The 202,184-nt window shown below is 58.3% G+C and carries 196 protein-coding genes, 4 tRNA genes, 2 rRNA genes, 1 other RNA gene and 4 pseudogenes; 101 read left to right on the forward strand and 106 right to left on the reverse strand.

Annotated features, from left to right (window positions below):
- The first annotated feature begins 190 nt into the window (after window positions 1-190).
- The 4 genes and pseudogenes from rrf (AC19YQ_RS08000) (at window position 191) to AC19YQ_RS08015 (ending at window position 2,700) form a co-directional block, all read left to right on the forward strand.
- Window positions 191-306 (forward strand): 5S ribosomal RNA (rrf, locus tag AC19YQ_RS08000).
- A 105-nt stretch (window positions 307-411) separates the two neighbouring features.
- A 5S ribosomal RNA gene (gene rrf / locus AC19YQ_RS08005) occupies window positions 412-527 on the forward strand.
- 292 nt (window positions 528-819) lie between these two features.
- Window positions 820-1,845, forward strand: a pseudogene (locus AC19YQ_RS08010) (cache domain-containing protein); the annotation flags it as partial.
- A gap of 69 nt (window positions 1,846-1,914) precedes the next feature.
- A complete protein-coding gene (locus AC19YQ_RS08015) occupies window positions 1,915-2,700 on the forward strand; it encodes a methyl-accepting chemotaxis protein (protein ID WP_395247549.1) in 786 nt (261 codons plus the stop codon).
- Window positions 2,701-2,748: 48 nt separating this feature from the next.
- Here AC19YQ_RS08015 and AC19YQ_RS08020 read toward each other — a convergent pair whose 3' ends face one another.
- A complete protein-coding gene (locus AC19YQ_RS08020; protein ID WP_500594890.1) occupies window positions 2,749-3,447 on the reverse strand; it encodes a GntR family transcriptional regulator in 699 nt (232 codons plus the stop codon).
- Window positions 3,448-3,694: 247 nt separating this feature from the next.
- On the opposite strand from AC19YQ_RS08020, the gene AC19YQ_RS08025 reads away from it, so the two are divergent.
- The 9 genes from AC19YQ_RS08025 to AC19YQ_RS08065 all read left to right on the forward strand — a co-directional run bounded on the left by AC19YQ_RS08025 (window position 3,695) and on the right by AC19YQ_RS08065 (window position 13,081).
- Window positions 3,695-5,311, forward strand: coding sequence for a glycosyltransferase family 39 protein (locus tag AC19YQ_RS08025; protein ID WP_339476974.1), 1,617 nt, complete (start codon window positions 3,695-3,697; stop codon window positions 5,309-5,311).
- Window positions 5,292-5,549: a DUF2789 domain-containing protein gene (locus AC19YQ_RS08030; protein ID WP_133079325.1), complete on the forward strand. Its 258-nt coding sequence runs from the start codon at window positions 5,292-5,294 to the stop codon at window positions 5,547-5,549. Before AC19YQ_RS08025 ends, AC19YQ_RS08030 begins: the two co-directional genes overlap by 20 nt.
- Before the next feature lie 100 nt (window positions 5,550-5,649).
- Window positions 5,650-6,081, forward strand: coding sequence for a MarR family winged helix-turn-helix transcriptional regulator (locus AC19YQ_RS08035; protein WP_326427748.1), 432 nt, complete (start codon window positions 5,650-5,652; stop codon window positions 6,079-6,081).
- Window positions 6,078-8,168 (forward strand): FUSC family protein, encoded by a 2,091-nt coding sequence (locus AC19YQ_RS08040; RefSeq protein ID WP_500594891.1) that lies wholly within the window; start codon window positions 6,078-6,080, stop codon window positions 8,166-8,168. The genes AC19YQ_RS08035 and AC19YQ_RS08040 overlap by 4 nt, the downstream gene beginning before the upstream one ends.
- Complete coding sequence (locus AC19YQ_RS08045; protein WP_016782973.1) at window positions 8,165-8,374, forward strand: DUF1656 domain-containing protein; 210 nt, start codon at window positions 8,165-8,167, stop codon at window positions 8,372-8,374. The genes AC19YQ_RS08040 and AC19YQ_RS08045 overlap by 4 nt, the downstream gene beginning before the upstream one ends.
- The gene (locus AC19YQ_RS08050) at window positions 8,371-9,273 is read left to right on the forward strand and encodes an efflux RND transporter periplasmic adaptor subunit (protein ID WP_500594892.1); all 903 of its coding nucleotides are present in this window, start codon (window positions 8,371-8,373) and stop codon (window positions 9,271-9,273) included. The genes AC19YQ_RS08045 and AC19YQ_RS08050 overlap by 4 nt, the downstream gene beginning before the upstream one ends.
- Complete coding sequence (locus tag AC19YQ_RS08055) at window positions 9,270-10,715, forward strand: efflux transporter outer membrane subunit (protein WP_133079322.1); 1,446 nt, start codon at window positions 9,270-9,272, stop codon at window positions 10,713-10,715. The genes AC19YQ_RS08050 and AC19YQ_RS08055 overlap by 4 nt, the downstream gene beginning before the upstream one ends.
- A 107-nt stretch (window positions 10,716-10,822) precedes the next feature.
- Window positions 10,823-11,467 (forward strand): NADH:ubiquinone oxidoreductase subunit N, encoded by a 645-nt coding sequence (locus tag AC19YQ_RS08060; protein WP_133079321.1) that lies wholly within the window; start codon window positions 10,823-10,825, stop codon window positions 11,465-11,467.
- Window positions 11,468-11,596: 129 nt separating this feature from the next.
- Window positions 11,597-13,081: a YdgA family protein gene (locus AC19YQ_RS08065; RefSeq protein ID WP_219262597.1), complete on the forward strand. Its 1,485-nt coding sequence runs from the start codon at window positions 11,597-11,599 to the stop codon at window positions 13,079-13,081.
- Window positions 13,082-13,265: 184 nt separating this feature from the next.
- Here the strand turns inward: AC19YQ_RS08065 and AC19YQ_RS08070 are convergent.
- Window positions 13,266-13,356, reverse strand: a tRNA-Ser gene (locus AC19YQ_RS08070).
- 391 nt (window positions 13,357-13,747) lie between these two features.
- Between AC19YQ_RS08070 and AC19YQ_RS08075 the strand changes: the two genes are divergently transcribed.
- On the forward strand, window positions 13,748-14,092 hold the full coding sequence (locus AC19YQ_RS08075; protein ID WP_500594893.1) for a hypothetical protein: 345 nt from the start codon (window positions 13,748-13,750) through the stop codon (window positions 14,090-14,092).
- A gap of 241 nt (window positions 14,093-14,333) precedes the next feature.
- On the opposite strand, the gene AC19YQ_RS08080 is transcribed toward AC19YQ_RS08075, so the two are convergent.
- The 5 genes from AC19YQ_RS08080 to AC19YQ_RS08100 form a co-directional block, all read right to left on the reverse strand.
- Window positions 14,334-14,702 (reverse strand): hypothetical protein, encoded by a 369-nt coding sequence (locus tag AC19YQ_RS08080; protein ID WP_500594894.1) that lies wholly within the window; start codon window positions 14,700-14,702, stop codon window positions 14,334-14,336.
- Window positions 14,692-15,738 carry a helix-turn-helix domain-containing protein gene (locus AC19YQ_RS08085; RefSeq protein WP_500594895.1) on the reverse strand — a complete coding sequence of 349 codons (1,047 nt, stop codon included), beginning with the start codon at window positions 15,736-15,738 and terminating at the stop codon, window positions 14,692-14,694. The genes AC19YQ_RS08080 and AC19YQ_RS08085 overlap by 11 nt, the downstream gene beginning before the upstream one ends.
- Complete coding sequence (locus AC19YQ_RS08090; protein WP_498292325.1) at window positions 15,738-16,322, reverse strand: helix-turn-helix domain-containing protein; 585 nt, start codon at window positions 16,320-16,322, stop codon at window positions 15,738-15,740. Before AC19YQ_RS08090 ends, AC19YQ_RS08085 begins: the two co-directional genes overlap by 1 nt.
- On the reverse strand, window positions 16,319-16,519 hold the full coding sequence (locus AC19YQ_RS08095; RefSeq protein WP_464013746.1) for a hypothetical protein: 201 nt from the start codon (window positions 16,517-16,519) through the stop codon (window positions 16,319-16,321). The genes AC19YQ_RS08090 and AC19YQ_RS08095 overlap by 4 nt, the downstream gene beginning before the upstream one ends.
- A gap of 65 nt (window positions 16,520-16,584) precedes the next feature.
- Window positions 16,585-17,196 carry a hypothetical protein gene (locus AC19YQ_RS08100; protein ID WP_464013745.1) on the reverse strand — a complete coding sequence of 204 codons (612 nt, stop codon included), beginning with the start codon at window positions 17,194-17,196 and terminating at the stop codon, window positions 16,585-16,587.
- 314 nt (window positions 17,197-17,510) lie between these two features.
- Here AC19YQ_RS08100 and AC19YQ_RS08105 point away from each other — a divergent pair, with 314 nt between their 5' ends.
- On the forward strand, window positions 17,511-18,272 hold the full coding sequence (locus AC19YQ_RS08105) for a hypothetical protein (protein WP_133143838.1): 762 nt from the start codon (window positions 17,511-17,513) through the stop codon (window positions 18,270-18,272).
- Between the two features lie 17 nt (window positions 18,273-18,289).
- Here AC19YQ_RS08105 and AC19YQ_RS08110 read toward each other — a convergent pair whose 3' ends face one another.
- The 14 genes from AC19YQ_RS08110 to AC19YQ_RS08175 form a co-directional block, all read right to left on the reverse strand.
- On the reverse strand, window positions 18,290-18,835 hold the full coding sequence (locus AC19YQ_RS08110; RefSeq protein WP_500594896.1) for a hypothetical protein: 546 nt from the start codon (window positions 18,833-18,835) through the stop codon (window positions 18,290-18,292).
- A gap of 52 nt (window positions 18,836-18,887) precedes the next feature.
- Window positions 18,888-19,514, reverse strand: a complete 627-nt coding sequence (locus tag AC19YQ_RS08115; RefSeq protein ID WP_500594897.1) for a helix-turn-helix domain-containing protein — start codon at window positions 19,512-19,514, stop codon at window positions 18,888-18,890.
- 100 nt (window positions 19,515-19,614) lie between these two features.
- On the reverse strand, window positions 19,615-20,541 hold the full coding sequence (locus AC19YQ_RS08120) for a hypothetical protein (protein ID WP_500594898.1): 927 nt from the start codon (window positions 20,539-20,541) through the stop codon (window positions 19,615-19,617).
- Window positions 20,531-21,898 (reverse strand): replicative DNA helicase, encoded by a 1,368-nt coding sequence (locus tag AC19YQ_RS08125; protein ID WP_500594899.1) that lies wholly within the window; start codon window positions 21,896-21,898, stop codon window positions 20,531-20,533. The genes AC19YQ_RS08120 and AC19YQ_RS08125 overlap by 11 nt, the downstream gene beginning before the upstream one ends.
- Window positions 21,895-22,692, reverse strand: coding sequence for an ATP-binding protein (locus AC19YQ_RS08130; RefSeq protein ID WP_500594900.1), 798 nt, complete (start codon window positions 22,690-22,692; stop codon window positions 21,895-21,897). The genes AC19YQ_RS08125 and AC19YQ_RS08130 overlap by 4 nt, the downstream gene beginning before the upstream one ends.
- Window positions 22,679-23,548: a hypothetical protein gene (locus tag AC19YQ_RS08135; RefSeq protein WP_500594954.1), complete on the reverse strand. Its 870-nt coding sequence runs from the start codon at window positions 23,546-23,548 to the stop codon at window positions 22,679-22,681. Before AC19YQ_RS08135 ends, AC19YQ_RS08130 begins: the two co-directional genes overlap by 14 nt.
- Window positions 23,549-23,650: 102 nt before the next feature.
- Window positions 23,651-23,938: a hypothetical protein gene (locus tag AC19YQ_RS08140; RefSeq protein ID WP_500594901.1), complete on the reverse strand. Its 288-nt coding sequence runs from the start codon at window positions 23,936-23,938 to the stop codon at window positions 23,651-23,653.
- Between the two features lie 6 nt (window positions 23,939-23,944).
- Window positions 23,945-24,166, reverse strand: a complete 222-nt coding sequence (locus tag AC19YQ_RS08145) for a hypothetical protein (RefSeq protein WP_153367455.1) — start codon at window positions 24,164-24,166, stop codon at window positions 23,945-23,947.
- A complete protein-coding gene (locus tag AC19YQ_RS08150; protein WP_500594902.1) occupies window positions 24,166-24,453 on the reverse strand; it encodes a hypothetical protein in 288 nt (95 codons plus the stop codon). The genes AC19YQ_RS08145 and AC19YQ_RS08150 overlap by 1 nt, the downstream gene beginning before the upstream one ends.
- Entirely contained in the window at window positions 24,450-24,623 is a 174-nt protein-coding gene (locus AC19YQ_RS08155) for a hypothetical protein (protein ID WP_500594903.1), read from the reverse strand. Before AC19YQ_RS08155 ends, AC19YQ_RS08150 begins: the two co-directional genes overlap by 4 nt.
- Before the next feature lie 294 nt (window positions 24,624-24,917).
- The gene (locus AC19YQ_RS08160) at window positions 24,918-25,136 is read right to left on the reverse strand and encodes a helix-turn-helix transcriptional regulator (RefSeq protein ID WP_397463616.1); all 219 of its coding nucleotides are present in this window, start codon (window positions 25,134-25,136) and stop codon (window positions 24,918-24,920) included.
- Window positions 25,137-25,170: 34 nt separating this feature from the next.
- Window positions 25,171-25,869: a hypothetical protein gene (locus tag AC19YQ_RS08165; RefSeq protein WP_500594904.1), complete on the reverse strand. Its 699-nt coding sequence runs from the start codon at window positions 25,867-25,869 to the stop codon at window positions 25,171-25,173.
- On the reverse strand, window positions 25,866-27,104 hold the full coding sequence (locus AC19YQ_RS08170; RefSeq protein WP_397463614.1) for a tyrosine-type recombinase/integrase: 1,239 nt from the start codon (window positions 27,102-27,104) through the stop codon (window positions 25,866-25,868). Before AC19YQ_RS08170 ends, AC19YQ_RS08165 begins: the two co-directional genes overlap by 4 nt.
- 165 nt (window positions 27,105-27,269) lie before the next feature.
- Window positions 27,270-27,346: transfer RNA gene (locus AC19YQ_RS08175), tRNA-Arg, on the reverse strand.
- 348 nt (window positions 27,347-27,694) lie between these two features.
- Here AC19YQ_RS08175 and gabD point away from each other — a divergent pair.
- The 3 genes from gabD (at window position 27,695) to AC19YQ_RS08190 (ending at window position 31,955) form a co-directional block, all read left to right on the forward strand.
- Entirely contained in the window at window positions 27,695-29,137 is a 1,443-nt protein-coding gene (gene gabD, locus AC19YQ_RS08180; protein WP_133079303.1) for an NADP-dependent succinate-semialdehyde dehydrogenase, read from the forward strand.
- 175 nt (window positions 29,138-29,312) lie between these two features.
- Window positions 29,313-30,596: a 4-aminobutyrate--2-oxoglutarate transaminase gene (gene gabT / locus AC19YQ_RS08185; protein ID WP_133079302.1), complete on the forward strand. Its 1,284-nt coding sequence runs from the start codon at window positions 29,313-29,315 to the stop codon at window positions 30,594-30,596.
- Window positions 30,597-30,740: 144 nt separating this feature from the next.
- Window positions 30,741-31,955, forward strand: a complete 1,215-nt coding sequence (locus AC19YQ_RS08190) for an HDOD domain-containing protein (RefSeq protein ID WP_500594905.1) — start codon at window positions 30,741-30,743, stop codon at window positions 31,953-31,955.
- Window positions 31,956-32,067: 112 nt separating this feature from the next.
- On the opposite strand, the gene desA is transcribed toward AC19YQ_RS08190, so the two are convergent.
- Window positions 32,068-33,252, reverse strand: a complete 1,185-nt coding sequence (gene desA, locus AC19YQ_RS08195; RefSeq protein ID WP_326398953.1) for a delta-9 fatty acid desaturase DesA — start codon at window positions 33,250-33,252, stop codon at window positions 32,068-32,070.
- Between the two features lie 149 nt (window positions 33,253-33,401).
- On the opposite strand from desA, the gene dibA reads away from it, so the two are divergent.
- The gene (dibA, locus tag AC19YQ_RS08200; protein ID WP_500594906.1) at window positions 33,402-35,324 is read left to right on the forward strand and encodes a phosphodiesterase DibA; all 1,923 of its coding nucleotides are present in this window, start codon (window positions 33,402-33,404) and stop codon (window positions 35,322-35,324) included.
- A gap of 8 nt (window positions 35,325-35,332) precedes the next feature.
- Here the strand turns inward: dibA and AC19YQ_RS08205 are convergent, their stop codons facing one another.
- A complete protein-coding gene (locus AC19YQ_RS08205) occupies window positions 35,333-35,617 on the reverse strand; it encodes a hypothetical protein (RefSeq protein ID WP_019824424.1) in 285 nt (94 codons plus the stop codon).
- Between the two features lie 124 nt (window positions 35,618-35,741).
- Between AC19YQ_RS08205 and AC19YQ_RS08210 the strand changes: the two genes are divergently transcribed.
- On the forward strand, window positions 35,742-36,401 hold the full coding sequence (locus AC19YQ_RS08210; RefSeq protein ID WP_500594907.1) for a glutathione S-transferase family protein: 660 nt from the start codon (window positions 35,742-35,744) through the stop codon (window positions 36,399-36,401).
- A 67-nt stretch (window positions 36,402-36,468) separates the two neighbouring features.
- Here the strand turns inward: AC19YQ_RS08210 and argH are convergent, their stop codons facing one another.
- Entirely contained in the window at window positions 36,469-37,863 is a 1,395-nt protein-coding gene (gene argH / locus AC19YQ_RS08215; RefSeq protein ID WP_133079297.1) for an argininosuccinate lyase, read from the reverse strand.
- A 258-nt stretch (window positions 37,864-38,121) separates the two neighbouring features.
- On the opposite strand from argH, the pseudogene AC19YQ_RS08220 reads away from it, so the two are divergent.
- The 8 genes and pseudogenes from AC19YQ_RS08220 to rsd all read left to right on the forward strand — a co-directional run.
- A pseudogene (locus AC19YQ_RS08220) lies at window positions 38,122-38,253 on the forward strand (sensor histidine kinase); the annotation flags it as partial.
- Window positions 38,250-38,996, forward strand: coding sequence for a LytR/AlgR family response regulator transcription factor (locus AC19YQ_RS08225; RefSeq protein ID WP_133079296.1), 747 nt, complete (start codon window positions 38,250-38,252; stop codon window positions 38,994-38,996). The pseudogene AC19YQ_RS08220 and the gene AC19YQ_RS08225, both read left to right, overlap by 4 nt.
- A gap of 127 nt (window positions 38,997-39,123) precedes the next feature.
- The gene (gene hemC, locus AC19YQ_RS08230; RefSeq protein WP_133079295.1) at window positions 39,124-40,065 is read left to right on the forward strand and encodes a hydroxymethylbilane synthase; all 942 of its coding nucleotides are present in this window, start codon (window positions 39,124-39,126) and stop codon (window positions 40,063-40,065) included.
- On the forward strand, window positions 40,062-40,829 hold the full coding sequence (locus AC19YQ_RS08235) for a uroporphyrinogen-III synthase (RefSeq protein ID WP_500594908.1): 768 nt from the start codon (window positions 40,062-40,064) through the stop codon (window positions 40,827-40,829). Before hemC ends, AC19YQ_RS08235 begins: the two co-directional genes overlap by 4 nt.
- 16 nt (window positions 40,830-40,845) lie before the next feature.
- Window positions 40,846-41,973, forward strand: coding sequence for a uroporphyrinogen-III C-methyltransferase (locus AC19YQ_RS08240; RefSeq protein ID WP_500594909.1), 1,128 nt, complete (start codon window positions 40,846-40,848; stop codon window positions 41,971-41,973).
- Window positions 41,970-43,211 carry a heme biosynthesis protein HemY gene (locus AC19YQ_RS08245; protein WP_500594910.1) on the forward strand — a complete coding sequence of 414 codons (1,242 nt, stop codon included), beginning with the start codon at window positions 41,970-41,972 and terminating at the stop codon, window positions 43,209-43,211. Before AC19YQ_RS08240 ends, AC19YQ_RS08245 begins: the two co-directional genes overlap by 4 nt.
- 219 nt (window positions 43,212-43,430) lie before the next feature.
- On the forward strand, window positions 43,431-43,958 hold the full coding sequence (locus tag AC19YQ_RS08250) for a disulfide bond formation protein B (RefSeq protein WP_339477004.1): 528 nt from the start codon (window positions 43,431-43,433) through the stop codon (window positions 43,956-43,958).
- Between the two features lie 191 nt (window positions 43,959-44,149).
- Window positions 44,150-44,620 (forward strand): sigma D regulator, encoded by a 471-nt coding sequence (gene rsd, locus AC19YQ_RS08255; RefSeq protein ID WP_339477006.1) that lies wholly within the window; start codon window positions 44,150-44,152, stop codon window positions 44,618-44,620.
- Window positions 44,621-44,679: 59 nt separating this feature from the next.
- On the opposite strand, the gene AC19YQ_RS08260 is transcribed toward rsd, so the two are convergent.
- On the reverse strand, window positions 44,680-45,345 hold the full coding sequence (locus AC19YQ_RS08260) for an FKBP-type peptidyl-prolyl cis-trans isomerase (protein ID WP_500594911.1): 666 nt from the start codon (window positions 45,343-45,345) through the stop codon (window positions 44,680-44,682).
- A 248-nt stretch (window positions 45,346-45,593) separates the two neighbouring features.
- Here AC19YQ_RS08260 and AC19YQ_RS08265 point away from each other — a divergent pair, with 248 nt between their 5' ends.
- The gene (locus AC19YQ_RS08265) at window positions 45,594-46,523 is read left to right on the forward strand and encodes an AlgP family protein (RefSeq protein ID WP_500594912.1); all 930 of its coding nucleotides are present in this window, start codon (window positions 45,594-45,596) and stop codon (window positions 46,521-46,523) included.
- Here the strand turns inward: AC19YQ_RS08265 and AC19YQ_RS08270 are convergent.
- The gene (locus tag AC19YQ_RS08270; RefSeq protein ID WP_500594913.1) at window positions 46,520-46,984 is read right to left on the reverse strand and encodes a TIGR02444 family protein; all 465 of its coding nucleotides are present in this window, start codon (window positions 46,982-46,984) and stop codon (window positions 46,520-46,522) included. The two genes, AC19YQ_RS08265 and AC19YQ_RS08270, sit on opposite strands and share 4 nt — an antisense overlap.
- Before the next feature lie 50 nt (window positions 46,985-47,034).
- On the opposite strand from AC19YQ_RS08270, the gene AC19YQ_RS08275 reads away from it, so the two are divergent.
- From AC19YQ_RS08275 to AC19YQ_RS08290, 4 genes are all read left to right on the forward strand, one after another.
- Window positions 47,035-48,945 (forward strand): ATP-binding cassette domain-containing protein, encoded by a 1,911-nt coding sequence (locus AC19YQ_RS08275; protein ID WP_133079286.1) that lies wholly within the window; start codon window positions 47,035-47,037, stop codon window positions 48,943-48,945.
- Entirely contained in the window at window positions 48,945-49,502 is a 558-nt protein-coding gene (locus tag AC19YQ_RS08280; RefSeq protein WP_133079285.1) for a mechanosensitive ion channel domain-containing protein, read from the forward strand. The genes AC19YQ_RS08275 and AC19YQ_RS08280 overlap by 1 nt, the downstream gene beginning before the upstream one ends.
- A gap of 105 nt (window positions 49,503-49,607) precedes the next feature.
- Window positions 49,608-50,240 (forward strand): LysE family transporter, encoded by a 633-nt coding sequence (locus tag AC19YQ_RS08285; protein WP_133079284.1) that lies wholly within the window; start codon window positions 49,608-49,610, stop codon window positions 50,238-50,240.
- A 66-nt stretch (window positions 50,241-50,306) separates the two neighbouring features.
- Window positions 50,307-52,205, forward strand: coding sequence for an FTR1 family protein (locus AC19YQ_RS08290; RefSeq protein ID WP_500594914.1), 1,899 nt, complete (start codon window positions 50,307-50,309; stop codon window positions 52,203-52,205).
- A gap of 97 nt (window positions 52,206-52,302) precedes the next feature.
- Here the strand turns inward: AC19YQ_RS08290 and AC19YQ_RS08295 are convergent, their stop codons facing one another.
- On the reverse strand, window positions 52,303-53,226 hold the full coding sequence (locus tag AC19YQ_RS08295; protein WP_500594915.1) for a CgnE/CgnB domain-containing protein: 924 nt from the start codon (window positions 53,224-53,226) through the stop codon (window positions 52,303-52,305).
- A 489-nt stretch (window positions 53,227-53,715) separates the two neighbouring features.
- On the opposite strand from AC19YQ_RS08295, the gene srmL reads away from it, so the two are divergent.
- Both srmL and AC19YQ_RS08305 read left to right on the forward strand, forming a co-directional pair.
- A complete protein-coding gene (srmL, locus tag AC19YQ_RS08300; protein ID WP_500594916.1) occupies window positions 53,716-54,855 on the forward strand; it encodes a PheS-related mystery ligase SrmL in 1,140 nt (379 codons plus the stop codon).
- A 65-nt stretch (window positions 54,856-54,920) separates the two neighbouring features.
- Window positions 54,921-55,373, forward strand: a complete 453-nt coding sequence (locus tag AC19YQ_RS08305) for a YaiI/YqxD family protein (protein WP_500594917.1) — start codon at window positions 54,921-54,923, stop codon at window positions 55,371-55,373.
- Here the strand turns inward: AC19YQ_RS08305 and elbB are convergent, their stop codons facing one another.
- Window positions 55,374-56,039: an isoprenoid biosynthesis glyoxalase ElbB gene (gene elbB, locus AC19YQ_RS08310; protein WP_339477024.1), complete on the reverse strand. Its 666-nt coding sequence runs from the start codon at window positions 56,037-56,039 to the stop codon at window positions 55,374-55,376.
- Between the two features lie 108 nt (window positions 56,040-56,147).
- Here elbB and AC19YQ_RS08315 point away from each other — a divergent pair, with 108 nt between their 5' ends.
- Window positions 56,148-57,386, forward strand: coding sequence for a sterol desaturase family protein (locus tag AC19YQ_RS08315; protein WP_500594918.1), 1,239 nt, complete (start codon window positions 56,148-56,150; stop codon window positions 57,384-57,386).
- On the opposite strand, the gene AC19YQ_RS08320 is transcribed toward AC19YQ_RS08315, so the two are convergent.
- Window positions 57,364-57,984, reverse strand: a complete 621-nt coding sequence (locus AC19YQ_RS08320) for a DedA family protein (protein WP_133079092.1) — start codon at window positions 57,982-57,984, stop codon at window positions 57,364-57,366. The two genes, AC19YQ_RS08315 and AC19YQ_RS08320, sit on opposite strands and share 23 nt — an antisense overlap.
- 446 nt (window positions 57,985-58,430) lie before the next feature.
- Here AC19YQ_RS08320 and ppk1 point away from each other — a divergent pair, with 446 nt between their 5' ends.
- Window positions 58,431-60,668, forward strand: coding sequence for a polyphosphate kinase 1 (gene ppk1 / locus AC19YQ_RS08325; RefSeq protein ID WP_133079091.1), 2,238 nt, complete (start codon window positions 58,431-58,433; stop codon window positions 60,666-60,668).
- Window positions 60,669-60,778: 110 nt separating this feature from the next.
- On the opposite strand, the gene ppx is transcribed toward ppk1, so the two are convergent.
- The 5 genes from ppx to AC19YQ_RS08350 form a co-directional block, all read right to left on the reverse strand.
- The gene (gene ppx, locus AC19YQ_RS08330; RefSeq protein ID WP_339477030.1) at window positions 60,779-62,281 is read right to left on the reverse strand and encodes an exopolyphosphatase; all 1,503 of its coding nucleotides are present in this window, start codon (window positions 62,279-62,281) and stop codon (window positions 60,779-60,781) included.
- A gap of 279 nt (window positions 62,282-62,560) precedes the next feature.
- The gene (locus tag AC19YQ_RS08335) at window positions 62,561-63,298 is read right to left on the reverse strand and encodes an amino acid ABC transporter ATP-binding protein (RefSeq protein WP_219262585.1); all 738 of its coding nucleotides are present in this window, start codon (window positions 63,296-63,298) and stop codon (window positions 62,561-62,563) included.
- A complete protein-coding gene (locus AC19YQ_RS08340; protein WP_219262605.1) occupies window positions 63,285-63,935 on the reverse strand; it encodes an amino acid ABC transporter permease in 651 nt (216 codons plus the stop codon). The genes AC19YQ_RS08335 and AC19YQ_RS08340 overlap by 14 nt, the downstream gene beginning before the upstream one ends.
- Complete coding sequence (locus AC19YQ_RS08345) at window positions 63,932-64,597, reverse strand: amino acid ABC transporter permease (protein ID WP_133079087.1); 666 nt, start codon at window positions 64,595-64,597, stop codon at window positions 63,932-63,934. The genes AC19YQ_RS08340 and AC19YQ_RS08345 overlap by 4 nt, the downstream gene beginning before the upstream one ends.
- Before the next feature lie 21 nt (window positions 64,598-64,618).
- Window positions 64,619-65,404 (reverse strand): transporter substrate-binding domain-containing protein, encoded by a 786-nt coding sequence (locus tag AC19YQ_RS08350; RefSeq protein ID WP_339477032.1) that lies wholly within the window; start codon window positions 65,402-65,404, stop codon window positions 64,619-64,621.
- Window positions 65,405-65,660: 256 nt separating this feature from the next.
- Here AC19YQ_RS08350 and AC19YQ_RS08355 point away from each other — a divergent pair, with 256 nt between their 5' ends.
- The 5 genes from AC19YQ_RS08355 to AC19YQ_RS08375 all read left to right on the forward strand — a co-directional run bounded on the left by AC19YQ_RS08355 (window position 65,661) and on the right by AC19YQ_RS08375 (window position 70,888).
- Entirely contained in the window at window positions 65,661-66,368 is a 708-nt protein-coding gene (locus AC19YQ_RS08355; RefSeq protein ID WP_500594919.1) for a FadR/GntR family transcriptional regulator, read from the forward strand.
- A gap of 120 nt (window positions 66,369-66,488) precedes the next feature.
- Window positions 66,489-66,818, forward strand: coding sequence for a thioredoxin TrxA (gene trxA / locus AC19YQ_RS08360; RefSeq protein ID WP_016783018.1), 330 nt, complete (start codon window positions 66,489-66,491; stop codon window positions 66,816-66,818).
- Between the two features lie 233 nt (window positions 66,819-67,051).
- On the forward strand, window positions 67,052-68,311 hold the full coding sequence (gene rho, locus AC19YQ_RS08365; RefSeq protein ID WP_003438291.1) for a transcription termination factor Rho: 1,260 nt from the start codon (window positions 67,052-67,054) through the stop codon (window positions 68,309-68,311).
- A 142-nt stretch (window positions 68,312-68,453) separates the two neighbouring features.
- Window positions 68,454-69,920, forward strand: a complete 1,467-nt coding sequence (ubiD, locus tag AC19YQ_RS08370) for a 4-hydroxy-3-polyprenylbenzoate decarboxylase (protein WP_133079084.1) — start codon at window positions 68,454-68,456, stop codon at window positions 69,918-69,920.
- A complete protein-coding gene (locus tag AC19YQ_RS08375; protein ID WP_500594920.1) occupies window positions 69,920-70,888 on the forward strand; it encodes a CDP-6-deoxy-delta-3,4-glucoseen reductase in 969 nt (322 codons plus the stop codon). The genes ubiD and AC19YQ_RS08375 overlap by 1 nt, the downstream gene beginning before the upstream one ends.
- Window positions 70,889-71,001: 113 nt before the next feature.
- Here AC19YQ_RS08375 and AC19YQ_RS08380 read toward each other — a convergent pair whose 3' ends face one another.
- A complete protein-coding gene (locus AC19YQ_RS08380; RefSeq protein WP_219262582.1) occupies window positions 71,002-71,481 on the reverse strand; it encodes a sn-glycerol-3-phosphate transporter in 480 nt (159 codons plus the stop codon).
- A gap of 202 nt (window positions 71,482-71,683) precedes the next feature.
- Between AC19YQ_RS08380 and AC19YQ_RS08385 the strand changes: the two genes are divergently transcribed.
- Window positions 71,684-72,343 (forward strand): gamma-glutamylcyclotransferase, encoded by a 660-nt coding sequence (locus tag AC19YQ_RS08385; RefSeq protein WP_257622990.1) that lies wholly within the window; start codon window positions 71,684-71,686, stop codon window positions 72,341-72,343.
- On the opposite strand, the gene glpT is transcribed toward AC19YQ_RS08385, so the two are convergent.
- The gene (gene glpT, locus AC19YQ_RS08390) at window positions 72,340-73,695 is read right to left on the reverse strand and encodes a glycerol-3-phosphate transporter (protein ID WP_133079082.1); all 1,356 of its coding nucleotides are present in this window, start codon (window positions 73,693-73,695) and stop codon (window positions 72,340-72,342) included. The genes AC19YQ_RS08385 and glpT overlap by 4 nt on opposite strands.
- Window positions 73,696-74,060: 365 nt before the next feature.
- Between glpT and AC19YQ_RS08395 the strand changes: the two genes are divergently transcribed.
- A complete protein-coding gene (locus tag AC19YQ_RS08395) occupies window positions 74,061-74,429 on the forward strand; it encodes a hypothetical protein (RefSeq protein ID WP_500594921.1) in 369 nt (122 codons plus the stop codon).
- Between the two features lie 100 nt (window positions 74,430-74,529).
- Window positions 74,530-74,934 carry a flagellar basal body-associated protein FliL gene (locus tag AC19YQ_RS08400; RefSeq protein ID WP_339477039.1) on the forward strand — a complete coding sequence of 135 codons (405 nt, stop codon included), beginning with the start codon at window positions 74,530-74,532 and terminating at the stop codon, window positions 74,932-74,934.
- An 18-nt stretch (window positions 74,935-74,952) separates the two neighbouring features.
- Here the strand turns inward: AC19YQ_RS08400 and AC19YQ_RS08405 are convergent, their stop codons facing one another.
- From AC19YQ_RS08405 to AC19YQ_RS08420, 4 genes are all read right to left on the reverse strand, one after another.
- The gene (locus AC19YQ_RS08405; RefSeq protein WP_133079079.1) at window positions 74,953-76,071 is read right to left on the reverse strand and encodes an ABC transporter permease; all 1,119 of its coding nucleotides are present in this window, start codon (window positions 76,069-76,071) and stop codon (window positions 74,953-74,955) included.
- Window positions 76,071-78,803 carry a ribosome-associated ATPase/putative transporter RbbA gene (rbbA, locus tag AC19YQ_RS08410; protein ID WP_339477041.1) on the reverse strand — a complete coding sequence of 911 codons (2,733 nt, stop codon included), beginning with the start codon at window positions 78,801-78,803 and terminating at the stop codon, window positions 76,071-76,073. The genes AC19YQ_RS08405 and rbbA overlap by 1 nt, the downstream gene beginning before the upstream one ends.
- A complete protein-coding gene (locus AC19YQ_RS08415; protein WP_133079077.1) occupies window positions 78,800-79,765 on the reverse strand; it encodes an HlyD family secretion protein in 966 nt (321 codons plus the stop codon). Before AC19YQ_RS08415 ends, rbbA begins: the two co-directional genes overlap by 4 nt.
- Window positions 79,766-79,993: 228 nt before the next feature.
- Window positions 79,994-80,443, reverse strand: coding sequence for an EVE domain-containing protein (locus AC19YQ_RS08420; RefSeq protein WP_133079076.1), 450 nt, complete (start codon window positions 80,441-80,443; stop codon window positions 79,994-79,996).
- Window positions 80,444-80,637: 194 nt separating this feature from the next.
- Here AC19YQ_RS08420 and AC19YQ_RS08425 point away from each other — a divergent pair, with 194 nt between their 5' ends.
- Complete coding sequence (locus AC19YQ_RS08425) at window positions 80,638-80,787, forward strand: hypothetical protein (RefSeq protein ID WP_019824485.1); 150 nt, start codon at window positions 80,638-80,640, stop codon at window positions 80,785-80,787.
- 42 nt (window positions 80,788-80,829) lie between these two features.
- On the opposite strand, the gene AC19YQ_RS08430 is transcribed toward AC19YQ_RS08425, so the two are convergent.
- The 4 genes from AC19YQ_RS08430 to AC19YQ_RS08445 all read right to left on the reverse strand — a co-directional run bounded on the left by AC19YQ_RS08430 (window position 80,830) and on the right by AC19YQ_RS08445 (window position 82,254).
- Window positions 80,830-81,435 (reverse strand): 5-formyltetrahydrofolate cyclo-ligase, encoded by a 606-nt coding sequence (locus AC19YQ_RS08430; protein WP_500594922.1) that lies wholly within the window; start codon window positions 81,433-81,435, stop codon window positions 80,830-80,832.
- A gap of 86 nt (window positions 81,436-81,521) precedes the next feature.
- A non-coding RNA gene (gene ssrS / locus AC19YQ_RS08435) (6S RNA) lies at window positions 81,522-81,699 on the reverse strand.
- 31 nt (window positions 81,700-81,730) lie between these two features.
- Window positions 81,731-82,048: a cell division protein ZapA gene (locus AC19YQ_RS08440; RefSeq protein ID WP_019824488.1), complete on the reverse strand. Its 318-nt coding sequence runs from the start codon at window positions 82,046-82,048 to the stop codon at window positions 81,731-81,733.
- The gene (locus AC19YQ_RS08445; protein WP_019824490.1) at window positions 82,045-82,254 is read right to left on the reverse strand and encodes a TIGR02449 family protein; all 210 of its coding nucleotides are present in this window, start codon (window positions 82,252-82,254) and stop codon (window positions 82,045-82,047) included. Before AC19YQ_RS08445 ends, AC19YQ_RS08440 begins: the two co-directional genes overlap by 4 nt.
- Window positions 82,255-82,376: 122 nt before the next feature.
- Here AC19YQ_RS08445 and AC19YQ_RS08450 point away from each other — a divergent pair, with 122 nt between their 5' ends.
- From AC19YQ_RS08450 to gcvH, 8 genes are all read left to right on the forward strand, one after another.
- A complete protein-coding gene (locus tag AC19YQ_RS08450) occupies window positions 82,377-82,934 on the forward strand; it encodes a YecA/YgfB family protein (protein ID WP_133079073.1) in 558 nt (185 codons plus the stop codon).
- Between the two features lie 29 nt (window positions 82,935-82,963).
- Window positions 82,964-84,286 (forward strand): Xaa-Pro aminopeptidase, encoded by a 1,323-nt coding sequence (gene pepP, locus AC19YQ_RS08455; RefSeq protein ID WP_339477046.1) that lies wholly within the window; start codon window positions 82,964-82,966, stop codon window positions 84,284-84,286.
- Complete coding sequence (ubiH, locus tag AC19YQ_RS08460; protein WP_500594923.1) at window positions 84,283-85,470, forward strand: 2-octaprenyl-6-methoxyphenyl hydroxylase; 1,188 nt, start codon at window positions 84,283-84,285, stop codon at window positions 85,468-85,470. Before pepP ends, ubiH begins: the two co-directional genes overlap by 4 nt.
- Window positions 85,471-85,555: 85 nt before the next feature.
- Complete coding sequence (locus tag AC19YQ_RS08465; RefSeq protein ID WP_500594955.1) at window positions 85,556-86,773, forward strand: 2-octaprenyl-3-methyl-6-methoxy-1,4-benzoquinol hydroxylase; 1,218 nt, start codon at window positions 85,556-85,558, stop codon at window positions 86,771-86,773.
- Window positions 86,774-86,867: 94 nt separating this feature from the next.
- Window positions 86,868-87,869, forward strand: a complete 1,002-nt coding sequence (locus AC19YQ_RS08470; protein ID WP_133079069.1) for an extracellular solute-binding protein — start codon at window positions 86,868-86,870, stop codon at window positions 87,867-87,869.
- Window positions 87,870-88,017: 148 nt separating this feature from the next.
- The gene (locus tag AC19YQ_RS08475) at window positions 88,018-89,634 is read left to right on the forward strand and encodes an ABC transporter permease (RefSeq protein ID WP_500594924.1); all 1,617 of its coding nucleotides are present in this window, start codon (window positions 88,018-88,020) and stop codon (window positions 89,632-89,634) included.
- 153 nt (window positions 89,635-89,787) lie between these two features.
- Window positions 89,788-90,870 (forward strand): glycine cleavage system aminomethyltransferase GcvT, encoded by a 1,083-nt coding sequence (gene gcvT / locus AC19YQ_RS08480; protein ID WP_133079067.1) that lies wholly within the window; start codon window positions 89,788-89,790, stop codon window positions 90,868-90,870.
- Between the two features lie 62 nt (window positions 90,871-90,932).
- Window positions 90,933-91,316 (forward strand): glycine cleavage system protein GcvH, encoded by a 384-nt coding sequence (gene gcvH, locus AC19YQ_RS08485; RefSeq protein WP_019824507.1) that lies wholly within the window; start codon window positions 90,933-90,935, stop codon window positions 91,314-91,316.
- A gap of 85 nt (window positions 91,317-91,401) precedes the next feature.
- On the opposite strand, the gene AC19YQ_RS08490 is transcribed toward gcvH, so the two are convergent.
- From AC19YQ_RS08490 to AC19YQ_RS08515, 6 genes are all read right to left on the reverse strand, one after another.
- A complete protein-coding gene (locus AC19YQ_RS08490) occupies window positions 91,402-92,544 on the reverse strand; it encodes a DegT/DnrJ/EryC1/StrS family aminotransferase (RefSeq protein ID WP_339477051.1) in 1,143 nt (380 codons plus the stop codon).
- Between the two features lie 262 nt (window positions 92,545-92,806).
- Complete coding sequence (locus AC19YQ_RS08495; protein WP_500594925.1) at window positions 92,807-93,121, reverse strand: DUF2388 domain-containing protein; 315 nt, start codon at window positions 93,119-93,121, stop codon at window positions 92,807-92,809.
- 66 nt (window positions 93,122-93,187) lie between these two features.
- On the reverse strand, window positions 93,188-93,637 hold the full coding sequence (locus tag AC19YQ_RS08500; RefSeq protein ID WP_133079064.1) for an NfeD family protein: 450 nt from the start codon (window positions 93,635-93,637) through the stop codon (window positions 93,188-93,190).
- Window positions 93,638-93,640: 3 nt separating this feature from the next.
- Window positions 93,641-94,561, reverse strand: a complete 921-nt coding sequence (locus AC19YQ_RS08505; protein ID WP_133079063.1) for an SPFH domain-containing protein — start codon at window positions 94,559-94,561, stop codon at window positions 93,641-93,643.
- 98 nt (window positions 94,562-94,659) lie between these two features.
- Complete coding sequence (tfpB, locus tag AC19YQ_RS08510; protein ID WP_500594926.1) at window positions 94,660-96,426, reverse strand: type IV pilus assembly ATPase TfpB; 1,767 nt, start codon at window positions 96,424-96,426, stop codon at window positions 94,660-94,662.
- Window positions 96,427-96,527: 101 nt separating this feature from the next.
- Window positions 96,528-96,866, reverse strand: coding sequence for an ACT-like domain-containing protein (locus AC19YQ_RS08515; RefSeq protein ID WP_339477056.1), 339 nt, complete (start codon window positions 96,864-96,866; stop codon window positions 96,528-96,530).
- Window positions 96,867-96,993: 127 nt separating this feature from the next.
- Here AC19YQ_RS08515 and AC19YQ_RS08520 point away from each other — a divergent pair, with 127 nt between their 5' ends.
- Window positions 96,994-97,458, forward strand: coding sequence for an Lrp/AsnC family transcriptional regulator (locus AC19YQ_RS08520; RefSeq protein ID WP_019824516.1), 465 nt, complete (start codon window positions 96,994-96,996; stop codon window positions 97,456-97,458).
- A gap of 153 nt (window positions 97,459-97,611) precedes the next feature.
- Here AC19YQ_RS08520 and AC19YQ_RS08525 read toward each other — a convergent pair whose 3' ends face one another.
- The 5 genes from AC19YQ_RS08525 to AC19YQ_RS08545 form a co-directional block, all read right to left on the reverse strand.
- The gene (locus AC19YQ_RS08525; protein WP_339477059.1) at window positions 97,612-98,535 is read right to left on the reverse strand and encodes a hypothetical protein; all 924 of its coding nucleotides are present in this window, start codon (window positions 98,533-98,535) and stop codon (window positions 97,612-97,614) included.
- Window positions 98,536-98,779: 244 nt separating this feature from the next.
- Window positions 98,780-99,256 carry a YMGG-like glycine zipper-containing protein gene (locus tag AC19YQ_RS08530; protein WP_019824518.1) on the reverse strand — a complete coding sequence of 159 codons (477 nt, stop codon included), beginning with the start codon at window positions 99,254-99,256 and terminating at the stop codon, window positions 98,780-98,782.
- 261 nt (window positions 99,257-99,517) lie between these two features.
- Window positions 99,518-101,866 carry an FdhF/YdeP family oxidoreductase gene (locus tag AC19YQ_RS08535; protein WP_500594927.1) on the reverse strand — a complete coding sequence of 783 codons (2,349 nt, stop codon included), beginning with the start codon at window positions 101,864-101,866 and terminating at the stop codon, window positions 99,518-99,520.
- The gene (fdhD, locus tag AC19YQ_RS08540) at window positions 101,863-102,702 is read right to left on the reverse strand and encodes a formate dehydrogenase accessory sulfurtransferase FdhD (protein ID WP_133079058.1); all 840 of its coding nucleotides are present in this window, start codon (window positions 102,700-102,702) and stop codon (window positions 101,863-101,865) included. The genes AC19YQ_RS08535 and fdhD overlap by 4 nt, the downstream gene beginning before the upstream one ends.
- Window positions 102,703-102,796: 94 nt before the next feature.
- On the reverse strand, window positions 102,797-103,684 hold the full coding sequence (locus AC19YQ_RS08545; protein ID WP_133079057.1) for a LysR family transcriptional regulator: 888 nt from the start codon (window positions 103,682-103,684) through the stop codon (window positions 102,797-102,799).
- A 104-nt stretch (window positions 103,685-103,788) separates the two neighbouring features.
- Between AC19YQ_RS08545 and lysM the strand changes: the two genes are divergently transcribed.
- Window positions 103,789-104,229 (forward strand): peptidoglycan-binding protein LysM, encoded by a 441-nt coding sequence (gene lysM, locus AC19YQ_RS08550; protein WP_133079056.1) that lies wholly within the window; start codon window positions 103,789-103,791, stop codon window positions 104,227-104,229.
- 111 nt (window positions 104,230-104,340) lie between these two features.
- Here the strand turns inward: lysM and yrfG are convergent, their stop codons facing one another.
- Window positions 104,341-105,003, reverse strand: coding sequence for a GMP/IMP nucleotidase (gene yrfG, locus AC19YQ_RS08555; protein ID WP_133079055.1), 663 nt, complete (start codon window positions 105,001-105,003; stop codon window positions 104,341-104,343).
- 87 nt (window positions 105,004-105,090) lie between these two features.
- Here yrfG and nudE point away from each other — a divergent pair, with 87 nt between their 5' ends.
- On the forward strand, window positions 105,091-105,657 hold the full coding sequence (nudE, locus tag AC19YQ_RS08560) for an ADP compounds hydrolase NudE (protein ID WP_133079054.1): 567 nt from the start codon (window positions 105,091-105,093) through the stop codon (window positions 105,655-105,657).
- Entirely contained in the window at window positions 105,654-106,481 is an 828-nt protein-coding gene (cysQ, locus tag AC19YQ_RS08565; protein WP_500594928.1) for a 3'(2'),5'-bisphosphate nucleotidase CysQ, read from the forward strand. The genes nudE and cysQ overlap by 4 nt, the downstream gene beginning before the upstream one ends.
- A gap of 104 nt (window positions 106,482-106,585) precedes the next feature.
- Here the strand turns inward: cysQ and AC19YQ_RS08570 are convergent, their stop codons facing one another.
- The 5 genes from AC19YQ_RS08570 to rfbB form a co-directional block, all read right to left on the reverse strand.
- Entirely contained in the window at window positions 106,586-107,041 is a 456-nt protein-coding gene (locus AC19YQ_RS08570; RefSeq protein WP_500594929.1) for a thioesterase domain-containing protein, read from the reverse strand.
- Window positions 107,042-107,053: 12 nt separating this feature from the next.
- The gene (locus AC19YQ_RS08575) at window positions 107,054-108,445 is read right to left on the reverse strand and encodes a sigma-54-dependent transcriptional regulator (RefSeq protein ID WP_133079051.1); all 1,392 of its coding nucleotides are present in this window, start codon (window positions 108,443-108,445) and stop codon (window positions 107,054-107,056) included.
- Entirely contained in the window at window positions 108,442-110,256 is a 1,815-nt protein-coding gene (locus tag AC19YQ_RS08580; RefSeq protein ID WP_500594930.1) for a sensor histidine kinase, read from the reverse strand. Before AC19YQ_RS08580 ends, AC19YQ_RS08575 begins: the two co-directional genes overlap by 4 nt.
- 147 nt (window positions 110,257-110,403) lie before the next feature.
- Complete coding sequence (gene rfbD, locus AC19YQ_RS08585) at window positions 110,404-111,276, reverse strand: dTDP-4-dehydrorhamnose reductase (RefSeq protein ID WP_500594931.1); 873 nt, start codon at window positions 111,274-111,276, stop codon at window positions 110,404-110,406.
- Window positions 111,277-111,293: 17 nt separating this feature from the next.
- Complete coding sequence (gene rfbB / locus AC19YQ_RS08590; RefSeq protein WP_339477078.1) at window positions 111,294-112,376, reverse strand: dTDP-glucose 4,6-dehydratase; 1,083 nt, start codon at window positions 112,374-112,376, stop codon at window positions 111,294-111,296.
- Window positions 112,377-112,659: 283 nt separating this feature from the next.
- Between rfbB and aguA the strand changes: the two genes are divergently transcribed.
- A complete protein-coding gene (gene aguA, locus AC19YQ_RS08595; protein WP_133079047.1) occupies window positions 112,660-113,766 on the forward strand; it encodes an agmatine deiminase in 1,107 nt (368 codons plus the stop codon).
- 149 nt (window positions 113,767-113,915) lie between these two features.
- Here the strand turns inward: aguA and AC19YQ_RS08600 are convergent, their stop codons facing one another.
- A complete protein-coding gene (locus AC19YQ_RS08600; RefSeq protein ID WP_500594932.1) occupies window positions 113,916-115,994 on the reverse strand; it encodes a TonB-dependent receptor in 2,079 nt (692 codons plus the stop codon).
- Window positions 115,995-116,251: 257 nt separating this feature from the next.
- On the opposite strand from AC19YQ_RS08600, the gene AC19YQ_RS08605 reads away from it, so the two are divergent.
- From AC19YQ_RS08605 to AC19YQ_RS08620, 4 genes and pseudogenes are all read left to right on the forward strand, one after another.
- Window positions 116,252-116,947, forward strand: coding sequence for a DsbA family protein (locus AC19YQ_RS08605; RefSeq protein WP_500594933.1), 696 nt, complete (start codon window positions 116,252-116,254; stop codon window positions 116,945-116,947).
- Window positions 116,948-117,197: 250 nt separating this feature from the next.
- A pseudogene (locus AC19YQ_RS08610) lies at window positions 117,198-118,479 on the forward strand (OprD family porin).
- Between the two features lie 209 nt (window positions 118,480-118,688).
- Window positions 118,689-119,060 (forward strand): type II toxin-antitoxin system RelE/ParE family toxin, encoded by a 372-nt coding sequence (locus AC19YQ_RS08615; protein ID WP_500594934.1) that lies wholly within the window; start codon window positions 118,689-118,691, stop codon window positions 119,058-119,060.
- Window positions 119,053-119,358 (forward strand): XRE family transcriptional regulator, encoded by a 306-nt coding sequence (locus AC19YQ_RS08620; RefSeq protein WP_500594935.1) that lies wholly within the window; start codon window positions 119,053-119,055, stop codon window positions 119,356-119,358. The genes AC19YQ_RS08615 and AC19YQ_RS08620 overlap by 8 nt, the downstream gene beginning before the upstream one ends.
- Before the next feature lie 146 nt (window positions 119,359-119,504).
- Here the strand turns inward: AC19YQ_RS08620 and dsdC are convergent, their stop codons facing one another.
- The 3 genes from dsdC to AC19YQ_RS08635 form a co-directional block, all read right to left on the reverse strand.
- Window positions 119,505-120,452, reverse strand: a complete 948-nt coding sequence (gene dsdC / locus AC19YQ_RS08625; protein WP_500594936.1) for a DNA-binding transcriptional regulator DsdC — start codon at window positions 120,450-120,452, stop codon at window positions 119,505-119,507.
- 83 nt (window positions 120,453-120,535) lie between these two features.
- On the reverse strand, window positions 120,536-121,882 hold the full coding sequence (dsdA, locus tag AC19YQ_RS08630; RefSeq protein ID WP_338648981.1) for a D-serine ammonia-lyase: 1,347 nt from the start codon (window positions 121,880-121,882) through the stop codon (window positions 120,536-120,538).
- A gap of 43 nt (window positions 121,883-121,925) precedes the next feature.
- Entirely contained in the window at window positions 121,926-123,266 is a 1,341-nt protein-coding gene (locus AC19YQ_RS08635; protein ID WP_326397210.1) for a GntT/GntP/DsdX family permease, read from the reverse strand.
- Window positions 123,267-123,498: 232 nt separating this feature from the next.
- On the opposite strand from AC19YQ_RS08635, the gene AC19YQ_RS08640 reads away from it, so the two are divergent.
- The gene (locus AC19YQ_RS08640) at window positions 123,499-123,678 is read left to right on the forward strand and encodes a type II toxin-antitoxin system HicA family toxin (RefSeq protein WP_095001085.1); all 180 of its coding nucleotides are present in this window, start codon (window positions 123,499-123,501) and stop codon (window positions 123,676-123,678) included.
- Window positions 123,679-123,718: 40 nt separating this feature from the next.
- A complete protein-coding gene (locus AC19YQ_RS08645) occupies window positions 123,719-124,126 on the forward strand; it encodes a type II toxin-antitoxin system HicB family antitoxin (protein ID WP_339477094.1) in 408 nt (135 codons plus the stop codon).
- Between the two features lie 96 nt (window positions 124,127-124,222).
- Here AC19YQ_RS08645 and AC19YQ_RS08650 read toward each other — a convergent pair whose 3' ends face one another.
- From AC19YQ_RS08650 to AC19YQ_RS08660, 3 genes are all read right to left on the reverse strand, one after another.
- The gene (locus tag AC19YQ_RS08650; RefSeq protein WP_500594937.1) at window positions 124,223-126,661 is read right to left on the reverse strand and encodes a TonB-dependent siderophore receptor; all 2,439 of its coding nucleotides are present in this window, start codon (window positions 126,659-126,661) and stop codon (window positions 124,223-124,225) included.
- A gap of 112 nt (window positions 126,662-126,773) precedes the next feature.
- Window positions 126,774-127,721, reverse strand: coding sequence for a FecR domain-containing protein (locus AC19YQ_RS08655; protein ID WP_500594938.1), 948 nt, complete (start codon window positions 127,719-127,721; stop codon window positions 126,774-126,776).
- Window positions 127,721-128,221 (reverse strand): sigma-70 family RNA polymerase sigma factor, encoded by a 501-nt coding sequence (locus AC19YQ_RS08660; protein ID WP_339477102.1) that lies wholly within the window; start codon window positions 128,219-128,221, stop codon window positions 127,721-127,723. The genes AC19YQ_RS08655 and AC19YQ_RS08660 overlap by 1 nt, the downstream gene beginning before the upstream one ends.
- A 277-nt stretch (window positions 128,222-128,498) precedes the next feature.
- On the opposite strand from AC19YQ_RS08660, the gene AC19YQ_RS08665 reads away from it, so the two are divergent.
- Together AC19YQ_RS08665 and AC19YQ_RS08670 are read left to right on the forward strand one after the other, a co-directional pair.
- Window positions 128,499-128,696 (forward strand): type II toxin-antitoxin system HicA family toxin, encoded by a 198-nt coding sequence (locus AC19YQ_RS08665; protein WP_219262563.1) that lies wholly within the window; start codon window positions 128,499-128,501, stop codon window positions 128,694-128,696.
- Entirely contained in the window at window positions 128,693-129,103 is a 411-nt protein-coding gene (locus AC19YQ_RS08670) for a type II toxin-antitoxin system HicB family antitoxin (RefSeq protein ID WP_219262562.1), read from the forward strand. Before AC19YQ_RS08665 ends, AC19YQ_RS08670 begins: the two co-directional genes overlap by 4 nt.
- A gap of 86 nt (window positions 129,104-129,189) precedes the next feature.
- On the opposite strand, the gene AC19YQ_RS08675 is transcribed toward AC19YQ_RS08670, so the two are convergent.
- Together AC19YQ_RS08675 and AC19YQ_RS08680 are read right to left on the reverse strand one after the other, a co-directional pair.
- A tRNA-Thr gene (locus AC19YQ_RS08675) sits at window positions 129,190-129,265 on the reverse strand.
- A 61-nt stretch (window positions 129,266-129,326) separates the two neighbouring features.
- Window positions 129,327-130,253: a LysR substrate-binding domain-containing protein gene (locus AC19YQ_RS08680; RefSeq protein ID WP_339477105.1), complete on the reverse strand. Its 927-nt coding sequence runs from the start codon at window positions 130,251-130,253 to the stop codon at window positions 129,327-129,329.
- A gap of 75 nt (window positions 130,254-130,328) precedes the next feature.
- Between AC19YQ_RS08680 and AC19YQ_RS08685 the strand changes: the two genes are divergently transcribed.
- Window positions 130,329-131,414 carry a tartrate dehydrogenase gene (locus AC19YQ_RS08685; protein WP_219262561.1) on the forward strand — a complete coding sequence of 362 codons (1,086 nt, stop codon included), beginning with the start codon at window positions 130,329-130,331 and terminating at the stop codon, window positions 131,412-131,414.
- Between the two features lie 140 nt (window positions 131,415-131,554).
- Here the strand turns inward: AC19YQ_RS08685 and AC19YQ_RS08690 are convergent, their stop codons facing one another.
- A complete protein-coding gene (locus AC19YQ_RS08690; RefSeq protein WP_500594939.1) occupies window positions 131,555-132,919 on the reverse strand; it encodes a heavy metal sensor histidine kinase in 1,365 nt (454 codons plus the stop codon).
- Entirely contained in the window at window positions 132,912-133,586 is a 675-nt protein-coding gene (locus tag AC19YQ_RS08695; protein WP_133079103.1) for a heavy metal response regulator transcription factor, read from the reverse strand. The genes AC19YQ_RS08690 and AC19YQ_RS08695 overlap by 8 nt, the downstream gene beginning before the upstream one ends.
- 135 nt (window positions 133,587-133,721) lie before the next feature.
- Between AC19YQ_RS08695 and AC19YQ_RS08700 the strand changes: the two genes are divergently transcribed.
- Complete coding sequence (locus tag AC19YQ_RS08700; RefSeq protein WP_339477110.1) at window positions 133,722-134,201, forward strand: GlcG/HbpS family heme-binding protein; 480 nt, start codon at window positions 133,722-133,724, stop codon at window positions 134,199-134,201.
- A gap of 36 nt (window positions 134,202-134,237) precedes the next feature.
- A complete protein-coding gene (gene uraH, locus AC19YQ_RS08705) occupies window positions 134,238-134,648 on the forward strand; it encodes a hydroxyisourate hydrolase (protein ID WP_019824778.1) in 411 nt (136 codons plus the stop codon).
- A 105-nt stretch (window positions 134,649-134,753) separates the two neighbouring features.
- Here the strand turns inward: uraH and AC19YQ_RS08710 are convergent, their stop codons facing one another.
- The 5 genes from AC19YQ_RS08710 to AC19YQ_RS08730 are packed head-to-tail and all read right to left on the reverse strand — an operon-like array spanning window position 134,754 to window position 138,939.
- A complete protein-coding gene (locus AC19YQ_RS08710; RefSeq protein ID WP_500594940.1) occupies window positions 134,754-135,977 on the reverse strand; it encodes a methyltransferase in 1,224 nt (407 codons plus the stop codon).
- Window positions 135,958-136,647, reverse strand: coding sequence for an ABC transporter permease (locus tag AC19YQ_RS08715; protein ID WP_046810328.1), 690 nt, complete (start codon window positions 136,645-136,647; stop codon window positions 135,958-135,960). The genes AC19YQ_RS08710 and AC19YQ_RS08715 overlap by 20 nt, the downstream gene beginning before the upstream one ends.
- A complete protein-coding gene (locus AC19YQ_RS08720; RefSeq protein ID WP_133079107.1) occupies window positions 136,647-137,339 on the reverse strand; it encodes an ABC transporter permease in 693 nt (230 codons plus the stop codon). The genes AC19YQ_RS08715 and AC19YQ_RS08720 overlap by 1 nt, the downstream gene beginning before the upstream one ends.
- A 57-nt stretch (window positions 137,340-137,396) precedes the next feature.
- The gene (locus AC19YQ_RS08725) at window positions 137,397-138,152 is read right to left on the reverse strand and encodes an ABC transporter substrate-binding protein (RefSeq protein ID WP_019824783.1); all 756 of its coding nucleotides are present in this window, start codon (window positions 138,150-138,152) and stop codon (window positions 137,397-137,399) included.
- 13 nt (window positions 138,153-138,165) lie between these two features.
- A complete protein-coding gene (locus AC19YQ_RS08730; RefSeq protein WP_133079108.1) occupies window positions 138,166-138,939 on the reverse strand; it encodes an ABC transporter ATP-binding protein in 774 nt (257 codons plus the stop codon).
- Window positions 138,940-139,482: 543 nt separating this feature from the next.
- Between AC19YQ_RS08730 and gabP the strand changes: the two genes are divergently transcribed.
- The gene (gabP, locus tag AC19YQ_RS08735) at window positions 139,483-140,874 is read left to right on the forward strand and encodes a GABA permease (RefSeq protein ID WP_133079109.1); all 1,392 of its coding nucleotides are present in this window, start codon (window positions 139,483-139,485) and stop codon (window positions 140,872-140,874) included.
- A gap of 92 nt (window positions 140,875-140,966) precedes the next feature.
- Here the strand turns inward: gabP and AC19YQ_RS08740 are convergent, their stop codons facing one another.
- From AC19YQ_RS08740 to AC19YQ_RS08750, 3 genes and pseudogenes are all read right to left on the reverse strand, one after another.
- Entirely contained in the window at window positions 140,967-143,204 is a 2,238-nt protein-coding gene (locus AC19YQ_RS08740) for an ATP-binding protein (RefSeq protein ID WP_500594941.1), read from the reverse strand.
- The gene (locus tag AC19YQ_RS08745) at window positions 143,201-143,806 is read right to left on the reverse strand and encodes a biliverdin-producing heme oxygenase (protein ID WP_500594956.1); all 606 of its coding nucleotides are present in this window, start codon (window positions 143,804-143,806) and stop codon (window positions 143,201-143,203) included. Before AC19YQ_RS08745 ends, AC19YQ_RS08740 begins: the two co-directional genes overlap by 4 nt.
- A 93-nt stretch (window positions 143,807-143,899) precedes the next feature.
- A pseudogene (locus AC19YQ_RS08750) lies at window positions 143,900-144,154 on the reverse strand (DUF1016 N-terminal domain-containing protein); the annotation flags it as partial.
- A 116-nt stretch (window positions 144,155-144,270) separates the two neighbouring features.
- Between AC19YQ_RS08750 and AC19YQ_RS08755 the strand changes: the two are divergent.
- The gene (locus AC19YQ_RS08755) at window positions 144,271-144,516 is read left to right on the forward strand and encodes a DUF1272 domain-containing protein (protein ID WP_133079111.1); all 246 of its coding nucleotides are present in this window, start codon (window positions 144,271-144,273) and stop codon (window positions 144,514-144,516) included.
- A 153-nt stretch (window positions 144,517-144,669) separates the two neighbouring features.
- Here the strand turns inward: AC19YQ_RS08755 and AC19YQ_RS08760 are convergent, their stop codons facing one another.
- Window positions 144,670-145,593: an alpha/beta hydrolase family protein gene (locus tag AC19YQ_RS08760; RefSeq protein WP_500594957.1), complete on the reverse strand. Its 924-nt coding sequence runs from the start codon at window positions 145,591-145,593 to the stop codon at window positions 144,670-144,672.
- Window positions 145,590-146,060 (reverse strand): hypothetical protein, encoded by a 471-nt coding sequence (locus AC19YQ_RS08765; RefSeq protein ID WP_133079113.1) that lies wholly within the window; start codon window positions 146,058-146,060, stop codon window positions 145,590-145,592. Before AC19YQ_RS08765 ends, AC19YQ_RS08760 begins: the two co-directional genes overlap by 4 nt.
- Window positions 146,061-146,236: 176 nt before the next feature.
- Between AC19YQ_RS08765 and AC19YQ_RS08770 the strand changes: the two genes are divergently transcribed.
- Window positions 146,237-146,563, forward strand: a complete 327-nt coding sequence (locus AC19YQ_RS08770; protein ID WP_133079114.1) for a hypothetical protein — start codon at window positions 146,237-146,239, stop codon at window positions 146,561-146,563.
- A gap of 141 nt (window positions 146,564-146,704) precedes the next feature.
- Here AC19YQ_RS08770 and AC19YQ_RS08775 read toward each other — a convergent pair.
- The 4 genes from AC19YQ_RS08775 to AC19YQ_RS08790 form a co-directional block, all read right to left on the reverse strand.
- Window positions 146,705-146,780 (reverse strand) — tRNA-Phe (locus AC19YQ_RS08775).
- A 103-nt stretch (window positions 146,781-146,883) separates the two neighbouring features.
- A complete protein-coding gene (locus AC19YQ_RS08780) occupies window positions 146,884-147,156 on the reverse strand; it encodes an oxidative damage protection protein (RefSeq protein ID WP_003438557.1) in 273 nt (90 codons plus the stop codon).
- A complete protein-coding gene (mutY, locus tag AC19YQ_RS08785; protein ID WP_339477126.1) occupies window positions 147,153-148,220 on the reverse strand; it encodes an A/G-specific adenine glycosylase in 1,068 nt (355 codons plus the stop codon). Before mutY ends, AC19YQ_RS08780 begins: the two co-directional genes overlap by 4 nt.
- Window positions 148,217-150,430: an AsmA family protein gene (locus AC19YQ_RS08790; RefSeq protein WP_500594942.1), complete on the reverse strand. Its 2,214-nt coding sequence runs from the start codon at window positions 150,428-150,430 to the stop codon at window positions 148,217-148,219. Before AC19YQ_RS08790 ends, mutY begins: the two co-directional genes overlap by 4 nt.
- Window positions 150,431-150,719: 289 nt before the next feature.
- On the opposite strand from AC19YQ_RS08790, the gene AC19YQ_RS08795 reads away from it, so the two are divergent.
- The 7 genes from AC19YQ_RS08795 (at window position 150,720) to AC19YQ_RS08825 (ending at window position 156,470) form a co-directional block, all read left to right on the forward strand.
- On the forward strand, window positions 150,720-152,381 hold the full coding sequence (locus AC19YQ_RS08795) for an OFA family MFS transporter (RefSeq protein WP_339477131.1): 1,662 nt from the start codon (window positions 150,720-150,722) through the stop codon (window positions 152,379-152,381).
- A 214-nt stretch (window positions 152,382-152,595) separates the two neighbouring features.
- On the forward strand, window positions 152,596-153,189 hold the full coding sequence (gene hisB / locus AC19YQ_RS08800) for an imidazoleglycerol-phosphate dehydratase HisB (protein WP_500594943.1): 594 nt from the start codon (window positions 152,596-152,598) through the stop codon (window positions 153,187-153,189).
- Window positions 153,189-153,827: an imidazole glycerol phosphate synthase subunit HisH gene (gene hisH / locus AC19YQ_RS08805; RefSeq protein WP_500594944.1), complete on the forward strand. Its 639-nt coding sequence runs from the start codon at window positions 153,189-153,191 to the stop codon at window positions 153,825-153,827. The genes hisB and hisH overlap by 1 nt, the downstream gene beginning before the upstream one ends.
- Entirely contained in the window at window positions 153,827-154,084 is a 258-nt protein-coding gene (locus AC19YQ_RS08810) for a DUF2164 domain-containing protein (RefSeq protein ID WP_219262553.1), read from the forward strand. The genes hisH and AC19YQ_RS08810 overlap by 1 nt, the downstream gene beginning before the upstream one ends.
- A gap of 39 nt (window positions 154,085-154,123) precedes the next feature.
- Window positions 154,124-154,861 (forward strand): 1-(5-phosphoribosyl)-5-[(5-phosphoribosylamino)methylideneamino]imidazole-4-carboxamide isomerase, encoded by a 738-nt coding sequence (gene hisA / locus AC19YQ_RS08815; protein WP_133079119.1) that lies wholly within the window; start codon window positions 154,124-154,126, stop codon window positions 154,859-154,861.
- A gap of 10 nt (window positions 154,862-154,871) precedes the next feature.
- Window positions 154,872-155,642, forward strand: a complete 771-nt coding sequence (gene hisF, locus AC19YQ_RS08820; RefSeq protein WP_048400703.1) for an imidazole glycerol phosphate synthase subunit HisF — start codon at window positions 154,872-154,874, stop codon at window positions 155,640-155,642.
- Window positions 155,643-155,714: 72 nt separating this feature from the next.
- Entirely contained in the window at window positions 155,715-156,470 is a 756-nt protein-coding gene (locus AC19YQ_RS08825; protein WP_500594945.1) for a substrate-binding periplasmic protein, read from the forward strand.
- Between the two features lie 54 nt (window positions 156,471-156,524).
- Here AC19YQ_RS08825 and AC19YQ_RS08830 read toward each other — a convergent pair whose 3' ends face one another.
- The 4 genes from AC19YQ_RS08830 to gpmI form a co-directional block, all read right to left on the reverse strand.
- On the reverse strand, window positions 156,525-157,307 hold the full coding sequence (locus AC19YQ_RS08830) for a divergent polysaccharide deacetylase family protein (RefSeq protein WP_500594946.1): 783 nt from the start codon (window positions 157,305-157,307) through the stop codon (window positions 156,525-156,527).
- A gap of 1 nt (window position 157,308) precedes the next feature.
- Complete coding sequence (locus AC19YQ_RS08835; RefSeq protein WP_219262549.1) at window positions 157,309-158,625, reverse strand: S41 family peptidase; 1,317 nt, start codon at window positions 158,623-158,625, stop codon at window positions 157,309-157,311.
- A 35-nt stretch (window positions 158,626-158,660) separates the two neighbouring features.
- Complete coding sequence (locus AC19YQ_RS08840) at window positions 158,661-159,947, reverse strand: murein hydrolase activator EnvC family protein (RefSeq protein WP_339477140.1); 1,287 nt, start codon at window positions 159,945-159,947, stop codon at window positions 158,661-158,663.
- A 195-nt stretch (window positions 159,948-160,142) separates the two neighbouring features.
- Entirely contained in the window at window positions 160,143-161,678 is a 1,536-nt protein-coding gene (gene gpmI, locus AC19YQ_RS08845) for a 2,3-bisphosphoglycerate-independent phosphoglycerate mutase (protein ID WP_500594947.1), read from the reverse strand.
- A gap of 148 nt (window positions 161,679-161,826) precedes the next feature.
- Here gpmI and AC19YQ_RS08850 point away from each other — a divergent pair, with 148 nt between their 5' ends.
- Genes AC19YQ_RS08850 through secB form a run of 3 tightly spaced genes read left to right on the forward strand, consistent with a single transcriptional unit; the run spans window position 161,827 to window position 163,024 of the window.
- Complete coding sequence (locus tag AC19YQ_RS08850; RefSeq protein ID WP_133079126.1) at window positions 161,827-162,240, forward strand: rhodanese-like domain-containing protein; 414 nt, start codon at window positions 161,827-161,829, stop codon at window positions 162,238-162,240.
- Between the two features lie 2 nt (window positions 162,241-162,242).
- Complete coding sequence (grxC, locus tag AC19YQ_RS08855; RefSeq protein WP_133079127.1) at window positions 162,243-162,497, forward strand: glutaredoxin 3; 255 nt, start codon at window positions 162,243-162,245, stop codon at window positions 162,495-162,497.
- Window positions 162,498-162,538: 41 nt separating this feature from the next.
- Window positions 162,539-163,024 carry a protein-export chaperone SecB gene (gene secB, locus AC19YQ_RS08860; protein WP_003438592.1) on the forward strand — a complete coding sequence of 162 codons (486 nt, stop codon included), beginning with the start codon at window positions 162,539-162,541 and terminating at the stop codon, window positions 163,022-163,024.
- A gap of 58 nt (window positions 163,025-163,082) precedes the next feature.
- Here secB and trmL read toward each other — a convergent pair whose 3' ends face one another.
- Window positions 163,083-163,538, reverse strand: coding sequence for a tRNA (uridine(34)/cytosine(34)/5-carboxymethylaminomethyluridine(34)-2'-O)-methyltransferase TrmL (gene trmL / locus AC19YQ_RS08865; protein WP_133079128.1), 456 nt, complete (start codon window positions 163,536-163,538; stop codon window positions 163,083-163,085).
- Between trmL and AC19YQ_RS08870 the strand changes: the two genes are divergently transcribed.
- Window positions 163,537-163,974 carry a hypothetical protein gene (locus AC19YQ_RS08870; RefSeq protein ID WP_133079129.1) on the forward strand — a complete coding sequence of 146 codons (438 nt, stop codon included), beginning with the start codon at window positions 163,537-163,539 and terminating at the stop codon, window positions 163,972-163,974. The two genes, trmL and AC19YQ_RS08870, sit on opposite strands and share 2 nt — an antisense overlap.
- Window positions 163,975-164,303: 329 nt before the next feature.
- Here the strand turns inward: AC19YQ_RS08870 and ntrC are convergent, their stop codons facing one another.
- The 4 genes from ntrC to glnA form a co-directional block, all read right to left on the reverse strand.
- Window positions 164,304-165,737: a nitrogen regulation protein NR(I) gene (gene ntrC, locus AC19YQ_RS08875; RefSeq protein ID WP_133079130.1), complete on the reverse strand. Its 1,434-nt coding sequence runs from the start codon at window positions 165,735-165,737 to the stop codon at window positions 164,304-164,306.
- On the reverse strand, window positions 165,734-166,819 hold the full coding sequence (gene glnL / locus AC19YQ_RS08880) for a nitrogen regulation protein NR(II) (RefSeq protein ID WP_339477147.1): 1,086 nt from the start codon (window positions 166,817-166,819) through the stop codon (window positions 165,734-165,736). Before glnL ends, ntrC begins: the two co-directional genes overlap by 4 nt.
- 381 nt (window positions 166,820-167,200) lie before the next feature.
- Window positions 167,201-167,617, reverse strand: a complete 417-nt coding sequence (locus tag AC19YQ_RS08885; RefSeq protein WP_339477149.1) for a cupin domain-containing protein — start codon at window positions 167,615-167,617, stop codon at window positions 167,201-167,203.
- Window positions 167,618-167,792: 175 nt separating this feature from the next.
- Complete coding sequence (glnA, locus tag AC19YQ_RS08890; protein WP_095035246.1) at window positions 167,793-169,199, reverse strand: glutamate--ammonia ligase; 1,407 nt, start codon at window positions 169,197-169,199, stop codon at window positions 167,793-167,795.
- 332 nt (window positions 169,200-169,531) lie between these two features.
- Here glnA and thiI point away from each other — a divergent pair, with 332 nt between their 5' ends.
- Both thiI and typA read left to right on the forward strand, forming a co-directional pair.
- Window positions 169,532-170,986: a tRNA uracil 4-sulfurtransferase ThiI gene (gene thiI, locus AC19YQ_RS08895; protein ID WP_133079133.1), complete on the forward strand. Its 1,455-nt coding sequence runs from the start codon at window positions 169,532-169,534 to the stop codon at window positions 170,984-170,986.
- Window positions 170,987-171,126: 140 nt separating this feature from the next.
- The gene (gene typA, locus AC19YQ_RS08900) at window positions 171,127-172,950 is read left to right on the forward strand and encodes a translational GTPase TypA (RefSeq protein WP_133079134.1); all 1,824 of its coding nucleotides are present in this window, start codon (window positions 171,127-171,129) and stop codon (window positions 172,948-172,950) included.
- Window positions 172,951-173,069: 119 nt separating this feature from the next.
- On the opposite strand, the gene AC19YQ_RS08905 is transcribed toward typA, so the two are convergent.
- Window positions 173,070-173,507, reverse strand: coding sequence for a YkgJ family cysteine cluster protein (locus tag AC19YQ_RS08905; protein ID WP_037031547.1), 438 nt, complete (start codon window positions 173,505-173,507; stop codon window positions 173,070-173,072).
- A 266-nt stretch (window positions 173,508-173,773) separates the two neighbouring features.
- On the opposite strand from AC19YQ_RS08905, the gene AC19YQ_RS08910 reads away from it, so the two are divergent.
- The 4 genes from AC19YQ_RS08910 (at window position 173,774) to AC19YQ_RS08925 (ending at window position 178,549) form a co-directional block, all read left to right on the forward strand.
- On the forward strand, window positions 173,774-176,221 hold the full coding sequence (locus AC19YQ_RS08910; protein WP_500594948.1) for a glycogen/starch/alpha-glucan phosphorylase: 2,448 nt from the start codon (window positions 173,774-173,776) through the stop codon (window positions 176,219-176,221).
- 224 nt (window positions 176,222-176,445) lie between these two features.
- Window positions 176,446-177,456, forward strand: a complete 1,011-nt coding sequence (locus tag AC19YQ_RS08915; protein WP_019821792.1) for a class 1 fructose-bisphosphatase — start codon at window positions 176,446-176,448, stop codon at window positions 177,454-177,456.
- Window positions 177,457-177,703: 247 nt separating this feature from the next.
- Complete coding sequence (gene bamE, locus AC19YQ_RS08920; RefSeq protein WP_133079136.1) at window positions 177,704-177,958, forward strand: outer membrane protein assembly factor BamE domain-containing protein; 255 nt, start codon at window positions 177,704-177,706, stop codon at window positions 177,956-177,958.
- Between the two features lie 21 nt (window positions 177,959-177,979).
- Window positions 177,980-178,549, forward strand: a complete 570-nt coding sequence (locus AC19YQ_RS08925; protein ID WP_339477157.1) for a lipocalin family protein — start codon at window positions 177,980-177,982, stop codon at window positions 178,547-178,549.
- 45 nt (window positions 178,550-178,594) lie between these two features.
- On the opposite strand, the gene AC19YQ_RS08930 is transcribed toward AC19YQ_RS08925, so the two are convergent.
- Complete coding sequence (locus tag AC19YQ_RS08930) at window positions 178,595-179,983, reverse strand: CYTH domain-containing protein (RefSeq protein ID WP_133079138.1); 1,389 nt, start codon at window positions 179,981-179,983, stop codon at window positions 178,595-178,597.
- Between the two features lie 156 nt (window positions 179,984-180,139).
- Between AC19YQ_RS08930 and argE the strand changes: the two genes are divergently transcribed.
- Window positions 180,140-181,282, forward strand: coding sequence for an acetylornithine deacetylase (gene argE, locus AC19YQ_RS08935; RefSeq protein WP_339477161.1), 1,143 nt, complete (start codon window positions 180,140-180,142; stop codon window positions 181,280-181,282).
- Window positions 181,283-181,416: 134 nt separating this feature from the next.
- Window positions 181,417-182,715, forward strand: coding sequence for an amino-acid N-acetyltransferase (argA, locus tag AC19YQ_RS08940; RefSeq protein ID WP_133079140.1), 1,299 nt, complete (start codon window positions 181,417-181,419; stop codon window positions 182,713-182,715).
- Window positions 182,716-182,921: 206 nt separating this feature from the next.
- On the opposite strand, the gene gshA is transcribed toward argA, so the two are convergent.
- From gshA to AC19YQ_RS08955, 3 genes are all read right to left on the reverse strand, one after another.
- Complete coding sequence (gene gshA, locus AC19YQ_RS08945) at window positions 182,922-184,505, reverse strand: glutamate--cysteine ligase (RefSeq protein WP_133079141.1); 1,584 nt, start codon at window positions 184,503-184,505, stop codon at window positions 182,922-182,924.
- A 200-nt stretch (window positions 184,506-184,705) separates the two neighbouring features.
- Complete coding sequence (locus tag AC19YQ_RS08950) at window positions 184,706-185,089, reverse strand: PaaI family thioesterase (RefSeq protein WP_133079142.1); 384 nt, start codon at window positions 185,087-185,089, stop codon at window positions 184,706-184,708.
- Complete coding sequence (locus tag AC19YQ_RS08955) at window positions 185,089-187,410, reverse strand: Tex family protein (RefSeq protein WP_500594949.1); 2,322 nt, start codon at window positions 187,408-187,410, stop codon at window positions 185,089-185,091. Before AC19YQ_RS08955 ends, AC19YQ_RS08950 begins: the two co-directional genes overlap by 1 nt.
- Before the next feature lie 358 nt (window positions 187,411-187,768).
- Between AC19YQ_RS08955 and ompR the strand changes: the two genes are divergently transcribed.
- Window positions 187,769-188,509 carry an osmolarity response regulator transcription factor OmpR gene (gene ompR / locus AC19YQ_RS08960; protein WP_048386441.1) on the forward strand — a complete coding sequence of 247 codons (741 nt, stop codon included), beginning with the start codon at window positions 187,769-187,771 and terminating at the stop codon, window positions 188,507-188,509.
- A 104-nt stretch (window positions 188,510-188,613) separates the two neighbouring features.
- Complete coding sequence (locus tag AC19YQ_RS08965; RefSeq protein WP_019821770.1) at window positions 188,614-189,927, forward strand: ATP-binding protein; 1,314 nt, start codon at window positions 188,614-188,616, stop codon at window positions 189,925-189,927.
- Between the two features lie 103 nt (window positions 189,928-190,030).
- Here AC19YQ_RS08965 and rimK read toward each other — a convergent pair whose 3' ends face one another.
- Window positions 190,031-190,936, reverse strand: coding sequence for a 30S ribosomal protein S6--L-glutamate ligase (rimK, locus tag AC19YQ_RS08970; protein WP_016783140.1), 906 nt, complete (start codon window positions 190,934-190,936; stop codon window positions 190,031-190,033).
- A complete protein-coding gene (rimB, locus tag AC19YQ_RS08975; RefSeq protein ID WP_019821767.1) occupies window positions 190,933-191,415 on the reverse strand; it encodes a retropepsin-like aspartic endopeptidase RimB in 483 nt (160 codons plus the stop codon). The genes rimK and rimB overlap by 4 nt, the downstream gene beginning before the upstream one ends.
- Before the next feature lie 235 nt (window positions 191,416-191,650).
- Between rimB and AC19YQ_RS08980 the strand changes: the two genes are divergently transcribed.
- The 3 genes from AC19YQ_RS08980 (at window position 191,651) to AC19YQ_RS08990 (ending at window position 194,827) form a co-directional block, all read left to right on the forward strand.
- Window positions 191,651-192,058: an RNA-binding S4 domain-containing protein gene (locus AC19YQ_RS08980; protein ID WP_133079144.1), complete on the forward strand. Its 408-nt coding sequence runs from the start codon at window positions 191,651-191,653 to the stop codon at window positions 192,056-192,058.
- Between the two features lie 145 nt (window positions 192,059-192,203).
- Window positions 192,204-193,106 carry an Hsp33 family molecular chaperone HslO gene (gene hslO, locus AC19YQ_RS08985; protein WP_133079145.1) on the forward strand — a complete coding sequence of 301 codons (903 nt, stop codon included), beginning with the start codon at window positions 192,204-192,206 and terminating at the stop codon, window positions 193,104-193,106.
- 179 nt (window positions 193,107-193,285) lie between these two features.
- A complete protein-coding gene (locus AC19YQ_RS08990; RefSeq protein ID WP_133079146.1) occupies window positions 193,286-194,827 on the forward strand; it encodes a phosphoenolpyruvate carboxykinase in 1,542 nt (513 codons plus the stop codon).
- Between the two features lie 173 nt (window positions 194,828-195,000).
- On the opposite strand, the gene AC19YQ_RS08995 is transcribed toward AC19YQ_RS08990, so the two are convergent.
- Genes AC19YQ_RS08995 through AC19YQ_RS09005 form a run of 3 tightly spaced genes read right to left on the reverse strand, consistent with a single transcriptional unit; the run spans window position 195,001 to window position 195,884 of the window.
- Window positions 195,001-195,351 carry a DUF1493 family protein gene (locus tag AC19YQ_RS08995; RefSeq protein ID WP_500594950.1) on the reverse strand — a complete coding sequence of 117 codons (351 nt, stop codon included), beginning with the start codon at window positions 195,349-195,351 and terminating at the stop codon, window positions 195,001-195,003.
- A gap of 22 nt (window positions 195,352-195,373) precedes the next feature.
- The gene (locus AC19YQ_RS09000; protein ID WP_133079148.1) at window positions 195,374-195,652 is read right to left on the reverse strand and encodes a BrnA antitoxin family protein; all 279 of its coding nucleotides are present in this window, start codon (window positions 195,650-195,652) and stop codon (window positions 195,374-195,376) included.
- A complete protein-coding gene (locus AC19YQ_RS09005) occupies window positions 195,612-195,884 on the reverse strand; it encodes a BrnT family toxin (RefSeq protein ID WP_046810582.1) in 273 nt (90 codons plus the stop codon). Before AC19YQ_RS09005 ends, AC19YQ_RS09000 begins: the two co-directional genes overlap by 41 nt.
- A gap of 202 nt (window positions 195,885-196,086) precedes the next feature.
- Here AC19YQ_RS09005 and AC19YQ_RS09010 point away from each other — a divergent pair, with 202 nt between their 5' ends.
- Window positions 196,087-198,018, forward strand: a complete 1,932-nt coding sequence (locus tag AC19YQ_RS09010; RefSeq protein WP_500594951.1) for a RecQ family ATP-dependent DNA helicase — start codon at window positions 196,087-196,089, stop codon at window positions 198,016-198,018.
- A gap of 45 nt (window positions 198,019-198,063) precedes the next feature.
- Here the strand turns inward: AC19YQ_RS09010 and AC19YQ_RS09015 are convergent, their stop codons facing one another.
- Complete coding sequence (locus AC19YQ_RS09015) at window positions 198,064-199,428, reverse strand: formimidoylglutamate deiminase (protein ID WP_500594952.1); 1,365 nt, start codon at window positions 199,426-199,428, stop codon at window positions 198,064-198,066.
- Between the two features lie 146 nt (window positions 199,429-199,574).
- Here AC19YQ_RS09015 and hutC point away from each other — a divergent pair, with 146 nt between their 5' ends.
- The 3 genes from hutC to hutU all read left to right on the forward strand — a co-directional run.
- Complete coding sequence (hutC, locus tag AC19YQ_RS09020) at window positions 199,575-200,285, forward strand: histidine utilization transcriptional repressor HutC (protein ID WP_219262600.1); 711 nt, start codon at window positions 199,575-199,577, stop codon at window positions 200,283-200,285.
- Window positions 200,282-200,860, forward strand: coding sequence for a HutD/Ves family protein (locus tag AC19YQ_RS09025; protein WP_133079153.1), 579 nt, complete (start codon window positions 200,282-200,284; stop codon window positions 200,858-200,860). Before hutC ends, AC19YQ_RS09025 begins: the two co-directional genes overlap by 4 nt.
- A gap of 357 nt (window positions 200,861-201,217) precedes the next feature.
- A partial coding sequence (hutU, locus tag AC19YQ_RS09030; protein WP_500594953.1) for a urocanate hydratase occupies window positions 201,218-202,184 on the forward strand: 967 nt, incomplete at its 3' end.

Here is a 202,184-nt window from a genome sequence, read left to right on the forward strand (position 1 = left end):
TGAGCTAACCAATACTAATTGCCCGTGAGGCTTGACCATATAACACCCAAGCAATTTGCGTCGAAGAGACCAGATTGCGGTGTGTGAAGACGATACAAACCGAAAGTTTGCGACTCACAAAACACCAGACTATTACATACCCATTCGCTGGAGCGTAAACCGAAAGGTAAACGACCTGGCTACCGAATTTCTTGACGACCATAGAGCATTGGAACCACCTGATCCCATCCCGAACTCAGAAGTGAAACGATGCATCGCCGATGGTAGTGTGGGGTTTCCCCATGTGAGAGTAGGTCATCGTCAAGATTAAATTCCAAAATCCCTGTCTGCTCGCGCAGACGGGGATTTTGTTTTTATAGAAGTACCAAGTTTTCGCAGAGACGTTTTCATGACGGATCTGACACAGAATTTCTTGACGACCATAGAGCATTGGAACCACCTGATCCCATCCCGAACTCAGAAGTGAAACGATGCATCGCCGATGGTAGTGTGGGGTTTCCCCATGTGAGAGTAGGTCATCGTCAAGATTGAATTCCGAAACCCCTGTCTGCTAACGCAGACAGGGGTTTTGTTTTTGCGCAATATAAATCCCCAGCCCCTTCTGTTCTCAAGCCCTTCCTGTATCCCTTTTTAAAGCCACGGCTGCGCTTTCGTCGGATTAAACACATAGCTACCAAAAGTGGCTAAGTATTCCGCAATTGGTGCCGACAGCCTGTTGAGCAATGCGTACGAGCAGATCTGCCTAGAGGCTGTCTGCGCTGTTACACACAACGGTGCCCACGTACGCATCCAACCTTTTGGCATAAGAAGTCCCATGCTATGAATCTAAAGTTCAGCCATAAAATCCTTCTGGCCGCTTCAGGGGTCGTGGTTCTGGCGTTTGCATTATTCACTTTGTATAACGACTACCTGCAGCGCGACACCATCAAGCAAAACATCGAGTCTTCGGTGCAGCAAGCTGGCAACCTGACAGCCAGCAGTGTTCAGAATTGGCTCAGTGGCCGCATCCTGGTGCTGGAGAGCCTCGCACAAAGCATTGCGCATCAAGGCAGCCAGGCTGATCTGCCTGGCCTGGTCGATCAGCCAGCGTTTACCTCCAACTTCCAGTTCACCTACGTCGGGCAAGCCAACGGAGTTTTTACCCAGCGCCCCGATGCCACAATGCCCGAAGGTTATGACCCCCGTGAGCGCCCTTGGTACAAGCAAGCTGTAAGCGCTGGTCAGACCATGCTGACACCGCCCTACATGGCAGCTGTCGGGGGCTTGATTGTGACCATCGCCATGCCGGTTAAAAAAGGCGGTGAGCTGCTCGGTGTGGTCGGCGGTGATCTGAGCCTCGATAGCCTGGTCAAAATCATTAACTCAGTTGATTCAGGTGGTCTGGGTTATGCGTTTTTGGTGAGCAGCGATGGCCAGATCATCGTCAGTCCGGATAAAAATCAGGTGATGAAAAACCTGAAGGATATCTACCCGTCCAGTGCTCTACGCATTGAAAAAGGTGTTCAGGAAGTCAGGCTCGACGGCCAGGAGCGGATTATTTCCTTTACCCCGGTGACAGGCTTGCCGTCCGCAGATTGGTTTATCGGTCAATCCATCGACAAAGAAAAGGCTTACGCGCCGCTGTCTAAATTCCGCACATCGGCAGTGATTGCGATGTTTATTGCCGTGGCCGCGATTGCACTGCTGCTGAGCTTGTTGATCCAGGTATTGATGCGTCCGCTCACTACGATGGGGCGTGCGATGCAAGATATCGCGCAAGGCGAAGGCGACCTGACTCGGCGCTTGGTCATTGAGAACAAGGATGAATTCGGGGAGTTGGCCAGCTCGTTCAACCAGTTCGTTGAGCGTATTCACGCGTCAATCAGCGAAGTGTCCTCTGCTACCCGCCATGTGCATGATTTGTCTCACCGCGTCATGGCATCGTCCAACGCATCCATTGTCGGTTCGGACGAGCAGAGTGCGCGAACCAACAGCGTGGCCGCCGCCATCAACGAGTTGGGCGCTGCCACCCAGGAAATCGCCCGCAATGCTGCCGACGCGTCACAGCATGCCAGCGGAGCCAGTGAGCAGGCAGACGATGGTCGCAAGGTTGTCGAGCAGACCATCCAGGCCATGACCGAGCTTTCGCAGAAGATCAGTCTGTCGTGTGCGCAAATCGAAACCCTGAATGCCAGCACCGACAATATTGGCCACATTCTGGATGTGATCAAAGGCATCTCTCAGCAAACCAACCTGCTGGCCCTCAACGCAGCCATTGAGGCCGCGCGTGCGGGGGAGGCGGGTCGAGGCTTTGCCGTGGTGGCCGATGAGGTGCGCAACCTTGCTCACCGCACTCAGGAGTCGGCGGAGGAGATACATAAAATGATCACCTCGCTGCAAGTGGGTTCCCGCGAAGCGGTCAGCACCATGAATGCGAGCCAGGTTTCCAGCGAAGAAAGCGTCGAGGTCGCCAATCAGGCGGGGGCTCGATTGATCAGCGTGACTCAACGTATCGAAGAAATCGACGGAATGAACCAGTCGGTTGCCGCCGCAACCGAGGAACAGACCGCCGTGGTCGAAACCCTCAATGTGGATATCAACCAGATCAACCTGCTTAACCAGCAAGGTGTGGTGAACCTCAACGAAACCCTCAAGGACTGCGATGCCCTTTCGCAGCAAGCCAGTCGTCTCAAGCAATTGGTCGACAGCTTCAAGATCTGAGGATCGCAAGTCGCTCAAGACTTATCCACAGCCCTGGCGTTTCAAGCGTCAGGGCTGTTTTGCATTCTGAGTGTTCAGATAGTGGGTTATAGCCGTAACACCGCGTTGCAGATGTAACTCCAACTCTGCAATGCATGACTCAACATCTCTGGCTCGGGCATGACGCAACAGTGCCCTGTGATCGTCCTGGCACAATTTGCCAAGGTCCATCTGCTCAAGGTTAAAACGCAGAAAGCGTTCTTCCTCGATAAGCCCTGCCTCAATCAACGCCAGCAGTTTTCGATTCGGCGCCCTGCAGTAAAGCGCCTGATGAAATTGCCGGTTGAGTGTGCCGATCTTGCCGAAATCTGTTTCGGATTCAAGTGCCTCGATATAGCTGTCGGCCGTTTCAAAGTCTTCGTCAGTCAGCAGTGGTACTGACAGACGCAGTGCCTGGGCTTCAAGCAACAGGCGCAGCTCGTAGGTCTCCAGCGAGTTGTCCTCGATCAAAGGAGCAACAACCGCGCCTTTGTATTGCACGACCTGCAGCAAGCCTTGAGCTTCAAGCTGACGCAGTGCCTCGCGCACGGGCATTCGGCTAACGCCAAACAACTGTGCCAACGCTTCTTGGCGGATTGCGGTGCCGCATGGCAAGCGGCCATCAAGAATGGCGTTGCGCAAGGTTTCTTCAATCACCGCCCGCGCCAAATGAGCGGGTATGGGGCCTGATACAACTATGCTGTTTAAAGGATTGAGTTTGACGGCCACGTTGCTACTACCTACGCCGAAAGTTCAGCACGCTTGTTTGGATCCAATTCAAGTTAGGTACTGACCCAATCCTTGTCAAACCTTGTTACGTTTAGTTTAGCCTGACTGCGAGATAAGAGATTGCATGGTGCCACTATCTTTCTTTTCCAGGACGCTTCATCCCGCTCCCTTTTGTCAGGGCCTGTGCCCTACAATCGCCAAAATCAAAGCTGCCCAAATCGCAGCCTTAATGCACAGCAGGTGAAGGATGGGCGTACTCAGCAAGAACGATGTGGGGGAGTTGCGGTTGCGTACTCCTGAGTCGCCCCACATTGCACTCACTCAAATAGTTCGCCAGCCGTGGCTGTGGTGCATTTTGCTCTTGGCCTCAGTGGTGCGGTTCTATGGTTTTACAGCCTCTGCCGTCTGGTGCGACGAGGGCTCCAGCCTGATGCTGAGCGACTATCCCCTCGCCGAAATCTGGTTGCATGCGTCGCACGATGTTCACCCTCCGTTGTATTTCATGCTGCTTCATGGCTGGATGGCGCTGTTTGGTGACGGTCTTGTCTCCATCCGAGCCCTGAGTGTCTTGCCGGGTATCGCAACCGTATTGCTGGGCATGTGGCTCGTGCGGTTGATTGCCACCCAAAGAGCCGCGTTACTGGCCGGGCTTCTGCTGGCATTGCTGCCGACTGCAGTGCGTTACAGCCAGGAAGTGAGGATGTACTCGCTCATGGGGCTGTGGCTGATAGGCGCCACGATTGCGCTGGTCTATTGGGTTAAAGCGCCGCATAAACTCCGTTATCCGGTCATTTACACCGGGTTGATGGCGGCAGCGTTCTATACGCATTACTTCACCGCTTTCTGTGTGATCGCCCACTGGCTCTATCTGTTGATCAGTGGCCGTAGCTCCGGGTGGTTGATCAAGCGTCCCGCCTGGTGGTTGGCCAATGTTGCCATTGTGTTGTTGTTTCTACCCTGGCTCCCCGGCCTGGTGGATCTGCTGCAGCACATGGACGACCTCAAGAGCGGCGGTGATGTGGGCTGGGAGCCTGCAGTCGATGCCCGATCTTTGCCCGCCATGACCTGGCAGCTTTTGATTCAGGACGAAGGCGACAACCTGCCTTGGCCGCTGTTCTGGCTGGCACCGCTTGCACTGCTGGGCGGCTTGGTATGGATGGCGGTTCGCGATTCATCCCGGCATAAATTCACTGGATTGATCGTGATTTACACCCTGCTGCCGATCCTGGCCATTTACGCCGTGTCGTTTGTCTCGCCGCTGTTTATCGAGCGTTACGTGATGTTTGCCGCACTTGGCTTGCCACTGCTTGTGGCGATCGCAGTGGATCGTCTGCTCAAGCACAAGCGTGCGTTAGCCTTCGCACTTTTGTCACTGTTTGTTGGCACTGAGTTGGTGGGCCTGCGCAGTAACTTCAGCAGCGATGCCGACCATTTTGATCGTCTGGTTGAGCACGTAAACCAACAGTTCCTGCCTGGTGACCGGATCGTAGTCAGTGACCTGTTCTGGTACTTCAGTTACGTCTACTACAACAAGACCGGGATTGAACCCCTGCTCTACACGCCGCCCACAGACAGTGGCGCATCCGGACGTCCGAACAACTACGGGTTTGGCACGCTGGTGAACGCCAATGGGGCCAAGATCTACGTTGATCGACTGGCAGACTTGCCGGCCGGTACGGGGCGGGTCTGGCTGATCAGCAGCAAAGAGCTGCCGGACGATTTCGGCTCTATTCCAGCAGGTTGGCACAAAGCACAGGACTTGGCCGTCGATGACACCCAGGCTCGACTATATTTGACCTGCCTTGGGGCCGAATGCGGCCCTGAACCTGAATGGAGTCAACTCAATGCAAAAGCCAACCCATAGCCTCCCGTCCTTGTTCAAACAGCTGGGCCTGCCGTCCAGCCCCGAAGATATCGAAAAATTTGTCACAACCCATTCACCGCTCAAGCCTGACCTGAAGCTTGAAGACGCATTTTTCTGGACGCCTGCCCAAGCGGCGTTTTTGCGTGAAGAGCATCTTGAGGATGCCGACTGGGCTGAAATCGTCGACCAACTGAACCTCATGCTGCGCACAAAACCGATCGTAGGTAAGCAGAAATAAATGGCAACACTTGACTGTGATCATCTGGCCGCGCAATATTAATAGTTAGCAAACTAACATTATGTGACGCCTCTTGCCTGACACTCTCGATCCACTGCAAATGAGCATCAGCACCGGGATGGTGGTTGCGACTCGCCATTGGCGTCGCGTCTGCCAGGCTACGCTGGTCAACTACGGCATTTCCGAAGCCTGTGCCATGCCGCTCCTGATTATCGGGCGCTTGGGGGAGGGGGTGAGACAAGTCACCGTGGCCCATGCTGCCGGGATGGAAAGCCCGTCGCTGGTGCGTCTGCTCGATCAGCTGTGCAAGGCCGGCTACGTACGCCGCTGTGAAGATGCCAGCGACCGACGCGCCAAAACCCTGAGTCTTACCGACACCGGACGCGTCCTGGTGCAATCCATTGAAGCCCAACTCGTGCAACTGAGAAGAGCGGCTCTGGCAGGCATTTCGCTGGCTGACCAGGAAGCCGCACTGCGTGTGATCAAAGCCTTTGAAGCGGCCGGTCAACTGCCTGACGGAGCGATGAATTGAACGGGTTTTTCAGCAGCATGCCGCCTGCCCGTGACTGGTTCTATGGTGTGCGCACGTTCGCCGCATCGATGATCGCGCTGTATATCGCATTGTTAATGGAAATGCCCCGTCCGTATTGGGCCATGGCCACGGTTTACATCGTCTCCAGCCCCTTCGTCGGGCCTACCAGTTCCAAGGCGGTGTACCGCGCACTGGGCACCCTGATCGGCGCTGCGGCTGCCGTATTTTTTGTCCCGCTATTTGTGCAAACGCCATTTCTGCTGGTGTTGGTGATCGCGCTCTGGACCGGCATTTTGCTGTTTCTGTCGCTGCACCTGCGCACTGCCAACAGCTACATATTCATGCTTGCCGGTTACACCATGCCCATGATCGCTTTGCCGATTGTGGATAACCCGCTGAACGTCTTCGACATCGCCGTCTCGCGTACCGAGGAAATCATGCTCGGGATAGTCTGCGCGGCGGTGGTCGGCAGCATGTTCTGGCCTCGCCGCTTGACCCCGGTTTTTATCGACTCGGCGGCCAAGTGGTTCGCCGATGCGAGCAATTACAGCAAGCACTTTCTGGCTCGCGACGTTGAGCCGAGCAAAGCCAGCGGCCTGCGCGCCTCGATGGTCACGACCTTCAACAGTCTGGAAATGATGATTGGCCAACTGCCCCATGAGGGCGCGCACCCGCAAACCGTGCGCAATACCAAAGAGTTGCGCGGGCGCATGATCCACTTGTTACCCGTGGTCGATGCACTGGACGACGCACTCTACGCGCTGGAGCGTCGCGCCCCTGAACTGCTCGATAAAGTCACTCCTTTGCTCGACCATGCTCAGTTGTGGCTTGAAAGTACCCGGGAAGGGGCTTCGATCGAGCATTGGCAAGCATTGCGCCATGAACTCGAAGCGTTACAACCCAGTGCCGCGGCGCTGGATGATCGTCGCCAATTGGTCTTTTCCAACGTGCTGTATCGACTGGGCGAATGGATCGACCTGTGGCAAGACTGTCGCAGCTTGCAAAAAGCCATATCGACCGGCAGTCAGGATGTCTGGCGTGCCGTATACCGGCATTGGCGCCTTGGGCGGCTGACGCCGTTTCTCGATCGCGGGCTGATGCTCTATTCGGCATTTTCCACCGTGACTGCGATTGTCGTCGCCTCAGTGCTGTGGATATTGCTCGGCTGGACCGACGGCGCCAGTGCCGTGATTCTGGCCGCGGTGGCCTGCAGTTTTTTTGCCTCGATGGACGACCCGGCGCCGCAGATCTACCGATTCTTTTTCTGGACCTCGCTGTCGGTGGTGTTCGCCAGCCTGTACCTGTTTGTAATCCTGCCCAACCTGCACGACTTTCCGATGCTGGTGCTGGCGTTCGCAGTGCCGTTCATCTGCGTGGGTACCCTGACCGTACAACCGCGTTTTTACCTGGGCACATTGCTGACCATCGTCAACACCGCTTCGTTTATCAGCATCCAGGGCGCCTACGATGCGGACTTCATGGTATTCATGAACGCCAACCTGGCAGGCCCCATCGGTCTGCTGTTTGCCTTCGTCTGGACCCTGCTTGCGCGTCCGTTCGGTGCTGAGCTGGCGGCCAAGCGTCTGACGCGTTTCAGCTGGCGCGACATCGTCACCCTGACCCAGCCCGCGACTCTGGCCGAGCACCGGCACATGGGGGCGCAAATGCTTGATCGCCTGATGCAGCACTTGCCGCGTCTGGCCTTGACCGGGCAGGACACGGGCAGCGCTCTGCGTGATCTGCGGGTTGCACTCAACCTTCTGGACTTGCTGGCCTATGCGCCAAGGGTCACGGGTATACCGCAACGGCTGTTGCGTCAGGTGGTGAGCGATGTGGGTGACTACTTTTGCGCCTGCCTCAAGGCGGGTGAGCGTTTGCCAATGCCCCTTGGCCTGCAAATGACCATGGACCGCACTCGTCGCGCCCTCAACGCCAACGACCTGCAAGGCGAAGGTGAAACGCGGGTTCACCTGCTGCATGCCCTTAGCGGGCTGCGTCTGGCTTTGCTGCCTGGCGTCGAATTTATCGTCGACAACGACGACCTGCCACATCCTCAGGCTCAAAGCATTGATGGAGCGCCGCTATGATCGGTGATGTAGATATCAGCGGGGTATTCCTGCCCACGCTCCTGGTATTGATGGGCATTACCTATTTACTGTTTTTGGTGGTTCACGGGTTACTCACGCGTGTGCACTTTTACCGTCTGGTCTGGCACCGGGCTTTGTTCAACGTCGGTCTCTACGCTCTGTTACTCGGCGTTGTGGATTCGTTTAGTCGATATCTGATGACATGAAAAAACCTTTACTGACCTTGGGCCGTGTCGTTCTCACCTTATTGGTGGTGACGTTTGCCTGCGTCGTGGTCTGGCGCATGACCATGTATTACATGTTTGCTCCCTGGACCCGCGACGCCCACATCCGAGCCGACATTGTGCAAATAGCTCCCGATGTCTCGGGCCTGATCAAGCAGGTCGATGTGCGTGACAACCAGCTCGTCACCCGTGACCAGGTGTTGTTTGTCATTGATCAGGAACGCTTCAAACTGGCGTTGCGCCAAGCCCAGGCCACGGTTGCCGATCGCAAGGAAACCCTGGCGCAAGCCCAGCGTGAAAGCCGTCGTAACAAGGGGCTGGGTAATCTGGTCGCCCGTGAGCTGCTCGAAGAAAGCCAGTCCCGTGAAATGCGCGCTCAGGCCGCACTCACCGAGGCCCAGGTGGCCGTGGACAGTGCCCAGCTCAACCTGGACCGTACCGTCGTGCGCAGCCCGGTTGATGGCTACGTCAATGACCGGGCACCCCGGGTCAATGAGTTCGTCACGGCGGGGCGGCCTGTGTTGTCGATTGTCGACAGCGCCTCGTTCCATATCGACGGTTATTTCGAGGAGACAAAGCTCGATGGCATCCATGTCGGTCAGAGCGTTGATATCCGCGTGATTGGCGACAATGCCCGTTTGCGTGGTCATGTCGAAAGCATCGTGGCGGGTATCGAAGACCGTGACCGTACCAGCGGCCAGAACCTGCTGCCCAACGTCAATCCGGCGTTCAGCTGGGTACGGCTGGCGCAGCGGATTCCGGTGCGCATTGTGTTTGATGATGTGCCGGAGGACTTTCGCATGATCGCCGGTCGCACTGCGACAGTGTCCATTATCGAAGACTCGTCCAAAGACAGACCTGCCCCGGAGAGTGCGCGATGAAAGCCGTTCACCTGGCAGCCGTAGGGCTGGGTTTGCTGCTGTCCGGTTGCCAGTTGCTTGGCCCTGATTACCACTTGCCCAAAGACGCGGCCATGCAACGCCCGGACTTGCAGGGTGAACTGGCGGGCGAGGGTGCCAATGTGATGTCCGCGCCGGTCCCCGACGATTGGTGGAAGCTCTACCAAGACCCGAAACTCAACGAGCTGGTACGTCAGGCGCTGGCCTCCAACACCGACTTGCGGGTCGCGGCGGCGAACCTGTCGCGGGCGCGGGCTCAGGTTGAGCAGGCGCAGTCGGCCGGAGGCTGGAGTGGCTCGGTGAAGGCGGGCGCTCAGCGTCTGCAAGAGTCCGGGGAAGCCTTCCTGCTGGCGGATAAGGTGCCGGTGGCCAACGTCGGCGACCTGGGCATCAGCACTTCGTATCAGTTCGATTTATGGGGCACCTTGCAGCGCGGTATCGAAGCGGCGCAGGCCAATGCCGACGCAACTCAGGCCGCCGCCGACACCGCGCGCATCACCCTGGTAGCGGATGTGGTGCGGGCGTACACCCAAGTGTGCGCAGCCAATGAAGAACACCACATCGCTGATGAATCCCTCAGGCTGCAAGCGCAAAGCACCAGCCTGACCCAGCGTCTGCGTGATGCGGGCCGCGGCGACGAAACTCAAGTCACCCGCTCCGAAACCCAGTTCAAATCGTTGCGGGCAGAATTGCCTCGTTACGAGGCGTTGCGCCAGTCCGGTTTGTTCCGCCTGTCCATGTTGCTGGCCAAGCCGCTGGACCAACTGCCATCGGGCGTTGCCACCTGTGCCGAGCTGCCGCACATCGCGCAACTGCTGCCTGTAGGTGACGGTGCAGCGCTGCTCAAGCGCCGCCCTGACGTGCGTCAGGCCGAACGCCATCTGGCCGCAGCGACCGCTGAGATAGGTGTCGCCACGGGCTCCCTGTACCCGGACATCAGCATCGGTGCCAGCATTGGCACGGTGGGCATCATCGACAACCTGGGCACGGCGCCCACCAACCGCTGGGGCTTTGGCCCGATGCTGAGCTGGACGATTCCGACCAATGGCTCGCGAGCCCGAATTCGTGAAGCAGAGGCTGTCACCCAGGGGGCATTGGCCAGGTTCGACGGCGTAGTGCTCAACGCCATCCGTGAAACTCAGACCAGCCTGGTGCAATACACCGCGCTGTTGCAGCGCCGCGATGCATTGGCAGATGCAGAGCAGTCGGCAAAAACCGCGGCCGATCAGACCCATCAGTTCTTCCAGGCCGGGCGCGAGTCATTTTTGGCCGACTTGCAAGCAACCCGTACCTACACCGACATGCGCGCGCAATTGTCGGCTGCCAATACCCAGGTAGCCATGAGCCAGATCGATCTGTTTCTGGCCCTGGGTGGCGGCTGGGAAAGTGGACGAACGCACGCCCCGGCAAACGCTAAACCCTGACAGCGTTGCTATGCTCTGAACTATCGGTATCAGAACGATGGTTCAGGGCGTTTGCGGGTCTGTAGCCCTCCTCATCGTGCAGACCATGCCTGATGGGGATACTAATAATGAAAAACCCTTATGCTCCCGGTTTCTGGTGTGCTGTAGCGGCGGTAGTGCTGCTTTCGGCGACTTACTTCTACGGCATCATGCTGGCGCACCAGATCGACAAGGCAATGATCTTTCTCGACAGTGCCAGCGCCCTGATTGCCGTACTGGCCATAGTGGTAGTGGCCTGCGCCCTGGTGCAAACCCGGCAAATCAAAAAGCGCCAGATCACCCAAGGCCAGACCCGTGTCCTTATCTGGGACACCAAGGTTGCATTGCGCCGGGTCGAAACGGTATTCGATCGCTATTTCTGGGGGAGCTACTGGCAGCCGGGCCGAACCTTCCAGGAGTTCATGGGCGAGCTGACCGGCACGCCGCTGGAAAAGAGCCTGGATGCCCTTAAAGCCCAATGCCTGCAACTCGATAAAGCCCTGCCATCCGAAGATCGCCAATGGCTCGACACTGCGCGTGAGCTCTCGGATGTCGCCGCGGCGATGGCCCGTGAGCGCTATCAGCTAGATTATTCGGATGTGTCTTTCAATTCCGTAGGAGAAACCTGCATCGACCACGACCTGGAGGTGCTGGTGTACACCTGGAGTGCCAGCCTCAAGAGCTTTGATCATCAACTTGACGAGATCGACCAGCGTTACGCTCAACCCGCATGAGGCCTGGCGTCACTCAAGAGCAGCGCCTGCTCTGTCGCCAGTGTTAACCTGCTAGCACTTTGGGCCCATGAAGGGCTTTGCAAAGACCGCTTTTACTTTCAACACAACGGACATTGAACGGGTCAATTGATGAACAAACCATTAGGCGTGCTGGCAGGGATTGTGATTGTTGTTGGAGCACTGAATACCGCCGGGGCGTGGTACACCGGCAGCAAAATCGAAGGTGTGTTGCAGGCCGCGATTGAGCAATCCAACCAGGAGCTGGCAACCCAACTTCAAGGCTCCACCACCCACGGCACTCTCGAACTGGTGTCTATTGAGCGCAACCTCTACAGCAGCACCGCGCACTATCGCCTGAAACTCCAGGACGACAAAGCGGGCCCGGACGCACCACCTGTAGAGTTGCTGTTTGTCGATAACATCGAGCATGGCCCGCTGCCGTGGTCGCGCATCAAGACGTTCAAGTGGATGCCAGTGATGGCAGTCAACAATTACGCGTTGGAAAAATCCCCTTTCACCGAAAAGTGGTTCGCTGCAACCAAGGATCAGACGCCGCTCAAAGGCCAGGTCACCATGGGTTACAACCGCTCGGTTGATGGTCATATGGAACTGGTGGCGCTTGAGACCAAGCTGGACGACAACTCCAGCTTCAGCTTCTCGGGCCTGACCATGGAGGCTCAAACCGATGCCGATGGCCAGAACCTGAAAGCCAAAGGCTATATGGACCATCTCAAGCTCCACGCGGTCACGGTCGACAACCCGCCCGTACTGGTTGAACTCAATGGTCTGACCCTCGCCAGCGACCTGAAAAAAACACCATTTGGCTTCTATCTCGGCCAGAACGTGATGGTACTGAGCGAAGGCCAACTGACGTATGGCGCCGCACAATCGGTCATCAAACTCAAAAACTTCGAGTACGCGGATTCCTCTTCCGCTACTGGCAACCTGATGTCCGGGCGCCTGTCTTACAAAGTGGGTGACATCACCCTGGACGGCAAGCCAGTGGGCAGCGCGCAAATGGTCCTCACTGCCAGCAGCCTCGACATCCCGGCCATGCAGGCGCTGTTGCAGATCTACCAGAACAAATTCCAGCCTCAGGCTGACGGCACCTTGCCGCAAACACCGCTGACCCCGGCCGAACAAGTGTTGATGCAGGTCGAGGTTGAAAAACTGCTGGCCGCCAAACCGCAGCTGGCGCTGGAAAAGTTCACGATCAAAACCGAAAACGGCGAAAGCCAGCTCAACGTTGCCATGAGCCTGGCCAAGCCAACCTCGTTTGAGGCGGCGCCTATCGAAGTCACCAAGCAAATGCTGACTGCGCTGGATGCAAAACTGCAGTTGTCCAAGCCTATGATTGCTGACCTGTCAGCTGTTCAGGCGCAACTGGTCGGTCAAACTGACCCGCAAACCATTGCCAAAATGGCCAGCATGAACAGTGAGATGGCAGGTGTGATGGCCGTGCAAACCGGGTTGGCCAAAGTGGATGGCAACAACATCCTGGCTTCGCTCAATTACGCAGAAGGCCTGGTGGACCTCAATGGTCAGAAAATGAGCCTTGAAGACTTCATCACTGCAATGACCACACGCTTTGGCGGTGTCGCCAGCCAGCAGTAAATCATTCGTGGGAGCGCTGCGGTTTTTCTGAAGACCGCAGCGTTTCAATCGCGAGCAAGCCCGCTCCCACTGGATGTATGCAGGCGTGAAAAAACCACGCGCAACTGCACGTCGTGTTCAATTTTTGAGGGGGGTAAACACGGTTCCCTTGAATAAGGGAACGCATCTATAGACGGCGTAAATATGGCGGAGAACGGGGGATTCGAACCCCCGACACCCTTTTGAGGTGTACTCCCTTAGCAGGGGAGCGCCTTCGGCCACTCGGCCAGCTCTCCGCGAAACGCCGCGTATAGTAACCAGCCTTTCGTCAGTTGCCCATAAAAATTTAACCTGGCTGACGTTTAGCTGAAAAAAAACCCGAAACACAGGCACACGACGACTCACCGGATTCTCGGCGAGAGGCAAAAATGCGTTGGGGAGTCTTGAATTTGACGCTGTTCCCTTGGACAAGGGAAAGAAGATGGTGCCCAGGCGTCGTTTGAACTGGAGGCTGTGATGCCCGTTTTATAAGGGCTTGGCAGATCTTTCTTCGGTTAGGCATACATGAGGGCATACACGGCGCTCTCTGCTGGGGTGTTTTTGCCCGTTTTCGCTCTCTGATCGAGACGCCCACAAAATGATGGTGAATCAGATTTTCGCTATCGGATGATCGGCACGATTTGGCCTATGGCGAGTCAGCCGGAATTGGTTCGATTGCCTGGCCCATCACTTTTGGAGATTGATCTGCCTGATGGGTTGGATTTGAGCCAGCAGGTATTTGCAAAATTGCCGGGGCCGTGCGGTCACTCAGCAGCAACACCAGTATCAGAAGTACAAAGACTGCAATCACGGGAAATGATCCTAGCCACAATAAGATGCGGCGTCGGTGCTGGTCTTCATTCATCGGTGCAAGCCCTTGCAGCTCGACAGCTGCTACATGACAAGATTGCCACCAATGTAGTTTCTATCGTTGTTGATTGCCAACCCATAACCCAGCCGGTTTCTGAATCCATCCGTAATCAGCCTGACTGACCGTCCCCCCAGAATTGGCTAGTCGGTGCCAACGCCACACTGTGGCATTCCCACCACCCTGTTTCAGGGTAGCGATCAGGTATTGACGCGCCTCATTCATGGGGTTTGTTTTCGCAGCGGTGGCGTTCCAGTAATTACCGGATTTCCCCGTAATTAGCCTGACCTCCCATTTCGGTATGGCAGGGTCGCGACACGTCCGGTTCAGAGTGAGCTTGCGCGGCCATTGCGGAGTAACGAATCGTTACCCCATACCGGACACCATGCTGGGCTGAAAAGTCAGCCCAGCTTTTCGCAAGCCATGCTCGTCGGCAAATGATGACGCGCTGAGCTGGTCGCTGTTTGCTGTTTGCTGATCCAGGGTGGGCGAAATACCCACCCAACCGAACGATATGACTTTCATCTGCCGAACCTGCCCCGTCATTTCAACGGGGCAGGTTTTGGGCGCTTTGCAATGATCAACAAAGGCATTGGCCACAAAGGAAGTGCTTCGCCGGATGACAACACGCTTGGAATGGTCGCCATCTGCGGACCAGGGGTGAACGATTCGTTCAGCCCCACCAGCCAATGAACCTCGCATTGCATGGCTCAAATCTGAGCCATCAGTCGTCATCCAGCTCGGCATCCATCACAAGGCCCAAGCGTTCGGCGCGCCCGCTCATGCTGGACTGAACCGTGGCGGCATGATCCAGGGCATTGCGGTAGATCGCCTCCATCGCGTCCTTGTCCACCAGGGCAATGGATGGCTTCTCGACGATCTCAACCTTCTCTTTCCACAGCTCAGGCTGGCGGTTCTTGAGCCAGAAGGTGGCCAAGTGCGGGTTGGGCGGGTAGTGCTTCATTGTCGGAACCCGAACAACCTTGTCGTCTATGACCTTGATAACTTCCTCTGGGTGCGAATAGCCGAAGGCGCCACGGTAAACGGAGTTGGCCACGTTGGCATCCGCTAGGGCCATGCCCGCCTTCAGGGCAGCCTTGAAGTCGGCGCGGCGCCCCTGCCATTCATAGAAAGTGCTCTCCGATATTTCGAGAATCTCGGCTATCTGCTTATGCGGAATGCCGAGTTGCGCCAGCTTGTAGGCCAACTCGGCATACTTGGGCCTGTACTTGCCTGGCCCATCGGAAGGGAACAGCCCGTGTAGGGCCGTGCCGTCAAAAAAATAGCCATCGGCAGCGTCATCAATCACCCCCTCGATGGTTTCTCCCTCGCGCGCGCGCGCGTTGGCCTCCGATTCTGGCGGTATCGATCCATTCCCCGCCCGCTCTACACCCCCATCAAACTTGCCGTTGCCCCCGCCAGCACTGGCCTTTGCCTTACTTTTCGAGCCGCCGGCCATGGTTTCGCTGATGGTTTCTCCCATGGTTTCTATGGTTTCGCTAACTGGCTTAGGCCCGCCCCCACGATTTGCCTTTGCCTTACCCGAAGCCTTGCTGCCTGGGGCTTTAACGAATTCCACCCCGGATGGTTTCTGGCTCGGTGCCTTTTGCTTCTCCCAGCCTTGCTTGAGCGCGGCTTTGCGAACGGCTGGCACTGAAACGGGAAGTGCTTGCTCATTGACCAGCCAGGTGTAGCCGTCGCGCGGGTCTTGCTCCCATGCGTCGCGAACCTCTTCCCACTGGTCTGGGGTTAGTTTAGGTGCCTGGGCCATTACGCAAATGCTCGCCGTGGCTCTTTGGTGCGCCGCCGGCCTTGCTTCGCAGCAGCGACAGCCCGCTCTACGGCGCTCAGTAGGCGCGTTCCTCCACGCAACTTGAGCCACCTATAAGGGTTAAGGGTCTCAACCCGAGCCAGAGCCTCTAGCGCTTCTTGGGTCGCCATTTCAACGTCTGCCAAAGCCCCTTCAAGAAGTGCAGTGCGACCCAGAATCGCTTGCACGGCAATAACGTCACGGTTAGTCATGCGAGCCCACTCGGTTTTCATGGCCTCCACCATTTCCTCCATCACAATGCTCGGCATCCCGTCGCCCTGCATACGATCGCTAGTGCACAGTAAGTAATCGACGGAGACGCCGTAGACGCCGGCGGCTCTCTTGAGCATCCATACCGGTATCTGGCTGGAGTACAGGCCATGCTCAATCTTGGCCAGCTTCGAGCTGTTGGCATATCCCAAGCGTTTTGCAGCGGCGAGCTGGCTGAAACCTGCAGCTAGGCGAGCCTCACGCAAACGTAGACCGATGGCCTGGACTAAGGCGATTTGCTCGTCTTTAGACGGGATAACATTTGCTGCGGTCATGGTTTCACCTGGCTGTAATGCTCTGGCATCAGCAGTCGGCCTTCTGATAGAGCAATGAGCAGGGCCTTGGCCAAATAGTCGCCACTTTCAGCCGCCGCCCGCAGATCAAGCCAATACCCCCTCAAGGTTGCCACGCTTGGGCGAATATTCTTCTTTCCCGGCACTCGTTTCGGAGTCGATATTTTTGCAGTGTTCAAGGTGCTCTCCCTTCCTGTTGAGTAAAACAGCAGCCCGCTATGGGGCTGCGTCAGCAACGAGTGCGTTACTCAATGGCGGGGAGCGGATAGAGGTAGTTCACCTTGGCCTCGTAAGAGCTGACGACCGCTCTCAGCGCAGAAACCTTTTCAGGTATTGCTTTGGCTTCATCGAGTTTCGCCGCAATGTCAGCCAAAGAGGGCTTAGCCACTGACAGGGCCGTCTCCTCTGGAATGTCGTCCTCAATGAGGGCGGCAACTTTTGCATTGCGCGTACTGCGCATATTGTTGGCGATCACTCGAAGGTCGCTAGCCTCTGAGTCAGCGTCTTTGATCTGTTTGAACACATCGTTCAGTTTGTTTCCGCCCACACCGTAAGTCATGGCGTCACGCGCTTTCCGAATGTCGCTTGTAGCTGCGGACATTTGATTAACCTGGCTCAGTGCGTAATCACGACGCTGTTTTTCTACCTGCAATGCATTTTCGTGGCTGCCATGCGTTCTGATAGCTGCCAGCCAACGGGCATTCATGCGGGCACGCCTGAACTCTGCAAAAAGACCGTCGGCTTCGGTAGCCAGCTTTGAAAACTCTTCGATATCAGTTGTCGTAACCAAATCAGCCAATTTTGCGTGAGCCAGCAGTTCTTCACGTTGTTCCGGGGTGATGTTCGTGTTGTTCATGTCTATTCCTTGGTTGGTTTTAGACATGGTGGCAACCGGTGTCGAAGGCCCTGAGCTGAATTTTCTTATTTCGGTTAATTCGTACTGATTTAGCCAAATCGGGCCAAATCTAGCCAAATTGAGCGAGATTGGTTTTGCTGGAAAACCAGCCCAGACGGCTCGCCTAGCGCCCTCGACAATGCGACTCAACCACCGCATAGGGCTGCAAGCCAGGCTCCGCGAAACTAGCGGCCCTGCATATGACCGATTTTTACAGGGATACGAAAATGTCAGTAGTTACAGGAACGGGTGCCGCCTCGGCATCGATAAATTTGATGAACGAGATGACTTCCATTTGGGACGGGCTGAATCCGCACCTGGTCGCCAAGTTTTATGAGGTGGATCATCTCGGACGTATGGTCGATGACATCGTGGTCAAGGCAGCATTGACCGACGAAGCCGATATACAGATGTCGTTTAACTGGCAGTCACCGTTTGAAGGCTCTGGCCCCGAGAGCAGAGCCCCGGCGTTGATGGGCATGCTCCAGTCTGGCGCGTTGAAACCGCTTATCGAGTCCATTGGGAATGCAGCGGGTCGCGCAGTTGGCAGTGATATTGGCGACAAGATCAAGTCGGCCGGCGCCAACATCGACGAAGCTCGAGGCCGCACCGGGATGACAAAGCTGAATTCGACCCAGATTTTTAGCGGGTCAGCGCCACACAAGATCAGCGTCACACTGCTTTTCCGTGCCTGGCGCGATCCTACTGCCGAGGTTGAAAGACCAATGGAACAGTTCATGAATTGGGCTCACCCTCAGAAACTGGCGCCAGAGGGCACGATGCTAACGGGCGCCCTCAGCTTCCTGTCCGGCGAAAAAGGGTTGCTGGATGCCATGCTGCCCTCGTTTAGCCCGTGCATGATTGCGATGGTCTACAAAGGCCGGCGGTATGCGCCGTTGGTGATCGAATCGGTCGGGATGCCCTTGAGCGCTCCCATCGACGCGCTCGGCCGCTTCGTTCAGATGAGCCTGCAGGTCACCATGAGCACTCACCAATCTTGGGACAAGAACGATTGGCAGGCCACCCGGCGCATTTAAAGATTGCTTCGGAGCGGTCAGCACACGGTTAGGTTTGGCCGCATTGTGAGGCACTGTTGATTCAAGCACATGCAAGCCAGGTGCAAGGGGCCCAGCCCGGCGGGAGTCGGGAGGGCCCTGTAACTATCAGCGCAATCCTCGGCGCCAGCAAGCACCAGCTCCGCCAGGCTGGCAGCACTTTGATACTCGGCACGGCGGGTCGGGTTTACGTTGAGCACATCGCATAGCGCATCAAAGCCAAATGCTTCGATGGTGCCATGCTCACCGACCATAGTGTCCCAGGCATAGTTGGCCAAGGCTTCTAGCATCGCCTGCTCTTCGACCTTCAGGTTCAGGTCGGCGGCCAGGTCGAGCATCTCCACTTTACGAGCTGTAAACGGGAGGCCTTGCTTGGCGATCGTGCTGCCCCTTCGGTAATTTGCTCGGCTCTCTGCGATCCACGCCAAATCGCTCGCGTAGATGCGGCATATGCGTCGAATGCAAATCAGTCGTGCCCTTGGCGTTGCATCTGGCTTGTTGGCCAGGCGGCACAGTTCGCCAACCACCTTCATCCTGCTCAGCATGTTTCTGGCTCCTTTATACCGGCTGCAAACTGCTTCATATCCAGTGAACCGATCAATTTCCAAACCCTTTGAGCCGGTAGTGGATCTGGCGGGCCTTTACGGCGTTCTCTTCGACAGCAGTTGCGAGGCGCAGCCCGCCGCGAATTTTGCCCCAGTCGCGAGGGTTAAGTGCTACCACTCGTTGTATCGCGTCCTCCAGCTCCTGAATGACACTGATCTGCAGATCGGACAACGATTTCACAGCGGACAATGCGTACTGGATGCGAGCACTTTCCAGTACATCTTTCGCTCGAACTTCTCCTAAATGATCTGCCGTCTGAATCAACAGCTCTCTGACAACGTCGCACAGTTCGCCAACTTCTGACTCTTCGGAATGCCCCAAAAGAAAGTCAGTTGTGACCTTGCAAGCAGTAGCAATGCGGCGGAGGTGCCAAGAATCAAAGGAGCCTTGACCTTTTTCAAGCGCGGCGAGATCACCGGCCGTAAATCCCAGCCTTTCAGCCATTGCAACCTGACTGAGCCCTGCCAGACGCCTGGCCTCTCTCACGCGTTCCCCGACCAGTCTGTTGACTTGCGCAAGCTGGCGAATACAGGGAGCCGCCGAACCGATAGGGCTGATTGGTTTGGGCTGACACAGATCGGCATGCTGTGTTTCTTGCGTGGTTTGATCCGTGTTCATTGGTGCGATCCTGCTTGAGGGTCAAGGACGTGGTCAGTTCTAACCTAGCAAGGCTTCGCTCTGATCAACAAGGTGAATTCAGATGGTTCAAAAATCAGCATCAGCCAATCAAGTTATCCAGAATGGCTTCAGCCTCTTTGCTATCGATGTCGTCGCCACGCATCAAGTGACGGAAAACAGCTTTGGCTTCATCCTTGTTGCGGGGCCGCATCTCCGCGAGCAGGCCAAACACGAAGTGTTTCCGTGCGTAGGCCTCCTGCGACCCCTCAGCGTCTATGGAGCTGCTGCAGAACGCGCAACGCAACCGGTACAACTCATTCCAGTAGTCCAACTCGTACAGGCAGTCAGCCAACGTCTGTGGCATCAGATCCGGGCGGCCCTTAAATCGGGTGGCAATGTCGGACTCGTCAATTGATCCGAGCTGTCCAACCTTAGCCCCGTCCAGGACTTCGGCGCAGAACACTTCGGCGTCAGTGTCGTACATGGCGCGATCACCGAAACGCGCACGGCCTTCGACTCGGGTGTGGTGGTCGGCAATGGCGGATCGGGCCAGCCCTTCCAGGTTGGCAAAGCCGATGGTCTTGAATACAACCGTCCAGTTACCAGGATCGGCAGCGGACAGTAGGTGGCTGTATCTCTTTTCAAGTTCGTCGAGCGGGGTTTTGATGCGCTTGGCAGCTTCTAGGGCTGTCTCGATATGCGCGGCGTTACCTGTCTTGATGATCGAGCGCAGCCACAGCACGGCGTCCACTTCCTTGTCCCCTGTCACTCGCTGCTGAGGCGGCAGCTCAGGCACGCTGGGCAGGGTTTCTCTGCTTACCTTGATCGGCGGCAAGGTGAACAGTGCACGGTGCTGGTCGTTGTCGCGGAATGCCCCCGAGCGTGAAACTAGGGTCTTCACTGTCCCCAGCGGAAGGCCGGTTGCCTCGGCGACTTCGCGTAGAGAGTGACGGCGGCGTAGGTCTAGCACCTGGCGGCGTTTCTCATCTGAAACAGGCTGTTTCACCGTTATCTTTTTAGAATCCACGGCTGAATTTCCCCGAGAAGTCGCGCCTGGCGTCGTATTCGTCCTGATTGGCCTCGCGGGTGCCAGCGAAGCTCACGAACCGGGAGAACTGGCCCTGTTGCTGTACGAGGCATGACCCGACCGGCGCGTGCCTGCATTTTGTCATCAGAATCTCGGTGACGCCGTTCTGGCCTTGCTCGGTATCCATGTCCCGATGAACCATCAGGATGCAATGGGCGTCTGCCTCGATCTCGCCGGAGTCGCGCAGATCGGAGGATACTGGCTTCTTTCCGACACGTTTGGTCGACTCGCGATTGAGCTGTGACAGCAGGATCACTGGCACGCCAAGCTCTTTGGCGAGATTGACCATAGCCTTAGTTATCTTCCCGACTTCTTCCGCCCGGCTTCGACCCTTGGCGTCACCAGGTACCAGACCGAGATAATCCACCATGAGTACGTCCAGGCCGTGGTCGCGCTGTACCTGCCTGGCAACGGTGCGAATGCGCGCCGGAGTCATGCCAGGGCGGTCACAGACGTACAACGGCTTGCCTTTGATCTTGGCCACCGCCGCAGTCAGCCCGGCCCAGTCGCCGTCCTGCATATCGGTTCCGCTATCCAGCCGGCCGATATCGACCGAACCAAGCGATGCCAGCACGCGCTGACCAAGTTCTTCTTCGGGCATCTCCAGGCTGAATACCAACGCAGTGCCGGCGCCGCTTATGGCTATGTGCTGGGCAATCTGCAAGCCCAAGGTGGTCTTGCCGCTACCGGGCAAGCCAGCCACGACGGTGACAGTGCGCGGACGTAGGCCACGCGTCAGCTTGTCCAGATCCGGCAACCCGCTGGATAGTCCGCTTTCCTGCCTGCCGTTGTGCTTGGCGTCGATGGTATCGATGTTCTTCTCGATGATTTCATCGATTCGCTTGTAATCCGGCTCCCCGTCATCCAGATCGCGCAGATCCGCCATGGCCTGCTGAGCGCTTGCGATGATCTGAGCTAGCGGCAGGTTCTCGGTGGCCGAGTCGCGGACTGAATCAGCCGCATCCACCAGTCGCCGCAACACAGCGCGCTCCCGAACAGTCCTGGCGTAGCTGGCCCAGTTGGCGGCGCTTGGCACATTCATAGCGATCTCGACGGCGTAGGCGATGGTCGATTCGCCGTTCGGCAAGCGTTCGCGGAATGTGCCGACAGTTACCGGGTCGATAGGCTCGCCGGAGGCGTGACAGTCCAAAATCACCTGGTACATCGCAGCGGTTTTCAGGTAGTAGAAGTCGGCTGCAGTGACCTTGTTGCTAATGGAATCAAGCAGGCTGGTGTCCTTCATCATCGCACCTAGGACGCCGTGCTCAGCCTCGAGGCTGAATAGTTCGCGGCTCATTGCTCTCCTCCACGGGAAGATTCCCAGTCGAAGGCAATGGCCTGGCCACCATTCTCGCGCAGACGATCTAGGGCGCGATCGCCGATGTAGGCAGACAGCTTGGCGCTGGGCAAGTTCGAGGTGACGATCGTTGGCAGCATATTTCGGTACCGGGTATCGATGATCTGGTGCAGGGATTGGCGCTCGAACTCAGTTCCGCCCTGCGCGCCCAGCTCGTCGATCAGCAGCAGGTCGACCTTAGTTAGTTCGGTCAGGATGCTCTGCTCGGTAGGGCACGAGTCGCGCACAAAGCTGGCCTTGAGCGCGGCAATGATGTCGGGGGTAGGGGCGTACAGCGCGGAGACGCCGTAGCGGGTCACTACTTCCTTAAGGATCGCACAACCCAAATGCGTCTTACCGTTGCCGAAGTTGCCGAGTAGCAGTAAGCAGCGGCCGGCGGCCAAATTCTCTTCGAACTGCTCGACATATGCCTGGCAGGTGCCCACGGCAATCTTCTGGCCCTCCAGCCGGGTCAGGTAGTTACCCAGCGAGCAGCTGCGAAAGCGCGGAGCAATACCGGTGGCGAATAGAGCGGCGTTCAGAGCCTCCCTGCGCTTACTGGCCAACGCCGAGGTATGAGCCGCGCTACAGGTGTCAGCGATGTTGATGGCCTCCCAGCGGCAGCGTGGGCAGGTCAGCATGAGGTTATCGCCATCGAAGGCCTCAACCACCTTGCGATCGTATTCACCGTGGGTTGGACAGATGTCGATGCGGGTTTTGACGCGTGGCTGGGTGCCAAATTTAGAAATTTGCACGGCTTACCCCCAGTTTTGCGTTTTCTTCGGTCTTGGCGCGAATCTCTTCAGCGTTCACCTGTGGCAGGTTCACAAAGCGCGACTGCTGTGGGAGCGGGCGAACATTGGCTGGCGGCCGAGCGCTGCGGATCCAGTTACGCCAGGTGGCGAGCCAATCCAGCTTTACCGCCTTGCTGCCGGACAGCGAGTGCCAGTAATCGGCGAACTTCTCACCCTCTTGTGCCAGCAGATCGCTGGTGAACTCAGGGCGATCAGTGCGCGCCCAGCTCAGCCAGTCGTCAGGCAGCGACCAGTCGGCAGGCAGTCGGGTGCCCTGGGTCTTCTTGGGTTGATCATGGCTCTGTGTCGCTTTCGAGTCCTTCGCTTCATCCCTGGCAGCAGGAGGTTCGCCAGCGGCGACATGCTCTTGAAGGGAATCAGGAATCAGGTTAAGGGAATCAAGAGAGAGGGAATCAGCCGGGCCGGTATGGTGGTCGCCCCATGCTTGCACCGTACTAGCACTGTGCTCGACTGGTGCCAGCCCATTTCCGTCAGGTGCTGGGATGGTGCTTTTTGGTTCCTTGACGTGCGGGTTCTGGTGTTTGGCGAAGTTTTCGACCTGGATAAAGAGTTTCCCGCCAATCGAGTAGCGAACGATGAAGTCCTCTTGGGCCAGCCAATCAAGCATGGAATTAACATCCAGGCCGTCACGGTAGGGGAATAGCTCACCCTTGATACGGAGAGGGCGATCTTCAAGGCGACCGGCTCTGTCGGCCAGCAGCCAGAGGCCCGCGAACAAAAGCGTTATCATCGGATCGGCAACGCCGAGAATCTCGTTCTTGAACAGGGCCGGCTTGATGTTTCGCGCTCTGGCCATCACTCGTCCCCTTGGTCGTCGCCGACCTTGTCGTCTGGTACGCGGAAGCGGTGGATGGCACCGCCGGGCATGATGTCGATGAGCGGGTCGAACGGAATGACGTTACTCATGGCTTACCTCCCGGCGATCAGCGCCAGCAAAGGCCCGACAGACCTGGCCGTTGTTGCGTGCGAACCAGTAAGTCAATTCGTCGATTGAATCGACCAGGCAGGACGTCACCATGGCATCGGCGCTACGCATAACTACGCGGCCAGCTTCGGCATCAACCTCGGTCAGAAAGGGGCCGAGAAGTGCCTTGGGCGCTTTCGGATGGGTGACGTACCAGAGTTCGGTGGCTTTCTTCGAGCAAGCCGGGAGCGCACCCACTGTGTTGCAGGTTTGGTTATTCATGTTCAGTTAGTTCCCCAACAGTTCGGTGCGACGACGTTCCGTGCGAGAGCAAAGATCGTTGGTTTCTCGGATCCACTGGCCGTTATCGATCAACTCAAGCTGGCGCAACGTGTTCAGGCAGCCATCGCCCGCGTTCATCGCGCTATCGAGTTCGAATACGGTTGAGGCACTGTTAATACCGTCGTGAGTGCTCTTGATGATTTGCACTGCCGTGAGTGGTGCGCTCATTACACACTCCCTGCGGCAATAATTTCGCCAAGATCTTCACCGCGCTCTGCCAGTTGATCTGCAAGGAGCTGTACGGCTTCCAGAAGGCCGCTCAAGGCGGAGGGGGTCAGGAAGTCGCTGTCGTCTTCGATATCAAGACGGCTTAGGTTCTCGCCAATCAACCCCGCGATTGCCCCCATGGCGCGGCCAGATCGGCGCATAAGGATGGCATCGCTTTCGGCATGCGCTTGGAAGTCCACGGCCGGTTTAGCAGGTGCTGCTTTCTTCAGTTGGGCAACGGCGCTCATTGGGCCACCTCCTGGGCTTCCAGTTGGCGAGCGCGGGCCATGTGGGCGTTGTAGCGTTTGAGGCGAACAGACAGGCTTGAGTCGGCATGAAGGGCGGCGATTGCCATAGCGCGGTGCGCGGCGGCTTTGCCGGATGTGGCGGACGAATCTTGAGTGCGGGAGAACTGCATAGGTAACGCTCCTTTTGCTGAGGAGCTACCGTCATCACTTGCCGATGATAGGCGGTAGCGTTGTGCAGGCCGGCAAGGCCGGGGCAAAAGGAACCCGGCAGGGGCGAACCCCTCCCACACAACGCCACCATAAATCACAGGCGAAAAAAAACTCCGCGCTGATAGGTGGGAGCTTGTGCTCCTTTTGCTCTCCGGGCTTGCCGTCCCGTGCGCTGAATTTGCAGCGACGCGCGCACCATACCGCTGATGGGTGCACTTGGCAACACTTGGGAAAGTCTGTGCGGCCTTTTCCACTTAGGCATCCCTCGCGGCGATCTTGGATTGCAGCCAGGCTTCCACCTCGGCCACAACGTAATAGGCGGCAGCCTGACGGGCATTGCTGAATTTGATCGGCTTCGGAAAGGTAGGGTCTTTTTTCTTGAGCTTGTCCAGACCGGAACGGGTCTGACCTATCTGGACGCATAGCGCGGGCTGGGGTATCAAGGCTTGGGTCAGGGCGGTATCGGTGTTCATAGGGGTGCATCCAAGTGCTTATTGAAGCCCCCCATTATTCATGCGCTCTTTGCCCTGTCTCCCGCGCTACTAGTGTCGGGGGATTTTCTCGGCCCCTGCGGTATTTGGACATTGTCTTAGCGGAACGGCTGTATTTTTCACCCATGCGAACATCGAAATGTTCGCATGACTCCTCCGCTTTACCGCCATTTGAAAGCCACTCGGTGCGGTCTTCGTGGTACTTCTTCAAGTTTTCTGAATCAAGCCCCCCACTACGACCACCTTTGATCTTGTCGCCCTTGAGCGCCATGTCTGCATTGAGAATCAAGCCTTCTGGAATATGAGGACATTGCTCGCCGACTCTTTTCGGATTCGTCGTTTGTGCGAGCGCGCCTAATGACCTGATCCACTCGACAGCCTTCGATTCCAGTACATAAAAAAGGTAAAGCACGCCGACAGCATCGAGCCCCCCGACCTGCGTAAGTAATTCAGAGTGGCGGCCGAAAGCCTCTGCTGATAGCTCTCCCTCGGAAGAAACCGTGCCCCACTTCAACCCACCAAGAAACGCATCGGAAAGCAAATTGATAGTGTCGCCTCGCCCTCTATTTTGTCGTATGCGTTCGTCGATGGCGCTGTCGATCAGTGCCAGCATTCGGTCTCGATGCTGTTCAAGCTCATCCGCATGGCATTGTTGAAGCTCAGCGCGAAGTTGTTTCAGACAGGCAAAGCCACCTTGGGGTATTCGCTCGCTCATGCCCGTTTGAACTCCACCACGTTGCCCTTGACCAAGGTGTCCAGGTGGTCGGCATACCATTGCATCATGGCCGTCCGCTGGGCCAGGTACTGAGCTTTGTTGTAGACACCGGCAATCCCGTCTTTGACGTGCGATAGCTGGGCCTCAATATGGTTTTCATCGAAGCCGTGTTCGTTGAGGATCGTGCTGGCGATATGGCGGAATCCGTGGCCGGTCTGGCGACCTTCGTAGCCAAGTCGGCGCAGGGCCATCAGGAAGACGGTATTGGAACGCGGCTTGGTGGTGTCGCTACGGCCAGGGAACAACAGCAAGTAAGAGCCAGTAAGGTTGTGCAGATCGTGCAGCAGTTCGACGGCTTGGCTCGGTAGGGGAAATACATGCTCACGACGACGCTTCATCCGTTCAGCGGGAATTGTCCAAATACCGGCGTTTAGATCAAATTCAGACCACCGGGCCTCCCGTAGCTCAGACGGTCTGCAGGCGAGCATAGACAGTAAGTGCAGACCAATACGAACGTCGGCAGCGCTCGGGTACGCTCTGATGGCTCGTAACAGTGGAGGCAGCTCGTCGATTGAAACATGGGCATAGTTCTCGGCTGGCTTGGTCAGCAGGAACTTGTGCAGTCCTTCAAGCGGGTTGTGAGTGGCGCGTCCGGTAACACGGGCCAGGTCGTAAATCTCCCGGCATATGGCACGTACTCGGCTGGTCTGTTCGACAATGCCGGTCTGTTCCATGCCGCGCAGGAACTCCATCCATTCCATTGGCAGTACGCCTTGATAGGGGCGCTTACCAAAGACTGGGAACACATGAAGTTCCAGTGCGCCTATGACCCTGGTCGCCGTCCCGGCACTCCAGCCTTTGCGCTTGTTGGCGTACCACTCGCGCGACAGATGCTCGAAAGTATTGTTGGCTGCCTCGCGATCCGCTGCCTTTTTGGCGCGCTGGGTGGCGAGCATGCTGCCATCTTTCGTTGTGCCGTCGCGTAGCTCTGCTGCTTTCTGGCGCGCCTGTTCGCCGGTCAACTGGTGGCTTCCTTTGCCATAGCCCCCCAGGCCCAGCCAGGACCATTTGCCATCAGCTTTTTTGTAACGCAGCTCCCAAGACTTCTGGCCGGTGGGCTTCACTCGCAAATAGAGCCCGGCGCCATCTAGCTCCCGGTAGGTGCTGGCCTCTGGCTCAAGGCTGGCAAGGGTGGTGTCTGCCATCGGACGGCGCTTAATTTCCGAACGCTTCATGCGTGTATGCCCCAGTTTCAAATTATTAGCGAGCATACAAGCAGGCATACACGGGGCGCAATGCTGTGTGGGTTCATATGTGAACGTCCAGACACAAGAAAGCCCGCGCGGGGCGGGCTTCTTGGGGTGTTTCCGATCATGTGGGAACATGTGGAAACTTGTATATGGTGCACCAGGCGGGATTCGAACCCACGACCACTGCCTTCGGAGGGCAGTACTCTATCCAGCTGAGCTACTGGTGCGACGCGGGCGCCATAATACTCATCTGTGTGTCGCCCGTCCATGCTGCTGATTCGTCAGGTGTTTGTTGGTGCGTTATGGGCTATTAATGTGGGCTGGGGGAAAAAGCGGTAAAAGATGGCCGCTTGTTCTTTTTTTCGAACAGGCTATTGTCCTTTACCCCCTTTGACCCTAGGATTCGTTTGAGATTTCAAACGCTCTTGTCTGAGTGCTAAACCGCACGGCTAACTCTTTGTGCGTTTTCTAGATACTTTGGCAGTGAATGACTTCCTGACGGCAGCCTTCTATGGCGCCTTTCTACTATTAATAATTCGCTCCGCGCCTGCGCGGTGCTGTTAAGGAAAGCCCACATGCAGCTCAAAGACGCACAGTTGTTCCGCCAACAAGCCTATATCGATGGTGCTTGGGTCGATGCGGACGGTGGCCAGACAATCAAGGTCAACAACCCGGCTACCGGTGAAATCATCGGTACAGTGCCAAAAATGGGCGCGGTTGAAACCCGTCGCGCCATTGAAGCCGCTGACAAAGCGTTGCCAGCCTGGCGTGCCCTGACCGCCAAAGAGCGTGCAAACAAGCTGCGTCGCTGGTTTGAGCTGTTGATCGAAAACCAGGACGACCTTGGTCGCCTGATGACCCTGGAACAAGGCAAGCCTCTGGCCGAAGCCAAGGGCGAGATCGTTTACGCCGCTTCGTTCATCGAATGGTTCGCCGAAGAAGCCAAGCGCGTCTATGGCGACGTGATCCCGGGCCATCAGCCAGACAAGCGCCTGATCGTGATCAAGCAACCGATTGGCGTGACCGCTGCAATCACCCCGTGGAACTTCCCGGCGGCCATGATCACCCGTAAAGCGGGCCCGGCTTTGGCTGCTGGCTGCACCATGGTGATCAAGCCTGCTTCGCAAACTCCGTTTTCGGCGCTGGCGCTGGTTGAACTGGCACACCGTGCCGGCATCCCTAAAGGCGTGCTGAGCGTTGTGACCGGCAGTGCGGGTGACATCGGCGGCGAGCTGACCAGTAACCCGATCGTGCGCAAGCTGTCCTTCACCGGCTCGACCGAAATCGGTCGTCAGCTGATGGCCGAATGCGCCAAGGACATCAAAAAAGTGTCGCTGGAACTGGGCGGCAACGCACCCTTCATCGTGTTTGACGACGCGGACCTGGATAAGGCCGTCGAAGGCGCGATCATTTCCAAATATCGCAACAACGGCCAGACCTGCGTTTGCGCAAACCGCCTGTACATTCAGGATTCGGTCTACGACGCTTTCGCCGAAAAATTGAAAGTGGCCGTGGCCAAGCTCAAGATCGGCAACGGTCTGGACGAAGGCACCACCACAGGTCCCCTGATCGATGACAAGGCCGTGGCCAAGGTCAAAGAACACATCGCTGACGCATTGAGCAAAGGCGCCACCCTGCTGGCCGGTGGCAACAGCATGGAAGGCAGCTTCTTCGAGCCGACCATCCTGATCAACGTGCCGAAAAACGCAGCCGTAGCGAAAGAAGAAACCTTCGGCCCGCTGGCGCCACTGTTCCGCTTCAAAGATGAAGCTGAAGTGATCGCAATGGCCAACGACACCGAGTTCGGTCTGGCATCGTACTTCTATGCCCGCGACTTGAGCCGCGTGTTCCGTGTGGCGGAAGCCCTGGAGTACGGCATGGTGGGTGTGAACACCGGCCTGATCTCCAACGAAGTCGCGCCGTTCGGCGGTATCAAGGCTTCGGGCCTGGGCCGTGAAGGGTCCAAGTACGGCATCGAAGACTACTTGGAAATCAAATATCTCTGCCTGGGCATCTAACCCGGCAGGTGGTTCGGCAGCGGGGGCACGAGAGCGATGCCTCCCCTGCGTTTCAAACTGTTAGTTCCTGTGGCCGGGAGCGCCATGCCAGTCGATCATCGAATGCTGGCATCGTTGACTCCCAGGCGCGTCAGCCTTGAACCCTGCCGTTTGAAGAGCGGCGAATGAGGACACCATGAGCAACAAGACCAACGCATCCCTGATGAAACGCCGTGAAGCCGCTGTACCGCGCGGTGTTGGCCAGATTCACCCGATCTTCGCCGAATCGGCAAAAAACGCTACCGTCACCGACGTTGAAGGCCGCGAGTTCATCGACTTCGCAGGCGGTATCGCTGTACTGAACACCGGTCACTTGCACCCGAAAATCATTGCCGCCGTGCAAGAGCAACTGACCAAGCTGACCCACACCTGCTTCCAGGTACTGGCTTACGAGCCGTACGTTGAGCTGTGCGAAAAGATCAACGCCAAGGTGCCGGGCAATTTCGACAAGAAAACCCTGTTGGTCACCACCGGCTCTGAAGCCGTTGAAAACGCCGTGAAAATCGCCCGCGCTGCCACAGGCCGTGCTGGCGTGATCGCTTTTACCGGCGCGTACCACGGTCGCACCATGATGACCCTGGGCCTGACCGGCAAAGTCGTACCGTACTCGGCAGGCATGGGCCTGATGCCAGGAGGCATCTTCCGCGCACTGTTCCCGTGCGAAATGCATGGCGTCTCGGTTGACGATTCCATCGCCAGCATCGAGCGCATCTTCAAAAACGATGCCGAGCCTAAAGACATCGCCGCTATCATCATCGAGCCGGTACAGGGCGAAGGTGGCTTCTACGTGGCGCCGAAGGCATTCATGGCCCGCCTGCGCGAGCTGTGCGACAAGCACGGCATCCTGCTGATTGCTGACGAAGTGCAAACCGGCGCTGGCCGTACTGGCACCTTCTTCGCGATGGAACAGATGGGCGTTGCTGCCGACCTGACCACCTTCGCCAAATCCATCGCTGGCGGCTTCCCGTTGGCCGGTGTATGTGGCAAGGCGGAGTATATGGATGCTATCGCTCCAGGCGGTCTGGGCGGCACCTATGCCGGTAGCCCGATTGCTTGCGCAGCTGCGCTGGCAGTGCTTGAAGTGTTTGAAGAAGAACACCTGCTGGATCGCTGCAAAGAAGTTGGCGAGCGTCTGGTCACTGGCCTCAAGGCCATTCAGGCCAAGTACCCGGTGATCGGTGACGTGCGTGCCCTGGGTGCGATGATTGCGGTCGAGCTGTTCGAAGGCGGCGATTCCCACAAGCCAAACGCGGCTGCAGTGGCGCAAGTGGTTGCCAAGGCTCGCGACAAAGGTTTGATCCTGCTGTCGTGCGGCACTTACGGCAACGTGCTGCGTGTGCTGGTTCCACTGACTTCGCCAAACGAGCAGTTGGACAAAGGCCTGGCCATCATCGAAGAGTGCTTCGCTGAACTGGCTTGAGTCCACCCTTGAGGGTGTGATCTGAGACACAAAAAAACCGCTTCGGCGGTTTTTTTGCGTTTGAACTATCTGTTTGGGTGATTTTTTCTGTAACCGCGTGCGGCCTTTGACTAAGGTGCAGGCATTGTGCGGAGAGAAAATTGGATGACGGTTGTAGATTTAAGCGCGGTGCCCACTGTATTGATTGCCGAGGCCGACCCCTGGACTCAGGACTTGCTCAAGCAGGTGGTACTGACGGTACGTTGTGATGCCCAGCTGGATGTATGTGGGGATGGTCAGCAAGCGCTCGCGCAGTTGAGCAAAAAACACTACGGACTTGTGATTGCTGATCGTGATTTGCCCGGAGTCAGCGGCCTGGATTTGTTGCGCACTGTGCGTCAGCGCCGGGCTGTTCCAGCGCAGCCTTTTATTTTGCTGAGTGCGCGCAATGACAGCGCCAGTGTGCGCGAAGCATTGCCGCTGGCGCCAACAGCCTACCTGACGACACCGCTGGACATTGCCGGCCTGACCATGCGGCTCAAGGGGCTGCTGCTCAATGCAGGGCAAGAGATTTCGTGCGAAGCACCACCGCTGGCCCCCGGCATGACCCTCAGGAAGTTTCTGGAGCAGCGCCGTGCATCTTCTGATGGTGCGCCGCTGCTGGTTGATGCGCAGTCGGCGCTCAAGAGCAGTCTCGTTCCAGAAGGACTGGACCTTGAACGGCTTGAGCAGGGCGTGGGCACTGATCCGCAAATTACCGCTGTCATGATTGCGGCGGCCAACAGCGCTGCACACCATCGCCCCAGCCCTGCCCAGACCCTTGCACAAGCGTTGCAGTCGCTGGGGGCTGCGCAAAGCATGAATCTGGTCCTTGGGCTGACCCTCAAGCGCAACCCGCAACTGACGGACCCTTGCCTGGCCGATTACGCCGAACAGCAGTGGGCTGTGTCACTGCGTACGGCGCACTATGGCCGTACGCTCGCGGGCATGCTCAATCTGGATCAGGAGCGTTGCTACTGTGCCGGGCTGTTGCATCGATTGGGCGATCTGGCCTTGTTGCGCAGTCTTGAGGAGTGGCAGCAGGCCGGTGGTGAGCTGGACACCCAGGCCATTGACGCATCACTGAGCGAATTCGGGGCCGCCTACGGCTCGGCGTTACGCACGCGCTGGCGCTTGCCGCTGGAGTTGCGCGAGTTGATAGCTGCGATTTATCACTTGGGTGGCGGGGTGTATTCGCGCGAAGCGCTGGTGATGAATCTTGCGGCGCAAGTGGCCAATCTGGAGTCAGAAGAAGGGATTGCCCAGGTGGCTGGCGGGAAGACAGCTCGCTTGTTGCGGGTGGGCATGTCGCAGCTTTCGCAGCTGATCGATAAACAGTAGTAGTGGGAGCGGGCTTGCTCGCGATTCAGGCGCCGCGGGTTGTCAGGCAAGTCGCGGTGATTGCACCGCGAGCAAGCCCGCTCCCACCTGATCGGTGGAGGCGGGCCAGTCTTTAAACCGTCGCAGGACGCAGCGAGTAGGTCTTGAGCTGGTGAGCAAATTCGCGCAGCGACTGAATCCCGCTGGCTTCTGCTTCGTGTACCCATTCCTTGATCGCGGCCAGCATGTCGTGACCATTGGTGCTGGTCTTGACCCAGATCTGTTGCAGGGCCAGGCGCTTTTCGTAAATCACTTTGAGCGAGTGGCTGTGCTCCAGCATCGTTTCGATACGCTGGTGATGACGCTCTTCAAGCAGGCTGGTCTCCCGTGAAAGCAGGCGCTTGGCGCGACGGAACTGGTGACGCACCGAGTGATCGACCTTGGCCAGCTCTTGCTGAACCAGCGGTGCAATGACCAGCTTTCGGTACTGGGCCATGATCTGGAAACGGTTGTTGAGGATCGCCATCGCGGTGTCCATGTCCAGATTGCCTTTGCCTTCCACCCGGTGGGCAATTGGCGCTACACGCTGAACTTTGGCCAGGCGCAAAAAGCTGAAGACTTTTATCCAGGCCCAGCCCAGGTCGAACTCCCACTTCTTGACCGACAGCTTGGCCGAATTGGGGTAGGTGTGATGGTTGTTGTGCAGCTCTTCGCCGCCAATGATGATGCCCCACGGCACCAGATTGGTGGCAGCGTCGCGGCATTCAAAGTTGCGATAACCCACAGCATGGCCCAGGCCGTTGACCACGCCTGCTGCCCATACCGGAATCCACATCATCTGAATGGCCCAGATGGTCAGGCCGATGGCACCGAACAGCAGCAGGTCGATGACCAGCATGATTGCCACCCCCAGCATTTTGTAACGCGAGTAAACATTTCGCTCAATCCAGTCTTCAGGGCAGTTTTTGCCGTAAATACGCAATGTTTCAGGATTTTGAGCTTCTTCGCGATACAGCTCTGCACCTTTTCGCAAAACGGTCGATAACCCTTTGATAACCGGGCTGTGCGGGTCATCGACGGTTTCGCATTTGGCGTGGTGTTTGCGGTGGATGGCTGTCCACTCACGTGTGTTCTGCGCCGTGGTCAGCCACAGCCAGAAGCGGAAAAAGTGTTTCAGGCCACCGTTAAGCTCCAGCGAGCGATGGGCTGAGTAGCGGTGTAGATAAACCGTGACACCGATAATGGTCACGTGGGTCATCAACAGAGTGACTGCCACCAGTTGCCAGGCCGACAAGTCGAGAAAACCGTTGTACCACATAGGCTGTTTGGCCCTCGGGAAGATGAAAAAAACTGCAACACGCATTATCACCATGCAGCCAGATAAAACCAGTCGCCCTTTCAGATAAGAGTGGCTGGATGTTTCTTACACTATAATTCCCATTTTTTTGTAGGTGCTTTAACTTTCTTATGTCTGTTTCCTCCCGAGATGCCTTGCGTACGGCCTTGTTATACGGGCTGCTATCGGTTTTCTGGCTGTTGACAACTGATCATTTATTGAACAGTTATTTCGATGATTCAGCGCAGCTGGCGCATTGGCAGCTGATAAACGGTTATGTTTTTGCCTTTTTCAGTGCCGTACTGATTTTCTTCGCCCGGGCTCGCCTGTTCGGTTTTTTGGGCATGAGCCCCGGCTTGAAGCGTCAGCGTCAGGACCAGGAGCGCTTGCGCCAGGCGGCCGTGGTCTTTGATTGCACGCGCGAAGGGGTGCTGGTCACCGATAGTCGCGGTGTAATTGTGCATGTGAACCGAGCGTTGGTTGAGATCACCGGTTACTCGGCCGAAGAGGTGCTGGGCCATCGACCGAACATGTTCAAGTCGGGTCGCCATGGTCCTGCGTTCTATGAGGCGATCTTCAAGTCGATAGACGAAAGCGGTGACTGGCACGGAGAGATCTGGAACCGGCGTAAAAGTGGCGAGATTTACCCGCAATGGCAGACAGTCCGCTCGATTACCGACGACAAGGGGCAGGTCACTCACTATGTCGCGGTTTTTTCAGATATTTCCGCGATCAAGAACTCCCAGAGCGAACTGGCACGACTTGTTCATCACGATCCGCTGACTGACTTGCCCAATCGACTGTTGTTTACTGACCGTACCGAGCAGGCTCTGGCTTCTGCGCAGCGCCATCAGACGGGCTGTGCGCTGCTGATGGTCGACCTCGACCACTTCAAGATCATCAACGACAGCCTGGGCCATAACGTCGGTGATCTTTTGCTCAAGGCAGTCGCGGACCGTTTGCAGAGGGTATTTGGCAAAGGCTTTACCGTGGCTCGACTCGGTGGCGATGAGTTTGCCGTGCTGGTCGATAATTGCCCGCAAGTGGCCCATGCCGCCAATGCTGCGCAACAGGTGCTGGAGGTCATGAAAGGCGCCTTCGATGTCGATAAACATCAGCTGTTTATCAGCGCCAGTATCGGTATCAGCGTATTCCCCAAAGACGCATTGAATGCCGAGCAATTGCTGCGCAATGCCGACTCGGCCCTGTTCAAGGCCAAAAGCATAGGGCGTGAAGGCTATGCCTTGTACACCGAAGAGCTGACAGCCCATGCGCAGTACCGTATTGAGGTGGCCGGGGATTTGCGCCGTGCCCTGGAGCAGCACGAGCTGCGCGTGTATTACCAGCCTGTGCACGATCTGCAAACCAGTCGCCTGATTGGTGTTGAGGCGCTGGTGCGCTGGGAACATCCACTGCGGGGGCTGTTGTCGCCGGGAGAGTTTATTCCGATCGCCGAGCGCACCGGATTGATTGCAGAAATTGACGCCTGGGTGCTGGAGCAGGCCTGTTGGCAGATGGTTCAGTGGCAAGCGGCTGGCCTGAAATTGTCATTTGTGGCGGTGAACATTTCCAGCCGGTTATTTGCTCGACCTGAGCTGTACACGCTGGTTTCAACGGTGCTGGCAGACACGGGGCTGGACCCTGCATTGCTGGAGCTGGAAGTGACCGAAAGTGCGGTGATGGATAACTCTCAAGTCGCACTGGAACAGATGCATCGTCTGCGAGCGCTGGGTTTGCGCCTGGCCATCGATGATTTTGGCACCGGTTTTTCATCGTTGCTGCGACTCAAGCGGTTGCCTGTGCAGAAACTGAAAATTGATCAGGGATTTGTCGCCGGGTTGCCCGGGGACAATGACGATGTGGCGATCGTGCGTGCCGTCATTGCGCTGGGTCAAAGCATGGGCTTGCAGGTGCACGCCGAGGGGATCGAGCAGGTCGAGCAGGCGCGGTTCCTGCTCGACCTCAACTGCAACCTGGGTCAGGGCTACTGGTTCGGGCGCCCGATGCCGGCCACGGAACTGGACTGGCAGCGAGCCCCCGCCATTCGCGGCTGAGCCGGGGTTCAGTTTTTTTCTGGCGGCAACGTCGGCAGTGCGCGCAGGGCTGTTTCGTACCACTCGGTGTTGAAGGCGCGGTCTTCTTCGAGGATCGCGTCAATCTCCACGGCCAGCACGTGGGCCATCATCTGCAGAATGTCTTCACGCTCGTAGCCGACCAGCGTCAGTTTGTTGAACGTGGCTTTTGCTGCAGGCGGGTTGTCGCTTTCAATCTGGTTTTCAATGGCCTGAATCAACGTGGACTCGGCGAACTCTTCTTCTTCGTTATCGATATCAACTGGCTCGCTCATGGCAGGCTCCTTAAGTAAAGATGGCCAGTCTAACGGTATTCAGCCGGGTGATGCTGCTAGCCAGTCCAGTAACGAAGCTCTATAACAGCAGCAGCCAACCCCTACACGGCCTGGAGGCTTTGTGATGCTCAAGCTTTATGGATTCGCAGTCAGCAACTACTACAACATGGTCAAACTGGCGCTGCTGGAGAAGGGTGTGCCGTTTGAGGAAGTGCCGTTTTTCGCGGGTCAAACCCCTGAGGCACTGGCTATCAGCCCCCGTGGCAAAGTCCCGGTGCTGGGGGTTGAGCAAGGTTACGTCAATGAAACCAGTGTGATCCTCGAGTACATCGAACAGACCCAGCCAGGCCCTAAACTGTTGCCGGTTGATCCGTTTGAGCGCGCTCAAGTGCTGGCGCTGGCCAAGGAAATCGAGCTGTACATCGAGCTGCCTGCACGTGCGTGTTACCCCGAAGCATTCTTTGGCATGAAAGTGCCGGAAGCGATCAAGGAAAAAGCGCGCATCGAGCTCTTGGAAGGGATGGCTTCATTGAGGCGTCATGGCAAGTTCGCCCCCTATGTGGCGGGCGACACCCTGACTGTTGCGGATATTTACTTCGCTTGCAGCGTCAATCTGGCCTGCGCCGTTGGGCACAAGGTGTTTGGCCTGGACCTGCTGGCTGACATGCCGGGCGCCAAAGCGTTGCTGGAGCGGCTGGAGCAAAACCCGCACGTGCAAAAAATTGGCGCAGACAAAGAAGCCGCCATGCCGCAGTTTCTGGCCTGGATCAGTAGCAAGAAATAACGCGGGTACTGGCGCTGAATAAAAAACGGGCACCCGAAGGTGCCCGTTTTTTTGTATTGCTCAGAAGTTAGCGGGTAGCCAACAACGCCTTGCCACGAACAACAGCTGCTTTCACTTGCGCCGGCGCGGTGCCGCCGATGTGATCGCGGGCATTGACCGAACCTTCCAGCGTGAGCACGGCAAACACGTCGTCTTCGATCTGATCGCTGAACTGGCGCAGTTCTTCGAGGCTCATTTCTGCCAGATCCTTGCCCGTCTCGACGCCGTATTTAACGGCATGGCCGACGATTTCGTGGCAGTCACGGAACGGCAGGCCACGGCGAACCAGGTAGTCGGCCAGGTCGGTAGCGGTCGAGAACCCGCGCAATGCCGCTTCACGCATGATTGCGTGCTTGGGCTTGATCGCCGGGATCATGTCGGCAAAGGCGCGCAACGAGTCGCGCAAGGTGTCGGCTGCGTCGAACAGCGGCTCCTTGTCTTCCTGGTTGTCCTTGTTGTAGGCCAGCGGCTGGCCCTTCATCAGGGTCAACAGGCCCATCAGTGCACCGAATACACGGCCACTTTTGCCACGTACCAGCTCTGGCACGTCGGGGTTTTTCTTTTGCGGCATGATCGAACTGCCGGTGCAGAAACGGTCCGGCAGATCGATGAACTGGAACTGTGCGCTGGTCCAGAGCACCAGCTCTTCGGAGAAGCGCGACAGGTGCATCATCGCAATACTGGCCGCGGCGCAGAATTCGATGGCGAAGTCGCGATCGGAGACGTTGTCCAGCGAGTTGCCGCCAACAGCGTCAAAGCTCAGCAATTGAGCCGTGAATTCGCGGTCGATCGGGTAGGTGGTGCCCGCCAGTGCGGCGCTGCCCAGAGGCATGCGGTTGGTGCGTTTGCGGCAGTCGACAAGACGCTCGTAGTCGCGGCTGAGCATCTCGAACCACGCCAGCATGTGGTGACCGAATGTCACGGGCTGTGCGGTCTGCAGGTGCGTAAAGCCGGGCATGATGGTTTCGGCTTCGCGCTCTGCCTGCTCCAGCAGGCCTTTTTGCAGGCGAGTAATTTCGGCCAGGATCACGTCGATTTCATCACGCAACCACAGTCGAATATCGGTAGCTACCTGGTCGTTACGGCTGCGACCGGTGTGCAGCTTTTTGCCGGTTACGCCGATGCGATCGGTCAGGCGCGCCTCGATGTTCATGTGCACATCTTCCAGATCGATGCGCCAGTCAAACGTGCCGGCTTCGATTTCGCTCTGGATGGACTTGAGGCCATCGATGATGCTGTCGCGCTCGGCATCGGTCAGCACGCCGACCTTGGCCAGCATGGTGGCGTGAGCCACGGAGCCCATGATGTCGTGGCGATAAAGGCGCTGGTCGAAAGTGACGGAGGCGGTGAAACGCGCAACGAAGGCGTCGACGGGTTCACTGAAGCGGCCGCCCCAGGACTGATTGGTCTTGTCGGTGCTCATGGATTCGCTCGTAATCGGCTGAGGGGGAGTTACACAAAAAGTTACCGCGGATCATAACAGGGTTGCCAATCAAGGCGTTGACGCAGGTCGGCAGGTTTTTGTGTGAAGTGCGGTATAAACAAAAATCCGAAACGAAATGTATCGTTTGAATACTTTCGTCTTGGCAACCGTCTACAGTTGGTCGTATGGATCAGTCATTGCAGGTCTTTGTAGATTGCCAGACGTATCCGGTATTAAATCGAGCAACCGAGACAGGTGAATTTTGCTGCGAGGTTTGCGGCACTTTTTGGCCTTCGCGCTAGTCTTAGCGTGGATCGCCGTGACAGTCGTCACTTCACCTGTCTACGCTATCCTTGTGCGAGACTCACGCAGGAATACAGCGCTATATGAATGTCCTGATCGTTGATGACGAAACCCTGGCCCGCGAGCATTTGAGCCACTTGCTCAGCACGCTTGGGGGTTACACGTTGCTGGAGCCTGGCGCCACAAATGGCGAAGAGGCACTCACCCTGATCGAAAACCTGAAACCGGATGTCGTTTTACTGGATATCCGCTTGCCGGGCCTGGACGGGTTGCAGGTTGCAGCCAAATTATGCGAACGCGAGCTACCGCCTTCGGTGGTGTTTTGCGTGGCGCCGGACGAATTCTCCGTGCAGGCCCTGCAGGACAGCGGCGTCAGCTATGTAATCAAGCCGGTCACTGCTCAGGACTTGAGCGCCGCCTTGAAAGAGGCTCACCGGCCCAATCGCATCCAGCTGGCCGCGCTCACCCGGCCTGCCGCGCAAACCGGCAGTGGTCCGCGCAGTCATATCAGTGCCAGAACCCGAAAAGGCATTGAACTGATCCCCATCGACCAAGTGATCTATTTTATAGCCGACCATAAGTACGTGACCTTGCGTCACGCTGGCGGTGAAGTGCTCCTCGATGAGCCACTCAAGGCGCTCGAAGACGAGTTTGGTGAACGCTTTGTGCGAATTCACCGTAATGCACTGGTGGCGCGGGATCGGATCGAACGTTTGCAGCGCACGCCGCTGGGGCACTTCCAGCTGTTCCTTAGAGGGCTTAACGGCGATGCACTGATCGTGAGCCGACGGCATGTGGCGGGTGTACGCAAAATGATGCAGCAGCTGTAGTTCGCGCTGAAAAAGGCGCTGGTGCGCCGTTTTTGGGCCAGGGAGGCCGAGGACTTTCTGATACAAGTCAAAGCTGTTTTGGCTGAGCTGTTATTATCAGCCGTATCTTTTCAGTACGGATTGATCCATGTCCTCTCGCGAAATCCGCATCGCTACCCGTAAAAGCGCCCTGGCTCTGTGGCAGGCCGAATACGTTAAAGCCCGTTTAGAGCAGGCTCACCCCGGTATTTTGGTGACGCTGGTGCCCATGGTCAGCCGTGGTGACAAGCTGCTGGACTCGCCGCTGTCGAAAATCGGCGGCAAGGGGCTTTTCGTCAAGGAACTCGAAACGGCTCTGCTCGAGAATGAAGCCGACATCGCCGTGCATTCCATGAAAGACGTGCCGATGGACTTCCCGGAAGGTCTGGGCCTGTTCTGCATTTGCGAGCGTGAAGACCCGCGTGATGCCTTCGTCTCCAACACCTTCGCCAGCCTTGATGACTTGCCGCATGGCAGCGTTGTCGGCACGTCCAGCCTGCGTCGTCAGGCCCAGTTGCTGACTCGCCGTCCGGATCTTGAGATCCGCTTTCTGCGGGGCAACGTCAACACCCGCCTGGCCAAACTCGATGCCGGCGAGTACGACGCGATCATCCTGGCGGCTGCCGGCCTGATCCGCCTCGGCTTTGAAGACCGCATCACCTCGGCCATCAGCATCGATGACAGCCTGCCAGCGGGCGGCCAAGGCGCAGTGGGCATCGAGTGCCGCAGCGCAGATACTCAAATCCATGCCTTGCTGTCGCCTTTGCATCATGCCGATACCGCCGTGCGCGTTACTGCAGAACGTGCTCTGAACAAACACCTCAATGGTGGCTGCCAGGTCCCGATCGCATGCTATGCGGTGCTCGAAGGCGAGCAAATCTGGCTGCGCGGACTGGTCGGTGAACCCAGCGGTGGCGTGCTGCTGAGCGCTGATGCCCGGGCACCGCGTGAGGCGGCTACCGAGCTGGGCGTGCAGGTGGCCGAGGCGCTGCTGGCCCAGGGCGCCGGGGATATCCTCAAAGCCGTCTATGGTGAGGCAGGTCACGAGTGACAGGCTGGCGCTTGTTGCTGACCCGGCCAGCCGAGGAGTCGGCAGCCCTGGCCCATGAGTTGGCGGCTGCCGGGATTTTCAGCACCAGCCTGCCACTTCTGGCGATCAGGCCATTGGCCCTGACTGATGTGCAGCGGGCGCTGATTGCGAGTCTTGACCGTTATTGCGCGGTGATTGTGGTCAGCAAGCCTGCGGCGCGTCTGGGGCTTGAGCTGGTCAATCAATACTGGCCGCAAGCGCCCCGGCAGAAGTGGTTCAGCGTTGGCGCCGCCACCGCGCAGATTCTCGCCGACTACGGCCTTGATGTTAGCTACCCTCAATGCGGGGATGACAGCGAAGCTCTGCTGGCGATACCTGAGTTCGAAGCGGCGGTGGGATGTGATCAGCCCAGGGTTTTGATCCTGCGCGGGGAGGGCGGTCGCGAGATGTTGGCGGACCGGATGCGTAGCCTTGGAGTGCAGGTCGACTATCTTGAACTCTATCGTCGCGAACTGCCGTCGTACCCGCCTGCGACCCTGTATCAGCGAGTTAAAGTGGAACGCCTGAACGCGCTGGTGGTCAGCAGTGGGCAGGGTTTTGAACATTTACGCCAATTGGCAGGCGACACCTGGCCGCAGCTTGGATGTCTGCCATTGTTTGTTCCAAGCCCTCGGGTAGCTGAGATGGCACGCAGCGCCGGGGCGCAAAACGTTGTGGATTGTCGTGGCGCGAGTGCCACGGCTTTGCTGGCGGCGCTGCGGGAACATCCCGCACCTGCTTTTTAATGCAAAGGATGGATTCGTGAGCGAAACAGTCTTGTCCAAAGAACACGTACAGTCGGCGCCAGACGCGCCGACTAAAAATGCTGACCCTGCGCCGCAGGGACGAGGCAATGGTCTGGCCGTTTTCGCCCTGTTGCTGGGCGCAGCCGGCATTGCCGTCGGCGGCTGGGGGGTGTGGCAGGTACGACAGCTGCAAGCCACCACCGAACAGCAACTGAGCGACGTGCCAGCCTTGGCCGCGCAAACGCTGTCGATCAAGCAGGGCGAGCAGCAACTGCTGACGCGCGTCAACCAATTACCCTCCGCGGGTGAGCTGGATAATCAGCGTCAATTGGTCGTGCAGCTGCAAGGCGATCAGCAGCGCCTGAACCAGCGCCTCGAAACCGTATTGGGTGAAAGCCGCAAAGACTGGCGTCTGGCCGAGGCCGAGCACTTGCTGCGGCTAGCCACCTTGCGCTTGTCGGCACTGCAGGACATCACCAGCGCCCAGGCGCTGGTGCAAGGAGCGGACGCCATTTTACGCGAGCAAAATGATCCGGGCTCTTTCGCTGCCCGCGAGCAACTTGCAAAAAGCCTGGCGGCACTGCGCAGCATTGAACAGCCGGATCGCACTGGCCTGTTTTTGCAGTTGGCGGCCTTGCATGACCAGGTCGCGCAGCTCAGCGCCCTGGCTCCTGCCTATCAGAATCAAGGTGATTCGCTGGCGAGTCTGACGGCAGATGGCGATGGCGCGAGCCGTTGGGCGCAGTGGTGGGATGAGATCTCGCATTACATTCGTATCGACTTCAATGCCGACAAAAACGTGCGCCCGCTGTTGGCAGGTCAAAGCCTGACGCAAGTTCGTCTGGCCTTGAGCCTTGCGCTGGAGCAAGCCCAGTGGGCGGCCCTCAATGGTCAGGAGTCGGTGTACACCCAGGCCTTGGCGCAGGCGCAAGAAGTCCTCAAAGGCAACTTCAACCCGGATAACCCGCAGAGTAAAAAAATTCTTGAGCAGGTGGTCGAGCTCTCCAAGCAGCCGGTCACGGTGAAAACCCCGGACCTCGCGGCCACCCTGAGTGCGGTGCAGGCTTATCTGGAGCGCCGGCATGTCCGTGCCGACGAGCCGGGTAAAGCGGCTGCCAGCCCGGCGCAGGAGACACTTCCATGAAGCGTTTCTACGTGATTGTGTTTTTGTTGATTGCAGCTGCGGCCTGCATCGGCCTGGCAATCGCTGAGGACGCGGGCTATGTGCTGATCGCCTATAAAAACTTCCGCTACGAATCCAGCGTATGGGCAACGCTCGCTCTGTTGGCAGTCCTGTGGTTGCTGGTCTGGGGGATCAAGCTGCTGGTGGAGCTGGTTACGGCTTCTACCGGGTTGGTGAACCCGTGGTCGCGGCGCAATCGCAGCCGTCGGGTTCAGATCGCCATCGAGCAAGGCCAGATGGACCTTGCCGAAGGTCGCTGGGCCAGTGCGCAAAAGCATCTGGCGCGAGCCGCTGAAGCCGAACCGCAACCGTTGCTCTACTACCTGGGTGCCGCACGCGCAGCCAACGAGCAGGGGCATTACGAAGAAAGCGACAACCTGCTTGAGCGCGCACTGGAGCGTCAGCCCCAAGCCGAGCTGGCCATTGCCTTGAGCCATGCCCAGCTGCAGGTGGACCGCGCCGATACGGATGGTGCGCTGGTGACCTTGCAAGCCATGCACGAGCGTCATCCGCATAACGTCCAGGTGCTACGCCAGTTGCAGCGTCTGCACCAGCAGCGTGGAGACTGGGCGGCGTTGATTCGCTTGCTGCCAGAGTTGCGCAAGGACAAGGTGTTGCCAGTCAAGGAGCTTGCCGAGCTTGAGCGTCGGGCCTGGGGACAAAATCTTAGCCTGGCGGCCCAGCGCGAGACTGAAGGCGAGGCAGGGCTGCAATCGCTGCAGCGCTCCTGGCAACAACTCACTTCGGCTCAACGCCAGGAGCCTGCGCTGGTTCTGGCCTACGCCGAGCAGTTGCGCCAGTTGGGCGCGCAAGCCGAAGCTGAGGAAGTGTTGCGCGGGGCGCTCAAACGCAACTATGACAGCCATCTGGTGCGCCTCTATGGCCTGCTGCGCGGCAGCGACCCGGTCAAGCAGTTGCAGGTCGCCGAAGGATGGTTGAAAACCCACCCGGGGGATGCCAGCCTGCTCTTGACCCTGGGTCGCTTGTGTCTGCAAAACAGCTTGTGGGGCAAGGCCCGCGACTATCTCGAAAGCAGTCTGAAGGTTGAGCGCAACCCTGAAACCTGTGCAGAGCTGGCCCGACTGCTGGCTCAGTTGGGGGATACAACGCGCAGTAATCAACTCTTTCAGGAAGGGTTGAATCTGCTGGATGAACGCTTGCTGGCCTCTCCTTTGCCAGCGACGGCCACGACTCTCTGAAAAAGGCAGTCTGGCTGCGTTTCGGCGCACGCCAGACTGGCCGAAGTAGAATGTGGGCGCTGTGCGAGTCGGTATTTCCTACGTTACTTACACTCTAAGCCTTCAGCTCTTGTTGGTAATTCCCAACTTTCTTCAAGAAGTATCCGCTCAGGCCCATCTTGAAAGGGCCAATGGCTTTCATCTACCGTAACCAACTGTCTCATTTGTTACGGAAAAGCCATGTTTTTGGCAGGCTCACGTTTAATTTTCTTTTTGGCCTTTCTCATCGGCGCCTTGGTGATGGGTGCAACTCTGTATCTGGAGTATGGCCCCGGGCTAAAGCCCTGTTCGTTATGTCAGGTTCAACGATTTTTCCTGCTGGGATTCTGTCTCGTCAACCTGTTGGCTTTTGTGCACGGCCCACGGCGTTTGGGTCTGTGGTGTTATTCCATTGCCTCCACATTGCTGGCGCTTGGAGGCGCTGCGAGTGCCTTGAGGCAGGTCAGGCTGCAAGTGTTGGCGCCTGAACAGTTGATGTTCTGTCAGCCGGATCTGACCTGTGCCTGGCACAGCATGTCGCCCGGCGAATTTTTTTCGATGATCTATCGGGGCAGCGATGACTGCACTCATATTCACTGGACCATATTTGATTTGAGCGTTCCCGAGTTAAGCCTGCTGGCCTTTATCGGTCTGCTCGTGGTGAGTATTTTCCAGATTACGCGCTCAATGCGCGCTGGCAAATTACGCCGTGGCTGCGACGTAACGTAGCAGTCAGGATTAAACGCTTGTATGAATTTTCTCTCATACGTACCTTGAAGCAGTTGCCGTGCGGGCATAATCTGGCCCGCACGTATTACTGGAGTTATGCCGCCCAATGCCGGTGCAATCGCGCAGGTTTTGGTTCACACAGGCCCGGCTGAAGTCGGGTGGCATGGGCCCACAAGGGAAGAGAGATCATCATGCTCGAAAGATGTGAGAGTGCTCAGGAACGATTCAACGGCGTCCACCAACTGGTTGATCGCTGGTTGCATGAGCGCCGTAAACTTGTGAGTGCTTATGCTGCTCTGATCGATCAGCAAAACAACCCCAAGCGTGGGCCTCAAAAAGAGTTTTGCCAGATCCTGGTCGACTATGTTTCCGCAGGCCATTTCGAAATTTACGAGCAGCTGAATCAGGAGGCACAGGCCTTCAATGATGAGCGTGGTCTTGCCCTGGCCGAGACCATTTACCCGCGGATCAACGTGATTACCGAAGCCGCCCTGGCTTTCAACGATCATTGCGACGGCAAGGCCCATCGTCCTGACTGCGATAAGCTGGCAGAAGAAATCAAAGTTCTGGGCGCTTTGCTGGATGAGCGTTTCGAGCTTGAAGATTGCCTGATTGAAGTGCTGCACAACGCGCACAAACAGAAAGAAGCCGCTCAGGCTTAAGCCGTGGGCAAGTCAAAAAAACGGTGCGCAATGGCGCACCGTTTTTCGTTTTCGAGCATTCACTTGCGGATAGAAAACAGCTCGATTTCAAACACCAGCGGCGTATCGGGTTCGATCAAATCCCCTGCACCCTCAGCCCCGTAAGCCTGGCTGGAGGGGATCACCAATCGCCATTTCGCACCGACGGGCATCTGCACCAGTGCGCTGCGCCAGCCAGCGATGACGCTGTCCAGGCGAAACCATTGGGGCTGGGTGCTGTGGTCGAACACTGTGCCATCGGGCAGGCGGCCGATATAACTCACGTAGACGGAATCCTGTGCGTCAGGCTTTGCCCCCTTGCCGGGTTTGAGCTCGGTCAGGATGATTCCGTCAGCCAGCTCGCGAGCTTGAGGCTGCTGTTTTTCTTTCAGCAAAAAATCACGTTCAGGCTCGGCTGCAGTCTCGCTTTCAGGCGGAATTTGCGTGTTGTCGGTTTGGGCCTGATGCTGCATCAATATCTGTTCGATACGCTCATCACTTAGCGCCAGAGGCTTGCCTTGATAGGCCGTGCGCAGGCCCTCGACCAATGCCTTTATCTGCAGATCCGGGACTTCCAGGCGCAGGCGCTCCCCCAGGCTGGCACCCAGGCTGTAGGCCAGGTCGTGCGCGGCATCGGGGGATGGAGCCGGGGCTGCATGAGCCAAAGGCGCAAGGCACAACAACGTCATTAAGAAGTAACGCGGCATGGTGGTTCTCCGGCGTGATATGCGAGGGATTATGCCAGCGCTAAAGCGTGCGGCGATGATTTATTCGGGGGGTTTGGATAACGTTGAACCACCCACAAAAATTAGCCGTTGTGATGGTTAAAGATTGATCCAGCACAAGTTTTTCGACGTCGTGCAACGCACAGCTATCCTTAGTGTCAACATGCCCTAGCGGCGGTAGTTACAGAGGTCTAGTATGAGCCGCACTCACTTCAGCCAGGAGGTAAACCATGTCGGCCAATAAGAAGCCCGTTAATACGCCGTTGCACTTGCTCCAACAGCTCTCAGGCAGTCTGCTTGAGCATTTGGAAAACGCTTGTTCCCAAGCGTTGGCTGATGCTGAGAAATTGCTCGCCAAGCTTGAAAAGCAGCGCGGCAAAGCGCAGGAAAAACTGCACAAGTCCCGCGCCAAACTGCAGGACGCCGCCAATGCTGGCAAATCCAAGGCTCAAGCCAAAGCCAAGTCGGGCGTCAAAGAGCTTGAGCAACTGCTCGACTCGCTCAAGGATCGTCAAACCGAAACGCGCACCTATATCCTGCAACTCAAGCGCGATGCTCAAGAAAGCCTGAAGTTGGCCCAAGGCATTGGCCGGGTCAAAGAGGCGGTAGGCAAAGCGTTGTCTACGCGTGATGCCAAGCCCGCGTCAGCTGCGAAAAAACCTGCTGCCAAGGCAGTCGCTAAAGCCCCGGTAAAAGCTGCTGCCAAAGTGGCCGCCAAGCCTGCGGCCAAACCGGTTGCCGCTCGCACGGCCAAACCTGCGCCAAAAACTGCAGCCGCCAAGCCAGCAGCTAAACCCGTAGCCGCTAAAACAGCTGCCGCCAAACCGGCAGCCAAGCCCGCAGCGGCTAAACCGGTTGCCGCCAAAGCGCCAGCCAAGGCTGCAGTTAAAGCGCCTGTGAAAGTGGCTGCCAAGCCCGTGGCTAAAACAGCGGCTGCCAAACCTGCTGCTGCCGCCAAGCCTGCTGCTGCCAAGCCTGCAGTAAAAGCCGCTGCAAAACCGGCCGTTAAAAAGCCCGTAGCGGCCAAGCCGGCAGCCAAGCCTGCTGCCACCCCCGCCAAGCCTGCTGTAGCGCCCGCTGCCGCTACGACGGCTGTTGCTGCAACGCCAACCCCGGCATCCGCAGCAAACTCGGCTACCACCCCCTCCAGCGCTTCTTAAGCGTTGTTGATTGCGGCGCGCAGCGTGTGCAGCGCGTCGCAATCAGGGTGGCCAGCATCGCCAGTCATCCTCTGCAGCCAACCGCAAGTCTCTTGCGATTGCGCGAGTGACCAGCCTTGAGTCACCGACTCCAGACGCTGCAATAATGTCCGCTCAGCTTCCAGTTCCAGTGACTTGATCTGCACGCGCAACGCCGCCAGCGCATCGTCGCGTGTCGCCGGTTCACGCCAGTGTGTTCGCAATAGTCGCAAGGGCTGCACCACCTCACGCTGCCATGGCCCGGCGCAGGCTTTCAATTGCCCCAGGCGCGCCTCATCGAAGGCCACGCCACGCTCCTCAAGCCAGGCCGCACACAGCAAAACGCATACATCCAGGCCCTGGCTCTGCAAGTGCAGGCACGCCGGTTCTACACCGGGGCGGGCGTAGAGGTTCAAACAGTAATTCCACAGGTCAGTCTGCATAGTGCAATTCGCGCCAGTTGAGAGGGAAGCTGGTAGACTCCGCCGCCATTATGATCCGACTTCAGAACCTGACTTTACAGCGTGGTCCGCAACGTCTGCTAGAAGACGCCGAGCTGACCCTGCACGCCGGCCACAAAGCCGGTCTGGTCGGCGCCAATGGCGCCGGTAAATCCACTTTGTTCGCCTTGCTGCTGGGTGAGTTGACGCCTGATTCCGGGGATTGTCTGCTCCCGGCCGACTGGCGGATTGCCCACATGCGGCAGGAAATCGACACCCTCGACCGCATCGCGATCGACTACGTGCTCGATGGCGATCTGCGCTTGCGTCAAGTGCAAGCCGACCTGGCCAAGGCCGAAGCCGACGAGGATGGCGCCGCACAGGCACGTCTGCACGCTGAGCTGGACAGCGCCGACGGCTACACCGCTGATGCCCGTGCCCGCAAAATGCTCGCCGGGCTGGGTTTTACCAACGAACAAATGGACCGCCCGGTTGCCGACTTCTCCGGTGGCTGGCGGATGCGCCTGAATCTGGCGCAGGCACTGATGTGTCCGTCGGATCTATTGCTGCTCGATGAGCCGACCAACCACTTGGACCTCGACGCCATTCTGTGGCTCGAAGACTTCCTCAAGAATTACCCCGGCACCTTGCTGCTGATCTCTCACGACAGGGATTTTCTCGACGCAGTGGTCGATAACATCGCCCATGTCGACCAGCGCAAGATCACCCTTTATCGCGGTGGTTACAGCGCATTCGAGCGTGCCCGTGCCGAGCGTCTGGCCCAGCAACAACAGGCCTACGAGAAGCAGCAGGCGCAACGTGCGCACATGGAAAGCTACATCGCCCGCTTCAAGGCCCAGGCCACCAAGGCCCGTCAGGCGCAAAGCCGGATCAAGGCACTGGAGCGCATGGAAGAGCTGAGCGCGGCCCATGTGGATTCGCCGTTCGACTTCGTGTTCCGTGAAGCGGTCAAACTCTCCAGCCCGCTGCTCGACTTGTCCGATGCACGTCTGGGTTATGGCGATAAAACCATCCTGGAAAAGGTCAAGTTGCAACTGGTTCCGGGCGCTCGTATTGGCTTGCTCGGGCCAAACGGTGCGGGTAAATCGACCCTCATCAAAAACCTTGCGGGCGAGCTGGAGCCGCTGTCGGGCCGACTGGCCCGTGGCGAAAACCTTGTGGTTGGCTACTTTGCCCAGCATCAACTCGACTCGCTGGATTCCAAGGCCAGTCCGTTGTTGCACATGCAGCGCCTGGCTCCAGCTGAGCGTGAACAAACCCTGCGCGACTTCCTCGGTGGTTTTGACTTCCGTGGGGCGCGTATCGACGAGCCGGTACTGAACTTCTCGGGTGGCGAAAAAGCCCGCCTGGCGCTGGCGCTGATCGCCTGGGGTCGACCGAACCTGTTGCTGCTCGACGAACCGACCAACCACCTCGATCTCGAAATGCGTCTGGCGCTGACCATGGCGTTGCAAGAGTTCAGCGGTGCAGTGCTGGTGGTGTCTCACGATCGGCATTTGCTCAAAAGCACCACGGATGAATTCCTGCTGGTGGCTGATGGCAAGGTGCAAGAATTCGACGGTGACCTCGAAGACTATGCCCGCTGGCTGGCTGACTACCGTTTGCGCAACGCGCCGGCCAGCAACACGCCGGTCAACCCTGACAAGACCGACAAAAAGGCCCAGCGTCAGGCTGCCGCAACGTTGCGCCAGCAACTGGCACCGCACAAGCGCGAAGCCGACAAGCTTGAGAGCGAACTGGGCAAGGTCAACGAGAAGCTGGCCAAGATCGAAGCCAGCCTGGGTGACAGCGCGGTTTACGAAGCAGCACGCAAAGACGAATTGCGAGATCTGCTGGCTGAACAGGCCAAGCTCAAAGTGCTCGAAGGTCAGTTGGAAGAGCGCTGGATGGAAGCTCTGGAGCTGCTTGAATCCATGCAAGCGGAACTGGAAGCCCTGTCCTGATGGAAGCCCTGCACTTACCTCTGCCAGCCGAATTCATTGCACCGCTGTGGATCGGCTTGCAGATTTTGCTGATTCTGCTGGCCGGTTATTTCTCTCAGCGCGTAGTGGCTCGTTTCCTGACTCGGCTGGGCGAGCGTTACCCGTTTCCGCCGCAGCTCATGATGCCGCTGCGGGGCGGTTTGCGCTGGTTCATCATGGGCAGTGCGGTGATTGTCGTCCTGGAGCGCCTGGGTGTATCGGCCACTGTGTTGTGGACTGCGCTCTCGGGTTTTGTGGCCGTGGCAGCGATTGCCTTCTTCGCCATGTGGAGCGTGCTCTCCAACTTGCTGTGCGCGGTGCTGATCTTCACGGTGGGCCCGTTTCGCATTGGCGACATCGTGGAACTCCTCGATACCCTCGACAAGCCGGGCGTCAAAGGTCGGGTCGTGGCCATCAACCTGCTCTACACCACCCTGATCGAGCCCGCCGAAGCCGGTAGTGGCAGCAGCATGGTGCAAGTCCCCAACAGCCTGTTCTTTCAGCGCTCGGTCCGTCGCTGGCGTGAAAGCGACCTTTAAAGGCACCGCTATCCACCTGTGGCAGCGGCTATAAAAAGTAGTGGTCAATTTTCAACCAACGCATTAGCTTAAAGGACTTGTTACAGATCTTGTCCGAGGTGTGCGATGTCGTTGGAAACGTGGTTGGCCTTTTTTGCTGCCTGTTGGGTCATCAGTCTGTCGCCCGGTGCAGGGGCGATTGCCTCGATGTCGTGCGGCCTTCAATACGGTTTCTGGCGTGGCTACTGGAACGCGTTGGGCCTGCAACTGGGGCTGGCGTTGCAGATTGCGATTGTCGCCGCCGGGGTGGGTGCAGTGCTGGCCGCCTCATCCACTGCCTTCTACGCGATCAAATGGTTTGGTGTGGCCTATCTCGTCTACCTGGCCGTCAAACAGTGGCGCGCCCTCCCGGCGGACCTTAGCGATGACGCGGCTGTACGCCCCATCGGTAAACCACTGGCACTGATATTTCGCGGCTTTCTGGTCAATGTCAGCAACCCCAAGGCGCTTGTTTTCATGCTCGCGGTCCTGCCGCAGTTCGTAAACCCTACTGCGCCTCTGGTGTCTCAATACGTGACGCTGGGCGCAACCATGATCTGCGTCGACCTGATCGTGATGGCCGGGTACACCGGGCTGGCGTCCAAGGTCCTGCGTTTGCTGCGCACCCCAAAGCAACAGCGCCGCATGAACCGCACCTTTGCAGGCCTGTTTGTGGGCGCAGCAGGTTTTCTTGCGACGTTGCATCGCGCTACGACCTAAACATCTTGAGTCGCGGTCATTGGAAGTGAACAATGTGTTACTTCTCATTTCCATCCGGATTTATCAATGACCGCCCGCTCGCGTTTTTTTGCCTGGCTGATGTTGCCAGTGCTCGCGTTGTGCAGCCTTACGGTGTCTGCCAACTCCCCGGAAGGCGCCTCACAAGCGCTGCACCTGATCGACTACATCGGTGCGGACTATCCGCCTACCGTTGAGAACGGGAAGGTCATCGATGAAACCGAGTACCGCGAGCAGTTGGAGTTCCTGACCGTACTCAAGGGCTTGATTGAGGGCCTGCCAGAGCGCCCTGAGCGAGCCGAGCTGGCTCGGGGTGTGAACGCCTTGCAAGCCGCCATCGAAAAGCGTGAGGACGGCACTGCCGTTGCCCGTGAGGCGCGGCAACTGGGTGCCAGACTGGCTGTGGCCTACGAGGTCAGCCAGGCACCTGCCATCACCCCGGACCCAACCCGTGGCGCGCCGTTATATGCCCAGCATTGCTCGGTGTGCCACGGTGAAACCGGCGCCGGGGATGGTCCCGCCAGCCTTGGGATGACGCCGCCTCCGGCCAACCTGCGCGACGTACAACGCCTTGACCGGTTGAGCCTCTACGCGATCTACAACACGTTGGGCCTGGGTGTTGAAGGCACTGATATGCCTTCGTTTGCCGATCAGCTGGACGAGCGTCAGCGCTGGGACCTGGCCACTTACATCGCAGGCTTGAGTGCTGACCCGGCTGCGGCAAAGGCCGACAAAACCTACAATCTGGCGGATCTTGCCCGTCAAACTCCGAATGAAGTGCTGGCGGCTGAAGGCCCCGAGGCGACGGCGACCTTCCGTGCCCAACGGGCGCAGCCGCCGCAAGTCAAACGCGGTCCGGCGCAGTTGCTCGATTACACCAGCGCTACCCTGGACAAAAGCCTCGCGGCTTACCGCGCCGGCGACCGCGAACAAGCCTACGACCTGTCGGTAGCGGCTTATCTGGAAGGCTTTGAGCTGGTTGAAAGCTCGCTGGATAACGTCGACGCCAACGTGCGTAAGAACACCGAGAAAGCCCTGATGGCGTATCGGCAGTCATTGCAGGACGGCTTACCGATCGAGCAAGTCGAGCAGCGTCTGGATGCCGCAAAGGCCTTGCTTAAAGAGTCAGCCGGGCTGCTGGGCAGCGATGGCTTGAGTTGGACCTTGAGCTACATCTCGGGCCTGTTGATTTTGCTGCGCGAAGGTCTGGAAGCGATTCTGGTCCTGGCCGCGATCCTGGCTTTCCTGCGCAATACCGGCCAGCAGTCTGCGGTGCGCAGCGTCAACATTGGCTGGGGATTGGCCCTGGTTGCAGGTCTCGCTACGTGGGCGCTGGCCGCCTATGTCATCGACGTCAGCGGCGCCCAGCGCGAACTGCTTGAAGGGTGCACGGCCTTGTTCGCCAGCGTCATGGTGCTGTGGCTGGGCGTATGGATGCATGACCGTCGCCATGCGGCTGCGTGGCAGGACTACATCAAAAGCAGTCTGGTCAGTGGTGGCGGGCGCTTTGGTTTTGCGATCCTGGCGTTTTTCTCGGTGTACCGCGAACTGTTCGAAGTGATCCTGTTCTACGAGACCCTGTGGCTGCAAGCCGGGCCTGCGGGTCATAACGCCGTATTGGCGGGCGGCGCCACGGCGCTGGTGTTACTGATGGGGCTGGCGTGGATCATCCTGCGCGGTTCGGCCAAATTGCCATTGGCGCTGTTCTTCAGCATCAACGCGGCCCTTCTTTGCGCCCTGTCGGTCGTATTCGCCGGGCATGGCGTGAAAGCACTTCAAGAGGCGGGCATCTTCGGTACGCGGCCTGTAGCGTTCTTTGACTTCGACTGGTTGGGCATTCACGCGGATGCCTACTCGCTGGCTGCGCAGGCGGTCGCCATTGTGGCGATTATCGTGTTGTACAGTCGCAGCAAAATGGCGGAAAAGCGCCGGGTGCAGGCTTCGTAAGCATCCGAGCAGTTGTGGTAAGCCACATACTTACTGTGTGGCTTGCCAGCGGCTAATGCCATTCGGCGTGACATAGTTGTTGCGCTATTGTGCTTGATTACCCTGGTGAGGGCGTGAACACCACACCAGGGCTTAGAAAATCGATGTGATACCCCGACGAGCCATCACCTAATGCAACATGCACTCCGCTAATGCCTTCGTTCATTTGAGAGTTGATACGATAATCAATAAACGGTGCTATAGCATTATTCACCCCTACTGCAAACTCCGTGAGCTTTAACCCTCGTGCGCCGGCCGCACAGTTTAGTAATTCTTTGTGTTCTGTATCGTTGACCCGGAATGAAGTGAGGATATTGTTTTCCACCGTCAAGAGTGCGGTGTGGTGTGCAACATCACGGGTGAGATGTTCAAGGGCTATCTTTAATGCGATGTCCGTTGATGTGGAAGACTTTCTAAGTACGGTGAGAATGCCAGAGATTGTCAGGTGCCCATTAAACTGGAAGGGGCAAGGTGCATGTGAATTCATGTGGGCATAGTGTACTTCAAAAAATTCAGCTATTGAGTGTACAAAGTCATTGTTTATATCTTCTTCGATCATGGCGTATGGGATGGCCTGCTTTGAAATAGTGACGCGAGCCTTGGAATTGCTCCCGTCCAAACTGAACTCCCTGTAGGTATCAAGCTGCGTCAAGACAAGCCGCTGTTTTTGGAGTGCATCGTCAAAGTCACTCTTCAGGATAAGATCCAGCCCATAGAGTGCACTTCTGACGGACGACTCAAAAACGTGGACCGCACAAAAAATACTTTTTCTGGCAGGGGTCTGCTTAGCAATTTTGAATGTGTGCCTGGCGGCTTCATTGCAAAAGGCAAAGACGATACTTTGTGCTGGAAGAAACGCTATGTCATTGAGCGATTGTGCATTAAAGCCTTGAGCAATACACCTTTGGAGAAAATCATTGTTGTCGGAGACGATCCACGCGTCTTTTAAGTTGAAAGGGAAGTTATTCGCAGGCACAGGCATGCCCTCTAATGGGAAGTGGGCGCCAATTGATATGTCTGCTTTGTTTTGGCGCTCACATGTCTATATTACCCACTCAATCTGGCTGGAAAGCCCAGGCAAGTGGAGCCCATCCGAAGTTGTCCGGGTCAGATGTGGTTCGGTTTAATTTTGGTTTTGGTAGCGTTGAGTTAGTCATTATTTATCCTCGCTGTGCAGTGTAATAAATGTATGTTGGATGCCTGAGCGCGTCAGGAGGTTGCTATGTTAGGGCTAATGATTGGCAGGTTGAAGTGATGTTTCATGTGTTTTTATATTGTTTCTCTATTGTATTAACCTCATTTAGCAAGTTCGGATATTAGTGTAGGAATTTTATGTAGGCATTGTCTGATATTTGGCTTGTTCTCAGGGTTTTTATTGTTTCTCTGTTGTGAGTTAAAGCGTTTTTGATCTAGATTTTGCACTCTGTTTAATACTTATTGGTATTTGCCGTAATCCAGGCGAGGAGTCGTTATGCTTTCGTCAAAAAAGTATATTTGTGCACTTTCGGTCAGCAATGCTCTTGAGCTTTGTGATCTCACAGAAGTGGATAATCCAGCGCATGCCATCGGGCTTTTGTTAAGTGAGGTACTTGAGGGCCTGGTGAGCCGTGGTTGGCCTGCTGGCCAGATCCTGAGAGGCCCGCGAATTGTTTCGGCGCAAGAGAACTATGGATTGCTTGGCTATGACCCTGCAGAGGTCACGTTAGGCAGTGAGCATACGCGCTGGGTGGATGAGCATTCGCTGTTGCGTACTCAAACTACCAGTCAAATCCCACGGGCTTTGCAGCGAGTCGCACAGGACCGTAAAGCAGGGGAAATCATCCTGTTGGCGGCTCCCGGTATTACATTCAGGCGCGATAGCCGCGACAGATGGCACTGTGCTGAGCCACATCAGATGGATATCTGGCTGCTCGGTGATCCAGCACTCTCAACCCGTACGCATTTACTGAGACTGGTGGGTGACATCCTTGAGTGTGCCGTACCCAACATGGCGTGGGTATACAGTGACAGTCCGCACCACTACACCGAAGGCGGAATCGAGGTAAACCTGATCTCGCAGGAGCAACCGGTCGAAGTGCTTGAGCGTGGGTGTATTGCACCCTCGCTTTTGCAAAGACTGGGTATTGATCCTGCCAGGCATGGTGGTCTGGCATTGGGCATGGGCTTGGACCGCCTGACCATGTTACGCAAGGGCATACCCGATATTCGCTTGCTACGGGATCCTGATGAACGCGTTCAGGCCCAGATGTATGATTTGCAACCCTGGCAGGCCGTTTCGCGGTTGCCTTGCATCACACGTGATATCTCCCTTGCAGTGACGCCGGGCTTGAGTGAAGAGGTGCTGACCGAAAAGATGTTGCTTGCTGCAGGTGATCGCTCGGCCTGGATTGAAGAAATGCAAGTCAAAGGGCGCTGGGCTATGGATGAATTGCCTGTGCAGGCGATTGAACGGCTCGGGCTGTTACCCGGGCAAGAAAACGTTTTGTTGCGGGTGATATTGCGGGACTGTTCGCGTTCCATTACTACGTTAGAAGCCAATGCATTGTATGAGCGTATTCAGTCTGCATTGCATGAAGGCGCTGTGGGTGGAGGCTACAGGATCAAAGGCTGAGCCAGTACTCCATTCTGATTGGCTTGCAGGTGATAGCCTTAGCCCATTTTTCAGGAGTTACCCCCATGCGTGTCTGGATCGACGCAGACGCTTGCCCCAAGGCGGCGAAGGATCAGGTCATCAAGTTCGCCCTCAAGCGTCAGTTCGAGGTGCTGCTGGTGGCGGGGCAGAGCCAGATCAAGCCGACCTACGCACTGGTCAAACTGATTGTGGTGCCCAGCGGCCCGGATGCGGCGGATGACTACTTGGTGGAGCACGCGGTGCCCGGTGAGCTGGTGATTTGCAGTGATGTGCCCCTGGCCGACCGGCTGGTGAAAAAGGGCGTGGCGGCGCTGGACCCGCGGGGCAAGGAGTTTGATCCGCAGAACATGGGGGAGCGGTTGGCGGTGCGCAATCTGTTTACCGATCTGCGAGAGCAAGGTCAGGTCAGTGGCGGGCAAGGCGCCTATGGCGAACGCGAAAAACAGGCGTTCGCCAATGCTCTTGACCGCATCCTGACGCGGCTGGCGCGGGGCTGATCAGTTCTTTTGAGTGAGTTCCAGCACCCGATCAACCATCTTGTTGATGCCGGACGCTGCTTCGCTGATGGATGTGGCAAGCATGTAGGCCGGTGTGCTCACCAGTTTGCGCGCCTTGTCTTCGACAATTTCCGACACCTCGCACTCTTCGTGGGAGCCTCCCATCTTGGTGACTGCCGCAGCGGTATCGGCGTCCGTACCGATGGTGCAGATCACGCCAGGGCCATAAATCTTGGCGGCGATGGCGGGGGAAATACACATCAGGCCAATGGGTTTGCCTGCTTCGGCAAAGGCCTCGGCCACCCGCAGAACGTCAGCCTGGACCGTGCACGCGGCGCCTTCAGTGGCAAAGCTGGACAGGTTTTTGGCTGCGCCAAACCCGCCCGGTACGATCAGGGCGTCAAAGTCTTCGACCCTGGCTTCACGAACATCCTTGATCTCACCTCGGGCAATGCGTGCTGATTCCACCAGCACATTGCGCGTCTCGGGCATTTGTTCGCCGGTCAGGTGGTTGATGACGTGCAGTTGCGCAATGTCGGGTGCAAAGCACTGCACTTTGGCGCCGCGTTGGTCGAGGCGCAGCAGGGTGATCACGCTTTCATGGATCTCGGCGCCGTCATAGACGCCGCAACCCGAAAGAATGACGGCAACTTTTTTGGTGGTCATGTCGGTCTCCTTGTTCATGGCGTTAATGTCGCCTGATTTGGCGCTTGATGCCATAGGGTTTCGCACTAAGTCCGCCTACGCTTGATGGATCGTCGGTCGGGGTGTGCCATGAAGCTGATTCTGTATGCAGTTCCGTTTTTCTTTGTGCTGATTGCTGTCGAGCTGCTGGCCGACCGCTGGCGCGGGATGCGTACTTATCGCCTGGCAGACACCATCAGCAGCCTGAGCGCCGGCGTGCTGTCGACCACCACCGGTTTGCTGACCAAAGGCGTAGGGCTGATCACTTATGCGCTGGCGCTGAAGTATCTGGCACTGCTGCAGCTGCCGGAAGACAGCCTGTGGGTCTGGTTGTTTGCTTTCGTGTTCTACGACTTTTGCTACTACTGGCACCATCGTCTCGGGCATGAGCGCAATGTGCTGTGGGCCGCGCACTCGGTGCACCACCAGAGTGAAGACTACAACCTGTCCACCGCCCTGCGCCAAACCAGTACCGGGTTTGTGTTCGGCTGGGTCTTTTACCTGCCGATGGCAGTGTTGGGCGTGCCGCTGCTGGTGTTTGCCACTGTGGCGACGCTTAACCTGCTCTATCAATTCTGGGTCCATACCCGGCATGTACCCAAACTGGGGTGGTTCGAGTGGTTCTTTGTGACGCCTTCCAATCATCGGGCTCACCATGGGCAGAATGCTCTCTACATGGATCGTAATTACGGGGGTGTGTTCATTCTCTGGGACCGATTGTTTGGCACCTTCCAGGAAGAGGACGACGCAGAGCCGGTTATTTATGGCGTGACTACACCGCTGAAAAGCTGGAACCCACTGTGGGCAAACTGGCAGTTTTATGGCCAGTTACTGGCCGATGCACGACGTACCCAACGCTGGCGGGACAAGCTGCGAATCTGGTTCATGCCCACGGGCTGGCGCCCGGCGGATGTGGCGATGAACTACCCGATGGGTAAACCGGATTTGAGCCAGTTCGAAAAGTTCGAGATCGCGTTGCCATTGCGTCAGCAGCTGTATATCGCGGTGCAATTCGCGGTTTATGTGGCGCTGGGCAGTTACTTGCTGAACGTGGGCGAGACATTGCCAACCCCGGCATTGATGCTGGGATGGGGCGCTATGGCGTTGGGATTGTTCGTGCTGGGTGCCGGGCTGGAGAATCGCCCCTGGGCGCTGAAGCTTGAGTGGTTGCGCCTGGCGCTTGCTGTGTCACTGGTCTGGCTGGCCCCTTGGGCGGGGCTGTGGCCGGCCAGCGCATTGGGCTGGGTCGGCCTGCTCAGTTACACCGTGTTGAGCGTGATGGGGCTCTACATGTGCCGAAACCGCATCACTCAGCTGGCGGGTTGCTGACCTCAACGCTGGTCTTGTTCTTCTCTTCAAGTGCAGTCTGTTTGGCCAGGCGCGCATTCTTGAAGCGGCGACGGGCCCACAGGCACAGGCCGATCAGCAGCAAGGCACCAAGCACCCACAGCTCATACTTCTTGACGTTGCCCAGCAAGCCTTCGAGTACGGCGCCAAAGTGGTAGGCGGCGGTGGCCAGGGCGATGGCCCAGATGGCCGCGCCAATCCCGTTGAGCAGCAGGTAGCGGCCAGGAGGGTATCCCGACAGACCAATTGCCACAGGCATGACGGTGCGCAGGCCGTAGACGAAGCGAAAACTCAAGACCCAGATGTCCGGGTGCCTGCGAATGTGCTCCAGAGCCTTGTCGCCCATAAGTTGCCAGCGCGGTTTGCGCGCCAACAGTTTGCGGCCGTGCTTGCGCCCCAGGAAGTACCACAGCTGATCACCGGCATAACTGCCGAGGAACGCCACGATCATGACCAGTTTGAGGTCCATGTATCCGCGGAACGCCAAGAAGCCTGCGAGAACCAGAATGGTCTCACCTTCAAAGAACGTCCCTAGAAACAGGGCGAAGTAGCCGAATTCTTGAAGAAATTGTTGGAGCATTGTCTGGATGCTGGCGAAATGAACGCGCAGCCTACGCCTTAAGGGACGTTCGGGAAAGTATCGAAATGTGACTTAGCGTTAACAAATCCTACAAATCATGTGTATTTGACCTACATCATTAGCGTTGTCATCTAGTGTTCATGGCAAGGCGCTATAACCATGCGCGAGGTGATTATTGCCTCAAACCTGTGGGGACTGGCTTGCCTGCGATGGGGGCTATGCGGCCTGGCAGGCAAGCACGGGTGATGCCATCGCGAGCAAGCCCGCTCCCACATGCCGGTGCCTCTGGAAACAATTTCAATAAATCGCCCTCTAACCAGGCTCAGGCCCGCATAAAGCGCCTTGGAGCGGTTTAAACCCGCTGGCGTTGATGGCATTCTGACAACTTGACTGCTGGTGTCGCTTAACTGTTACGAGAGTCAAACCCGCTCTTACAGGATCATTCAATGAATACCGAAGGACTTGCTGAAATCGTTGCCACTGAAGCTCAGCCGATTGCTGAGCCAGTCTCTGAAACCCCGCCTGAACCTCAAGCCCCTGCGCCTGCCGTGGCCGAGACGCATGCGGCGGTGCATCCGGCGATTGCCGTTCCTGGCCTTGATGACAGCAGCCTGTATATCCATCGTGAGCTGTCGCAATTGCAGTTCAACATTCGCGTGCTGGAACAAGCGCTGGATGAGTCCTACCCGCTGCTTGAGCGGTTGAAGTTCCTGCTGATTTTCTCCAGCAACCTGGATGAGTTTTTTGAGATTCGTGTCGCGGGCCTGAAGAAGCAAATCACCTTCGCCCGTGAACAGGCCGGTGCTGATGGTTTACAGCCGCATCAGGCGCTGGCCCGCATCAGTGAGCTGGTGCATGGCCATGTGGATCGCCAATACGCGATCCTCAACGACATCCTGCTGCCCGAACTTGAAAAGCATCAGGTGCGCTTTATTCGTCGCCGGCACTGGAACACCAAGATCAAGGCGTGGGTACGCAAGTTCTTCCGCGACGAAATCGCGCCGATCATCACCCCGATTGGCCTGGACCCAACGCACCCGTTCCCGCTTCTGGTGAACAAGAGCCTGAACTTTATCGTCGAGCTTGAAGGCATCGATGCCTTCGGTCGTGATTCGGGCCTGGCGATTATCCCGGCACCGCGCCTGTTGCCGCGTGTGATCAGGTTGCCTGAAGAGGTTGGCGGCGCAGGGGACAACTACGTGTTCCTGTCGTCGATGATCCACGCCCACGCCGATGACCTGTTTCAGGGCATGAAGGTAAAAGGCTGCTACCAGTTCCGCCTGACCCGTAACGCCGATCTGGCGGTCGATACCGAAGATGTAGAAGACCTGGCCCGCGCCCTGCGTGGCGAGTTGTTCTCTCGTCGTTACGGCGATGCCGTACGCCTGGAAGTCGCCGACACCTGCCCCAAGCATTTGTCCGACTACCTGCTCAAGCAGTTCAGCCTGCATGAAACCGAGTTGTATCAGGTCAATGGTCCGGTGAACCTCACGCGTCTGTTCAGTATCACGGGGCTCGATAGCCACCCTGAGCTGCAATACACGCCGTTTACCCCGGCCATCCCGAAGCTGCTGCAGAACAGCGAGAATATTTTCAGCGTGGTCAGCAAGCAGGATATTTTGCTGCTGCACCCGTTTGAGTCGTTTACCCCGGTCGTGGATTTGCTGCGCCAGGCGGCCAAAGACCCCCATGTTCTGGCCGTGCGCCAAACCCTGTACCGCAGCGGTGCCAACTCTGAAATCGTGGATGCGCTGGTCGATGCCGCGCGTAACGGTAAAGAAGTGACCGCGGTGATCGAGCTGCGTGCGCGTTTTGACGAAGAGTCCAACCTGCAGCTGGCCAGCCGTCTGCAAGCGGCCGGTGCGGTGGTGATCTACGGTGTGGTCGGCTTCAAGACCCACGCCAAGATGATGCTGATTCTGCGCCGTGAGGCAGGGGAGATCGTGCGTTACGCGCACTTGGGTACCGGCAACTATCACGCCGGCAACGCCAAGCTCTACACCGATTACAGCCTGTTGACCTCGGACGACGCGCTGTGTGAAGACGTAGGCAAGTTGTTCAGCCAGCTGATCGGCATGGGCAAGACGTTGCGCATGAAAAAACTGCTGCATGCGCCATTCACGTTGAAGAAGGGCATGCTCGACATGATTGCCCGCGAGACCCAGTTCGCGGTTGAAGGCAAACCGGCGCATATCATCGCCAAGTTCAACTCGCTGACCGACCCGAAAATCATTCGGGCGCTGTACAAGGCCAGCCAGGCTGGGGTGCGAATCGATTTGATTGTGCGTGGGATGTGCTGCCTGCGTCCGGGCATTCCGGGTGTCTCGCACAACATCCACGTGCGCTCGATCATCGGCCGCTTCCTGGAGCACACGCGGGTGTTTTACTTCCTCAACGGCGGCGAAGAGCAGATGTTCCTGTCCAGTGCCGACTGGATGGAGCGCAACCTCGATAAACGCGTCGAGACCTGCTTCCCGGTCGAGGGTAAAAAGCTGATTTTGCGGGTCAAGAAAGAGCTGGAGTGCTACCTGACCGACAACACCCACAGCTGGAGCCTGCAATCGGACGGCCGTTACATCCGTAACACGCCAACCGGTAACCAGAACCCGCGCAGCGCCCAGGCAACCTTGCTGGAGCGTTTGAGCCTGCCCGTATTGACGGTGAGCACCGGGCCTTCGGTATAACGCTGTAACCCCTGTGGGAGCGGGCTTGCCCGCGATTGGATCAACGCCAGCACCGCGTTGTCAGAATCGCGAGCAAGCCCGCTCCCACAGTTGGTTTGAATGGTGTCGGGTCAGGACACCGTCAGCACAATCCCGACCCGGGTCAGCCATTGAGCTTCTTGTTCGAAGTCGGCCTGGGTCAGCGGGTTCTGCTCAAGCCAGCCCTCGGGGAAGATCACCTCAAGGTGATCGCCCTCGGCGCGCAGCTTGACCTGCGACGCTTCCTGGTTGCCACGGATGTGGTAGAACAGGATCGCAAAACGCAGCAGCACGCACAGGCGAATCAGCTTGATGCCGTCCTCGCCAAATTCGGCGAACTTGTCTTTTGGAATATTTCGACGATGACCGCGCACCAGCAGCGCGAGCATTTGCTGGTCTTCACGTGAGAAGCCGGCAAGGTCGGAGTGCTCGATCAGGTAGGCGCCGTGCTTGTGGTAGTGATAGTGGGCAATGTCCAGCCCGACTTCATGCACCTTGGCCGCCCAGCCCAGCAGTTCACGCCAGACACCGTCTTTGAGGTCCCACGACTTGGCGACTTGATCAAAGGCGCGCAGGGCTTTGCGTTCAACCCTGGCGGCTTGCTCGCGGTCGACGTGATAGCGGTCCATCAGCGAGCTGAGGGTACGCTCACGCACGTCTTCGTGGTGATGACGGCCCAGCAGGTCGTACAGCACGCCTTCACGCAGTGCGCCGTCACAGTGGTCCATGCGTTGCAGTTCAAGAGCGTCGAACACGGCTTCAAGAATCGCCAGCCCGGCAGGGAAAATGGTTCGGCGGTCGGGCTTGATGCCTTCAAAGTCGATCTTGTCCACTTCACCCAGCTTGAACAGCTTGCGCTTGAGCCAGGACAGGCCTTCGGCATTCACCTCGCCATTGCCATGACCGCCCGCCTTGAGGGCCAGGCCGATGGCCCGAATGGTGCCTGAGGAGCCGATCGCTTCATCCCAGGTCAAGCGGTGCAGGGCGTGCTCAATGCTCATGATTTCAAGACGCGCAGCCGTGTAGGCCTGGGCATAGCGAGCCGGGGTGATCTTGCCGTCGCGGAAATAACGCTGGGTGAAGCTGACGCAGCCCATCTGCAGGCTTTCGCGCAGCAGCGGTTCAAAGCGCTGGCCAATAATGAATTCGGTACTGCCGCCGCCAATGTCGGCCACCAGGCGCTTGCCCGGCGTGTCGGCGAGGGTGTGGGAGACGCCAAGATAGATAAGGCGCGCTTCTTCGCGACCGGAAATAACTTCGACGGTGTGCCCCAGGATCTCTTCGGCGCGCACGATAAATTCGTTGCGGTTACGCGCCTCGCGCAATGCGTTAGTCCCCACAATGCGCACAGCGCCCAACGGCATGCCGTTGATCAGCTGGGCAAAACGCTTGAGGCAATCGAGCCCGCGTTGCATGGATTCTTCGGTGAGTTTGCGTTCTTCGTCGATGCCGGCAGCTAACTGCACCTTTTCACCAAGACGTTCAAGAATGCGGATTTCGCCATTCTGGGCCTTGGCCACCACCATGTGAAAGCTGTTAGAACCCAGATCGATGGCGGCGATCAGGGACGGATTCTTGGCTTGGGATTGGGGCATGGTTGAGGGGTCTCGGTCGATAACCTGAACATCGTGCCACGATCAAAGGCTCGCGCCAACGCGTGATGTCAGATGCATTGATATGAAGCACGAAAGCAATGACGTTAGCTCTTCCGGGATAATTCGTTTTTTTGTGTGCGATTTAAGTGCCGTGTCAGGTCGGTTTTTCTGTGGGCGTGGGCGTGGGCGTGGGCTTGCTCGCGATGCTATCAACACGGCGCATCTGACTCACCGCGTTGCCTTTATCGCGAGCAAGCCCGCTCCCATCGGAGGGATGGGTTAACCGTTCACCTCCACCGTCCCGATAAAATTCGCCAGTTCCGGGGTTTTCGGATTGGCGAACAGCTCTTTTGGATCGCCCACTTCATGCACCTTGCCCTGGTGCATGAATACCAGCTTGTCGCCCACCTCACGGGCAAAACGCATTTCGTGGGTGACCATGATCAGCGTCATGCCTTCGCGGGCCAGCTGGCGCACCACGCTGAGCACCTCGTTGACCAGTTCCGGGTCGAGGGCCGAGGTGATTTCGTCACACAGCAGCACCTTGGGTGACATGGCCAGCGCCCGGGCAATCGCCACACGCTGCTGCTGCCCGCCCGACAGACGCTCGGGGAACGCGTCGAACTTGTCGCCCAGGCCCACCCGCTCCAGCATTTCCCGCGCTAAGGCTGCGGCCTTGGCCTTGGGGACTTTTTGCACCACTTGCGGGGCGAGCATGACGTTTTCGCCCACGCTAAGGTGCGGGAACAGATTGAACTGCTGAAACACCATGCCGACCTTCTGGCGCAGGCTGCGCAAGTCGGCGCGGGCGGCGTCCAGGTATTCGTCATCGACTTCAATGACCCCGTCGTTAATGGACTCCAGCCCGTTCAGGGTTCTGAGCAGGGTGCTCTTGCCCGAGCCGCTGCGACCGATGATCGCGACAACCTGGCCCTGCTCGACGGTCAGGTCGATGCCTTTGAGCACATGGTGGTCGCCGTAATATTTATGCAGGGCGGTAACTCTAAGCAGAGGCATGCAGTTTCCTTTCCAGATGGCGCGCACTGAGCGACAAGGGGTAGCACAGGAGGAAGTAACCGAGCGCCACCAGGCCATAGACCATAAAGGGCTCAAAGGTCGCGTTGGCCAGCATGCTGCCGGTCTTGGTCAGTTCGGTGAAACCGATGATGGAGGTCACGGCAGTGCCTTTGATGACCTGCACTGAAAACCCCACAGTGGGCGCGATGGCAACCCGCAAGGCTTGCGGCAGGATCACATGGCGCAACTGCTCAAGCGGGCTCATGGCCAGGCTTGCCGAGGCCTCCCACTGGCCGTGGGCAATCGACTCGACACAGCCACGCCAGATCTCGGCCAGGTAGGCGCTGGTGAACAGCGTCAGGGCCAGCGCGGCGGCCATCCACGGCGAAATATCGATGCCCAGCAAGGCCACGCCAAAGAAGATCAGGAACAGTTGCATCAGCAAGGGCGTGCCTTGGAACAGCTCTATATAGCAGCGTGCCAGAGTGCGGGCGAAGCGGCTTTTGGAGATGCGCATCAGCAGCACCAGCAAACCGATCAGGCCGCCGCCGATAAACGCGACAAGTGACAGGGCGGCTGTCCACTGCAAACCCATCAGCAAATTGCGCACGATGTCCCAGAAGGTGAAGTCCATCAGCGGCTCCTGCTCAGGTAACGGCGGCCGAATCCGTTCAGTAACTGGCGGATCAGCAAGGCCATGCACAGGTAGATCAGGGTCGTCAGGGCATAGGTTTCAAACGCCCGGAAGTTGCGCGACTGAATGAAGTTGGCAAAAAAGCTCAGCTCTTCGGTGGCGATTTGCGAACAGACCGCCGACCCGAGCATCACGATGATGATCTGGCTGCTCAAGGCGGGCCAAACCTTGGCCAGCGCCGGTTGCAGCACCACATAACGAAACGTCTCGAACCGGCTCATGGCCAGGGCCGATGCCGCTTCCAGCTGGCCTTTGGGGATGGCCTGAATGCCCGCACGAATTATTTCCGTGGAATAGGCGCCCAGGTTGATCACCATCGCCAGCACCGCGGCCTGCCATTCGCTGATGTGCACACCCAGGCCTGGCAGGCCAAAGAAGATAAAAAACAGCTGCACCAGAAACGGCGTGTTGCGGATCAACTCGACATACAGCCCGAACAGCGCAGCGAAAGGTCGAATATTCCACGCCCGGACCACAGCGCCGACAATCCCCAGGCTGACCCCGAGCACTGTGCCGATAGCGGTCAGCTCAAGCGTGAACAGGGCGCCACGCACTAACAGGTCGCTGTTTTGCAGCACCGGTAAAAAGTCGAACTGATAAGCCATGATTGACCTCGTCGCAAGCTATCAGAGGTCAGCGGGCAGCGGCTCTTTGAGCCATTGCAGCGCGTTTTTCTCCAGGCTGCCGTCAGCTTTGGCCGTGGCGAGAATCTGGTTCACTTTGTCCAGCAACTCGGGCTGGCCCTTGTTGACGCCCACGTAGACCGGCGAATCCTTGAGTTTGAGCTTCATCGCCGGAAGGCGCTTGGGGTTGCGCTCGCTGATGGTGACCATCACCACGTTGCCGCTGGCGATCAAGTCCACCTGGCCCGCCAGGTAAGCGGCGATGGTTGAGTTGTTGTCTTCGAAGCGCTTGATCGTGACGCCGGCAGGGGCCACGTTGGTCAGTTCGATGTCTTCGATCGCACCCCGGGTGACGCTGATGGTTTTACCCTTGAGGTCGTCCAGGGTTTTGATTTGAACGTCTGGCGGTCCAAACACGCCCAGGTAGAACGGCGCGTAAGCGTGTGAGAAGTCGATGACTTTTTCGCGATCCGGGTTTTTACCGAGGCTGGAAATCACCACGTCGACTTTGCCAGTCGTCAGGTAAGGCACGCGATTGGTGCTGTTGACGGGGGTCAGCTCAAGCTTGACCTTGAGCTGGTCGGCCAGCAGTTTGGCGGTGTCGATGTCCAGCCCCCGAGGCTTCATGTCAGGGCCCACCGAGCCGAAGGGCGGAAAATCCTGAGGGACTGCGACCTTGAGCGTGCCGCGTGCAATTACATCCTCAAGGTCATTGGCGTGAGCCGGGGCCTGGCTCAGCATCAGGCTGGCGAACAAGGCGCAAATCAGGGCGCTGTAGCGCTGGGTCATGGCAACTCTCCGGGAACGGGCGGGCGGTGGTGTCTGTTTTGGACAGAGCACAGGCCATGCCAACAGGGTATTTATGGCCTGCGAAGCTGATGAAAGAAGGCTTGTGGTGGTCGGACTGGTCTGAACAGTGGCCGGGTTTTTTGCACCTCGATCGAGCGTTCGTCCCAAGGCTTGAACCGGCTTGGGGCGTGACTTGCCGAGCGTTGGCAATAGCTTTACAACTACGGCTTTCCTGAGCCGATCAAGCCGATTTGTGATGAATTCAAGCGCACGGGCCGTACCCGAAGTGGCATTGCTGGCCATTCGTAAATTGATCGTCGAGAACGGTTTTGTACCGGGCGATGCCTTGCCGTCTCAACGCGAGCTGGCGGTGCAACTGGGTGTCAGCCGGGCATCGTTGCGCGAGGCGTTGTCCTCACTCAGCGCACTGGGCGTGATCAGCGTGCAGCCGGGCAAAGGTGTGTATGTCCAGGCGGCAGATGAGCCCGCGGTCGTGACGCCGGCGGCGGACTGGCCCTTTGCGGCGCAGGCCTGCGCGCAGGATATTTTCCAGCTGCGTTACGCGCTGGAGGGCTTTGCCGCCGGGCTGGCGGCAGTGCGGTTGACCCGCGACGAACTGGACGTGCTGCAAGATAATGTCGAGGCAATGCGTCATGAATTGCGCGCCGAGGATTTTGAGCGGGCCGCGCAACTGTACTTCGAGTTTCATCAACTGATTCTGCGCGCCAGTGGCAATCAGGCAATGGCCAATATTCTGATTACCCGCGCCGATATTTTTCTCGAAAGCCAGAAGTTGCCGTTCATCCGCCGTGAGCGGGCGATGGAAACCTGGCAGGAGCATCGCAAAATACTCCGGGCACTGGCCCGCCACGCCAGTGGTCCCGCGCATAAAGCCATGGGCGAGCACATTCGCCAGGCTGCGTCACGAACCGGGATAGTGTTCGTCACCCCTGCCGGCTCCTGAAGCGGGCGATATCCGCACTCATGCACCACTATAGTAAGAGTCAATCATCCCTCACCTTCCTGAACGCGGTGATGACGGCTATGATGTGCTACGTTTTTGCTTACAACCACGGAGACTTCCATGAGCAGCGATCTTATTAAACACGTCACCGACGCTAGCTTTGAGGCCGATGTTCTCAAGGCTGAAGGCGCTGTACTGGTCGACTACTGGGCTGAATGGTGTGGCCCTTGCAAAATGATCGCGCCGGTTCTGGACGAGATCGCAGAGACTTACAAAGGCAAGCTGACTGTTGCCAAGCTGAACATTGATGAAAACCAGGAAACCCCGGCCAAGCACGGCGTACGTGGTATTCCTACGTTGATGCTGTTCAAGAACGGCAACGTCGAAGCCACCAAGGTCGGTGCGCTGTCGAAGTCGCAGTTGGCTGCATTCCTCGACGCCAACATCTAAGCGTCGATAAAGGCCCCGCTAAATGCGGGGCTTTTTCATGGCTCAAGGACTAGACGCTATGAAACTCAAGTGGTACATTCGGCCCCGCACTGGTTTCTCCACTGCCCCCTGCAAGCCGTCGCCGACGCACTCCTTATCGAATTAGTACGCGATCCTGTCGCCTTCTCTGCGGCGCGGCCTCATTAAGCCAAAAGCTTAATTTCCCCCTCCATAAATGATTACGTCATTCCTATATGAACCTGACTGAACTCAAGCAAAAGCCGATTACCGAACTGCTCGAATTGGCCGAACAGATGGGCATAGAAAATATGGCCCGTTCGCGCAAGCAGGACGTGATTTTCTCCCTGCTCAAAAAGCACGCGAAAAGCGGCGAGGAAATCTCCGGTGATGGCGTGCTGGAGATTCTCCAGGACGGCTTCGGCTTCCTGCGTTCCGCTGATGCCTCTTACCTGGCCGGCCCAGACGATATCTACGTCTCGCCAAGCCAGATTCGACGCTTCAACTTGCGCACTGGCGACACCATCGTCGGTAAAATCCGTCCGCCAAAAGAAGGCGAGCGGTACTTCGCACTGCTGAAAGTCGACACGATCAACTACGATCGTCCAGAGAACGCGAAAAACAAGATTCTCTTCGAGAACTTGACCCCGCTGTTCCCGACCGTACGCATGAAGATGGAAATCGGTAACGGTTCCACCGAAGATCTGACCGGTCGTGTCATCGACCTGTGTGCACCGATCGGTAAAGGTCAGCGCGGTCTGATCGTTGCTCCGCCAAAAGCGGGCAAGACCATCATGCTGCAGAACATTGCGTCGAACATTTCGCGTAACAACCCTGAAGTGCACTTGATCGTTCTGTTGATCGACGAGCGCCCGGAAGAAGTAACCGAAATGCAGCGTACCGTGCGCGGCGAAGTGGTTGCCTCCACCTTCGACGAGCCACCAACCCGCCACGTGCAGGTTGCTGAAATGGTGATCGAGAAGGCCAAGCGCCTGGTCGAACACAAGAAAGACGTGGTGATCCTGCTCGACTCCATCACTCGTCTGGCCCGTGCCTACAACACCGTGATCCCGAGCTCCGGCAAGGTATTGACCGGTGGTGTCGATGCTCACGCCCTTGAGAAGCCAAAGCGTTTCTTCGGTGCTGCGCGAAACATCGAAGAAGGCGGCTCGCTGACCATCATCGCTACCGCGCTGGTTGAAACCGGCTCGAAGATGGATGAAGTGATCTACGAAGAGTTCAAAGGCACCGGCAACATGGAACTGCCTCTGGACCGCAAGATCGCTGAAAAGCGCGTCTTCCCTGCGATCAACATCAACCGTTCCGGCACTCGCCGCGAAGAGTTGCTGACCGCGGACGACGAGCTGCAACGCATGTGGATTCTGCGCAAGCTGTTGCACCCGATGGACGAAGTCGCAGCTATCGAGTTCTTGATCGACAAGCTGAAACAGACCAAGACCAACGATGAGTTCTTCCTGTCGATGAAGCGCAAGTAAGTCGTCGCAGGCAAGCAAAAGCCGGGGAAACCCGGCTTTTTGCTGTCTGAGCTTTTTTGATCCGGGCAGCTCTCCCTTCTGAACAGACGGCTTGGGCGCTACACTCTGTCTCCCAACGCCACGGCCACTACGAGGCTCAAGCATGCAGTATCGCGACTTACGCGACTTTATCAGCGGCCTGGAAAAGCGCGGCGAACTCAAGCGCATCCAGGTTCCAGTGTCTCCCAAGCTGGAAATGACAGAAATTTGCGATCGCACTTTGCGCGCCAAAGGTCCGGCTTTGCTGTTCGAAAACCCGGTGGGTTACGACATCCCTGTGCTCGGCAACCTGTTTGGTACGCCGGAGCGCGTGGCCTTGGGCATGGGCGCCGAAGCGGTCAGTGAATTACGTGAAATCGGCAAGCTGCTGGCGTTCCTTAAAGAACCCGAGCCGCCTAAAGGCCTGAAAGACGCGTGGTCCAAGTTGCCGATCTTCCGCAAGATCATTGCCATGGCCCCGAAAGTCGTCAAGGACGCGGTGTGCCAGGAAGTGGTCGTTGAAGGTGATGACGTCGACCTCGGTCAGTTACCGGTCCAGCACTGCTGGCCGGGCGATGTTGCGCCCCTGATTACCTGGGGCCTGACCGTGACCAAAGGTCCGAACAAGGAACGTCAGAACCTGGGCATTTATCGCCAGCAAGTGATTGGTCGCAACAAGGTCATCATGCGCTGGTTGAGCCACCGTGGCGGCGCGCTGGACTACCGTGACTGGTGCGAAAAACACCCCGGCCAGCCATTCCCGGTTTCCGTGGCCCTGGGTGCAGACCCTGCGACCATTCTCGGCGCCGTCACCCCTGTGCCGGACAGCCTTTCCGAATACGCCTTCGCGGGCTTGCTGCGTGGCAATCGCACCGAGCTGGTGAAGTGCCGGGGTAATGACCTGCAAGTGCCTGCCACGGCTGAAATCATTCTTGAAGGCGTGATCCACCCTGGCGAGATGGCCCCCGAAGGCCCGTACGGTGACCACACCGGTTACTACAACGAAGTCGACAGCTTCCCGGTATTTACCGTTGAGCGCATCACCCACCGGGTCAAGCCGATCTACCACAGCACCTACACCGGCCGTCCACCGGATGAGCCGGCGATTTTGGGCGTGGCGCTGAATGAAGTGTTTGTGCCGATCCTGCAAAAGCAGTTCCCGGAAATTACCGACTTCTACCTGCCACCCGAAGGCTGCTCGTATCGCATGGCCATCGTGACCATCAAAAAGCAGTATCCGGGGCACGCCAAGCGCGTAATGCTGGGTGTGTGGTCGTTTTTGCGCCAGTTCATGTACACCAAATTCGTTATCGTCACCGACGACGACATCAATGCCCGCGACTGGAACGACGTGATCTGGGCCATCACCACGCGCATGGATCCCAAGCGCGATACGGTGATGATCGATAACACGCCCATCGATTACCTCGACTTTGCCTCGCCGGTTTCCGGCCTGGGTTCGAAGATGGGGCTGGATGCGACCAACAAATGGCCAGGTGAAACCACCCGCGAATGGGGCCGTGTCATCGTCAAGGATGAGGCGGTCACTCGCCGGATCGATGACATCTGGAATCAATTAGGAATAGATTGATGCGTGTAACCTTGCAGCCTTCAGGTGCGGTGCTGGAAACCTTGCCTGGCGAGCGAATTCTGGATGCGGCGCAACGTCTGGGCTATGAATGCCCGCAGAGCTGTCGCAATGGTAATTGCCACGTGTGTGCGGCCTTGCTGGTTGAGGGCCAGGTGGAGCAAGCGGGTGACGTGCGCGATCATGGCGAGTTTTATACCTGCCTGGCGGCCCCGCTTGAAGACTGTGTGGTGTTGTGGGATGGCGTGCTTGCGTTGGGAGAGTTACCGGTGCGTAGCCTGGCGTGTCAGTTGACCGAATGTGTCGATATGGGTGGCGATGTGTGGCGCGTGCGCTTGCGTGCGCCTGCAGGCAAACCGCCGCGTTATCACGCCGGGCAATACGTGATGCTGGAGCGTGAAAATGGCGACAAGTCGGCATTTTCACTGGCCAGCGCCCCGCACTCGGGGCGCGACCTTGAGCTGCATGTGTTGGTTCGCGAGGACAGCGCCCGGCGCCTGATCGAACAACTGCAGCGCAACAAGATGGTCCGTCTCGAGCTGCCGTTCGGTGACACGCATTTGTCCGAATTGCCGGACGGCCCGCTGGTGCTGATCGCTGCGGGTACCGGCATGGCGCAAATGCACAGTTTGATCGAGCATTGCCGCGCAAAAGGGTTCAAGCACCCGGTGCACTTGTACTGGGGCGTACGTCGTCCTGAAGATTTCTACACCCTGGAAGAGTGGGAGCAATGGGAGAAAATCCCCAACCTGTTCCTGCACAAAGTGGTGAGTGATCTGTGCGGGTGGGAAGGTCGGTGCGGCATGCTGCATGAAGCCGTGTGCGAAGACATCAGCGATCTGGCCAGTGTGCATGTCTATGCCAGCGGTTCACCGGCGATGATCTACGGCACCCTCGACGCCCTGGTGGCAGCCGGCATGGACGCGCACCAGATGCGCGCCGACGTCTTTGCCTACTGCCCGCGGACTTGAATGTGTGGGAGCGGGCTTGCTCGCGATGGCATCACAGCGGTCATGCAGGTAGACCGCGCCGTCTGCATCGCGGCAGGTTGAATCGTCGCACCGCCGCTCCCACAGGTTTTGCCTCAAAAACGTAAACCGGTGGTGATCATTGCGGCATTGAAGCCCAGCAGCACCAACTCGACGGCTGCCGGGCCATAGTAGGCGCCGACCGAAGGAATGATCACCGGGGCTACGCCAAAGCGGTTAAGCGGGATCTTGTCCTGATATTCGCCGTGATAGCCTTCCAGCAGGCCGCCTGTGAGCTTCAAATACACAGGGTACGTGTCGCTATCAAAGCGCTTGCCCGCATAGGCGTAATACGAACGCTGGCGAAATGAGTTGCGAAAGGTTGCCCCGCCAACTAACCAGCCTGAAGCGTCATGGCGCTCAATACCGATTAGATCCTGATTGTTGTTGTGCTCAGGGTCTGGCGAAAAGTGCCGGGTATAGACACTGGTTTGCAGATACCAAAACCCCTCTTTTTTTTGCTGTGCGTCATCTTGTGCCAGTGCGGAAGTGGCATACGCCAGTATCGCCAGGAAGCAAATCCCAAGTTTTCTCATCTACCTACCTCATTGGGTGTGCGCCTGCGGCCAGCAACTATAAAGGGATGACTTGAACATCCCCTGAACAAAACGAATTCTAGTGTAGTTGCAATCATGAAGTCGCCCGGTCATACGTCTTGCCGAGCAGGCCATATGGCATTTGGTGCTATAAGATTAATGTCGTTATTTTGTTTACTGCATGTAATGCCTGTAGGACCCAATGCCACCAGCGATAAATATCAGTGAATCTTCTTGCCTGAATCTGGCTTATCCGCCGCGACTTGATCTCGGTGCGCCGCTGACGCCAGAACAATTGCTCAACTCCATGCACAGCACCATGGCGCGCCATCAAGGCGGGCCGGTCTGGCTATTTGCATATGGTTCATTGATCTGGCGTCCTGAATGCACGGCGGTCGAACGCGTGCGTGGCCGGGTTCATGGCTACCATCGCGGGCTGTATTTGTGGTCTCACGAGCATCGCGGCACACCTCAGTGGCCGGGCCTGGTCTTTGGCCTGGACCGTGGTGGTTCGTGCAGTGGCTTCGCTTATCGCTTGCCGGAAGACAACCTCGACGCTTCGCTCTACGCCCTGTGGCTGCGTGAAATGCCAGTGCCCTCGTATCGGCCGCACTGGCTGACGTGCCGACTCGAAGACGGCAGTCAGGTGCAGGCTTTGGGGTTTGTACTGGAGCGACATCTACCCAGCTATGCGGGCAACTTGCCGGATGGCGTGTTGAGCCAGGTACTGGCCAACGCCAGCGGACGCTACGGCACGACTCGCGATTATGTCGAGCAGACCGTAAGCGCCCTGCGCAGCCACGCCATGCCAGATCGAAATCTGGAGGCGCGGCTCAAGCGCTGTGTGCCGATCACGCCTTAGGCGGGAGCAGTAACCGCACGTTCTTCACTGGCCACATTTTTGTGGCGCAGGGTCGGGATCATGAACGCGATGGCCAACAGGCATGCGCTGATCAGCAGCACAAAGCCGCCATCCCAACCGAAGTGGTCAACCAGGTAGCCCATTGCCGCGCTGGCCGCGACGGAACCGCCCAGGTAGCCGAACAACCCGGTAAAGCCTGCGGCAGTCCCTGCAGCTTTCTTGGGTGCCAGTTCCAGGGCCTGCAAGCCGATCAGCATCACCGGCCCGTAAATCAGGAAGCCGATAGAAAACAGCGCGATCATGTCGATGGTCGGGTTGCCCGGCGGGTTGAGCCAGTAAACCAGTGTCGCAACAGTCACCAGCGACATGAACACGATGCCGGTCAGGCCGCGATTGCCGCGAAAGATCTTGTCCGACATCCAGCCGCACAGCAGCGTGCCGGGAATCCCTGCCCACTCGTAGAAGAAGTACGCCCACGAGGTGGTGTCCACCGTGAAGTGCTTGGCTTCCTTCAGATAGGTTGGCGCCCAGTCCAGTACGCCATAGCGCAGCAGGTAAACGAACACGTTGGCCATGGCGATATACCAGAGCATTTTGTTGCGCAGCACGTATTTGACGAAGATCTCTTTGGCACTGAACTCGTCTTCGTGGCTGGCGTCGTAACCCGCCGGGTAATCATTCTTGTACTCCTCAATCGGCGGCAAGCCGACTGACTGCGGCGTATCGCGCATGGCAATAAACGCAAACAGTGCCACTAACAGGGCAACGGTGGCGGGTACATAGAAAGCGGCGTGCCAGTCGTTGAACCAGGCCATGCCCAGCAAAAACAGCGGGCCGATCAGGCCGCCGCCCACGTTGTGGGCCACGTTCCACACAGACACCACACCGCCGCGTTCTTTCTGCGACCACCAGTGAACCATGGTCCGGCCACTGGGCGGCCAGCCCATGCCCTGAGCCCAGCCGTTGATAAACAGCAAAATGAACATCATGGTCACGCTGGACGTTGCCCAAGGTGCGAAACCGAAAATGAACATGACCCCAGCTGAAATCATCAAGCCAAAAGGCAAAAAGAAGCGTGGATTAGAGCGGTCGGACACCAGTCCCATCAGGAACTTGGACAGGCCGTAGGCAATGGCTATCGCCGACATCGCCACGCCCAGTTGACCCCGGGTATAACCCTCGTCAATCAGGTACGGCATGGCCAGCGAGAAGTTTTTACGCAGCAGGTAGTAACCGGCGTAACCAAAAAAGATACCGGCGAAAATCTGCCAGCGCAGTCGTCGATAGGTGCTGTCTATTTTTTCTTCAGGCAGGGGAGCCTGGTGTGCGGCAGGTCGGAAAAAAGCAAACATTCAAGAGCTCCAAATTTCTTGTTATATCAGCGGTGTCGAACGTTACATTTTCGTTACTGAAAATGACAGGCCTTATCCCTGGAGCTGAAGGAATAATCCCACGTACGATTTTCGCTTGTGAACATCTCGCGTGCTTATAAACCCGACAGCAGACACCTTGAGTCTGGGATCTGTCAGAAATCTACTTCCAAGGGCTAATAAATAATTGTTCTGAGATGTTTAAGTGGGCAGAGGCGGGTTGTTCAATCGGAGCGATCTCACGACAGGCTCAGAGCCGGTGAACTGAGAGGTCAGCCAGCACACCACTACTATTTCCCCCTTTGGATTCCAGTGGGCGCGGTTTGGCGCAAAAAAGGGGGCAGTAGATGAAGTGTCTGGTGTGGTTTTTCGTGATGTTTATGGCAGCGGGTGCACGGGCAGAGGCGTTTTCGATCGACCTGCGCAGCGCAACCTGCCTCAAGCTGAACCGGGAAGTGAAGGGCTACCTTCGTGGCGCAATTGACCAGCCTCTGGCCGAGATAACGTTGTTCCGGCAGACCCGCAGCCTATTGATCGAGGGTTTTGAGGTCGGGCAGTATTCCATCGATCAGTTGGCGACGGGCTTGTACGCGCTTTCGCAAGGTGCGGGCAAAGTGATTGAAACCTGTCAGCGAAAACGCAGCCGGAAATTTGTGGACATGTTGCCTGAACGCGTCAGGGCGCTACTGATGACCGGGGTGGCTGGACACAACTGAATCGCGCTGGCCTACGGCTTTTCAGGGATTGGCCGATAAGGGTAGATAGGTCCGCAAGCAGCCCCGTATGCTTGCCCCCAACCGTATTAAGGAGCGAATTGTGAAAGCGTGGATCATGTTGATGCTGGCCCTGTCCTTGCCGATGGCAGCGGTTGGAGAAGAGGCGCAAGAAGGCGGCGACAAGGTTAGCTATATCACCCTGAGCCCACCGTTTGTAGGCAATTACGGCCTGGACGGCAGTTCGAAACTCAAGGTGTACAAGGCCGATATTTCCTTGCGCGTGACGGGTCCCGAGGCTGCCAAGGCGGTTAAAGCCAATGACCCGTTGATTCGTAATCAGCTGGTGGGGCTGTTTACCCAGCAGACCAGTGACACCCTGGGCAGCGTCGAGGCAAAGGAGAAGCTGCGTCAGCAAGCCCTGAAGCAGATCCAGCAGGTGATGACCGATGAAACCGGCAAACCGATGGTGGACGATTTGCTGTTCAACAACTTGATCGTTCAGTAAGGCGCAACTCGCCCGACACTACGAGGCAAGGCTCTTGCGGAACCGCGCCAGCGCGATGGCGAAGAACACCAGCCCGATGGCGGCCAGTGCCAACAAGTCGGGCCACACCACATTCACCCCCGCATCGCGGAACAGTATCGCCGCGCTCAGGCTCACAAAGTGGGTCGACGGCGAGCACTGCATCACCCATTGCAGCCATTGGGGCATGCTGTCCAGCGGCGTGCTGCCGCCTGAAAGCAAGAGCATCGGGATGATCACGGGTATGGCCAGCAAACCGAATTGCGGCGTTGAGCGGGCCAGCGTTGCCAGAAAGATTCCCAGCGCGGTGCTGGCAAACAGGTAGAGCGCAGTGACCAGTAAAAACAGGGTCAGCGACCCCGCCAGCGGCACGCCCAGCGCCCACTTCACCACCACTTCCAGTGATATCCAGGTACACAACACCACCACCAGCATGTTGCTCCAGATTTTCGCCAGCATGATTTCCAGAGCTGTCAGCGGCAGCACCAGCAGATGGTCGAGGGTGCCGTGTTCCCGCTCCCGCAGCAGGGCGGTACCCGTCAGCACAATGGCCAGAATGGTGATGTTATTCACAATCTGGATGACGGCCAGAAACCATCCACCTTCCAGGTTCGGGTTGAACAGTGCCCGGTTACTGATCAGCACCGGGGTTTTGGCTGCCGCGTCGGCCTGTCCCGTGTAATTGAGCAGCTCCCGCTGGAAGATCCGTCCGATGTAACCCGCACCCATGAAGGCTTGGCTCATGGCCGTGGCATCAACGTTGACCTGCACGCTCGGCTCACGCCCGGCCAGCAAGTCGGCCTGAAAATTGACCGGCACGTTGATCACAAACGTGTACTGGCCGCTGTCCATCGACTGGTCCAGTTGATCGTAGGGCAGGGCTTGCGGGGCCTGGAACTCTGGGGGCAGCAGCGATTCTGCGAGTTTGCGGGACAAGGCGCTGTGGTCTTCATCGACGATGGCAACGCTGGCGTTGTGCACCCCGATAATCGAACCGGCAGCGGGCATGTAAATAGCCACGGTGAAGGCGTAGAACAAAAACAGCAGTAACACGCTGTCGTGGCGCAGGCTGGTCAGTTCTTTAAGGCCAAGGCGCAGGATGTGCGAGAGCTTGTGCATCAGACCTCCTGCTTCTTGAGCATGATCAGGCTCAGCCCGGTGAAGACCACAAAGAACCCCAACAAGGCCAAGCACTGGGGCCACAACTGGCGCAAATCCAGGGCTTTGGTAAAGGTGCCTACGGCAATGTCGAGAAAGTGCCCGGCCGGGAACAGCATGCCCATCAGTGCCGCCGAGCCCTCAAGCGAGGAGCGCGGCACGATCAGCCCGGAGAACTGAATGGTCGGCAAGCTGGTGATAATCATGGTGCCCAGGATCGCCGCGATCTGGGTGCGGGTGAAGGCGGAAATCAGCAAGCCCATGCTGGTGGTTGCCAGCACATACAGCAGCCCGCCCAGCGCCAGCGTGACACCGCTGCCTTTGAATGGAACGCCGAACAGCCAGCGGTTCATCGCCACCAGCAATGCCAGATTGACCAGGCTTACGGCCAGATACGGCGCCTGCTTGCCCAGCAGGAATTCGAGGCGGGTGAGGGGTGTGGCGTAGAAGTTGGTAATTGACCCCAGTTCCTTTTCGCGCACGATGCCCAGCGCTGTGAGCATGGCCGGGATAAACGCGAGGATGAGCGCCATCACGCCGGGGCCGATGGCGTTCACGCTGATGACGTCCTGGTTGTAGCGAAAGCGGGTTTCGAGTTTGGCCGCTGCCTGTCTGTTTTGCGCCTGACTGCTGAGGGTGGAGAGCTGCTCAAGGTTGGCGGTGTGTACCGCTTCGACATAGTTGCGGCTGGTTTCGGCCCGAAATGGCATGCCACCGTCCAGCCAGGCGGCGACCGTAGGCTGGCGTCCGGCGTACAAGTCGCGGCCAAAGCCTGGCGGGATCTCCAAGGCAATTTTGATTTCAGAGCGTTGCAAGCGTTTGTGCAACTCGTCGGCGCTACTGATCGGGGCATGCTCTTCGAAGTAGCGCGAACTGCGGAAGGCTTCCAGGTAGGCGCGGCTTTGTGGGCTCTGATCCTGGTCGTAGACGGCGAAGGCCAGGTTCTCGACGTCCAGAGAAATGCCGTAGCCAAATATCACCATCATGAACACGGCGCCCAGCAAGGCGAACGCCATGCGCACTTTGTCGCGCAGCAATTCCTTGGATTCGCGGCTGGCGACAGCGATCAGCCGGGTCAGGCTAAAGCCTTTTTTGCTGATCGGCGGCGGGGCATTGGCCACCGGCGTGGCGACAGGCTCAGCTTCAGGCGCAGGGCTGGCGTCCTGATCGTTTTGTGCCTGTTCCAGGCAGGTGACAAACGCGGCTTCCAGTGTGTCGCCCTTGAACTGGTGTTGCAGCGCATCGGGCGTGTCGCAGGCCAGCACTTTGCCCGCGTGCATCAACGATATGCGGTCGCAGCGTTGAGCTTCGTTCATGAAGTGGGTGGACAGAAAGATGGTCACCCCTTGCTCGCGTGACAGCTCGATCAGTAAACGCCAGAAGTCATCGCGGGCGGCAGGGTCGACCCCCGAGGTCGGCTCATCGAGGATCAGTACTTCGGGGCGATGCAGCACGGCAACCGCCAGCGACAAACGCTGGCGAAGGCCCAGCGGCAATTCGCCAGACTGTTGTGAGGCCACATCGCCCAGGTCGAAGCGCTCGATCAACTCTTCGATACGCGGTTCGCTTTCGGCCTTGGGCAAGTCGAACAGTTGCGCGTGCAACACCAGGTTTTGCCGCACGCTCAACTCACCGTACAGCGAGAAGCTTTGCGACATGAAGCCCACACGCTTGCGGGTGGCCAGGTCTTTGGCATTAACCGGATTGCCAAGCAATTTGGCGCTGCCTTCGGTGGCGGGCATCAGTCCGGTCAGGACTTTCATGGTGGTGGTTTTGCCGCAGCCGTTGGAGCCTAAAAAGCCGAAGATTTCACCCCGGCCAATGGCGAAGCTGACGTTGTTCACTGCCGTAAAGTCGCCGAACCGCAGGGTCAGGTCGTGGGCCTCAATGGCGATATCGCTGTTGTCGCTGGTGCGAGGCGGGATCACCAAAGGCTCATTATTGTGCCCGCTGTCACCCTGGTAATGGGTGAAGGCTTCGTCGAGCTTGCCGGTAGCAGTGACAGTCGCCAACTCATGGCTTAAACCGGCGGCAATCAATTTGCCGCGATCGAGCATCAGGCAGTGTTCAAACTGCTCAGCCTCTTCCATGTAGGCAGTTGCCACCAGAAGCGTCAGTTGAGGGCGCTGGCTGCGTACGTCATCCACCAGTTCCCAGAAGCGTCGACGCGACAGCGGGTCAACCCCGGTGGTGGGCTCGTCGAGGATCAGCAAATCCGGCTCGTGGATCAGCGCGCAGCACAGCCCGAGCTTTTGCTTCATCCCGCCCGACAGCTTGCCCGCGGGACGTTCGGCAAAACGCTCCAGGTCGGTGGCCTTGAGCAGTTCGGCCATGCGCTGTTCGCACTCTTCTTTTGAGAGGCCGAACAGGGTGCCAAAAAAGCGGATGTTTTCGCTGATCGACAATTCGGGATAAAGGTTGCCGCCCAGGCCTTGGGGCATAAACGCGATCAGTGGGTACAGGGTGTTGCGATGGCGGCGGTCGTCAATCGGGCCGCCGAGCACTTCAAGGTTGCCTTGTTGAAGCTTTTTGACCCCGGCAATCAGTCCCAGCAGGCTCGATTTACCCGCACCGTCCGGGCCGATCAAACCACAGCGCGTGCCTTTTGGCAGGCTGAAGGCGATGTCGAACAATGCCTGTTGTTTGCCATACCAGTGGCTGATGCCACTGGCGTTGAGCGCCAGGTCGCTCATTGCAGATTAGCCGGCCAGGCGACGTCTGCGGTTCGTACATAACCTGCTCCCGGCATGCCCGGCTTGGCCTGGGGCACGGCGCTTGGGTCGGTGAGGCGCAGCTTGACGCGAAACACCAATTTTTGCCGCTCGTCCCGGGTTTCGACCTCTTTGGGCGTGAATTGCGATTTGGCCGCGACAAAAGCGATTTTGGCTGGCAGCGCCTGGTCGGGCAGGGCGTCAAGCACGATGCGGGCGTCGGCACCCACGGTCAGCTTGCCGACCACCGAAGCGGGCATGTACAGGTTCATGTACTGGTCGCTGGGGTCGATCATCATAAATACCCGTCCGCCTGCGCCCAGCACTTCGCCGGGTTCGGCAAGGCGCAACTGGATCACGCCGTTGATGGGGGCGCGCAGGCTGCTGTCATCGATTTCGCTGGTGAGTTGCGCAACTTGGGCTTCGGATGAGCCGATCGCGGCTTTGGCTGCTGCAACCTGGGCCTGTGCTGCCACCACGGCTGCGTTGCTGGTATCAAACCGTGCCTGTTGCTGGTCGAGTTGCTGGCCGCTGGCAAAACCGCGTTGGGACAGTTGGCGAAAGCGCGCGAGTTCCTGGCTGGCCAGGCGCTTTTCGCTTTGGCGCAATTGCACATTGGCTTCGTTGGCGGCCAGGGTTTGGCGGGCGCGCAGCACTTCGGCTTCGGCTTGCGCGCGGGTCGCTTCCAGGGTGCGGGTATCCATGCGGGCCAGCAGTTGGCCCTGAGTCACGCGATCACCTTCGTCGACCAGCACTTCGGCCAGGCGTCCCGGGGTTTTGGCTGCAATCTGTACTTCTGTGGCTTCGAGTCGACCGTTGGCCATGCTGATGCCTTCAGGAAGGCTGTCGAGCCGGGATTTCCAATACCCGAACCCGCCTGCTGCGATCAGCAGGACAGCCAAGGGGATGACGAAATAATGGGAAATTCGGGAATTGCTAGACATGCCGACATCCTGTGTCTCAGAGCGCTCTAGTTTGACCTTTTCAAGGCGATTACGACTTGATGCCAGTCAAAGGAAGACCAGAGCGTAGACGGGAATACAGGATGTTGCCTGCCACGAGGCGAGGTGAGTGGTGGGAGCGGGCTTGCTCGCGATGCAGGCGGCGCGGTCTGCCAGTACCACCGCGGTGATGCCATCGCGAGCAAGCCCGCTCCCACAGGTCTCAGGTGTTTACAACAACCCCATCACCGCAGCCCATTGATCATCTGTAACGGGCATCACTGAAAGGCGGCTGCCTTTTTGTACCAGCGGCATTTCGGCCAGGGCCGTTTGTTGTTTGAGGTAATCGAGCTTGATCACTTTGGGGAAGGTCTGCTCGTGGGCTACCTGCAGCGCGCTCCACGGATTTTTTTCGGCGCTGGCCTTGGGATCGAAGTAATGGCTTTCAGGGTCGAGGGCGGTCGGGTCGGGGTAGGCTGCTTCGACAATGCGACCAATCCCGGCAATACCCGGCTCGGGGCAGCTGGAGTGATAAAAGAAGAACAGGTCGCCAACTGCCATGGCTCGCATAAAGTTGCGCGCCTGATAGTTGCGCACGCCATCCCAGCGCGCTTCACCGAGCGTGTGCAAGTCTTTGATCGAGAACTCGTCAGGCTCGGATTTCATCAACCAATAGGCCATTTTCTACTCCAGAAACATGCTGTGGTTATTTTGTCTGGCAACATTTTGATAAACCGACAGTCGGTTGACGCCAGAGTTTGCGTGTGTGTTCGTGTTGCCGCAGAATGCCCGGCTTTGAAGCTTGACGCTGCTGCACGGCCTATAACAAAAACCGTTGCTGTCATCGTGTTGATTTGCCTGAAGGAGGGCAATCGATGAAACGCAAACCGGATTTACTGTGGATGCTGGTTATTTTGTTCGGTTTGGGTGTGGTTACAACGGGCTATGCGCAAAGTCTCTGGTCAAACTCGATTGACGAGCCGATTGAGCTGACACAACAGCAAGTACAACCCTTCAAACGCTAAAACCTGATCGAAGGCATCACTTGAACGGTGATGCCCTGGTTGTCAGTGGGCGACGTACCAATGACTGTCCGAGACGGTGCCCTGCAAAGGGACATCCCAACTGGCCTGGGCCAGAGATTCGACTTTCTGACACTCGTGGGCCAGCCCCAATAGCGTCGGCTTGCGCCAGCTTTGGCGTCTTGCCTGATATGCCAGGCTGCGGTCATAAAAGCCGCCGCCCATGCCCAGTCGCCCCCCCGTTGCATCAAATCCCACCAATGGCAGCAGCACCAGGTCCAGAGCCCAGACCTTGCGTTGGCGTACACGGTTGATTCGCGGTTCGAGAATCCGAAAACGGTTGGGGATCAGCTTCTCGCCGGGAGCAACCCGCTGGAAGACCATCTTGGTTCTTGGCCAGGCGCTGAGGACCGGCAGGTAGGTGATCTTGCCCCGACGCTGGGCTTCGCGCAGCAGCAGGCGCGGATCAATTTCACCGTCGGTGGGCAGATAAAGGGAAATGTGTTTGGCGCGGCGAAACAGCGGGTGTTGTGCCAGTTGCCGGTACAGGCCGCGGGCGGCCTGGCGTTGCGCGCAGGGCGACAGGTCGCGGCGGGCTTTGCGCAGCATTCGGCGAAGTTGCGGGCGGGTAGGCGTCGCAGGTTCGTTCATTTGGCGTGCTGTTCAAGGACGAGTTCACCACAGGGTGGCTCGTGGAAGCCAATGCCAGCAGGTGGCTGACATTGCGCTAGGAAATCAGGCTCCCCGACGTACCGCTGTCGGCTTGGCCCTTGAACCCGAAAGTTCAAGGTGGAAGTTGCAGTAGACCTTAAGGCTTTCCGTCTAGCGGACATGCACACCGGCCCAACGTGCAAGCTCCAGGGTAGTGCGAATCGGCTCAGGGACATCGCTAACTGGCGAATACTCCAGGGAGTGGCGCGAGTATACCCCAAAGTAACGTTTTGAATCAGCTTTGACGTTCGTTCGGATCAGTGGCCAGCACCAGATCAACGCGCTCCAGCAAGTCGCGCACTTGCTCACGGGTGGAGCTGCTGGTTTGAACTTCGGCGACTTCCTGCTTGTGCAGCAGATCGTGGGTGATATTCAGAGCAGCCATCACGGCGATACGGTCGGCGCCGATGACTTTGCCGCTGCTGCGGATTTCGCGCATTTTCCCATCCAGATAACGGGCAGCGCTCACCAGATTGCTCCGCTCTTCCTGGGGGCACATGATCGAATATTCTTTATCGAGGATATGCACGGTGACGCTACTGCTTGAACTCATGAGTCTTGCTCCAGGGCTTTGAGGCGCGAAATCATCGATTCCACCTTGTGTCGGGCGATTTCGTTTTTTTCAATGAGGTGCGCGCGTTCCTCGCGCCAAGTCTTTTCCTGAGCAATTAAGAGTGCGTTTTGGCGGTTAAGTTGCTCGACTCGGCTAATCAGCAGTTCGAGTCTAGCCATCAGTGCATGCAGGTCGGTGTCTTCCATTGTGTCCTACTGTGTGTTTTCTGATGGATGGGGACTGACGCCTCGATGGTCTGGCACGTCTGCCAATGCTAGGATACAAGCCCTCCATTCTAGACATAGCGCCGCTTGGCGCCTAGCTGACCATGCCTATTCAGAATTCCCCGTATCAAGCCTTTGTAACCCTGCTGACTGCCAGCGGCCACTCCGTTTCGCCTGCTGAACTGCACGGCCACTTGCTGGGCCGCAGCTGCGCGGGCGCCGGCTTTGATGCCGAAGGCTGGTTGGTTGAAGCCAGCGAGCTGTTGGCAGGCGAGCCGCAAGACAACGTACGCAATGCCTTGATCGGATTGCAAGAGATGGTCAAGGGTGAACTGACCAGCGATGACATGACTGTTGTGCTGTTGCTGCCGACCGATGACGCGCCATTGCCTGAGCGCGCTGCAGCGTTGGGCCAGTGGTGCCAGGGTTTCCTGTCCGGTTTCGGCCTGACCCGCCGCGCCTACTCGCTGAGCGATGAAGCCAATGAAGTACTGCGCGACCTGGCAGCCATCGCCCAGGTGCAGGATGCACTTGAAGAGTCCGAAGACGGCGAAAGCGACTACATGGAAGTGATGGAATACCTGCGTGTCGCACCGCTGCTGCTGTTCACCGAAACCAAAAAAACCGCTGAACCTGCGCCAGCCAAACCTTCGCTGCACTGATTGATCGTCGAGAGGGAACCCGTCTGCCCATGATCCATATCCCGAAAACGGAATACGCACGTCGCCGCAAGGCACTCATGGCGCAGATGGAGCCCAACAGTATTGCGATTCTGCCCGCTGCGGCGGTGGCCATTCGCAATCGCGATGTCGAACATGTTTACCGTCAAGACAGCAACTTTCAGTACCTGAGCGGCTTTCCCGAGCCTGCGGCCGTGATCGTGTTGATCCCGGGCCGGGTACACGGCGAGTACGTGCTGTTTTGCCGCGAGCGCAATGCCGAGCGTGAATTGTGGGACGGTTTGCGGGCCGGGCAAGAAGGCGCTATCCGCGACTTCGGTGCCGACGACGCGTTCCCGATTACCGATATCGACGACATCCTGCCGGGGTTGATTGAAGGCCGCGATCGGGTCTACTCGGCGATGGGCGGTAATCCCGAATTCGACCGCAACCTGATGGAGTGGATCAACGGGATTCGCTCCAAGGCGAACCTCGGTGCCCAGCCGCCGAACGAATTCGTTGCTCTGGATCATCTGCTGCATGACATGCGCCTGTATAAATCGGCAGCAGAACTCAAGGTCATGCGCCACGCGGCGCAGATTTCGGCTCGCGCCCATGTGCGGGCCATGCAGGCCAGCCGCGCCGGTTTGCATGAGTACAGCCTTGAGGCCGAACTGGATTACGAATTCCGTAAAAGCGGGGCCAAAATGCCAGCCTATGGTTCGATCGTCGCCTCGGGTGATAACAGCTGCATCCTGCATTACCAGGAGAATGACGCACTGCTTAAAAGCGGCGACCTGGTGCTGATTGATGCTGGCTGCGAAATTGACTGCTACGCCAGCGATATCAGCCGTACGTTCCCGGTGAATGGCCGTTTTTCACCGGAACAAAAAGCGATCTATGAACTGGTGCTGGCTGCACAAGAAGCGGCATTTACCCAGATTGCCCCCGACAAACACTGGAATCAGGCCCATGAAGCAACCGTCCAGGTGATTACCGCCGGGCTGGTGGAGCTGGGCCTGTTGCAGGGCGACGTGCAGGCACTGATCGCCAGTGAAGCCTACAAACCGTTTTACATGCACCGCGCTGGCCACTGGCTGGGGCTCGATGTGCACGACGTGGGTGAATACAAGGTGGGCGGTGAGTGGCGCGTGCTGGAAGTCGGCATGACCCTGACTGTGGAGCCTGGCATCTACATCAGCCCTAACAACCTCAATGTCGCGAAAAAATGGCGGGGCATTGGCGTGCGGATCGAGGACGACGTAGTGGTCACCAGGCATGGCTGTGAAATCCTGACCGGCGATGTGCCAAAAACCGTCGCCGCTATCGAAGCGCTCATGGCGGGTGCGGCATGAGTCGCGTGAATCTGGTAATCATTGGCGGCGGCCTGGTGGGCGCGAGCCTGGCGCTGGCCTTGCAAGCCGGTGCCAAGGCACGGGGCTGGAAGATCGTTTTGATCGAGCCGTTCGCCCCCGGCAACACCTATCAGCCCAGCTATGACGCCCGCTCTTCGGCGCTCAGCTATGGCGCTCGAATCATCTATGAGCGTCTGGGCCTGTGGCAGTCGATTGCCGAGCGTGGCGAACCGATCAAGGACATTCACGTGTCCGATCGGGGGCGTTTCTCTACGGCACGGTTGTCGGCCAGCGAAGAAGGGGTTCCGGCGCTGGGTTATGTGGTCGAGAACGCCTGGCTGGGCCAGTGCCTGTGGAAAAGTCTGGATCCGGATGTGATCAGCTGGCGTTGCCCGGCTGAAGTTATCCACATGCAACCGCTGGAAGACGGCTATCGCCTGACCCTCAACGACGAGACCACCCTGGAGTGCGATCTCGCAGTCCTGGCCGATGGCGGGCGTTCGGGCTTGCGTGAGCAGTTGGGCATCCATGTGCGCCAGCAGCCTTATAACCAAAGTGCCCTGATCGCCAATATCACCCCGAGCCAGCCCCACGGCGGGATGGCGTTCGAGCGTTTCACCGACGAAGGGCCGATGGCCTTGCTGCCGTTGCCTGACAACCGTTGTGCGCTGGTATGGACCCGTTTGGGGATGGACGCCCAGCGTCTGGCTGCACTGGATGAGCGCAGTTTTCTCAGCGAGTTGCAGGGGGTGTTTGGCTATCGTCTGGGGACGCTCAAACAGGTGGGCGCCCGACATCTGTACCCGCTGACACTGATTGAAGCGCAAGAGCAGGTACGTCCGCATCTGGCGGTATTGGGCAATGCGGCCCACAGCCTGCATCCGATAGCCGGCCAGGGTTTCAACTTGTCCCTGCGTGATGCCCAGGCCCTGGCCGATGCCTTGCTGGGCAGTGATAAAAAGCCCGGTGATTTCGCTACGCTGCTGAGTTATCAACAGGCTCAAAAACTTGACCAGCAACTGACCATCGGTTTTTCGGACAAGGTGACGCGGGTGTTTGGCAGTGAGCAGCCCCTGGTTTCGTTTGGTCGCAACCTTGGCCTGCTCGGCCTTGATCTGGTGCCACCGGCAAAACGCTGGTTCGCCCGTCAAGCGATGGGCCTGGGCACCCGCGCAGACAGTTGATGTCGGCGGGGCGAGCACGCCCCATGTCGATCCATTTTTTCAGGTGCGGCGTACGCCGCTAGCGAGACAGGCTTAAAGCATGGAAATGCGTGCAGATCTGCTGATTGTCGGGGCCGGAATGGTCGGAAGCGCACTGGCGCTGGCGCTCAAAGACAGCGGGCTGAAAATCCTGCTGCTCGATGGCAGCCCGCTGAGTGTCAAACCCTTTGCCGCCCAGGCTCCGTTCGAGCCGCGGGTTAGTGCCCTGTCGGCTGCCAGCCAGCGCATTTTGCAGCGCCTGGGCGCGTGGGAGGGCATCACCCGGCGTCGCGTCAGCCCGTATGCCCACATGCAGGTATGGGATGGCAGCGGCACGGGGCAGATCCACTTCTCGGCGACCAGCGTTCATGCCGACGTGCTGGGTCATATCGTTGAAAACCGTGTGGTGCAGGATGCGCTGCTTGAGTGCTTGCAGGACTCCTGCATCGAAATGCTGGCCAATGCGCGCCTGGAACAGATGCGCCGCTCTGGCGACGACTGGCTGCTGACCCTGGCCGATGGCCGTACCTTGCGTGCGCCGTTGGTGATTGCCGCTGATGGCGCCAACTCGGCTGTACGCCGCCTGACCGGCTGTGAGACCCGCGAGTGGAATTATCAGCATCATGCCATCGTCACCAGCGTGCGTTGCTCAGAACCCCATCAGCAGACCGCCTGGCAGCGTTTTACCGACAATGGCCCGCTGGCATTCCTGCCATTGGAGCGCGAGGGTCAGCAGGACTGGTGTTCGATTGTCTGGTCGACCACGCCTGAACAGGCCGAGTACTTGATGACGCTGGACGATGGCGCCTTCTGCCGCGAGCTGGAGCTGGCTTTTGAAGGCCGTCTGGGCAGTGTGCTGAGCGCTGATCCGCGGGTGTGCGTGCCGCTGCGTCAGCGTCACGCCAAACGCTATGTCGCTGAAGGCCTGGCACTGATCGGTGATGCGGCACACACCATCCACCCGCTGGCCGGGCAGGGCGTGAATCTGGGGTTTCTGGATGCGGCGGTGCTGGCACATGTGCTGCTGCACGCGGTGGATCGCGGCGAGCGTCTGGCGGATGTGCGCGTGCTGAGCCGTTTTGAGCGTCGGCGCATGCCGCATAACCTGGCGTTGATGGCCGCCATGGAGGGTTTTGAGCGGTTGTTCCAGGCTGACTCGCTGACGGCACGATTGCTGCGCAACACCGGTTTGAAATGGGTCAATAAAATGCCCGAGGCCAAGGCCTTGTTTGTGCGTCAGGCACTGGGCCTGAGTGGCGACCTGCCGCCGTTGGCCAAGCCGTAACATCTGGTAACTCCTCCGGGGCGAGTTAGGTTGAGATGGGAAATGTGATTCACTACCATTTACGCCCGATTCGCATCAAGAGAGACCGCCCATCATGTTGGCACGCAAGCGTCTACTGACTGCCCTGGCCCTAACCGTTTTTGCGAGCAGCGTTTCTGCTGCCGAAGAGGTGGTGGTTTACTCCTCGCGTATCGACGAGCTGATCAAACCGGTATTTGATGCCTACACCGCCAAGACCGGGGTAAAGGTCAAGTTCATCACCGACAAGGAAGCGCCGTTGATGCAGCGCATCAAGGCAGAAGGCCAGAATGCCACCGCCGACCTGTTGCTGACCGTGGACGCCGGCAACCTGTGGCAAGCCGAGCAAATGGGCATTTTGCAGCCGTTCACGTCCGAAGTGATCGACAAGAACATTCCACCGCAATACCGCTCCTCTTCCCATGAGTGGACCGGCCTGAGCCTGCGCGCACGGACCATCGTCTATTCGACCGACCGGGTTAAACCTGAAGAACTGTCGACCTACGAGGCCCTGGCTGACAAGAACTGGGAAGGCCGCCTGTGCTTGCGCACCGCCAAGAAGGTTTACAACCAGTCGCTGACGGCCACCATGATCGAAGCGCACGGTGCTGAAAAAACCGAAAAAATTCTCAAGGGTTGGGTGAGCAACCTGTCCACGGACGTGTTCTCTGACGACACTGCACTGCTTGAGGCAATCAACGCCGGGCAATGTGACGTGGGCATCGTCAATACCTACTACTACGGCCGTTTGCACAAGCAGAAGCCGGATCTGGCGGTGAAACTGTTCTGGCCGAATCAGGCGGACCGTGGTGTTCACGTCAACCTGTCGGGCATTGGCCTGACCAAGTACGCGCCGCACCCTGAGGCCGCCAAGGCATTGGTGGAGTGGATGACCACCCCTGAAGCTCAGGTCATTTTTGCAGGTGTTAACCAGGAATTCCCGGCCAACCCAAGCGTTGAGCCTTCTGCCGAAGTGGCCAGCTGGGGCAAGTTCAAGGCCGACGCACTGCCAGTAGAAGTGGCAGGCAAGCGCCAGGCTGAAGCCATCCGCATGATGGATCGCGCGGGCTGGAACTGATCAAAATCTGAAGCAATACCTGTGGGAGCGGGCTTGCTCGCGATAGCATCGCCGGGGTTTCATTGGAAACTGCGGTGTTTGCATCGCGAGCAAGCCCGCTCCCACATTTGTTTTTTACCTCGTCCTGACCACCTTCCGAGAGTTCTTCGTGGCCCATCCTGCTCAACGTCGCTGGTATCCGCTGGTTTTTGTCATTGCCGCTCTGGTGCTGTTGCCGCTGAGCGTTTTGCTGCTGTCCTGGCAAAGCATTGATACCCAGATCTGGAGCCACATGTGGGATACGCAGATGCCGCGTCTGCTGGGCAACACCCTGACCCTGATCGTTGGCGTGGGTGTCGGGGTCACGCTGCTGGGTGTCAGCCTGGCCTGGTTGACCAGCCTGTGTGAGTTCCCCGGCAGGCGATGGCTGGACTGGGCGCTGATGTTGCCCTTTGCGATTCCGGCTTATGTACTGGCGTTTGTCTTTGTCGGCTTGCTGGATTTCGCAGGCCCCGTGCAAACCCTGCTGCGTGAGTGGTTTGGCATGGGCCTGAGGTTGCCACGGGTGCGCTCCACCGGTGGGGTGATCATCGTGCTGATCCTGGTGTTCTACCCCTACGTTTATCTGCTGGCGCGCACGGCCTTTCTGGCCCAGGGCAAAGGCCTGATGGAAGCTGCCAGAGTGCTGGGCCAAAGCCCGTGGCAGGCATTCTGGCGCGTTGCGTTACCCATGGCGCGTCCGGCGATCGGTGCGGGTGTAGCACTGGCGCTGATGGAAACCCTGGCCGATTTTGGCGCAGTATCGGTGTTCAATTTCGACACCTTCACGACCGCGATCTACAAAACCTGGTACGGGTTCTTCAGCCTGTCTACGGCAGCGCAGTTGGCCAGTTTGCTACTGCTGGTGGTCATGGTGGTGCTCTACGGCGAACGACGCGCCCGTGGGGCAAGCCGCGCCAGCAACGAACGCCCCCGGGTCAGTGCCTTGTATCACCTGAGCGGTCCCAAAGCGTGGCTGGCCAGTGGCTGGTGCTTGCTGGTATTTGCCTGTGCTTTCGTCATTCCGATGCTGCAACTGGCCGTGTGGTTCCGGCAGCGCGGCCGATTCGACCTGGATGAGCGCTACGCCGGATTGATCCTGCACACCCTCTATCTGGGCAGCATGGCGGCACTGATCACCGTGAGCGTGGCCTTGGTGCTCGCGTTTGCCCGGCGTCAGGCACCCACGGCGGTCATTCGTGCCGGGGTCAGCCTTGCGAACCTGGGTTATGCCCTGCCGGGCTCGGTGCTGGCGGTGTCGATCATGTTGGCGTTCAGCTATCTGGACCGAGAGCTGGTGATTCCGGTGTCGGGCTGGTTGGGCGGGGCGGGCAAGCCCCTGTTGCTGGGCAGCCTGTCGGCCCTGCTGCTGGCATATCTGGTGCGGTTTATCGCCGTGGCTTATGGCCCGCTGGAAAACAGCCTGGCGCGCATTCGTCCTTCCTTGCCGGAGGCCTCTCGCAGTTTGGGGGTCGGTGGGCCACGACTGTTTTTCAAGGTGTATCTGCCGTTGCTGCTGCCCGGCACCTTGAGCGCTGCGCTGCTGGTGTTTGTCGATGTGCTCAAGGAAATGCCGGCTACCTTGCTCATGCGCCCGTTCGGCTGGGACACGCTGGCTGTGCGGATCTTCGAGATGACGAGCGAAGGCGAATGGGCGAGGGCTTCGTTGCCCGCCCTGACGCTGGTCCTGGTCGGATTGTTACCGGTCATCGGACTGATTCGACGCTCGGCACATCGAATCGGTTAGGTGCCAGTCCTCCTTCATGCGGCTACAATGCGCGGCATTCGGTGCGGTCTGTCTGTCAGATCAGGTTTCTGCGTAGTGTAAGAAAGCCTTTTTTTAGGCTTGAAATGCTCCGCAGCCTGTCCGCACCCTCGCCAAGCCCGGAAGGAGAAACCCATGGGACAGCGTACGCCTCTGTATGACCTGCATCTCGCCCTGGGCGCGAAAATGGTCGATTTTGGCGGTTGGGATATGCCTTTGCATTACGGCTCACAAGTTGAAGAACACCATGAGGTGCGCCGCGACTGTGGGGTTTTTGATGTCTCGCATATGACCGTGATCGACATCGCCGGGTCTCAGGCCAAGGCGTGGCTCCAGCATTTGCTGGCCAATGATGTCGAGCGTCTGAATACACCTGGCCGTGCCTTGTACAGCGCCATGCTCAATGAGCAGGGCGGCGTGGTCGACGACATGATTGTCTACCTGATGCCCACGGGTTATCGGCTTATCGTCAATGCCGCCACCCGGGATCAGGATCTGGCCTGGATGGAAGCTCAGCGTCAGGGCTATGACGTGCAGCTGTTGGAACGCCCGGAACTGGCCCTGCTGGCCATTCAAGGGCCCCATGCGCGACAGAAAGTGGCCGAACTGGTGAGTCAGGCGCGTGGCCAGTTGATCCAGCAACTCAAGCCCTTTGAAGGGCAGAGCAGCGGCGACTGGTTTATCGCTCGTACCGGGTACACCGGTGAAGATGGCCTCGAAATCGTCCTCCCGGCCGACCAGGCCCCGGCCTTTTTCAACGATCTGGTGGGTGCAGGCATTTCACCGATTGGCCTGGGCGCTCGGGATACCTTGCGTCTTGAAGCCGGCATGAACCTCTACGGGCAGGATATCCATCTGTCTGTTTCCCCCCTTTGCGCCAATATGGCCTGGACCATTGCCTGGGAGCCTGCCTCGCGCAAGTTCGTGGGACGCGAAGCGCTCGAAGCCGAAAAGGCCGGGGGCGTTCAGCTCAAACTGGTGGGGCTGGTACTTGAAGAGCGGGGCGTTTTGCGCGCTCATCAAGTGGTTCGCATCGCCAATGTTGGCGAAGGGGAGATCACCAGTGGTAGCTTCTCCCCTACGCTAAGCAAATCGATCGCCCTGGCGCGAGTTCCGATGGCAACGGCCGACCGTGCCGAGGTTGAAATTCGTGGTAAGTGGTACCCGGTTCGAGTAGTAAAACCGACTTTTGTTCGTCAGGGCAAAGCCCTGATCTAACGTTTACTGGCGAGAAAGCACCTTGTGTGCGCCGCCTACATTTATTCTTGAGGACACTGAATATGAGCCTGATCCCTGCTGAGTTGCGCTTTGCTGAAAGTCACGAGTGGGCCCGCCTGGAAGCGGATGGCACGGTTACCGTAGGCATCAGCGATCATGCTCAGGAAGCCTTGGGGGACGTGGTGTTTGTTGAGCTGGCCGAAGTCGGCAAAGTGTTCGCCGCAGGCGATACAGCGGGTGTTGTTGAGTCGGTTAAAGCTGCTTCCGACATCTACTCGCCGGTCTCTGGCGAAGTGATTGCCGTCAACGAAGCACTGGCGGACAGCCCTGAGTCGTTGAACAGCGACCCGTACACCAGCTGGATTTTCAAGCTCAAGCCAAGCAACACCGCCGAGCTGGAAAAACTGCTGGATGCTGCGGGCTATAAAGCCGCAATCGGCGAATAAGCTCAAATGTGTAGTCGCTGCCGAAGGCTGCGAGCTTTGTTTGGAATCAAAAGCTCGCAGCCTGCGGCAACGACTACAGGTTGAGTCAGGCGACGCTTAAAACTGCTTTCACCGCCGCCACCGAACGCTCCACATCGGCCTTGGTCATTGCCGTAAACATCGGTAACGACACAATCAGGCGCCCGACACGTTCGGCAATCGGGAACATCCCTTCTTTGAAGCCCTGTGCACGGTACAGGCTCAGCAAGTGAATGGGCGGGTAGTGGTAACCGATGCCCACACCCAAGGCTTGCATCTCTTTCATGAAGGTCGCACGTGCAGGCTGGCCGTCCTTGCGCTCAGGCAGCACAAGCTGGAACAGATGCCAGTTGGTGTTGTTGAAGTCTGCTACCGGCAGTTGTGCGCCGTACTGAGCTTCGAACTCAGGCCCGAAACAGTCGAAATAATGCTTGGCCAACTCCCGACGATGGGCGGTGATGGTTTCGATATGGGCAAACTGGCCCAGACCAATCGCAGCCGCGATGTCGGTCATGTTGAACTTGCCACCCAGCACATCCACATCCAGCCCGTCGAAACCCGTGCGAGTCACGCCCTGCAGACGGTATTTCTCGGCCAGTCGCGCTTCTTCTTCATTGTTCAGCACCAGACACCCGCCCTCGGATGAGGTGATGTTCTTGTTGGCCTGAAAACTGAACGATACAAAATCGCCCCGTGCGCCAATGCGCTCGCCTTGCCAGCTTGAGCCCAGGGCTTGTGCCGCATCTTCCACTACGCGCAGGTTGTGCTTTTTGGCGATCGCGTAGAGCGCATCCATGTCCACTGGCAAGCCTGACAGATAAACCGGAATGATTGCCTTGGTACGCGGGGTGATGGCCGCTTCGAGCTTGGCCAGGTCGATGTTGCGTGTCACCGGGTCGATATCGGCAAATACCGGCGTCGCGCCGACTTCGATAATCACGTTCGCGGTGGCTACCCATGAAATAGGCGTGGTGATGACTTCATCGCCCGCCCCGATGCCCGCAATGCGCAACGCGATTTCCATGGTGCAGGTGCCGGAGTTGAACGTACGCACCGGGCGCCCGCCAAAGTACTCGGACAGTTGTGCTTCGAACGCCTGGACCTTGGGCCCGCTGGTGATCCAGCCCGAGCGCAATACGTCGCCCACGGCAGCAATGGTGGCTTCATCAATGGTGGGTTTGGAAAACGGCAGGAAAGGCAGCGAGCTCATAGAGGCGTGACGTCCGATGTGAGTGAGTTTGGGTGACCAAAAGCAATAGCATAGCGCTCAAGATCATACCCGGAGGATCGCTCACATCCGGTGAAAATTCTGTATGGCGGCTGAATCACAGGGAGAGATGTGTGTTGAGTTAAACGGTGGGAGGGGCTGGCTCGCGATAGCATCACATCGGGTTGATGCAGGCAAACCAAGTCGCCAGCATCGCGAGCAAGCCCGGTCTCAGATGGAAGTTGCCTCCAAAGTGGGAAGGCAGTTATTCCGCTGTAGCGTTTTTAACCAGGATTGCGTTGGCCAGGTCCATGTCGCTGGCTTTCATGTTCGGGTTATCAGCACGCACTTGTTGCATGGCTGATTCCAGGTACGGGCCACGAATCGAACCTTTGCTGGCAACAAAGCTGCCCGCGTCATCCTGAGCGGCGATGACTTTGCGGTCTTTTTTGAAGGTCAGGTAGGTGGAGCCGGTGGTTGCACCGGAAGACAGCACATTACGCCAGAAGCTGTCGGCCATTGCAGACCCAACAGGAAGAGACAGCAAGGCGATAGCGGCTACAGCATATTTGAGGCGCATGACGGTGACTCCGAATAGATTAGCTACGAGGTTTGATTGCAAATTGCGCTCAGGAGTTCCGTAACGTCACGGTACAATTTCTACGCTTAATACTGTTCCATTCTGAGCGGTAACACGCACGGGTGTACCCACCGCAGCGTCAGGCCCTACGGCCATCCAGACGCTGTCGCCGACCTTGATTTTACCCCGGCCCTCCACAATCGCCTGTTGAACGATGAAGGTACGGCCGATCAGCTCATGGCCGCGACGATTCAGGTTTGGTTGGTCGCCACTCTCGACCTTGCCGCGCTGTCGCCGCCACCAGTACACCGCCGTGAGGATTGCCAGCACTCCAAACAATGGAAGTTGCAGGGTCCAGGGCAGCTCGGGGACCAGAAAGGTCAAAGCCCCGACGATGATGCCGGCAATACCTGTCCACAGCAGATAACCACCGGCGCCAAAAACCTCCAGGATCAACAGCGCCGTGCCCAGCGCCAGCCAGTCCCAGTAGTTCAGGTGTTGCAGAAACTCCCACATGAATCAGACCTTCTTGGTATCAAAGGTGGCTTTGACGATTTCGCCGATACCGCCCACTGCGCCGATGACCTGGCTGGCCTCCAGCGGCATGAGGATGACTTTGCTGTTGTTGGCAGAAGCCAGCTTGCCCAGGGCATCGATATATTTTTGCGCAACAAAGTAGTTGATCGCCTGCACGTTGCCCGAGGCAATGGCTTCGGATACCACCTGGGTGGCCCGTGCTTCAGCTTCGGCCTGGCGCTCTCGGGCTTCTGACTCGAGAAACGCAGCCTGACGACCACCTTCTGCTTCGAGGATCTGTGCCTGTTTTTTGCCTTCGGCAGTCAGGATTGCTGCGGCTCTCAGCCCTTCAGCCTCAAGGATTTGTGCTCGCTTGATACGTTCGGCTTTCATCTGCCCGGACATGGCGGCCATCAGGTCGGCCGGCGGGCTGATGTCCTTGATCTCGATGCGGGTGATCTTGATGCCCCAGGGCGCTGTTGCTTCATCAACGGTGCGCAGCAGCTTTTCATTGATGCCGTCACGCTGGCTGAGCATGGCATCCAGCTCCATCGAACCCAATACGGTACGGATGTTGGTTTGCAGCAGGTTGCGAATGGCGTGTTCGAGGTTGTTGACCTCATACGCGGCCTGAGCCGTGTTGACGACCTGGAAAAAACACACGGCATCGATTTGTACGGTGGCGTTATCGGCGGTGATCACTTCTTGTGGCGGGATGTCCAGCACGCTTTCCATCACGTTGATCTTGCGCCCGATGCGGTCCATCACCGGAATGATGATGTTCAGGCCCGGCTTCAGGGTGTTGGTGTAGCGGCCAAAGCGCTCCACCGTCCATTGATATCCTTGCGGTACCACCTTGAAGCCCATGAAGAGCATGGCGATAGCCAAGGCGACAAATAACAGGATCACAGTACCCGCTTGCATAACCATTCCTTGTTTTGAGGTGTAAGAATCAAACGAACGAGGAGTGTAACGATCAAAAAATTCGCGTAACTGATTAGATTTTAGTCAAAACAATTCAACTACGCGGGGGTAACTCGAATTGCTTCTGGCATTGAGGTTGTTCCAGCGGCGACTTTTTGAGCGGCGGCCAGCCTCAGGCTGATCATGCCTTGTGCGCAGGCCTGGCGACGCATGGCGTTGAGGTCGGTGTCGGGGCCAATCAGCGACTTGAGCTTTTCGCTCATCACCATGATTTCGTAAATGCCGACTCGCCCGCTGTATCCGGTGTCCCGACACTGTGCGCAGCCAGTGGCCCGCCAGGTGCAGGTGGGCGGTGAGTCGGACCAGGCCGGGGCAAAGTCCTGCCAGTCGCCCGGATCCAATGGCTGCTCGGCCCTGCAGTCAGGGCACAGCGTTCTGACCAGACGCTGGGCCATGACCCCCAGCAGCGTGGCTTTTATCAAATAGGCCGCTACTCCCAGTTCCTGCAGGCGGCTGATCGCGCTGGGCGCGTCATTGGTATGCAGGGTAGAAAGCACCAGATGTCCGGTCAGCGCAGCCTGAATGGCCATCTGCGCGGTCTCCAGGTCACGTATTTCACCGAGCATGATGATGTCCGGATCCTGGCGCATCAATGCACGTACGCCGTTGGCGAAGTTCAGGTCGATGTTGGGTTGAACCTGCATTTGATTAAAGGCCGGTTCAATCATCTCGATGGGGTCTTCGAGAGTGCACAGGTTGATTTCTGGAGTGGCCAGTTGTTTGAGCGTTGCATACAGGGTGCTGGTTTTACCCGAACCGGTAGGGCCGGTGATCAAAATAATGCCGTTGGGCTGGCGGGTCATTGGTTGCCAGCGTTGCAGGTCTTCGGGGCACAGGCCCAACTGGTCGAAATCTTTGAGCAGTACCTGCGGATCAAAAATACGCATCACCATTTTTTCGCCAAACGCGGTGGGCAGGGTGGCAAGTCTCAGCTCAACTTCAGCGGCGCCCGGGGGCCTGGTTTTTATTCGACCGTCCTGAGGTTTGCGTTTTTCGGCGACATTCATCCGGCCCAGGCTCTTGAGGCGACTGACGACAGCCACGGTCACCTGCGGCGGGAACTGGTAGACGTTATGCAGCACTCCATCGATGCGAAAGCGCACACAGCCTTGTTCCCGCCGGGGTTCAATGTGGATATCGCTGGCACGTTGCTCAAAGGCGTACTGAAACAACCAGTCGACGATATTCACAATGTGCGCGTCGTTGGCATCCGGCTCGCGGGCGCCTGTACCCAAGGTCAGCAATTGTTCGAGGTTGGTCTGGGGGCTGGTTTTCTGATCGTTGAGTGCGGCGCCGGTGACCGATTTGGCCAGTTGGAAAAACTCCGTGCTCAGGCGCTGGATTTCGAGGGGGTTTGCAATGACCCGTTTGATAGGACGCTTGAGCAACGGGTGCAAATCAGCCTCCCAACTGCTGACCCAGGGCTGGCAGCTGGCGATGGTGATGCTCGAATCATCGGCAGCCACCGCGAGGATTCCATGACGCTGGGCGAAGGCGAAGGACATCAGCCCTGTCACTGTGGTGACATCGATCTTGAGCGGGTCAATGCGCAGGTAGGGGTGTTCGGCGTGGGTGGCGAGCCAGGCGGTGAGGGTTTCAAGATCCAGGATCTTGCCCCCCCGGCTGGGGTCACAGAGCTGTTGTCCTGCCAGAAACACCAGCGGATGCAAGGCTGCATTGCACGCTTCTCGCCCGGTGATCAATACCTGTTCGGCACAACTGTGGGGGATACGGTTTTTGGCCAGCAACGCGGTCAACAGGTCGTTGAGGTCCAGCCATTGGTCTTGGGGCGGTGGGATGCGCATAAAAGCTCCTTTGGGCACCAGCTCAGACGGATCCTTGTCTGGCTGTGAGCTTCAAAGCCTAGTCGCGCTGCTTTCACCTTCACGTGCCCAATGGTTGCGAACTATTGCCCCGAGACTTGCAGAAAAGACGCTTTGGCCGCCTGCACGGGGTGCAGCTCCATGTCGAAGACACTGATCAGATTGCGCAATTTCTCACCCATGACCTGAGCCCGGTGCCAGCTCTGCTCATGGCTTTCGATTTCAATGCTCAATATGTCCTGATCGCGCACCACTTCCACCTGCTGTGGGATCAATTGCTGCAAGGCAAACAGATTGAGCACACGGCACAAGACATCAGCATCGGCGTCCGCCTGGATGCGATAGCGCACCGGGCAAGGGGCCGCGTTGCTGGCCCAGACGTCGGGGCGTGATGAGTGGTTGACGACTTCCAGATGGGACATGCAAACGCTCCTGTTTAGGCTGGAGAAATATTTACACGTCGTGGGAGAAATTTTTTATCTAAGATGGTTTAAATCAACGATAAATAGACTTGTTCAAGTCTCTATTAGACAGCTTAAAGGTATTTTTATGCAGGGTGAACTGGATGCTTACGACCGACGCATTTTGGCGCTGCTGCAAGAGGATGCTTCTCTGTCGAGCGCACAGATCGCCGAAAAGGTGGGGCTTTCGCAATCACCCTGCTGGCGGCGTATTCAGCGGATGAAGGACGAGGGGATCATTCGCGGCCAGGTGACCTTGCTCGATCGCAAGAAAATCGGGCTCAACACGCAAATTTTTGCCGAGATCAAACTCAATGCCCACGGGCGTTCCAACTTCACTGAATTCACCGACGCGATCCGCGGTTTTCCCGAGGTGCTGGAGTGCTACGTACTGATGGGGTCGGTGGATTTTCTGCTGCGCATCGTCACTGCCGACATCGAAGCCTACGAGCGTTTTTTCTTCGAAAAACTGTCGATGGTCCCGGGTATTCAAGAGGTGAACTCGATCGTGGCGTTGTCAGAAATCAAATCCACCACGTGTCTGCCGGTTTGATCCGGGCCACAAAAAAACGGCCTTCATGAAGAAGGCCGTTCAGGGTTTATACCTGTTGCATCAATGCACAAACAGGGCAATCAGAATGATGATCGGGATCGGGATACCGAGAAAAAACAGCAGTAATGAGCGCATTTTTATTCTCCAGATTGATTAATAAACAGGCGGCTTGGTGGTGTGCTCCACGTAGCTCACGGCATCGCGTTGGCGGCCGCCAAACGTGGCGCAGAGGCTGGCGAAAAATGCACCCAGCAGCAGGCTGATAAACATCCACAGGGTGGTCCAGGCGGCGACTTTTGCTGCGGTATCTGCGGCTTCCTTGGCTTTGACCTTGGCGTCTTCAACCGCCTGGTGGGCTTTGGCATACACCTGGTCGACCCGTTGCTCGGCCTCGGCCTGGCTGAGGTTGGTCCGTTGAGCGACGATTTGCGCCAGATAGGTACGGTCCTCGCCGCTTAACTGGCCGTCGTTGCCCAGGCTGCGAACAAAGATGCGGGTGACGATGCCGTGGGCGGCGTCTTCGCTGACAGCTGTGCCGCGATCATCGCGAAACAGGGTGTCGATAAAGTAATCAGAGCTATTGCCCGAACTTTTATCGGCGTGGCTGGCGGCTGCGCTGCTCATGGCCGAAGCGGCACCTGAAGCCACGCTGGCCCCAGCTTGAACACCGCTGCCAATCACGCTGCTGACCGAGCCTGCGATCAGGGTTACGGTCACCAGCGTCGCAACTGCCCAAGCCAGAAAGCCATGTGCTGTGTCCCGAAAGTACACTTCATCGCCATGCATGTTGGCCCACTTGACCCGCAAGCGGCCGGCCAGATAGCCCCCCATCCCTGACGCAATGATTTGTGTGACGGCCAGCCAGACAATGGCGGTGATGCCCAGGCCTTTGGCGCCCACGCCTTCATTGGCCCACGGTGAAACTGCCGAAAAGCCCAGGCCTGCGCCCAGCATGATCAGCAGCAGAGACAGCGCGGCAGCGGTGGCTGCCCCCGCAAAGATGGCGGCCCAGGAAACACCTGAGTGGCCAGAGGAGTCTTGCAGGGCTGCGGGATAGTGCTCAGTTGTCCCGATCATTGTTGTTGTGCTCCTGAATGGTAGGAAGTGCAGCGTTCATTCAAGAGATTGCAGGTGACATGCCAACAGGGTGCTTGTTGGTAATTTCATATCTTTCAATGGGTTAATAATTTTTTGAATTTCAGGTGCATGCAGTTTGCATGATTGACACTGTGACATGCGGGCGTAATGCATTGAAACAATTTGGCGAGGCGAGCCAGGTCCCAATAAAAACGGGAGCCTTTCGGCTCCCGTTTTTGGGTAATCAATGATGACGATGCTTGTTCTTTTTGCGATGGCCATACGCGTGGCCACGGCCGCGGTTGTCGTCGCGGTAGTAGCGACGGTTGTCACGATCGCGATAGCGACGATCTTCGGCGTCGCTTTTATTGCCCATGTAGTTACCCAGCGCGCCACCAGCACCACCGCCAGCGGCTGAGCCGACCAGAGCACCGGTGCTGCCGCCGACACTGCGGCCCAGCACGTTGCCGCCTGCAGCGCCCAGTGCGCCGCCAATGGCCGCTTCGCCCCGGCTGCGTTTGTCGGCACCTACGGCACTGCCTGCCGCGCCACCCACGCCTGCACCAATGGCAGAACCGGTCGAGCCGCCGAGCTGTTGGCCAACCACGGCGCCAAGAACCCCGCCTAATGCGCCGCCTACACCGGCTTCGGTGGTGCCACCGGCCGAGGCTACGCCACTGACCAGGCCAAGGGACAACAAGAGAATCGAGGTGAGCTTCATAGATGAGCCTCAAAGAGATGACGGCGCGATCCTGAGGCTGTCGGTGATGGGTGACAATCGAAATCCGACGAGTAGCACGAGTTGTACACAATTCTATAAGTTGTTGTTTTTTCTAGGGAACTTAATGAATTTTTGGTGGTCTGTTTACTAGTTCGGAGAGGCCGATTTCGTAGGAAATCGGCCTTTTTTGTGCCTGAAATTTGGATGTGATGGGTTTTAAATGTGGGAGCGAGCAAGCCCGCTCCTGCACCTCAAGCTGCGTCAGCTGGCCTTGGCCATGATCAGTTTCGACGGGCTGGCGGCTTCCAGGCAAATGGCCACGAATTTGGACGTAGGCGTGTGGCTGCCATCGCCTGTGCTTTCCAGCGGCACCAACGGATTGACCTCCGGGTAATACGCAGCGGCTTGCCCGGCAGGAATATCAAATGCCAACAGGGTGAAGTTTTTGACCCTGCGCTCGTGCTGGTCATTCCAGATCGAAACGATGTCGACCTTTTGCCCCGGCTTGAAGCCCAGGCGGATGATGTCGGCTTCGTTGACGAACAACACGTCACGCTGGCCCTTGACCCCACGATAGCGGTCATCGAGGCCATAAATGGTGGTGTTGTACTGATCGTGGGAACGCATCGACTGCAAAATCAGGTCGGGCAGCTGGCCGGTAGCGCGGGTGCGTGCATCCACCAGGTCTTGTGGCAGCACGTTGGGCCGGAAGTTGGCGCGCTGCGACGGCGTGTTCCACTGCCGCGCACCGGCCGAGTTGCCCAGGTAAAAACCGCCAGGGTGCTGAATTCGCGTGTTGAAGTCCTTGAAACCCGGGATGGTGTCGGCGATCAGCTCGCGGATACGCCGGTAGTCGCCCACCACCCAGCTCCAGTCAATCGGATGAGTGCCCAGGGTGGCGGCGGCGATACCGGCAATGATCGCGGGCTCCGAACGCATCTGGTTGGACAGTGGATGCAACTGGCCGTTGGAGTCGTGAACCATGCTGAAGGAGTCTTCCACCGTGACGGCTTGAGGGCCTTGAGCCTGGATGTCGATATCGGTGCGGCCCAGGCATGGCAAGATCAACGCTTCTTTACCGTGCATCAAATGGCTGCGGTTGAGCTTGGTGCTGATCTGTACGGTCAGGTCGCAATTGCGCAGCGCCTGGGCAGTGCGCGGGCTGTCCGGGGTGGCTTGGGCGAAGTTGCCGCCCAGGCCGATAAACACCTTGGCACGTCCTTCAAGCATGGCGTGGATGGCTTCAACCACGTTGTGGCCGTTTTCACGGGGCACCTTGAACTGGAAGCGACGCTCCAGGGCGTCCAGGAAAGCCACCGGCGGGCGTTCGTTGATGCCCATCGTGCGATCGCCCTGCACGTTACTGTGGCCACGCACCGGGCACAGCCCTGCGCCAGGGCGGCCAATGTTGCCGCGCAGCAGCATCAGGTTGGCGATTTCCTGAATGGTCTGCACCGAGTGCCGATGCTGGGTGATGCCCATCGCCCAGCACATGATCACGTTTTTGCCCTTGAGGTACATGCGAGCGGCGCGCTCGATATCCACCAGGGGCAGGCCCGATTGTTCCACGAGGTGATCCCACGAGGTGTCATCGAGGCTGGAGATGTAGTCGAGGATGCCTGCGGTGTGTTCATTCAAAAAAGCGTGATCGAAGACGGCCGGCTCGCCTGCGGCCTGGGCATCGCGCTCCCACTGCAACAGAAACTTGGCCATGCCGCGCAACAGTGCCATGTCGCCGCCTAACGCCGGGCGCAAATAGGCCGTGTTGGTCGGGCGGTCGCCGTTAGTGAGCATTTCCAGCGGGTGTTGCGGGTGCTGGAAGCGTTCCAGCCCACGCTCTTTGAGCGGGTTGACGCACACCACCTGGGCACCGCGTTTAACCGCTTCACGCAACGGTTCAAGCATGCGCGGGTGGTTGGTGCCGGGGTTTTGCCCCAGCACGAAAATCGCATCGGCGTGTTCGAAGTCGTCGAACGTCACGGTGCCTTTGCCCACCCCGATGCTTTGCGCCAACGCCACGCCGCTGGCCTCGTGGCACATGTTTGAGCAATCCGGGAAGTTGTTGGTGCCAAACGAGCGCACAAACAGTTGGTACAAATATGCAGCTTCATTACTGGCCCGGCCCGAGGTGTAGAACTCCGCCTCATTGGGGCTGGCCAGGTTGAGCAGGTGCCGGGCGATCAAGGCGAACGCGGCGTCCCAGCTGATGGGGGTGTAGCGGTCGGTATCAGGGTTGTAGCTCATGGGCTCGGTCAGGCGGCCCTGATATTCCAGCCAGTAATCGCTTTGCTCCAGCAGTGCGCTGACGCTGTGCCTGGCAAAAAAAGCAGCATCGACACGACGTTTGGTCGCTTCCCAGTTCACCGCCTTGGCGCCGTTTTCGCAGAACTTGACCAGACCGCTCTCCGGCGAGTCACCCCAGGCGCAGCCCGGGCAGTCGAAGCCGCCGTTCTGGTTGGTCTTGAGCATCATGCGCAGGTTTTTCAGCGCGTTGTCGCTGGTCAACCAGGCTTGCGCCACACTGATCAGCGCGCCCCAGCCACCGGCCGGGCCTTTGTAGGGCTTGTAGCGGGGAGTCGGGGTTTTGTCGGCTTGATGGTGTGTGCTCACGGTTGATTCTCCTGCGCCGGGCTGTACACCCGTGGTGCGCTTTTTTGTGGCAGATGAATAAGGTTGAGGTTGTGGCGTCGTGCCCATTGCAGCGCCAGGCCCGTGGGCGAGGACAGGCTGATCAGGGTCTGGATACCGGCGCGCAACACTTTTTGAATCAGCTCAAGGCTGCAACGGCTGGTGACGATCGCCGCGCCGCCCGTCAGGTCGATGTGCTGGCGCACCAGCGCACCGATCAATTTGTCCAGGGCGTTGTGGCGGCCAATGTCTTCACGGCCCATCAGCAACTGGCCCTGGCCGTCCATATAGACGGCAGCGTGTACGGCGCCGCAGTGCTGGCCCAGCGGCTGAAAATCACTGATGCGCTGGCGCAGGCCTTCTAGCCACTGTGCCGGTGGCAACGGTGCGCCGGGCAGTACCTTGAGGTCAGGCAGGGCCTGTTCGACCGCTTCTACACCGCACAAGCCGCAGCCGCTGGTACCGGCCAGTTGTCGGCGTTGCTGTTTGAGGTTCCAGAACGCGCGGCTGGCGATCTCGACCTGTGCGTAGTGGGCTGAACCGGCACCCGTAAGCTTGAGGTCATAGATTTCGCTGGCGTCATGAATGATGCCGCTGCCCAGGCTGAAGCCGACGATGAAGTCTTCGAGATCGGTGGGCGTGACCAGCATTACGGCCTGGCTGATGCCGTTGTAGGCAATCGCCAGGGCGACTTCTTCGGCCAGGGCCGTTTGCTCACCGCTGCTGTGATCCAGGGTGACGTAGTCATAGTTCTGGCTGGCAGCAGGCGCGGGCGTAACAGAAGCGGGCGCCGCGCACAGGGGGCGCTTGGCGTTCATAAGGCTGTACCAACGTTCAATTCAGCTCTTAGCCTAGGCGCGACACAGTGTCGCGTCTAATCGCTAGTGCTGATCTATTGATAGATGGCGTCGATCAAGAAGGGTTTTGTGATTTCTGATAAAGCGCAAAACAGGCTTCAGCCAGGGCTGAGCGCGGGGCAGCACGGCGCATGATCAAGCCCAGTCGGGCCAGTGTGCGAGCGTCTGCAATGGGATGCAGGCGCAAATCATCGGTCAATGCTTGCAGCCCGCCATCAAGGGGCATGACGGCGCAGCACAGGCCGCCGTGGACGGCTTGTAACAGTTGATGAACGGCATCGGTTTGCAGCAGGGGGTGTGGCGTGAGGCCACGGCTGTGGAAGTTGTAGTCGATGGACTGGCGAAAGTGCATGCCGCTACTGAGCAGGCCCAGCGGCAATTCAATGAGCGCCTCCCAGCTCAGGGGCTGATCGCCAAAGTTGAAATACCGCTGGTCGTACAGCAGGCCCATTCGGGTCTCGTCCAGGGCAAGGGAATCAAAGCGCTCCTGATCAAGGCGCTCGAGGTACGACACGCCTACGTCCAGCCGATTACTGGCCAGTTGTTCGAGGATTTGCTCAGAGCTCAACGCTGACAACTCGAATCGCAGCTCGGGATGCTCCTGGTGCAGGCGCTGCAATAAAGGCAGCGGATCAAAACTCGAGAGCGGGACAACTCCCAGGCGCAAGGTGCCGATCAGGTTGCCGCGACAGGCGGCTGCTTCTGCCTGCAAACCGTCGTAGGCCGCCAGCACGGTCCGGGCCCAGGCCAGGACACGTTCACCGGGTGCGGTAAAACTTTCGAAACGCTGACCGCGATTGACCAGTTGCAGGTCGAGTTCCTGTTCAAGGCTGCGCAAGCGCATGGACAAGGTGGGCTGTGTGATATGGCAGCGGGCAGCCGCCTGACCGAAATGCCGGGTTTCATCGAGGGCAATGAGGAATTTCAGCTGTTTGATGTCCATCGTCACTCCCGGCGCAATTGAGTGGGCGATTCTAGCGCGCTTGCTCGCGTCAATGATGGTCTACGCTCATGGGTCTGGATCTTCCAACCCTAGGAGCGTGATTTATGAGCATTTTCAGCTTTGTGAAAGAAGCCGGTGAAAAACTGATCAATCTGCTGACCCCCGGCAATGCCAATGCCGGTGAGGAGCTGAAGAAACACGTAGAGGAAGTGGGCCTGGGCAATCCAAATATCACCGCCACCGTTGACGGTGACAAAGTGACGGTCAGTGGCGAAGTGGCCACGCAGGAAGAGAAAGAAAAAATCATTCTGGCTGCCGGGAACATCGCGGGCGTGGCCAGCGTTGAGGATCAAATTACGGTCACTGGCCCGACTGTTGTCGCTTCGCGTTTTGTGGTGGTGAAAAAGGGCGACACCCTGAGCGCGATTTCATTGCAGGTGTACGGCAACGCCAACCAGTACAACAAAATCTTCGAAGCCAACAAACCGCTGCTCAAGGACCCGAACAAGATCTACCCGGGCCAGACGCTGCGTATTCCCGAGTAAGCCGGTTGCATCCTGTAGGAGCGGGCTTGCTCGCGATTGCATCGCCTCGATGATTCAGATCCACCGAGTTGTTTGCATCGCGAGCAAGCCCGCTCCCACAGGGTTGATTGGTTACAGCCCTTCCAGCAGTTCGCGATAGTCGCCCAGCGCGGCAAATTCTTGTGTGTCCTTCGGGCCTTTTTTGCTGTCGGGCTGTTTGACTGCCAGCAAGTGGGCCACGCCAAAATCACGGGCACTGCGCAGAATCGGCAAGGTGTCATCGATAAACAGGCTACGGCCCGGGTCAAAGTCGATATCGGCTTGCAGTGCATCCCAGAACGCCGGGCTTTCCTTTGGAAAACCGTAATCGTGGGAGCTGATCAGGCGCTCGAAATAAGGCGCCAGTTCAATGCGCTCCAATTTCAATGACAACGAATCACGGTGCGCGTTGGTGATCATGATCACCCGCTTGCCCGCTTTTTTGATGGCCGCCAGAAAAGTATCGGCGTCGGGTCGCAAGGCAATCAGATGAGCGGTTTCAAGCTTGAGCTCGCGTACCGGGATCTTCAGCTCGCGGCTCCAGAAGTCCAGGCAATACCATTTCAACTGGCCAGCATTGCCTTCAAACAGCGGCGTCAGCTCAAGATCCGCCATTGCCCGGCTGATGCCATGCAGCTCGGCGTAGCGCTGAGGCAGGTGTTCGAGCCAGAAATGATTGTCGTAGTGCAGGTCGAGCAGCGTGCCGTCCATGTCGAGCAGCACGGTATCGATGTCGCGCCAAGGTAAAACGGTCATGCAAAACTTCTCCCACAGGTAAAAATTTCCGACACAGACAATCGGAAAAGCCGGGGTATAGTACCCCGTTCATATTGAGGAGCCGCTATGCGCCAAAAACCCACCGTACTTGCCCGTGAAATTGTTGCCAGTAGCCGATTATTTCGGGTCGAAGAGGTGCAGTTGCGCTTCTCCAATGGCGTTGAACGCACTTACGAACGGTTGGTGGGGCGCGGCAACGGTTATGGCGCAGTGATGATTGTGGCCATGATCGACGCTGAACACGCAATTCTGGTCGAAGAATATTGTGGCGGCACTGATGAGTACGAAATTTCGCTGCCCAAGGGCCTGATCGAGCCGGGTGAAGACGTGCTGGCGGCGGCTGAGCGAGAGTTGAAGGAGGAGGCCGGTTTCGGTGCTCGCCAGCTTGAGCATTTGACCGAGCTGTCACTGTCCCCTGGCTACATGAGCCAAAAAATCCAGGTGGTGCTGGCGACTGACCTTTATGAAGCGCACCTGGAAGGCGACGAGCCCGAGCCAATGCGTGTTGATCGGGTCAATCTGCGGGAGCTGTCGAGCCTGGTGCTCAACCCGCAATTCAGTGAGGGTCGTGCCTTGGCTGCGCTGTATCTGGCGCGTGATCTTCTGACCCAGCGCGGAGTGTTCCAGCCGTGAGTGGTTTGCCCCATCCGTTGCTTGAGGGCGTCATCACCCTGGCCCATGCCGCTGGCGACGCGATCTTGCCGTTCTGGCGGGCCGGTGTTGAAGTCACCGCCAAGGCCGATGATTCCCCGGTAACCGCCGCCGATCTGGCAGCACACCATGTGCTGCTCGATGGCCTGACGGCTCTTGATCCGGGCATTCCTGTGCTGTCGGAAGAAGACGCCAATATTCCCCAGAGCATACGTGCCGGGTGGACGCGCTGGTGGTTGGTTGATCCGCTGGATGGCACCAAGGAATTTATTTCTGGCAGTGAAGAATTCACGGTCAATGTTGCGCTGATCGAAGAGGGCAGAGTGGTGTTTGGCGTGGTATCCATGCCCACCAGCGGCCGTTGCTACTACGGTGGCGCGGGCTTGGGCGCATGGCGGGCGGATGGCGATGTGAGTGTGCCCATCAGCGTGCGCAACACGCCGCCTGAAGGCGAGTCGTTGACCGTGGTTGCCAGCCGCCGGCATTCCAGCCCTGAGCAGGAACGTTTACTGGCCGGGCTGAGTGAGCATCTGGGCGAGTTGCAACTGACCAGTGTGGGCAGTTCGTTGAAATTCTGTTTGCTGGCAGAAGGTGCTGCCGATTGCTATCCGCGTCTGGCGCCGACTTCGCAATGGGATACGGCGGCGGCTCAAGGCGTGCTGGAAGGGGCCGGTGGTGTGGTGTTGCAACTGGATGGCGAGCCGTTCAGCTACCCGGCCCGTGAGTCGTTGCTCAATGACTCGTTTCTGGCATTGCCTGCCAAGGCACCGTGGCGTGAAAAACTGCTGGATCTGGCACAAGGCTGACTTTCATCTGTGGGAGCGGGCTTGCTCGCGATGGCATCGACGCGGTTCAATTGAAAGACCGCAGCGTCTGCATCGCGAGCAAGCCCGCTCCCACATAAACTGAATCAGCGATGCAACACGTACTGCCCGCTAAACCTCACCGCATCTTCCCCGCCCTGTGCATTGATCACCCGCGTGTCGAGGGTCAACCGTGCGCGGCCGTGGCGTTTGTACATGGCCAGGAATTTGGTCCAGACTGCCTCGCCCGGCGCATCACACAACGCGATGGCGTCCTCGGTCACGGGCAGCGGGTAGCTGATATGACCTTCCTGAATCACGATATGCCCGTCCTCAATCCCCGCTTCGCGCAGGCTCAAATGCAGCCAGCCCCAGCCCGCCAGCACTGCGGCGCAGTACAGGCTGCCGCCAAACATGGTGCTCTTGTGGTTGATATTGGCCTCGAGCGGCAATTGCAGGCGCAGTTGCCTGCCTTGCCAGCCCAGCACTTTAAGGCCCATTTCACGGGTGAGCGGAATGTCGTGATGGAGAACTGATTCCAGATAACGACTGTCGCGGTTCATGCAGTGGCCTCTTTAATCAAGTTCATCAGTGTGCGGATGACTGGCGCTGTCGAAGTTGAGCCCGTGCTTGCGCAGTTTGTCGTGCAAGGTTTTACGGGGCACACCCAGGGCTTCGGCCAGGCTGCGCATGGAGCTGTGGGAGCGCTCCAGTTCGGCGGCAATCAGGCTTTTTTCAAAGTGTTCGACTTGCTCGCTCAGCCCCCCCGAAACCTCATGCCCGGTTGACTCCTTGCCTTCAGCCGAGTCGTCCAGCGCCAGCTCAAGACCAAGGGCGAAGCGCTCGGCGACGTTTTGCAGTTCTCGCACGTTGCCCGGCCAGTTATGTCGCAGTAACAACGCCCGTTGCGCAGGCTGCAGGACGTTGGGCGTCAGGTCGTGGCGCACGCTGGCCTCGCCGGCAAAGTAATCAAAGAGCATCAGGACGTCTTCACCCCGTTCACGCAACGGCGCAATACGCAGGGGCGCAACGTTCAGTCGGTAATACAAGTCGGCGCGAAAACGACCCTGATCCGCGGACTGGCGCAGGTCTTCCTTGGTGGCGGCGATTACCCTGATATCCAGCGGAATCAGTTGATTGCCGCCCAGACGCTCGACCACCCGTTCTTGCAGCATGCGCAGTAATTTGACCTGCACATCCAGGCTCATGCTTTCGATTTCATCGAGGAACAGCGTGCCGCCATTGGCAAACTCAAACTTGCCGATGCGGCGCTTTTGCGCACCGGTAAAGGCACCCGGCTCGTGGCCGAACAGCTCGCTTTCAACCACTGATTCGGCCAGAGCCCCGGCGTTGATTGCCACAAACGGGCCGTTGCGTCTGCTCGACAAGTCATGCAGCGCCCGTGCGACCACTTCTTTGCCCGAGCCGGTCTCGCCCAGAATCAACACATCGGCCTTGGTCGCCGCCAGTGCCCCGATCTGCTCGCGCAAACGCAGCATGGCGGGCGACACACCTACCAGTCGCGTGCTCAGTAGCTGGCGATCACTCAGGGCCAGGCGCAGGCTGCGGTTATCCAGGACCAGGGCCCGCAAGGCCAGGGCACGGCGCACACTGTCGAGCAAGGCGTCGCTGGCAAAGGGCTTTTCGAGAAAGTCATAAGCCCCCGCACGCATGGCCTGAACCGCCAGCGGTACATCGCCGTGACCAGTGATCAGCAACACGGGCAGTTCCGGGTCCTGGCCATGCAATTGGGTGAGCAGCTCAAGGCCGTCCATGCCCGGCATGCGGATATCACTGACCACGACCCCCGGCCAGTCGCGGCCTATGCGTTCGGCAAGGCCGTTTGCTTCGGCCAGCGGCACTACATTGAGACCTGCCAGGTCCAGGGTTTGAAACAAGGCCTGACGCAGGTGCGGGTCATCATCGATCAGGATGACCTGAACGCGTGGATCGATGGGCTGGCTCATGACCTGGAGTCCTCCGAGGCTTGCAAACTCACGCCCGGCGCCCCTGCGCGCAGTCGTAAGGTAATTAAGGCACCGCCTTCCTTGTGGTTGGCGAACAACAATTCGCCGCCAAACGCCCGGATCAGCGTGTCACAAATGGCCAGCCCCAGGCCCAGGCCCTGAGTGCGGGTCTTGGTGGTGTAGAAAGGCTCGCCGGCGCGGCCCAACGCCTCCAGGCAAAAGCCCGGGCCGTTGTCGCGAATGTACACAGTGACGCCTTCCGGCGTGGATTGGGCACTTAGCCACAAGCGTCTGGGCGGGCCTTTTTCGGTCAGGGCATCGAGGGCGTTGGCCAGCAGGTTGCCCAGCACCTGGCGCAGGCGGGTTTCTCCGGCTTCGACCCACAGCGTGGCGGCGGGCAAATCGCGGATCAGTTCGACTTCCATTGCGCGCCGCCGTTTGGCCAGCAAGGCCAGCGCATCGTCCAGAGCCGGTTGCAGGGCGACGCTTTCAGGCGCATGGCGATCACGCCGGGCGAAGGCCCGCAGGTGGGCAATGATCGAAGACATGCGCCCGGTCAGCTCATTGATCAGTTTCAGGTTGCCCCGTGCGTCCTCGATGCGCTGGTGGTCGAGCAGCACTTCCGCGTTCTCGGCATAGCTGCGGATGGCCGCCAACGGCTGGTTGAGTTCGTGGCTGATGCTGGCCGACATGGTGCCCAGCGCAGACAGCTTGCCGGCTTGCACCAGATCGTCCTGGGCGCGCACCAGTTCCTGTTGCGCATGCTCGCGCTCCAGCACTTCTTCACGCAGAAGGCGGTTGAGCCCCTCAAGGTCGCTGGTACGCTCTGCCACACGCATTTCAAGTTCACGACGGGCCTTGGCTTCAAACGCAATGCGGTCCAGGTAATGGCGCCGCCGCTGCATCATCAAGCCAATCAGCAGCATAACCACCAGCAAGGTGGCGCCACCGATGGCCAGGACTGTGCGCACCGAGCGGTCGATCAGCGTGCGCGGGGCAAGGATATTGACACTCCAGCCTGTCTCGTCGATTTTTTGGGTTTGCACCAGCCAGGCGTTGAGGTCCAGGTTCAGCGGTTTAGGGTCGCTGGTCGGGTAGGGCAGGATGGCAAAAATGGCCTGGCGCTCTTCTGGCGACAAATCGCGGGTGGCCCTGAAGCGCCATTCCGGGCGTGAGGTGAGGATGACCACGCCGTTACTGTCGGTTGCCAGCAGTTGCTCGGGTGTACTGCCCCACAGCTGTTCGGTGTGGTCCAGGTCGACTTTGACCACCAGTACGCCGAGTTTTTTATCGCCGTCGAGTATGGGGGCCGCAAAGTAGTAACCCCGTTTGCCGGAGGTGGTGCCCAGCCCGAAAAAGCGCCCCAGCTTGCCTTCCATCGCCTCGCTGAAATACGGGCGGAACGCGAAATTGCGCCCGATAAAACTGTCGGCCTGATCCCAGTTAGAGGTGGCCAGGGTATCGCCGTGGGTGTCCAGCAAGTACATGACCACGGCACCGGTCTGGTTACTGATGTCATCCAGCAAGTGGTTGGCCTTGGCCTGAGCCTCGACATCTTCAGGGTTGGCCAGTACGGCGCGCAGGTCTGGCAGTTCGCCGAGAATCTGCGGCAGCACCTCATAGCGATGCAGCGTGCCCAGCAGGTTGGCGACGTACAGGTCGAGGGTCTGGCGATTTTGTCCGGCCAGTTCGCTGCGGTAATAGCGTTCGGCCAGGTGCTGCAGCGGCCACAACAACGGTGCGAGGCACAACGCCAATAAGGCCAGGCTGCGCCAGCGGGGTCTGCGAGGAACTGAGGAGGTGGTGATCATCGGGAGGCCGCGCCGCAAGAGTACGACGCAGTATACCCAACGAACCCCGTGGGAGCGGGCTTGCTCGCGATGCAAACGCCGCGGTCTTTGAAGCAGGCCGCGGTGATGCCCTCGCGAGCAAGCCCGCTCCCACAAGGGGGGTTGGCGTTAGTGTGGCTGCCCGGCCAGGCACTCGCGCAATGCGCTCTGCCAGTCGGGCTGGGTGACGTTCCACTCGCGGGCCAGGCGACTGCAATCCAGCCGCGAGTTTTGTGGCCGTGCGGCAGGCGTCGGATAGGCGCTGGCAGGGATAGGTTCCAGGCTCGCGCACGACTTGCCTTGGGCGCTCAGGTGTTCGGCAATGGCCTGGGTGAAGCCAAACCATGATGTTTCGCCCTGGGCCGTCAGGTGGTATGTGCCCCAGGCCACGGCCTCGCCGGTTTGCCAGCGTTCGATCAATGCCCGCGTGCTCTGGGCAATGGTGCCAGCCCAGGTCGGCGCGCCGATCTGGTCAGCCACCACGCGCAGTTCCGGACGCTCTTGCAACAGGCGCTGCATGGTCAGCAGGAAGTTCTTGCCGTGGGTCGAGTACACCCAACTGGTGCGCAGGATCACATGCTGAGCTCCGCTCGCAGCGATGGCCAGTTCACCCGCCAGCTTGCTTTTGCCGTAGACGCCCAAGGGGTTGGTGGCATCGTCTTCGGTATAAGGCGCAGGCTTGCGGCCATCGAACACGTAATCGGTGGAATAGTGGATCAGCGGGATGCCCAAGGCCGCCGCTTCTTCAGCAAACACACCGGGGGCAATGCCATTGATCGCAAACGCCAGCTCAGGCTCGCTTTCAGCCTGGTCCACGGCAGTGTGTGCGGCGGCATTGATGATCAAGTCAGGCCTGTGGGCCCGTACCTGGCTGCGGATTTGCCCGGGTACGGCCAGATCAAGCACATCGCGTCCCAGCACAACCAGCTCGCCCAGACCGGCAAGGTGCTTTTGCAACTCAACCGCCACTTGGCCGGTTTTGCCACTGATCAGGATTTTCAAAGAAGCTGCTCCATCCGTTATGCGATCAAGTCCTTGGGATCGGTGCAGCCCAGGCGCTCGCCTTGATAGCTGCCGTCTTGAACCCGGCGACACCATTCCAGGTTATCCAGATACCACTGCACGGTTTTGCGCAGGCCGGTTTCGAAGGTTTCTTCGGGTACCCAGCCCAGCTCGCGTTCGATTTTGCTGGCATCGATCGCGTAGCGCTGGTCGTGGCCCGGACGATCCTTGACGAAGGTGATCAGGTCGGCAAATTGTGCAACACCTGCCGGGTGCACTGGCGCCAGTTCTTCGAGCAAGGCACAGATGCTGCGTACCACGTCGATATTGGTTTGCTCGTTGTGCCCGCCGATGTTGTAAGTCTCGCCAACCACGCCTTCGGTCACGACCTTCAACAAGGCACGGGCGTGGTCTTCCACGAACAGCCAGTCACGTACTTGCAGGCCATTGCCGTACACCGGCAGCGGTTTACCGGCCAGGGCGTTGAGGATCACCAGCGGGATCAGCTTTTCCGGGAAATGGAACGGGCCGTAATTGTTCGAGCAGTTGGTCAACAACACCGGCAAGCCGTAAGTGCGGTTCCAGGCGCGGACCAGGTGGTCGGATGCCGCTTTACTGGCCGAGTACGGCGAGCTTGGCGCGTAAGGCGTGGTCTCGGTGAACAGGTCATCGACGCCATGCAGGTCGCCATACACTTCGTCGGTCGAAATATGGTGGAAGCGAAACGCGCTTTTTTCCGGCTCAGGCAGGGTCAGCCAGTAAGCACGGGCGGCTTCGAGCAGGCTGTAGGTGCCGACGATGTTGGTCTGGATAAAGTCGGACGGGCCGTCGATGGAGCGGTCGACGTGGGACTCGGCCGCCAGGTGCATGATCGCCTGTGGCTCGAAGCGCGCAATGATTGCACTGACAGCGGCCTGGTCGACGATATCGGCCTGTACGAACTCGTAACGGGTATCGGTGGCAATGCTTTGCAGCGATTCAAGATTACCGGCGTAGGTCAACTTGTCGAGATTGAGGACTTCGTGACCGGTGTTTTTGATCAGGTGACGGATCAGCGCTGAACCAATAAAGCCGGCGCCGCCGGTGACTAAAATGCGCATGGAGTTGTTCCCTATACCCTGAAGGCCTTTAAACGTATGGCGTATAGCTTGTGGGGATGAGCCGGGTGGTGCAAGTGGGTGTGATCAGGAATATCAATACACAGGCATTTATCCGGATTTATATCCGTATTTAAGGCGTGCATGCGGTCTGATTTGAGGAAAATTAATATAATTGCGGATATTTATCGGCTATAAAGGTGCTTGTCGTTGACGCGATGCAGACCTGCATCCATTGTCTTCATACATGACGCAATCAAAACCCCGACGCTTTCCAGGAGTCCAGATGACCACTTTGCACAGTTCGCCGCGCGCTGACGGCTTTCACATGCCAGCCGAATGGGCTCCGCAGACCCAAACCTGGATGATCTGGCCTGAGCGTCCGGATAACTGGCGCCTGGGCGGCAAACCCGCGCAGGCTGCGCACGCTGCGGTGGCCAAGGCCATTGCGCGCTTTGAGCCGGTGACCGTCGGTGTATCGGCCGCCCAGTATGAAAATGCCCGTGCGCAACTCGATGTGCCGAATATTCGCGTGGTCGAGATGTCCAGCGACGATGCCTGGGTGCGTGACAGCGGCCCGACTTTTGTCATCAACGATCGCGGTGAAGTGCGCGGCGTGAACTGGGACTTCAACGCCTGGGGCGGGTTCGACGGGGGCTTGTACTTCCCGTGGAACCGCGATCAGCAAGTGGCCAGCAAGGTACTGGAAATTGAACGTTGCCCGCGTTACTACACCGAAGGTTTTGTGCTTGAAGGCGGCTCGATTCACGTCGACGGCGAAGGCACGCTGATCACCACGGCCGAGTGCCTGATGAACCGCAACCGCAACCCCCATCTGTCGCGCGAAGAGATCGAAGACGTACTGCGTGCGCATCTGGCTGTGGACAAGATCATCTGGCTGGCGGACGGTCTGTTCAACGATGAAACCGACGGTCATGTGGATAACTTCTGCTGCTACGTCGCACCGGGTGAAGTGCTGCTGGCCTGGACCGACGACGAGCGCGACCCTAACTACGTGCGTTGCCACGCGGCGATGGATGTATTGGCAGCCAGCACCGACGCCAAGGGGCGTCCGTTCGTGGTGCACAAAATGCCGATTCCGGGACCGATGTATGCCACCCAGCAAGAGTGTGATGGCGTGGACAAGGTGGCGGGTAGCCAGGACCGCAACCCGTCGGAGCGACTGGCCGGCTCTTACGTGAACTTCCTGATCGTCAACGGCGGCATCATTGCGCCGAGCTTTGACGACCCGATGGATGCGCAGGCCAAAGCGATCCTGCAGAACATCTTCCCGCAGCACGAAGTGGTGATGGTACCGGGCCGTGAATTGCTGCTGGGCGGCGGCAACATTCACTGCCTGACCCAGCAACAGCCCGCGCCGTTCAAGGCATAAGCGGCGCTGCCCCTGTAGTCGCTGAGGAGCGTAGCGAGGCTGCGAAGCAGTCGTGAAATCATGCGTCTGGGCAGGTGAGATGCATTTTCACGATCGCTTCGCGACCGGACGCAGCCTTCGTTCCTCGTCAGCGGCTACAGAGGTACATTTTAAAACTTGTACGTTCCCGTCATCACCAGGCTGCGCGGTTCGCCCGGCATGATCTGCGCTGCGCTGGTGGCTGATTCATAGTAATAACGGTCAGTCAGGTTGGTCAGCGCACCGCTCACATCCCAGTCTTTTTCGCGATAGCCCGCCAACGCATCCCAGCGCCCGTAACCCGGCAATACCGTGGTGTTCGAGTTGTCTGCATAACGCTGGCCTACCAGGGTCAGGCCCGTTTCGGCATACCAGCCCATTTCCGGTTTCCAGGTAATGAACAGGCTGCCATTGCGCTTGGCCACGCCGTTGATGCGCTTGCCCTCCAAACCATTGTTGTCCTTGACCACTGTTGCGTCCTGCAGGCCAATGCCGCCGCGCATGTACCAGTTGCCGCCGAGTTTGCCGCTGGCCGTCAGCTCAATGCCCCGTGAACGTTGCAGGCCGGAAAGCAGGGTAATGGTCGGATCTAACGGGTCCCTGGTGCGACGGTTATAGAGCTCAAGCTCGTACACCGCCAGCGTCGTACTCAGGCGATCCCCCATCCAGTCGCTTTTCACGCCGATTTCTTTTTGCTTGGTCAGCTCCGGGCTCAGGTCATTGGTGTTGCCGACCGCCCCCGGGGTGATGCCGATCAGGCCGCCGCCCACCGGCGAGAACGTTTTGGTCCAGGACGCGTAAAACGAGTGGTTCTCCAGCGGGGTCCAGACCACGCCCAGGCGCGGGCTGGTGCTGTGGCTTTGGCGGTCTACAGTACGGTCGGTTTTCTTCAGGTAGTTGGTGGACTCGATATCAAAGCGGTCATAGCGCAAGCCAGCCAGTACCTGCCATTGATCGTTGAAGCGAATCTGATCCTGAACATACAGGCCCTGGCTTTCGACTTCGGTATGGCTGTCGCTGAATGTGGGCATTGCTCCAGTCGTGCGCAGGTTGCGGTCCGGGTTGTACAGATCAACCGAGGGTGCACTCAGGGCTTTGTAGAGCTTCGGGTCGCGACGCTGACTGCCGATTTCCAGACCGGTCAGCAGGCGGTGCTCAAGGCCAAAGGTGTCAAAGCCGCCTTCGATCTCGACGTTGTTGAATATGTTGCGGGTGCTCATGTCCTGCTGCCAGCTCTGACGATCGACCCTGTTGGTGATTGGGTTGTAGCCGGTCAGGTAGGTGTTTTCGAACTCACTGTCGAGTTTGAACACGCCGAGGGTATGACGCAGTTGCCAGTTTTCGCTTAACTCATAACTCAGGCGTGAGCGCAGGTTCTGGGTTTTGTCATCGATGTAATCGTTTTTCTCGCCGTAAGACGTGCCGCGGCTGACGTCGGCAGGGCGCCCGTTGATGCTCGGGATACCGCGATCCGGGGTGCGGTTGTAGCGGCTGTATTCGTACTGCACCAGCCAGTTCAGATCCGGGGTGATTTGCCAGCTCATCGAAGGGGCGAACAGCTGACGATTGCCGCTGACGTTATCGCGAAAGCTGTTTTTGTCTTCATTGCCCATGTTCAGGCGCAGGCTGATGGTGTCGCTCGGGTCGGTGCTGAGGTCAGCGTACAGGCTGCGCAAATCCTCGCTGCCGCCTTGGGCCTGGATGCTCGACTGGCGGCCGAACTGCGGCATCTTGCTGACGCGGTTGATGATCCCGCCCTGGCTACCGCGGCCATACAGCACAGCCGCCGGGCCTTTAAGCACTTCAATGCGCTCGATGTTGTGCAGGTCGCGCACGTATTGGCTGTCGTCGCGAATACCGTCCAGATAAAAGTCGTTGCTGGCGTCAAAACCACGGATGCGCAGGCTGTCGAAACGGGTATCGGCCGTGCTGCTGACGTTGGGAATCCCGCTCAGTGCTTCGCCCAGGCTATTGATTCCGTAATCGAGGACGTTGCTGGTTTTGACTGAATCAATGGCTTGCGGGACATAGCGCGCCGGAGTCGATGTTCGAGTGGCAGTGGTGACGTCCTTGACCCGTGGGTCATCGTCTTGCGCTTCGGTTGCGCTGATCGACAGTTCGGGAAGTACGGTGGCAGCGTTGCCAAATCCGGCGTACAGCAAAGCGCACAGCCCCAGATTCAAGGGCGTTAAACGGCGGGGGGAGAGCATGGTTGAGGAGTGTCCGGGCGGTTGAGAGAAGAGTTATATTTTTAGGGTGCGAATGGTAATGGTTCTTGTTACTTAATGTTAAGAATTAGCAATTACGTCGCCTGTAAATATGTATCTGTTTGTTTCATGCGCCTGCGGCCCGCTCCGCACCTGATTTGCCCGGTTCGCGAAACACACTAAAAGCCATACCGGCGTTTTTCCTCTCGCCCCGCAAGGCTAGGCTGGCGCACTGAGTGATTGATTTTTCGGAGCGAACCATGACTGCCACACCCGTGCTGCATTACATCTACGACCCCTTGTGCGGTTGGTGCTACGGCGCCAAGCCGCTGATTGACGCAGCACGAGGCATTTTGCCAGTCGTTGCCCATGGCGGCGGGATGATGACCGGTGCCCAGCGCCAGCCGGTGTCCGCGCAATTGCGCGATTACGTGATGCCCCACGATTTGCGTATTGCGCAGTACACCGGGCAACCGTTTGGCGAGGCGTACTTTGAAGGGTTGTTGCGTGACACCACTGCCGTGTTCGATTCGGCGCCGCCAACCACGGCCGTGCTGGCCGCTGAGCAGTTGGCCGGTCGCGGTCTTGAAATGTTGGGACGCTTGCAAACGGCGCATTACGCAGACGGGCGGCGGATTGCCGATCAAGACGTGCTGATGGCGGTGGCTGCCGAAATGGGCCTGGACGTCGAGGGGTTTCGCGCAGCTTATGACGCGGCGAGTGGCGAATTGACCCAAGCGCATTTCAAGGCCAGTCGCGGGTTGTTGTCCCGTGTTGGAGGCCAGGGCTTTCCGACTGTGGTTCTGGAAAAGTCCGGTCAATACCAGGTGATCGACTTGGGGCCGTATCTGGGCAAGCCAGAAGCCTTTGTTGCCTGGCTGCTTCAGCATGATGGTGTGAGCGTTGAACGCCCAAACGGTCTAGCGCCAGCCTGTGGCGTAGATGGCTGCCAGTAACAATTTTTGACACTTCGATCAAAACTTCTGGATGTGAAGGCAATTAACAAATTTTTCACGAAATTGACACCTTGCCTTCACGACGGCTAGGATCCTCGCCAACGCCTGTGGCGATAAGCCATACACCAACTTTGTGAAAGGCCTGTATTGAGTCGTCATGCAGGTCTTTTTTGTTATGTGAAGCAACCACCACTCAATGTTTCAGCTTGATATCCACAGCGCGCCTCTATTCAGGAATAAGGAAAATAATATGTTGAACAAACGGATAGGTCTGCTCGCTTTGGGCGTACTCAGTGCTACCCAGGCCATGGCTAACGATCAAGCTGATGCAAAAGGTTTTGTAGAAGACAGTCACCTCAATGTATTGGCGCGCAACGCCTACATCAGCCGTGACTACAAGAATGGCAAACAAGATAAAGCTGAGTGGGGCCAAGGCTTCCTCGGTACCTTCAGCTCGGGCTTCACCCAGGGCACCGTAGGCGTGGGTGTGGATGCTTTCGGCATCTACGCACTGCGTCTGGACGGCGGCCGTGGCAAAAGCGGCGCGGGCGGTATCGACTTCTTCAAGCAAGGCGCCAGCGGCAAAGCAGCTGACGACATCGCCAAGGCTGGCGCTGCAGTGAAAGTGCGTGTGTCCAACACGGTGCTCAAGTACGGCGACCAAATGCCTGCGCTGCCGGTGCTGATGTACGACAACTCCCGTCTGATGCCAGAAAGCTTCACCGGTACCCTGTTGACCTCCAAGGAGATCAACGGCCTGGAACTGAACGTCGGTCGTTTCACCGCTGAGTCGCGCAAGAGTGCTGAAGCGCGTGACAGCGGCGATCTGAAAAGCATCAACGTGTTTGGCGGTAGCTACAAGTTCACCGACAACCTGTCGGCGTCCCTGTACGGCTCCGAGATGGAAGACGAGCTGCGCAAGCAATACGTGGGTGACCTACGCGCTGCCGCTGCAAGACAAACAGTCCCTGACGTTTGACTTCAACGGCTACCGCACTCACGTCAACGATGACTACGCACGTGACGTGCTGAAAGTTGACGGCCAGGACAACAAGATCTGGAGCCTGGCGACCACCTACGGCTTTGGCGCACACACCGTGACCCTGGCTTACCAGAGCAGCACCGGCGAAATCGGCTACCCGTACGGCGGCTACCGCAACGCAGGCGGCGTGGGTGATGGCGGCAACACCATCCTGCTGGCCAACTCCTACTGGTCCGACTTCAACGCCAAGGACGAACGTTCGTGGCAGTTGGGTTATGGTTTCGACTTCGGCGCCGTTGGCATCCCGGGCCTGACCTACAACATCGCCTACGTGCGCGGCACCAACATCGACGACGGTTCCGACCGTGGCCGTGGTACCGAGCGCGAAATCTTCAACCAGGCCAAGTACGTTGTACAAAGCGGCCCGGTCAAGGACCTGAGCGTGCGTCTGCGCGGCTCGTGGTTGCGCGTGTCGAGCAACGCCAGCGACTACAACGTCGGCGGCAACGAAGTACGCGTATTTGTTGATTACCCGATCAGCATTTTCTGATGGGACCGGCCTGTTAAGCAGGCCGGACATCTGAACAAAAAAAAGCCCCGACTGGTTCGGGGCTTTTTTTTGCCGAGATTAATCGCGGCAGGTTATCCGTATTTGCATGAAACCATCGCTAACACTTGAGTCATTACGAGAACTAGTTGGCCAGCAGCTGAAATCCATACAATTATTCCCTTGAGATTATATTCCTTGGGTGGCATATTTTGAGCGGAGACTGGGATGTTGAATACACCGATGAGTTTGGGCGCTGGTGGCAAGGACTGGGTGAGAAGGAACAGATCAGTGTGGCGGCCAGCGTCAAGTTGCTGGAATTGCTAGGACCCACCCTGCGTTTTCCTCATTGCAGCGACATCAAGGGTTCGCGGCACGGTAACCTTCGAGAGCTGCGTGTGCAGCATGCAGGCCGCCCATATCGGGTGCTCTATGCCTTTGATCCGCGTCGCTGCGCCTTGCTGTTGATTGGCGGTGACAAAACCGGCAATGACCGATGGTATGACGAGTACGTACCCGTGGCGCAAAGCCTGTACGACGTTCATTTGCAAACACTGTTTGAAGAGGGCCAGGAAGATGGCTAAAAATTTTTCAGAGCTTGAAGCTCGAATGGCTCCAGAGGCCCGTGCGCAAACGCACGCCTTGTACCAGCAGCATTTGAAAGAAATGCCCTTGAATGAGCTGCGCAAAGCACGGGAGCTTAGTCAGGCTACGCTGGCTAAGGAGCTGAATATCAACCAAGCGGCGGTCTCCAAAATGGAGCGGCGCACGGATATGTATATAAGTACGCTGCGCAATTACATTCAGGCCATGGGTGGCGAGCTGGAAATTATCGCGACCTTCCCGGATGGCCAGGTGAAAATCGAAAATTTCGCCGACTAATTCCAGGACCTAAAACAGCAAAAACGACAACGCCAGCGAAGGCCCTCCCACCGACGGGCCCAGCTCATCCGGGCCTGGCAGGGACCATTGTGGGAGCGGGCTTGCTCGCGATGCAGGCGGCGCGGTCTGTCAGGTAGACCGTATTGTCAGGGTGATGACGATTCCTGAGCGCACTCGTGCAACCAGTTCATAAGCACCTGCAATCGTTTGGGCACTGTCCTGAGCGGTGGGTGAACCAGGTAATAGTCATAGTGGCCGCACTGGCTGAAACCACCGAAGGGCAGGACCAGCTCGCCACGATCAACCCGTTTTTGCACCAGTTGCTGGCGTCCGATGGCGATGCCTGCGTGGCTCATGGCCGCTGTCACGCTCAGGTCGGAACGGTCGAAGGTCAGGGTTCGTTTTGGCAGTGCCGACAGCAGGTTGTGTTGTTCGGCCCACAGCGTCCACTCGGCATCATAGGCCGCATGATCCCAGGCCAGGGAGTCGTGCAATGTGGTGCAGTTGCTCAGATTGTGCGGGTTTTCATTCAGGCGATGGCGTTGCGCATATTCAGGGCTGCACACAGGCGCCATGCGTTCGCGCATCAATCGCTGGCTTGTGAGACCTGGAAATTCGCCGTTGGCGTAGTACAAGGCCAGGTCAATCTTGCGCGTGCGAAAGTCGACATTGTCATTGCCTACCCGCAGGTCTAATGAGACCAGTGGGTAGCGCTCAATAAAGTCGGCCAGCCTGGGCACCAGCCAGCACTGGGCGACCGAAGGCCTGGCATAGAGCGCAATTGAACCGGCAATTTCTGCCTGTGATGACTGTTCAAGCGCCTCGGACAATTCCCCCATCGCACTTTGGAGAATTTCGAAAATTCGCTCGCCTTCGTCAGTCAGGCTGACCTGACGTGTAAGGCGCTGGAACAACTTCATGTTCAACGCGGTTTCCAGCCGGCTGATGCGGTGGCTTACGGCGCTCGCGGTCAAATACAGTTCCTGCGCCGCACGGGCAAAGCTCAGATGACGGGCAGCCACCAGAAAGGTGTGGAGGTTGGCGAACTGGGTGCTGTTGAGCCTGGAGCTGATACGGGGAGGCAGGTTAAGCACGGCGGGTTTCCCTCAAGCCAAAGGCTGACTTCTTACGGGATGTGGCAATACGTGCATCTTGCCACATCCGCTTTGCGCGTGAATCAGCCCAGCAGCTCACGGCCCTTGGCCAGATACGCCTCCATTTCGTCAGCAGGCACCATATTGCCGCCCGTTGCCCAGACCAGATGGGTGGCGTTGCTCATGGCCTGCGTGTCCAACCCGATGCGGGCCAGATAGCCTTGCTGGTCGGCCTGGACCCTGGCAATGCCGGGTACGCCCGCCAGCGCGGAAGGCTCAAGGCGCAGGCCTTCGCTGCGCTCCATCAGTGCCAGCAAGCTGTACATTTCTTCGTCGCTGACGGTGTAGAAACCGTCCAGCAAACGCTGCATGGCCTTGCCGACAAAACCGGAGGCCCGGCCTACTGCCAGGCCGTCAGCGGCCGTCACGTTATCAATGCCGAAATCCTGCACGCTGACTTCGTCGTGGAGCCCGGTGTGGACGCCAAGCAGCATGCAGGGTGAGTGAGTCGGTTCGGCGAAGATGCAGTGCACGGCGTCACCGAAGGCCAGCTTCAGGCCGAAAGCCACGCCGCCGGGCGCGCCACCCACGCCGCAGGGCAGGTACACAAACAGGGGATGTTGCGCATCCACGGTGATGTGCGCCGCCGCCAATTGCTGCTTCAAGCGCTCACCGGCCACCGCGTAGCCGAGGAACAGATTGACCGAGTTTTCATCGTCGACGAAATGGCAGGCAGGATCGGACTCTGCTTGCTGGCGACCCTGGGCCACGGCCACGCTGTAATCGCTTTCGTACTCGACCACCGTTACGCCATGTGAACGCAGCTTGTCTTTCTTCCATTGCCGGGCATCGGCCGACATGTGCACGGTCACCTGGAAGCCCAGTGCGGCGCCCATGATGCCGATCGACATGCCGAGGTTGCCGGTGCTGCCCACGGCGATTTTGTACTGACCGAAAAAGGCCCGTGCCTTGTCGCTGTGCAGCAGCGCGTAGTCGTCGTCGAGGGTCAGCAACCCACCGGCCAGGGCCAGGTCTTCGGCATGCTTGAGCACTTCATAGATCCCGCCACGGGCCTTGATCGAGCCCGAAATCGGCAGATGGCTGTCGCGCTTGAGCCACAGCGCGCCGTTCAGGGGGTGCCCATAACGCTGGGCGAGCAACGGCTGAAGTTGTGCCAGGGGCACGATGTCCGATTCGATAATGCCGGCGCTGCATTCGGTTTCAGGGAAGGCGCGGCGCAGGTACGAAGCAAATCGCGACAACCGGGCGCTGGCATCGGCGACATCGGCGCTGGTCAGCCCCGGATCGGCAATGGCCTGGGCGACAGGAGCCACGCCCGGGTTGAACCAGGTGGTCTCTTGCAGCGCGACCAGATCGCGAATCAGCGGATAGCTGGCGTACCAGCTTTCAAGTGTTCTGCCCAAAATCATGTCGGGGTCCCTTTAAACGATCAGTCTGAAAATACGGGTTGAATCAAACAAAGCGCGCCAGCAGCAGGGTCAGCCCCAATGCGACCGACGACGCCAGTACCGTGGCGGTGGTGAAGGTTTTCAGGGCGTCGGTCAGCGAGACACCCAGGTACTCCTTGACCACCCAGAAGGCCGAGTCGGTGACATGGGTCCAACCCATTGCCCCGGCACCGATGGCGATACAAATGATCTCCTTGCTCACGGTCGGATGCGCGCCGAGCATGGGCAGCACCATGCCTGCGGCACTGATCATGGCCACTGTTGCCGAACCGACGGCGAAGTGCATCAAGCCGGCCACCAGCCACGCCAGAACAATGGGGTTCATATTCAATTGGGTCAACGAGGCGGACAACGCGTTACCCACGCCGCTGTCGATCAGGATGCCATTGAATGCGCCTCCGGCGCCGATGATCAGCAGGATGCTGGCCAGCGGCGGAAAACTTTTTTGCGTGTAGTTGAGCAGGTCGGACATGGACAAGCCGCGACGCAGGCCCAGCGCCCAATAGGCAAACACCACGGCAATGGACAGTGCGATCAGGGGCGTACCCAGAAACGAAATCACGCTGAATGCCGTGGAATCATGTGGCAGACCGGCAGCGAAACTTTTGCCGACCATCAGCAGCAACGGCAGGGCAATGGTCAGCAGAGTGACGCCAAGGCCCGGCAAGTCACGGGTTTTGCTGTCATCACAATGTTCGTTCAAAAAGGCTTCTTGAGTGGCTGGCGCTTCGGGTTTGCACACCAGCTTGACCCACAGCGGCCCGGCAATGATCGCAGTCGGCAGCGCAACGATCAGACCGTACATGATCACTTTGCCCACATCGGCGCCCAGCATCCCGGTAATCGCCATTGCGGCGGGGTGGGGCGGCAACATGCAATGAACGGCCATCAGCGACACGGCCAGCGGTACGCCCAGGTACAGAAGATTAATTCTGGTTTCTTTGGCGACCACATAGATAAGCGGAATCAGCAGGACGAAACCCACCTCGAAAAACACCGGGATGCCGGCTATGAATCCGACCAGCATCATGGCCCACGAGGCGCGCTCTTTACCCAGGGCCCTCAACAGTGCCTGTGCGATGCGCTCCGCGCCGCCGGACTCCTCCAGCATCTTGCCCAGAATCCCGCCCAGGCCAATGATCGTTGCCAGAAACCCGAGGGTTCCACCAACACCCGCTTCATACGACGAAGCAATTTTTGCCAGTGGCATACCTGAACCGATCCCCACCACAAAGCTCGCAGCGGTCAGGGCTAAAAAAGCATGGACGCGGACTTTGACGATGAGAAAAACGATCAGGGCGATGGCGCAAAACAACACCAGCAATAGAGTGGGACCGCTGTGCATGGGAGATCTCCGGGAAGCGCTTTTATTGTTGAAATAAGTGATCGGAGTCACTTTGCTTCCGGCAATTAGAGGTTACATCTGCGCGGGCTGACAAAGGATGGTTTTTCACGGTACAGATGATGTGGGGTCATCTGTCAGTAGGTATTCATGTGCAATGACTACTGGAGCCCTGATTGCAGATGACATTTTGTGAGCGTGGTGGTTATAGTAACCACTATTGGAGGTGGCGAATTTGAATAGCCGGCAGCTGATAACCGCAATAGAAGCTGACGGTTGGTATCTGGTACGGAGCAAGGGAAGTCATCACCACTTCAAGCACCCGACGAAGCCGGGACTGGTAACGATTCCTCATCCGAAGAAAGATTTACTGACCAAAACGATCAACAGTATTTTGAAGCAAGCTCAGCTTTGACGAGCAGGCTGCTTTAACCAGCCCTGTGGAGGTTTTGAACATGCTTTACCCAATAGCGATTCGCCCTGGCGATGAACAACATGCCTGGGGTGTAGACGTGCCGGATATTCCTGGGTGCTTCTCTGCGGGGGAGGATCTTGACGACGCGATGGCCATGGCACGCGAAGCCATTGAAGGGCATCTGGAGATTTTGGCAGAAGATTGCGCCAGAATTCCTGTTGCAACCCCGGTAAGCGCTCATGTCTCCAACCCGGAGTATGAGGGCTGCATCTGGGCATTGGTCGATATCGATATCACCAGATACCTCGGAAAGGCGGAAAAGCTGAATATCACCTTGCCCGGAAGTTTGCTGAATCGGATCGATGAGTATGTGAAGCATCATCCTGAACAAAAGAGCCGTTCAGGATTTCTGGCTTCGGCAGCATTGAAGGTTTTGCAACAAGCGTAGGTCGGGGGAAGGCCACCTCGCGAAGCCCCCAAATCGTGGAGGCGAGCCTGCTTGCGAAGCTCTGCAGGCCTTCGCGAGCGGGCTCGCTCCCTCAGGTCAGAAATCCCAGCGAGTGGTCAGCATGAAGTTGCGTGGCTCACCATAAATCGCCGAGTTATAGAACCCGATGTTGGTGTAGTAGTACTTGTCGAAAACGTTATTGACGTTGAGCGTGGTCGACAGGTTTTTAGTGAATTGATAACGGGTCATCAGATCCACAATCCAGTAGGGCTTTTGCGAGAAGTCTTCGTACCTGTCCTTGGGGCTGTTGTACATCTCTTGCCAGGCTGTGCTCTGCCAGCGTGCGCCACCGCCCACGGAGACTTTGTTCAGATCGCCCTTGAGTTTGTAGATGGTGTAGAAACTGAGCTGGTCTTCGGGTTCAAAGGTCGAAATCTTTTTGCCCGTGTCATCGCGCACCACCTTGTGGGTGTATCCGCCCTGCAGGCTCCAGCCAGGGCTCAGCTCACCGGATATTTCCAGCTCGTAGCCCTTGGTTTTTGCCGAGGTGCCCTTGAACGCGTAGTTGGGCGGGGTGGGCGACAGGTTGTTCCAGGCGTCATCGGGGATGGGGCGATTGCTTTCCTTGACTTCAAAGTACGCCAGGCTGGCGTTCAGGCGGCCATCGAAAAACTCGCTCTTGAGGCCGATTTCATAGTTTTCACCCTCGTCCGGATCAAGCATCTTGCTGTTGCGATCCAGGTTGTAGAACTCTTGGGGCATGAATACATCGGTGTAGCTGGCGTACGCCGTCAAGTAGTCAGTCAGGTCATAGGTGACGCCCGCGTAGGGGATCAGGCGCCCCGACTCGCGGTAAGTATTGGTGGTGCCGGTGAGGGTGTAGTTGACCACTCGACCGCCCAGAAAGACTTTCAAGTCATCGGTGACATTCAGGCGTGTGGTGGCGTACATGCCTGTCTGGCGCACGGTGTCGTCGCTGATTTGGGACGCGCTGCCCCAGTCAGGTTTGGCCAGGTGCCCGTCCCAGTTAAAGTAATCGACGAGGTTGGGTGTGGAGAACGTGACGTCCCAGTAGCCTTTGCCTTTCCAGTTCGCGGTACTGATCGAGCCACCCAGCACCAGTTCATGCTCTCGTCCCAGAAAATCGTAGGGACCGCTGACATAAATGTCAGCCGCGTCGCTGACGGTTTCGCCCTTGTAGCGCTGTGCGTTGATTTTGGCGGTGCCATCAGCGGCAGGCTGGTTGAACTGGATGGCCCCTAGCTGGGCATCGTAGCCATTGATCTTGTGGTCCAGTTGCAGCTTGCCCACCCAGCCACTGCCCAGATCCTGTTCCAGGGTCGCGAAGACGGTGCGGGTGTATTGCTGCCAACTGCTCCAGTCGGTGGCGTTGCTGAACGAGCGTTTGGCGCTGTTGATCTCGCCCGCGTAGTTGTAGAGCGGAAAACTCCCCGACCAGGTAGAGCCCTGGGGTTTGTTGTCCTGATAGTCGGCACCCACGGTCAGCAATGTGTCGGGTGTCACGTCGACTTCGAGGATGCCGTAGAACACCGAACTCTGGTTCGAGTAGCGGTCGATATATGACTGCCGGTCCTGATAGGCCGCGACTGCGCGACCTCGCACATTTCCGGTTTCGGTCAATGGGCCGCTGAGGTCCACTTCCGTGCGGTAGTTGTCCCAGGAACCTGCGCCTGCGGTGATATGGCCGTGAAAATCGCTGGTGGGTTTTTTGCGTACCAGGTTGATGGTGCCCCCCAGCGACCCCGCACCGCTGAGCAGGCCGGAGGCGCCCTTCAGCACCTCGATGCGGTCATAGATCGCCATGTCACTCAGGGTGTTGCCTGCCGAGTAGGCAACGTTGCGCACGGCGGAGGGAATGCCGTCGTACTGGAAGTTGTTGATCGAAAAACCGCGGGAGTAGTAGTTGGTCCGGTCAGTGTCATAGGCCGACACGGTGATGCCGGGTGTATGGCGCATCACGTCGTCGACATTGTCGAGTGCGAAGTCATCCATGTGCTGACGGGTGATCACGCTGATCGATTGCGGCGTTTCCCGGGGTGTCAGTACCAGGCGGGTGGCCGTTGCAATCGCCCCAGGCGTGTAGGAGCCGGTGCCTTCGGTCACGGTGCCCAACTGGTTGGTGATGACTTGAGTGGCTCCCAACTCCAGCGGCGAGTCAGTGGCGTGAGCGACCAGAACATAGCCTCCGTTGCTCTGGCGCTGCGCTTGCAGCCCGCTGTTGGCGAGCAGGCGGTCCAGACCTTCCTCGACGCTGTATGAACCCTCAAGCCCGCCGGTGTTGAGGTGTCGGGCCTGTTCAGTGTCGAACGAAATAGTGACCCCTGCCTGTACGCCAAATTGGGTCAGTGCATTGCCCAGGGGGCCGGGGGCAATCTGATAAACCGTCTGGCTTTGCGCGCAGGCCTGAGTGGGCATCAGTGCCAGACCGGACAGGCTGGCAAGGGACGCACCCAGCACTGCCAGGCGAACAGCGCGCCTTATTTTAGGGGTGGCATGGAGGGGGAGCGGGGGCATTCGGTGATCCTTGCGTTGTCATGGCAGAATTTCGCTGTAGTCGCGACTTATGTCATTGACGGATGAGAATCGAAATCAGCAAGGTTAAAGTTCAAAACAATAGGGATTGAGCTTATGCCGGTTCGACACTGGCCCAGTAGCGAGTCAGGAAACGCACTTTCACCGGCAGGGTTTTACCCAGGTTCTCCAGTATCGTTTCGGTGTCATCGATACGAAACGCCCCCGAGATACGCAGGCCCTGAACGGACGAAGCGCAGCGCAGAACGCCCGGGCGATAACGTTCCAGCGCCTCGATAAAGTCGCCCAGGCGCCAGTCGTCCACGCTCAACATGCCCTTGACCCAGGCCGTTGAGGCAGCAGGCAAGCCCTCGATTGCATCCACGTCATCACGGTCGAAAGTGACTTTTTGCCCGGCCTCGAGGCGCACGGGCTGATCGCTGTGCCCGTGTGGACGAATCTCCACTGCCGATTGCTCTACGCCGACCCGCGTCTGTTCGGGCAACTGGCGAACACTGAACCGGGTGCCGAGGGCGCGCACGCTGCCGTCCTGGGTGTGGACGATAAATGGACGCTGGTCAGGGTCCTTGGCGGTCTGCACCAGAATTTCGCCGCGATGCAGGCGGATCAACCGTTGTGTTGAATCGAAGTGGATATCCAGTGCGGTGTCGACGTTCAGTTCCACTTGCGAACCATCGTCCAGGCGCAGTGAGCGTCGTTCGCGGATGTGGGTGCGGTGCTCGGCAAGCATCGAGCGATACGGCACGTGCTCCGCTGCCAGCCATGAACTGCTGCCTGCGGCCAACAACAGGCCCACTATTTTCAGCACATCGCGGCGTTGAGCTTTCGCGGCATCGAGGCTGGAGAGGGCGGCTTCCTGGGGCATCATTGCCCATTGGCGCTGAAACCTTTCGAGCCGCGCCCAGGCCGCTTCATGTTGCGGGCTGGAGGTCAGCCAGGCTTGCCAGGCACGGGTGCGGGTCTCGTCGGCAGTACCGTCATTGAGCTGCACATACCAGGTGGCAGCGGCCTCGAGCGCCTTGAGGTCCGGGGAAGGGGGCATCAACTGTCGACCAGCAACAGGCAGCGGGTCATGGCGCGAATCAAATGGTTTTTCACCGTTGTAACCGACACCATGAAGCGCTCGGCGGCGGCAACATAACTCAAGCCTTCGAGCTGCACGGCGAGGAAAATTTCCCGTGTTCTGGGGCCCAGTTCATCGAGCAGGCTGTCGATAGAAATCAGCGTTTCGATAATCGACAGGCGTATCTCGGGCGAAATATCCACAGGTTCGGGCTTGAGTGCCAGCGCCTGCAGATAGGCTTGCTCAATGGTGCGGCGACGAACCTTGTCGATCAACAGCGAGCGGGCAATCGCACTCAGATAACCACGCGGCTCACGAATGGGAATGTCATGACGTGCCGTCATGACCCGCAGGAACGTGTCCTGGGCCAGGTCGCAGGCATCCGCCGTATTGCCCAGACGCACGCGCAACCAGCCCTTTAGCCAACTGTTGTGATCGCTGTACAACCGATGAAGCACTGAAGGGTCGAGCGCCGACATAATGAGGCAACCAAAATGTAATTGGTAATCGATCGCATTATTGTGATGGCAGAGTGTTTATGCAAGGGGGTTTTCTGTGGAGGGCGATGGCTGGCTGGATCCCGACTTGGTTTTACTCATTTTTCTGGGGACCCCCAAAAAATCTCCGAACAGGTGGGTTCACAACGTGTAACACCACGCCAAGGGACTTGCGCTTTTAAGTGTGTAGTGTGTGTATAAATAAATTGCACCATTGTTCGATGGTGTGTAGCGTACACACTAGTGCAGGGGTGGCTGAGTGCGAAGTCGTGAAGTTATCGAGTTGTTGGTGGCGGATGGATGGTTTGAGATAGCGGTCAAAGGAAGCCACCATCAGTTCAAGCATCCAGCCAAGGCAGGGCGGGTAACTGTTCCTCATCCCAAGTCTGAAATTGCGAAAGGGACGCTGCACAACATTCTAAAATCCGCAGGTCTCAAAGGAGAGTTACGGTCATGAAATTCCCAGTTGTAATACATAAAGATGCCGATTCCGATTTCAGCGTGACGGTACCTGATGTACCCGGCTGCTTTTCTGCGGGTGGCACTTTTTCAGAAGCGTTGGACAACGTGCAGCAGGCGCTGGCTTTGCATCTGGAAGGTGTTGTGGCGGATGGCGGCGAACTGCCCCAGGGCAAGGATGTGGATGCTCACCTTGAGAATCCGGATTATGTCGGTGGGATTTGGGCCGTGGTTGACTTCGATTTGACTCCTTATCTTGGGAAGTCGGTTCGATTCAACGCGTCATTACCTGAAAACCTGTTGCTGCGCATTGATGAACGAGTCAGCAAGGATCACCGCTACGCATCGCGTTCGGGTTTTCTGGCCACAGCCGCATTGCGCGAGCTGAGTGTTCAGGGCTTTTGATCGTGGGAAAACGCTTTTAGCGAGCCTCCCAAACCCCGGAAACAAAAAAGGCCCACCTTTCGGTGAGCCTCTTTCGGTGTTGCGTATGGTGCCGGCACCAAGAGTCGAACTCGGGACCTACTGATTACAAGTCAGTTGCTCTACCAACTGAGCTATACCGGCGTTATGGGCGACGAGTATACCCGGATGTTTGAGCTTGTAAACCCCTGATAACAGACTATTTTCACGATTCGCGCCGAGGCTCGCTGAAGTACTGGCGCAAGTGCTCGACCGTGACCCGTACTTTCGCTGAATTGGCCAGCGGTGCAGCGTAAACGGCCCAGATATTTGCTTGTTGGCTGTAGTCCTGAAGAATGTGCACCAATTTGCCGTTTTCGAGGCTTTTGCGCACGTCCCACTGCGAGCGCAGCAAGATCCCTCGACCGTCTATTCCCCATTGATGCACCACTTCACCGTGGTTGGCCGACAGGGCGCCGGTCACTTTCACGCTTTCTTCGCCCTCTGGTCCCTGCAAGCGCCAGAGCCCGAACGGATGGTCGCGCTCTTTGATGACCAGGCATTCATGGCCTGACAGTTCTGCCAACGTGCGGGGTTCGCCGTGGCGTTGCAGGTAGTCAGGGCTGGCGCAGAGCACGCGGGCGTTGTTGGCCAGCAGTTTGGCAATCAGGTTGGGCGCAATGTGGTCGCCGATTCGGATGTCCAGGTCGTAGCCTTCTTCAATCAAATCCACCAGACGGTCAAACATATCGAAGCGGATATCCAGCGCTGGGTAGCGTTGCGACAGTGCTGAAAGCGCGGGGCCAACATGGCGTCGACCCAGCCCGAAACTGCTGACGATATGTAACTGTCCCCGAGGTTCCTGATGCAGTGCCGAGACTTCGTCGCTCATTTGCTCAACGGCATCAAAAATATGCAAAGCCCAGTGATAGACACGTTCACCATCATCGGTGACGGCCACGCGACGGGTGGTGCGATGCAACAGGCGCACGCCAATACTGTGCTCCAGCAGTTGTATGCGCTTGCTCACATAGGCCGGTGAAACCCCTAACTCGCTGGCGGCGGCGGCAAAGCTGGAGCGCCGCGCCACGACCACGAATACCCGCAGGTCGTCGAGATTCGGCAGATTGTTCACGAATCGTGTCTTATCCATCAACGTTTCACCTGATTATCTTTGCAGGCTCGCTTTATATCATGGGCCCACTTCTCCTCATCAAGAGTCAGCCCCATGAGCAAGACATTCAGAATTGCGGCCATCGCCGGTGACGGCATTGGTAACGAAGTACTGCCCGAAGGCCTGCGTGTTGTGGAGGCCGCCGCCAAAAAGTGGGACCTGAACCTGTCGATTGAAACCTTTGAGTGGGCCAGTTGCGATTACTACGAGCGTCATGGGCAGATGATGCCGGACAACTGGTTCGAGCAGCTCAAGGGCTTCGACGCCATCTTCTTTGGCGCCGTGGGCTGGCCGGACAAAGTGCCTGATCACATCTCGCTGTGGGGCTCGCTGCTCAAATTTCGCCGTGAGTTTGATCAATACGTGAACATTCGCCCGGTGCGGTTGTTCCCCGGCGTGGCATGCCCGCTGGCAGGGCGTGAGCCGGGTGATATCGACTTTGTAGTGATTCGCGAAAACACCGAAGGCGAATATTCCTCGGTGGGCGGGCGGATGTTTGAAGGCACTGAAAACGAATTGGTCCTGCAAGAATCCGTGTTTACCCGACGCGGCGTAGACCGGATTCTTAAATACGCTTTCGAAGTGGCCAAGGAGCGTCCACGCAAGCACGTGACCTCGGCCACCAAATCCAACGGTATTTCCATCAGCATGCCGTACTGGGACGAGCGCACTGAAGCGATGGCTGCACACTATCCACAGGTCAGCTGGGACAAGCAGCACATCGACATTCTGTGCGCCCGTTTCGTACTGCAACCCGACCGGTTTGATGTGGTGGTGGCGTCTAACCTGTTCGGCGACATCCTGTCGGACCTGGGGCCGGCCTGCGCGGGCACTATTGGTATTGCGCCTTCGGCCAACCTCAACCCGGAGCGTAACTTTCCTTCACTGTTCGAGCCGGTTCACGGTTCGGCGCCGGATATTTCCGGGCAAAACATCGCGAACCCGATCGCCATGGTCTGGTCGGGCGCACTGATGCTGGAGTTCTTGGGTAAGGGTGATGACCGTTATCAGGCTGCCCATGACGCTATTTTGCGCGCCATTGAGGATGTGATTGCCAGTGGTCCGAAGACGCCGGATCTGGGCGGCACGGCCTCGACTCAGGACGTCGGAAAAGCCATTGCCGCAGCCCTGGGCAACTGATCAGCCTGATTGCATGGCTCAAGACTTGTGGGAGCGGGCTTGCTCGCGATGGTCTGGCGCTGGTTTACCTGACAGACCGCTGCGCTTGCATCGCGAGCAAGCCCGCTCCCACAGAAGCGTGATGTGCCCCAAAAAATCGGTTACAGACTGAATCCCAGCTCAAACAACGTGCCGCTGGCATCGCTCACCACCCGCACCTGGCCGCCATGCAACTGCATGATCGAATGCACAATCGCCAGGCCCAGGCCGCCAGAGTCACCCGGTTGTGCCCGTGACGGGTCTGCCCGGTAAAAGCGGTCGAACAGTCTGTCGATATGTTGCGGATCGATCGCCGGGCCAAGGTTATGCACGCCAATCCAGCAAACCCCGGCCTCGTCGCGCCGTAGCAAGCGTACGGTCGAACCGGGCTGGGCATGGCGCACGGCATTAGCCAGCAGGTTGCCCAATGCCCGTTGCAGCAGTTGCTGATCGGCCATCAGCGACCCGCCGAGCTGATTGTCCAGGTGCAATTGACGATCCTCGGCCAGCGCCTCGAAGTAATCACACAGCCCGTCACCCACCTCAGCAAGGTCCAGCACTTGCAGCTGCAACGGGCGCTGGCCGTGTTCGGCGCGGGCGAGAAACATCAGGTTTTCTGCCATGCGATTGAGCCGTTCATATTCTTCGATATTCGACGCCAGTACCTCCTGGTACTCGGTCGGGCTGCGTGACTGGTTCAGTGCCAGGCTGTTGCTACCCAGCAAGTTGTGCAACGGCGTACGAATTTCATGGGCCAGGTCGGCGGAGAACTGCGACAACCGTGCAAAGCTGTCTTCCAGGCGCGCGAGCATGGCGTTGAGTGCCTGTACGGGCTCTTTGAGTTCGGCAGGTACGTTGTCAGCGGCCATGCGTTGATCAAGGCTGCGTGGGTCGATGCCAGCCATGGCGTGGGTCAGTTCGCGTAAAGGTGTGAGGCCGCGACGCAGCAGGAGCAGGCCAAGACCGAAAGCCAGCAAGGCACCCAATCCCACCGCGCCGTATAGACGCATGCGATAGCTGGCGAGCATTTGCTCACGCTCATCAAGACGCTTGCCTACGGTTACTCTCAAGGTTTCCCCGGCGGGACCTTGCGCCATCCCGGCCAGCAACACGGTAGTGTCTGCGGTTTTGATATCCGAGCGCCGGGGAGCTTGTGCTTGAGCAATCGGCTGCACAGGGGGCAAGGCTTGTTGATGGGGGTTGATGGCAATGAGCGGGGTGCCGTCCTCGCGGTTGACCAGCAACACGCTGTCCAGGTTGCCCAGCATGTTTTGATACAGGCGGGGGCGTTCCTGCAGGGCTTCCAGGCTGTCGCTGTCGTGCAACAGCGCACGGACCTGTTCAAGGCGCCCCAGCAACGCCTGATCGTCACGAAACGCCAGTTCCGAGGCCAGTGAGCGATACAGAAACACTCCGATCACACTCAGCACCAGTGCGCAGGTCAGGGCAATCGCCAGCGCCAGACGCCAGGCGATGGATTTACTCATCGGGCGCTTCCAGCTGATACCCGACCCCGCGCACGGTGTGGATAAGTTTGGGCATATAGGGGTCGTCGACCTTGGCGCGCAATCGGCGCACGGCGACTTCGACCATATTGGTGTCGCTGTCGAAGTTGAGGTTCCAGACCTGGGAAGCGATCAAGGTGCGTGACAAGACTTCGCCCTGGCGGCTGGCCAGCAGTTGCAGAAGCGAGAACTCCTTGTTGGTCAGGCTGATGCGCTGGCCGCCCCGGCTGACGCGGCGGCGCAGCACGTCGATTTCAAGATCGGCGATGGCATACGACTCGGCTTCGCGCATGGGACCACGGCGCAGCAAGGTACGAACCCGGGCGAGCAGCTCGGCAAAGGCAAATGGCTTGAGCAGATAATCGTCTGCGCCCAATTCAAGGCCGCGCACGCGGTCTTCGATGGCATCCCGGGCGGTTAAAAACAGGACCGGCGTGGCACCGCGCTGGCGAATCAGCTGCAGCAATTGCCAGCCATTGAGCCCCGGCAGCATCACGTCGAGGATGATCAGGTCGTATTCCTGCTGCTCGACAAAGTAACGGCCGTCCAGCCCGTTCAGTGCCACATCCACCGCAAAGCCTGACTCCTTGAGGCCCTTGGCCAGGAAATCTGCCGTCTTGGCTTCGTCTTCAACCACTAACAAACGCATCGCACACCTCGATCAATCGTCTGCACAGGCTAGGCGCCTTCGGGTGTGTTGCCTATTACAAACTTGTAATGCAACTGACGGAGTTCTGACGAGGGTCGCTGGTTAAGGTGGGCGCATTCGTACAGGAGCTAGCCAATGATGCTGAAAACCTTGTTGTTGTGGACTGCCGTTGGCGTTGCCGGCGTGGCCCAGGCCGCCCCGAATCTGGTGCGCCATGCCGATCTGGATCTGGTCACCGCCCGCCAGTTGGCGGATGCGGCCCTCAAGCACTGCACCGGTGCGCTGAGCGTGCTGGACCGTGGTGGCAACGTGCTGATGTCGATGCGTCCAGAGAGTGTTGGCCCGCACAACCTGCTGGCCAGCCAGCGCAAAGCCTACACGGCGCTGTCGACCAAAACCCCGACCCGATTGTTTGCCGAGCGTGCACGCAGCAATCCTGAGGCGAGCAACCTTAATTCCATCGCCGAACTGTTGTTGTTGGGAGGGGGTGTGCCGCTGTTTGCCGAAGGCGAACTGGTGGGAGCCATTGGCGTGGCCGGTGCTGGCGGTGCGGAGCAGGACGAAGCCTGCGCAATAAAAGCGGCGCAACAGATTGGCCTGACGACTCAACGCTGAGTTGATTGTTTTTTAACCATTATTAGAGGATGACCGATGAAATCTTTGCGAATCACTTTGGCGGCTTTGAGCCTGAGCGCTGTGTCGAGCCTGACACTGGCCGCTGGCAACCCGTTGAGCGTACACGTGCTCAACCTTGAAAACGGCCTGCCGTCACCGGGGGTCAACGTGACCCTGGAAAAACACGTGGGTAAAGACTGGCAGCCGCTGGCTCAGGGCGTGACCAATGAACAAGGTCGTATTGGCGAACTGTTCCCGGCCAAACAAGCGTTCGAGGCGGGTGAATATCGGGTGGTGTTCAAGACCGGTGAGTACTTCAAGAAAGCTGGCCACGAGACGTTCTTCCCGGAAATTCCGGTGATTTTTGAAGTGAAAAACGCCGATCAGCATTACCACATTCCGCTGCTGCTCAGCCCGTACGGCTTCTCGACGTACCGCGGTTCGTAGGCCTGCAACAACCTGTGTGGGAGCGGGCTTGCTCGCGATGGGATCGCTGTGGTTTACCTGTCAGACCGCAGCGCCTGAATCGCGAGCAAGCCCGCTCCCACAGGGTTATCCACAGCGCTGCGCAAGCACCATCAAATTACGCGGCGTCAGATGGCTGTCGCAGAACTCGCCGACCTGTACTTCATAGCCGTTTTCCTTCAGGTACAGCGCTCGATCGAGCACCAGCCACACCTCCAGCGGGCGACGGAAAAGCCCGCGCACCAACTCCAGATTGCGCACCTGTGCCAGTCGTTTCCAGCCTGCTGCTTCCAGTGCCGACCAATCTTCCCTGCCGCTTGTGGATAAGTTCTTCAGCGCTGCCAAATCTTCGCAGTACTCGGCAAAGGGCTTGTTCAGCCAGGTACTCGGCAGCGAAGGTGTGGATAAATATTCATCGCACTGACGGTGCTGACGCTGCCACAGATCAAAACCCAAACGCCGCGCCATCGACTCGTCGCGCAGGCGCCTAACACGGGCGCCAGCGGTCACGGTCTCGCTCATGGGCAGGCTCAGGTCCTCCAGTGACAGTTGCAAGTGCGAAGCCCTGGCGGCTGTGGATAACGGCTGATAGTGCGGCGCGCTGATGCGGTTGTAGCAGCAAGGCGACACGGCAAGTTGTCCACAGCCCGCCGCGCACGCCAGTTGCAGCAGGCGCACATGCAAATCGCCGCAGGCATGCAGCGCCACCGGGGTCATCCCGGGGGTGAGCTGCAAGGCCGCTTCGGGCGCGAGCACATCCTGTTGCACATGGCGCACGGCCAAGTGATGGCGCTGGCTGAGTTGCTGGCCGGACTCGATCAATGCCGGGTCATATTCCAGGCACGTCAGTTGTTGCCCGGGGCTTAGCACCCGACGACCCAAGTGGCCTTTGCCCGAGCACCAGTCCAGCCAGTGGGCGGGGATTTGCTTGAAGGTGAGGCTCTGGGCGAAGGCTTCAATCTGTTGCCACTTGCGTCCCGGCACGTCCACCTGCAAACGCTGGCTAGCGGGCGCAAGCGGCTGGGTGGGCAGGCGGTCAACCGAACTCAGGGCGAGGGAAGTCGCCGCCAGTTCAGGGAACGGCGCAGGGGCAGGCAAGTGTTGGGGGTGGTTGTGACTGGCTTCGGCGTCTTGCAACGAACGCTGGCGCAACCAGTGCGCCAGTTCGGGGTGTTGCGCTTCCCACGGCAGGTTCAGATGAGTGAATGGCCGTGGGCGCCACAGGTGCTGGTGGTCGTGCAAAAACCTGTCCAGCGCCTCAAAGCGGGCGAGCAGCGGCTCGCCCTCGTGGTCAGCGGCCCTGGCAGGCATCGACGCGCAACCAGCGCTCCAGCAGCTTGAACCCCTGGATCAGTACAAACGACATCAGCAGGTAGATCGCCCCTGCGGTCAGGAACATGTCCACGGTCAGGTAGTTGCGGGCGATGATGGTGCGCGTCATGCCGGTCAGTTCCAGCAGGGTCACGGTACTCGCCAGCGAGCTGGCCTTGAGCATCAGGATCACTTCGTTGCTGTATGCCGGCAGGCCGATGCGCGTGGCGCGGGGCAGGACGATATGCACCAGGGTCTTGAAGCGCGACATGCCCAGGGCCCGTGCAGCCTCGATTTCACCCGGCGGGATGGCCTGGATCGCGCCGCGCAGGATCTCGGCGATGTAGGCGGCGGTGTGCAGGGTCATGGTGATGATCGCGCACCAGAACGGACTACGCAGATACGGCCACAACGCGCTTTCACGCACCAGATCGAACTGTGCCAGGCCGTAATAGACCAGAAACAGCTGGATCAGCAGTGGCGTGCCACGGAAGAAAAAGATGTAGGCGTAAGGCAGCGAACGCACATACCAGAGTTTGGATGAGCGGGCGATGCCCAGGGGGATGGCCACGATCAGACCGGCGATCACCGAAATTGCAGTCAGCTCCAGGGTCAGTGTCGCGCCCTGCATCAGCTTGGGCAGCCATTTGAGGATTACTTCCCACTCCATTACGTCCTCCTCACGAAGCCGCGCGCTGCGCGTTTTTCAAGCACGTGCATGGTGCCCATGGCCAGTACGGTCAGGCCCAGGTACATCACGGCTGCCACCATGTAGAAGGTGAACGGGTGTTTGGCGAAGGTCACGGCGTTTTGTGCCTGACGCATGATTTCTTCCAGACCGATGACCGACACCAGCGCGGTATCTTTCATCAGGATCATGAACAGGTTGCCCAGGCCGGGCAGGGCGATACGCCACATTTGTGGCAGAACCAGCTTGGTGAAGATCCGCGGTTTGGACAAACCCAGTGCCATGCCCGCTTCGCGGTGGCCTTTGGGGATGGCCAGAATGGCGCCGCGAAACACTTCGGTGGCATAGGCACCAAAGCACAGGCCCAAGGCGAGTACACCCGCCGCGAAGGCGCTCAGGGTGAGTTCGGGCATGCCGATGTATTCGCCGATGGCGCGCACCAGATTCACGCTGCCGAAGTAAATCAGCAACACCCAGAGCAGTTCGGGAACACCACGAACCAGGGTCGAATAGGCGCCGCCCAACCATCTAAGCGGTTTGTAGGGGGATGTTTTGGCCAAGGCACCGAGCAATCCGAGCACCAGGCCCAGACACAGCGCAGTAAGTGCCAGTTTGACGGTCATCAGCGCGCCAGCGGCAAGCGCCGGGCCGAATCCGTATAGATCGATAGTCATGGGGTAGGCAGGCTTTGCTAGGGACTGTCGCGCCCGCAGGCGCGACGGTCAGGCAGGTCAGTAGATGCTGAACGGGAAGTACTTGTCGTTGATCTTCTTGTACGTGCCGTCTTCAACGATTTGCTTGAGGGCCAGGTTCAGCTTGGCGCGCAGTTCGTTGTCGCCTTTACGCAGGGCAATGCCGACTTTGTCGTCTTCGTTGACCGGTTCACCCTTGAACTCGTAAGCCTGGCCAGCCGGGCTTTTGAGCCAGTCGTAGTTGGCGTACTTGTCTGCCAGCAAGGCATCTACACGGCCCGAAGTCAGGTCGAGGTAGGCGTTTTCCTGGGTGTCGTACAAGGAGATGGTCGCGTCGGTGCCCAGGTTGTCATCCAGCCAGGTTGCGGCCTGAGTTGAACGCTGGGTGCCCAGGGCCTTGCCCTTGAGGGACGCGATGTCGGTTTTGAAGTCGACTTTTTTCGGTGCGATGAACTGCTGCTTGTTGGAGTAGTACGGGTCGGTGAAATCGACCGCTTGTTTGCGTTCGTCAGTGATCGACAGCGAAGACACGATGAAATCGTATTTTTTGGCGTTCAGGGCCGGGATGATGCCGTCCCAGTCGGACGTGACGATCTCGCACTCGGCTTTCATCTTGGCGCACAGAGCCATCGCGATATCGGGGTCGAAGCCCACGACTTCGCCACTGGCGTTTTTGTTATTGAACGGTGGGTAAGCACCCTCAATCCCTACTTTGTACTTATCAACAGCCAGGGCGTTGGCGCTGAAAACCAGTGTGGCGGCAGCGGCCATGAGAAGCTTTTTATAGTTCTGCATTCGTGTTGCTCCGTTAGCGGTTGCTGGACATGAATTGTTTACAGCGCGCCGAAACCGGGTTGTCGAACACCTGTTCTGGCGACCCTTGCTCTTCGATCAGGCCCTGATGCAAAAACACTACTTCGCTGGACACCTGACGGGCAAAGCCCATTTCGTGGGTGACCAACAGCATAGTGCGACCTTCTTCGGCGAGCGCGCGGATCACACTAAGTACTTCTTGAACCATTTCCGGGTCAAGTGCCGATGTCGGTTCATCGAACAGAATGACTTTGGGCTGCATGGCCAGCGTGCGGGCAATTGCCGCGCGTTGTTGCTGGCCGCCGGACAATTCGGATGGATAGGCATGGCGCTTTTCGCCAATGCCGACCTTGGCCAGCAATGCTTCGGCGACTTCGATGGCCTCGGCCTTGCTCTGGCCCAGCACCCGACGCGGAGCCTCGATAATGTTGTCGAGGATGGTCATGTGCGGCCACAGGTTAAAGTTTTGAAATACAAAACCCAGTTCACTGCGCATGCGGTTGATCTGCTTGCCGTCGGCCGCGATCAGTTCGCCATTTTTGGCTTTCTTGAGTTTGAGCTCTTCACCGGCGACCAGGATCTGGCCGTCGTGGGGGTTTTCCAGCAGGTTGATGCAGCGCAACAGGGTGGATTTGCCGGAACCGGAAGAACCCAGGATCGAGATCACGTCGCCGTCGCGTGCGGTCAGCGAGATACCTTTAAGTACCTCAAGCTCGCCGTAGCGTTTGTGCAAGTTGCGGATTTCAAGCGCGGGCGTGGCCAAAGCCATGTGCGTTCCTCATTGTGTTCGGGTGCGATCCTGCTGTTGGGCGGCCTTCCTGGCGCAGGCCAAGCTAGCATAGGGTTGCAGAGGCAACCAGCCGCCCTGAAGACACAAAAGACGTGAGGGTGGCAGTTTGTCGCATCGCTACAGCAGAGTGTCGCGCCGACAACAACCGACCCCGTATTTCGCCGTTCGGCCAGACAGGTGTCGCTTAAAAAAGGTCGCGATGTTGCCAGCTTTGGCCCGGTGTTGGAAGCGCGAACCTACTAAAGGTTAAAGATGTGCACTGCTTTTGGGCCATATGGGCAATTTTGGGTATTTTTGGTGCGCCGAGAGCCTGGGAACTGAGTGTTACGGTAACAAATGGGCGAAAAGCCATTACGCTCAATGGGTTGCGGTGTGTGTTGCAAATCGTTGCAGCCCGCGGAAACCGTGCATTTGTCACATTCTGGCTCAGTTATTGCGTCAAAGATTCTAAACGCCCCGTTGGTTACTTTTTACGAAAGTCAACGCGGGTGCTCGGAATGGCTTCAATGAAAGGTAGTCCCAATGAGCAATACGCAATCCTCTAATGGTCTGGAACAAGGGCTTAAGCCACGGCATGTGACCATGCTGTCGATTGCCGGAGTCATCGGTGCCGGTTTGTTTGTCGGCTCCGGACACGCGATTGCCCAAGCAGGTCCAGCTGTGCTGCTGGCTTATGCCGCAGCAGGCACCCTGGTGGTACTGGTGATGCGCATGCTGGCCGAAATGGCCGTGGCATCCCCTGACACCGGTTCGTTCTCCACTTACGCCGACCGTGCCATCGGGCATTGGGCCGGTTTCACCATCGGCTGGCTGTACTGGTGGTTCTGGGTACTGGTTATCCCGCTGGAAGCCGTCGCCGCCGGTACCATCTTGCATGCATGGTTCCCTGACACGGCGATCTGGGTATTTACCCTGGTCATTACCCTGTTGCTGACGGTCACCAACTTGTTTAGCGTCAAGAACTACGGTGAGTTCGAGTTCTGGTTTGCCCTGGTCAAAGTGCTGGCGATCATTGGCTTCATTATCTTGGGTCTACTGGCGATTTTCGGCTTCCTGCCTACCAGTCAGGTCAGCGGTGTGGCGCATCTGTCCGATACCATCGGCTTTATGCCCAACGGCATGGGCGCCGTACTGGCTGCCATGTTGACCACCATGTTCTCGTTCATGGGGACTGAAATCGTCACCATCGCGGCGGCGGAGTCCAAGGATCCAAGCAAGCAAATCACCAAGGCCACCAACTCGGTGATCTGGCGCATTGGCTTGTTCTACCTCGTATCGATCTTCATCGTTGTGGCCCTGGTGCCGTGGAACGACCCGGCGCTTGCACAGTTGGGCTCCTACCAGACCGTACTTGATCGCATGGGTATCCCGAATGCCAAGCTGATCGTTGATATCGTGGTATTGATCGCGGTAACCAGCTGCCTGAACTCGGCGCTCTACACCTCCTCGCGGATGCTTTACTCCCTGAGCAAGCGCGGTGACGCACCGGCTGCGGCCAAACGCACCAATGCTGCGGGCACGCCTTACTGGGCGGTGATGATGTCCACCGGCGCAGCTTTTGTAGCGGTATTCGCCAACTACGTGGCTCCGGCTGCGGTGTTCGAGTTCCTGCTGGCCAGCTCTGGCGCCATTGCGCTGTTGGTTTACCTGGTGATTGCCGTGTCGCAACTGCGCATGCGCCAAAAGCGTACGGCTCTGGGCGAGAATATCTCTTTCAAGATGTGGCTGTTTCCGGGGCTGACCTACGCGGTGATCGTCTTCATCGTGGCTATTCTGACGATCATGTTGTTCCAGGAAGCCCATCGCGTTGAAATCATGGCTACCGGTTTGCTGAGCATTCTGGTGGTGTCGGCGGGCCTGCTGGTGGCACGTCGTCGTCGTATTGAGAAGTTGGGGGCAACGGTACTCAACTGAGGCCAGGACGGTTCTTGCGGTTGAGTCACCAAAAAAACCGCCATCCTTAGGGATGGCGGTTTTTTTATGGGCGTTGAATTTGCTGAGTCCTGTCAGAGCATTCTTGACACGGTAAAGCGAAATTCGCTGCCTTCTCCCGGCGTGCTTTGCGCTACTAGCTGGCCGCCATGGGCCTTGATAATGCCCTGGGAAATGTACAGCCCCAACCCTGTGCCCAGCGCGTTGCCTTCTTTTGCTGTCCAGTATCGATCGAAGATGTGCGGCAACTGCTCGGGGGCAATACCCTTGCCCGAGTCCCGCACGCTGAAGACGATATCGTCGCCGTTGGACATGGCCACCACGCCGATTTTGCCTTGCGCCGGGGTGAACTTGATCGCATTGCCGATCAGGTTGGACAAGACCTGAAACAGACGCTCCGGGTCGGCATTGATTTTCAGGTCGGGTTCGGCGTGAAAGGTCAGCTCCACCGCTTTGTCCAGCGCCAGCGGCGCAAGCAGCGATAGTGCCTCTTCAAACATCTGGGTTACATCCAGCGGTTGCGGGCTGATGGTGTAGCGCCCGGCCTCGATTTTCGAAGTGTCCAGCAGGTCATCAAGCAGCACGCTCATGCGGCTGCTGGCCTGTTGCATGGTGTCGATGGCCGACGTGATACGCCGCGAGGTGTGCGGGCCCTCGCTGCTGAAGGCCTTTTGCATCATGCCGCAGAGCATTGAAATGATGGTCATGGGGTTGCGCAGGTCGTGGGACACCACCGCCACCAGTTCGTCCCGTGCCCGTACAGCCTGTTGCTCTCGCAGCACCTGGCGCGACAGGTCGTTTTCCAGGGCCGAGCGGCGCAGGTCATTGGCGGCAAACAGATCACCGTGGCTCCATTGTGCAGAGATGCCGTCCATCTCGACCTTCCAGATTTCGAAAGAGGTGCGCGGGCTCAAGCGCAGGCCATTGCTGCCCGCTTCAAGGTTAAGCGGCTTGTTGGGGTCGCCGCTCCACTTGATGCTTTCTTTGACTTCACTTCGAAACCACAACACGGCGTTGTCCACAGGCTTGGGCAGGGTCATGGCCAGCAAGCCGCTGGCAATGTCCTTGTACTGCGCAGCCGGGGCATGGAGTGCGCTGAGGTTGTGGGTGGACAAGACTGGCTGGCCACTGTCCTTGAACCATTGGTACAGCCCGCGAATATCTTCTGAAGACGGGCACTGGCCATAACGGTGCAGCACCTTGTCTTCCAGAATGGCCACGCCGCTGGCACCGGTCAGTGCCATCAATGCTTCAGGCATGTGCGCCAGGCCATCAAACACGGCTTCGGTGCTTTGCACCATTGCCTTGTTCAGGCGCACCAGGGCATCCATTTTGGCTTCGCGTTGGCGGCTGATCTCCAGCGTCTGCAGGGCGCTGATTTGCAGGGACAGTACCTGGCCGATGGTTTGGCAGGCCATGCGCAGTTCATGGGGCACATGCAGTGTCTGGCGGTGCCCGCAACTGATCAGGCCCCACAGGCGGTCGCCGTCCATCAACGAAATGCTCATGGATGACAGCACGCCCATGTTTTTCATGTACTGGCAGTGAATCGGTGAAACGCTGCGCAATACGGCTCCGCTCAGGTCCAGCGCCTCGCCGGTGTCGGGGCGCAGTTCGGGAATCAGCGGTACTGGCTGGTAGTCGGCATTGGGAATGATGCGCAGCCAGTGGGTGCGGTAAAGCTCGCGGGCTTGCTCAGGGATGTCGGAGGCCGGGAAAAACATCCCATTGAACAACTCCATCGCGGGAGAGGATGCTTCGGCAATGACCTGGCCGTGGCCTTCATCCTGGAAGCGATAGATCAGCACCCGATCGTAGCCCGTCAGCGCCTGAATTTCGCGAACGCAAATTTCATACAGCGCGGGGAGAGTCTTGGCGGATTGCAGGCGTTGCAGCATGCGGCTCAGGTTGCGCACTTTGTTCATTGTGCTGTGGATTTCTGATGCATCGGGCTTGAGCTCAAGCTCCAGCACCAGAATGCCCTGGTCGCGGTGCAGCAGGCCTTCGTATTCGCGCCCCAGCAGGCTCAAGGCCAAAGGCGGCGCATCGGTCAGCGTGTCATGGGCGCCAGCTTGCTGTACCGCGTCAGCCGCTTCAGAGCCAGTAAGAGCGGCCAGTGGCAGCCCCAGCAGTGATTCGGCACTGTGGCCGAACATGGTCTGCACATTGCGACTGACTTGTTGAATGCGCAGGTCGGGCTGCGACAGTGTCACCAACAGGCCGTGGGGTTGAATGGCCCCAGGAAAGCGGATGGGTTCATCAGCACAATTGGCCAGCAAGCGTTCAAAGGCTTGAGGGTCCTGTGGATTCATAACAAAACCTCCTGTCGTTCGAGCCATTGCTCGAAGCAGCTAAACGTAGAGCAGGCGGCCTGTACGGCTTCGCCTCGCGCTTGAGCGTCGAGGGGTACGCTGCCCAGAAAATCCATGAATGCCTTCCATTGCCGTCCTGTTGCTTCGCCGTACACGTAAAGAAAAGCGCAGCCGTTGTGTGCATCAAGGCCCAGGCGTTCCGACATCTGCTTGCGCAGCACATTACCGCCCAGGGTTGCGCCTTCGAGCACATACAGCACACCCAGAACGCTGGCCGGGCTGGAGAGTGCGGGGAGGGTGTCGCACAGCGCGAGCGACTGGGTGTTGACCCCCAGAGCCTGCAGGTCCCGATGCAGTGCGGGCGTCTTGAGCCGTGCATGCAGATCAAAGCCGGGTGTCAACCAGGGGCTGTGTTGCAGCCGATCTTCCAGCTCGTGATAGAACCCGTAGTAGGCGCTCAACAGGCGCTTATAGCGTTCGAGATCGAGGGTGTCGCAGAAGAACGGCAGGCGTTTTTCAAGGGCGACATGAAGTGTTTGAGTGCCAGAACGCAGCGCGTTCAGAGCGGGCGATACCGCTGATAAAGTTTGGTCTTGTGGCATGCCTTGTAAGAGGGCTCCCTGTGTGCGCGAGAAGTCGACGCTCAAGATTGTAGGAGCTCATGGCATTAAAAAAGTGCAATTAATTTGCCGCTACAGGGCTCGGGAGGACCCGTTCAGCGTGGCGGTTTCGTTCATGTACCACTGGCGTGCAGGGTCGCTTTCAACCCTCAGCAGGGTGCGGAAATGGGTCCAGCTCAATTCGGTACGCACTGCGTTCCAAATTGGAAATGCCTGATAGAACAAGCGCATATACCGCAAATTTGAAGCATCTAAGCCTTTCCCGAATTCAGGCCGTCAGGGCCTTGGCCAGCGTGGCAGGAGTTGCTTGCCAAACTCGGCCCGTGCCGCACATTGACCGGAGGGGTCAATGAGAATGTCACTGCCATTTTGTATTAGCAGTTGGTTTTTTGCGTGAAGCGTCTTAAATATAACGATGAAAACTACCGGTCCTATGTGAGGTGCTCATGCTCGAATTACGCCCCAGTTGCGAATGCTGTGATTGCGACCTGCCTCCTGATTCGGCACAAGCGCGGATTTGCTCATTTGAGTGCACCTTTTGTGCAACGTGCACGGAGCAGCATTTGGGAGGGCTGTGCCCCAATTGCGGCGGGGAGTTGATGGTGCGTCCGCGCAGGCCGGCCAACAAGCTGGCAAACAATCCGCCGTCCAGCGAGCGTGTGTTCAAGCCTGAAGGCTGTGCTGCGCGTTGATTGTCTAAAATCACTGTATCTGACCAACAGGCAAATTGAGTCGCCTGCATCGCGGGCAAGCCGCTACCACAGGTTTTCCAATGCCCACACAACAGGGTGCTTGCTGGGGCTTCGTGGGAGCGGGCTTGCTCGCGATACAGGCGGTGCGGTCTTTCAGGGGGTGTTACTGATCACCTTTCCCGGCACATCCGTCGCCAATTCCCCTCGTTGCAACCACTGCAGGGCAATCGGCCATAAGCTGCTTTGAAAGCGGCTGTGAAAAAACGCGAAATGGCCGATGGCTGTTTCGCCGATGTCTTGCGGCTGGATGCGCAGATGCGTGCGCGAGCTGGCGCTGAAGTAACCCAGCAAGCGCTCGATGGCGGCTACGGTGCCGAAGGGATCGTCACTCAGGCTGATGGCGAGGGTTTTGGCGGTAACGGAGCCAAAGGGCAGGGCTGCGAAGTTGCGCGCGCTGGGGAGGTTTTCGTAGCGTGTGCTCAAGGCGCTCCAGTCCTTGACCACGCCCGACGGGGTGTCTTCTAGCCAGCCCAGGCGCTTGCCAGGGAAATAACCGCACACGCGGGTCAGCAATGGCATGACCCCGTGCCACTTGGCGAGCATCTGCCAGCGCTGTGCCGGCGCGTAGTCGCGCCAGTGAGCAAATTGCGCACCCACAGTCACCAGATGGCGAATAGCCTGCCCAGAAGCCATCAGGCCCGCTGCACAGCCGCCAAAGCTGTGGCCGACAACATCGATCGGCTGGCCGGGGTGTTCACGCTGTGCACGCTTGAGGAGGGCTTCAGCGTCCAGCGCGCCCCAGTCCGACCACGTGGCTTCAAAACCGCGCAACGATCCGCTGCGCGAGGCGCCAATGCCGCGATAGTCGAACAGCATCACGTCCAGGCCGTGGTTGAACAGGTAGTGGGCAAACCGCGAGTAGTACAAGCAGCGCACCGAGGTGGCGGCGTTGATGATCACCACTGCGCGTGAAGGGTCTGGCGTGGGTTGGCGCCACTCGAAACCGCCCAGCAGGTAACCGTCAGCAGCAGGCTCGGTAAACGCCTGGCTGACAGGTTCGAGCAGGGCTGCTGTCAGTGCGCGCTCCGGGCGTTGCGCTCGGTCAGCAGGCGCGAGGCTTCGACGTAGGCTTTCTGGAATGCTGGCGTTTCGATCCAGGCCACGGCGCTGTCTTCGTCATCGCCATAGACGGCAATGCGGTACTCAATCAGCAGGCCCATCAGGAAGTCAGTGGCAGGTTCTTCTTCCTCTTCCGAAATCACCAGTTCCAGTACCGGGTATTGCAGGAACACGGTGCACATCGTTTGCAGGCTGGTGGCCTCGGCGGCTTTCATGGCCTGGAACAAATCGTCGTAATCGGCGGGGTCAAAGCCGTTGTCGAGGATGTCCTGGAAGTTGAACGTGCTGAGGTCGATTTTTACGTCATCGAACGGATTGTCGATCAGTGTGCCAGCCGAAGCTTTGCCCGGTTTGCCTATGCGGTTCTGCTTGGCTTTGGTCTTGGCCCGCTGCGCGTGCTTTTGCTGTTTCTTTGGCGTTGCCATGAACGTGTGTCCTTTACGGGCTAAGGGGGTATTGAACCTCAGGTTTTGGGGATCACCAAGCGAGGATCATGGATTGAGCCAATTATCGGATGTGAAACCGGGCCAGCCGGGAACCTATCTCACCCGGTTCGCTCACATGTCAGACAACAAGCCGAACGTGTGGAATGCACCGAATTATGAAAATCACCTCACTGACCTTCCTGTGTCTGACCGCTTTTGCCGTGCAAGCGCACGCTTCCAGCTCCGATGCGTGGGCGACCTACGACAAGGACGTACTCGCCCGCTGCACCCACGCAAGCACCCTGAAAAAGGCGACCCCCATCGGCGCTCCTGCCCAGTTTGATGATCGGGTGGGCTACACCGCGATTCTGCTGCAGGGTCAATACCCGCAGAAACACATGAAAGGCCAGCGTGGCACTGAACTTTGCCTCTTCAACAAACAGTCCAAAGTGGCCTACGTGACCGAATGGGACTCGATCCGACCCGCCGGGAAGCCTCAGTAATGAGGGGCTGGGGTCAAGGCAAGGACGCAGTCATGGGTGAACGAACCCGGGCGCGTAGCTAAATCGCGGCCAAAAAAAAACCCGCACCAGGCGGGTTTTCTTTGTTTTGAAGTGATGTAAGCACCACATCAAAACTGAATGTGGTGCCCAGAGACGGAATCGAACCGCCGACACGGGGATTTTCAATCCCCTGCTCTACCGACTGAGCTATCTGGGCAACGGGGCGCATTAGAAGCCTTTTTCGATAACCCGTCAAACATTTTTTGAAAAATATTTAATTATTACCGTCGCTTACGGACCGAGCCCCGTAAAACCGGGGGTTATTCGGTCGGCGGAACGTAGCCTTCAGCTTGTGCATATTCTTCACCGCTGAAGAATTTATCCATTTCGCCCTGCAAATATTTTCGATCTTCAGCGTTCATCATGTTCAAGCGCTTTTCGTTGATCAGCAAAGTCTGGTGTTTTTGCCAGTCAGCCCAGGCCTTGGCCGAAACATGATCAAAAATGTCCTGGCCTTTGGCGCCCGGAAACGGAGCGCGCTCAAGGGCAGGCAGTTCTTCTTTGTATTTGCGGCAGATGATGGTGCGGGTCATGAGGACTCTCCAGCGTTCAATAGGTCGGCTGCGCGTTTGAGCAGCTTCTTGACCGGGGCAGCAAGGCCCAGGCGCGGCGGGGTGGCGAGGTTATACCAGAGCCAGTCGGCCTCGGCCACGTGATGGTCGGACTCCTTGACGTGGATCAGCCAGGGTTCGATGGCCAGTTGAAAATGGCTAAAGGTATGGGTCAGGCCCGCCAGTGGGTGCTGCGCGCCCAGGGTCAGTGAATGTTGCAGCGCCAAATGCTCGATATCTTGAAGGTCATCGAGTTCGGGCAGGCTCCACAGTCCCCCCCACAAACCGCTCGACGGGCGACGATAAAGCAGGATCGCCCCATCGGCGTTCGCCAGCATCGGCATCAAGGTGCGCTTCAGCGGGACGGTTTTGCGCGGCTTGGGGATCGGGTAGCGCGTCTCAAGCCCCAGCAAGTGTGCCTGGCAGCCGCTTTCGAGCGGGCACAGCAAGCAACTCGGTTTGCTGCGGGTGCAGAGTGTGGCGCCCATGTCCATCATGGCCTGGGTGTAGGCGTTCACGCGATCGTGGGGAGTAAAGCGCTCGGCGGTGGCCCACAGCTGTTTGGCGACCTTGGGCTCGCCGGGGTAGCCCTCTTGCGCCGTATAGCGCGCAAGCACCCGCTTGACGTTGCCGTCGAGGATCGGCGCCCGCAGGCCCATGCTCAGGCTGGCAATCGCTCCGGCGGTGGACAAGCCGATGCCGGGCAGTTCAACCAGCTTTTCAACGTCGCGGGGGAATTCGCCGCCATGTTCGGCGACAACGATTTTGGCGGTCTTTTGCAAGTTGCGCGCACGGGTGTAATAGCCAAGGCCGGTCCACAGGTGCAGCACTTCGTCTTCCGGGGCTGCAGCCAGTGCCTGGACCGTTGGCAATGAGGCCATGAAGCGGTCGAAGTAGTTCAGCACGGTGCTGACCTGGGTTTGCTGCAACATGATTTCCGAGACCCACACCCGATACGGCGTGATGCCCTGTTGCCAGGGCAGGTCATGGCGGCCGTGGTGGTCATACCAGTCCAGTACCGCCGTTGAAAATTGCTCGTTTCTCATCGGTTGAACAGCCCCTTGAGGGCGTTTTTGAGTTCAGGGCTGACTCTGTCACCGAGTTTTTCTTCAAGCTTTTCGCTGAGTTTGTTACCCGCCACTTTGGCGGCGACCTTGCCCAGGCCTTCTTTATCCAGGCGGCAAGCCTTGGCGCCCAGTTCCAGCGGGCCACGGCAGCGCAATGGCAGCTCGATGCCGACAAAGTTCTTGCCGACCTGGCAGGCCGGGTCCGGCATGGCGCGGGTGTCGCCTTCGATGATGATGCCGATGCGGTAGTCCATGCCCAGAACGCGCAGGTCAATGTCGCCATCGCCTTTTACGCTCAGGCCGGGCATGCGCACGACCATGTCCGGGTTGCTGGCTACGCCGTTACGGAACACCAGGCTGCCCTTGAGCTCCTTGAACGGTGTGTCTTTGCCCAGCGGTGCGCCACTCAGGGTTTTGCGATTAAGGGTGGAGATACCTTTGCACAATTGCTGTTCGAGGTTGGCATTGAGCAGTACGCCGTCATTGAGCACAAAGTTGGCCGTGCCGTTGAGGCTCGAAATCAGCGCGCTCTGGCTGTTGCCGCTGCCCGTGACGTTGCTGTTGAGGGTCAGCAGGCCGGTCACAGGTGGTTTTTGACCCTGGCTCTGCAGGATTTTTTCAACCGGGACATTGGTGATGCGGGTCTGCAGTTTGATCACCGGCAGTATCGGTTGTACGTCCAGGCTGCCGTTGGCTGCAAAGCTGCCTTTGTAGAGATTGCCGCTCAGGTTTTCGAGGGTCAGCACGCCAGCCTTGCTGTTGGCCTTGAGCGCGGCATTCTGGATGGGCAGTTTGCTGAGGGTCAGTTGGCCAAAACTGATGTCGGCATTGAGGTCCAGGGTCTGGAGGCGAGCCACTGGAATGATTTTGGTCGTGCTCCAGCCGCTTTTGGTCGGTGCGTCCGGCAGGGGTGTATCGCCCGATGCGGCCAGTGCGTTGGCTTCGCCGCCCTGTACTTCAGTCTTGCGGGCGACACTGGCGCTATTGGCTTCGGCTGACGGTGGCGGCATGTAGCGATCAGCGTCGAACGTGTCGCCTTTGAGCTGAATGCGAACGGCCTGTTTGGCGAAGTCCTCAATGGCGATGAGCCCGGTGAAGGTGCTGTCATCGACTTTCAGGTTGAGTTCGTCAAAGGTCACGCTGGTCGGTGTGCCTGACAGGCGGCTGACCAGTTCGACTTTGCTCAGGCTTTCGGGAGCCATCGCAGGCAGCGGGTGCCCGATGCTGTCGAGGAATCTGGCCAGGTCAAGCTGGGCGATGGACAGGCCGCCGCTGATTTGCGGGTTGTCGCTCAGGTTGTTGACCTTGAGTTCACCCAAAGCCCGAAGTTGGTTGGCTGATAGCTTCAGGCTGCTCCATTCGGCGACGTTCGCCGCCAGATCAACCAGAATTTGCCCTTGCGCGGCAAACGTCATGGTTTTGCCTTGCAGCGGCTCACCCGAGGCTTCGCCCGTGACTTTCATGTCTTCAAACTGATAGCGCTTGAGTACGCGGTCAAAACGCAACTTGCCGTCGACTTCGGTCTTGACCCGCATCACGGGCTGGTTGGAGCCCAGGAAGGCGGTCAGTTTGACCGGGATGCTGGTGGCTTCGTGAACCGGGCCGGTGCTGAGCTGGATGCTCTCAGCGCTGAATTGTTTGCCGCTTTGCTCGTCGTTGTACTCAACCCGTGCATTGTTCACGGTCAGGCTGTCGATATCGAGCTTGAGCGGCTGGCTGACGCTTTCGGGCTTGCTGGCCGGGGCGGGCTCAGTGCTGGCGGTTGCGGCGGTGTCAGGGGTCGTTGCTGGCTTGCCGATATCCTGCCAGTTGCCGTGACCGTCCTTGTTGCGGGTCAGGCGCAGGTTCAGGCCTTCGACACGCACATCGCTCATTTGCACTTCTTTGCGCAACAGCGGCAGCACGCGCACGGACAAACCGAGCATTTGCAGATCGGCGAAAGGCTGGGCAGGCGCAGCCAGGGTTGCCACGGTGGCGTCGTGCAGCTCCAGACCTAGCCAGGGGAAGAGGCTCCAGCCGATGTCGCCATTGAGGGTTAGCTCAATGTGGGCTTTGTCACGGGCTATCTGGCGGATCTCGTCTTTATAGTCGTTGGGATCGAACAGATGGCTGAGGGCAAAGCCCAGGGCCACGATGATCAGCAACAATCCGAGAAGCACCAGACCCAGGATTTTGCCGAACGCTTTCATGGGCGAGTCCTTGTAAGTCTGAATGAAGGTGAGTTTTTAATTTAGCCGCAGAGTATAGCGCCACGAGCAGATGGACTGGGCGCCGATAGTGGCGGATCAGTGGGTCGGATAAAGACCGCATCAGGTTAGGCCCTGACCGGCGTTCAAGTGGTAATCTTCGCCTGTTTTCCGGGCCTTCTGCGGCGTAATGCCACATCTCGATCCAATAAGAACGACTGTTCGCCGCAAGGCGCCAAAGTCAGGGGTCGAGCGTGCCCGCAAACGACTTCATTAACTGGGGGAAACACTCATGAGTACCAGCACCGCTGCGGGCAGTCCTGCTTCACAGCCTGCGTTCCTGTCCAAGGAGCGCATCATCGCAAAACCCGGCTTCAACCGTTGGCTGGTCCCGCCAGCCGCATTGGCCATCCACTTGTGCATCGGCATGGCCTATGGCTTTTCGGTGTTCTGGTTGCCGCTGTCCAAAGCCCTGGGCGTGACCGCTCCCGTAGCGTGTGCGCCGGACATGAGTTTTATCGCACAAGTATTTTCGTCGCAATGCGACTGGCCGATTTCGATGCTCGGCTGGATCTACACCCTGTTTTTCATCTTCCTCGGTTGCTCGGCAGCCGTATGGGGTGGCTGGCTTGAACATGCCGGGCCGCGCAAGGCCGGTGTGGTGTCGGCGCTGTGCTGGTGTGGTGGCTTGCTGATTTCCGCGCTGGGGATTTATACCCACCAGATCTGGCTGATGTGGCTGGGTTCGGGGGTCATTGGCGGTATTGGCCTGGGGTTGGGTTATATCTCGCCGGTGTCGACGCTAATCAAGTGGTTTCCGGACAAGCGTGGCATGGCCACGGGCATGGCGATCATGGGGTTTGGTGGCGGTGCAATGGTGGGCGCACCCCTGGCGGCAGCGCTGATGAACCATTTTGCCGGGCCTGACGGCGTGGGCGTGTGGCAGAGCTTCGTGGCAATGGCGGCGATCTACTTCGTCTTCATGATCGGCGGTGCCTTGTCGTACCGCGTTCCGCCCACCGGCTGGAAGCCTGAGGGCTGGAAAGCTCCCGCGAAAAAGGCGGCCAACGCGATGATCACCCAGCGCCATGTGCACGTCAGCGTGGCCTGGAAAACACCGCAGTTCGCCCTGGTGTGGCTGGTGCTGTGCCTGAACGTTTCGGCCGGTATCGGTATCCTGGGCATGGCTTCGCCATTGTTGCAGGAAGTATTCGCAGGCAAGTTGTTGGGCAATGACCTGACATTCAGCCAGCTGGATGCTGGGCAGTTGGCGCAAATTGCGGCGATTGCGGCGGGCTTCACCGGTTTGTTGAGCCTGTTCAACATTGGCGGGCGATTCTTCTGGGCCTCGTTCTCGGATTACCTGGGGCGCAAAAACACCTACTTTGTGTTCTTCGCACTGGGGTTTGCGCTGTACGCGATGATCCCGAACCTCGGTCATCTGGGTAACGTTTCGCTGTTTGTGGCAGCGTTCTGCATCATCTTGTCGATGTACGGCGGCGGTTTTGCCACGGTGCCGGCGTATCTGGCAGACCTGTTCGGCACGCAAATGGTCGGTGCGATCCACGGACGCCTGCTGACGGCCTGGGCGGCCGCGGGCGTGCTGGGGCCGGTGTTGGTCAACTATCTGCGCGAGTATCAGTTGAGCATCGGGGTTGAGCGTGCGGCAGCGTATGACATCACCCTGTACATCCTCGCAGGGCTGCTGGTGCTGGGCTTTATCTGCAACTTGCTGGTGCGTCCGGTGGCAGACAAATACTTCATGACCGACGCTGAACTGGCTGCTGAGCAGGCGCTGGGCCATGACAAGGGTGCGGATGCCAGCACTTCGCTTGAGTGGAAAGCGGCACCGGGTAGCCAGCCATTGGTTATCGCGGCCTGGCTGGCCGTGGGCATTCCTTTGTTGTGGGGTGTTTGGGTGACGGTGCAGAAGACGGCGGTGTTGTTTAACTGATTGATGTGTTGAATCTGCGCTGACGCCATCGCGAGCAAGCCCGCTCCCACAGACTGATTACGGTTGTGTGGGAGCGGGCTTGCTCGCGATTCAGGCAGCGCGGGCTGTGAGTCAGCGCGCATTACGTCAGCCTCTCACCCCAAAATGTTTTTGTTTGCCAGACCCGTGCCTATAATGGCCACCTTTTTCGCCCAATGATTTTGCGGAGCTGGTGATGGCCGAACGTAAGGCGTCAGTCGAGCGCGATACTCTGGAAACCCAGATTAAAGCCTCGATCAACTTGGATGGTACCGGTAAGGCCCGATTTGATATCGGTGTTCCTTTTCTTGAGCACATGCTCGACCAGATCGCCCGACATGGGTTGATCGACCTGGACATCGAGTGCAAAGGCGACCTGCATATCGACGATCACCATACCGTCGAGGATGTTGGCATTACCCTGGGTAAAGCCTTCAGCGAAGCAGTCGGCGATAAAAAAGGCATGACTCGCTACGGTCACGCTTATGTCCCGCTGGATGAAGCGCTGTCACGTGTGGTCATCGACTTTTCCGGTCGTCCCGGCCTGCAAATGCATGTTCCCTTCACCCGCGCCACCGTCGGCGGCTTCGACGTTGATCTGTTCCAGGAGTTCTTTCAGGGCTTCGTGAACCACGCCAACGTCAGCCTGCACATCGACAACCTGCGCGGCACCAACACCCACCACCAGATCGAAACCGTGTTCAAGGCTTTTGGCCGCGCGTTGCGCATGGCCGTTGCGCTGGATGAGCGCATGGCCGGGCAAATGCCTTCTACCAAGGGCGTGCTCTGATGCAGACAGTGGCGGTTATCGATTACGGCATGGGTAACTTGCACTCGGTGGCCAAGGCGCTTGAGCATGTGGGCGCCGGTCGAGTGCTGATTACCAGCGACGCCAACGTGATTCGCGAAGCCGACCGCGTGGTATTTCCGGGTGTGGGCGCAATTCGCGACTGCATGGCGGAAATCCGTCGCTTGGGTTTTGACTCGCTGGTGCGTGAAGTCAGCCAGGATCGTCCGTTCCTCGGCATTTGCGTGGGCATGCAAGCCTTGCTCGACAGCAGTGAAGAGAACGGCGGCGTTGACTGCATTGGCCTGTTCCCGGGTGCCGTGAAGTTCTTCGGCAAGGACCTGCACGAAGACGGCGAGCACCTCAAGGTGCCGCACATGGGCTGGAACGAGGTGCAACAAAAAGTGGATCACCCGCTGTGGCACGGCATCCCCGACCTGGCGCGTTTTTACTTTGTACACAGCTACTACATTGCGGCGGGCAATCCCCGCCAGGTAGTCGGTGGCGGGCATTACGGCGTCGATTTCGCCGCAGCGCTGGCTGAGGGCTCGCGCTTCGCGGTGCAGTTCCACCCGGAAAAAAGCCATACCCACGGCTTGCAGCTGCTGGAAAACTTCGCGGCCTGGGATGGTCGCTGGTAATGGCGCCTCGCAAGAAGCCGCCGATTCTCACGCTCACCCCCGAGCAAGAGAACGAAGCCAACAGCAAGATCAAACGCTTTATGGAAGACCGCTTCGAGCTGGACCTGGGTTCGTTCGAAGCGGCTGAAATCCTTGAGCTGTTCACCCGCGAAATCGCGCCGCATTACTACAATCGCGCGATTTTCGATGTGCAAACGCACCTCAAAGAGAGGTTCGAGAGCATCGAAAGCGACGTGTGGGCGCTCGAGAAGAACTGATTTCCGAGTCTCAGACTCCCGAATTTGAAGGTTTGCCACATGCTGATTATTCCCGCTATCGATCTTAAAGACGGTGCTTGTGTACGCCTGCGTCAGGGCCGTATGGAAGATTCCACGGTGTTCTCCGATGACCCGGTGGCCATGGCCGCCAAATGGGTAGAAGGCGGTTGCCGCCGTCTGCACCTGGTCGACCTGAACGGTGCATTCGAAGGCCAGCCGGTCAACGGTGACGTGGTGACGGCCATTGCCCGCTTGTACCCGCAGTTGCCGATCCAGATCGGCGGCGGCATTCGCTCCCTGGAAACCATCGAGCACTACGTCAAGGCAGGCGTGAGCTACGTGATTCTGGGCACCAAGGCAGTCAAGAACCCTGAGTTCGTGGCCGAGGCGTGCCGTGCGTTCCCGGGCAAGATCATTGTCGGCATGGATGCCAAAGACGGCTTCGTGGCCACCGACGGCTGGGCTGAAGTCAGCACCGTGCAGGTCATCGACCTGGCCAAGCGTTTCGAAGCGGACGGCGTGTCGGCCATCGTTTATACCGACATCGCCAAAGACGGCATGATGCAGGGCTGTAACGTCAGCTACACCGCTGCATTGGCCGCTGCTACCAGCATCCCGGTCATCGCCTCGGGCGGTATTCACAATCTGGGTGATATCAAGGCCCTGATGGATGCCAAGGCTCCGGGCATCGTGGGTGCCATTACGGGTCGTGCAATCTATGAAGGCACGCTGGATGTGGCTGAGGCGCAAGCCTTCTGCGACAGCTACAAGGCCTGAGGAGAGACCCATGGCGCTGGCCAAACGCATCATCCCTTGCCTGGACGTGGATAACGGCCGGGTTGTAAAGGGCGTCAAGTTCGAGAACATTCGCGATGCTGGCGACCCGGTAGAAATCGCCCGTCGTTACGACGAGCAGGGTGCTGACGAGATTACCTTTCTCGACATCACCGCCAGCGTCGATGGCCGCGACACCACGCTGCATACCGTTGAGCGCATGGCCAGCCAGGTGTTCATTCCGCTGACCGTGGGCGGTGGCGTGCGCTGCATCCAGGACATTCGCAACCTGCTCAATGCCGGTGCGGACAAAGTCTCGATCAATACCGCAGCGGTGTTCAACCCGGAGTTTGTGGGCGAAGCGGCGCAGCATTTTGGTTCGCAATGCATTGTGGTCGCGATTGATGCGAAGAAAGTCTCTCAGCCGGGCGAAACCCCGCGCTGGGAAATTTTCACCCACGGCGGGCGCAAGCCTACCGGGCTCGATGCAGTCGAATGGGCCATGAAGATGGAAGGCCTGGGCGCTGGCGAGATCCTGCTGACCAGCATGGACCAGGACGGCATGAAAAACGGTTTTGACCTGGGCGTGACACGTGCCATCAGTGATGCGCTGGGTATTCCGGTGATCGCCTCGGGCGGCGTTGGCAACCTGCAGCATCTGGCCGACGGTATCCTTGAAGGTCACGCCAGTGCGGTGCTGGCGGCGAGTATTTTCCACTTTGGTGAATACACGGTGCCAGAGGCCAAGGCATACATGGCCGAGCGCGGGATCGTGGTTCGCTAAACCCAAAGGCTACTGGACAGCATGGCGTGCCCACGGCACTCTTGAGCACGCCATGGATTTAGGTCGCCAGTCATGTTTAAACGCTTTTTGCTCGTTCTCGCCGGTTCCACTCTGTGGCTGGCGAGTACCGCTTCTGCGGCTGATGCGTCGCACTCTTCGATCGTGCTGCTGACTGAAAACTTCCCGCCATACAACATGGCAAAAAACGGCAAAAACTTTGCGCAAAACGAAAATATTGAAGGCATCGCCGTCGATATTCTGCGTGAAACCTTCAAACGTGCCGGTATCCCCTACAGCATGACCCTGCGTTTCCCTTGGGAGCGTATCTACCACCTTGCCCTCGAAAACCCCGGATACGGCGTGTTTGTCACAGCGCGCGTGCCCGAGCGTGAACAGCTCTTCAAGTGGGTCGGCCCGCTTGGCCCGGATGACTGGGTGTTGCTGGCGCGAGGGGACAGCCCGATTACCCTGACCTCGCTTGAGCAGGCTCGCCAGTACAGAGTGGGTGCTTACAAAGGTGACGCCATTGCCTTGTCCCTTGAGAAGCAGGGGTTGGCGCCGGTGATTGTGTTGCGCGATCAGGACAACGCCAAAAAGCTGCAGGCCGGGCAAATCGACCTGTGGGCCACAGGTGCTCCGGCAGGGCAATTCCTGGCGCGTCAGGTAGGCATTTCAGGGTTCAAGACGGTGTTGCGCTTCAATCAGGCCGAGCTGTTTCTGGCGTTGAACAAAGACGTGCCGGACGAGGTGGTGATCAAGCTGCAGAAGGCGCTGGATGAGTTAAGGGCTGAAGGCGTGGTTGAGAAGATCCGCGCGAAATATCTCTAGTCCGCACCCTAATCCCTTCGGCAGCTGCTACGTAATTGATGTGCAGTGCGGGCTTCAGCGATAAACCCCGTCCTTCCCGTGCCCGGCCATGGCCTTGTTGCTGCGTACGCCGATCATTTGCCGGATGTCGATCCAGTCAATTCCCTGGGCCTTGAGCTTGGGCAGTTCACGTTCAAGCACGGCAAGGGTTTGCGGATAAGGGTGGCCGATCATCACCGCCGAGCCTTGTTTGTGGGCCAGTTTGATGGCGGTTTCCAGTTGCGTGGTGATGGCTTGCTCGGTACGGACATCATCGAGAAAAACATCACGGGACACGCTGGCCAGCCCGATTTTCTGCGCCTCGGCTGCCGCAACGGTCTGCGCGCTGGTGCGACTGTCGACAAAGAATTTGTGGCGTTGCTGCAAGTTGCCCATCAACCAGGCCATCGCTTGCGGTTGTGAGGTCATGCGGCTGCCCATGTGGTTGTTGATGCCACTGGTGTAGGGCACGGCCTTGAACGCGGCGTTGAGGCGCTTTTCAAGTTCGTCGACAGGCAGGTCCGGGTGCCAGGCAAAGGGCCCGGTGGCCGGGTCCATGGGCATGTGCAAAATGACGATTTTGCCGGCCTTGTAGGCCTCGCGGGCAAATTCTGCCGCATGGGGGGTGTCAGGCATCACGGCCGCAGTGACCGGGCCGGGCAAGGCCAGCACGCGGCGATCCCGTGGCAGGTTTTGCCCCAGGTCATCGATGATCAGGCTCAGGTAAGCCTTGTGCGGCGCGGCTTGCTGGCTGGCCGGTGTCCCATGGGCGACACCGGCCAGGCAGCAGAGCAGGGCGAAGGCTAGAGAAAGACGCACCTCAATTGCCGCGTGTAATGCTCAAACCCTTGAGCAGGCTCAGAGCCTGGCTCAGTTGGAAGTCATCATCCTGCGGCATTGGCTTGGCTTTGGGGTTGGAGCCGGAGGGTTTGTCGGCGCCGCCATTGCCATTGCCAAGGTGACCTTGCAGGTCGGCTTCCTTGTAGTACTCGGTGTCTTGTTCGCGAGTGATCTTGGCGCGGCTGACTTCAATGTCCGGGACAATGCCCTGGGCCTGGATCGAGCGTCCGTTCGGGGTGAAGTACAGCGCCGTGGTGATTTTCAGCGCGCGGTCGTTGTTCAGTGGCAGCACGGTTTGCACCGAGCCTTTACCGAAGCTGGTGGTGCCCATGACCACGCCGCGTTTCTGATCTTGCAGGGCGCCGGCGACGATTTCCGATGCCGAAGCGCTGCCGCCGTTGATCAACACCACCAATGGAACGCCTTCGCTCAGGTCCTTGCCGGTGGCCGAGAAGCGCAGCTCCGAGTTCGCGATGCGGCCCTTGGTATAGACGATCAGGCCTTTGGTGATGAAGTGATCGACCACTTCAACCGCCGATTGCAGCACGCCACCCGGGTTGTTGCGCAGGTCGAGGATGATGCCCTTGAGTCGCTTGTTGCCGTTTTCCCTGCGCAGTTTGGACAGCGCCGAGGCCACTTCTTCGCCGGTCTTGACCTGGAACTGGGTGATACGGATGTAGCCGTAACCATCTTCCAGCAGTTGGGCCTTGACGCTCTTGACCTGGATATTGGCCCGGGTCAGGGTCACGTCAAACGGCGTGCCGCCATTGCGCACCAGGGTCAGGGTGATTTTCTGACCGATCTTGCCGCGCATTTTATCAACGGCTTCGGTCATGCTCAGGCCGCGTGTGGGCTGGCCATTGATCTTGACGATAAAGTCGCCCGCCTGAATGCCGGCCTTGCTGGCAGGGGTGTCGTCGATCGGTGAGACGATCTTGATGTTGCCGTCTTCGGTGCCGACTTCGATACCCAGCCCGCCGAATTCGCCGCTGGTGCTTTCCTGCAGTTCGGCGAAATCTTCGGGGCCAAGGTACGCAGAGTGCGGGTCAAGGTTGCTGAGCATGCCTTTGATGGCATTCTCCAGCAGGGTTTTGTCGTCCACCGGCTCAACATATGCAGCCTTGATCCGATCCATGACCTCGGCAAATGTACGCAGCTCCTCCAGAGGCAGAGGCGCCTTGGCGCTGGCAGCGGCGCCGGCTGGCGCGATGGTTGGCTCGGCAGCAAATGCCATTGGCGAGCCGATCACCAGGGCGATCGTCAGGGCCAGCGAGTTGAGGCGGGACAAATGCGGCATGTTGAGCGAACTCCTACGTATTAAAGGTGATGGACTCATCCCTGAGTGCGACACCATTGTGCAGGGTCGCTTGGGCGGCCCTGCTGACGAATAGCGAAATACAGTGCTGGTGTGGCTTGCCCGCCGCTGTTGCCCACGGTGGAGATCACTTCGCCAGCTTTAACGATGTCTCCGGCAGACTTGAGCAGCGTCTGATTGTGGCCGTACAGGCTTAAGTAACCATTACCGTGGTCCAGAATGACCAGCTGGCCTGCGCCGCGCAGCCAGTCGGCAAACACCACGCGACCACCGTGAACCGCGTGCACCTGGCTGCCGGCACTGGCGCTGATCATTACGCCGTCCCACTTGGTGCGCGAATCATCGCCACGGGTTTCACCGAAGCGTGCCAGCAATCGACCATCAACTGGCCATGGAAGTTTGCCCCGGGCCTGAGAAAAAACACCGCCGTAGGAAGCACCGGCACTGGACACCAATGCGCCCGGTGTTGACTGGACCGGTTTGCGCGGGGCGTCGGTGACCACCGATTCAGCCTCGCGCTGGCGTTTCTTCTCGGCTTCCTGCTGGGCGATCAAGGCTTTTTGTCGCGCCTGTTCGGCTTCGCGGGCCTGACGGGCGAGGGTTTCCTCGATGGTCTTGAGGACTTTAGCCAGATCGGCCTGATCCTGCTCGCGTGCCTGCAGTTTTTGATCGCGGTCCTTTACGTCGGTATTGAGCTTGGCCAGAACTTGCTGGCGCTCTGCGCGGACCTTGTCGAGTTCGGCGCGCTGGGTGTCCAGGCTGCTTTTCTGAGTCAGCAACTGAGCCTGTTGCAGATTGATATCGGCTTCGACATTGGCCAGTTGGCGCAGGGTTTCGTTGAAACCCTTGAGCTGCTCCAGGCGGGCCTGGCTCAGGTAATCGTAATAGGTGAGGGTTCGGGCGAACTTCTCGGGGTTTTGCTGGTTGAGCAGCATTTTCAGGTATTCCTGACGCCCGCCCTGATAGGCGGCGCGGGCCTGAATGGCGATCAGGCGTTGCTGTTCAAGTTTTGCGCTGTGGAGTTTTTTTTTCTCGCTATCTAGGCGCAGCAGCTCGCCTTCACTCTTTTTTAGTTCTTGTTGCAGGGTTTCTACCTGCTTCTCCAGCTTGCCGATTTCGGTTTCGGTGCCGCGCAGGTCTTTCTGCACGCCGGATTTTTCTTCCTGGAGCTTGCCCAGGAGCTTTTTCAGCTCGCTGATATCCTGACGCGTGGCGTCAAGCTGCTGTTGGGTTTGCGCGCGCTCGTCGGCAAACGCCGGTTGGAGCAGGCATGCGAGGGTCAGGGCTATAAGGGCGCGAAGCATGGGGCGGGCGACACCTGGGGAACGGGACGGCCTAGTATGCCCGCCCTCGTCACCTATAAGAAATGGATGAAGGTGAAATTGTAGCCGTTGATCCTGTGGGAGCGGACTTGCTCGCGATAGCATCACCACGCACTGCCTGATGCACCGCGTCGCCTGTATCGCGAGCAAGCCCGCTCCCACAGGCATTGCGTTGTTTTATGCGTCGACCAGAATCGATTTTCCGGTCATCTCTTGCGGCTGTGGCAGGCCCAGCAGTTTGAGCATGGTTGGCGCCACGTCGGCCAGCACGCCGCCTTCGCGAACCTTGAGCGCGCGCTTGCCGACGTAGATGAACGGGACAGGCTCGCAGGTGTGTGCGGTGTGAGCCTGGCCGGTGGTGTCATCTGACATCTGCTCCACGTTGCCGTGGTCAGCCGTGATCAGGGCTTCACCGCCGACTTTGTCCAGCGCCTGGACAATCCGGCCTACGCAGGCATCCAGGCACTCAACCGCTTTGACGGCTGCGTCGAAGACACCGCTGTGCCCGACCATGTCGCCGTTGGCGTAGTTGACTACGATCACGTCATAACGCTGGTTCTCGATGGCATCGACGATGTGGTCGGTGACTTCGGGAGCGCTCATTTCAGGCTGCAGGTCGTAGGTGGCGACTTTTGGCGATGGCACCAGAATCCGCTCTTCACCCGGGAACGGCTCTTCACGCCCGCCCGAAAAGAAGAAAGTGACGTGGGCGTATTTTTCGGTTTCGGCAATGCGCAGCTGGGTTTTGCCGTTTTTGGCCAGGTAATCGCCGAGCACGTTTTCCAGGCTGCCGGGGGCAAATGCGCTTGGCGCCGGGATGCTGGCCGCGTATTGGGTCAGCATCACAAAGCCGGCCAGTTTTGGCTGGCGGGTGCGCTCGAACGCGTTGAAGTCGTCTTCAACGAATACGCGGGTCAGTTCCCGGGCGCGGTCGGCACGGAAGTTCATGAAGACCACGGCGTCGCCGTCTTCAACCTTCACCGGCTCGCCCAGGGTGGTGGCTTTGACGAACTCGTCGCTTTCACCACGGGCGTAAGCGGCGTCCAGACCTTCCTGGGCGGTAGCGGCGTTGAACTCGCTCTTACCGTCGACGATCAGGTTGTAGGCCTGTTCTACGCGGTCCCAGCGATTGTCGCGGTCCATGGCGAAGTAACGGCCAATCAGACTGGCGATACGGCCTTTACCCAGGTCCTTGAAGGCTTCGTCCAGCAGCTCGATGGACGATGAAGCGCTTTTTGGCGGTGTGTCGCGGCCATCGAGGAAGGCGTGCAGGTAGATTTTTTCTGCGCCGCGTTTAAACGCCAGCTCGGCCATCGCGATCAGGTGGTCCTGATGGCTGTGAACGCCGCCATCCGACAACAGACCCAGAATATGCACGGCCTTGCCTGCGGCCACAGCCTTGTCGACGGCGGCGCAAAGGGTCGGGTTTTCAAAAAACTCGCCGTCACGGATCGATTTGGTGACGCGGGTGAAATCCTGATACACCACGCGGCCGGCGCCCAGGTTCATGTGGCCGACCTCGGAGTTGCCCATCTGGCCGTCTGGCAGACCGACATCCATGCCTGAACCTGAGATCAGGCCGTTCGGCATGCTCGCGCAAAGACGATCCAGCACCGGTTTCTTGGCCGAATAAACGGCGTTGTATTCGTGACTTTCACTGTGACCGAAGCCATCCAGGATGATCAGGACCAAAGGTTTAGGCGTGGTAGTCATAGATCCCACTCGTGGCTGGTTTATAAGAAGGTATGAAGAGGACGCGCAGTTTAAAGCGAAGTTCATGTGGCGTCACCGCCGGGCGGGGTTTGGCCGACCAAGGTGGCTGTGTATACTGGCCCACATTTTACGACCCTGGAACCTTCTGATGGTTGATCACCTGATTACATTTGCCACTGCTCACTACCTGCTTGTAGGCGCGTTTGTCATCCTGTTGGCGCTATTGATTGCTCACGAAATCAGCCGTGGCGGGCGCAGCATCAGCACTGGCGAACTGACCGGCCTGGTCAATCGCGACGAAGGTGTGGTGATTGATATTCGCCCGGTTAAAGACTTTGCCGCCGGCCACATCGTGGGTGCCCTGAACATCCCGCAAGACAAGCTGATGGCGCGCATTGCCGAGCTGGACAAGCACAAGGGCAAAACCATTATTCTGGTTGACGCTGCCGGTCAGCACTCGGGCTCCCACGCCCGTGAGCTGCTCAAGGCCGGTTACAACGCAGCCAAGCTGTCTGGCGGTATCTCCAGCTGGCGCGCTGACAACCTGCCAGTGGTGAAGTAAAGATGTCCAAGGTCATCGTTTACTCCAGCGACTACTGCCCTTACTGCATGCGAGCCAAGGCTCTGCTTGAGAACAAGGGCGTTGCCTTCGAAGAAATCAAGGTCGATGGCAAGCCACAGGTACGTGCCGAGATGGCTCAGAAGGCGGGTCGTACGTCGGTCCCGCAAATCTGGATTGGTGACAAGCATGTTGGCGGATGCGATGACCTGTTTGCTTTGGAGCGCGCAGGTAAATTGGATACGCTGCTGAACGTCTGACTCTCATTCTCTATAAGCCCCAAGATCAACAAGGATCTGTGATGACTGACCAACAGAACACCGCTGCTGTTAGCGATGAAGACACCGCTCCACAATTCTCCCTGCAGCGCATCTACGTGCGCGACCTGTCGTTCGAGGCCCCAAAAAGCCCGGCGATCTTCCGTCAGCAGTGGGAACCGAGCGTTGGTCTGGACCTGAACACCCGTCAAAAGCCGCTGGAAGGCGACTTCCACGAAGTGGTTCTGACCTTGTCGGTTACCGTGAAAAACGGTGACGAAGTGGCCTTTATCGCTGAAGTGCAACAGGCTGGCATCTTCCTGATCAAAAACCTTGATCCGGCGTCGATGAACCACACCCTTGGCGCGTTTTGCCCGAACATCCTGTTCCCGTATGCCCGTGAAACCCTGGACAGCCTGGTAACTCGCGGCTCGTTCCCTGCGTTGATGCTGGCTCCGGTGAACTTCGATGCCCTGTACGCGCAAGAATTGCAGCGCATGCAGGAAGAAGGCAGCCCGACTGTTCAATAAACAGCCGATGCCAAAAAAAAGCGCCTGAGGGCGCTTTTTTTGTGTGTGGGAGGTGTGTTTACTTGAAACCCAGCTGGCGCCAGGCTTCGTACACGGCAACCGCCACGGTGTTGGACAGGTTCAGGCTACGGCAGCCTTCGCGCATCGGCAGTCGCAGGCGGTGATCGCCGTCCAGCGCGTCGAGCACCTCTGGCGGCAAACCACGGCTTTCAGGACCGAACACAAAGGCATCGCCCTCGGCAAACTGCACGTCGTGAAAGGGCTTCGAACCTTTGGTGGTAAAGGCGAACAGGCGTGGATGCCCCAGGCTTTCAAGGCAACTGGCCAGGTCGGCATGACGCTTGAGCGGCGCATACTCGTGGTAGTCGAGGCCGGCGCGGCGCAAGCGCTTGTCGTCCAGCTCAAAACCAATAGGCTCGATCAAATGCAGGTGGCAGCCGCTGTTGGCGCACAGCCTGATAATGTTGCCGGTATTCGGCGGAATTTCTGGTTGAAAAAGGATGACGTGAAACATGCACGGCTCCGAACTTAAAGATGGGCAGCATTCTACGCCTGAAGAGGACCCGCGACCGAAACTATGGCCACGGGTTTTAGGTTCTTTGGCGATAGTCGGTGTGATGGTAGGGATGATGATCGGTCGTTTGACTGCGCCCACCCCGGTAGAACTGCAACAGGTGGACGTGCTGGCGAACGGGTTGGTGGTGTGGTTCAGCGATGAGCCCAAGCTGCATGGTGAGCTGGTTGATGGCACCCTGGGGGTGTTGTTCGATGCCAAGGGCAAGCCGCAAAACGGCCAGTTAATGCTCAACGGCAAGAATGTGAACTGGCGGGTGCGGGATACGGACGCTGGTTTGCTGCTGACGGTGGTGGCAGCCCGTGCCTTGCAAGGCGACTGGGCCGGTGCGCCGCAGGATGGGCGCTGGCGTTTGCAGGTGAACCTGCGCGAGTAATAAAAGAGGGAATTCCAGCCTGCCTGTACCGGGTTCCCCAAAAGCGGTGTGCGCGTTGATGCAACAGGCATCAAGGCTGCGGGTGTAAAAGTGGGGAGTCTTGACCTGCCTGTATCAAGGTCCCCTAAAGCGGTGTTGCTTGTAATAGGTATTGCAGGGCGCGTGCCAATTTTTGTTTTTCTGTAGAAATTGCCTGATGAAAACGCAAAAGCCCCGGAATCCGGGGCTTTTGCGCATAACGCTCTCGCTAGGCTGAAAGCATTGATCTAGAGCTGTGCACGATATTGGGGCGGGTTGCTTTTGAGTGGTGCGGTCAGATCGAGTGCCCCTCAGGCCTCGTCGCCATCATCCTCGTCGCCATCGATCTTCATGCCCAGTTCCTTGATCTTGCGGGTCAAGGTGTTGCGGCCCCAGCCCAGCAGCACGGCAGCGTCCCGACGACGGCCCGCAGTGTGCTTGAGTGCCGTCTCGATCATGATCCGCTCAAAGGTAGGCACCGCACTGTCGAGCAAGTTGGACTGACCACGGCCCAGTGCCTGATCCGCCCACTGGCGTAGCGCCTGCTCCCAGTTGGTGACTGGAGAGGTGTCTTGCTGCAGGTTCAGCAGCTCCGGCGGCAAGTCGCTGATGTGCACTTCGCGACCCGAAGCCATCACCGTGATCCAGCGACAGGTGTTTTCAAGCTGGCGAACGTTGCCTGGCCACGGCAGGTTCTTGAGGTACTGCTCGGTCTCGGCCTTCAGCAGCTTGGGTTCTACCGACAGCTCTTGTGCGGCGCTGCTCAGGAAGTGGCGGGCCAGGGTCGGGATGTCTTCGCGACGGTCCGACAGGCGCGGGATGTGGATGCGAATCACGTTCAGGCGGTGGAACAGGTCTTCGCGAAACTTGCCGGCCTGGACCAGGGTTTCGAGGTTCTGGTGGGTGGCGGCAATGATCCGCACATCAACCTTGACCGGGGTATGTCCGCCAACACGGTAGAACTCGCCATCGGCCAGAACCCGCAGCAGACGGGTTTGGGTATCGGCAGGCATGTCGCCGATTTCATCCAGGAACAGAGTCCCGCCATCGGCCTGTTCAAAGCGACCCCGGCGCAGGTTTGCAGCTCCGGTAAAGGCGCCTTTTTCGTGGCCGAACAGCTCGGACTCCATCAGGTCCTTGGGGATCGCTGCCATGTTCAACGCGATAAATGGCGACGCGGCACGTGGGCTGTGGCGGTGCAGGGCGTGGGCCACCAGCTCCTTGCCTGTGCCTGATTCGCCGTTGATCAGAACCGTGATGTTGGAATGGCTAAGGCGGCCAATGGCCCGAAACACCTCTTGCATCGCCGGCGCTTCGCCGATGATTTCAGGTGTTCTGGCCAGTGCCGGGGGGGCGGCCAGGCCTTGTTGTTCCTGGGCGTGCTGATTGGCACGCTTGACCAGTGACACGGCTTCATCGACGTCAAACGGCTTGGGCAGGTATTCGAATGCGCCACCTTGATAGGAGGCCACTGCGCTGTCCAGGTCGGAATGAGCGGTCATGATGATGACGGGCAGGCGCGGGTGCTGTTCGCGAATTTTGGCCAGCAAGTCCAGGCCGCTTGAGCCGGGCATGCGGATGTCCGAAATAATGACGTCGGGCTGCTGGCGAGCCAGACGGCTCATCACCCCATCGGCGCTGTCGAAACTTTGTGTGGTCATGCCTTCCTGTTGCAAGGCTTTTTCCAGGACCCAGCGGATAGAACGGTCGTCGTCGACGATCCACACGGTTTCACTTCGGCTCATGTCGATGCGGCTCCTTGTTCCAGTGGTAGAAAGATCGAGAAGAGTGTGTGGCCGGGGTGGCTTTCACACTCGATCAACCCCTGGTGCTGACTGATGATGTTCTGCGTGATGGAAAGGCCTAGCCCGGTGCCGTCTGGGCGCCCGCTGACCATCGGGAAGAACAGGGTGTCTTGCAGCTCGGCCGGAATGCCCGGCCCGTTGTCGATAATTTCGATTTTGGTGACCAGCCGGTGACGCACGTGGCCAATGGTGAACTGGCGCATGGCGCGGGTACGCAGGCTGATACGCCCCAGCCGCAGCTCGTTTTGGCTGCCGATGGCTTGCATCGCGTTGCGCACGATGTTGAGGACGGCCTGGATCATTTGTTCACGGTCGATCAGCAGGTCGGGCAGGCTCGGGTCATAGTCGCGCACCAATGTGATGCTGCCCTGAGTTTCGGCTTCAACCAGGCTGCACACTCGCTCCAGCACTTCGTGGACATTGGTCATGGACAGCGAAGGCAGCTTGTTGGAGCCCAGCATGCGGTCGACCAGATTACGCAGGCGGTCGGCTTCTTCGATGATCACGTTGGTGTAGTCACGCAGGTTTTCGTCCGGTAGCTGACGGGCCAGCAACTGAGCAGCCCCACGAATGCCGCCCAGAGGATTCTTGATCTCGTGGGCCATGCCGCGTACCAGCATCTTGCTGGTTTCCTGCTTGGACAGCTGGGCTTCTTCTTTGGTGATGCGCAGCAAACGGTCACGGGGGTGGACTTCGAGCAGCAGCATCGTGCCGCCATTGCTCAAGATGGGGGTTACGGCGTAATCCACCGTGAGGTTCTGGCCTGTCAGCGAGGTCAGCATGGCTTCGCGCTTGGTAAACGGATGCGCTTGCTCAACGGCCTGGCGTAGCGAATGCAGGGCCTCGGTGGACTCTGTAAAAAGCTCACTGATGAATTGCCCGTGACTGCGTTGACCGCTGATTGCCAACAGCATCTCTGCCGCCGGGTTCATGTACTCAAGGCGCAGATCGGCATTCAGTAACAGCGTGGCGGTGGTCAGGTTGTCGAGTAACAGTCGGTGCAGGGCGTCACTGATGGTCATGGGCCGATCCCGGATTGCGTGCGCGGGTGAGGCGCTGGTGCAATGAAAATGCAAAAACCAAACCAAGGCTCTGAAAAGAAGCATTAAACGCCTGAAATAGGCGCCTGAAACCTGTTCAGACAACGCAGCCGGGCGGTGTACAGGTGTTTTTGAACCAAATTGGGCTGGCTAATGCACGATCAAACTATAGTCGCACCAATATAGTGCAATTTTGATGAATGGATTCAGTTGCTCTGAAATGAGCCAGGGATGCCTGATTGGCGCGTTGAGGGTGGTGAGTCTGTGGCAGTCATTGTGTCGTCGCTGGCGAAGGCTGCGTTCGTCGCAAGGTCCTGCGGCCCTTGTCGCAGCCTGCGGCCAGCGGCTACAGGTTTGGTGTTGTCAGTGAGACAGTGCCATGCCAGGCGCGCCGGCATAGAACACGATCAGTTCAACGGGGGCCTTGCCGCTGATACCTCGATGGGAGGTGTTGACCACCTCGGGCAAAACCTGGCCAGGCTTGAGCGTGGTTTTGTGGATGCCGTCTTCGGTTTCGACCATCAGTTCGCCGGACACCAGGTAGGCGAGGTTGGGCATGGGGTGGCTGTGCCATTTCAGCGTGGTGTTGGCCGGGAGCGTGATCTTGACCACGGTGAATTCCGGCTTGGCGTCCGGATAGCGATAAGCCGCCCCATCCCAGGACTTGTCAGCCTTGAGCAACTGCTCGACCTTGACCTCGGTGGGGGTGTTTTTACAGCCCAGCAGTATCAGGCAGGCGCAAGTCAGGAACAGGGGTTTGAGGGCCATGAAAGGGTGCATGTCAGTCTCCGTTGGTTTGAGTGGCCTAAAGCTACCGATCACTCATCAAGGTGGCTGTCAGGTGCTGGCATGAATCCAGAGGCCCTGATCTTGTGCTTGCGTAAGACGTCGCCCACAAAAAAGCCTCCCGTAGGAGGCTTTTTCGAATCACGCCGCTTGCGCGGGCGTCACGGGATTAGCAGCTGTAGTACAGCTCGTATTCCAGTGGGTGTACGAAGGTACGAACCTGGATTTCTTCTTCGCTTTTCAGTGCGATGTAAGCGTCGATGAAGTCGTCGCTGAAAACGCCGCCTTTGGTCAGGAACGCACGACCTTTGTCCAGCTCTTCCAGGGCTTCTTTCAGGCTGCCGCAAACTTGTGGGATCTCTTTGGCCTCTTCAGGCGGCAGGTCATACAGGTTTTTGTCAGCTGCGTCGCCAGGGTGAGTCTTGTTCTGGATACCGTCCAGGCCAGCCATCATCAGTGCAGCGAAGCACAGGTACGGGTTGGCCGCTGGATCCGGGAAACGTGCTTCGATACGGCGAGCTTTAGGGCTGGACACGTAAGGAATACGGATCGAGGCGGAACGGTTGCGAGCCGAGTAGGCCAGCATTACCGGAGCTTCGAAACCTGGTACCAGACGCTTGTAGGAGTTGGTAGCCGGGTTGGTGAAGCCGTTCAGTGCCTTACCGTGCTTGATGATGCCGCCGATGAAGTACAGAGCGGTGTCGGACAGGCCGGCATAGCCTTCGCCTGCGAAGGTGTTCTTGCCATCTTTGGAGATGGACATGTGAACGTGCATACCCGAGCCATTGTCGCCGTACAGAGGCTTAGGCATGAAAGTAGCGGTACGGCCGTAGGCGTCTGCCACGTTGTGTACGCAGTATTTCAGGGTCTGAACTTCGTCAGCCTTTTTCACCAGGGTGTTGAACTGCACGCCGATTTCGTTCTGGCCGGCAGTTGCCACTTCGTGGTGGTGTACTTCGATAACCAGGCCCATTTCTTCCATGGCGTTGCACATGGAGGTACGGATTTCGTGGTCATGGTCGAACGGCGGAACTGGGAAGTAGCCACCTTTGACGCCTGGACGGTGGCCTTTGTTGCCGCCTTCCACGTCCTGGTCGGACATCCACGAACCTTGTTCGGAGTAGATCTTGAACATGGAGCCGGAGATATCGGACTTGAACTTCACTTGGTCGAAAATGAAGAACTCTGGCTCCGGGCCGACGAAAACGGTGTCGCCGATACCGGTGGACTTCAGGTATTCCTCGGCACGGGTAGCGATGGCGCGTGGGTCGCGGTCATAGCCTTGCATGGTCGAAGGTTCGATGATGTCGCACACCAGGATCAGCGTAGGCTGTTCGGTGAACGGGTCCAGAACGGCAGTGCTGTCGTCTGGCAGCAGGATCATGTCGGACGCTTCGATGCCTTTCCAGCCAGCAATGGAGGAGCCGTCGAACATTTTGCCGTCGGTGAAGAAGTTTTCATCCAGCGCATCACGAGCCGGCATGGTCACGTGGTGCTGAGTGCCTTTGGTATCAGTGAAGCGCAGATCAATCCACTTGACGTCATGATCTTTGATGAGTTGAACCGACTTCGACATAGTGTCCTCCGGGGTGGCTTAGGGCGGGTAGTGGAATGCCCTTAATAAGTGGTTGATGCCGGCGCGAATACTCTGCCAAGGCAACCTGCCTCACAAGGGAGCAAATTGCATGCCAGTGCCCCGACTTGGGTTTAATGCCCCAATCTCAAGCAGGTTAGAGACGAAGACTACCGATTAGGCGCACTTATCGCACTCAAATGAAGCGATTAAAGGCATTTATGTCCCATTTTGGTGCGTCGAAAACCGTTTGTACGATAACTGGTTAAACCTTGAACAATTTCCGCTATAATCCGCGCCCCCCTTTTTTGGCAGGCTGCTCGCGCGCTGTTTTCATGAAACTAATCGTTAAAGTCTTCCCCGAAATCACTATCAAGAGCCGTCCGGTTCGGATGCGTTTCGTCCGTCAATTGGCTAAAAACATCCGTGCTGTGCTCCGCGATCTGGACCCGGCTGTGGTGGTGACGGGCGTGTGGGACAACATCGAACTGCAAACGCGCGTCAGTGATCCTAAAGCCTTGAAAGAAATGACCGAACGCCTGAGCTGCATGCCGGGCATCGCGCATTTCCTGCAAGTTGACGAGTACCCGCTGGGCGACTTCGACGACGTCGTTGAGAAGTGCAAATTGCACTTTGGCGATGCGCTGGCCGGCAAGATCTTTTCCGTGCGTTGCAAACGCGGTGGCAAGCACCCATTTACCTCGATGGAAATCGAGAAATACGTCGGCAGCAAGCTGCGTCGTGAGTGCGGGGCGGCCGGAATTGATCTGAAAAAGCCGGAAATTGAAGTGCGCTTCGAAATTCGCGACCAACGGTTGTTTGTGATTCACAGCCAGCACGACAGCATAGGCGGCTTCCCGCTGGGCTCTCTGGAACAGACCCTGGTGTTGATGTCCGGCGGTTTCGATTCCACCGTCGCGGCCTACCAGATCATGCGTCGCGGCCTGATGAGCCACTTCTGCTTCTTCAATCTGGGCGGACGTGCCCATGAACTGGGCGTGATGGAAGTCGCGCACTTTATATGGAAGAAGTACGGCAGCTCCCAGCGTGTGCTGTTTGTCAGCGTTCCGTTCGAAGAAGTTTTGGGCGAAATTCTCGGCAAAGTCGATAACAGTCATATGGGCGTCATTTTGAAGCGTATGATGTTGCGCGCTGCGACGCGTATTGCCGAACGTCTCGAAATTGAAGTGCTGGTGACGGGTGAAGCGATTTCCCAGGTGTCGAGCCAGACGCTGCCCAACTTGTCGCTGATTGACTCGGCTACCGACAAACTGGTGTTGCGTCCGCTGATTGCGAGCCACAAGCAGGACATCATTGATCAGGCGGTTGAAATCGGTACGGCCGATTTTGCCAAGCACATGCCTGAATATTGCGGGGTGATTTCGGTCAACCCCAAGACCCACGCCAAACGCAACCGCGTGGAGTACGAAGAACAACAGTTCGATATGGCCGTGCTCGAGCGAGCGCTTGAGCGGGCCAAAATGGTGCCGATTGATCGAGTGATCGAGGAATTGGGCCAGGACTTGCAAGTCGAAGAAGTCAGCGAAGTGCTGGCGGGCCAGATCGTGATCGACATCCGTCACCCGGATGCTCAGGAAGATCAACCGCTGGAACTGGCTGGCATCGAAGTACAAGCGTTGCCGTTCTATGCACTGAACAGCCGCTTCAAGGAACTGGATGACACTCGTCAGTACCTGTTGTATTGCGACAAAGGCGTGATGAGTCGCCTGCATGCTCACCATTTGCTCAGTGAGGGACATGCCAATGTGCGCGTTTATCGACCGAGCTAAGAGCCCGGGGCTGTATGCCTGTGGCCTGCGTCACCGGCCCCCCGACGCCACCGTCAAGCTGTAACGGCTTGCACGGACTCTACTGTTAATCGCTGCCTGGACTCAGTCAGCACACCGAATCCTCTGATCGAGATACACAAGTGATCGAAAATCTACGTAACATCGCCATCATTGCTCACGTTGACCACGGTAAAACTACCCTGGTAGACAAACTCTTGCGTCAATCCGGCACTCTGGAGCGCAACGAGCTCAACGACGAGCGCGTGATGGACTCCAACGACCAGGAAAAAGAGCGCGGCATTACCATTCTTGCCAAGAACACCGCTATTAACTGGAACGGCTACCACATCAACATCGTGGACACCCCGGGCCACGCCGACTTCGGCGGCGAAGTTGAACGCGTAATGTCGATGGTTGACTCCGTTTTGCTGCTGGTTGACGCTCAAGACGGCCCTATGCCGCAAACCCGTTTCGTGACCAAGAAGGCTTTCGAAGCCGGCCTGCGTCCAATCGTGGTGATCAACAAGGTTGACCGTCCAGGCGCGCGTCCGGACTGGGTTCTGGATCAGATCTTCGACCTGTTCGACAACCTGGGTGCTACCGAAGAACAGCTGGACTTCAAAGTAGTTTACGCCTCGGCCCTGAACGGTATTGCTGGTCTTGACCACACCGACATGGCTGAAGACATGACCCCGCTGTACCAGTCGATCGTCGACAACGTACCGGCTCCAAAAGTTGACCGTGACGGTCCATTCCAGATGCAAATCTCGGCACTGGACTACAACAGCTTCCTGGGCATTATCGGCGTTGGCCGTATCGCTCGTGGTCGCGTCAAGCCAAACACCCAGGTTGTGGCTATCGATGCCGACGGCAAGCGCCGTAACGGTCGTATCCTGAAGCTGATGGGTCACCACGGTCTGCACCGTATCGACGTTGACGAAGCAGCTGCCGGCGACATCGTCTGCATCAGCGGCTTCGACCAGCTGTTCATCTCCGACACTCTGTGCGACCCACTGAATGTTGAAGCGATGAAGCCGCTGACCGTTGACGAACCTACCGTTTCGATGACCTTCCAGGTTAACGACTCGCCGTTCTGCGGCCGTGAAGGCAAGTTCGTAACCAGCCGTAACATCAAAGAGCGTCTGGACAAAGAACTGCTGTACAACGTTGCTCTGCGCGTTGAAGAAGGCGACACCGCTGACAAGTTCAAAGTGTCTGGCCGTGGTGAGCTGCACTTGTCCGTACTGATCGAAACCATGCGTCGCGAAGGCTTCGAAATGGGTGTTGGTCGTCCGGAAGTGATCATCCGCATGGTTGACGGCGTTAAGCACGAACCGTACGAAAACGTAACCATCGACCTGCCAGAAGAATCCCAGGGTTCTATCATGGAACAGATCGGTATCCGTAAAGGCGATCTGACCAACATGGTTCCGGATGGCAAGGGTCGTGTTCGTCTTGAATACAACATCCCTGCACGTGGCCTGATCGGTTTCCGTAACGAGTTCCTGACTCTGACTTCGGGCGCTGGCATCCTGACCTCGATCTTCGACCGTTACGACGTGATGAAGTCGGGCGACATGTCCGGCCGTCAGAACGGCGTTCTGGTTTCGGTTGCTACCGGTAAGGCTCTGACTTACTCGCTGGAAACCCTGCAAGCTCGCGGCAAACTGTTCCTGGGTCACGGTGAAGACGTGTACGAAGGTCAAATCGTCGGCATCAACAGCCGCGACAACGACCTGGGCGTTAACCCAACCAAAGGCAAGAAGCTCGACAACATGCGTGCTTCGGGTAAAGACGAAACCATCGCTTTGGTTCCGCCTATCCGCTTCACTCTGGAGCAAGCTCTGGAATTCGTACAGGAAGATGAACTGTGCGAAGTAACGCCTAAGTCCATCCGTCTTCGTAAGAAGATCCTGGGCGAAAGCGAGCGTACCCGCGCTGCGAAGAAATCCGGTAACAACTAAGTTATTTAGTTAGCCGTAAAAAAACGCCCCCGACCTTGCGGTCGGGGGCGTTTTTTTATGTCCGGGTTTTAGACGTTTACCTGTAGCCGCAGCCAGCGGCAGCGGCTACAGGTGATGCCTTAGAAAACCATCAACTTCTCGCTGCTGTTCTTGCGCTCAACGGCTTTAGGCACGTAGGCGCAATAACCAGGGCGCGGGCCCACTCGCGGGTGGTTGCGGCAGGTGTCCGGGCGGATTTCATAGATGGTGCACATCCGTGACTTGCGATCCAGATACAGGCAGTCGTTGTTGCTCATGCGCTGCAACGTGAAAATCCCGGACTTCTGGTTGAAGCGCTCCACGATCCCTTCTTTTTGCAGGCGCTTGGCGATGTTCTTCGGTGGGTCGCCCATCTCGAATTCATCGACGATGCCGATGCGGATCAGGTCTTTGATCTTGACCTCGACCGGCAACGTGCAGCAGCTGGAAATGCAGGAGCCGCACATGGGCGCGGAGTATTTGGCCCAGGTATCGAGACGGTCGATTTCCGCGGCGGCGATCAGGTTGGACTTCATCAGGCTTGTATTCCAGCGTGCATCAGGGCGCGCGATCATACCGGTGTTGATGAATGTGTGAACAACCATTTGCCGGTTTTTCGATCAGGGCCATGTTTTAAAGCATTCAACGGCGTATTCGCCTCGTTTTGGGGCATCGCACATTTCGTCAGTTTTATTTAAACAATCATCCAAAAAAATCTTTAACCAAGTCACTTTGTTTCTGTCCAAGCGTCTAGGCTGACACCATTCGTTCTTCAAATCGCCCTATCTCGATTGAGGTTGTATCGATGTCCCAGGAACCGCTTGTTCGTGACGCACAGGTGGCGGCTTTCCGTGCCGCTGTAGTAGCCAAACTGACTTACGCGGTGGGTAAGGACCCGGAACACGCGTTTGACCATGACTGGTTTGAAGCTATTGCTCTGGCCGCCCGCGACCATATGGTCGAGCACTGGATGGACCACACGCGCCAGATTTATCGCAAGGACCAGAAACGGGTGTACTACCTGTCGCTGGAATTTCTGATCGGCCGCTTGCTGTATGACAGCCTGAGCAATCTGGGGCTGCTGGAGGTGGCCCGCGAAGCACTGACCGAGCTTGGGGTCGACCTGGAGCGTATCCGCCTGCTGGAGCCGGATGCGGCGCTGGGCAACGGCGGTCTGGGCCGGTTGGCCGCCTGCTTTATGGAAAGCATGTCGACCCTGGGCATCGCGGCTCACGGCTACGGTATTCGCTACGAGCACGGTCTGTTTCGCCAGAGCATTGTTGACGGCTGGCAACAGGAGCAGACCGAGAACTGGCTGGACTTTGGCAACCCCTGGGAGTTCGAGCGTGCCGAGGTGTTGTACTCGGTCGGCTTTGGCGGTTCGGTCGAGACCAAACAGGATGAGCAGGGCCAGCTACGCCAGATCTGGTGGCCGGGCGAGACCGTACGGGCCATTGCGTATGACACCCCCGTTGTGGGTTGGCGCGGGGCCAGTGTCAACACCTTGCGCCTGTGGCGGGCGAGGGCGCTGCACGATTTGAACCTGGGCCGGTTCAACGCGGGCGACCATTTGGGTGCAGTGGCCGAAGTGGTGCGGGCTGAAAGCATCTCTCGCGTGCTGTACCCGGCTGACAGCAACGAAGCGGGGCAAGAGCTGCGCCTGCGCCAGGAGTTCTTCTTTGTATCGGCCTCGCTGCAGGACCTGCTGCGTCGTCATCTGCACGTGCATGACACGCTGTTGAACCTGGCCGAGCATGTCTCGATCCAGCTCAATGACACCCATCCCTCGATTGCCGTTGCCGAGTTGATGCGCATTCTGGTCGATGAACACGGCATCGAGTGGCACGCGGCGTGGCAGGTCACGGTCGATACCCTGTCATACACCAACCACACACTGCTTCCCGAGGCGCTCGAAACCTGGCCCGTTGGCTTGATGGAGCGCCTGTTGCCGCGCCATATGCAGATTATTTATCTGATCAACGCGCACCATATCGATGCGTTGCGGGCCAAGGGTATTCACGACTTTGACGTGCTGCGTGCGGTTTCACTGATTGAAGAGGACCACGGGCGGCGAGTGCGCATGGGCAACCTGGCCTTCCTGGGTTCCCACAGCGTGAACGGGGTGTCCGGGCTGCACACGCAGTTGATGCGCAGCACCGTGTTTGCCGAACTGCACAAGCTCTACCCTGATCGGATCAACAACAAAACCAACGGTGTCACCTTTCGCCGCTGGCTGTTCCAGGCCAACCCACCGTTGACCTCGATGCTGGTGGATGCGCTGGGGGCCGATGTCCTTGATGAAACCGAGTACAAGCTGATCAAGCTGGAGCCTTTTGCCGAGCGTGCCGATTTTCGCAAACGTTTCGCCGAACAGCGCCTGCAAAGCAAATGCACCCTGGCGGCGCTGATTTATGAGCGTTTGGGTATCGTGGTCAACCCTGAAGCGATGTTCGATGTGCAGGTCAAACGGATTCACGAGTACAAGCGCCAGCTGCTCAACCTGATGCACACAGTGGCGCTGTACCAGGCCATTCGTGCCGAGCCGGGTAATCACTGGGTGCCACGGGTGAAGATTTTTGCCGGCAAGTCGGCGGCCAGTTATGAACAGGCCAAACTCATCATCAAACTGGCCAACGACATCGCCCGCACCGTCAACAATGACCCCACCGTGCGTGGTTTGCTCAAGGTGGTGTTTATCCCCAACTACAACGTCAGCCTGGCCGAAAGCATCATTCCGGCGGCGGATCTGTCCGAGCAGATATCCACTGCAGGCTACGAAGCATCGGGCACCAGCAACATGAAATTCGGCCTTAACGGCGCACTGACCATCGGCACGATGGATGGGGCCAACGTGGAGATGTGCGAGCGGGTCGGGGCCGACAACATGTTCATCTTCGGGCTCAGCTCGCAGCAGGTTGAAGCGCGCAAACACAATGGCGAGTTCCACGCGGCGCCGGATGTGGCCGCATCCCATCGGCTCAACGATGTGCTGCAGGCGATTCGCGGCGGGGTGTTTTCACACGATGACCCGGCGCGCTACACCGGGCTGGTGGACTCACTGATCGAGTACGACCGATTTCTGGTGTGTGCGGATTTCGATGCTTATTGGGATGCGCAGATGCGCGTGGAACACCTGTGGCAGGACAAGGACGAGTGGTGGCGTAAGGCGGTGCTGAACACGGCGCGCATGGGCTGGTTCTCATCGGACCGCACCATTCGCGAGTACGCCACCGACATCTGGAAAGCGCTGTAGAACGTTTCACAGACTGTGGGAGCGGGCTTGCTCGCGATTGAGTCGACGCGGTTTGGCTCAAATCCGCATCGCATGCATCGCGAGCAAGCCCGCTCCCACGGGGGTTATTGGTGGCTGTTTTGGAACCCGCTCTGTCGGTTCTGAGTCTGATTAGAAGATTTGCACGGCAACACGCGCTAAACTGCGCGGGTTTTTCGCCCCCTCCCCATTGTTCGGAGCCTTACATGTCCCGCGTTACCCTGAGTCGCTATTTGATCGAGCAGACCCGCAGCAACAACACGCCTGCTGATTTGCGTTTCCTCATCGAAGTGGTGGCGCGTGCTTGCAAAGAGATCAGCCACGCCGTGTCCAAAGGCGCCCTGGGTGGTGTTCTGGGCAGCATGGGCACCGAAAACGTACAAGGTGAAGTGCAGAAGAAACTCGACGTGATTTCCAACGAGATCCTGCTCGAAGCCAACGAATGGGGCGGTCACCTGGCCGGCATGGCGTCCGAAGAAATGGACAATGCCTACCAGATCCCGGGCAAGTACCCGAAAGGCGCCTACCTGCTGGTATTCGACCCACTGGACGGTTCGTCGAACATTGATATCAACGCTCCGGTCGGCACTATCTTCTCGGTGCTGCGTTGCCCGAACGAATACCTGACCCAGAATGAGCCGTTGAACGAAAAGGCCTTCCTGCAGCCAGGCACCCAGCAGGTAGCTGCCGGCTATGCCATCTACGGTCCTCAGACCATGCTGGTATTGACCCTGGGCGACGGCGTCAAAGGCTTCACCCTGGACCGTGAAATGGGCAGCTTCGTTCTGACCCACGAAGACATCACCATTCCTGAAACCACCCAGGAATTTGCCATCAACATGTCTAACCAGCGTCACTGGGAAGCTCCGGTCCAACGCTATGTAGACGAGTTGCTGGCGGGCGAAGAAGGTCCGTTGAACAAGAACTTCAACATGCGTTGGGTGGCCGCGATGGTTGCCGACGTACACCGTATCCTGACCCGCGGTGGCCTGTTCATGTACCCGCGCGACAGCCGTGAGCCGTCCAAGCCGGGCAAGCTGCGCTTGATGTACGAAGCCAATCCGATGTCGTTCCTGGTTGAACAGGCGGGCGGTGCGTCCACTGACGGCCATCAGCGCATCCTCGATATCCAGCCTGAAGGCCTGCACCAGCGTGTAGCGGTGTACCTGGGCTCGAAAGAAGAAGTGGCGCGCATTACCGATTACCACAAAGCCTAAGCACGCCTCACTGCCCCCTCCTGTGGGAGCGGGCTTGCTCGCGATAGCATCGACACGGTCAATCAGTTGAACCGGGTTGCATGCATCGCGAGCAAGCTCGCTCCCACAGGCGTTTCAGATCATTGTCTTTGCCTGACTTATCCCCCTCGCCAAACAAATCCCTGCACCCTGCGGGAACCACCCTGCGCTTTTCTCTTCTAAGCTTGCATCAGGCATCTATGCCGACCTTTCCATGCAGGAGCTTTCCATGAAGTTGCGTACTTTGGCGGTGTTGTCGTTCTGCGTATTGCTGGCGGCGTGCAGCAAGATCAATCAACAAAACTACTCAAAACTGTCGGCAGGCATGACCAAGGCTGAGGTTGAACAGCTGCTGGGCAGCCCGACCGATTGTTCGGGTGCATTGGGGGTGTCGAGCTGCACCTGGGGCGATCAGAAGAGCTTTATCAGCGTGCAATACGCGGGCGATAAAGTGCTGATTTTTTCGGGGCAGGGTCTGAAGTAATACCGCTCAGGAGCGTTCGCGATGAAACGTCTTTTAGTCAGCCTGGGGGCCGCACTGTTGCTGGCCGGGTGCGCGGGCTCCAGCAGCGATTCGCTGGCGCCCAACACCGTTGCAAGCGTCGATCTCAAGCGCTATCAGGGCACCTGGTATGAGTTGGCGCGCTTGCCGATGTTCTTCCAGCGCAACTGTGCGCAGTCCGAAGCCCATTACAGCTTGAAGCCTGACGGTAACGTAGCCGTGTTGAACCGCTGCCGCACAGCAGAGGGCAAGTGGGAAGAGGCAAAGGGCACGGCAACGCCGCAGGTGGCGGGTAAAACCGACAAGCTGTGGGTCGAGTTCGACAATTGGGTATCAACAGTACTGCCGGGTGTCACCAAGGGCGACTACTGGGTGTTGTACCTGGGGGACGACTACAGCACGGCGCTGGTGGGCAACCCCGACCGCCGCTATTTGTGGTTGTTGTCGCGCAAACCGCAGGTTGATCAGCAAACCCGTGATGAATTGCTCAGCAAGGCTCAGCAGCAGGGCTACGACACGTCACGTTTGATCTGGCGTACGCCGGATGCACAGATGCCCAAAGACACCCAATAAACAAAAACGCCCCTCAGTTGGCACCAAGGGGCGTTGGCTGGGCGCTTAGGCGCGCAGCAGGGTCTTCCATGCGCGGTTCTGGTACACGGCGATGGCTTGCTGCTTACGGGCATTGAGCAACTCGTCGTTGTGCTCTGCGTCGTCAGTGATTGGCAGGTTGGCCAATTCCTGCAGCTTGTTCATCTCGCCGTACAAACGGTCCAGTTCCGGAATTTCCAGCACGTTACGCGCCAGACGCAACCAGGCCTGAATGCGCTCGATGCGCGGCAGTTGCTCGGCCAGATCTTCGGGTTGCTGCTGGTAGCGGTTCAAGCGCAAGGCAATCGCCTCATCCGACAACAAGCGCGGCAGCCAGCTGTGCAGTTGTGCGGCGCCTTGACGGTTGCCACGGGTGGTGCCGCGATCAACGGTCCAGCTGCGCGCCATCAACCAGCGCGAAGTGTTCAGTGAGAACTGGCCCCAGCGCGGGTCTTCCAGCTCTTCAAGGAACTGCTCAGGTGCGGCTTTACGAACGTCTTCGTCGTCCTGGCCGATCTGAACCAGCGGGCGCCAGTCTTCAAGCAGGGCGTCCAGCTCAGCACGTAAGGTGCTGGTGGATTGGCGTGGAGCGGCTTGACCCAGGCTGCTGACCAGCGCGCGCAGGTCAATCAATTGCTGAACCCAGTCCTGCAGCAAACGCCAGTGGCCATTGAAGCGGTACTGCTCGGCCAGACGCTGGCTGTTGCCCAGCAAGTGCCAGGCCAGGGCGGCGAAGGCATCGTCCAGTGGCGTCTCGGGTGTCAGCTCTGGGGCGGGCAGGTTGACGCTGTAGCTGTTGGCGTCGAACAGGCGATAGCCACGCTCGGCCTTGCTGATGTCACAAGGCATCAGGGCCAGCTTCTCGGCCAGTTCTGCCGCCAGTTCCAGCAGGGCAGATGGCTCGCCTTCGCGCAGTTCGAGTTCCAGTTCGCAGATTTCTTCTTTCTGCTTGCCGGCAATGACGTGACCCAGGTCCAGGGCCGCTTCGATGACCACTTTGGCCTTGCCGCGACCCCAGGAGATTTCAGCGCGTTCACGTACGAAATCAGTGGTGAAGATTGGCTTCAGGGTTTTTTTGTCCAGCTCGGCCAACTCTTCTGGCCAGCATTCGCCGTCGAGCTTCTTGATGTCGAGCTTGGCTTTCGGCAGGTTCCAGTCGTACTCATTACGCTCGGACAAACCGGCAATGCTTTGGCCGCGGGTCTTGAGGGTCTGAATCACGTCTTCGCCATCGCGACGCAGGCGCAGGGCAACCTTGGCCTTGGCCAGATCGCGCTCAGGCGTGTCGAAGTACTGGTTCAACAACTCACGGCTTTCCCAGCCACTTTTGTTGCGCTTTTTCAGCAAGGGGTGCTCGCGCAGGGCGGCGAGGGTTTCGCGGCTGACGCGGAGTTTGATTTCGGTTTCTTTCTGCATGGCCGGAAAATCCAGGATCGGTGCGCAGCCGGGAAAAGTGTGGCTGCCAAGGCCGTGCAGTGTACAGGACAAGCCGCCCCGGCGCGCCGAACGGGTTTATTCTGCGCAGCAGATGGCTCTATGATGGGCCTCGCCCCGCCAACAGGAAGTCAGCGCATGCCTTTACCTTCCATGAAAGAGCAGTTCGCTGCCTTGATCGCCACACCGTCGGTCAGTTGCACCCAGCCTTATCTGGATCAGTCCAATCGCGGGGTGATCGATTTGCTGGCCACCTGGCTGAGCGAACTGGGCTTTAGCTGCGATATCCAGCAGGTCAGCCCCGGCAAGTTCAACTTGCTCGCCACCTTCGGCAGCGGTCCCGGAGGACTGGTGTTGGCCGGTCACAGCGACACCGTGCCTTACGATGAAGCGCTGTGGCAGACCGATCCACTCAAGCTGACAGAAGTGGATAACCGCTGGGTCGGCCTTGGCAGTTGCGACATGAAGGGTTTTTTCGCGCTGGTGATCGAAGCGGTGCGCCCGTTGCTCGATCAACCGTTCAAGCAGCCGCTGCTGATTCTGGCCACGTGCGACGAAGAGACGTCGATGGCTGGCGCCAGGGCGCTGGTCGAAGCCGGCAGGCCGCTGGGTCGTGCCGCGGTGATTGGCGAGCCGACCGGACTCAAGCCGATCCGCATGCACAAGGGGGTGATGATGGAGCGCATCGAGATTCTCGGGCGCAGCGGCCACTCATCCGACCCAAGCCTGGGGCACAGCGCCCTTGAAGCCATGCACGATGCGATCAGCGAACTCAAAGGCCTGCGTCAGCAGTGGCTCAACGAATACCGCAACCCGCAGTTCAGCGTGCCGCAGCCGACCTTGAACTTTGGTTGTATTCATGGCGGCGATAACCCGAACCGGATTTGCGGGCAGTGCTCGCTGGAGTTTGACCTGAGACCGTTACCGGGCATGGACCCCAATGAGCTGCGGGCCATCATTCGCAGCAAGCTGCAACCTTTGGCCGAGCGCCATCAGGTGAAGATTGATTTCGCGCCCATCGCAGCCGGAGTGCCGCCATTCGAACAGGACGCCGATGCAGAGCTGGTACGGGTGGCCGAGCGACTCACCGGCCATCGCGCGCAAGCAGTGGCGTTTGGCACCGAAGCGCCTTATCTTCAGCAGCTTGGCTGCGAAACGCTGGTACTGGGCCCGGGCGACATCGCCTGTGCGCATCAGCCGGGGGAATACCTGGAAATGTCACGTTTGCAGCCGACCGTGCGTCTACTGACTCAACTGGTCGAACACTATTGCCTGAAATAGTGGCGATCCCCTTTGCTTTTCACACAAGGAGAACACGCGTGTTGCCGACCCTGTTTCGACGATAACCATCAGCCCGATGTGCGTTTGCTGTTTTAGCCCTTTTTTAGGCGATTTATTTTTTACAGGCTTTGGTTATGCACGATTACGTTAACTGGTTGCGTCACGCGTCTCCTTACATCAATGCCCACCGCGATTGCACCTTTGTCGTCATGCTCCCCGGCGACGGTGTGGCGCATCCCAATTTTGGCAATATCGTCCACGACCTGGTGCTGTTGCACAGCCTGGGCGTGCGGCTGGTGCTGGTTCACGGCTCGCGTCCGCAAATCGACAGCCGCCTTGAAGCCCGTGGTCTGGTGCCGTACTACCACAACGGCATGCGCGTCACCGACGCCTCCACCCTGGAATGCGTGATCGACGCCGTGGGGCAGTTGCGCATCGCGATTGAGGCGCGCTTGTCGATGGACATGGCATCTTCGCCGATGCAGGGTTCGCGCCTGCGGGTCGCGAGCGGCAACCTGGTGACGGCACGGCCGATCGGCGTGCTCGATGGCGTGGACTTCCACCACACCGGTGAAGTCCGTCGTGTCGACCGCAAGGGCATCAATCGTCTGCTCGATGAGCGCTCGATTGTGTTGCTATCGCCTTTGGGCTACTCGCCGACCGGTGAGATTTTCAACCTGGCGTGTGAAGACGTCGCCACCCGTGCCGCTATCGACCTGGCGGCTGACAAGCTGTTGTTGTTCGGCGCCGAGTCCGGCTTGCTCGACGCAGAAGGGCGCTTGGTGCGCGAGCTGCGCCCACAGCAAGTGCCTGCCCACATGAAGCGTTTGGGCAGTGACTACCAGGCCGAGCTGCTGGAAGCGGCGGCCGAGGCCTGCAGCGGTGGTGTGGCTCGTAGCCATATCGTCAGCTATGCCGAAGATGGCGCCTTGCTGACGGAGCTGTTCACCCGTCATGGTGGCGGTACGTTGGTGGCCCAGGAGCAATTCGAACTGATCCGTGAAGCGGCGATTGAAGACGTCGGCGGTTTGCTGGACCTGATCAGCCCGCTGGAAGAACAGGGCATTCTGGTGCGTCGCTCGCGAGAAGTGCTGGAGCGTGAGATCGAACAGTTCAGCGTGGTTGAGCGCGAAGGGATGATTATCGCCTGTGCGGCGCTGTATCAGATTGCTGATTCGGATGCGGGGGAGCTGGCGTGCCTGGCGGTGAATCCGGAGTACCGTCATGGTCGCCGTGGGGATGAGCTGCTGGAACGCATCGAAAACCGCGCCCGGGCACAAGGGTTGAAAACCCTGTTCGTATTAACCACGCGTACAGCGCACTGGTTCCGTGAACGCGGGTTTGAACCTAGCGGTGTCGAGCGCCTGCCGGCGGCGCGAGCGTCGCTGTACAACTATCAGCGTAACTCCAAAATCTTCGAGAAAACGCTGTAAAGCGCCTGTGGCATGCAGCCTCCAAAACTTTGTAGTCGCTGAGGAGCGGAGCGAGGCTGCGATCGAGCGCGAAGCGGTCGTAAACCCGGTGAGCGTGGTGTATCTGACACACCGCAGCGAATGGATTTACGGCCGCTGCGCAACCGATCGCAGTCTCGTGCCTCGTCAGCGACTACAGCAAAGCCTTTGAGGGGCTTTTGATCTGCCTAGTTACTGATCGCCAAAATACTCGCCTGATACGAGGCCACAAACAGGTCGAAGTCGCCTTCTTCTGTTTGTTCGGTCTGGATCTGTTCGAGCAATGACTTGCGTGCTTTTTCTTCAAACGCGGCCTGATCTTCTGCGCTCAACGGTTCGCTACGGAAGAACTCGGCATGGGCCAGGCTTTGGCGCATCGAGAACTGGGCGAAGCTTTCGTTGTGCTCACTCATGCTGGCCAGCACTCTGGCAGACGGCGTCAGTGACACGTCCTTGATCTTTGCCAACTGTTCGTCGACGGCTTTGCTGTGGTGATCGCCACCGTGGCTCTGGTCGAGCAGGGCGGCCAGCGGCGCGATTTTTTCCAGCAGTTCTGCCGCCCATTCCTTCATGTCGACGGCTGCACCATCACGCTGCAGTTGCAGGCCCGGACGGCGACCCTCCATGACTACGCTCAGGAAGTTCGAAGAGCAGCTGCCGCACCCTGTGCTGTCGAACTGCGGGCTGTCTTGCAGCGCGCAATACAGCAGGAAGGCGTCCAGAAAACGTGCCTCTGGCAGGTCAATGCCTACCGGCAGGAACGGGTTGATATCCAGCAAACGCACTTCAACGTACTGCACGCCACGGGACACCAGGGCCTGAATCGGCCGCTCGCCGGTGTAGGTCACACGCTTGGGACGGATGTTGGAGTAGTACTCGTTTTCGATTTGCAGGATGTTGGTGTTCAACTGCACCCATTCACCATCCTTGTGCGTGCCGATTTCAACATAAGGCGCGTAAGGCGTGGCCACTGCTTTGCGCAGGCTGTCGGTGTAGCTGTCCAGGTTGTTGTAGCACGGCGTCAGGCCAGCCTGGGCGTTGCTCTGGTAACCCAGGTCGCTCATGCGCAGGCTGGTGGCGTACGGCAGGTAAAGCGTGTCGGGGTCCAGTTGTTCCAGCTGGTGTGAACGACCGCGCAAAAAGCCGGCGTCCAGCGCTGGGGAGGCACCGAACAGGTACATCAGCAGCCAGCTGTAACGACGGAAGTTGCGAATCAGGGCGATGTAGGCGTTCGACTGATAGTCGCGCTCGGTACCCACAAAGCCTTCAGCCTGCATCAGCACGGGCCACAGGGCCTCGGGCAGGGAGAAGTTGTAATGGATACCGGCGATGCACTGCATGGTCTTGCCGTATCGCAGGGCCAGGCCCTTGCGGTACACGTACTTGAGCTGCCCGATGTTGGACGTGCCGTAGTAGGCAATCGGGATATCTTCTTCGGCCGGCAACGGGCACGGCATCGAAGGGCTCCACAGGAACTCGTTGCCGAGCTTGCTGTAGGCAAAGCGGTGGATCTTGTCGAGGCTGGCCAGCGTCTGCGCCGGATCGGGCAGGGCCGGGGTGATGAACTCCAGCAGCGATTCGGAATAGTCGGTGGTGATTTGATCGTTGGTCAGCGCCGAGCCCAATTCTTCTGGGTGCGGGGTCTGAGCCAGGCGTGCATCAGGCGTGACGCGCAGGCATTCGCGCTCGATGCCGTGCAGGCATTGCTCAAGCAGAGTGAGGTTAGCGCGCTCGCTGAGCAGAGCCAGGCGGCGGTTGAGAAGTTGGCTCAAGTTGGATTCCTTCACGCGTCAGTCGCCCCAATATGGGGGTGGTCAGGACGGTCTACAAGGGTGAAGTTGAAACCGGCGTGGTCGCCTGGCTTTTGTTGATACTGCTTTGGCCCCGTCCCTGTTTCGGCCCCTGAGCGCTCCAAGCGCCTTCCGGCACCGCGTCAGCAGTACCGAAATTAACTCAAATGACCCCGTGGCGGCTACAGGACAGCGAACGTGCCTTGTGCTTTTGCGACCAGTTTGTCGCCCTGGAATACATCGGCTTCGACCACCAGCGTGCGTCGTCCGGGGTGGATGACTTTGGCGATGCACAGCACGTCACCTTCAGACACCGCGCGGATGTAGTTGATCTTGCACTCGATGGTCGCGCTCTGCTGATCGAATCCATGGGCGCTGGAACACGCCAGCCCCATGCTGATATCGACCAGGCTGAACAGCGCGCCACCGTGCAGCTTGCCACCCCGGTTGCGCAGTTGCGGCTCCAGGCTGAGCGCTACGTGCGCCACGCCGTCTTCCACCGACTGCACGCGGCAACCGATCAACTCGCTGAAAGCGCTTTGGGTCAGGCCGTCCGGGAGCGCCATTAGCGTTTCTTCAACTGTTTGGCGTTGGCAAACAGCGAAGCCATCGCATTGTTGCTTGGCGCGGCGGCAACGGTTTCTTTACGGGGTGCGGTGTTTTGCTGGCGCGGGGCGGAACCCGGGCGTGCACCACGGGCGCCGTCGATCTTCTCGCCCGGGGTGTCGCTCATGCGCATCGACAAGCCAACGCGTTTGCGCGGGATATCGACTTCCATGACCTTGACCTTGACCACGTCACCGGCTTTCACGGCTTCACGCGGGTCCTTGATGAACTTCTCGGACAATGCCGAGATGTGCACAAGGCCGTCCTGATGCACGCCGATATCGACGAAAGCACCGAAGTTGGTCACGTTGGTCACCACGCCTTCCAGGATCATGCCCAGTTGCAGGTCCTTGAGGTTTTCGACGCCTTCCTGGAACTCAGCCGTCTTGAACTCGGGACGCGGGTCGCGGCCCGGTTTTTCCAGCTCTTGCAGAATGTCGGTAACGGTCGGCAGGCCGAAGGTTTCGTCGGTGAACTTCTTCGGGTCCAGCCGCTTCAAGAAGCTCGCGTCGCCGATCAGCGAGCGGATGTCGCGCTCGGTGTCCGAAGCAATGCGCTTGACCAGCGGGTAGGCCTCGGGGTGAACCGCCGAGCTGTCCAATGGGTTGTCGCCATTCATCACGCGCAAGAAACCTGCCGCTTGCTCGAAGGTTTTTTCGCCCAGGCGGCTGACTTTTTTCAGCGCCGCACGGGTTTTGAACGCGCCGTTCTCGTCGCGATGACTGACGATGTTTTGCGCCAGCGTGGCGTTGAGGCCCGAGATACGCGCCAGCAGCGCCACGGATGCGGTGTTCACGTCCACGCCCACGGCGTTTACGCAATCTTCAACCACAGCGTCCAGGCCACGTGCCAGTTTGAGTTGGGACACGTCGTGCTGGTACTGACCCACACCAATGGACTTTGGATCGATCTTCACCAGTTCGGCCAGCGGGTCTTGCAGGCGGCGGGCAATGGACACGGCACCACGGATCGATACGTCCAGGTCCGGGAATTCCTTGGCCGCCAGTTCCGAGGCCGAGTACACCGAAGCACCGGCTTCAGAGACCATCACCTTGGTGACTTTCAGGGCCGGGTATTTTTTCATCAGGTCGATGACCAGCTTGTCGCTTTCGCGGCTGGCAGTGCCGTTGCCGATGGCGATCAGCTCCACCGAGTGCTTGGCGCACAGGGCGGCCATGACCGAGATCGTCTGATCCCATTTGTTGTGCGGTACGTGGGGGTACACGGTGGCGTATTCGAGCAGCTTGCCGGTGGCATCGACCACGGCAATCTTGCAGCCGGTGCGCAGGCCCGGGTCCAGGCCCAGGGTGGCGCGCGGGCCAGCAGGTGCGGCCAGCAGCAGGTCGTGCAGGTTGTGGGCGAATACGTTGATCGCTTCGGTTTCAGCACCGTCGCGCAACTCACCCAGCAAGTCGGTTTCAAGGTGGGTGTAGAGCTTGACCTTCCAGGTCCAGCGCACCACTTCGCCCAGCCACTTGTCCGCCGGACGGTTCTGGTTTTGCAGGCCGAAACGTTCGGCAATCATCATTTCGCCGGGATGCATCGACCCAGGCAGTTCTTCGCCCACTTTGAGTGAAGAGCTGAGAATACCTTCGTTGCGACCACGGAAAATCGCCAGCGCACGGTGCGAAGGCATGCTTTTGAGCGGCTCATCGTGTTCGAAGTAGTCGCGGAACTTGGCGCCTTCTTCTTCTTTGCCAGCGATCACGCGGGCACTGAGAATGGCTTCGTTCTTGAGGAAGCTGCGCAGTTTATCCAGCAGGCTGGCGTCTTCGGCGAAGCGCTCCATGAGGATGTACTTGGCGCCGTCGAGGGCCGCCTTGGTATCAGCCACCCCTTTTTCTGCGTCGATAAAACGGGCAGCTTCGGTTTCAGGGTTGCGTGTCGGGTCGTTGAACAGGCCATCTGCCAACTCGCCAAGGCCTGCTTCCAGGGCGATCTGGCCCTTGGTGCGGCGTTTTTGCTTGTAAGGCAGGTACAAGTCTTCGAGGCGGGTTTTGGTCTCGGCGAGTTTGATGTCGCGGGCGAGTTCGGGTGTCAATTTGCCTTGTTCTTCGATGCTGGCGAGGATGCTCACGCGCCGTTCGTCGAGTTCACGCAGATAGCGCAGGCGTTCTTCCAGATGACGTAACTGGGTGTCATCCAGGCTGCCGGTCACTTCCTTACGGTAGCGAGAAATGAAGGGTACGGTGGAGCCTTCATCCAGAAGAGCGACGGCCGCTTCGACCTGCTGCGGGCGCACGCCAAGTTCTTCGGCGATGCGGCTGTTGATGCTGTCCATAAAACCACCTGACAAATTGTGATGCAGGCCCGCAGGCCCGGGCTTGAAGGCCTGCGAGGCTGGTTGAGCGGCCCGGAGGGCGCCGCTACCTGGGCCAAAAGGGCAGCCTGTTGACCCGTGAAATCAGCAAATTACGGCAGGTGTTGAAAAAATAAATCCTGCCACAACCATTGAAAATTCGAGGTTGCCTGACACAAAAGGCGGCGCATTATAACCAGCGTTCCCGGATTCAGGGGACTGCAGGCTGCGGCCACATTGATTGGTCTGCTGTTTGTAGAGGAAAAATCTGCTAACAATGCACACCATGCGTATGACAGCAGCTAAGCCATAATGCGCGCCGAGATCACAGGAGCATCTAATGAGCAGCATTGCACAACCGGCTGAAGGCGAAAAAATTCTCATCGTTGATGACGATCCTGGACTGAGCAGCCTGCTGGAACGTTTCTTCGTCAGCAAGGGCTATCGTGCCCGGGCTGTGCCGAACGTCGAGCAAATGGATCGTTTGCTGGCTCGCGAGGTATTCAACCTGGTGGTACTGGATTTGATGCTGCCCGGTGAAGACGGCTTGTCTGCCTGCCGCCGCCTGCGTGCAGCGGGCAATCGGGTGCCGATCATCATGCTGACCGCCAAGGGCGACGAGCTGAGCCGCATCAAGGGCCTGGAACTGGGCGCCGACGATTACCTGGCCAAACCGTTCAACCCCGATGAGCTGATGGCTCGGGTGCGGGCTGTATTGCGCCGCCAGTCGGCACCGGTGCCGGGTGCGCCGGGCAGCGAAGACGAAAGCGTGACGTTCGGTGATTACGAGTTGTCCCTGGCCACCCGCGAACTCAAGCGCGGCGACGAAGTTCACATGCTCACCACGGGTGAGTTTGCGGTCCTCAAGGCCTTGGTCATGCATGCTCGCGAGCCATTGACCCGTGACAAGCTGATGAATCTGGCCCGTGGTCGCGAATGGGATGCACTGGAGCGTTCAATCGACGTTCAGATCTCCCGTTTGCGTCGCATGATCGAGCCTGATCCGTCCAAACCGCGCTATATCCAGACTGTCTGGGGCGTAGGTTATGTGTTCGTGCCGGATGGCAACGCGACCAAGTGACCGATCATTTGTAGGAGCGAGTCATTCAGGTACCTGAGTGGCTCGCGATTCATTTTTTTGCGGGCTTTTGAGCTCGTTCCTGCAAAGTGTAAAAACGGCTGTCTATGAAAACCCCTCTCTGGTTTCCCCAAAGTTTCTTCTCGCGCACTCTCTGGCTCGTCCTGATTGTCGTTCTGTTTTCCAAGGCACTGACGCTGGTTTACCTGCTCATGAACGAGGACGTGTTGGTCGACCGCCAATACAGTCACGGTGTGGCACTGACCTTGCGCGCCTATTGGGCGGCCGATGAGGAAAACCGCAACAAGATTATCGATGCCGTTGATTTGGTGCGCGTCGTGGGTGGTGGTGTGCCCGAGGGTGAGCAGCACTGGCCTTACAGCGAAATCTACCAACGTCAGATGCAGGACGAGCTAGGCCCTGATACCGAAGTTCGCTTGCGCATGCACACGTCTCCCGCCCTGTGGGTGCGTGCGCCTAGCCTGGGTGAAGGCTGGTTGAAAGTGCCGCTGTATCCGCATCCGCTTCGTGGGCAGAAAATCTGGAATGTCCTGGGCTGGTTCCTGGCCATTGGCTTGTTATCCACTGCGTCGGCGTGGATTTTCGTCAGCCAGCTCAATCAGCCGCTCAAACGACTGGTGTATGCGGCTCGTCAACTGGGGCAGGGGCGCAGCGTGCGCTTGCCGATCAGCGACACCCCCAGCGAGATGACCGAGGTGTACAGCGCCTTCAATCAAATGGCTGAAGATGTTGAGCAGGCAGGCCGTGAGCGTGAGCTGATGCTTGCCGGTGTGTCCCATGACCTGAGAACACCGCTGACCCGTTTGCGCCTTTCTCTGGAGCTGATGGGCAATCACAGCGACCTTTCAGACGATATGGTGCGTGACATCGAGGACATGGATGCGATTCTCGATCAGTTCCTGGCCTTTATCCGTGATGGGCGTGACGAGCCGGTCGAAGAAGTTGATCTGTGTGATCTGATCCGCGAAGTGGTGGCGCCCTACAACCAGAACGGTGAACAGGTGCGCTTGCGCTTGCAGCCGATCCAGCCGTTTGCGTTGCGTCGGGTGTCGATGAAGCGTCTGCTCAACAACCTGATCGGCAATGCCCTGCACCATGCGGGCGAAGACGTTGAGGTTGCAGCATATGTGTCCGGAGACGTCAGTGCACCGTACGTGGTGCTCAGCGTAATGGACCGGGGCGCGGGGATTGATCCTTCGGAACTTGAAGACATCTTCAATCCGTTTATTCGCGGTGACCGTGCCCGTGGTGGCAAAGGCACAGGGTTGGGCCTGGCTATCGTGAAGCGGATTGCCTCCATGCATGGCGGCAATGTTGAATTGCGTAACCGTAGCGGCGGTGGGCTGGAAGCCCGTGTACGCCTGCCGCTGGGGCTTATGTTGCCAAGAGGGGCGGTGTAGATTTTTCTGGCGCTGTGGGAGCGGGCTTGCTCGTGATGCAAGCGGCGCGGTCTGCGGTGCTGCCATCGCGGGCAAGCCCGCTCCCACAGGGTTTGACGGGTGTTTAGCCTTTGCCCTTGGTCCGTGTCATGTGCGGGCTGCTGTTTTTTTCAAGATGTTGAATGATGATCCCGGCCACGTCCTTGCCTGTGGTGGTTTCAATACCCTCCAGGCCCGGCGATGAATTGACCTCCAGCACCAATGGGCCGTGGTTGGAGCGCAAAATATCGACCCCCGCCACGCTCAACCCCATGACCTTGGCCGCACGAATGGCGGTCATGCGCTCCTCAGGGGTGATCTTGATCAGGCTGGCGCTACCGCCCCTGTGCAGGTTGGAGCGGAACTCGCCAGGTTTGGCCTGACGCTTCATGGCCGCGATGACCTTGTCCCCGACCACGAAGCAGCGAATATCGGCGCCTCCCGCTTCCTTGATGTATTCCTGCACCATGATGTTTTGCTTGAGCCCCATAAAGGCCTCAATCACCGATTCAGCGGCAGTGGCGGTTTCACACAGCACTACGCCGATGCCCTGGGTGCCTTCCAGTACCTTGATCACCAGCGGCGCGCCATTGACCATCTCGATCAGGTCGGGAATGTCGTCAGGGGAGTGGGCAAAACCGGTCACAGGCAAACCCAGGCCCCGACGCGACAGCAGTTGCAACGAGCGCAGCTTGTCCCGTGAACGAGCAATCGCTACCGACTCATTGAGCGGGAAAACCCCCATCATTTCGAACTGACGCAACACTGCACAGCCATAGAACGTGACCGAGGCACCAATACGCGGGATTACGGCATCGAAGCCTTCCAGTGGCTTGCCGCGATAGTGAATCTGCGGCTTATGACTGGCAATGTTCATATAGGCGCGCAGGGTATCGATCACTACCATTTCATGGCCTCGTTCGGTACCGGCTTCAACCAGACGACGAGTGGAATACAGACGCGGGTTACGCGACAGCACAGCGATCTTCATGCAACACCTGTGGCAGAGGTAGTAGTGACCGGAAACACCGGCTTGTCTTGAACGTATTTATGTTCTGGATTCACGACCAGCTGGCCGTCAATCAGGGCTTTCGAGCCCAGTAATAAGCGGTAACGCATCGATTTGCGGCAGGCGAGGGTGAACTCGACCTGCCAGACCCGATCGCCCAGCGCCAGGCCGGTACGGATCACATAGCGAACCTGAGTGTGACCATTGGAGCTTTTTATGGTTTTTATGGCGACTAACGGGGCTTCACAGCGGCGGTGGCGCAGCTGTACCAACGTGCCCAAATGGGCATTGAAACGTACCCACTTTTCACCCTCGCGCTCAAATGGCTCGATCTCGGTGGCGTGCAAGCTGGAGGTACTGGCACCGGTGTCGATTTTCGCCCGCAGGCCGGCAACTCCCAAATCGGGAAGCGCCACCCACTCGCGCAGACCGACAACGGTCAAGTGATCAAAAGTCTTCAATATAAGTAACCAGCGATTAACGTATTCAGGCTGCAGGAGAAACCCTGCAGGTAAAACAATCGGCGATGCCGATTTGGCTGTGTAGAAAGGGTATTCACGCAGAATATCCGGCAAATGGCGACAGTTATCTACGTGTACGCTATTCAGCAGGCAGGCATTCTATCGGCCTGATTGCTTCAGTTGTTCATCGCAAGTAGTAGTACAGTTCTGACTATTCAAATGAAGAGGGATTCCAGTGGCACAAAAACAGGAAGTGGACGACAAGGTTCGCCTGGACAAGTGGCTCTGGGCAGCGCGTTTTTACAAAACCCGTGCATTGGCCAAAGCCGCGATCGAAAGCGGCAAGGTGCATTGCCGTGGTGAGCGCTGCAAACCGAGCAAAGAGCCACGGGTGGGCGATGAACTGCAAATACGTGTAGGCCTTGAAGAACGTACTGTGGAAGTCAAAGCACTGTCAGTGGTGCGTCGAGGCGCTCCCGAGGCTCAATTGCTGTACGCCGAAACCGGGCAAAGCATTGCCAAGCGGGAAAACGCAGCGGCCATGCGCAAATCCGGTGCAATGGGTATCAGCACCGAAGGAAAACCAACCAAGAAGCAACGACGCCAACTGCATCAGTTCCATGATGCCAGTGGGGCCGAGTGAGCTGGCCGAAGCTCGCAAACCGTACGTCGAGTCTGTGTGCGCATAACTTGTAATCATCCATGTATGGCGCCATATAGGGTCATTAGACCTGCACGACATCCAACGATCCGTACACATTTTGTCACCAATTCAGAACTCTATTCTTATGTCCGACTTACTCAAAAACGATGCCACACAACGCTTTATGTTCGATACCAGCGACGCCCGTGGCGAACTGGCATCGCTGGAGCATAGCTACGCTGACGTGTTGGCCAAGCACGCTTATCCACAGCCGGTCCAGCAGTTGCTGGGCGAGCTGATGGCTGCTGCTGCGTTGCTGGTGGGCAACCAGAAAATTGATGGTTTGCTGAGCTTGCAAGCCCGTTCCGAAGGCCCGGTGCCGCTGCTGATGATCGAATGCACCAGCGACCGTGAGATACGCGGCCTGGCACGTTTCGACGCCGATCGCATTGCTCCTGATGCCACTCTGGCCGACCTGCTGCCCAATGGCGTACTGGCCATTACCATTGATCCTACGGTTGGCAAACGCTACCAGGGGATTGTGGACCTGAACGGCGAAACCCTGGCCGACTGTTTCACCAACTACTTCGTGATGTCCGAGCAAGTGCCAACCCGCTTCTGGCTGGTTGCCGATGGCCAGCGCGCTCGTGGCATGTTCTTGCAGCAGTTGCCTGCCGACGTGGTCAAGGATGAAGACGAGCGTGTGGACAGCTGGGACCGGCTGCTGATGCTGGGCGATACCCTCAAGGCTGAAGAGCTGCTGGGGCTGGACAACGAGACCATCCTGCACCGCCTTTATCACGAAGAAACCGTGCGTCTGTTTGACAACGAGGCCATCGAATTCAAGTGCAGCTGTTCCCGTGAGCGTTCGGGCAATGCCCTGACCAGCCTCGGCCACGAAGATGCGCTGACTCTGGTGACCGAGCATGGCGGTCATATTGAAATCGACTGCCAGTTTTGCAACGAGCGCTACCTGTTTGATGCGGCTGATGTCGATCAATTGTTCGCAGGCGCGGGTGTTGAATCCCCTTCTGGCACTCATCACTAAAACGTTTCAGCCTAGGTAAAACACCTGTCAAACCCCGTTCTTGCGCGGTTCTGACAGGTGGGCCCTACTCTTTTTGGGGTTTTCTGGCATAATCCGGCCCACTTTTTTCGCGGTAGTAGTGCAATTTTTTCTACTACAAAACGTTTGGCGCACTCGGCCAATGGCCGACGGGGAACCTCATGACGCAAGCTAATAACGCCGTGTACACCGATCTGAGCATCGACGATCTGGTCAAAGAAGCCCTGAGCCGTGGTGAAGGCGTGCTTGCCGACAATGGCGCACTGGTTGTCGAAACTGGCCACCGTACAGGCCGTTCACCGGCTGACCGCTTCATTGTTGAAGAACCGTCCACTCAGGCATCCATTGCCTGGGGCCCGATCAACCGCAAGTTCCCGGCCGACAAGTTCGATGCCTTGTGGGACCGCGTCGAGGCGTTCAACAACGCGCAAGAGCATTTCGTTTCCCACGTGCATGTAGGTGCTTCCGAAGACCACTACCTGGCCGTGAAAATGACGACCCAGACTGCCTGGCAGAACCTGTTCGGCCGTTGCCTGTTCATCAACCCGGCTCAGTACAACCCGGCCGGTCGTGAAGAGTGGCAAGTGCTCAACGTAGCCAACTTCGAGTGCGTACCTGAGCGTGATGGCACCAACTCTGACGGTTGCGTGATCCTCAACTTCGCCCAGAAAAAAGTGCTGATCGCCGGTATGCGTTACGCCGGTGAAATGAAAAAAGCCATGTTCTCGGTACAGAACTTCCTGTTGCCTGCTGCTGACGTGCTGCCGATGCACTGCGCTGCCAACATTGGCGAAGAAGGCGATGTGACCCTGTTCTTCGGCCTGTCCGGCACCGGTAAAACCACCCTGTCCGCCGATGAAAGCCGTTACCTGATCGGTGATGACGAACACGGTTGGGGCGAAGGTGTGGTGTTCAACATCGAAGGCGGTTGCTATGCCAAGTGCATCGACCTGTCCGAGAAGAACGAGCCGGTCATCTGGAAAGCCATCAAGCACGGCGCCGTGTTGGAGAACGTTGTTCTCGACGATGCCAAGCACCCTGACTATGCCGATGTCAGCCTGACCCAGAACAGCCGCGCAGCTTACCCGCTGGAGCACGTTGCCAAGCGTTCCGAGAAGAACCTGGGCGGCGAGCCAAACGCTGTGATCTTCCTGACCTGCGACCTGACCGGCGTATTGCCGCCCGTGTCGATCCTCAGCGAAGAACAAGCGGCCTACCACTTCCTGTCCGGCTACACCGCACTGGTGGGCTCGACTGAAATGGGTTCGGGCAGCGGCATCAAGTCCACCTTCTCCACCTGCTTCGGCGCACCGTTCTTCCCGCGTCCGGCTGGCGAATACGCAGAGCTGCTGATCAAGCGCATCCGCGGCTTCGGCTCCAAGGTGTACCTGGTCAACACCGGCTGGACCGGCGGTGGCTACGGTGTTGGCAAGCGCTTCAACATCCCGACCACCCGTGGCGTGATTGCTGCGATCCAGAGCGGTGCTCTGGTCGGCGCAGAAACCGAACACCTGGACACCATCAACCTCGACGTGCCATTGGCCGTACCGGGCGTTGACACTGTTCTGCTCAACCCACGCAACACCTGGGCAGACAAAGCTGCCTACGACGAAGCTGCCAAGGCATTGGCTGGCCTGTTCGTAGAGAACTTCAAGAAGTTCGACGTTAGCGACGCGATCAAGGCGGCGGGTCCGAAGGCGTAAGCATTCGATCAGTGTGTTGATCCACAAAGAAGCCGCCTGAGAGGGCGGCTTTTTTGTGCCTGAGCAGATGCATCCTGTGGGAGCGGGCTTGCTCGCGATGGCATCGCCGGTGTGATTCTGGCAAACCGCGTTGCCTGAATCCCAAGCAAGACTGCTCCCACAGAACGTTTCACCTAAGCTTCCAGGTTTTGCGTATCCCAATGGCCGCTGCTGATCGCCGCGTACAGCATGCCGATGGTCAAGGGTACTTTGCCCTCGCGGCCCTTGGCCTTGCGCTTGAGGTGCGGGTCGTTGCCCGCAGGCTGGAAGTAGCGGTAGGCATCGTAGTCCGCCAACTCGAGCCCGAAACGTTCCTCAAGGGCTTCCATCAAATGCTGGGCATCGCTGCCATTGCAGCCAAGATCCGCGTTGATCGCGGTTTTGAGGCTGATGGTTTTGTATTCCGGCAGACCGATTTCTTCATGCAGCAACTGCATCAGCTCGCGCAGGATGGGGGTGTCCGGGAGGTCGGTGGCGAGTTTCATTATCAAAAGTCCGAAAAGAGTTTCAAGGTATCTCTCCTGGCGAATGACTCTTCAACCAGTCAGCCAGTGCTGCGTTCATGCGTGTTTGCCAGCCGGGGCCGGAGGCCTTGAATTGCTCTACGACTTCGGGAGCAAGACGGATGGTGATTCGTGTGAGCACTTTGTTCGCTTTGGGTCTGCCGCGCTTAATCAACAGCGGACCTTTGAACTCGTCGGCAGCTTCAAAAAAGGCTTCTGTCAGTTCGGGCGCGTCATCCGGGTCAACCCAGTCGATGGGCGTAGAGTGCTTGTTCGCGCTCATTGGCTTTCCTCATGGAAATGATACGGCGGTCCGCGCCGCGCGGTGTCCAGACCAAAACAATCATGCGCTCCTGTAACAGGCCGATGCTGATTAGTCGGACTTCGCCGTAATCCTGGCGTGAGTCTTCAGATGTGAAGTGATGACCTGCAAATAGGGTTTTTGCGTCAGCGAAATCAAGGCCTCGCTCGATTAGCGTCTTGTTGCGTTTGGTGATGTCGTAGGTTATTTGCATCAATTTATCGTATGCACAATAAATACTACTGGCAAAATCCTGTTGTTGCCAAATTTTGCGTTTTCTCCTGACAAAGGGTTATTCAAGGCATCCTGGCTCGACCCTGTATCATCCCCTCTCAATTTGCCCCCGGCCTTTTCTCGATCGGCTGCAAACCTGGCGTAGAGTTTTGCGCTTTGCAACGGTCAAAGGAGTGACAGTCATGCACAACACCCTGGAACAGGTCTTTGGTTATCCACAGTTTCGTGCCGGGCAAGAAGCGGCGATCAGTGCCGTTTTGGCTGGACGTTCAGCGGCGGCGATTTTCCCTACGGGATCGGGCAAATCCCTGTGTTACCAACTGCCGGCGTTGCTGTTGCCTCACCTGACGCTAGTGGTTTCGCCGCTGTTGGCCTTGATGCAGGACCAATTGGCTTTTTTGCAGCGCCACGGGATTGCAGCGGCCAGCATCGATTCGGCGCAAAGCCGCGACGAGGCAAGCGCCGTCATGGCCCGGGCGAAAGCGGGCGAGTTGAAGATCCTGATGATTTCGGTCGAGCGACTGAAAAACGAGCGCTTTCGTAACTTTTTGCAGCAAGTGCCGATTTCCCTGCTGGTGGTGGACGAAGCGCACTGTATTTCCGAGTGGGGGCATAATTTCCGTCCGGACTACCTGAAGCTTCCGGACTACCAGCGCCAGTTCAATATCCCGCAAGCGCTGCTGCTGACCGCAACGGCGACCCCTAATGTGATCGCAGACATGCAGGTCAAGTTCGCGATTGCCGAGTCGGACGTCATCACCACTGGTTTCTATCGCGCCAATCTCAATCTGTGGGTCGAGCCCGTCACTGGCGCCGCCAAGCGTCAGCGCCTGGTGCAGTGGATGGGCGAGCGTATCGGCCAGCCGAGCATTGTGTATGTCATGCTGCAAAAGACCTCCGAGCACATTGCCCAGCACTTGAACCAGAACGGGATCAGCGCCAACGCCTATCACGCCGGTTTGCCCCATGATCAGCGCGAGGGCATTCAGCGCCAGTTCATGGGCGGGCAGTTGAATTGCATCGTTGCCACCATTGCCTTTGGCATGGGCATCGACAAGAGCGACATTCGCAACGTGGTGCATTTCGACTTGCCCAAGTCGATCGAAAACTACAGCCAGGAAATCGGCCGCGCCGGGCGTGATGGCGCACCCTCGGAGTGCCTGGTACTGGCCAATCGCGACAGCCTCAATGTGCTGGAAAACTTTGTGTACGGCGACACGCCGGAGTTGCAGGGCATTCGCTGTGTGCTCGATGAGTTGCGTGAGGCAATGGTGCAAGGGCAGTGGGAGTTCATGCTGCTGCCTCTGTCCGATCAGAGCAACATTCGTCAGTTACCGCTCAAGACTTTGTTGGTCCAGTTGGAGCTGCGTGGCCTGATTGCCCCTCGCTATGCCTATTTCGCCGAGTATCGTTTCAAATTCCTGATAGAACCTGAGGTGTTGCTGGCCAAGTTTGAGGGCGAGCGTCAGCAATTTGTCTCGGCCATCATCCAGACTTCCAGCCGAGCCAGAACCTGGGCTACGGTGAATTTCGACGGGCTGTACACCCAGCATCAGGCTGATCGGAACCGGGTGGTCAAAGCGCTGGATTACTTTCAGGAGAAGGGCTGGATCGAACTTGAAAGCAAGCAGATGACCGAGGTCTACAGCCTGTTGGTTCAAGATTTTGATGCCCAGGCTCTGAGCCTGGAGCTGCATGCCTACTTCACGGCTCACGAGCGTGGCGAGATTACGCGGATTCACGCAATGTTGGCGCTGTTCGCCAGTGAAACCTGCTTGAGCTACCGGCTGGCGCAGTATTTTGGGGATGAGCAGGCGCCGCAGCAGTGCGGGCATTGTTCGGTGTGCGCAGGGCAGGTCGCTCACTTGCCGGAGCCACCCGAACTGATGCCGCTTGTGGATAAAAACTTCGAAGCCCTGTGTGGTGCTTTTATCCACAGGCATCAGGAGTTCACGGGAAGTTATCCCCCGGCAGAACGCCTGACCCGGTTTTTATGCGGGATCAGCGTGCCGATGTTCACCAAGATGAAAGCGCGTGCCATTCCAGGTTTTGCGGCATTGGAGAACTACCCCTATGCCGCGGTCCGCGATTGGGCGGTGAAAGGGCTGAGTTAACGGGCAGTCGCTGCCGCAGGCGGCGAGGGCGACCGCAGGTTTTTGTTACCCCAACAACTCGCGCAGCACCCGGGTGAAGTCGCGGCAGCTGGCTTCTTCATCGGCATGACGGCCGTCGCGCACCACCCACTGGCCGTTGACCAATACGTCTCGTACCTGACGATCGCCGCCCGCAAATAGCCAGCGGTTAAGAATGGCGTCGTCCTGTGCCGTGGCCAGGTACGGGTCATTACCGTCCAGTACCAGCCAGTCGGCGCGCTGACCAACGGCTAATCCGGCAACCGCCTGGCCCATCGCCTGGGCGCCGCCCACCAGTGCGGCGTCATACAGCGTGCGGCCGACCATCGGCTGGTCGCTGCGATACATCCGGTTGCGGCGCTGATCGCGCAAGCGCTGGCCGTATTCCAGCCAGCGCAGCTCTTCAACCACGCTCAGGGACACATGGCTGTCCGAGCCAATGCCCATTCGCCCGCCTTGAGCAAGGAAATCCACGGCCGGAAAAATGCCGTCACCCAGGTTGGCTTCGGTGGTCAGGCACAACCCGGCCACGGCCTGGCTCTGCGCCATCAACTGGACTTCGGCAGCATTGGCGTGGGTTGCATGCACCAGGCACCAGCGTTGATCGACCTCAACGTTGTCATACAGCCACTGGATTGGACGTTTGCCGCTCCAGCTCAGGCAATCGTCGACTTCCTTTTGTTGCTCGGCGATATGGATATGCACCGGGCAGGTCGTGTCGCTGGCCTGCAGAACTTCGTGGATTTGCTCGGGAGTGACGGCGCGCAGCGAGTGAAAGCACAAGCCCAGGGTTTGTGCAGGCTGTTGAGCCAGCAGCGGCTTTAGCTGTTGCTGCAGCTTCAGGTAGTGCTCGGTGCTGTTGATAAAACGCCGTTGACCGTCGTTGGGTGCCTGCCCCCCAAAGCCTGAGTGGCTGTAGAGCACCGGCAGCAAGGTCAGGCCAATGCCGGTGGAGCGCGCCGCTTCGCTGATGCGCAGCGCCAGTTCTGCTGGATTGGCATAGGGCTGGCCCGAAAGATCGTGGTGCACGTAATGGAATTCAGCCACCGAGGTGTAACCGGCCTTGAGCATTTCGATGTACAACTGACGGGCAATGACGCCGAGCTGTTCAGGGCTTATTTTTCCGACGAGCCGATACATTAAATCGCGCCACGTCCAGAAACTGTCGTTGGGATTGCCCGCGACTTCGGCCAAACCGGCCATGGCCCGCTGGAATGCGTGGGAGTGCAGATTCGGCATGCCCGGCAGCAATGGGCCGTTCAGCCGTTCGGCGCCGTGCGCGTCGGCATTGGTCTGGATGCGGGTCAAGTAGCCATCGGCACCGACCTCGATGCGGACATTGGTAGCCCAGCCTGTAGGCAGTAGCGCGCGCTCGGCAAAGAAGACGGACATCGGTTCGGTACCCCATTGCTTGTAATTTGTATATACATATACAGACGTTTGCCTGCTCGGTAAACTCCGGCAAGCTACGACTCTTAACTCATTACCAAGGATTGCCTGTGTCGACTCCGCCTGTCGTGTCCCCGCTGGCCGCCCACATGGGCGATAGCCCGGCCCCGCTTTACGCTCGAGTAAAGCAAATGATCACTGCGCAGATCCAGAGCGGAAACTGGCCGCCGCATTATCGTGTGCCCTCCGAGAGCGAGCTTGTGACCCAGTTGGGGTTCAGCCGCATGACCATCAACCGTGCGCTGCGTGAAATGACCGCCGACGGCTTGCTGGTGCGCATGCAGGGCGTTGGCACCTTTGTGGCCGAGCCCAAGACCCAGTCCGCGCTGTTCGAAGTTAACAATATCGCCGATGAAATCGCTGCTCGCGGGCACAAGCACACCTGTAAGGTCATTAGTCTGGGTGAAGAAATGGCCGGCTCGGAACGTGCCGCCGTGCTCGACATGCGTGAAGGGCAGAAGGTCTTTCATTCACTGATCGTGCACTACGAGAACGGGATTGCCGTGCAAATCGAGGACCGTTTCGTCAATGCCTTGGTGGCACCGGACTACCTCAAGCAGGATTTCACCCTGCAAACGCCTTACGCTTATTTGTCTCAAGTCGCCCCGCTGACTGAGGGCGAGCACGTGGTCGAAGCGATTTTGGCTGACCCCAAAGAGTGCAAATTACTGCAAATCGAGCCCGGCGAGCCGTGCCTGCTGATTCGTCGCCGCACCTGGTCGGGTCGTCAGCCTGTTACCGCCGCCCGACTGATCCACCCCGGTTCCCGTCATCGTCTTGAAGGACGTTTCAATAAATGATCCAGCCTGAAGTTTTACGTGCCGTCGACTATCCGCGCATGCCGTGGAAGAACGGCGGCGGCAGCACTGAAGAAATTACCCGAGACGCAGGTGAGGGCCTTGATGGCTTTGGCTGGCGCCTGTCGATTGCCGATATCGGCGAGTCGGGCGGCTTTTCACGTTTTGACGGCTATCAGCGAATCATCAGCGTGCTGCAGGGTGCGGGCATGAACCTGCAAGTCGACGGGGTGAGCACGCGGGCACTGTTACCGTTCGATGCTTTTGCATTCAAGGGTGAAAGCGCCGTTGCCTGCACCCTGATCGATGGTCCGATTCGCGACTTCAATCTGATCTATGCCCCGCAGCGCTACACCGCGCGGTTGCAATGGCTGGAGGCGACCACCCCACAGCGCGTGTTCACTTCGGCGCACACCCTGGTGGTTTTCAGCGCAGGCGAACAGGTCCATGTGGGCCTGGGTAACACCTGCCACGAACACCTGGGCCGTTACGACTGTCTGCAACTGAGCGGCAATCGCGAGTTGCTTGAAGTGACGGTGACAGGCCTGTGCTGTGTGATTGAGTTGAGCGCGGTCTAACTAGCATGTAGTCGCTGCCGCAGGCTGCGAAGGGTTGCGGAGCAACCCGTTTTCCTGGAGCACCCACGTCCCGCTTCGCAGCCTGCGGCAGCGACTACACACGCTACACGCTCTGTTACCGAACGCCCCAACTCAGCGCACAAACCTCCCCCAGTAACACTCCTGCGAATCATTCATCCTCTTCTCAAAAACCTGGCGCACGTTTTTTAGCCTGTGTTTTCGGGCTCTCTAACTTTTTCATTTGCTAATTTCACACATTGGCCGCTAACTTGCATATGCTTGTATGTACAAGTACATAAGTGTGCGTCGATCCTCTTCTCACACCCGACGCATCCGACTATCGCTGAGGAGTTACCCGTGACTTCAACTACCCCAAAATCGCCTGCCGAGTTCACCCGTCACCGTGAAGGTGAAATCCGCGCCGCCCGTGGCACCCAGCTCACTGCTAAAAGCTGGATGACCGAAGCGCCGCTGCGGATGTTGATGAACAACCTCGACCCGCAAGTGGCCGAGAACCCGACCGAGCTGGTGGTGTATGGCGGTATTGGCCGGGCAGCGCGTAACTGGGAGTGCTACGACAAAATCGTCGAAAGCCTGACCAACCTCAACGATGACGAAACCCTGCTGGTGCAATCGGGCAAGCCGGTCGGCGTGTTCAAAACCCACAGCAATGCACCACGGGTACTGATCGCCAACTCCAACCTGGTACCGCACTGGGCCACGTGGGAGCACTTCAACGAACTCGACGCCAAAGGCCTGGCCATGTACGGCCAGATGACCGCCGGCAGCTGGATCTACATCGGCAGCCAGGGCATCGTTCAGGGCACCTACGAAACCTTCGTCGAAGCCGGTCGCCAGCACTACAACGGCAGCCTGGTCGGCAAGTGGGTACTGACCGCAGGTCTGGGCGGCATGGGCGGCGCACAGCCTCTGGCCGCCACCCTGGCCGGTGCCTGCTCGCTGAACATCGAATGCCAGCAAAGCCGTATCGATTTCCGCCTGGCCACTCGCTATGTCGACGAGCAAGCCGCGGACCTGGATGACGCGCTGGCCCGTATCGCCAAATACACCTCTGAAGGCAAAGCGATCTCCATTGCGCTTTGTGGGAACGCCGCTGAATTGCTGCCAGAAATGGTTCGTCGTGGCGTACGCCCGGACATGGTCACCGACCAGACCAGCGCCCACGACCCCCTGAACGGCTATCTGCCAAAAGGCTGGACCTGGGAGCAGTACCGCGACCGCGCCGTGACCGATCCGGCAGCCGTGGTCAAAGCCGCCAAAGCCTCGATGGGCGAGCACGTTGAAGCCATGCTGGCCTTCCAGA

This window comes from Pseudomonas sp. MF06569, from assembly GCF_059862735.1.

What these genes read in the sequence shown, in the direction of transcription:
- AC19YQ_RS08225 (WP_133079296.1), top strand. Translation starts at nt 38,250, where the DNA reads ATGAATGTCCTGATCGTTGATGACGAAACCCTGGCCCGCGAGCATTTG.
- AC19YQ_RS08470 (WP_133079069.1), top strand. Translation starts at nt 86,868, where the DNA reads ATGTTGGCACGCAAGCGTCTACTGACTGCCCTGGCCCTAACCGTTTTT.
- hslO (WP_133079145.1), top strand. Translation starts at nt 192,204, where the DNA reads ATGTCCGACTTACTCAAAAACGATGCCACACAACGCTTTATGTTCGAT.
- AC19YQ_RS08580 (WP_500594930.1), bottom strand. Translation starts at nt 110,256, where the DNA reads ATGATCACCACCTCCTCAGTTCCTCGCAGACCCCGCTGGCGCAGCCTG.
- AC19YQ_RS08335 (WP_219262585.1), bottom strand. Translation starts at nt 63,298, where the DNA reads ATGCCTCTGCTTAGAGTTACCGCCCTGCATAAATATTACGGCGACCAC.
- gcvH (WP_019824507.1), top strand. Translation starts at nt 90,933, where the DNA reads ATGAGCCTGATCCCTGCTGAGTTGCGCTTTGCTGAAAGTCACGAGTGG.
- AC19YQ_RS08245 (WP_500594910.1), top strand. Translation starts at nt 41,970, where the DNA reads ATGAAGCGTTTCTACGTGATTGTGTTTTTGTTGATTGCAGCTGCGGCC.
- AC19YQ_RS08250 (WP_339477004.1), top strand. Translation starts at nt 43,431, where the DNA reads ATGTTTTTGGCAGGCTCACGTTTAATTTTCTTTTTGGCCTTTCTCATC.
- AC19YQ_RS09025 (WP_133079153.1), top strand. Translation starts at nt 200,282, where the DNA reads ATGATCCAGCCTGAAGTTTTACGTGCCGTCGACTATCCGCGCATGCCG.
- AC19YQ_RS08525 (WP_339477059.1), bottom strand. Translation starts at nt 98,535, where the DNA reads ATGATCGGGACAACTGAGCACTATCCCGCAGCCCTGCAAGACTCCTCT.
- AC19YQ_RS08415 (WP_133079077.1), bottom strand. Translation starts at nt 79,765, where the DNA reads ATGTCTAGCAATTCCCGAATTTCCCATTATTTCGTCATCCCCTTGGCT.
- grxC (WP_133079127.1), top strand. Translation starts at nt 162,243, where the DNA reads ATGTCCAAGGTCATCGTTTACTCCAGCGACTACTGCCCTTACTGCATG.
- AC19YQ_RS08440 (WP_019824488.1), bottom strand. Translation starts at nt 82,048, where the DNA reads ATGAGTTCAAGCAGTAGCGTCACCGTGCATATCCTCGATAAAGAATAT.
- AC19YQ_RS08165 (WP_500594904.1), bottom strand. Translation starts at nt 25,869, where the DNA reads ATGAGCGAGCGAATACCCCAAGGTGGCTTTGCCTGTCTGAAACAACTT.
- hutC (WP_219262600.1), top strand. Translation starts at nt 199,575, where the DNA reads ATGGGCGATAGCCCGGCCCCGCTTTACGCTCGAGTAAAGCAAATGATC.
- AC19YQ_RS08420 (WP_133079076.1), bottom strand. Translation starts at nt 80,443, where the DNA reads ATGGCCTATTGGTTGATGAAATCCGAGCCTGACGAGTTCTCGATCAAA.
- AC19YQ_RS08145 (WP_153367455.1), bottom strand. Translation starts at nt 24,166, where the DNA reads ATGAGCGCACCACTCACGGCAGTGCAAATCATCAAGAGCACTCACGAC.
- hisA (WP_133079119.1), top strand. Translation starts at nt 154,124, where the DNA reads ATGCTGATTATTCCCGCTATCGATCTTAAAGACGGTGCTTGTGTACGC.
- AC19YQ_RS08190 (WP_500594905.1), top strand. Translation starts at nt 30,741, where the DNA reads ATGACGGTTGTAGATTTAAGCGCGGTGCCCACTGTATTGATTGCCGAG.
- AC19YQ_RS08790 (WP_500594942.1), bottom strand. Translation starts at nt 150,430, where the DNA reads ATGAAAGCGTTCGGCAAAATCCTGGGTCTGGTGCTTCTCGGATTGTTG.
- AC19YQ_RS08125 (WP_500594899.1), bottom strand. Translation starts at nt 21,898, where the DNA reads ATGAGCCGCGAACTATTCAGCCTCGAGGCTGAGCACGGCGTCCTAGGT.
- AC19YQ_RS08570 (WP_500594929.1), bottom strand. Translation starts at nt 107,041, where the DNA reads ATGAACCGCGACAGTCGTTATCTGGAATCAGTTCTCCATCACGACATT.
- AC19YQ_RS08495 (WP_500594925.1), bottom strand. Translation starts at nt 93,121, where the DNA reads ATGCGCCTCAAATATGCTGTAGCCGCTATCGCCTTGCTGTCTCTTCCT.
- gabD (WP_133079303.1), top strand. Translation starts at nt 27,695, where the DNA reads ATGCAGCTCAAAGACGCACAGTTGTTCCGCCAACAAGCCTATATCGAT.
- AC19YQ_RS08170 (WP_397463614.1), bottom strand. Translation starts at nt 27,104, where the DNA reads ATGAAGCGTTCGGAAATTAAGCGCCGTCCGATGGCAGACACCACCCTT.
- AC19YQ_RS08395 (WP_500594921.1), top strand. Translation starts at nt 74,061, where the DNA reads ATGAAGTGTCTGGTGTGGTTTTTCGTGATGTTTATGGCAGCGGGTGCA.
- AC19YQ_RS08430 (WP_500594922.1), bottom strand. Translation starts at nt 81,435, where the DNA reads ATGAACGAACCTGCGACGCCTACCCGCCCGCAACTTCGCCGAATGCTG.
- srmL (WP_500594916.1), top strand. Translation starts at nt 53,716, where the DNA reads ATGCTTTCGTCAAAAAAGTATATTTGTGCACTTTCGGTCAGCAATGCT.
- AC19YQ_RS08575 (WP_133079051.1), bottom strand. Translation starts at nt 108,445, where the DNA reads ATGAGCCAGCCCATCGATCCACGCGTTCAGGTCATCCTGATCGATGAT.
- AC19YQ_RS08620 (WP_500594935.1), top strand. Translation starts at nt 119,053, where the DNA reads ATGGCTAAAAATTTTTCAGAGCTTGAAGCTCGAATGGCTCCAGAGGCC.
- AC19YQ_RS08780 (WP_003438557.1), bottom strand. Translation starts at nt 147,156, where the DNA reads ATGACCCGCACCATCATCTGCCGCAAATACAAAGAAGAACTGCCTGCC.
- ompR (WP_048386441.1), top strand. Translation starts at nt 187,769, where the DNA reads ATGAGCAGCATTGCACAACCGGCTGAAGGCGAAAAAATTCTCATCGTT.
- trmL (WP_133079128.1), bottom strand. Translation starts at nt 163,538, where the DNA reads ATGTTTCACGTCATCCTTTTTCAACCAGAAATTCCGCCGAATACCGGC.
- lysM (WP_133079056.1), top strand. Translation starts at nt 103,789, where the DNA reads ATGAGCATTTTCAGCTTTGTGAAAGAAGCCGGTGAAAAACTGATCAAT.
- AC19YQ_RS08155 (WP_500594903.1), bottom strand. Translation starts at nt 24,623, where the DNA reads ATGCAGTTCTCCCGCACTCAAGATTCGTCCGCCACATCCGGCAAAGCC.
- AC19YQ_RS08840 (WP_339477140.1), bottom strand. Translation starts at nt 159,947, where the DNA reads ATGCTTCGCGCCCTTATAGCCCTGACCCTCGCATGCCTGCTCCAACCG.
- AC19YQ_RS08085 (WP_500594895.1), bottom strand. Translation starts at nt 15,738, where the DNA reads ATGGCCCAGGCACCTAAACTAACCCCAGACCAGTGGGAAGAGGTTCGC.
- AC19YQ_RS09000 (WP_133079148.1), bottom strand. Translation starts at nt 195,652, where the DNA reads ATGAGCGCGAACAAGCACTCTACGCCCATCGACTGGGTTGACCCGGAT.
- AC19YQ_RS08680 (WP_339477105.1), bottom strand. Translation starts at nt 130,253, where the DNA reads ATGGATAAGACACGATTCGTGAACAATCTGCCGAATCTCGACGACCTG.
- aguA (WP_133079047.1), top strand. Translation starts at nt 112,660, where the DNA reads ATGACCACTTTGCACAGTTCGCCGCGCGCTGACGGCTTTCACATGCCA.
- AC19YQ_RS08515 (WP_339477056.1), bottom strand. Translation starts at nt 96,866, where the DNA reads ATGTCCCATCTGGAAGTCGTCAACCACTCATCACGCCCCGACGTCTGG.
- AC19YQ_RS08065 (WP_219262597.1), top strand. Translation starts at nt 11,597, where the DNA reads ATGAACAAACCATTAGGCGTGCTGGCAGGGATTGTGATTGTTGTTGGA.
- dsdA (WP_338648981.1), bottom strand. Translation starts at nt 121,882, where the DNA reads ATGATTTTGGGCAGAACACTTGAAAGCTGGTACGCCAGCTATCCGCTG.
- AC19YQ_RS08670 (WP_219262562.1), top strand. Translation starts at nt 128,693, where the DNA reads ATGAAATTCCCAGTTGTAATACATAAAGATGCCGATTCCGATTTCAGC.
- AC19YQ_RS09005 (WP_046810582.1), bottom strand. Translation starts at nt 195,884, where the DNA reads ATGCAAATAACCTACGACATCACCAAACGCAACAAGACGCTAATCGAG.
- AC19YQ_RS08080 (WP_500594894.1), bottom strand. Translation starts at nt 14,702, where the DNA reads ATGACGACTGATGGCTCAGATTTGAGCCATGCAATGCGAGGTTCATTG.
- AC19YQ_RS08700 (WP_339477110.1), top strand. Translation starts at nt 133,722, where the DNA reads ATGATGCTGAAAACCTTGTTGTTGTGGACTGCCGTTGGCGTTGCCGGC.
- AC19YQ_RS08115 (WP_500594897.1), bottom strand. Translation starts at nt 19,514, where the DNA reads ATGAACACGGATCAAACCACGCAAGAAACACAGCATGCCGATCTGTGT.
- AC19YQ_RS08355 (WP_500594919.1), top strand. Translation starts at nt 65,661, where the DNA reads ATGAATTCAAGCGCACGGGCCGTACCCGAAGTGGCATTGCTGGCCATT.
- AC19YQ_RS08710 (WP_500594940.1), bottom strand. Translation starts at nt 135,977, where the DNA reads ATGCCTGCCAGGGCCGCTGACCACGAGGGCGAGCCGCTGCTCGCCCGC.
- AC19YQ_RS08725 (WP_019824783.1), bottom strand. Translation starts at nt 138,152, where the DNA reads ATGCAGAACTATAAAAAGCTTCTCATGGCCGCTGCCGCCACACTGGTT.
- AC19YQ_RS08380 (WP_219262582.1), bottom strand. Translation starts at nt 71,481, where the DNA reads ATGAGAAAACTTGGGATTTGCTTCCTGGCGATACTGGCGTATGCCACT.
- AC19YQ_RS08650 (WP_500594937.1), bottom strand. Translation starts at nt 126,661, where the DNA reads ATGCCCCCGCTCCCCCTCCATGCCACCCCTAAAATAAGGCGCGCTGTT.
- AC19YQ_RS08270 (WP_500594913.1), bottom strand. Translation starts at nt 46,984, where the DNA reads ATGCAGACTGACCTGTGGAATTACTGTTTGAACCTCTACGCCCGCCCC.
- AC19YQ_RS08090 (WP_498292325.1), bottom strand. Translation starts at nt 16,322, where the DNA reads ATGACCGCAGCAAATGTTATCCCGTCTAAAGACGAGCAAATCGCCTTA.
- hemC (WP_133079295.1), top strand. Translation starts at nt 39,124, where the DNA reads ATGTCCTCTCGCGAAATCCGCATCGCTACCCGTAAAAGCGCCCTGGCT.
- AC19YQ_RS08685 (WP_219262561.1), top strand. Translation starts at nt 130,329, where the DNA reads ATGAGCAAGACATTCAGAATTGCGGCCATCGCCGGTGACGGCATTGGT.
- glnA (WP_095035246.1), bottom strand. Translation starts at nt 169,199, where the DNA reads ATGTCGAAGTCGGTTCAACTCATCAAAGATCATGACGTCAAGTGGATT.
- AC19YQ_RS08740 (WP_500594941.1), bottom strand. Translation starts at nt 143,204, where the DNA reads ATGAATCCACAGGACCCTCAAGCCTTTGAACGCTTGCTGGCCAATTGT.
- AC19YQ_RS08715 (WP_046810328.1), bottom strand. Translation starts at nt 136,647, where the DNA reads ATGGAGTGGGAAGTAATCCTCAAATGGCTGCCCAAGCTGATGCAGGGC.
- AC19YQ_RS08655 (WP_500594938.1), bottom strand. Translation starts at nt 127,721, where the DNA reads ATGCCCCCTTCCCCGGACCTCAAGGCGCTCGAGGCCGCTGCCACCTGG.
- AC19YQ_RS08160 (WP_397463616.1), bottom strand. Translation starts at nt 25,136, where the DNA reads ATGAACACCGATACCGCCCTGACCCAAGCCTTGATACCCCAGCCCGCG.
- yrfG (WP_133079055.1), bottom strand. Translation starts at nt 105,003, where the DNA reads ATGACCGTTTTACCTTGGCGCGACATCGATACCGTGCTGCTCGACATG.
- thiI (WP_133079133.1), top strand. Translation starts at nt 169,532, where the DNA reads ATGAAACTAATCGTTAAAGTCTTCCCCGAAATCACTATCAAGAGCCGT.
- AC19YQ_RS08720 (WP_133079107.1), bottom strand. Translation starts at nt 137,339, where the DNA reads ATGACTATCGATCTATACGGATTCGGCCCGGCGCTTGCCGCTGGCGCG.
- AC19YQ_RS08075 (WP_500594893.1), top strand. Translation starts at nt 13,748, where the DNA reads ATGGCGAGTCAGCCGGAATTGGTTCGATTGCCTGGCCCATCACTTTTG.
- hisB (WP_500594943.1), top strand. Translation starts at nt 152,596, where the DNA reads ATGGCCGAACGTAAGGCGTCAGTCGAGCGCGATACTCTGGAAACCCAG.
- AC19YQ_RS08870 (WP_133079129.1), top strand. Translation starts at nt 163,537, where the DNA reads ATGCACGGCTCCGAACTTAAAGATGGGCAGCATTCTACGCCTGAAGAG.
- AC19YQ_RS08055 (WP_133079322.1), top strand. Translation starts at nt 9,270, where the DNA reads ATGAAAGCCGTTCACCTGGCAGCCGTAGGGCTGGGTTTGCTGCTGTCC.
- AC19YQ_RS08305 (WP_500594917.1), top strand. Translation starts at nt 54,921, where the DNA reads ATGCGTGTCTGGATCGACGCAGACGCTTGCCCCAAGGCGGCGAAGGAT.
- desA (WP_326398953.1), bottom strand. Translation starts at nt 33,252, where the DNA reads ATGTGGTACAACGGTTTTCTCGACTTGTCGGCCTGGCAACTGGTGGCA.
- AC19YQ_RS08295 (WP_500594915.1), bottom strand. Translation starts at nt 53,226, where the DNA reads ATGCCTGTGCCTGCGAATAACTTCCCTTTCAACTTAAAAGACGCGTGG.
- AC19YQ_RS08290 (WP_500594914.1), top strand. Translation starts at nt 50,307, where the DNA reads ATGACCGCCCGCTCGCGTTTTTTTGCCTGGCTGATGTTGCCAGTGCTC.
- AC19YQ_RS08285 (WP_133079284.1), top strand. Translation starts at nt 49,608, where the DNA reads ATGTCGTTGGAAACGTGGTTGGCCTTTTTTGCTGCCTGTTGGGTCATC.
- AC19YQ_RS08060 (WP_133079321.1), top strand. Translation starts at nt 10,823, where the DNA reads ATGAAAAACCCTTATGCTCCCGGTTTCTGGTGTGCTGTAGCGGCGGTA.
- hisH (WP_500594944.1), top strand. Translation starts at nt 153,189, where the DNA reads ATGCAGACAGTGGCGGTTATCGATTACGGCATGGGTAACTTGCACTCG.
- AC19YQ_RS08030 (WP_133079325.1), top strand. Translation starts at nt 5,292, where the DNA reads ATGCAAAAGCCAACCCATAGCCTCCCGTCCTTGTTCAAACAGCTGGGC.
- AC19YQ_RS08530 (WP_019824518.1), bottom strand. Translation starts at nt 99,256, where the DNA reads ATGAAGCTCACCTCGATTCTCTTGTTGTCCCTTGGCCTGGTCAGTGGC.
- AC19YQ_RS08690 (WP_500594939.1), bottom strand. Translation starts at nt 132,919, where the DNA reads ATGAGTAAATCCATCGCCTGGCGTCTGGCGCTGGCGATTGCCCTGACC.
- gpmI (WP_500594947.1), bottom strand. Translation starts at nt 161,678, where the DNA reads ATGACTACCACGCCTAAACCTTTGGTCCTGATCATCCTGGATGGCTTC.
- AC19YQ_RS08770 (WP_133079114.1), top strand. Translation starts at nt 146,237, where the DNA reads ATGAAAATCACCTCACTGACCTTCCTGTGTCTGACCGCTTTTGCCGTG.
- ntrC (WP_133079130.1), bottom strand. Translation starts at nt 165,737, where the DNA reads ATGAGCCGAAGTGAAACCGTGTGGATCGTCGACGACGACCGTTCTATC.
- AC19YQ_RS08600 (WP_500594932.1), bottom strand. Translation starts at nt 115,994, where the DNA reads ATGCTCTCCCCCCGCCGTTTAACGCCCTTGAATCTGGGGCTGTGCGCT.
- glpT (WP_133079082.1), bottom strand. Translation starts at nt 73,695, where the DNA reads ATGTTTGCTTTTTTCCGACCTGCCGCACACCAGGCTCCCCTGCCTGAA.
- ubiH (WP_500594923.1), top strand. Translation starts at nt 84,283, where the DNA reads ATGAGTCGCGTGAATCTGGTAATCATTGGCGGCGGCCTGGTGGGCGCG.
- uraH (WP_019824778.1), top strand. Translation starts at nt 134,238, where the DNA reads ATGAAATCTTTGCGAATCACTTTGGCGGCTTTGAGCCTGAGCGCTGTG.
- AC19YQ_RS08345 (WP_133079087.1), bottom strand. Translation starts at nt 64,597, where the DNA reads ATGGCTTATCAGTTCGACTTTTTACCGGTGCTGCAAAACAGCGACCTG.
- elbB (WP_339477024.1), bottom strand. Translation starts at nt 56,039, where the DNA reads ATGACCACCAAAAAAGTTGCCGTCATTCTTTCGGGTTGCGGCGTCTAT.
- AC19YQ_RS08500 (WP_133079064.1), bottom strand. Translation starts at nt 93,637, where the DNA reads ATGTGGGAGTTTCTGCAACACCTGAACTACTGGGACTGGCTGGCGCTG.
- trxA (WP_016783018.1), top strand. Translation starts at nt 66,489, where the DNA reads ATGAGCAGCGATCTTATTAAACACGTCACCGACGCTAGCTTTGAGGCC.
- AC19YQ_RS08265 (WP_500594912.1), top strand. Translation starts at nt 45,594, where the DNA reads ATGTCGGCCAATAAGAAGCCCGTTAATACGCCGTTGCACTTGCTCCAA.
- gcvT (WP_133079067.1), top strand. Translation starts at nt 89,788, where the DNA reads ATGGGACAGCGTACGCCTCTGTATGACCTGCATCTCGCCCTGGGCGCG.
- AC19YQ_RS08450 (WP_133079073.1), top strand. Translation starts at nt 82,377, where the DNA reads ATGCCTATTCAGAATTCCCCGTATCAAGCCTTTGTAACCCTGCTGACT.
- AC19YQ_RS08545 (WP_133079057.1), bottom strand. Translation starts at nt 103,684, where the DNA reads ATGGACATCAAACAGCTGAAATTCCTCATTGCCCTCGATGAAACCCGG.
- AC19YQ_RS08405 (WP_133079079.1), bottom strand. Translation starts at nt 76,071, where the DNA reads ATGCACAAGCTCTCGCACATCCTGCGCCTTGGCCTTAAAGAACTGACC.
- argE (WP_339477161.1), top strand. Translation starts at nt 180,140, where the DNA reads ATGCCTTTACCTTCCATGAAAGAGCAGTTCGCTGCCTTGATCGCCACA.
- AC19YQ_RS08915 (WP_019821792.1), top strand. Translation starts at nt 176,446, where the DNA reads ATGTCCCGCGTTACCCTGAGTCGCTATTTGATCGAGCAGACCCGCAGC.
- AC19YQ_RS08965 (WP_019821770.1), top strand. Translation starts at nt 188,614, where the DNA reads ATGAAAACCCCTCTCTGGTTTCCCCAAAGTTTCTTCTCGCGCACTCTC.
- rho (WP_003438291.1), top strand. Translation starts at nt 67,052, where the DNA reads ATGAACCTGACTGAACTCAAGCAAAAGCCGATTACCGAACTGCTCGAA.
- AC19YQ_RS08730 (WP_133079108.1), bottom strand. Translation starts at nt 138,939, where the DNA reads ATGGCTTTGGCCACGCCCGCGCTTGAAATCCGCAACTTGCACAAACGC.
- AC19YQ_RS08925 (WP_339477157.1), top strand. Translation starts at nt 177,980, where the DNA reads ATGAAACGTCTTTTAGTCAGCCTGGGGGCCGCACTGTTGCTGGCCGGG.
- AC19YQ_RS08280 (WP_133079285.1), top strand. Translation starts at nt 48,945, where the DNA reads ATGGAAGCCCTGCACTTACCTCTGCCAGCCGAATTCATTGCACCGCTG.
- AC19YQ_RS08910 (WP_500594948.1), top strand. Translation starts at nt 173,774, where the DNA reads ATGTCCCAGGAACCGCTTGTTCGTGACGCACAGGTGGCGGCTTTCCGT.
- AC19YQ_RS08850 (WP_133079126.1), top strand. Translation starts at nt 161,827, where the DNA reads ATGGTTGATCACCTGATTACATTTGCCACTGCTCACTACCTGCTTGTA.
- AC19YQ_RS08135 (WP_500594954.1), bottom strand. Translation starts at nt 23,548, where the DNA reads ATGGCCAGAGCGCGAAACATCAAGCCGGCCCTGTTCAAGAACGAGATT.
- tfpB (WP_500594926.1), bottom strand. Translation starts at nt 96,426, where the DNA reads ATGCGCATCCCACCGCCCCAAGACCAATGGCTGGACCTCAACGACCTG.
- AC19YQ_RS08375 (WP_500594920.1), top strand. Translation starts at nt 69,920, where the DNA reads ATGCGTGTAACCTTGCAGCCTTCAGGTGCGGTGCTGGAAACCTTGCCT.
- AC19YQ_RS08045 (WP_016782973.1), top strand. Translation starts at nt 8,165, where the DNA reads ATGATCGGTGATGTAGATATCAGCGGGGTATTCCTGCCCACGCTCCTG.
- AC19YQ_RS08100 (WP_464013745.1), bottom strand. Translation starts at nt 17,196, where the DNA reads ATGAACAACACGAACATCACCCCGGAACAACGTGAAGAACTGCTGGCT.
- AC19YQ_RS08465 (WP_500594955.1), top strand. Translation starts at nt 85,556, where the DNA reads ATGCGTGCAGATCTGCTGATTGTCGGGGCCGGAATGGTCGGAAGCGCA.
- AC19YQ_RS08605 (WP_500594933.1), top strand. Translation starts at nt 116,252, where the DNA reads ATGACTGCCACACCCGTGCTGCATTACATCTACGACCCCTTGTGCGGT.
- AC19YQ_RS08150 (WP_500594902.1), bottom strand. Translation starts at nt 24,453, where the DNA reads ATGAGCGCCGTTGCCCAACTGAAGAAAGCAGCACCTGCTAAACCGGCC.
- ubiD (WP_133079084.1), top strand. Translation starts at nt 68,454, where the DNA reads ATGCAGTATCGCGACTTACGCGACTTTATCAGCGGCCTGGAAAAGCGC.
- pepP (WP_339477046.1), top strand. Translation starts at nt 82,964, where the DNA reads ATGATCCATATCCCGAAAACGGAATACGCACGTCGCCGCAAGGCACTC.
- AC19YQ_RS08035 (WP_326427748.1), top strand. Translation starts at nt 5,650, where the DNA reads ATGAGCATCAGCACCGGGATGGTGGTTGCGACTCGCCATTGGCGTCGC.
- rsd (WP_339477006.1), top strand. Translation starts at nt 44,150, where the DNA reads ATGCTCGAAAGATGTGAGAGTGCTCAGGAACGATTCAACGGCGTCCAC.
- AC19YQ_RS08835 (WP_219262549.1), bottom strand. Translation starts at nt 158,625, where the DNA reads ATGCCGCATTTGTCCCGCCTCAACTCGCTGGCCCTGACGATCGCCCTG.
- AC19YQ_RS08745 (WP_500594956.1), bottom strand. Translation starts at nt 143,806, where the DNA reads ATGCCACAAGACCAAACTTTATCAGCGGTATCGCCCGCTCTGAACGCG.
- argA (WP_133079140.1), top strand. Translation starts at nt 181,417, where the DNA reads ATGCACGATTACGTTAACTGGTTGCGTCACGCGTCTCCTTACATCAAT.
- AC19YQ_RS08015 (WP_395247549.1), top strand. Translation starts at nt 1,915, where the DNA reads ATGGCATCGTCCAACGCATCCATTGTCGGTTCGGACGAGCAGAGTGCG.
- AC19YQ_RS08995 (WP_500594950.1), bottom strand. Translation starts at nt 195,351, where the DNA reads ATGAAACTCGCCACCGACCTCCCGGACACCCCCATCCTGCGCGAGCTG.
- gabP (WP_133079109.1), top strand. Translation starts at nt 139,483, where the DNA reads ATGAGCAATACGCAATCCTCTAATGGTCTGGAACAAGGGCTTAAGCCA.
- bamE (WP_133079136.1), top strand. Translation starts at nt 177,704, where the DNA reads ATGAAGTTGCGTACTTTGGCGGTGTTGTCGTTCTGCGTATTGCTGGCG.
- gabT (WP_133079302.1), top strand. Translation starts at nt 29,313, where the DNA reads ATGAGCAACAAGACCAACGCATCCCTGATGAAACGCCGTGAAGCCGCT.
- AC19YQ_RS08350 (WP_339477032.1), bottom strand. Translation starts at nt 65,404, where the DNA reads ATGACCCAGCGCTACAGCGCCCTGATTTGCGCCTTGTTCGCCAGCCTG.
- AC19YQ_RS08520 (WP_019824516.1), top strand. Translation starts at nt 96,994, where the DNA reads ATGCAGGGTGAACTGGATGCTTACGACCGACGCATTTTGGCGCTGCTG.
- AC19YQ_RS08025 (WP_339476974.1), top strand. Translation starts at nt 3,695, where the DNA reads ATGGGCGTACTCAGCAAGAACGATGTGGGGGAGTTGCGGTTGCGTACT.
- AC19YQ_RS09010 (WP_500594951.1), top strand. Translation starts at nt 196,087, where the DNA reads ATGCACAACACCCTGGAACAGGTCTTTGGTTATCCACAGTTTCGTGCC.
- AC19YQ_RS08810 (WP_219262553.1), top strand. Translation starts at nt 153,827, where the DNA reads ATGGCGCCTCGCAAGAAGCCGCCGATTCTCACGCTCACCCCCGAGCAA.
- AC19YQ_RS08445 (WP_019824490.1), bottom strand. Translation starts at nt 82,254, where the DNA reads ATGGAAGACACCGACCTGCATGCACTGATGGCTAGACTCGAACTGCTG.
- AC19YQ_RS08795 (WP_339477131.1), top strand. Translation starts at nt 150,720, where the DNA reads ATGAGTACCAGCACCGCTGCGGGCAGTCCTGCTTCACAGCCTGCGTTC.
- AC19YQ_RS08315 (WP_500594918.1), top strand. Translation starts at nt 56,148, where the DNA reads ATGAAGCTGATTCTGTATGCAGTTCCGTTTTTCTTTGTGCTGATTGCT.
- hisF (WP_048400703.1), top strand. Translation starts at nt 154,872, where the DNA reads ATGGCGCTGGCCAAACGCATCATCCCTTGCCTGGACGTGGATAACGGC.
- dibA (WP_500594906.1), top strand. Translation starts at nt 33,402, where the DNA reads ATGTCTGTTTCCTCCCGAGATGCCTTGCGTACGGCCTTGTTATACGGG.
- AC19YQ_RS08385 (WP_257622990.1), top strand. Translation starts at nt 71,684, where the DNA reads ATGCCACCAGCGATAAATATCAGTGAATCTTCTTGCCTGAATCTGGCT.
- AC19YQ_RS08930 (WP_133079138.1), bottom strand. Translation starts at nt 179,983, where the DNA reads ATGCAGAAAGAAACCGAAATCAAACTCCGCGTCAGCCGCGAAACCCTC.
- argH (WP_133079297.1), bottom strand. Translation starts at nt 37,863, where the DNA reads ATGAGCACCGACAAGACCAATCAGTCCTGGGGCGGCCGCTTCAGTGAA.
- AC19YQ_RS08955 (WP_500594949.1), bottom strand. Translation starts at nt 187,410, where the DNA reads ATGGACAGCATCAACAGCCGCATCGCCGAAGAACTTGGCGTGCGCCCG.
- AC19YQ_RS08140 (WP_500594901.1), bottom strand. Translation starts at nt 23,938, where the DNA reads ATGAATAACCAAACCTGCAACACAGTGGGTGCGCTCCCGGCTTGCTCG.
- rbbA (WP_339477041.1), bottom strand. Translation starts at nt 78,803, where the DNA reads ATGAGCGACCTGGCGCTCAACGCCAGTGGCATCAGCCACTGGTATGGC.
- nudE (WP_133079054.1), top strand. Translation starts at nt 105,091, where the DNA reads ATGCGCCAAAAACCCACCGTACTTGCCCGTGAAATTGTTGCCAGTAGC.
- rfbB (WP_339477078.1), bottom strand. Translation starts at nt 112,376, where the DNA reads ATGCGCATTTTAGTCACCGGCGGCGCCGGCTTTATTGGTTCAGCGCTG.
- AC19YQ_RS08505 (WP_133079063.1), bottom strand. Translation starts at nt 94,561, where the DNA reads ATGCAAGCGGGTACTGTGATCCTGTTATTTGTCGCCTTGGCTATCGCC.
- AC19YQ_RS08210 (WP_500594907.1), top strand. Translation starts at nt 35,742, where the DNA reads ATGCTCAAGCTTTATGGATTCGCAGTCAGCAACTACTACAACATGGTC.
- AC19YQ_RS09015 (WP_500594952.1), bottom strand. Translation starts at nt 199,428, where the DNA reads ATGTCCGTCTTCTTTGCCGAGCGCGCGCTACTGCCTACAGGCTGGGCT.
- AC19YQ_RS08205 (WP_019824424.1), bottom strand. Translation starts at nt 35,617, where the DNA reads ATGAGCGAGCCAGTTGATATCGATAACGAAGAAGAAGAGTTCGCCGAG.
- AC19YQ_RS08755 (WP_133079111.1), top strand. Translation starts at nt 144,271, where the DNA reads ATGCTCGAATTACGCCCCAGTTGCGAATGCTGTGATTGCGACCTGCCT.
- AC19YQ_RS08635 (WP_326397210.1), bottom strand. Translation starts at nt 123,266, where the DNA reads ATGCACAGCGGTCCCACTCTATTGCTGGTGTTGTTTTGCGCCATCGCC.
- glnL (WP_339477147.1), bottom strand. Translation starts at nt 166,819, where the DNA reads ATGACCATCAGTGACGCCCTGCACCGACTGTTACTCGACAACCTGACC.
- AC19YQ_RS08660 (WP_339477102.1), bottom strand. Translation starts at nt 128,221, where the DNA reads ATGTCGGCGCTCGACCCTTCAGTGCTTCATCGGTTGTACAGCGATCAC.
- ppx (WP_339477030.1), bottom strand. Translation starts at nt 62,281, where the DNA reads ATGCCCCAATCCCAAGCCAAGAATCCGTCCCTGATCGCCGCCATCGAT.
- AC19YQ_RS08885 (WP_339477149.1), bottom strand. Translation starts at nt 167,617, where the DNA reads ATGCACCCTTTCATGGCCCTCAAACCCCTGTTCCTGACTTGCGCCTGC.
- AC19YQ_RS08260 (WP_500594911.1), bottom strand. Translation starts at nt 45,345, where the DNA reads ATGCCGCGTTACTTCTTAATGACGTTGTTGTGCCTTGCGCCTTTGGCT.
- AC19YQ_RS08110 (WP_500594896.1), bottom strand. Translation starts at nt 18,835, where the DNA reads ATGCTGAGCAGGATGAAGGTGGTTGGCGAACTGTGCCGCCTGGCCAAC.
- AC19YQ_RS08825 (WP_500594945.1), top strand. Translation starts at nt 155,715, where the DNA reads ATGTTTAAACGCTTTTTGCTCGTTCTCGCCGGTTCCACTCTGTGGCTG.
- ppk1 (WP_133079091.1), top strand. Translation starts at nt 58,431, where the DNA reads ATGAATACCGAAGGACTTGCTGAAATCGTTGCCACTGAAGCTCAGCCG.
- secB (WP_003438592.1), top strand. Translation starts at nt 162,539, where the DNA reads ATGACTGACCAACAGAACACCGCTGCTGTTAGCGATGAAGACACCGCT.
- fdhD (WP_133079058.1), bottom strand. Translation starts at nt 102,702, where the DNA reads ATGAACGCCAAGCGCCCCCTGTGCGCGGCGCCCGCTTCTGTTACGCCC.
- AC19YQ_RS08425 (WP_019824485.1), top strand. Translation starts at nt 80,638, where the DNA reads ATGAAACGCAAACCGGATTTACTGTGGATGCTGGTTATTTTGTTCGGT.
- AC19YQ_RS08275 (WP_133079286.1), top strand. Translation starts at nt 47,035, where the DNA reads ATGATCCGACTTCAGAACCTGACTTTACAGCGTGGTCCGCAACGTCTG.
- mutY (WP_339477126.1), bottom strand. Translation starts at nt 148,220, where the DNA reads ATGAGAAACGAGCAATTTTCAACGGCGGTACTGGACTGGTATGACCAC.
- AC19YQ_RS08950 (WP_133079142.1), bottom strand. Translation starts at nt 185,089, where the DNA reads ATGGCGCTCCCGGACGGCCTGACCCAAAGCGCTTTCAGCGAGTTGATC.
- AC19YQ_RS08695 (WP_133079103.1), bottom strand. Translation starts at nt 133,586, where the DNA reads ATGCGTTTGTTAGTGGTTGAAGACGAAGCCAAGACGGCAGATTTCCTG.
- AC19YQ_RS08765 (WP_133079113.1), bottom strand. Translation starts at nt 146,060, where the DNA reads ATGGCAACGCCAAAGAAACAGCAAAAGCACGCGCAGCGGGCCAAGACC.
- rimK (WP_016783140.1), bottom strand. Translation starts at nt 190,936, where the DNA reads ATGAAGATCGCTGTGCTGTCGCGTAACCCGCGTCTGTATTCCACTCGT.
- AC19YQ_RS08050 (WP_500594892.1), top strand. Translation starts at nt 8,371, where the DNA reads ATGAAAAAACCTTTACTGACCTTGGGCCGTGTCGTTCTCACCTTATTG.
- AC19YQ_RS08490 (WP_339477051.1), bottom strand. Translation starts at nt 92,544, where the DNA reads ATGAGCTCGCTGCCTTTCCTGCCGTTTTCCAAACCCACCATTGATGAA.
- AC19YQ_RS08105 (WP_133143838.1), top strand. Translation starts at nt 17,511, where the DNA reads ATGAACGAGATGACTTCCATTTGGGACGGGCTGAATCCGCACCTGGTC.
- AC19YQ_RS08320 (WP_133079092.1), bottom strand. Translation starts at nt 57,984, where the DNA reads ATGCTCCAACAATTTCTTCAAGAATTCGGCTACTTCGCCCTGTTTCTA.
- AC19YQ_RS08645 (WP_339477094.1), top strand. Translation starts at nt 123,719, where the DNA reads ATGCTTTACCCAATAGCGATTCGCCCTGGCGATGAACAACATGCCTGG.
- AC19YQ_RS08990 (WP_133079146.1), top strand. Translation starts at nt 193,286, where the DNA reads ATGACGCAAGCTAATAACGCCGTGTACACCGATCTGAGCATCGACGAT.